This is a genomic window from Jejuia sp. G7-7 (assembly GCF_055808955.1).
Window position 1 is genome coordinate 115,344 of the sequence record NZ_JBVVSZ010000001.1, and the last position, 230,686, is coordinate 346,029.

Consider the following 230,686-nt stretch of genomic DNA (forward strand, 5'->3'; position numbering starts at 1 on the left):
TTAAAATGGTGTATTATAATGCTGATGGAAATGAAAGTACCATGTGCGGTAATGGTGGAAGATGTTTAGTAGCTTTCGCAAAACAATTAGGAGTAATTACTGAAAGAGCAATTTTTGAAGCTGTTGATGGTTTACACCATGCTTCTATAGATGGAGATATTGTAAGACTTCAAATGCAAGATGTTGATGTTATTAAAAACGAAGGAGACTTTGTGTTTTTAGATACAGGTTCGCCACATCACGTGCAATTTGAAGATGCGATTAATGATTTTGATGTAAAAACGAATGGCGCTAAAATAAGATACGGAGCGCCATACAATCAAGAAGGTGCAAATGTGAATTTTGTTAAGAAGTTATCGGATGCAGAATTTAGATTAAGAACTTATGAACGTGGTGTTGAAGATGAAACTTTGTCATGTGGTACAGGAGCAACGGCAGTTGCCATTGCAATGCACTACATAGGAGAAACTGAAAAAAATCAAGTGGAATTAATGGTTCAAGGTGGGCATTTAGAAGTTTGTTTTGATGTTGAAAATAATATTTATAAGAATGTTTGGCTAATAGGTCCAGCAAAGTTTGTTTTTGAAGGTACCATATGAAAACCTTAGAAGGCGAACATATCAATTTACGTGCTTTAGAACCTGAAGATTTAGAGTTTGTTTTAGAACTTGAAAATGATGAAGCTATCTGGAATTTGAGTAACACGCAAACACCATATTCTAAATATATTATTAAACAATATTTGGAGCACGCTTTAAAAGATATTTATGAAGTAAAACAATTACGTTTAGTGATTTCAAATAAAAAGGGAAAATCACTAGGTTTGATAGACTTGTTCGATTTTGATTTTAAAAACAAAAGGGCTGGAGTTGGCATTGTGGTAAAAGAAGCTTCGGATAGAGCTAAAGGATATGGAAATGAAGCTCTAAACCTATTGATTAATTACAGTTTTACCCATTTGAGTTTACACCAATTATATTGCAATATTTCCGAAGATAACAAAGCAAGTATTCAACTCTTTACAAATAATGGTTTTGAAACAATTGGGTTAAAAAAAGATTGGAATTTTAATAGCGGTAAATTCAATAACGAATATTTATTACAACTTATAAAACCTTAAACATATTCTAAATGTACATTAAAAGAATACTTTGGACTATCGCCATTATTGGGTTGGCAGCAGTAGCTTATTTTGCGTATTATATCTATGGAGCAATGTTGGCACCTAATACCAATTTTAATAATGAGGAAGCCTATATTTACGTAAAAACTACAGATGGCTATCAAGAAGTTAGGGAACAACTAGTCCCTTTATTGAAGGATATTGATAAGTTTGATGTACTTGCAAAACAGAAAGAATATGTTAATAATGTAAAGTCTGGTAAATTCATTATTAAAAAAGGAATGAGTAATAATGATATTATCAATTCCATCAGAATTAAAAAAGTACCCGTAAAAGTTACTTTTAATAATCAAAGCTCATTAGAAAAATTAGCAGGACGAATTGCACTTCAAATTGAAGCGGATAGTGTTTCTTTAGTAAAAGCTATGAATGATGCTTCTTTTTTAAGAAAAAATAATTTTAAAACGGAAACCGCTCTAGGTATGTATTTACCTAATACTTACGAGTTTCATTGGGATACAACTGCCGAAGGTTTTAGAAAAAAATGCTAGCTGAATTCAATAGGTTTTGGAATGCTAATAGAGTGAAAAAAGCACTAACCATAGGGCTAGATCAACATCAAATAATTGCATTAGCGTCTATTGTCTATGAAGAATCCAAACAACCCTCAGAGCAACCTAGAATTGCAGGCGTTTATTTAAACCGATTACGTATTGGTATGCCGCTTCAAGCAGATCCAACCCTTAAATTTGCAGCTTATAAGTTGCCTAAGTACAAAAACACAGTTATAAAACGTGTTTTAAATGTGCATAAAGATATTGTGTCTCCATACAATACCTATAAAAATAGGGGATTACCTCCAGGACTCATTGCAATGCCTAATATATCGGCAATTGATGCTGTTTTAAATTATGAAAAGCACAAGTATCTTTATTTTGCTGCAGATGCAAAACGATATGGTTATCATAAGTTTGCTAAAACTTTAGAGCAACATAATGTGAATGCCAGGGCATATCATAAATACTTATCATCTCAAGGGATTAATAAATAGTGCGTTTCCTTAATTGTTATATCGCATTATTTTTATTTTGTGTTTCAAATAGTTTTGCTCAAACTACCAAAACTAGTTTTTTTAAACCAAGTGATACTTTAAATGCTAAGCGAAGAAATACGGTTGTTATTTCTGAGGTTGCTTTGGCTAGTTCTGCACTCATTGGATTAAATGAAATCTGGTATGAAGATTTTGAACGTTCAAAATTTCATACTATAAATGATAATAGCGAGTGGTTGCAAATGGATAAGTTGGGGCATGTGTTTACATCCTATCAATTAGGGAAGCAAGGTGCTACTCTTTTAAACTGGAGTGGGGTTTCCAAAAAGAATCAATTACTTTATGGAGCCACACTAGGATTTGGGTTTTTAACTGCCGTTGAAGTGTTAGATGGCTATTCCAATGAATGGGGATTTTCATGGGGCGATGTTGGTGCAAACGCATTGGGCACAGGACTCTATATTTCGCAAGAATTATTGTGGAAAGAACAACGAATTGACGTAAAATTTAGTTTTCACCAAACTAGCTATGCTTCACAACGACCAGATAAACTCGGAAAATCCTTTTTGAACAAGTCTTAAAAGATTATAACGGACAAACCTATTGGTTGAGTTTTAATCTGCATTCTTTTTTTAAAAATAGTAAAATTCCAAAATGGCTAAATGTGGCTGTAGGGTACGGTGGGGAAGACATGTTAACAGGTGTTAAAGTTACTGACAATCAAGTGTTAACAACTAATCAGAGATTTAGACAGTACTATTTGAGTTTTGATGTAAATTTGACAAAAAATTAAAACAAATTCATCGTTTTTAAAGTCAATTTTTAACGTTTTCAATATGATAAAAATACCGTTTCCTTCATTAGAAATCAATAAAAAAGGGGCTGTATTTCATCTATTCTACAATTAAAAATTGTACTTAATCGATTAATTTTGAATTAATTATAAAAAGGTGTACTTTTGCACGCTCAAATTTTCAAGCAATTTTAACTTTTAATTTTGCTGAAGAAATTTAAAAAACTATGGTAAAAAATATTGCAAAGTGCTTAGGATTATCACTTACAATATGTATACTAATGTACACATCGTTTTCATCAAATGAAACGGTAAATTTAAGTGAGTATTCAACCAATGGCTTGGTGTTAAATTACACAGTTAGTCAAGATGAAGGCATTAAGGAAAATGTTGAAACATCAAAAGCAGGATACGAAGCGTTTTCTCCATTTTTAGGAAAATCGTTTGTTGGGTTTAAAGAAGCTATCGCTTTTAAAGAATCTGGAGGTAATTACCGTACTATTAATACTTATGGGTATTTAGGGAAATACCAATTTGGAAAAGGTACTTTAAGCCTTATAGGTGTTAAGAATATTCAGAAATTTTTGAATAACCCAAAACTTCAAGAAAAAGCATTTATTGCTAATGCGCAACGTAATAAATGGATTTTACGTAGAGACATTAATAGATTTGTTGGAAAACGAATAAATGGTGTTGTTATAACAGAATCTGGAATACTAGCTGCAGCGCATTTAGCAGGACCAGGAAGTGTTAAAAAGTATTTAAGAAGTTACGGTTTAAATAATTTTTCTGATGGTTACGGTACAACAATTGCAAATTATATGAAACGATTTTCGGGATATGACACTTCGTTTTTAAAACCAAATAAAAAAGCTAAAGTTAACGCTATCTAAAGTAAATTAACTTTTGTGGATTATAAATATTGTAGGCCTCTTGTGGAGGTCTACATTTTTTTTTGCCCAAATTTTAGCCGGTAGTGTTTTGATGTATTCAGTTGGAAGTGTAATATCGCAGGCCACACTAATATCAGTTTCTGGAGATACGGTTCTATATATATCTTCTAAAAATTTATTGTTACGATAAGGGGTTTCTATAAAAATTTGAGATTGATTTTGTTCAAATGAAAGACGCTCTAAGCGTTTAATTTCCTTTTTGCGTTCATTTTTATCAATTGGTAAATATCCATTAAAAGCAAAACTTTGTCCGTTTAAACCAGAACTCATAATAGCCATTAAAATAGATGAAGGTCCTACCAGAGGTACAACTTGAATATCTTTTTCATGAGCTAATTTTACAACATCAGCTCCTGGATCTGCAACTCCTGGGCAACCAGCTTCAGATAATAATCCAACATCTAAACCTTTAGAGCATGGTTCTAGAAATTCTGGAAGTTCTATGGGTTGTGTAAATTTATTTAAAAGAAAAAGTTCCAATGATGGTTGTGATTTTTTAGGGCTTATTTTTTTTATAAATCGTCTTGCTGTTTTTTCGTTTTCTACAATGTAAGTATCGATATTTTCAACGGCTTTTTTTACAGAAATCGGTAAAACCTCTAGTGGCGGGTTGTCTCCAAGTGTTGTGGGAATTAAATATAATTTTCCTTTGGAGTTATTCATATATTATGGGAAATAGTTTAGCTAAAAATAGTAAAAAAACCTGTTTATGCTATCCGGAAGCCTTAACTTAATTTTGAAACAATTTTATTGCAAGATTCATCTAGCATTTTGTATACTATTTCAAAACCGTCATTACCACCATAGTACGGGTCTGGAACACTTAAATTTTCGCCAGGCATAATTTCATTTAAAATAAGTTTGACTTTAGAGATGTCTTCATCATTTCTAGCCATTTTTATAATATGTTTGAAATTAGATTCGTCCATGGCGTAAATAAAATCAAAATCATCAAAATCTTGTTTTACAAATTGTCTTCCGCAAAGATTTGTAATGTCAATACTGTATTTTTTGGCAACAGCAATAGAGCGACTATCGGGTTTACTACCAATATGATATGCAGCTGTTCCAGCAGAATCAATAAAAAAATTATCTTTTGGAAGTTTAGATTTTAAAATACCTTCTGCTAATGGAGACCGACAAATGTTGCCTAAGCATACCATTAGAATTCGAGTCATTTTGAAATGTATTTAAACTGAAAGTTTTTTGGTAATATCTTCTACGTACTTTCTGAATTGCTTATCGGTTGAAGATAAATTATCAACAGTTTTACAAGCATGAAGCACAGTAGCATGATCGCGTTTACCAATTTGAGAACCAATACTTGCTAAAGAAGCCTTAGTCATTTTTTTAGCAAAAAACATGGCTAATTGTCTTGCTTGTACAATATGGCGCTTACGAGTTTTAGATTGAAGTGTGTCAACATCCATTTGGAAATAATCAGACACTACTTTTTGTATATAATCAATAGATACCTCGCGTTTTGTGTTCTTAACAAATTTCTCAACAATTTGTTTTGCTAAATCTATTGTGATTTCTTTTTTGTTGAAAGAAGATTGTGCAATAAGTGAAATAATAGCACCTTCTAATTCGCGAACATTGGTTTTGATATTTTTTGCAACATATTCAACAATATCATCAGGCATATCAACACCATCACGATATAGTTTGTTCTTTAAAATTGAAACTCTTGTTTCAAAATCTGGGTGTTGTAATTCTGCTGATAGTCCCCATTTAAAACGTGATAATAAACGTTGCTCAATATCTTGCATGTCAACAGGTGCTTTATCACTTGTTAAGATAACTTGCTTTCCATTTTGATGTAAATGATTGAATATATGGAAAAACACATCCTGCGTTCCTGATTTTCCAGATAAGAATTGAACATCATCAATAATCAAAACATCAATAATTTGATAGAAATGAATAAAATCGTTACGATTGTTCTTTTTTACAGAGTCAATATATTGCTGCGTAAACTTTTCAGCTGAGATATAAAGTACAGTTTTTTCAGGATATTTATCTTTTATATCAACACCAATAGCATGTGCTAAATGTGTTTTTCCTAAACCAACACCACCAAATATCAATAATGGATTGAAAGATGTGCCTCCTGGTTTTGCAGCAACCGCTAATCCTGCACTTCTTGCCAAACGATTGGAATCACCTTCCAAAAAGTTTTCAAAACTATAATTAGGGTTTAATTGCGATTCAATCTTAACATTTCTAATACCAGGTATTACAAAAGGATTTTTTAGTTCGCGACTTTTATTGTCAAAAGGAATATCAACATCTTGAGCTTTTACAGATGTTCTGTTAGAACTAGGAATTTTTTCAGTAAAAGGTTGCTTGTTGCCATAAGTGTTTTCCATCTTAATGATGTAAACTAGTTTGGCTGTTTCTCCAAGTTCTTTAGTTAAAGAAACTTTTAAAATTTTAACATAATGCTCTTCGAGCCATTCGTAAAAGAATTTGCTAGGCACTTGAATACTTAAAGCGTTTTCTTGAAGTTTTACTGCAATAATAGGTTCAAACCAAGTTTTATATGCCTGCGGTTGGATATTATCCTTTATAAAATTAAGGCAGTTGTTCCAGACCGATTGCGCAGTTGTACTCATTTACTTTATTCTTGGTTTCGTTAATTATTTATTAAAGAGAAGAGCCTCTTTAATCCCCCTTATTATTGTGTGGCAAATATGTGAACAAAATTCTAAAAAAAAATGAAAACCTATTGAATATTTAGAAATTTTTCATCATGTTTATCTGCCAGCCGAAACTACAAAAAAATATTGATATAATGCTATGAAAATCGATGAAATACAAATAAGAGTGAGATATGGTGAAACAGACCAAATGGGAGTGGTCTATCACGGCAATTACCCATTATATCTAGAGATGGGGCGTATTGAATGGCTGCGTAAGCTTGGAATTTCTTATAAGAAGATGGAAGAGGATGGTATCATGTTACCTGTAGTTTCTATGTCCTTAAATTATAAAAAATCAGCGGGTTATGATGACCTAATTAATGTAAAAACTCAACTAAAAAATAGACCAACAGCAAAGATTGAATTTGAATATGAAATAACCGACGAAAGTGGCGCGATTTTAACTACAGCTAGCACCACTTTAGTTTTTATTGATATGAAAACTAATAGACCTACAAGAGCGCCAAAGTATATTTTAGACCTTATTAAAGAGTGATTCTAAATTTTTTTGATAGAAATTCCGAAAATTTCTTCAAAAGATTTAAAGGTTTTATCAGAATCCTTCAGTCTTACTGAAATTGTTATTTCGCAGCTCAATTCTAATTTCTGGTTAATAATATTGAGTTGCTTTTCTTTGATAATACGCATCACTTTGTTCATGTGCTTATACTCAAACGAAATATTGTATTGAACATTTATGGTTTTTTGAATAATCTTGCAGGATTCTAGTGTTAATTGTGCTGTGGTTTTATAGGCCTGAATTAAACCGCCAACGCCTAATTTGACACCTCCAAAATAACGGACAACTATTATAAGAATATTGGTAACGTCAAAAGATTGGATTTGTCCATAAATTGGCATACCTGCAGAATTATTGGGTTCGCCATCATCATTAGCACGAAAAGTAATCTGTTCTGTTCCTAATTGATAGGCATAACACCAATGTCTTGCTGAATGATGCTCTTTTTTTATCTGTTCCAGATGTAGCTTTATGTCATTTTTATTTAAAACAGAAAATGCATAACCAAAAAATTTACTGTTCTTCTCTTTAAAAAGAATAGCCTCGGAGTTTTTGAAAATGGTTTTATATGTGTCAGATGCATTTATCACTTAAAATAAATACGATTTAGTTTCAAAAAGTGCTGATACATCTTCTACATATGGTGTAATATGCCAAGTATTAATGTGCATATTTTTGGCAGCATTAATATTATCTGCATTATCATCTATAAAAAGGCATTCATCAGCTTGTAGTTGGTGCCTTTTTAAAACAAATTCAAAAATATCGGTATTTGGTTTTCTCAGTTGAATTTCATGAGACAAATAGAATGCGTCAAAACAAGATTTAAACTCATTATAAAACGACAAATTTTCTTTTATCCAATTAATATGAAGCTCGTTGGTATTGCTCAATAAAATGAGTTGATATGAGTTCTGAGATTTAAGTGTTTTCAAAAAATCTAATCTGTACTTAGGAAAGTCTTTTAAAATCAGGTTCCATAAATCGATTAATTCTTGATGTGTTAAATGAGGAAACTTTTCAGCATAAAAATCAATAAAATCTGAAGTTGATATTTGTCCGATTTCATAAATTCTATTGATTTCAATAATATCTTCTGAAAGCGATTCAATATTTAGTTTTTTCAAAGTTGTTTGAAAAGCACTTTCTATATCAAGATTAATAAACACATTACCAAAATCAAAAATAATTGTTTTAATCATTGGTGTGGATTTTAAGAATATCTGCTTGGATGTGTTCTTCGGAAATCAAATTTCCAGAAAATTTTGGAACTTTTACACCTTTGTTGAAATTTGTATTCCCAGTAAAAACACGTGCTTCGTCCCAAATATTTTCATCAATAAATGTTTGCAATGTTTTTGCACCACCTTCAATAATAACTGAATTAATGTTTTTCCTATAAAGAACATTGCAAATTTGTTGTGCTACGTTTTTTGAAAAATCTATAGTATTTTTGTTAATAACTATCGTTTCAGCTTCATCATTAAAAACTGTAAACGTTTTTGATAGTTTTGTTTCTCTATCTAAAACAATTCGTATTGGGTTTTTGCCAGTCCAATTCCTAACCGTTAAACCCGGATTGTCTTCTAAAACTGTATTTGTACCAACTAAAATAGCCTGTTCTTCTGCACGCCATTTATGCGCCAATTGCCTAGAGTACTTATTTGTAATCCAAATAGGAGATTTTACTGTTTTAGTTTCAGGAGCAATAAAACCATCTTTAGTTTCTGCCCATTTTAAAATAATATATGGCCGTTTTTTATTATGAAATGTAAAAAAGCGTTTGTGGTGTTTTTTGCAATCTTTTTCTAAAATACCAACGGTAACATTCGCACCAGAATCCTCCAGTTTTTTAATGCCTTTTCCTGCCACTTGAACGTTATCATCAATACAACCAATAACTACATTTGGAATACCATATTTAATAATCAAATCACTGCAAGGCGGTGTTTTTCCATAATGCGAGCAAGGTTCTAGCGTTACATATAAAGTCGCTTTTTTTAGTATTGATTTATCTTTAACTAAACTAATAGCATTAACCTCTGCATGATTACCACCGTAAGCACTTGTATGGCCTTCACTAATAATTTTGTTGTCTACAACAATTACGCAGCCAACCATAGGGTTTGGTCTGGTGGACCCTAAACTGTTTTTGGCGATTTGTATGCAGCGTTTTATATAGGATTCGTGATTCAATGTTATAGTTTAATTTTTACATCTTCAGTTTCGTCAACTTTGTAAGTGTATGAAAACCCTAAGGTTTTATAAATAATATCTCCTTTGTAATGTACTTTCATTTTTTGGCTAAATAAACTTCCTATTAAACCGCCAATGCTTTTACCGCTTATTAGACTATCGATTGGGACTGTTGCTTTCAGCGGAATAGAAAATTCTTTTTTAGCAGGTACTTTAAAACTTTCGGTTGATACATAACCAACTTCATTTTCATTTACAAAAATTTTAATTTCATCAGTTTTTAGTTCGCCACCAATATCATTTGGGTTGATAAATAATGCATCAGCAGAAAGTATAATGTGTTTAGAATTAGATTCTACTACTTTAATATTTTCAACGTTTACAAAAACAGGTTTCTCTTTTACTTTACAGTTGAAAAAACAAGTAATTATTGTTAATAATAATAGAAAACGTTTCATATGGTTTTTTTAGAATTACTGTATCTTTCACTTTCGGAAAAACACAAATTTAAGTGGATAAAGATACTATAGTTATTCGAGAAATTAGGCCACAAGATAATGAGCAATTAGAGCAAGTTATTAGAGCTTGCTTTCATGAATTTAAAATTCCTTTAGAAGGTACTGCTTATACTGATAGTGAAACACCAAAAATGTTTGAAGCATACCAAAATATAAATGAAGTATATTATGTTGTTGCTAAAGATGATGAAGTTTTGGGCGGCGGGGGTATTAAGTCTTTAAACAATGCTGAAGGAAATATTTGTGAATTGCAAAAAATGTATTTCTCTCCAAAAGTGAGAGGAAAAGGTTTTGGGAAATTATTGTTTGATACATGTTTGAAGCAAGCAAAACAATTTGGGTATGATCAATGTTACTTGGAATCTGCGCCACAGTTAAAAGCTGCAATTCATATCTACGAAAGTTTTGGTTTTAAACATTTAGAAGGGCATTGGGAAACACAGGGCATTATTCCTGTGGTGTTTGGATGATAAAAGATTTATGAGGTTAAAAGAGATTCAAAATACCTTTCGAGCAGAATTGTACGGACTTTATCCAAATGAAGAAGTTGATAGTTTTTTTTATTTGTTGATTGAAAGTTATTATAGCATTTCTGGAATTCAATTAGCAATGGATATAGCATTAGAAATAGAAAACCCAAAGGCTATTTTAGAAGCCATCGAACTTTTAAAACAATACAAACCGATACAATATATAATAGGTAAAACAGAATTTTATGGTTTGCCTTTTTATGTGAATGAAAATGTATTAATACCAAGGCCTGAAACTGAAGAATTGGTAGAATGGATTATCAATGATTTTGATAAAAACAAAGAACTACATATTTTAGATATAGGGACAGGTAGTGGTTGTATCGCAATTTCTTTAGCAAAAAACCTACCGAATGCCAAAGTTTTCGCGCTTGATGTTAGTAAAGAAGCATTAGAGATCGCTAAACATAATGCTGAATTAAATGATGTATCTATTGAATTTATAAACGAGGATATTCTATCACTTAGTTATGCTGAGCATTTTTCAGCATCTCATAACTTTGATATTATCGTCTCAAATCCGCCTTACGTGCGAGAATTAGAAAAAAACATGATGCAACCCAATGTTTTAGAAAATGAACCACATTTGGCATTGTTTGTAAAAGATAACAATCCTTTACTATTTTATGAGGCTATTAGTGCTTATGCTAATGCCGCACTAGATGAAAATGGGTACTTGTTTTTTGAAATTAATGAATATTTGGGTAAAGAAACGGTAGAACTTTTAAGGCGTTGTAATTTTAAAAATATAGTATTGAAAAAAGATATTTTTGACAAGGATAGAATGGTTAAAGCTGAAATAAAATAATGAAAGACATAAAGCAACACATAGAAACTTTAAGAAACAAGTTAAGAGAACATAATTACAATTACTATGTTCTAGATAATCCAACCATTTCAGATTTTGAGTTTGATATTAAATTAAAAGAACTTCAAGAGCTTGAAGAACAGCATCCAGAATTTTATGATGCCAATTCGCCAACACAGCGCGTTGGGGGAGAAGTAACCAAAAATTTTGAAACCATAAAACATGAACATCGCATGTATTCTTTGGATAATTCTTATTCTAAAGACGATTTATTGGATTGGGAAACCCGTATCAAAAAAATGGTAGATGGCGATGTGTTTTACACTTGCGAATTAAAATACGATGGTGCATCCATAAGTTTAACCTATGAAAACGGAAAATTACTAAGAGCAGTAACCCGAGGCGATGGTTTTCAGGGCGATGATGTTACCGCGAATGTAAAAACCATAAAATCCGTACCGTTACAACTAAAAGGAGACTATCCGTCAAAATTCGATATAAGAGGAGAAATTGTATTGCCTTTTGATGGGTTCAATAAAATGAATCAAGAGCGACTTGCTAATGGAGAAGAACCTTATAGAAACCCCAGGAATACTGCCTCTGGGAGTTTAAAGCTTCAGGATAGTGCCGAGGTTGCAAAACGACCTTTAGAATGTTTGCTCTATAATTTAACAGGTAATAATCTAGGGATTTTATCTCAATTTGAGAGTTTGGAAAAAGCAAGGTCATGGGGGTTTAAAGTTCCTGAAGCTACAACATTAGCAAAGTCTGTTGATGAAGTTTTAGAATTTGTTAACTATTGGGATGTTAAACGTCACGATTTGCCTTATGAAACAGACGGTGTAGTAATTAAAGTCAATAATTTACAACAGCAAGAAGAGTTGGGATATACAGCCAAATCGCCACGTTGGGCAATGGCGTACAAGTTTAAAGCAGAACAAGTTTCAACCTTACTAAATGAAATTACCTATCAAGTAGGGCGAACAGGTGCAATAACACCAGTAGCAAATTTAGAACCTGTTGAGTTGGCAGGAACTACAGTAAAACGTGCATCTATTCACAATGCAGATCAAATTGAAAAGTTAGATATCAGAGAAAGAGATACTGTTTTTGTTGAAAAAGGTGGAGAAATTATACCAAAGATTATTAGTGTAGATTTTGACCAACGCCCAATTGATTCCCTGCCTACCCAATATATTACCCATTGCCCTGAATGTGAAACCGAATTGGTGAGAACCGAAGGCGATGCAAAACATTATTGCCCTAATTACAATGGGTGTAACCCTCAAATAATTGGTAGAATTCAGCATTATATTTCTAGAAAAGCTATGGATATTGAAGGTTTAGGAGGAGAAACTGTTGCACTTTTGGTAAATGAAGGTTTAATTTCCAATTATTCTGATTTATATGAATTGACTGTTGAGCAGGTAATTCCTTTGGAACGAATGGCAGAAAAAAGTGCTGAAAACTTAATAAATGGTGTTAAAGCATCAGTAAACATTCCTTTTGAGCGTGTGTTGTATGCTATTGGGATTCGCTATGTGGGAGAAACGGTAGCCAAAAAACTAGTAAAACATTATAAATCTATTGATGGCATTATAAACGCTTCTCAGGAAGATTTAGAAAATGTTGATGAAATAGGGGTTAAAATAGCAGAAAGCGTAAAATTGTTTTTTTCTTCTGAAGAAAATGTTGAAACTATTAATAGATTAAAGCAGTTTGGTGTGCAATTGGAGATTTCTTCTGAAGAATTAGAGGGTCAAACCGATATTCTAAAAGGGCAATCTATTGTGGTTTCAGGAGTTTTTGAGCATGTAACTAGAACTGAACTAAAAAAACTAATTGAAGATAATGGTGGAAAAGTAAGTAGTTCTATTTCATCAAAAACTAGTTTTGTAGTTGCTGGCGATAAAATGGGGCCAAGTAAAAAAAATAAAGCTGAATCTTTGGGGGTTTTATTAATTTCTGAGGTTGAATTCCTACAAAAAATTAATAAAATGTAAAATTTTAACGATAAAATGCATTTTTTTATCGATTAATTGTATTTTTTTATATATTTGATTTCTAAAGATTAAGTACTTTTATGTGTAGCCCCAAACTATTAGCATTTTTAGTAGGTATTGTTTATTTCCTTTTTATATATTTTCTGTTTTCAGGAAATATATTTCAAGCGCAATGTTTCAGTTCTTTAATACTGCCAATTTTAACACTTGGTTACTTCTGTGGTACAGAAAAAAAATCAATATACTTTATTACTTTTTTAGTATTGTATTCTATATCAGATTTAATGGTATTTGTTTCTGATATGTTTTCAGATATTATTTATTATTTTGTTGGAAATTCCTTATATATTTTGGCATACGTGGCATTAGTCATCGAAATAGGTAAAAGTCTCAATTTGAGGCAAATATTAAAACAATATAAATTTTCGATTTTAGTACTGTTTGTACTAAATTTTTTCATTGCCTATAAATTGCTTGATATGGTTGACCCTTATGCAGGTTCTGAATATTTTATTGAGATAACCTATAATGTGTCTATGTTATTAATTTTGTCTTTAGCATTGTTAAATTACTTTCATCAAGAAAGTAGAAAAGCGTTTTACCTACTTATTGGGGCAATCTGTATTGTCTTTTCTGAGGTAATAAATGTAACCTATTTGTATGCTTATCATCAAAACTTGTTAAGCTTTTTAACCATTACATTAGCGGTTGTTGGTTTTTTCTTTTTATACCAACAAACAAAGCTTAATTATAAAATTTCAAACTCAATATATTAATCAAATAGTTTTTAAAGTTTTAAAAAGGGAATGTCTTTTTTATAAATGTATGCGATAATTGCAGATACTATAAATGTGAAAAGTGCAGTCCCAAAAAGCAAACCTCCATCTCCTTTAATTTCTATTCCTAATTGTGTTAAGTGCATATAAATAGCACCTCCAATTACTCCTAAAGTTAATAAAGCACCTGCCCAAACAGTTTTTGGTATTAATAATAGTATACCAGCAATTAATTCAACTACACCAATGCCTATCCTTCCAAAAGGTTCTAAGCCAACTGTTTCAAAAATATAAACACTATCGGGATGTGCTAAAAATTTAAATCGTAAAGTTTGTATTAAAATTAAAGCAACAATAATGCGAAGTATTAACGGAATGTATTTTTTCATTTTATTTTGGTTTGATTAAAATTTTAGACGCAAAAAACATAGAAACTTTTCATAATTAAACAAAATAATAGATAAAGGGTCTTCGCTTACTAATTTTATTGCTTTTAATTTCAATGCGTTTTTCTTAAGTTTTATTACAACGAAGTGCGTTAAAAATGTATTTATTGTGTATTAAATTGGTAATGCAATATTTCGCTATGTTTTGTATGTACTTTTGCTACCTTTGCGGAAAGTATAATTTAAATGATTTTAAAGGCTTTTAAAGAAAAATCCAATAAAAAGTATTTAAACAAATTGTTATCAGAACGTAAAGTAAACGTTGATGGTAGTAAAATTAAAAGCTTAGGTGTAATTTTAAATCTTGAAGAGATTGATAATTTTAATGTTTTCAATGTTTTAGCATCTCATTTGAAAGTACATTCGAATAAAATAAAAGTTATTGCCTACACGCCAGATTTAAAAAGTCATGGAAATGCTTGGGATACTTGTTTTAATTCGAAAGATTTTGGTTGGAAAGGAGAAATAAAAAATATGGAACTCCAATCTTTTTTAGATGAACCTTTTGATGTTTTAATAAGTTATTACACTAAAGAACATTTGGAATTAAAATTATTAACAGCATTATCAAAATCTAAATTTAAAATCGGAATTTTGCAAACCGAAGCTCGTTTAAACGATTTAATAATTAAAACAAAAATTAAAGAATCTAAGATATTTGGAGACGAGGTTGTAAAATATTTAACAGTATTAAATAAAATTTAAAAATGAATAGTAAGTTTCTAGGAACTGGAGTTGCATTGGTTACGCCATTTAAAAAAGATTTAAGTGTAGATTATGATGCGCTTAAAAATATAGTAAATTTCAATATAGAAAACGGAACAGATTATTTGGTAATATCTGGGACTACCGCTGAAAGTGTAACGGTTACTAAAGAAGAAAAGAAAGTTATAACCGATACTATTATTGCAATAAATAACGGAAGAGTGCCATTGGTTTTAGGTATTGGTGGTAGTAATACTAATGCAGTTATTGAAGAAATTAATACTACTGATTTAAGTAATATTGATGCTATTTTATCTGTTTCTCCGTATTATACCAAGCCAACCCAAGAGGGGATTTATCAGCATTTTAAAGCTATTTCTGAGGCGTGTCCAGTTGATGTTATTGTGTATAATGTACCAGGGCGTACTTCAAAGGATTTAGAGCCAGCAACTACAATTCGTTTAGCTAATGATTTTAAGAATATTGTAGGTGTTAAGGAAGCTGGAAATAATATTTCAAACTATTTACAATTATTAAAAAACAAACCTGAAAACTTTTTGGTTATTTCTGGTGATGATGATTTAGCGTTAGGTGTTACTCTAGCAGGTGGCTCAGGAGTTATTTCGGTAATTGGGCAAGCATTTCCAAAAGCATTTTCAGATATGATTCGTTTAGGATTAAAAGGTGATGCTAAAGCTGCTTATAAATTGCATTATAAATTAATGGATGTTATTGATTATATTTTTGAAGAAAATAATCCAGCAGGTATCAAAGCTGTTTTTCAAGCTTTAAATTTATGTGGTGATACTGTAAGATTACCGCTTGTACCAGCTTCTGAAGGATTACAAAAAAATCAAACAATTTGTTGCGGAATTTAACTAGTGTTAAAGTTTACTTAAACCACGCTAGGATTACATTTCAAGATTTAAATTCGCTTAGAAATAATATTTTTAAATTACATTTTAAAAGTGTAATTTTGCATCTTGTTTAAAATTATGAAATACATTTTTAGCATATTAGTATTAGCTTGTTTATTTAGCTCTTGTAGCGAATATCAAAAGGTTCTAAAAAACGAAGATATTGCTGCAAAATTTAAAATGGGCGATTCACTTTATAAAGAAGGGAAATTTGATAAAGCAAACAGACTTTTTGCTCAAATAGTACCTAATTACAAAGGGAAACCACAGGCTGAAAAATTGATGTACTTGTATTCCAGTTCTTTTTTTAAGATGAGAGATTATTACGTTTCTGGTTATCAGTTTGAGCGTTTTGTGTCTAGTTATCCTAAAAGCGAAAAGAAAGAAGAAGCCGCTTTTTTAAGTGCTAAAAGTTATTACATGTTGTCTCCTAGATATTCTAAGGAACAAAAGGAAACAAGGGATGCAATAGAGAAATTGCAAGAATTTATAAATATATATCCTAATTCTGAGCATGTTGCAGAAGCAAATACTTTAATCAAAGAATTAGATTTTAAATTAGAGAAAAAAGCATTTGAAATTGCAAAGCAATACAATACGATATCAGATTTAAAGGCATCTATAAAATCGTTTGATAATTTTCTATTTCAATTTCCGGGTTCAACTTTACGTGAAGATGCTTTGTTTTATAGATTAGATGCTGCATACAAGTTAGCGGTAAGAAGTATTGAATATAAAAATACTGCTGAGGGTATTGTGAAATTGAGAAAAAACAGATTAGAAGAAGCAAAAGAATATTATTTAGGCTTTAAAAAAGCATATGCTGACTCCAGATATATCGAAGATGCAAATAAAATGGCATCAAAATTAGAAGAAGAATTAGAAACTTATAGTGCAAAAAGTTAATATATAATGATGGATTTAAAAAAACAACTGCTCCCGTAAATACGGTAACGTATGACAGAAATCAAGTAGACGAGCCAACGGAGAACATCTACGAGTCTATTTCTATAATTGCTAGAAGAGCAGAACAAATCAATACTGAAATCAAAAAAGAATTGATTGATAAGTTGGAAGAGTTTGCAACTTACAATGATAGTCTTGAAGAGATTTTTGAAAATAAAGAGCAAATTGAGGTATCTAAATTTTACGAAAAATTACCAAAACCTCATGCTTTAGCTGTTCAAGAATGGCTTACTGATAAAATTTATTTTAGAAATACTGAGGAAGATTCTCAAGAATAATTTCTAAATTTAAACACCATTAGCTAAACTCCAATACCGTTTTAATACATGGTATTGGAGTTTGTTTGGTTATTAATCATAGGTTTTCTTTTATGAGTGTATTAAGTGGAAAAAAATATTACTGGGTATAACTGCGGGTATTGCTGCTTACAAAACAGCATCGTTAGTGAGATTGTTTATAAAATCTGGAGCTCAAGTAAAAGTAGTGATGACACCTTCTGCTAAAGAATTTATAACACCACTTACACTTTCTACACTTTCTAAAAACCCTGTGTATTCTTCTTTTACAAATGAAGATGATGATAATGCTGTTTGGAATAACCATGTAGATTTAGGACTCTGGGCAGATATTTTTGTGATAGCACCAGTAACCGCGAATACATTGTCAAAAATGGCTCATGGTGGCTCAGATAATTTGTTGTTGGCAACATATCTTTCAGCAAAGTGTCCTGTGTATTTTGCTCCTGCTATGGATTTAGATATGTACAAACACGAATCTACAAATGCATCATTCGAAAAACTAAAATCTTTTGGAAATATTATGATTCCTGCCACAAGTGGTGAATTAGCAAGTGGTTTAGTAGGAGAAGGCAGAATGGCAGAACCCGAAGATATCATAGCTTTTGTAGAAGCTGATATTTTAGAAAAACTACCTCTAAAAGGAAAAAAAGTATTAATTACTGCTGGCCCAACATATGAGGCTATAGACCCTGTTCGGTTTATCGGGAATCATTCAAGTGGTAAAATGGGCTTTGAAATAGCCAAAGCTGCTGCAAAATTTGGTGCTGAGGTGATTTTAATTACTGGGCCAACTCATCAAAAAGTTACTCATAGTTTAATACACGTTGTACCTGTTACAAGTGCAGGTGAAATGTATGAAGAGGTACATAAATATTTTGATGATACAAATGTAGCGATACTTTCTGCAGCTGTTGCAGATTTTAAACCAAAAGAAGTTGCGCTTCAAAAAGATAAAAAAGAAGTCAGATACCTTAACTTTAGAGTTAGAACGCACCAAAGATATACTAGCATCTTTAGGAGTTATTAAAAAGAAGCAATTTTTAGTTGGTTTTGCTTTAGAAACCAATAACGAGTTGGAAAACGCAAAACAAAAACTAAAAAAGAAGAATTTAAATTTAATTGTTTTAAATTCGTTACAAGATAAAGGTGCTGGCTTTAAAGGCGATACAAATAAAGTAACCTTTATTGATAATAAAAACAATATAACCGAGTTTCAATTAAAGTCTAAAGCCAAAGTAGCCGAAGATTTATTAAACGAAATAGTAAAGCAAATACATGCGTAATTTTTTAGTCATTCTATTATTATGTTTAGGTTCACTTGGGTTTGCTCAAGAACTAAATTGTACTGTTGTAGTGAACTCGCAACAAACGGGTAATGATAACCTTCAAATTTTTAAAAACCTAGAAAAACAATTAACTGAATTTGTAAATAATACAAAGTGGACTAAAAAAACTTTTGCACCTCAGGAGTTGATTAATTGCAGTATGAATATTATCATTACCGAATATAGCGGAGAAATATTCAAAGCGAGTATTCAAGTACAATCCTCACGACCAATTTATGGCTCGTCTTACAGCACGCCTATTTATAATTTTAATGATAAAGATTTTACATTCAGGTATTTAGAGTTTCAGAATTTAATTTATAATGCAAATCAATATTCATCAAATTTAATTTCTGTGTTGTCTTTTCATATTTATATGATGTTAGCTTTAGATGCGGATTCTTATGAGAAAAATGGCGGGCAAGCATATTACAAACAAGCCCAAACTATTTTAAATTATTCGCAAGGCGAAAACTTTAAAGGGTGGAAATTAGAAGATGGTTTAACAAGCAGATTTGTGCTTATAGATAATGTACTTTCTACAACATTTAAAGAATTTAGAAATGTAATGTATGATTATCATCGTTTAGGTTTAGATATAATGAGTGAAGATGTTAAAGGCGGTAAAACTGAAATATCCAAGAGTTTAATTCGGTTTAATGCTATGAATAGTAGAAGACCAAATTCTTTTTTATTAAGAACATTTTTTGATGCCAAAGCAGAAGAGATAGAACAAGTATTTAGTGGAGGACCACAAATTAATATTGCTAATCTTAAAGATATTTTACAAAAAGTGGCACCTATGCATTCTAGTAAATGGCGTAATATATCGTTTTAGATTTTAACATCATAAGCATAACTGAGTACTGCAAACTGAATACTTAATACTGAAAATGCTAACATCCCTTACCATCAAAAACTATGCTTTAATTGATCATTTACAGGTCGATTTTAATGATGGTTTTACAATCATAACTGGTGAAACTGGTGCAGGTAAATCTATTCTATTGGGTGGCTTATCTTTAATTTTAGGTAAAAGAGCAGATTTAAGTAGTTTAAAAGATACCGAAAAAAGTGCATCATTGAGGCAGTTTTTAATATTTCAAACTATAATTTAAAATCACTTTTTGAAGCTGAAGATTTAGATTTTGAAACACAAACTATCATAAGGAGAGAGATTTTGCCATCGGGTAAGTCACGAGCTTTTGTAAATGATTCTCCAGTAAATTTAAATAGTTTGCAACTTTTAGGAGAACGATTAATCGATGTGCATTCACAACATCAAACCTTACAATTAACACAAAATGATTTTCAGTTTCAGGTTATTGATGCTCTGGCAAATATCGATATTGAACTTTCAGATTACAGGAGTAATTTAAAGTTTTATAAGACTTTTAAAACTGAGTTAGAAGACTTACAAAATTTAAAGTCTGATGCTATAAAAGAATATGATTACAATTCTTTTTTATTAAATGAATTGGTAGAAGCCAATTTAGTTGAAGGAGAAATAAAATCTCTTGAAGAAGAGTACGAAACACTCAATAATATTGAAGCCATAAAAGAACGTTTATCTGAAGCATACCAATTATTAAGTGATGAACAGGTTGGTGCTATTACTACAATTACAAGCTTAAAAAATAACCTTCAGAAGTTATCGAGTTTATCTTCAAAATATGAGGACTTATTTGAAAGAGTGAATAGTAGTTTAATTGAAATTGACGATATTTTTGCCGAAGTTGATGTATTGCAAGAAAGTATAGAAGCTAATCCAAACAGATTGGAAACGGTAAATTCTAAATTACAAGCGCTTCATAATTTGCTGCAAAAACATCAAGTGTCAGAAGTTTCAGAATTAATAGAAATTAGGGAGCAGTTGTCAGAGAAAGTTGAAATAACTCAAAATCTAGATGAGACTATTCTAAATAAAGAAAAAGAAATCTCAGATAAAGCAGCAGAATTAAACAGCATTTCTAAAAATATTCATAATAAAAGAAGTAAAGCTATTCCTGATTTAACACAACAGTTACAAGCTATTTTGAATGATTTAGGTATGCCAAATGCCCAATTTAAGATAGATTTGATGACTACCGATACTTATTTTTCAAATGGAAAAGATGAATTATCATTTTTGTTCTCAGCAAATAAAGGTGGTAATTTTAACGCATTAAAAAAAGCGGCTTCAGGGGGCGAGTTGTCTCGAATTATGCTGGCTATTAAGTTAGTACTATCTAATTATATCCAGTTGCCAACCATCATGTTTGATGAGATAGATACTGGAGTTTCAGGAGAAATATCAAACAAAATGGGAGATATTATGCTGCAAATGAGTAAAAATATGCAAGTGTTTTCAATTACGCATTTACCGCAAATAGCAGCTAAAGGCCATTCACATTTTAAAGTATACAAAGAGGATGTAAATAATCAAACTCAAACTAATTTAGTGAAACTAAATCATGACGATAGGATTGTGGAAATTGCACAAATGTTAGGAGGAACCGATTTGTCATCTTCCGCCATTGCGCATGCTAAGGAATTACTTAATTAAAAAACTTTCTGATTAACGTTGAAAGTTTAGTATTTTTGAATTATTAAATTAAAAACTATAACTAACTAAAATATGGCTTACAATTTACTTAAAGGAAAAAGAGGTATTATTTTCGGAGCATTAGACTCTAATTCAATTGCTTGGAAAACAGCAGAAAGAGTACATGAAGAAGGCGGAACATTTGTTTTAACCAATGCACCAGTTGCAATGCGTATGGGGCAAATTAATGAGTTGGCTGAAAAAACAGGATCTCAGATTATTCCTGCCGATGCTACTTCAGAAGAAGATATCCAAAATTTAATAGAGCAATCTATGGGTATTTTAGGAGGTAAAATCGACTTTGTATTACATTCTATTGGTATGTCTATAAACGTTAGAAAAGGAAAGCATTATACTGACCAAAACTATGCATGGACACAAAAAGGAACTGATGTTTCTGCAATGTCTTTCCATAAAGTAATGCAAACACTTTATAAAAAAGATGCCATGAATGAGTGGGGAAGTATTGTTGCGCTAACATATATGGCTGCTCAACGTGTATTTCCTGATTATAACGATATGGCTGATAATAAAGCGTATTTAGAAAGTATTGCCCGTAGTTTTGGGTATTTCTTTGGTAGAGATAAAAAAGTACGCGTAAACACAATTTCTCAATCGCCAACACCAACAACAGCAGGTAGTGGTGTAAAGGGTTTTGATGGGTTTATTTCTTATGCAGAAAAAATGTCGCCACTTGGTAATGCAACAGCCATGGACTGTGCAAACTATACTGTTACATTGTTTAGTGATTTAACTAAAAGAGTAACATTACAAAACTTGTATAATGATGGAGGTTTTAGCAACATGGGCGTAAGTGATGCTGTAATGAGTACGTTTACAGGAGAAGAATAAAATTTTTAAATTATAGAATGAAGAGCCACCATTAAAACGGTGGCTTTTTTGTTACTTTTGTGTTATGCAATTACAGTTTTCATTTATTATTCCTGTCTATAATCGTCCTGATGAGATAGACGAACTTTTGCAGAGTTTTAAAGCCCTAAAAGTAGATTCTCAATATGAAATCGTCATCGTAGAAGATGGTTCTAATGAAACTTCAGAAGCAGTAATTGATAGGTATAAGAGTGATTTAAATATCTCCTATTTTTTTAAGACCAATACCGGTCCAGGAGATTCTAGAAATTACGGTATGCAACATGCTAAAGGTAATTACTTTATTATTTTAGATAGTGATGTTATTTTACCTGAAAACTATTTAAGCGAAGTAAATAAAAGCCTTAAGAGTGATTATGTAGACTGTTTTGGTGGACCAGATGCAGCACACGAATCGTTTAGCAATTTGCAAAAAGCGATTAACTTTTCTATGACGTCTTTTATAACTACAGGAGGTATTAGAGGGCATAAAAAGGCTTTGGATAAATTTCAGCCTAGAAGTTTTAATATGGGAATTTCTAAAAAAGCATTTTCAGCTTCTAAAGGTTTTGGACAAATTCATCCAGGAGAAGATCCAGATTTATCAATCAGACTTTGGAATTTAGGTTTTAAAACCAAACTAATACCAGAAGCAATTGTGTTTCACAAGCGCCGTATTTCTTTGAAGAAATTTTACCAACAAGTCCACAAATTTGGATTAGTACGCCCTATTTTAAACAAATGGCACCCTAGCACAAAAAAAGTGACCTATTGGTTTCCTTTACTTTTTAGTATCGGATTCTTGATTTCAATAGTGATGGCTATTTTTAATATCATATTACCAATTATGGTATTTGGGTTGTATTTTGGTATTGCATTCATTTTGGCTATAGTAACTACTAAAAATATTATAGTTTCAATTTTAGCAATAGGGGCAATTGTAATTCAATTTTTCGGTTATGGTTATGGGTTTTTAAAATCCACTTTTGCAATTCAGCTTTTAAACAAAAAACCAGAAGTACATTTTCCAAAATTATTCTTCAAACTCAAATGATAAAAAAACTCAAAACAGAATTATTAACTTCTATTAAGAACAAAAGACTTAACGTATTTCTGTTGTTTCTGTTTTTTGCATTCGTTATCTTAATTTTTACAAAACTTTCAAAAGACTATACAAATACAGCTACTTTCAATATAAAAAAATCAATGTTCCACAGGAAAAAGTCATTTTAAACGACTCCAATCATAAATTAGAACTCACACTTAAAACTCATGGTTTTAGATGGTTAAAATACTATTTTAAAACACCAGAAATTACTATAGATTTTTCAAAAGAAGTTTCTAATTCAAAAGGAGCATACGTTTACAATAAAGCTATTTCCTATTTAAATGAGAAGAAACAATTTCAAAATCAAGTTAAACTTTTAGATATCAGTCCTGATACTTTGGTATTTAAATATGATACTAACTTGGTAAAAAAAATACCAGTTATAACAAATACGGATATTAATTTTGCTCCGGGTTTTGATGTTTTAGAACATTACAGAACACGACCAGATTCTGTGGTTATTGTTGGGCCCCATGATTTGGTGCAACAATTAGATCATTTAGAAACAGAACTAGTCACACTAAGTAATGTAAAGAAATATATTTCTAAAAAAGCAAAGCTTATACTTCCAGAGCATCAAAAGAATTTAAAGTTTTCGGTTAAAAATGTAGAGATTATAGGAGAAGTTGAAAAGTTTACTGAAGGCACAGTTAAAATACCAGTTGATGTTATCAATTTACCAGACAGTTTATCCATAAAATATTTTCCAAAGGAAATTAAAGTGTCGTATTACACAAGTTTGAGTCATTTTAATTCAATTTCATCAAATGATTTTAAGGTAATTTGCGATTTTAAAAAAGTGAATAATGCACAATCTAATTTAGTTCCAGAAATTGTAAGATTTCCAGAAAATGTAAAGCGTATAAAACTGAGTCAACAACAAATAGAATTTATAATATTAAAATGATTATTGTAGGGCTTACTGGAGGAATTGGTAGTGGTAAAACTACTGTTGCTAAAGAGTTTCAAACTTTAGGAATTCCTGTTTATATTGCTGATGTAGAGGCTAAAAAGTTGATGAATAGATCTAAAGTCATTAAACGAAAATTAATAGCACTTTTTGGAGATAAAGCTTATCTAAATGGTAAACTCAACAGACCATTTATTGCAAATATCATCTTTAATGATAAAGCGTATTTATCAAAAATGAATAGTATTGTGCACCCTAAAGTTGCTAGACATTTTGAAAAATGGATAGCAAAACAAGATGCACCTTATGTTATAAAAGAAGTGGCCATTTTATTTGAAAATGGCGGTAATAAGCAATGTGATTATACAATTGTTGTAACAGCACCAAAACCACTACGAATAAAACGTTTGCTAAAGCGAGATAACACTTCAGAAGAAAAAATAAAAGCCATCATGAAAAATCAATGGAGTGATGCTGAAAAAGTGGAGCTTTCCGATTTTGTAATTTCAAATAAAGCACTTGAAAACATGAAGCTTCAAGTTGTAGAGATTCATCAACAAATACTTTCTAAGACACAATAAATAGCATACTTCCACATTTTTGTTAATGTAAGGTTAAATGATAAGTTGACTAAATGTTAAAATGTTAAATTTGACTAATGAGCAAAAAAGTATTTGTCCTTCTGATAATTTTAATGAGTTTATCGCTAGCCGGAATCATTTTTGTTCAAGCATATTTTATTAATGGTGCTGTTGAAAATGAGAAAGATAGATTCAAATTTAATGTAAAAAGAGCATTAAGTTATGTGTCCAACGCTATTGAAAAAAGAGTTAGACACGTATTTTGAGCGTTTTCAAAGTTTAGATAATGAAAAGAAAAAAGACTCAGCTGCAGTTTCACAGCTTTTTATTTATCAGCAAAATAATAGCACTAAAGAAACATTAATTTATAAAAGCAACATTTTAGAAGAAAACTATAAGTTGTCTTCATCGCTCTTTGACATTGGTTTAGATAGTATTGATATCAAAAATATTATTGGAAAATCTGAAATGCAAGTCATTACAGGAACCGATCTTTCTAACAAAGATTTAGGCAAGAATGCTATTCTAAACATTATGAATAGTGGACGCTTAAAAGAAGCAGAACGAAATAGTTTTGATAAAAACTTTAAGGCACACGCAAAAACAATACCCGTCCATAAACGTGTTTCAAAAGATGAAATTTCAGAATTATTGTCCACAAAACTCAGCGAAAACAATATTGATATAGATTTTGAATTTGCAATCTATAGCAGAGATTTAGCAACAAAAGTATATAGTGATGGTTTTGAAAAAGATGATGGCTACACAGAGAGTATTCCAATATTCTATGACGAAAATAACCGAAGTAATTATAAGCTACTGGTAAATTTTCCAAACGATAGAACTCATATTTTATCGTCTATTATAGGTATGATTTTATTATCAATAGTGTTTACATTAATTATAATTTTGGCATATTCAAGTGCTTTATTTCAATTAGTAAAACAGCGTAAAATTGCACAAATAAAAACAGATTTTATCAATAACATGACGCATGAATTTAAAACGCCTATTGCGACTATAAATTTAGCTCTAGACGCCATTAAAAATCCAAAAATCATTGATGATAAAACTAAAGTAGTGCGTTATCTCAATATGATTAAGGAAGAAAACAAACGTATGCATGCTCAGGTAGAAAATGTATTGAGAATATCTAAACTAGAAAAAAACGAATTAAATATTAGTAAGGAACGTGTAGAATTACACGACTTAGTTGAAGATGCTATAACACATGTAGAATTGATAGTTGAAGACAGACAAGGGTATATAAAAACCCATTTAAATGCTCAGCAATCATCAATTTTAGCAAACCAAACACACTTTACCAATGTAATAGTAAATATGCTGGATAATGCCATTAAGTATTCTCCAGAAGCACCAAAAATAGATGTATTTACAGAAAATGTAGGCACAAATATTTTATTAAAAATACAAGATCAAGGGAGTGGTATGAGTAAAGCCGCTGCAAAACGTGTTTTCGAAAAATTTTATAGAGAACACACAGGAAACATACACAACGTAAAAGGTCACGGTTTAGGTTTGGCCTATGTTAAGCGAATAGTAGACGACCATCAAGGGTTCGTATCAGTAGAAAGTGAAAAAGGAAAAGGAAGTACATTTACCATAAAACTGCCTTTAATATCATAAAATTATGGAAGAACAAAACAAGAAAATTTTATTAGTAGAAGACGATCCAAACTTTGGGACAGTACTCAGAGATTATTTAATGATGAATGATTATGATGTAGTACATGCCAAAAACGGTATGGAAGGCTTTGAGAAATTCAAGAAAGACGATTACGATTTATGCATCCTAGATGTCATGATGCCATATAAAGACGGCTTTACCTTAGCCAAGGAAATCCGTGAAAAAAACACCGATGTACCAATTGTGTTTTTAACCGCTAAAGCCATGAAAGAGGATGTGCTTAAAGGCTACAAAGTTGGTGCAGACGACTATTTAAACAAACCCTTTGATAGCGAAGTGTTATTGATGAAAATAAAAGCCATCATACAGCGTAAAGCTACCGAAACCATTTCAGATAGTAAACAATTCGAATTTAAAATCGGTCGTTTTGATTTAAACTCTAAACTTCGTTTCCTAAAATTTGATGGCGGAGAACCCGTAAAACTATCGCCTAAAGAAAATGAGTTATTGCGTTTGTTGGCATTACATGAAAACGATTTAATGCCTCGCGAGTTAGCGTTAACTAAAATTTGGCGTGACGATAATTATTTCACATCACGAAGTATGGATGTATACATCGCCAAATTACGTAAGTACCTAAAACCAGACGAAAAAGTGGAAATTTTAAACATCCACGGCGAAGGTTTCAGATTGGTAGTAAACACCTAGAAAATTAAATAGTACAGAAATAAAAAATCCAGCTTTCAGTTGGATTTTTTTGTTTTGGTCGTTACCCTCCTAAGGTCGGATCGGGCTTTCCATTCCAAGTCCTCGCTTTTGCGCTAAGGCGCAAAAACTGTGGGCTATCCACTTCAATCCCTAATGCACTTACTGTTGCGGCTTACTCATGTTTTTTTATTTGTTATATACATTATTGGCAGTTCGTTATTTTATTTCCTTTAGTAATATTTTCCATATTGTAGTTCTAAACTTTTCTTTAAACACGCCAAAATGTCCAATTCTTTTAACACTAAAATCAGTAGGTTTTAAATGAATTGACTTGATTTTTGAATTTCGATACTGATTGGTCATCCATTCTACCGCTCTTTTTGGGGCAAAATCATCATCATCAATACTAAATGCACTAATTTCAAGTTCAATTTTATCATAGTATTTTAAGTCTATTGACTTATCGCTTTGTATATAATCTGGTTTTTTCCCCAATTTCGCCATTGGTCAGCCACATTTTTGGTAGATTTTCCATTCCACTCAGCTTTTTTGATTTGAGATACCCAAATAAATTTATAAGAGCAGGAAATAAAATATACCAATTAAACCACATTTTTATTCTGTCAATTCCTTTCCAAAATTTCCAATAACCAGACTGGGCAGCAACAAGTACTATTTTATCAAATTTAGTCGAAGATTTAGCCAACCCAATGAGTTGACCACCTATACTATGTCCAATAATTACTTTTTTAGAGTTGGGGTAATTTTTTATCACGTATTGCATAACACATTCCAAGTCATTTTTGCCCCAATCAGCAGCATTGTTATTTAGTTCTTTAATTGGTATTGTTAATGAACCACCAATACCACTATAATCAAATGTGAGAACCGAAACTCCGTTGTCAGACAGATAAGTGGAAAATTTTTGATAATATTCCTGTTTTACACCCGTTGCTGAGGCGATAATAACCACAGGATTATCTTTTTTAGCTTCAAAAAGGGTAGCTGATAGTGTCTCCGAATTAGATAGTATTACGATTTTTTTCATTTGTTCGCTTTAATGACTGCCAACGTATTTGTGTATGTTTTTTTTGGAAAAGGACGCGAGTCATTATCCGTTGTAGCGGAAAGATAATTAATAAGATTGAATTTTCATTGAGGAAATTCAGCCGTAATGAGCTATACACATCTTTGTATGTGCTTTCGTTTCTTAAAAATGTCTTATAACCCTTTGTCGGTAGGTCTAGGCGTTGGAACTTGAATCTTTATTTCATCAGAAAACCTAATCCATTCGTCTAGAAGCTCTGCATACTTTTCTTTTTCCGATTCCTTAAGATCGATTTGCTCTCCAATGTCATTTGATAGGTCGTAAAGCGCGAAATTTTCAATATTGAATGGTCTTGTAAAATTTGTGATTTTCCAATTCCCTTTTCTCAGCATCGCATTGCCGTAATGCTCCAGCGCGAACACATAAGTTGAATCATGAATTTCATTTGATTTTCCAGAGACAAATGGAATGAGCGAATTTCCTTTTAAAGGATAGACATCATTCCCGTTATAGGTTACTGGATAGGTCACATTAGCCACTTCATAAAAAGTAGGCGCCAAATCCAAAAGACTTGTAAAGCCATGGTGAATTTCATTTTTTCTATTCACATTCGGGCCACAAATAATCATCGTTGTGTTTGTACCTCCTTCGGTTGCAAAGTCTTTGTAATACCTAAAGGGAGAAGAACCAGCCTCCGCCCATTGTGGACCATAAGAAATATAGGAATTGGCATTTCCCATGTTATCAAAGTCATCGTTGTAATATTCCTTTAAACTCGGGAATCTATCATCATTTATAAAGTCTCTATTTGCGGCGCCATTGTCCGACATGAATACAAATAGCGTATTTTCATATTCACCTATGTCTTTCAAGTGTTTAATCAATCTACCAATATTGTGATCTAAATTGTCAACCATGCCAGCATACAATTCCATTTTTCTGGCTTCTTCCATCTGTTCTTGATTTGATAAAGAATCCCAAGGCAATACGCGTTCATGACTGGGTGGAGCAATGGCATCATTTGGAATGATTCCCGCTTTTTGAGGCTCGACAATCTTCGTTCTCGTAATTTTTCATATCCGTCGTCATATTTACCTTTGTACTTTTTCCAATATTTTTTATCAACCTGCAACGGCCAATGTGGGGATGTGTAAGCAGCAAATGCAAAGAAGGGTTTGTTATCCCCTTTATCAGAATCTATGTATTCAATCAATTTATCGGTATAAAAATCTGTGGAATAATTGCCTTCTATCCATGATGTTGAGACACCATCTTCTGTATAACTAGATAATTCCTTAAAGAGGGCACTTCGGTTGTTGTAGTGATTTCCAGCACCTTCGAGTAAAACAAAAGAGTGCTCAAATCCTTTTTGATGTGGATTGGATTCAGGCGTTTTGCCAAGGTGCCATTTACCTGCCATATACGTATGGTAACCACGGTCTCTCAATAAAGTGGGAATAGTAACAACCCGATTGGTTAACCTTCCTTCATATCCAAATATTTCTGTAACATTGTCTTGGGCACCCATTCCAGCAATGTGATTATCATTTCCAGAAAGCAACATGGCCCGAGTAGGCGCACACATGGGAGCCGTATGAAAACTGCTAAATTTAATCCCTCTACGCGCCAATGCATCAAGGTTTGGTGTTTGAATATCTCCGCCATAACAACCGATATCGCCAAATCCCAAATCATCGGCAACGATTAACACTATATTGGGTTTCTTCGTAATTTCTTTTTTCTTTTTTGTTCTGTGCATGATAGCACAATTGTAGATGCTAGTAAGACTGAGAAGAGAAGTTTGATTCTTTTGTCTGTTTTATCCATATTTATCAGTTAATTAATTAGCTCTGGCATTATATTGATTCTTCATACATGTTTATTGTTTTATTAACGATTGGTAATAATGAAGCAGAACGGTTGCGTGTCAGAATAGTTGAGGGTTTGTGTGCGAGGATTTACCGCTGGAAAATCAGACGTAACAAAAATCCAACAAATTTTGGTTTAGCTAAAACTAACAATTTTTATATACTTGTTGGTAACAGTATTTATTTTTTTAAATATTCTTTTTCAACCATATAATTTTCAAAATCCGATTGAAATGACTTAAAATCAAATTCCTTTAATTTCGACAATCGATTCAGACTGTTCGATTCGATTAATAATTCTCTACAAACTTTTTCAATTAATTCAGCTTTATTAAGTTCAAAAACTTCGCTAAACTCAAGTTTACATTTAATTTCCGCACAATTATTTGATTTTATTTCAATTCCGTCTACATAAGAAGTTCTTTCTCCTGGTCTATAGACAGGTCTTTTTTTTTGAAAAATTGGTCGAATTCGGGTTTAACACTTATTAGTCCAAAATATAATTCATTTAAGTCTTTTCCGTAATTCCTATTCCTAAAAAATGATTTAAAATCTATAGAAAGATCATTTATCCAAGTGTTTTGTTCTTGAGTTAGGTTTGTATATTGTGCTATTCCAAAAGTCAATTTTACGTTCTGTTTTATATTGTTGCCAAAGGTTTTGTGTATGGTTAGTTGCATGTTTGAGTAACTAATTTAGTAAACAAAAACCAACACCAGAAAATTCCGCAGAAATTTTTACTTGTTTTTTACCACAGTACTTTGTTGTGCTTTCGTTATTTTGTTTTTAATAAAACGAGAATATTCTTATTCATTTTCTCCAATTTATCAAAATGCATTTTTTTCCTTCTCGAGCTGCATTTATGAACCAATATTTATTCATAAAATAATCTGAATTTATTTTATTTGATTTTATCAAGTATTCTCTTTTGCTATACATGGAGACTTCGGACAATAAATTATCAAAATCGTCAAATTTACTTTTTGTACGTCCAATTATATCATGTTGTTGAGTGATTAAATTTTTATAACCAGCTAACAAATCCTTTAATTCATCGTTTTTAAATAAATCTAAACTTCCAGTATTAAATAATTCATCTATTACAGTTGTTGCTGAAATAAATTCACTCTGTAAAGTAATAAATACAGGTACTTTAATTATCGAATCTATAGTTATATTCCCCTTATGATTTTCTCTAAAGATACTATCCAAATTTTTGAATATTGGCTGAAAATGTTCATGAACTCTATTGAAATTATTTAAAGAAACAGAATCTTCCTTAAATTGTCTAATGAGTCTTTCTTTATAATTGTATAAAACAGTTTGACTTTTTTTGATTCGTTCCAATTATTAATTTGAAGCGCAATTAAAATTCCAATTACTACTAAAACAATTTCTCCAATGGCATATTTAAAATACTTGCCTGTATTATTTTTTCCAATAAGGTCGTATCGTATTTTTCTAAAGAATTTTATCATTGGTTAGTGATTTCTCATAAGATAGGATAATTATTTAACTTCTATTGAGTGAGAAATAACGAATCACAACTCGTTATATAACAACTTTTATGTTTCATATCCCGCGAATACATTAGGTTATGGTAAGTTTTTATCGTTGTTATCCTGTAAAGATAATTACTGTTTCTTACAGAAGTGTAAAAGTAAGATTTCAAGTAATTGTTATATAAAATTGTAGTAGAAATGGTTTTTAATCTTACTAAAACTCTTAAATACGTTTACTCAACCACGCCTTAAACTCATAAAAATTCTGAGGGGCTACACCATGGCCAACAGGGAATTCAGAATATGTGTTTTTAATAGCAAGCGCATCTAAAAAAGGTTTGGTTTGTCTTGCCCAATCTGGAGGAATAACTTGATCTACACTACCGTGAGAACAATAGAAATCTAAATTAGCATAACTTTGTGTCTCTAGATTTTCTGGTAAAATATCTTTGTTGATATAACCACTTAAAGCGATGATGTTTTTGATCTTTTTAGGATAAGTTAGCGCTACAGCGTAACTCAAAATACTACCTTGGCTAAATCCTAAAAGCGTAATGTTATCTTTATTGACTGCGTATTTTGAAGTAACTTCATCAATAAATGTTGATATTAAACCCACCGATTGTTTTGCTTGCTCGTTATCATTCCATTTGCCTTGTGCTTCATCAAAATTTATGGCATACCAAGCATTTCCATAGGGTTGCATGGGGTAGGGTGCTCTAACCGAAATTATTAAAAGTGTTTCAGGAAGTTCAGAAGCAAATGAAAACAAATCGTTTTCATCGCTACCATAACCATGAAACATAATTAATAATGGCGCATTTGCTTTTAAACTAGATTCGCGTAAAACGTATGGTAATGAAAGTGATGTGTGCAGCATTTATTTACCAATATTTGCGAACCAATCTTGAAATAATTTTCCAAAGAACGGTACGAGTTTAGTATCTCCTTTTATAGCATTTATAAGTCCAAAAACCCAAAATATAAAAGTGCCAAACCATAAGATGGTACCAAGCATGCTATTCACATATTTTTCGGTAACGTTTGAGAAAATTAAAAGCAAAATTAACCCAAGCATTTGTCTGATATGAAATGCAGTAAAAGGATTTTTTAAATTCAAATTTTTTAGAACTGCTATTATGAGTCCAACAAAAGTTAGGTATGAAACAATTGCAAAGGTTTTTCCTTCTTTAATATCGTGTGTTGTCATTTTATTTTAAAGCAATTTTATTGTTTGAGATAACCCCATAAACACTTCCTTTTAGAGAAGTACCGTTAAAAATAGCATTATGAGATTTTGATACAATATGTTCTTTTGAAAAGGTATATTTTGAAGTTGGATCAAACAAAGTAATATTTAGCGCATTACCAATGTTTATTGGGCTATGTTCTGCACCAAATCTGGTTTTTCCTTTGGTTAAAACATCAATAGTTTTCTTTAGCGTAAATAGATTTTGTAATACTCCAAAAGCGCTTTCTAAAGCGATAGTACCATTGTTAGCATGGTCGAACTCAATCTTTTTTAATTCGATGTCTAACGGATTGTGATCGCTAGTTACCATATCAATTGTGCCATCTTTTACACCTTCAATAAGCGCATCAATATCGGACTGCGTTCTTAATGGTGGTTTTACTTTAAAGTTGGTATCAAAATCTGTCAGATTTTTATCTGTAAAATATAAGTTGTGAATTGCTACACTACAACTTACATCCAATTTCTTTTGTTTTGCTTCGCGAATTAATTGTACCCCTTTTGCTGTTGAAATTGTAGGGATGTGCAATTTACCGTCTGTATATTCTAATAAAAATAAGTCTCGGGCAATTTGTAATTCTTCTGCCAAGGCAGGATTTCCTTTTAAACCTAAAGATGTACTCGTAGTATTTTCATTCATAACTCCAGAACCCGCTATTCTATTTTCTTGAGGAAAAGAACATACCAAACCTTCAAAATTACTTGCGTATTGCAATGCAATTTTTAGCATGTTTGGGTTAGAGACTGGTTTTTTATAATCATAAAAGGCTACTGCTCCAGCGTTTTTCATATCGAAAAGTTCTGCTAAATCCTCGCCTTTACTATTTTTTGTTAATGCGCCTATAGGCAGAATAGATACCGCTTTATTAAAGGCTTTAGACTTCACAAAAGCCACATCTGAACTTGTATCGATTACAGGGTTTGTATTTGGATTTAAGGCTACTGCAGTAAAACCAGATAGGGCTGCAGTTTTTATACCGTTTTCAATAGTTTCACGTTCTTCAAAACCTGGTTCTCCAAAAGAAACGCTACTATCAAACCAACCTTGTGAGATATGAAGGTTTTCAAAAGCTATTTCTTGATATTTTTTTGGGTTTTAAGCTGGTTGCCTATTTTGGAAATCAATCCGTTTTCAACTAAAATATCTTGGGTAGTGTTATGAAAATCACTTTTAGAATCTAGTATTGTAGCGGATTTTATAAGTATGTTCATTTAAAATATTTTAAGATGAGCATTTCTATGAGTAATAGAATTAATGCAAAAATAACAAACCATTTCCATAGCGCGTTAACTTTCGTGTCACTTTTTAAGGTTTCAAATAAATCTGGTATGGAACTACTAACAGTAATATGCTCTAAATTACTAATGTTTTGATAGCTTAAATCACTCTCGTTTCTACTGTAATTATAACTCACATTTTTTAGTGAAACAACCTTGTTTTTGATAGTATAAATACCAGAACTTTCAGGTGTTTCAATAGTTGTGATATTTACTTTGTTGCCAAAGCTCTGCTGTCTGGGTATAAATTTTTCATCCTCTTTTTCTAAAGCTAGTACACCATCTTGTTGCATATTTACAGCAACTTCATAATCGTTTTGTGTGCCTATATGGTAATACAATTTTGGGATTTTAAAACTACTTTTAGCAATATTATAGAAAGTGGGAACTATTAACGGCGAATTTTTAAAGTTTGAATTTTTGGTATTCAATGCAGCAGTAACAAGATATGTTTTGGAATTTCCTGTTAAAAATGGTTTTCCATCTTCAAAAGAAAGTATTGCGCTACCACTAGTATTTAAATTATAAAACGAATTAACCTTTGGATATTGAAAATTCTTAACACGCTTTTCAAACACACCATTGTTGTACAGGGGATGACTATAATTAATTGTTGTGATGCGTTTTTCTGAAGCTACTTTGTCTTTAAATCCGAGTCTATAATTTTGAAGTAAACTGTTGTAACTACTAACATTGCTATCTTCCGAAGGAATAATAAGTAAAGAACCTCCTTTATTTGTATAAGCAGATAAAGCAGAATTTAGTGCATTTGGGATATTTTTTAAATCATATAAAATGATAAGATTTTGTGTGCTGATGTTGCTGTAATTCAAGCTATTTACTTTAGAAGCTGTAAACTTAAATTCATCATTGGTGTAAATCCGATTTAAAAAATTGGTGTCAGCATCACTAATAGCTAACACGTTGATTTTTTCGGGAGTATTTATATTAAAATAGAGTGTATTGTCAAACTGTAAATGTGTGTCGTTTATTTTTAGTTCTCCGTTGATGATTTCATTTGTAGGTAAATCAAAAGTTACTTTTGCATTATTAGTAATAGCTGTAGATGTTTTCGCAATTAAATTGTCATTATTGAATAATGAAACTGGAACATTATCAATGGGGTTGCCGCTATTTTTTAAAATAACACTTAACTCTAATTTTGTGGGACTTGTATTTGAAATATATGCGCTATCTATCGCAGTATTTTGAGTGTTTATAGGTTGTAATTTTACAGCGTTAATGTTAACTAATGTATCTTTCTTTGGATTAAAAATATCGGCTGTATTTTGAAAATCTGATATAAATACGAAGTTTTTAAGCGTACTCTTATCTTTACTAAAAAGGGTTTTACCTTTTAAAATGGCGGCATTGTAAGACAGTTGTTTGTAGGTATAGCCTAGTTGTAGCAAACTGTTTTTTACAGCACTAATAGTGGTGTTTTTATAAACTTCGGTATTGGTTAAAATTGAAACGTTTTCATTTTCAGGAACATTACTGATAATACCTTGTATGGCACGTTTTAAGAGTTTACCATCAGCACCTTTGGCTTCCATACTAAAGGAATTATCCAAATAAATAACAGTTTCAGTAGTTCTATTTAATGTTTTGTTTTTAGAAAAGTAAGGTTGAGCAAAGGCAATGATTACGGCAGCTAATAATAGTAAACGGGTAAGCAACGTTAACCATTTTTTTAATTGTGAACTTTTGCGGGTTTGAATCTTAACTTTTTTTAAAAAGGCGACATTGGTAAAGGGAACTTTTTTAAATTTCCGAAGTTGGAATAGATGAACTATAATGGGAATTACCAGTAAAAATAAAGCGTAAAGAAGTTCGGGGTGTTTAAACTGCATTTATTTTTTGATTTGTCAAACCTACGTATTTTTTTTGATTTCTTATAAACCTAGCAAAAGAAAATATAATCTCTAAACGGTTTTAAATTGAGTTTATTTAGATAATTTTTAATCTCGTTTTGTGCTTCTTTATTTGCCACAGTAATTAAACTTTGCGGGTTCTCAATTTTAGATAAAGCTTCAAAATTCAATAGTTTTTTACCATAAATATCTTTTCCAATTTTTTTAGGATTATCGCAAATCCATTCAAAGGGAATGTTTTGTTCTAAAAACAATTTTGCCATAAATTTTCCTTTAGCACCTGCTCCCCATACTACTAGGTTTTTAGAATTATCATAGTCAATTTCTAAAAGTTGTTGATTTTTAAAGGTAGAAAATGGTTTTCGGTATAATGTTCATCAGTACGTGATGATCTAGTGCTATAATCGCGCCATTTATGCAAAACTTTATCGCAAGGGATGCATTTTAAGCCATTTTTATAAAATCGAAATGTTAAGTCATAATCCTCTGGATAAATGTTAGGATTAAAGGCATCACAGGCTATCAAATCTTCACGATATGTCATCCAAGATGGAGAAGGCACAACACATTCTTTATAAATTTCTTGAAAATTAGTACCAGTTTTAGTTAAATTATTGAGCCATACCTCATAATTTTTATAACCAGAACCAATACCCTTTTCATTAAAATAATCCACCAAACCAATAGCTATGTGCTTTTTTCCAAATTTTAATAAGTTGTTTGCTAAAACTTCTGTTTTTTTTGGATACATAATATCATCACTATCCATTCTTGTAATAAAATCGCCTTTACTAGTTGTAAAAGCCAGTTGTAAAGCATCAATAATTCCATTACCATCGTTCTTTAGAAGCTTGATTCTATGGTCTTTTTTTGCATAGGTTTCAACTAAATGGAAACTATTGTCGGTAGAGTTATCATCTACAATTAGTAACTCCCAATTTATGTAGGTTTGATTGATTATAGACTGCAAACACTCATCTAAAAACTGTTCAGTATTTTTAAATGGTGTTAATATGCTAACTAAGGGTTTTTGCATTTAGCGAAGATAATATCTTTTAACAAATCCTTATGAATACATGGTAAAACATAATCTTATTTTTGATGCACTTAAAATAAAAAAATAGAGATGAATATTAGAGTTTTTGTAGCATCAGCCGCATTAAGTATTATGCTTTTAGGTTGTGGAGCAGGAAAAAATAAGGCTATCGACTTGGCAATTAATTTGCCAATTGAATCGCACATAGATTTATCGAAAGTTATTGATGACAAAGCACCTGTAACCATAAATCCAGGACGTTTTACTGTTGAAACGGTAACTTATAGATTACCTAGAGTAGTTCAGGGCACCTATGCAGTAAGTGATTTTGGTAAATATATTGAAGATTTTAAAGCCATAGATTATGATGGAAATCCATTGAAAGTTTCAAAATTAGATACCAATTCTTGGATTATTGAAAATGCCAAAGACTTAGATAAAATCACTTACAATGTTAATGATACTTATGATATTGAGGCTAAAGGTGGCATAGGAGGAGAGCAACCATTTTCTCCATCAGGCACTAACATTGAAGCTAAAAACTATGTGTTAAATTTACATGGGTTTATTGGGTATTTTGATACGCTAAAAAATAATCAGTATAAGTTGAATGTGACAGCAAAAGCAGATTTTGTTCGTACTTCAGCATTACAAAATGTATCTTCTAAAACTAGTGATGATGGTCAATTTATAACAACAAGTTATGCTGCACCAAGATATTTTGATATTACAGATAACCCAATGATGTATGGAAATTTGGATGTTGAAGAATTTAAAGTTGGAGACATAAAAATTGTATTAAGTGTATATTCTCCAAATAAAACGCATACCGCAGCCTCTTTAAAGGAAACTATTTTTAAGATGATGCAAGCGCAAAAAACCTATTTAGGAGATGTTAACACTACACCTCGATATGATATTTATTTGTATTTATCTGAAGGAAAAGAAAATTCGCCAAAGGGATTTGGAGCACTAGAGCATCATACTTCTACAGTTGTAGTTTTACCTGAAGCTATGAGTGAAGAAGAATTGGCAGATAGTATGATAGATGTTGTGTCTCATGAGTTTTTCCATATTGTAACACCATTGAGTGTACATTCTGAGGATGTGCATTATTTTGACTATGACAAACCAACATTTTCTAAGCATTTATGGATGTATGAAGGGGTGACAGAATATTTTGCGACACTTTTTCAAGTAGACCAAGGTTTGGTTGAAGCAAGCGAATTTTACACCAAAATAATGGGCAAAATTCAAGCGTCTAAGCGTTATACTGACGCTATGAGTTTTACCATAATGAGTGAGAATATTTTAAAAGCTCCTTATAAGGATGAATATATTAACGTATACCAAAAAGGTGCTTTAATTGGTATGTGTATTGATGTTTTAATGAGAGAAGAAAGTGATGGTAACAGAGGGGTTTTATCGTTAATGAAAGAGTTATCTAATAAATACGGAAAAAATAAACCTTTTGAAGATGATAAATTGATTGCGGAAATTACAGCAATGACGTATCCATCTGTAGGCGAATTTTTAAATACTCATGTAGTTGGAGATTTACCGATTAATTATAACGACTTTTTCAAAAAGGTAGGTTTAGAAATTGGAGACGCAAAAATTGAAGCAAATTACATTATGATGAATGGTGCGCCAATTGTTAGTGGCGACGGACAAAAAGGAACTATCTTTTTTACGGATGCAGTTTTAGAAAATAGTTTTTGGGCGGAACAAGGCGCAAAACCTAATGACGTTATTAAGAACATTAACGGTACTGATTTAACGTTAATGAATGCAAACCAAGTACTTCAAGAAGTTTTTATGTGGAAACCTGGCAAAGACGTAGAGGTAAAACTTGATAGAAATGGAGAAGAAGTAGTTATTAAAACTACAACTACACAGCCTTATACTACAGGAAAAGGTTTGATAGAAAAGGAAAATGCCTCAAAAGAACAAATTGCTTTGCGTAAAGCTTGGATGAAGGGTTAGAGTAGTAATTTTATTTAAAAATAAAAAGCGATTAACCTATTAAGGTTAATCGCTTTTTTGTTTATTCATCCAATAAATCAGGACGACGTTCTTTAGTACGCTTATACGCTTCATCTTCTCGCCATTGTTCTATTTTTGGTAAGTTGCCGCTGAACAATAATTCTGGAACTTTCCAGCCATTGTATTCTCTTGGCTTGGTATAAATTGGCGGAGCTAACAAATTATCTTGAAAAGAATCGGTTAGGGCAGAAGTTTCATTACCTAAAACCCCGGGAATTAATCGAATTACAGCATCACACAAAACTGCAGCCGCCAACTCTCCACCTGATAATACAAAATCTCCAATAGATATTTCTCTTGTGATTAAATGATCGCGTACACGTTGGTCTACACCTTTATAATGTCCACAGAGAATGATAATATTTTCTTTTAAAGATATTTGATTTGCGATACCTTGATTAAGTGTTTCGCCATCAGGAGTCATGTAAATAATTTCATCATAATTGCGCTGTGATTTTAAACTGGTAATACATTTATCAATAGGTTCAACCATCATTACCATGCCAGCACCTCCACCAAATTGGGTATCATCGATAGATTTGTAATTATCTGAAGTAAAATCTCTAAGATTATGAAAATGAATCTTAACTAAATTAGCGTCAATAGCACGCTTCAAAATAGAAGCTTCAAAAGGGCTTTTAAGTAGTTCAGGTAAAACGGTTATGATATCTATACGCATAAAAAATGTATTGTTGCAAAGATAAATTAATTGTGGTATCTAAAAATATAAAAAGGTTGTCAAAACATATGTTTTGACAACCTTTTTATATAATTTACAATTTAAACTAAAGTTTAGGCAGAATTTAATCTTGATTTTTGTCGCGGTAAATTATCAAATTCATACATATCACTATTTAACATTTTTAGGTATAAATTTTTGTTTACAGAAACAGGGATTTTTAAATAAGGGAATTTTATAAGATAGCTTTTCCCCTTTTTGCCAATGCACTTAATTTTAATTGGTTTTTCTTCCATAATTTAAAATTTTTAAGATTAAACTATAAAAAATCAATATTTACATAATCAAAACATATTCCAATTATAAATGACAAAACTAAAATTGTCAGTTTATTGATTTAAGAGTCCAAGAAGCTCTTCTTCAAAACCATGTGCAAACATGTTTGCATGCCCATTTACAATTTTACTTTTATCATTAACCATTATCACTTTAGTTAAAGGATAAATGGCTAGTTTTTCAACTGATTGTTCAGGCTTTTCGAATTGGTATTCGTTGTGTAGTGCTGTTTTTTTGTTTTTAACTGTAGTAGCCCATCGTTCAGCACTATAATCGTCTATATTTATCGAAATAAATTCTACTTCAGGATATTTTACAGTTAATTCTTTAACACGTTTGTGACTGTTTTCAAAATAATCTTTGTACAAATGCGACCAAAAATAAATAACTGTTGGTTTTTTAAATAAGGTGTTCATGTCCACAACATTGTTTTGTAAATTTAAAACACGTACTTCAGGAAAATGTTCTCCAGGTTTTAATTGGTTCACAGATGTATTATAGGCTACAATTAAATCGTTTTTCTTGGTGTTTGTGCTTTTTGCTAGAAATGATTTAATGACTTTATCATTATGCTCAATCTTTCTGTTTTTAGACAAAAAACTCATGGAATAGTGGTACAGTAATTCGTTTTTTATATCTGAGTTTTTAACTAAACTATCGATTGCTTCAAGTCTATCCATATTGTAGCAACAATCTGTCCAGCTAAATTTAGATGTATTTGTGTGTTTTAGATGAGATTTTAAAGCAATATTGTTAAAACTGTGTCTTAAAAAAGCGTGATAATTAAAATAATCTTTAAAGAAACCATCATTGTAATCAATTGTTTCTCTATAGCTATAAAAGTCGTCTGGTAAGGCCTCTATTATCTTTTTCTTGTTATGTCCATAATGTACAAAAGGATAAATTTCTTTACTAGAATAATAGCTATAATCAATATTAGCGCGAGCTATTTTGTTAAATAATTCAGAAGGATTGTTTTTTTCTTTAAAACGTTTAAACGCTCTATCTTTTTTAGCACGAATAGAATCAATTTGATTTTCAAAAGATTCTGGTGTCAATTGACAAAATTTAAAAACTTGTTTTTCTTCAATTTCATTTTGAAGAAAATCATTGATTAAATAATTGTTCTTTTTTGCGCCCTTACCTGTGTAAACTAAAGACTCATCAAAATCGAAAGTATTTAAACGAAACATAATACTATCGCCAGGCTCTAGTAATACCATTTGTATTTCTCCACCATGGCGAAATGTGTAAAACCCAGAATTTAGGTTTTCAATTTTATAAGAAAAACGATTGTTACCATCTAATTTAATGGTGTCAATCACATTTTTTGCATTAAAAAGAACCACATAATCAGTATTCTTATTAATTATTTCTCCCCCTAAAATTGCATACTTACAAGAGTCTTTTCCGCAACTTACAAAAGTGAAAAAAATGCATACTATGTAAAGATATAGTTTCATAAATCCCTCCTCAAAAAAGCAGAAATTATTATCTGCTAACCACAAAAATATGTCTTGCTATTAAAATTCCCTGTTAAGGCGTTGTTAAATGTTGTTATAGCTATCTTAAGAAAGAAAATAAAGGCTTTAAGTTTCTTGTAACGGATGGATTTTTTTACTTTTGCACAAAATTTAAAATCAGGTTATGTTATCAGTTTCAAACCTTTCGGTACAGTTTGGTAAGCGTGTTTTGTTTGATGAAGTAAATACTACTTTTAACAATGGCAATTGTTATGGTATTATTGGAGCTAATGGTTCTGGTAAATCTACTTTTTTAAGAATTATTTCTGGCAAGCAAGAACCTACCTCAGGGCATGTGTCCTTGGAAACTGGTAAACGTATGTCTGTACTAGAACAAAATCATAATTTATATGATGAGAATAATGTTCTGGAAACAGTTTTAATGGGTAACAAACCATTGTATAAAATTAAAACTGAAATTGATGCGTTGTATGCTGATTATTCTGATGAAAATGCAGATAAAATAGGAGAGCTTCAAGTTAAGTTTGAAGAAATGAATGGTTGGAATGCAGATAGTGATGCCGCTGCAATGCTTTCAAACTTAGGTATTAAAGAGGAACATCATTATTCATTAATGGCAGATTTGGATGGTAAACAAAAAGTAAGAGTGCTGTTAGCTCAAGCTTTATTTGGAAATCCTGATGTGTTGATTATGGATGAGCCTACCAATGATTTGGATTACGAAACTATTTCTTGGTTAGAAAATTTCTTGGCAAATTATGATAATTGCGTAATTGTAGTATCTCACGATAGGCACTTTTTAGATGCAGTTTGTACACATATCTCTGATATTGATTTTGGAAAGATTAATCATTTCTCTGGAAATTATACGTTTTGGTATGAGTCGTCTCAATTAGCTGCAAGACAACATGCACAACAAAATAAGAAGGCTGAAGAAAAGAAGAAAGAATTAGAAGAATTCATCCGTCGTTTTTCTGCAAACGTTGCAAAAAGTAAACAAGCAACTAGTAGAAAGAAAATGATTGAGAAGTTAAATATTTCTGATATCAGACGCACAAGCCGACGTTACCCAGCTATTATTTTTGAGCGTGATCGTGAAGCAGGAGATCAAATTTTAAATATCGAAGGCTTATCTTCATCACTAGATGGAGATGTTTTATTCAATAATATCGATTTAAATTTAGCTAAAGGTGATAAGGTGGTTGTTTTTTCTAGAGATTCTAGAGCAACAACAGCATTTTATCAAATTATAAATGGTAATGAAAAAGCAGATGGAGGGAAATTTGCTTGGGGAGTAACTACCACACAATCTTATTTGCCACTTGATAATAGTGAGTTTTTTAATAGCGATTTATCTTTAGTGGATTGGTTGCGCCAATGGGCAACTACTGAAGAAGAACGTGAAGAAGTTTACATTCGTGGATTTTTAGGTAAAATGATTTTTAGTGGAGAAGAAGCACTAAAAAAATGTAATGTACTTTCTGGAGGAGAAAAAGTACGTTGTATGTTAAGTAGAATGATGATGATTAGAGCTAACGTGTTAATGTTAGACGAACCTACAAATCACTTAGATCTAGAAAGTATCACAGCATTTAATAACTCCTTAAAAAACTTTAAAGGAACTGTACTTTTTACAACCCACGATCACGAGTTTGCACAAACAGTAGCAAACCGAGTGATAGAATTAACACCAAGTGGTATTATAGATAGATACACTACGTTTGATGAGTATATGCAAGACGCTAAAATTAAAGCGTTACGTGATAAAATGTATGCTGTAACTGTTTAATGTTATTCTTGTAATTCGGATTCAGAAGTTAATTTTTTTACTAATGACTGAGCTTTATCAAGTTCTTCTTTGTGAACATGAATTTCTTGATATCCCTGAATAGATGCGCCAAAACCAGCTAATCGTCCAGATTCTGATTCATCTTTAATAATTGCACAAATGTTTACAGCTTCAAGCGCTTTAAACATGCGTTGTACTTCAATAAAATTTCCCGAAAATACTTTGATGTAATTTGACATAGCTAAAAGTTTTAAAGGTTCTCTCCTAAACATACGAAAAAAATTAAGAAATAGAAACTTAAAAACTACCAATAACTCCAACAGTATTGCCTGAAAAACTGAAATTCCAAGAAATTTTCTTAGGCGGTTTATTATAGTTATAAGCATTAGAATCAAATAGAAATTTGTCAATACTATCCACAATTATAATACTTAAGGCAGTAGAAAAAGCGATATCTGTTAGCCAATGTGCACCATCCACTAATCTTGAAATAGGAGGGATGGCACCTATACTATAAATACCAATTTTAGTCCAAGTGTTATCAAATTGTTTCGCAATAGCGTGAGACATTGTTATAGCTAATGCTGTGTGACCAGATGGAAAGGAATGGTGCGAAGGTTTTGAAGAAAATGGTTCGAAGTTATGATTACTAAAGCCCGAGTTAGGTCTGGCTCTTCCAACTCCCGTTTTTAATAAACTTTGTAAAACCCCATTAGTTATTGATGAGGAAATGATTAGAACACTTGTTTTTCTAATCTTTTCATTTTTAGTAATTATACCAACACCATATAAGCCAGCATTTGCCATAAAGTAATTTTGTGGGCTTCCAAAATACCATCCAAAATCTCTTATAGGTTTTGGGAAATTTTCACTATTTCTACTAAAATATCGTCTGGTTTCTTGGTCTAAAGTAGATAAAGCAAAAGTTCCGGCTACTAAAGTGCCAAATTTAGCATAATCTTTGCCTTTCCAATGTAATGGTCTTATAAACCCATGTACAACACCTTTGGCAGTATATTTTACATCATGCTTTAAAAGTTGTGCTATGGTTTTGTCTTTAACAACAATAGAATCATTACTTAAGGTGTTTTGTGCATTTGTGAATAAACTACAAGTCAAAGTAATAGCAAGAATTAAAGCACAATATTTTTTGCAATGTATAGCCATACTTAACGCAACTCCGCTCCTAATTGTTTTTCGAAATTGGTTTGTAATTTACTCATTATTTTATCTATTTGTTTATCGTTAAGCGTTTTGTGTTCATCTTGAAGTGTAAAACTAACGGCATAACTTTTTTTACCTTTAGGAAGGTTTTTACCCTGGTAAACATCAAAAAGGTTTATAGTTTTCAATAATTTTTTTCAGTTTGTTTTGCAATTCTGTATATAGATTCAAAAGTAACATTATCGTCTAAGAGTAATGCAAAATCACGTTTTACTTCTGGGTATTTTGGAATAGACTTAAATACAATCTTATTGCGTTGTACGATTTCTAAAATTGTATCCCAATTAAAATCAGCACATACAACATCTTGAGTAATATCAAAATGCTTTAAAACTTTTTTAGTTACCAAACCAAATGCAACCAATTTGGTTTTTCCTAAACTTAATGATATACCTTCACTAAATAAATCGTTTTTAACTGGAGATTCATTAAACCTATAAACTCCTAAACGTTCCAAAATAGAAACAACTATGCCCTTTAAGAAGAAATAATCACTTTTAGAATTTTTAGATGAATTCCAATTGTCTTGATTTTGATTTCCAGTTGCAAAGAGGGTTAAATGCTTCGGTTCAGCTTTAGCCTCAGAATGATTATGATAGGTTTTTCCGAATTCAAAGAGTTTTAAATCTTGACGTTTTCTATTGATATTATATGAAACTGCTTCTAGTCCTGAAAACAATAACGATTGTCTTAAAACAGACAAATCATTACTTAAAGGATTCAACATTTTAATATTATGTTCTTCCTTTAATTGTTCACTTAAAGCCGCATAATTAGGAGATGTTAGTGAGTTTGACATGATTTCATAAAACCCCTGACTTGCTAATTGATTTCCTGTAATATTCTGAATTTTATAATCTTCAAAACGAGACATACTAGAAATAGAAGCGTTTAATTTTTTTGATGTAGTTACATTATTATAACCATAAACTCTGAGGATTTCCTCAATAATATCAGCTTCCCTTTGTACATCATTTCTATACGCAGGAACTGTTAAACCCAAACCAGTTTCAGTAACATTATTCACTTTAATATCTAAAGCAGACAAAATACTTTTAATGGTTTCTTTTGGAATTTCCTGACCAATAATTTTACGAGCATTATCAAAACTTAACCTAACTTGAAAGTCTTCAATTTTCTTCGGGTAAATATCAATAATATCACTTGTAATATCTCCACCAGCTAGCTCTTGAATTAACAAAGCAGCACGTTTTAAAGCATATTCTGTGATGTTTGGGTCAATACCGCGTTCAAAACGGAAAGAAGCATCAGTATTTAAGCCATGGCGTTTTGCAGTTTTTCTAACACTAACAGGATTAAAGTAAGCGCTTTCTAAAAAGATGTTCTTTGTGGCTTCAGTAACTCCAGAATCTATACCGCCAAAAACCCCTGCAATACACATTGGTTTTTCGCCATCACAAATCATTAAATCTTCTTCATGTAACTCGCGTTCTATGCCATCAAGCGTAACGAATTTAGTACCCTTTTTAAGAGTTTTAACTTCAATTTTGTTGTCTGCAATTTTTACAGCATCAAAAGCGTGTAATGGTTGTCCAAGTTCATGTAATACATAGTTTGTAGCATCAACTACATTGTTTATAGGACTTAAACCAATCGATTTTAACCTGTGTTGTAGCCATTCGGGAGACGCATCTACTTTTAATCCAGAAATAGATACACCACAATAACGCGGTGCTAGTTCTTTATCAATTACTTTAACATCAATTTTTTGTGTTCTATTTTCAACACTAAACGCACTTACCGATGGTGTAATTAATTCTAATTTAATTTCTTTTTGGGTTAACCCTGCTTTTAAATCACGGGCAGTTCCATAATGACTCATGGCATCTGCACGGTTTGGTGTTAAGCCAATTTCAAAAACAACATCATTTTCTATTTCAAAAATATTAGCTGCTGGCGCACCAATTTTTGTTTTTTCATCTAAAATCAGGATACCATCGTGAGATTTCCCTAAGCCTAATTCATCCTCAGCACAAATCATTCCATGACTTTCTTCACCTCTTATTTTACCCTTTTTAATAGTCCAAGCTTCTCCTTCATCAGAATATAAGGTAGTGCCAATAGTGGCAACAGGTACTTTTTGTCCAGCTGCAACATTTGGCGCACCACAAACAATTTGTAGAGGGGTATCTCCACCAACATCAACAGTAGTTACTTTAAGTTTATCTGCATTAGGGTGTTTTTTACAAGTCAAAACTTTACCAACAACCACACCTTCTAAACCTCCTTTTACTGATTGGTATGTTTCTATACCTTCAACCTCTAATCCTAAATCGGTAAGTAATTCGCTGGTTTGCTCTGGTGTCCAATCTGTTTTAACAAATTGTTTTAACCAATTATAAGAAATCTTCATAAATCATATTCACTTTGAGCTCGCAAAGATAATTTTTTTGCATCTAGCAATCAATAGTAGCTGCCATATTTTATGGTATAGAAATGTAAAGAAGGTTAAATGTTAATTTTTAACAGCCTCTTAAAGAATAGTTAATTAACAGAATTAAGATAATCTTTAACAAAATGATAACATGTAGGTGTTTAATTTGGTAATACCTTGTTGATGTAAAAAGATGTAAATTTTATTCTAATCAATCAAATCAAACTAACAGTAGAGAAACTCAATCAATTATTTGATTGAGTTTTTTTAAGTTTTTAATTGAAAACTATAAAAATATAAAAGCCTAAAACATTTTTTGTTTTAGGCTTTATTTTGTGACCGGGCTGGGGTTTGAACCTTCAGCTCGAACACCAGTAAATATAAGTCATCTGTCAATTTTCACTATCGTTGTTGACGAATTGTGAACCTTGATATAATTTTAAATATGTCAAATTAACTTTCGATACTGCAAATATATATAATTTGAGGTTGTTATTTTATTTATTACTTTTTTATGTGGGTAATCTTAATTTTTTGTGAAGTTCAATTGATACAAGTTTTATTAAAAAAATAAGAAAATATATATTCATACAATATTCCCGAAATATAAACTCGCAAAACACTCCCATCAAAAGACTTCGGCATAACCAGGCTCGTACCTCGCACTTTTTATTCCGATTCCTTTTGAGCTGAGATTTTGTCTTCCGTTTGGTTCTAGCTTAAATATTGTTTAATCTAAAATCAAATATTATGTATTTAAGTAATTTACAACAAGATGAGATTTTTGTTTCTTCAGAAATGAAGCCGCTTAAAGTCTTGACAGGAATGGAATCCCGAAGAGGATTGGAACATGCTATAATCTCCAATGGTAAGATTGTGAACGTGGTCTCGAAAAGTTATGGACATATTCCAAATGAATTGTTCTTTAAGAAGGCGGAAAAAATGATAGTAGATGCCAATTTGAAGTACAGAAAGCGTACCATTAACAGAATGGACAGATGCTTCATCATTGATTTTATCATAGAGGATAATAACCAGTTTTCACTAAAAAACAAAGAAGATAAAATCCTTCCGTTGCTACGTTTCAAGAATTCCTATGATGGAAGTGAAAAAACCTCTGGACATTTTGGCTTTTATCGTGAAGCCTGTACAAACGGTCTCCATGTTTCTCATTCTGAGATAGCATTTTCAATTAGACATAGTAAGAATAATACTGATTTGATATTGCCAAATTTAAACCACTTGTTTGACAGGTTCTTAGGCAATGAATATTATGAAATCAATGATAAGTTTAATACCATGGCAGAAGTTGAGATTATAGATAACGAAAAATTCGTGAGTGACATTCTTGAAAGGACCAAACTGTTTAAGTATGCACGAAAAAACGAGAATGACAACCCCTCTAATAAAGCCATAGAAATTCTAGAAATCCTATATAATGAGCCTTTCGGGGGCTATACAACCTCAAATCTGTGGTTAGGTTATAACGCTTTCAATTGGGTGCTTCATAACAGCATGAAAAAAACATTTTCTCAACAGGAAAAACTCGACAAACTATTGTTTAATGAAATTTATGCTATGGTTTAACCTCATGGATTAAGGTTGCTCTAGTGCCTTAAATTAGAGTTCTTTAGATTCATATTTATTTCTGCTAAAAAAGGGAGGAGATATCTATATCAATATTGGTACAAAGATAAACTCGCAAAATATTCTCATCAAAAGACTACGGCATAAAGCCAACGCTTTGCCCAAAACTCATTTATTCCGTTTCCTTTTGAGCAGAAATTATGTCTTCCGTTTAGGTTCTGCAAAAAATATTGTTTAATCTAAAATTTAAGTATTATGACAACAAAAGCGAGTACTGCAAGCAAAAACGGAGAGGCATCATGCCACCGTAAAAAATGAAGTCAAGAAAAAATTGACTCAAAGCGCCATTGGACTTCAAGTTCAAGAACTACCTATCGGAAGGATTATTCCTGACCCATTGCAACCAAGAAAAACCTTTAACGAGGAAGCTTTGAAGCAACTGTCTGAAAGCATTGAAGAACACGGTGTCCTGCAACCTATTACAGTCCGAAAATCTGGAAAGGATTACATCATCGTTATGGGAGAGCGTAGGTATCGCGCAAGCAAATTGGCAAAAAGAAAACAATTCCGAGTATCGTAAAGAGAATATGCTAATAATGATGTTCTGGAAATCCAAATTATCGAAAACCTACAAAGACAAGATGTTGAACCTATCGAAGAAGCAGAAGCGGTTGCTTTCTTAAGTGAAAAATATGCGCCAGCAGAGATTTCAAAACGGTTGGGAAGAACAGAAAACTTTGTAAGACAACGCTTAAAATTAGCAGGTCTAATAGAAGGATTTAAAGTATTTGTTCGCAATGGCGAAATGACTATTTCGTTAGGAGTAGGTGTTGCACTTTTCGAGCCAGAAGAACAGCAAATGATGCTGGAAACAATGGGCGAAGAATTTAATGCCCATCAAATTAATAGGATGATTGAAAATCAGACCTACGATTTAGAAAAGGCATCGTTTGATGTAACTGATGAAAAACTGGTAGCTAAAGTCGGCGCCTGTAAAACATGTCCATTTAATGCTTCAAATCAAGGAAATTTATTTGGCGATGGTAAAATGGTTTGTACAAAATCAGCCTGTTATGAAACGAAGAAGAGTAAATCGTTTTTGAACTTGATTAAAAAATCGAAGACAGAAAATGTATTGTTGATTCCTGAAATTCGCAAATATTGGGCAGATGGCGACAATAATCAGCTTATTATATCGCAATTGGAAAAAAATGGATTGAAAATTTATCTTCTGGATGATGTTGAAACAATCGAAGAGCCTATTGAGCCTAAAATAGAAGCAATTAAGAAAGAATACCAACATTATGACTATTCTGAAGATGAACTAAAAGCTGAACTTGAAGAAGCGGTTGATAATTACAAGGAAGAATTGAAAATATTTAATTCAGCAAAAGAAAATGGATTTGTAAATGGTATTATGTTTCATCCAAAAACGTATGTTCACAAAGCAATCTTTGTCAAGGTAATAGAAGATTCAAAAACTGATAATTCTACATATTCGGAACCTATGGCAAATAGAAAAATGGCAGAGTGTTCGCCTGAAGAGCAAATCGTTAAAATCAACGAAAGAGAAACACGAAAGCGACACATCGAGCATAATAAGGAATTTGAGGACATAGTTCAGATGATTCGTGAAACCGATTATATTGAAAAGAAGAAAGCGCTTTCGGTAGATGAAATGGTGGCTTTTTCATTAACTTTATTTGAAAACAATGTGGACTATGTAGGTCGACAAAAACACTTTTCAAAATTATTGGGTAACACATCCAAGAAGACTGATGCTGAAACTGTCGAGAACTTCAAAAAGAACTTCAAAAAAGAAACCTTTTATAAGTTGATTCGGTACATCCTTACCAAGCAAGTACATTTTGGCGAAAGCAATCACGTTAATAACTTAACGAACATTTCATTCTACAATGCGATGCAAGGGTATTATAAAACCAAAATTGCCAATATTGAAAAGGAATATGCAGAAGAGAGAAACAAGTGTGAAGCACGTTTGAAAGTGCGCATAGAGAAACTTGAAAAGAAAATTCAGGAATTAAACGATTAGCTTTTGTTGTTGGAAGTAAGGGTCAGCATTCGTGCTGGCTCTTATTTTTTTATATAGTCCTTTAAAAAAAGGTAAGTAGAACCTATTCAATCAATATCAGCGCAAAGGTAAACCTCGTAAAATACACCCATCAAAAGACAACGGCATAAAGCCTACGCATCATCCAACGCTTATTTATTCCGTTTCCTTTTGAACTGTGATTTTAGCTTCCGTTTGATTACTGCTCAAATATTGTTTAATCAAAAAATCTTAGAATTATGAAACAAGTATCTGAAAAACCCAGCATCTCATTACAAGAAGCAGAAGAACATTATCGAGTAAGTAGTGAAAATTACGATGTCGATAGTGGAGAAAGTCATTTGGCTTATTACAGAGAAAAGCATCCTGAATATTACCAGGTATTATTAACTAATTGTTTAAGCTAAAATCTCACATCATGGAAAATTTAAAAGTAGTTCAGTTCGATTTCGGTTTTGAATGTAAGCCGATATCAAGAAAAGAAAAGGTAACAAAACCAACTAAAAAGGACAAAAGCGATTTCGTTTTTCGATTTTATGGATTGTCTTGCGAGTCCAATCATTGTTTTTAAATCGGCATGGCAAGATACTATACCAAAGGATATTCTTGGTAGAATAAAATTATCACGAATAATGTGCTCAATGACAAGGGATAAGATGGCATCATTAACAGAGACTTTAGCTTATATGATGCCAAGAACTTATGAAGCACCCATGCAAACAGAATGGGTAAACATTTACACGTGGCTAGGACTTCAATATGCAATGCAGACCAAAAGTAAAGACCAGTTAGAAGCTATGATTGAAATAGCACCAAAAGAACTGTCTGATTATGAAAAAGGGTTATTAAAAAACTTGAGACTATGGATTTATGATAAGCGAAGAAAAGCTCTAAAGGGTATTTTGAAAAAGAATAAAATTTCAAAATCTGACGGTATTCTGGATATTCAAGAGAAACTGTTTTAAAAAATAAAAATTCAATTTACAGGCTAGAATTATCCCATTCAGCACATTTCCCAAAAATTCCGTTACTCTACATTTCAGAAAAAGAGCTTCATTGTAAAAGTCTTGAACATAACTCTAAAGATTCCGATTGCCATTTCACTTACCCACTTATTCCCGAGAAAATTCGGGAAGTGTTCAAACTCCATTCTTAATCTCCATCTTTAAAGTCAAGTTCGCTTTAAATATTACTTATAATGCATAATCTGTTTTTATAAACCATTCAGTACATTCCTCTGCATTCCGCAAAAGCTTCATTCCGAGAAAAGAGCTTCATTAAAAAAGTCTTGGACACAATCCCCGTTTTTTACTTTTCATTCCGTTAATCCTTTCCGCTACGCTGGAAAGGAGCTCTTCATTCCAAGTAAAAAAGCGTGAATCGAGTCCGCCTGATGTAAACATATATCAACATAATAATAGGAAAGCCAAACCCTGAATTTTTTTCATTAGAATTATCGGTAAAACCTTCTCTGGGTTTTTCTCGATAATTCCTAAAAATTTAGATTTTGTCCAAAACATTTTAAGGTGTTTATAATGGATGAAGCCTTTAATTGTTTTTCGGGGCATCGAAAAACAGGCAGGGCATAAACACTTCTAATTGGAACTTATTTCCTTTTCTCGCTTAACTGTCTGTACGCTAGAACGTAAACACGTTCCAAAGAATTGCTAATGCCCTTATGGAACTTGTCAAGACCATGCAAAGTTTTGTGAAAAAAATAAGGTTTCTACAGCCTTGAAAACCCAAGGGTTTTACTACGTCGTAGACACTTCTGATTTATTTTCCAAAAGTCTTGACAAAACCCACTTTATCCATGGTGCTCTGCACGAGAGAAATCGAACAAAACACCCCTTAAAATTTAATATAGTTTAAACAGAAAAGGGAAATTATTAATCAAACCTGTTAAAAGGCAGGTGCTAAAAACATTTTATCATGAGTACATTAAAAAACAAAGTACAGTTAATCGGGAACGTTGGACAAGAGCCAACAATTACAGAATTGGAAAACGGTAAAAAAGTAGTCCGTTTATCCTTAGCGACCAACGAGCATTACAAAAATGGTAAAAACGAAAAGCAGACCGATACCAATTGGCACAATCTAGTGGCATGGGGCAAGACTGCAGAAATCATTGAAAAGTATGTGAGCAAGGGCAAGGAAATTGCCATTGAGGGCAAATTGACATCACGTTCATACGAAGATAAAGACGGTGTAAAACGCTATGTAACCGAAGTGGTAGTGAGTGAAATATTATTACTAAGAAACAACGAGTAATCAAAAATAAAGAGGGTGCGACTTTCGATGGAAACACCCTCTTTTCATTATTAACCTAAAAACAGAAAACAATGAAAACCGAAATTAACAAATTACAGGAGAACTTGCAACAGTTTTATGGTTCTCAAGAGATGTTCCAATTACCATTAATAAAATCATGGTTTACAGATGGGGTGCATTATCTAGTCAAAGAAGCTGAATGCTTTGGCTGATAACCGATGCCTCAGTTTTTGCCAAGAGCCTAATGGATAAGAGTCATTTTATAACCATTGACTTTAAACGCCTTTCAGAAGCCGAACAAATTATTAAGGGATGTGAAGCCATTATAAGTTATGGAGACGGAAACGAAAACATATTGGAAACGCATCGATACAGCGTTACCGATTTTCCATTAGATGAACTGCGTTTGTATTTTGTAAACAACACCTTGATGTTGCCTTGGGAATATTGAATTTAAAAATGATAACATCATGGTCTATTTAAATTACAACAATCTCGATGCAGAAACCCAAAACCGATTACTTCAAAATTCTAAAAGCGAAGTTGAGAAAAAGTTTGGGAACGACCTTAAATCTTATGCTGAAAAACATCACTTGGATTATAACACGATATTGGAAGAGGGAGGCTATTAAAAATCTTTACAGCTATCAATATGTGTTTAATATTTAATAAATACTAAAACATTAATCTAACCTTTGGATGTTTGAATGAATGTCCAAAGGCTTTTTTAAAAATCTGACGTTCAAATCCAAATAGTTATCAAATTTCATATTCTAATACCAAACCACACATTTGAAACCAATCGATGTTTGAGTTTCAGAACTTAAACGAATACCTTTAAAATAGCAGGAATGCCCAGAAAAAGCAACTGACTTTTTAGTCAGATGTTTGGAAAATTTTGGTCCCTGCGGGACAAAATAGGATTTCCATGTTAAAAGCAAGAAAAACATGAAAAAGTTAATAATTAAAAAAACAGCACAATTAAGCCACTCGTTTTTGATAAGGTTTTTGTCTTTTAATAACGGCACAAACCCTCAAAACCAATTTGTTTCTAACATTGTTAAGTATCAGCATTTTATTTTTCCCTTCATCAGCTTTTCGTTCATAGTAAATCTTAAGTTCAGGGTCATACCTAACAGCAGACAGGGCACACATATGCAAGTGTTTTTTAAGCGGTTTTATTAGCCATGTGATGCACTCTAGACCTTTTTTGGACACTCGTGCCAGAGGTGTGCTGAAATGGAACAACACCACAGTAGCATGCCAATTGTTTGGCTTCCTGATATCGTGTAAAAAAATTAGTGAAAATCACAAAGTATAACGCCGTCATGACACCAATTCCTGTAACAGAGGTCACAAGACCAATGGTTTTATTTAATTTTTCATCAGAAAGAATAAAGGCATGCAGCTCAGCTTCTATACGTTTGATTTCATTATCGAGGCATTTATTGGTTTTTCTAATCTGTTTTTGGGCAAGTTTACTAGTTCAGGAGCGAACCGTTTGACTTCATTGGGATGCTTATTTAAATCGGCTTTGAAGTTCACTAGTTTTTCTCTGGTTGTGATGAGTATCTTAATTTTTTCAAGAACCTCTGGGATTGGTTTGTACAGTTCCATTTCATGGCAATTTTTAACCGCATATTGTGCTAAACGAATAGCATCTAATTTATCTGTTTTGCCACGTTGTAAGCCCAGACTGCGTATAATTCTCAATGACATTTCAACACAGAAATTTGCTTGTGCCTCTAGTAATGTTGTAATAAGTATTTTTCCATATATTCCAGTATGTTCCATACATATCAAGGCGTTGTCTAAAGCAATACTCTGGTTCTTGAGCAATCTTAAAAAGCTTTGACACCTTTTTTTGTGTTTTCAAATACATATGATTTAATGGTCTCATCATTTACAATGGCTACATCAAAGGAAAGCTTGGATATATCAATACCCACAAAAACATAAAGTTCAATTTTTTCATAATAAAAAGTTTAAAGTATGTAACATAAGATTAAATACAACCGAGCATCTGAGGTGCCACCTAATCCCTGATAATAGGTCTATAAACCTGAATTTCCATTTGATGCCAATTCAGAAGATAACCGACAAAGGATTTAATCGAACCTTATAAGTCTTGAACTTTGAAAAGCAATTAATGCGCCTTTACCGGTTTGGTTGCTATTCATAATCATTGAAGGTACAATGTAGATAAATTAATATCCACCCTTCTAAATGAATAACGATATAGACCTGTTTAATACCAATAGAGGTATTTAAAAGGCTAATTTTTTAGTATAGACATAAGTACAATAAGTATCTGAATTACCATCGAAACCCTGGTATTAGGTCTAAAAACCTGTATTTCCATTTGATACGGTTCAGAGATAACCGATAAAGGATTTTAAAAGCATAAGTCCGAGACTTTGTTAGCGTATAATTCGCCCCTATCAGTTTGGTCACAGTTTATTATTATGAGGAGTATTCCTCATAGAAAGTTAACAATTATTGAAACTCACTAACATATAAATATTCCCTAAATAAAGCGTGTTTGTAAAACTAAGGGGGAAAAGCAAGAGGGGTAACACGCTAAAGCGATGTTTCTTTTGATACTTGAGTGTAAGTAATTGATTATCAAAGTTTTGTTTTGAATATATTAAATTTGAATAGTAGTTTTTAGAGTAAAAATGTTTTCAGCCCAGTAAAATCAATGAGTTTTTAGAGTAAAAATGGATAAAGGACACGAAAAAGAACAATTTACTACGATTAGTTTTAAGGTTTCCACAGCTAAGAAGTTTAGAGTCTTTAGTATGAAAATGTGGAGCGTCAAACTCTATGACGCTCTTAATGATGTTGAGTTTTTTTGATAAAAATAATCTTTCTCCAAAGGAATCTATTGGCCCAAATATCAATACGCTTGAGAACTTAATAAAAAAGCGAGTAAGTGCATGATTGCAATTTTAAGAGATATGGAAAAGAACCAAACTAAACCAACTATTGCTATGATGCAATCTCTTTTTGAAGAAACAGAAGGTAAGCCACTTATTCTAGAAAAGAAAATTTTAAAGAGAAGTCATAATGTATATAACTATTACAGCCCAAAAACAGGAGGAAACTATTCTCAAAGTTCTGCGGATTTTGTGGATTATTTAGAAAAGGAAAATCAAGGTTTAGAACAACAGGATATGGAACATTTTTTTAATCAGAATGGTGACGAAATTAGTGCTAAGGATGTCGTCAAAGAGATTGATGGTAATACAGCAAAACTTAAAAAGATAGAACCCAAATTTTATTCTATTACTGTAAGTCCAAGTAAATATGAATTGAAAAGATTAGAAAATAGTAGTGCAAATTTAAAAGCCTATACACGAGAAATAATGAAAGATTATGTGGGATCGTTTAACAGAGAAATCAACGGTAAACCAATCACTATAAATGATATAAAATATTTGCTAAAATAGAGCACCAACGCACATTTAAAGGAACGGATAAACAAGTAAAAGAAAATCAACCTTTTGCTTCTAAAATACTTCAAATGAAAAATGATATCCGAAAAATTGAGCAAGGTAAATTGACAGGAGATATTAAAAAGATAAATAAAGAAATTTATGTACTAGAACGTAAAGCTCCATATCGGCAAAATGGTAAACGTATAGTCCAAGGGATGATAAAGAATGGGAATCAGAGCCATATTCATATCATAGTAAGCCGAAAAGATACCAGTAATTCTGTGAGCTTATCTCCAGGGAGTAAATACAAAGCTTCAGTAGTTACTATGAATGGTAAAAAAGTAAAACGAGGTTTTGATAGAGATGCATTTTTTGAAAATGCAGAAAAGACCTTTGATAAGCAATTTAGTTATAAGAGGAATTACGCAGAAACTTATCAAGCTAAAAGGATTTCATTAAAAACCCTAAGCTTTACTTTTCTGTTTTAATGGACTTACCTACAAATGAAAAAGCAGCAGCTTTTAAAATTATAGGGAAGTCTGGAGTTCCAATGATGAACATTCCAACAAATAAAGTTCAGTTGGTAATAAAAACTATAAAACAATTAAAACGTGGTGTAGATACAGCTCTAAAATCAGGTTCCATAGGAATATGAATTGGTCAACACCACATATCATCTTGATTATTATAATTCCTTTGATTTTGATTGTAATTACGTTGTATATATTCTTCCATAAGGACAAGGTTAAAACATTAGATGAAAAATATCAGGTTAAGTTTAAGCTAAATCGAGGAAAATTTAAAATTAATAACATTAAACGCGGCGCTTCAGTAATTGGTTCTGCAGGAAGCGGAAAAACAGAAAGCGTAGTTTTTAATTTTCTTCAGCATTTTAGTAAATATTCTTTTAATGGAATCATACATGATTATAAAAACTTTGAACTTACAGAAATAGCATACCCACTTTTTAAGGCAAATAAAATCCCGTTCTATATTATTTCTTTTGATATAATTTACAACCGTGTAAACCCAATAGCACCTCGTTATATGGAACATGAAGAAAGTGTCAATGAAGTTTCCAGAGTATTGATTGAAAATTTGTTGGAGCAAAAAGAATCTGGAAGCATTGGAACATCTAAATTTTTCAACGATGCTGCTGAAGGATTAATTGGAGGGCTTATTTGGAAACTAAAAACTTCATATCCCAAATTTTGTACGATACCACATTTAATAGCTATTTACCAATTTTTAGATACAGATAGTTTAATAGCTTTTTTAAGTACAAACACAACGTCCAAAGCTATGGCTGATGCTTTTATAAGTGGAAAAGATTCGGATAGACAAACCGCAGGAGTTAAGAGTACATTAGCAAATGCTTTTAAAAAGATAACTACACAACGCATCTTTATGGCATTATCTTCAGACAATACACCTTTAGACATTAATAGGCAGGAAAAGCCATGTGTTATATCCGTAGTGAATAATCCCAAATATGAAACTGCTTATGCTCCTATCATCGCTACGATTATACATACCATTACAAAACAAATGAGTGTTCGAAATGCCAATTCGTCTTTTTTGATGATGGAAGAAGCTCCCACAATTCGCTTATTGAATATGCATCGAATCCCTGCAACATTAAGAAGTTATGATATTTCTACAGTTTATGTTATGCAAGACAAGATTCAGAATGATATGATGTATGGGGATAAGGCAAGCAGGAGCTATATTAAGTAACCTATCTTATCAGTTTTTTGGAAAAGTAAATGACCCAGATACCGCTAAATACTATGAACGCTTTTTTGAAATTATAAGAAAAGAAACCACAAGTGTAAATCGTGGATATAATCTAAATTTTGATACTCGTATAACAACTGGAGAACGTGATGTTTCTAAAATTAGAGCAGATGTTTTCTTTAGGTTGAAGCAAGGTGAATTTATAACCTTTGCGGATGGCAAGGATAGAAAAGTACACTTCAAACTTTTAAAAATTGAAAAAAGATTACCAGAAAGAAGAATCAATTCTCAAAAGTAGTATTAGAAAAAAATTTTGAAAGAATATACAAAGAGGCAAAATCTTTATTTAATAGTTAGTCTTATTTGTTATATTCTAAATTCTGTCAAAGCCAATAGGAGAAAATCATTAAAATAAGTCTTCTTAAAGTTAAGTTTGGGTCATGACAATTTAAGATGCTTTTTTCTTAAATTATCTAAGACTTATTTATATAAATCTTGTTTCTATAGCTATATATAAATTCCGTCTCTTTTAAATGCAAATAAAATGTTTTTTTAGATTCTTTTAAATTTAGATAGTCTGGTTTTTGCATATACCCAGAATCCTTCAATTCCATTTGCATCTAATAAATTCATTCTTTCTATGGTCTACCCTTTATATTTTTTATGACCTAAATCTATTATAGTCTCTCTATTTATCAGAATGTATGATACTGTCAATATCTACTTTATATACTCCAAAAAACTTTGAACGATATAAACACTTGTTATGCATTGGTATAACTGACTTTAAGCAAAGTTGATAATTGCTTACGTTGTCATAACTCTTAAGTTTTTTGGCAAGATTGTATAATATGTAAATATACATGTACTATTACATTTGTACGTTGAAATACGAATGATAAAAGCGTGTATTTTTTTAGCTATATCTTCCATTTTCATAGTCTTGTAGCTATTGAGTAAGTCATTTAAATCATTTATTAAATTGAAGTTTAAAATATGAAAAATCAAATAACATGCCTTTTATTTATATTAAGCATATCGTTTGCTAGTGCAACAACATATTATGTTAACTCAAATGCTACTATTAATGGTAATGGTTTGTCTTCAGGATCTCCTTTCAACACCTATTCTTCAATTTCTTTATCTGATGGAGATGTGGTGTTATTTGCAAGAGGATCATCTTACATAGGTTATAAAAATATTTTTAAATCTAATGTAACCTTTGGTGCTTACGGATCTGGTGCACAGCCATTGTTTACAGCTCCAGCTGATTGGGTTGTTTTCCATATTACCAATTCAGGAGTTACTCTAGATAACTTAGAAATCCGTAACGCTACATATGCTGGAGTTGAAATTGCAGCAGCTTATGCTACTGTTAAGTATTGTAGTATTTCAAATGTTCAATTTGGGATAACTGTACAGTCAGCTAACGCTACAATTACGAATAATACTATTTCAAATACTATTGTTCAAGTTGGACCTGGCGGAGACGATGATGCAGGAGCAATAGCTATTAAAGTGGAGTTTGGTACTTCAGATGCTATGATAACCTACAATACTCTTATAAATAATATTGGAAATTCTCCAGACTATGGAGTTGACGGTGGAGCTATAGAGATTTGGGGAAATGTTAATGGAGTATTTGTTCACTACAATTACATGGAAGGGAATGATGGAGTAGTTGAAGTTGGAGGTGGAAATGTTCAAAATGTTACTATAAGTTATAATATAATGAAAAATAATAGGGAAATTGGAGGTATTCATTTTGGAGGACCTTTTGCAGCATCGGTTTCTAATTTCAATTTCGTTAACAATACAGTTTATGACACTTTAGGTTCTAGTACTAAAGAAGTATTTTGGACTAATGGTAACAACGGTACATCACAAGTTAAGCTTGTAAATAATATTATTTATTATGATGGTTTTGCTAGGTTTAGTAGTTCGTCAAATATTTTTCATAGAAATAATGTCTATTATTCACCTAGTAATACTGGGGTAGGGTACACTTTTCATAGTTCAGAGAAATGGGGTTATCCTGGTTTTACATCGAATTCAGATTATCATCTTGTGCCTAATTCCATTGCAGTAAATGCAGGTATATATTACAGTTTTACTAATGACTATGATGGTGTGTCAATTTCTGGATTACCAGATTCTGGTGCATATGAATTAAAAAATCAGCTCTCAATATTTGATGGTGAATTTCAAGAGGATATTATTATGGTATTTCCTAATCCAGTTTCAGATCACTTTTATATTCAGAATTTAAATTCTGATTATAAAAGAATATCTATTCTATCTATAACAGGTGCAGAGGTTATGTCTATTCCTGTAAAAGCTAATCAAAAAACGCTCAGTATTTCTACAGGAGAATTAAAATCGGGAATTTATTTACTAAATATTCAAGGGAGTAAAAATTCAATTCAAAGAAAACTTATAATAAAATAAAAATTAACCAATAAATCAAAATTATGAAAAACTTAATTATATGTCTTTTATTTACGCTAAGCATATCATTAGCAAGTGCAACTACCTATTATGTTAACTCTAACGCGGCTAGTAATGGTAATGGATTGTCTTCGGGGTCTCCTTTTAACTCTTATTCATCTGTTCCTTTGTCGAACGGAGATGTTGTGCTATTTGCAAGAGGATCTTCTTATGTAGGTTATAAAAATATTTTTCAACCTAATGTAACCTTTGGTGCTTACGGATCTGGTGCACAGCCATTGTTTACAGCTCCAGCTGATTGGGTTGTTTTCCATATTACCAATTCAGGAGTTACTCTAGATAACTTAGAAATCCGTAACGCTACATATGCTGGAGTTGAAATTGCAGCAGCTTATGCTACTGTTAAGTATTGTAGTATTTCAAATGTTCAATTTGGGATAACTGTACAGTCAGCTAACGCTACAATTACGAATAATACTATTTCAAATACTATTGTTCAAGTTGGACCTGGCGGAGACGATGATGCAGGAGCAATAGCTATTAAAGTGGAGTTTGGTACTTCAGATGCTATGATAACCTACAATACTCTTATAAATAATATTGGAAATTCTCCAGACTATGGAGTTGACGGTGGAGCTATAGAGATTTGGGGAAATGTTAATGGAGTATTTGTTCACTACAATTACATGGAAGGGAATGATGGAGTAGTTGAAGTTGGAGGTGGAAATGTTCAAAATGTTACTATAAGTTATAATATAATGAAAAATAATAGGGAAATTGGAGGTATTCATTTTGGAGGACCTTTTGCAGCATCGGTTTCTAATTTCAATTTCGTTAACAATACAGTTTATGACACTTTAGGTTCTAGTACTAAAGAAGTATTTTGGACTAATGGTAACAACGGTACATCACAAGTTAAGCTTGTAAATAATATTATTTATTATGATGGTTTTGCTAGGTTTAGTAGTTCGTCAAATATTTTTCATAGAAATAATGTCTATTATTCTCCTAGTGGTACTGGCGTAGGATATACTTTTCATAATTCGGAACAATGGGGTTATCCTGGTTTTACATCAAATTCCGACTATCATCTTGCTCCTAATTCCATCGCAATAAATGCTGGTAGAAATTATGGTTTTTCTAGCGATTATGATGGTGTGTCAATTTCTGGAAAACCAGATGTTGGCGCATATGAATTTGTTGCAAATAATAATAAACGATCAAAGCTTAAATCAACTTTTGATAATGAATCTCAAGAGGATAATATTATGGTATTTCCTAATCCAGTTTCAGATCACTTTTATATTCAGAATTTAAATTCTGATTATAAAAGAATATCTATTCTATCTATAACAGGTGCAGAGGTTATGTCTATTCCTGTAAAAGCTAATCAAAAAACGCTCAGTATTTCTACAGGAGAATTAAAATCGGGAATTTATTTACTAAATATTCAAGGGAGTAAAAATTCAATTCAAAGAAAACTTATAATAAAGTAATAGAACTATTTTTATTATAAGTTTGAGCTAGAACTAATCCTGATTTGCTAAGGCAAGTCAGGATTTTTAAATTTAAAAGGATACTATTCTACATTCCAATGTATAGCTTTTTCAAAAACCAAAGCATCTAATTCCATAATACTTTAAAAAAATAATTATATTTGTGACTGAACGGTCAGTCATATGAATAATAAAGAAAAAATAATCCTAGCAGCTCTAGAGCTTTTCGCAAATAACGGGTACACCGAAACTTCAATAGATAAAATAGCAAAACGAGCTAATGTTTCTAAGGGGCTAACATACACGCATTTTAAAAATAAGGAAGACCTGTTTGGTAGTTACCATTGAGAATACAATTACCAAAATGACATCAAAACTGTTGGAAATAGAAGACATAGATTTCCATTTTTTCTTTAAAATGTATTCTAATAGTCTTATTGAAAACACGCAAATAGTAAGGCTTTGTATCCTTTTGTTAGCGCATCCACAAACACCCTCAAAGGTCAGTTCCCTACTAGATAAACAGAAATATGAATTATTAGAACTGTTTTCTAGTTTGTTGCAAAATAAATTTAAAGAGAATGCTAAAATGGAGGCAGAAATATTATTGGCTACCATAGATGGTATTACCCTGGAATATGTGACTAATCCGAATCGAGAAGATCTAAAGAAAGTACTACAATATTTAATAAAAAAATACACATAATGAATGCTATCATAAAAGTTATATTAACAGCACTATTATTACTCATAGTTGTGTGTCCTTATTTTCAAGAAGGAGAGGTTTCTGGAGGTTTAAATGAATTACGCTATTTGGGAACAATTCCCAGTATTTTATTGGCTATAAGTTTTTTCGTAGCCATTGCATTTTTATTGTAGGTCTTTACAAAATGTATTGAAAAAAATAAAGCCCGAGAATAGAACTAGAAAACATAAGAGCGTTTGGTTTATGTATTTAATACCATTCAATTTTATAGAGGATTTCTTCATTGTAATTGATATAGCCAATTCATTAAAAAATGAAATGCATACGAATAAGAAACTGATACGGTTCGGTGATTTTGGTTTAACATTAGGTATAGGGTGGTCAGTTGCCCAATTATTCTCGTTTATCCCAAATATTGTAGGGCAAATATCGGGGTTTGTAGGGTTGATTTTATGGATTATCCATTGGGTTGTAATCCATAGAATAAGCAAAGAACTAGTACCTGAATACAAAATAAATTAATTATGAGTAAATACATTGATGCAACCGAAAGTGCGGGTAAAGAATTCTATTTAAACTTCATCCCAAAAGGAAAGATTGTAATGCTCAATCTATTAAAGTTCAAACTTAAAGCGGACTATACCGATTTTGAATCTTTAAAACCTAAAGAAGAAATTTCAGGCGAAGAAGCTTATAAAATATACATGGATAGTACAATAGAAGAATTAAATAAAAAAAATAGCCGCATTATATTTTACGGTAAAAGTAAGAGCTTTCTAATCGGACCCGAATTCGAAAAATGGGATGCTATTTTGTTAGTTGAATATCAATCGGTTGAGACATTCATAACGTTTTCTAAGAGCGAAGCTTATTTGGATAATATTGGACATAGAAAGGCTGCATTAGAAGATTCAAGATTATTACCGAGCAATGAAATAAGTATCTCTTAAAAAAATAGATTAATTATGAACACCTCCAAAAATTGGTTTCTCAATGAATTCAATCAAATAGGCAAAGACTACGCAGACCAATCTGAGGTGGATGTGTACGAATCAAGTCATGCCCAATTTCGTGATATATACCAAGAAAGTATTGATTTATTGAAAATCTTAAACCCTTCAAAAGAGGATAAATTAATAGACTTTGGATGTGGAACAGGAATATTCGCTATAGAAAGTGCTAAGGTCTGTGGTAAAGTTTATGCTGTTGACATATCTAAAGAAATGTTGAGTTATGCACAGAAAAAAGCAGCGCAAATAGATATTGATAACATCGAATTTTGTCACTCAGGATTTCTAAATTTCGAAATTGAAGATGACTCTGTAAGCTACATAACAAGTACTTTTTCATTCCATCACTTACCAGATTATTGGAAAGGCATAGCGCTTAACAGAATGTGTAATATGATGAAACCAAGAGGTACGCTATACATTAAAGATGTGGTTATTTCAGAAGAAAACTCTTTAACTAATATCCAAAGATTTATAAATAATCAAGCAGCCTTGGGAGGTGACTTTTTAAAAGAAGATGCCGAAATACATTTTAAGAAAGAGTTTTCAACTTATGATTGGGTGCTGGAGGAATTATTGAATCGTTCTGGTTTTAAAATCACATCTAAAAAAGTAGAATTAGGTTTAATAGCAGAATACTTCTGCACAAAGATTAAGTAAAAAATAACACCTTATAATGATTTATCTAACACAATTAATTTTCGTTAAAGAAGGTAAGGAATCTGTTTTTAATCAATTTGAAGAAATAGCAATTCCCATAATGGCTGATTACAATGGCAAAGTGGTCTACAGGATAAGACCCAGTAAAGAATCATTCATTTCCCATGGAGAAGAATTACCCTATGAACTACATTTCATTTCTTTTGAATCAGAAGAGGATTTTAAAGACTTTCTAAAAGATCCTAGAAGGGAAAAATTCATGCATTTAAAGGAAGATTCTATTAAATCAAGCTTATTAATAAAAGGAGAAAGGTTATAAACGCATATTCATAGGTGTTCAATTTCAATTAAAAACAATTTTCTTGAGCAAGTATTAAACCATAATGATATATGAATGCTTCCCTGTTTTTCAAACAGTTTAAAAATCAACTATTTTTAGATTTTGAAGAAAAGCAGATTTACCGAAGCACAGATAGTATCTATGCTTCATCAGTATGATTCAGGAATGAAAGTCACCGACATCTGTCGTGACAAAGTTACTACCAAGGCTACTTTCTATAGTTGGAAACGTAAGTATGGAGGTATGTATGCTTAACAGCTTAAAAAAGCTTAAATCCCTGCAGGAAGAAAACAGAAGACTCAAGGCCATATACGCGGATTTAAGTCTTGATCATCGCATCTTAAAAGGATATAGTGGAAAAAAACTTTAAAGCTTTGTGAGCGCAAAAACCGTAGCTCCCAGATTATACTTGTTGGTCCTATAAATTTTCTTCTTCTGAAAATCGTAATGAACGATTTCGCCAAAATAGCCCTTTTGTTTTATGGTATGAATAACCTAAAAAAACAATTATGCTATACCACCTGGGCGGATTAAATCGTACCTCGCATTCAAGGGGAGTTGACAGACGATTGGAAATTTAAACTTCGAAACTGTTTACAATACCTGTTGAAGAGCAGCATTTGCCTGAAATACAATGGCGTGATGATGTGTCAAGCGGGAATTAATGGTCATAGCGCTGAAAAAACTCAACAAGAAAATGGTTAAACCACTTAAATGTTTCAAAAAATACTGTACGCCTACGGAAAGTTAAATTTCTGCAAATATAAAATCGAAGATTGTCAATATAGTTGATATTTTGGATTTGCAAATAATATTAACTTGTTCTCATAAAGTTTTTGTTTTTTATTAGAAAATATTGAAAGCTATTTTTAACTCTGTTTTCATATCAAAATTTAATTTTAATTATAAAATAAAGAATGATTCTCCGTTTCGCGAGTGATTGGGGCCGGATTTTGGGCCAAATATCAAATAGCAGCTTGGAAAGAATTGGAAGGTATAGAAATCGTAGCAATCTACAATCGTACCTTATCAAAAGCAAAAACGCTTGCGGAAAAATTCAATATACCTAGAACCTACGATAGTGTTGAAAATATGTTTCAGGTCGAAACTTTGGATTTTGTAGACATCATTACAGATGTGGATACCCATGCACCAATGTGCGAGTTAGCGGCTAACAAGGGTATAGGTGTTATCTGTCAAAAACCTATGGCTTCGAAATTACGCATAGCCAGCAATATGGTTGCTTTGTGTCAAGAAAAAAAGTTCCTTTTTATATACATGAAAATTTTCGATGGCAGGCCCCAATTCGTGAGGTTAAAAGGCAACTTGATGCTCATGTAATTGGAAAGGTCTTTAAAGCTCGAGTTACTTTCTGTTCAGGTTTTCCAGTTTTCGAAAATCAACCTTTTTTAGCAGAATTAGAGGAATTCATTTTAGCGGATATTGGTTCGCATATTTTAGATATATGCAGGTTTCTTTTCGGTGAAGCGCATTCCCTACTTTGTCATACCGCAAGGATAAAGGAAGGTATTAAAGGTGAAGATGTGGCCAATGTGAGTATGCAGATGAAGAATGGCGTTTTTTGTTATGCAGAAATGTCGTATGCTTCTATCCTTGAACGCGAAGCTTTTCCACAAACCCTAATATCAATCGAAGGAGAAAAGGGCTCCATCAATCTTAACTATGACCATGAGGTTCGTATCACCAAACGTTCAGGCACTCAAAGTTTTAAAGCGAATCCTAAAATGTACGAATGGCTTGATCCAGAATACGCTTTAGTTCATTCGAGTATTGTTGATTGCAATAAAGATATACTAAACGACCTAAAGGGAATTTCAAAAGCAGAGACCGCTGGTAAAGACAATCTTGAAACGGTACGTTTGGTGCGGGCTGCCTATGCTTCTTCTAAAACAGAGAAGTTGATTCATTTAGCTGATTTCTAATGGCCTTTCTAAAACTCGAAAATATTGCCAAATCATTCCCTGGTGTTAAAGCACTGGACAAAGTAAATCTTGAGTTAAATAGAGGTGAAATACATGCGCTTTGTGGAGAGAATGGTGCTGGTAAAAGTACGTTAATGAAAATATTGACAGGTAATCTTCAGCCCGATTCCGGAGCGATTTACCTAGAAGGAGAACTTATTAAGATCGAAACTCCGCAGAAAGCTTTTAATCAAGGCATATCAATCGTACATCAACACCTAAGTCTTTCTGAAAATTTGAGTGTAGCCGAAAACGTCTTTGCAAATAACCAACCGCGAAGCAAGATGGGCTTTATTGATTTTAAAATGCTTCATAAAAAAACTCAAAAATTACTCGAAAATTTTGGACTAGAAGAGATAAAGCCAAAAACAAGAATAGCCCTTCTTTCAGCACCAGAAAAACAAGTAGTGGAAATAGCAAAAGCCATCGCCAGAAATCCTTCTATATTGGTTTTGGATGAACCCACAGCTTCGCTAACAGAAAAAGAAGCAGTATTACTTTTTTCCGTTTTAGAAAGATTAAAAAAACAAAACATTGCTATAGTATACATATCGCATCGTCTTAAAGAAATCTTTAAGCTATCGGATAAGATTTCGATACTCAAGGATGGTTTATACCAAGGGACTTTTGATACACAAAAAATGAGCGAAGTTACGCTAATCAAAAAAATGGTTGGTCGGGATATTGATGAATTAAAGAAAATATCGCATGTAAAAGACGAGGTGCTTCTTTCAGTCGAAAATCTATATGGCAAAAAATTCAGTAACATCTCTTTCGAATTGAAAAAGGGTGAGATATTGGGCCTTGCCGGATTAGTAGGAGCGGGTCGAACGGAAATTGCACGAGCCATATTTGGCATTGATGATATCACACAAGGTGAAATTTCCCTTTAGGGGAGAAAAAGTATGTTATAAACACCCGCGAGAGGCAATTGCAGGAGGAATTGCCTTAGTGCCCGAAGACCGATCATCTTCTGGACTGTTTTTAGACATGTCCATTGAGGAGAATATTGTTTCGGGAGACCTAAACAGGGCCCTTAATAATGGGTTTTACAGCCCGCTGAAGGCTAAGGAAATTGCCTTAAAATCACAAGATCGGTTTAGAATTATCACTCCTAATATTACGCAAAAAGTACAACATTTAAGTGGAGGTAACCAGCAAAAAGTAGTTTTGGCAAAATGGTTGAACACAGAACCTGATGTATTAATTGTTGATGAACCCACTCACGGAGTAGATGTGGGAGCTAAATTTGAAATTTACGGTATACTCAGCTCTCTTGTTGCCTCTGGAAAAGGGGTGCTGATGATATCAAGCGATATGCAAGAACTTTTAGGTATTTGTGATCGTATTTTGGTTCTTAAGAATGGCTGTATTTCTGGAGACATTTTGAAACCTCATTTCTCAGAGGAAAAAATAATGGCTATGGCTTCTAATTAATATCAATGATGTTGAAACGAATATTACAAGATAGAATTTACCTGTTGCTTTTTGTGCTAATTATAGTGTGCATTTTAACGAGCGCTGTTTTTCCGACAACTTTCCCAACATTTTCGAATTTTAATCAAATTTTCCTAAATGTATCTATAGATGCCATCGTAGCCGTGGGTATGATGCTATTGCTAATCTCTGGATCATTTGATTTATCGGTAGGGTCTATTGTTGCATTTACTGCATGTTTTGTTGCCATTTTACTGCAAGCTGGTGTTCCTCTTCCCTTAGCAATTTTTGTGGGGATTTTAGGAGCCATTTTAATTGGCTTTTTGAATGGCTATTTAATCGCTTATAAAGGCATTAATGCCATGATACAAACGCTAGCCATGATGGGCATCGTGAGAGGTGCAGCATTGATGATTACCGGTACAGGAACACAAAACCTCCCTATTGGTTTAATGCCATAGGGCAATCAAAACTTTTGGGTATTCAGATGCCTGTTTGGTATATGATTTTAACGATTGTGATTTTTACTTTTCTATTGAGAAAAACGGCTTTTTTTAGAAGGTATTACTATTTGGGTGGTAACGAAAAAGCAGCGGATCTTTCTGGAATTCCAGTAAAGAAAATGAAAATGATTGGTTTCATTATATCTGCTGGTTTGGCAGGGTTTGCGGGAATCTTAATTGCGTCAAGACTAGGGGCTGCTCTTCCAACTTTTGGAAAAGGACTTGAACTGCGTGTAATTACTGCTGTAATACTGGGTGGCGCTAGTTTAAATGGAGGGTATGGGAAAATTCCTGGAGCCTTATTAGGCGCCCTTTTTATGGGTGTGTTAGCCAATATAATGGTGATTTCAAGAGTATCAGGTTACTGGCAAGATATTATTCTTGGTATCATTTTAATTCTTACTCTTTGGTTGGACAAAGCCCTTCTCAAAAAATATTCGAAGAATTTATAAATATGGGTCAAAAATGAACTGGACTAAAAAAACACAAAATGTAAAATTTTCAATAGGGGTTTTGGCCATTTTTTTTATGGTATTATCTGCTTATGCGCTGCCAGTAAAAAACGATCAATTGGTAAAATCCAGCCCCAAAGTTGATCGTAAAACGGTAGATTTCGAAAATGAAGAATACGTTATGATTACAACAGCCATTACAATGCCTATGTACATGAATCGAGATCAAAAGGCATTCGTGAAATGGGGAAAAACCAGAAATGTAAAAACTTCGATCCTTGGTCCTGCTGAGTGGGATGTCCCTGCTCAGATTAATGTTATAGAGGAAGTGATTGGTACTAACCCTACCGGTTTGTTAATCAATGGTACAGATCCGGCTATAGCTCAGGTTATTAACAAGGCTGTTGCTGCTGGTATACCTACCGTGGTCTATGATTCTAATATACCTAATGCAAACCACCATGCTTTTTTGGGTACTGACTGGTATGAGATTGGTATTATGCAAGGCAAAGAAATGGCTAAGCTAATCAATGGAAAGGGAAAAGTAGCCTATATGGGTATTTTAGGCATGTCAAATATGGAGTCTGGATTTCAAGGCTATTTGGATGTTCTTGCCAAGTATCCCGAAATAGAAGTTGTAGGAAAATATGATAGTAAAGCCAGTACTGAAGAAGCCGCAAAGATTACCGCTGATATTATTTCAGCGCATCCAGATATTGCGGGAATCAGTGGGTTTGATGGGCCATCAGGGCCGGGGATTGCTCTTGGAGTAAAAGAATCTGGAAAAGTAGGTAAAATTAAAATAACTACTGTAGATGGTGAACCAGAACATCTTCAATTAGTCAAAGAAGGAACCATACAAATGTTAGCTGCGCAAAAACGTGAGCTCTTTACATGGTATGGTGCACAATTCCTCTATGATATGGTACACCAAACCAACACACTTTCAAATGATGATATGAAGGCAGGCATCACCAGTATACCCTATCATGTAAATACCGGGCTTTTAAAAATAACGCTCGAAAATGTAGATGAATTTGCGCTATAGCGCTAAACCCTGAACTGTGAAAAGAATACATGCAACATATTGGATTGAAACAGCACATTCCCTTGAACTTGCTGTAGAGACATTGGCTGGAGAGCAGTCTTGTGGAACATTTATTAGAGTACCAGGAGAAACGGATGAGCTGCACGAAAAATTTTCCGCCAAGGTGGAGAATATTACCCTCTTAAACGAAACCTCTAAGCCATCTTTGCCGGGAGCATCTATACCAAAAAACGAACCTAATCCAGTTTGGAAGCAAGCCCACATTACCTTGTCATGGCCATTCTATAATATAGGGAATAACCTCCCAAACCTGATGGCTACCATTTCTGGAAATCTTTTTGAATTGAAGCAGTTTTCAGGTTTACGTCTAAAAGATATTTCATTGCCAAAAGAATTTTCAAAAAAATACCAAGGCACCCAATTTGGTATCGATGGAACTTATGATTTATTGGAGTTTAGAAACCGACCTATAATTGGTACGATTATCAAACCCAGCATTGGGTTAAGTCCCGAGGAAACCGCCGTACAAACTCAAGTACTCTTAGAAGCCGGTATTGATTTTTTAAAAGATGACGAGCTCATGGGTGATGCCCCGTGTTCTCATTTTGAAAAAAGAGTCGATGCTGTAATGGAGCGAATCAATGAACATGCTTCAAAAACTGGCAAAAAGGCCATGTACGCTTTTAACATTAGTGGGGATATCGATGATATGCTTAAAAGACATGATTATGTTTTGAAAAAAGGGGGAACCTGCATCATGGCAAGCTTGAACTGGATTGGAATAAGTGCACTCGCAAAACTGAACAAGCATGCGCAACTACCAATTCATGGGCATAGAAACGGTTGGGGTCTTTACTATAGGAGTCCCTATATTGGAATTGACTACACCGTGTTACAAAAAATATGGAGATTGGCGGGTGCAGATCACTTGCATACCAATGGTATCCGAAATAAATTCTGCGAGTCTAACACTTCGGTTATCACTTCGATTAAGGCTTGTCAAAAACTAGAAAACGGAAAAAGGGTCATGCCAGTAATCTCAAGTGGTCAATGGGCCGGACAAGCTGAAGACACTTTCAAAGCCATAGGCAATACAGATCTTATGTATGTGGCCGGTGGTGGTATCGTAGGGCACCCGTCTGGCATGGCTGCGGGTGTAAAAAGCATTAAACAAGCTTGGAGCGCAGCAGTTGGTGGAATCCCTCTAGAAAAATACGCCAAAGAACACCAAGAACTTTCCGAGGCATTAGAATTCTTTGTTAAACATACTTCGATATGAATCACTCATTAAAACTTAGCTTTTACGGCGATGATTTTACAGGTTCCGCTGATGTTATGGAATCCCTGTCATTTAATGGAACACCTACAGCACTATTTCTAGAAGTACCTTCTAAAAAAGAGGTTTTGAATTTTCGATTAAAAAATGGTTCTATTAGTAAGGATGGCAAGCTGAAGGCTTTTGGAGTTCCTGGAATTGGAAGGTCATTGACCCTGGCACAAATGGATGATGAGCTACCCAAAATTTTTGAAAGTCTAGCAATGATACCCACCTCTTATTTTCATTACAAAGTATGCTCCACTTTCGATTCCTCTCCCAATATAGGAAGTATAGGGCACGCGGTTGAAATCGCTTTACGTTATTTTCCGAGCTCTTATATTCCGTTGATTGTAGGCATTCCGCTATTGAACAGATATTGTGTATTTGGCAATCTTTTTGCCGGTGTTAATGGAACTACCTATCGACTTGATGAACATCCAACAATGTCAAGACATCCTATTACGCCTATGAGCGAATCCAACCTTATTAAACATCTTGCCAAACAGACAAACCGCCCAATTAAGTTGATTGATGTAAACGTTTTGGAATCAACAAGCGATACTGAAGATAACAGGTTTTTGAAAAATGGGGAGTATATATTATTCGATGTATTGAAACAAAAGCACCTTGGCCAAATAGGTGCATTAATTGCAAATAAAAACAAGCAGAATCATCAATTGTTGGTGGGGTCTTCTGGTGTAGAATATGCCCTGGTTGATTATTGGAATAAAGAACAAGGCATAGCAATTCCTCAATCGGAAAGTCAAACTCAAAAAGCGCAGCAGTTCATGGTAATTGCCGGCAGTTGTTCCCCAAGAACCGCGGAGCAACTGTTGTACGGTATTGAAATAGGCTTTGAAGCCATTGCCTTGAATTCCGAACAACTAATTAATGATCAGCCAGCAGAAATTACTCGGTGTAGTAATCTTTGTATTGCAATCATAAAAAAGGGAAAAGTGCCCATGCTTTATTCCGCTATTGGCCCTGAAGATAAAAAAATTGAAGCGACGAAAAAAGCACTTTCCAATTCTAGTTTGCGAATATCGGTTGGAGAACTACTCGGTGGGGCGAAAGGTCAGGTTTTAAAAAATGTTATAGACAGTATTGGAATGTTGCGTATAACTGTTGCTGGTGGTGACACTTCAGGTTATGTAACAAAAATTTTAGGCATTTACGCACTTGAGGCATTGGCAAAAATTGCCCCAGGATCTCCATTATGTATTGCCCATTCTGATAATTCTAAGTATGATGGACTCGAAATATGCTTAAAGGGAGGACAAAACGGTAGTGAACGTTTCTTTGAATCTGTTTTGTTAGGAAGAAACGAATACAATTGAATAGTAATTAGTAAAATTAGAAATAGAATCATGAAAAAAATAACATTAGTAGGTGCAGGAGGTAAAATGGGCGTTCGACTCACTAGAAATTTAATAGATTCCAAATACGAGGTGTCTTATCTTGAGGTAAGCGCTGAAGGTATTGAACGAGTAAAGCAGAATGGCGTCGATATCTCGATAGTCGAAGAGGTTATACCATCAGCAGACTTGGTTATTTTTGCAGTACCCGATGTGCTAATCGGAAAAGTAACTACAGAATACGTTCCAAAAATGAAAAGTGGGGCGATGGGTATGTGTCTGGATCCAGCAGCACCTCTGGCAGGACATTTACAAGAAAGAAGTGATATCAGTTATTTTGTAACACATCCTTCGCATCCTTCTGTTTTTAATTGGGAAGGCACCTCTGAAGCCCATTTTGATTATTTTGGAGGTATTGCGGCCAAACAAAGTATCGTATGCGCCTTAGTTCAAGGAAATGAAGAAGATTACGATTTCGGCGAAGAATTGGCCAAGATTATTTATGGTCCGGTAACTGACTCATTTCGTATTACTTTAGCACAAATGGGAATGCTCGAACCTGCGCTCTCCGAAACTTTTGCAGGAGCAATGATAACGGTTTTAAAGGAAGGTGTAGATGAAGTTGTTGCTAGAGGTGTGCCTAAAGAAGCAGCTTATGAATTTTTCTTGGTCACATCAATATAGAATTAGCATTGTTATTTGGTCAGCTGCCGGGAGGTCAATTTTCAGATGCTGCCAAAAAGGCTATTCAAATAGGTAAAAAGACAATTTTTAAGGAAGATTGGAAAAAGATATTTGATAAAGAAAGTATAAATGAACAAATTCTCGCTATTACTTAAGTAAATTATGCTGCCCAGCCTTTTAAAACACGGACATCTAGAAGACCTGCCTTTAAAACATCATATAAAGGCAGGGGACTTGACTATGGTTTATGAAAAAGGATTTATACGTTACATCAAATTCGGTGAGATTGAAATTGTTCGAATGATTAACTATCTCTTGCGTGATGCCAACTGGGGCACAGTACCTATGCGCATATTCAATGAAAAAATAAAATCTAATGAAAATAGTTTTAGCATTGAATATGACATGGAATGTAAACAAGGTAACATTGACTTTTTATGGAATTGTCATATAGAAGGACATACAGATTCAAGTGTTGTTTTTAAAATAGAGGGAGAAGCAAATAGCGATTTTCTTAAAAATAGAGCAGGGTTTACCGTGATGCACCCTATCGAAAATTGCAAAGGTAAACTGTGTAGTATTTTGCATTCTGATGGCAAAACGGGAATTTATAACTTTCCAAAATACATTTCTGCCAAACAACCCTTTTTTGATATCCAATCCATGCAATGGAAACCTTCTCGGGCTTCGCAAGCAAAGCTTTTTTCGAAGGTGATGTATTTGAAACCGAAGATCAAAGAAATTGGACAGACGCCAGCTATAAAACCTATTGCACCCCATTAAGTCAATCATTTCCAAAACCGCTTAAAAAGGGTGATAAGGTATCCCAGATGGTTAAATTGATTTTCGATGCTGATGAAGAAACGAGTGCTATACCAGTCACGGAAAATTACTTCAACTTAGATGTTAAGAAAAGTATTGAAATACCTAAGATAGGTTCTGTTTTTAATAAACTACCTCATGATTATAAAACCATCTCCCGTCTCAATCAATTGAATTTAGATTTTCTACGAATTGAATTGAAAGTTGAAGAATGGGATGCTCAATATTTGAAAATGGCCGTAGCCGCTGTTAAAAGTGTAGATTGCACCTTAGAAATCGTATTGTTTTTTTGCAAAACAATCGAAGTTAGCTTCGTTGAAAAATTAATCCCGTACAAAGATACTATCTCGAGGTTCCTTTTATTTTCGCTTCATTCAAAAACTACTCCAAGTAATCTTATCGAAAAAATAGCACCGGTATTACGTAAAAAATTCCCAAGAAGTAGGATTGGGGCGGGAACCGATGCCTTCTTCAAAGAATTAAATGATTATCCGGTATTTTCCATGGAGAAAATCGACTTTTTGACATTTTCGGTGAATCCTCAAGTACATGCTTTTGATATAGATTCAATAACGGAAACGCTACAGGCGCAAACAGATGTGTTGGAAACCTGCAAACATCTTTACAATGGTAAAGAAATTGCCGTGGGACCAGTTTCACTTCATATACGGTGGAACCCCAATGCTACGGGAACGGATACTACCAAAAATACTATTGCAACTTTCACGGAAAAACTAGATTCTAGACAAATATCTTTATACGGGGCTTCTTGGTTAATGGGTAGTTTTAAGAATTTATCCGAAAATGGTGCCAAAATCATTACTTTCTTCCAAACTTGTGGTAAGCATGGCTTAATGGTTAATGACGAGGATAAATGGCCTTCAGTATATCAAGTTCCTTTGAATTGTGTATACCCAATGTATTTGATACTTTGGGCTATACTGAAAGACAATGAAATTAAAACCATAATCCCATTAAAAAGTTCAAAAAAACTTGTTTTTGATGGTATTGCGTTTTCTAATGAATCAGATACAGTAACATTATTGATTTCAAATTATACCAACCAATCAATTTCAATTGTGCACCCCAAGAAGAAAAGTATTCAAATTTGCTGGATTTTGGATGAATCAAATATTTTGGAATACATGAAATCTCCTGAAAAACTCCAATCTTACGCGAAGAAATCACATATTAATAAGATAGATTTGCCTCCATTCGCTATTGGCCTCTACAAAATGATGTAGTGCTTCGAAGAATTAAAAATTAACCCATTTGTTTATACGATAAGTCTTGCCTATATTTTGTCGGGCAAGTACCTACAATTCTTTTAAATTGTTTATGAAAATTGGAAAGATTATTGAAACCACTAGCATAACAAGCTCTGGTTACATCATGGTTTCCCTCTTGTAACAACCTACAAGCATTAGCAATACGTATTTCGCTTAGGTATGCAAAGTAGGTCTTTCGTGTATGCGCTTTGAAAAAGCGACAGAAGGCTGCTTTTGAGTAATTGGTTAAATCGGCTACTACGTCAAGTGAAATGGATTCTTGAAAATTATTTATTGTATATTGATATACCTTATTTATTTTTTCAGAAGACTTCTCATGAGAATTGACAATATAGTTCACTGAATTAAAGTAACGATACTCATTTGATCGGGCAAGCTCGTCTAAAATCGAAAGTAGCTCAATAATAGCAGTGGTTCCCTCAAGCAACCTTAAATTGATAAATCTTTTTCCTATCTTTTTTTAGTGTCTCCTAAAAAGCGAAGTCCCTTTGACGCTCTGCGGATAAGTTCTTCAATATGCATAAACTCCTTTACACTAAAAAATGCCTCTCCTAAAAAGTCTTTTTTAAACTGAACCACTATGGCTTCTGGTATTTCATGAGGGTTATTGCCATAATATTCCTTATCCCCTAATCGCGTGTGGGGTAAATTTTCACCGCACATAATCAATTCTCCCTCTTCGATGCCTTCAATGCTGTTGCCTATATAGTCAGTACCTTTGCCTTTAATACAATATAAAAGCTCTACCTCAGGGTGATAGTGCCATGGTGTGGCTAAAGCTCTATCGGTCTTAATGACTAAAGAATTTTCGAGAGGCGGAATAATTTTTAAGAAGTTGGGCTTCATTCGATTATCGTTGTATGTTAAATATACACTTTTTATATCGCTTATCTATTTAAGCGCAAATATAACATCAACGTAAGCAAAAATAGATGCTGCATTGAATACCTATATTTGCCTAATTTAGAATGCTAAAATCTACCATAAGGGTTCTGTATTTTAGAAAAAGTGAAATTATGGCGGGCAAAATAGATGAAAAACACAGTGAGTTGATATATGACCCAAGGTACCCATCTATAGATGATCTTAGAAAAAAAGCTAAAAAACGGATTCCAAAATTTGCTTTTGAATACCTCGACGGTGGCTGTAATGAAGATGTTAATCTTGTAAAAAATACTAATGAGATTCGCAAGGTTGAGCTAATTCCTCGATATTTATTAGACCCCTGTAAAAGCAATCTCAAAACTACCCTTTTTGGCCATACCTATGACGCTCCATTTGGCATTGCACCTGTAGGGTTACAAGGCCTTATGTGGCCAAATTCCCCAGAAATACTGGCCAAAGCTGCGTTTAAACATAATATTCCATTTGTTTTAAGTACTGTCTCCACTAGTAGTATTGAACGCATTTCCGAATTAACCGAAGGTAATGCTTGGTTTCAATTATATCATCCAAGCAAAACAGCCTTACGAAATGATATTCTGTCACGTGCCCAAGCTAGTGGTTATAATGTTCTGGTCATTCTTTGTGATGTACCTACATTCGGTTATCGCCCAAGTGACATTAGAAACGGTCTTGCCATGCCTCCAAAAATGTCGGTCAAAAACGTTTTACAAATACTAGGAAAACCTAAATGGGCATATGATACTCTTATTCATGGCCAACCGAACTTCGAAACACTGCAAGCCTTATATGCCTAAAAATTTGAATTTAAATCAATTAGGCCAATTTATGGATGATACTTTTTCTGGTAAACTTTTCGAGGAAAAAATAAAACCTATACGGGACATGTGGAAAGGCAAATTGGTTTTAAAGGGCGTTGCAAGTGAAGGGGACGCCCAAATTGCCTTAAAATTAGGACTTGATGGCCTAATAATTTCTAATCACGGTGGTAGACAATTGGATGCGGGCGAATCGACTATCGCGCCTTTGACAAGAATAGCAAAAAACTATGGTGATAAAATTACTATTATGATGGATAGCGGTATTCGTTCAGGCCCTGATATCGCAAGATGTCTTGCGAGTGGTGCCCAATTTACTTTTATGGGTCGTTCTTTTATGTACGGTGTATCGGCCTTGGGTAAAAAAGGAGGCGACCACACTATATCTATCTTAAAAAAGCAGTTACAGCAAGTTCTAGAACAATTGGGCTGCAATAACATATTAAATCTTACAAATCACTTATGCGAAAAATAACACGCTGTAGTTTTTTGTGTGATTTTAGGATTAGCTGAATTTTTACTTTTTTGCGTCTATTTTATTATTTTTTTAATCTCGATACCTTGTAAAAACGTACTAAATGAGAATGATAAAAAGTTACTGGTGCATAATAGTATTGCTAATGGCATTTATTGCTTTTAGCTGTCAAGAAAAAACAAAAAAATCTAACGATGGAGTAGGTGAAGACAGTTTCTTAAAAAGTGTCGAAAATGAAGACGACGGTACAAATGTGGTAATACCTGGGGAACGTTTAGACTACCTTTCATTTTCGCAGAAGCCAAAAGAGATTGAAGAATTAATTGAGGCTTCAATGGCACATCAACCCAAAGTAACTTCGGAATAAAATCATTATTAACCAAATGGTAACCGATTCACTATTTTGTTTGTTAAACGATATGGTTTTGACAGATTTTGAGATACGAATGTGATAAAAAACTAGAAGGTTCTAAAAATTTCTGTAGGCTCAAAATTCCATTTTGATGCTTTGTTGATGCCCAAAACCCTTCAAAAAAAGATGGTCTTCGTAAATTTTAAGTATCCCATACGAAGCAATGGGTGTGTCTACCATGGCAAATATTGTAAGGTAGTGTATGCCGTTTTTAAGTTCATAAGCCCCTTCATGATTATGACCATTAATATAAGCAACGACATTATTGTAATTTTCGAGAATGACTTGAATTTCATAGTTGTTCCACAAGTTGTGTATATTGTTATTAGGAAGCAAAGGCATATGTGAGAACAGGATTACTTTTTGCTCTAAAGTGGCTGCTTTTTGAAGTTCTTTTTTAAGCCAGTTTTGTTGTTTTAATCCTATGGCTCCGTTCCAGTTTTCGCGGTTGGCTTTTGACTTCGTATTTTTAAAGTAATAGTCAATCTTTTTTTTGAAGATTTGTAAAAACCTTTAGAATAATAGGCATATTCGTTTGCGTCTAAAACAATAAAACGCCAGTCCTTTTTCACATAGGAGTAGTAACTGTCTGGCATTCCCAGTTTTTGGGGCAGTTCTGCTACACGTGCCGAATCAATCCAAAACTCATGGTTGCCTAGTAATTGATAGTTTTCAATAGCGCCATTGAGTTACTTATATCTAGGGAGAATTGAATCAAAGCTTTCTATATTGGTATCGATTACATCGCCTAGAGTTTGCACGGCATTTACATGATAATAGTTGAACGTATCAATAGCTTGCTCAAGTTTCCAAAGCGATTCATTGTAATGACGTTTGCCTTTTGTGGGTTGGTTAGCATATTGTGGGTCCGCAATGAGTCCTATCTCCAGAAATGGAGTTTCTTTTTTACAGGCGTTAAAAAAGAGACAACAGATGATGAGTAAGAACCAGAAAAAATATGCTCTAGAACTCGATTTAAAAAATATCATCAGAGCTGTTTTTTGATTACTTTGCACCATTTTTAACTTCATCAATTTACTCGATAATCGAGATTTAAAATGCTCCGACGCTTGCGTCGAAATCAATGTTAGTTTCCCTTCTAATGCCTCGCGGGCTTGCCCCGAGGTTATTTCTTCATTTTTACCGTTATCGGCCATCCTTCAAACTGTTTAGCCTCCTTTTTAGTTACATCAACATAGCGCGGCCAGCATTCGAAAGTAGTTGTTCTGTCTTTTTTACTAAAACGGATTAAACCATACCCCCCGCCTTTTGAGTTGCTCTCTGGGTTGACATAGGCCATCATACTGATTTTGTTATTGAAACCATCAAGGTAATCCCCTGTCCAAGGGAGAGAAGTGTTTAGATTGGGGTTGACGCCGGCTTTCTCGTCTTCTGGCCACCACCACCTACTATAGTAGTCATTGACAATTGCGGGTACAACAAATGACCAAGGGCCATCACCAAATTCGTTGATTCCTTGCTTGATTACTGTTGCCAAATGTTGGTCGCCAGCGATATGTATAGCACCTGCTTCTTCAATTAACTCTAGGGCTTTTTGACGCCCTGTCTGAGGCCAGCCGTTAGAATCTAAATCAGCATGAAGTCTATTTTCTTTACTGCCGTGAATGTGAGCACCACCACAGAATCCGGTTTGGGAGAGTACTGCTTTCAGCCTTTCTGGGTTTTGGGAGCCCCAATTTTTTAAAAAATGAAGCTGTCGGTCACCCAACAATTTTAGTCCAGGTATATCAATCGAGCTTGGGTCATATTCTGGGTTGCGGATATGGTCGGGTCGAGGACCCTGTTGCGGTATTTTACCCTCAGGCCCTGATTTGAATTTGCGATCTTCGATAATGGCGAAATCTACTCCACCTAAAACCAGATTGGTATAATATACTCCAATGCCTTGTTCAATGGGCGTTGGGTCATAAGGGTCGGGTAGGTGAGCGGTTTGGCAGCGTTCTACCATTTTTACATATTCATGATGGTATTTATAACCACCATCGGGACTACCCTCTGTTTTAGAAACCTTACCGTTTTCACCCCAAAGATTCCCCTGACCGATATCATGATCATCGGGAATCGTGATTGCGGGTCTATTTCGAAAAGTCTCGCGAAACTGGAGTCCAAACTTCAACCAAGCCGCAGTATGTTCGGTATGGTCATATGATTGGTCTCCAGCAAAGAATATTAAATCAGGGTCTTGGTGATTTATATTTCTTACATAATTTTCTCGCATACTACGGTCTTTGTTAGAATTGCATGAAAGTGCAGCCAGCACAATTGTTTCTTTCTCTTCAGGATTTTTGCGAACCATCCCTTCATATTGAGCTTTTTTACCATGTAGAATACGATATTTAACATCTTTTGAGTCATCCCAATTATTAATTCGAAACAGAGCTGACCAGCCAATGTCGTTAATGGTTTGGGTTTGGGCTTCTTTCCATATGCCATTCTGTTTTAATTCAAGGCGTACCTCTCTTGTTTCTTCTGGAAAGAGCGGGTATAACTGGGCACTTAGTTTTAAGGTCTCGTTTGAAACGGTATAGATGCCAAAGGCGATAACACTATCGCGACCTACTTTTAAATTTATTATGGAATTGTCGGCCCTGTTCCACCAATCATTGATTGCCAAGGTATCTACATCTGAGAAAGGAGAAATTAATGGAGGCTTCTGTTCTTTTGACTTTTCAGACTTTTCGGCGCAACCTAAACCTAATATCACTAAAAATGTAAAAATGTATTTCAATGCTTTTTTCATGCCAATTGATTTTATTTTTTTTGTAATCTAATTATTCTATTCGTTGATTTTCATAGCTCGCAATTCATTGTTTTTAATGGTAGCTTGGTGCTATAAAAAAACAAAATATGATATTCAACCGTACTTTAATTTGTGTCTGATTAGAATCAAATTACTTTCCTAATGGAAATTCGTATGATTTTGTGCGTGCTTCATTAAAAATTCTCCTGATGTCCTTCACTATATCAGGATGCTTATCAGCAATATTAATGGTTTCCGAAGGGTCTTTAGAAAGGTTATATAATTCGATACTATTATCATTATTTTCTTCAATATTGTAGCGAACTCCTTTCCAATCTCCTTTACGTACCGCTTGTCTTCCTCCATGATAAGAAAACTCCCAATATAGATATCCGTGTTGTGTTTGGTCAGCTTTTCCTAAAAGCGTTGGCAAAAAGGAAATGCCATCAACATTTTTTGGTTTCTCAAACCCTGCTATATCAGCAATTGTTGGTACTACATCCCAAAAAGCTGAAAGATGCTGTGTAACTGTTCCTTTTTTAATTTTCCCTTTCCAATTTACGATAAATGGTACCCTAATACCTCCTTCATACAAGTCCCTTTTTATACCTCTTAGCCCACCAGAACTGTTGAAAAATTCTGGATCTGCTCCTCCTTCTGCATGTGGGCCATTATCACTTGCGAACATAATAATGGTGTTTTCCGAAATACCTAGCTCTTCAACTTTGTCTACTATTTGCCCAACATAGACATCTATTCTTTGAACCATTGCGGCAAAAACAGCTTTTGGTGTCTCTTGCGTACAATACTTAAAATACTCTATTTGAGGGCCATAGTCTGATGTATAGTTATCTGCGGTTTCTAAATGCGGTTTTTCTGGAAATTTCTCTTGGTATATTTCTAGAATGGAATCTTTTGGAGAAATCAGTTCGGCATGAGGTAATACTAATGGAACATATGCAAAAAACGACTTATCTTTATTTTCCTCAATAAATTTTAAAGTCTCTTTTTGAATGATGTCTGGGGCATAGGTTTCTTTGTTCGTCCAGTCATTTCCTTCTAGGTATTCTTTTTTCATTGCGCCAAAGATAAGGGGGGTAATACCGATGAGCCATTTTTTGATCGTTGTACCCATAAAAAAGTTCAAAACCTTGTTTATTAGGGTCTCCTTCAGAACCTACATAGCCTAGACCCCATTTTCCAAAAGCAGCTGTCTTATAGCCAGCCTGTTGTAATAGTTTCGCTATTGTGATAGTCTGCTTGGGTAATGGCATCTGCCCTCCCGTTTTTATTTCTCTATTTCCGCGAATGGGAGTGTGACCTGTATGTTGCCCAGTCATCAAAGATGATCTGGAAGGAGCACATACGGTTGAACCGCTATAGTGTTGCGTAAATTTAATTCCATTGGCGGCCATTCGATCTAAATTTGGGGTGTTTATTTTTAATTGGCCATAGGAAGCTAAATCACCATACCCTAAATCATCCGCCAATATGTAAATGATATTGGGCTTTTTAATTGGTTCATTAATTTGTTTCTTTTCTTTTTTCTTTTGGCAAGAAGCAATTGACCCCAGTAGAATTAAAATACATAAAAGACGACCAATAGTTTGCTTCTTTAACTGATCTTGAAAAGAATAACTCCGAAAATAGCTTGTGTACATAATTATTATTTGTAATCGTTAAACCAATTTAAAAATACTTACGATAGAAAACACTTTTTTACTTTTATTATGTCTAAATCATTTCTTAACCTTTAAGATGAAACCACCATTGGGTAATACATTTACATTAATGGATGTATCCTGTTTTAGTTTTAATATGGTAGTATTAAATTCTTGTGCAGTAGGTCCGTCAGAAATCAATTCTGCCTTATGTTCTTCTTTAGAAAGAAAAGGTAGTTTGAAACTCATTTGCTTCTTTTTATCCTCTCCATTGACACCAGCAACATACCAAAAGTCTCCATGTCTTCTTGCTAAAACCATTTCTTTACCAGGCCAACCTTGAACATATCTTGTTTCATCCCATACTACGGGCACATTCTTTAAAAATGTTTTAGGGGCTTTGGGCAACAACCTATATCCTTCTATAGCATCAGCAAAATGCAATATTCCTGATTCGAACAATACAGACAGTGCTAGTTCATGGCCATAGGTTGTTATGTGTGGGTACTCCATATTTGTAAAAATAACCGGCGTATAATCCATAGAACCTATAACATTTCTGGTTACTGGAAGAATTGTATTTTGAATAGGAGCATTCTCTGGGTAATTTTTGTTGAACGTATAGCATTCTGCTCCATGAACACTCTCCATGGTCAATAAGTTTGGATATGTATTTGACAGTCCTCTAGGTATGGTACACCCATGAAAGTTGACCATTATTTTATGTTGCGCAGCATCTTCTAGAATTTCAACATATTGGTTCATTATTTTTGGTTTATCGCTTTGAAAAAAGTCTACTTTTATTCCTTTCACTCCCCATTTTTGCAATTTCCTAAAAGTTGCTTTTCTCTTTTAGCAATATGCATTTTATCTCGTACTTCTTCTGTAACTGTATTGTGGGGACCTCCAGAATTGTACCAAACAAAAAGGCCTATTTTTTTTCTTTAGCATAACGGGTAAGTTTTTTTAAGTTTCCACCTTTCATCATATTCCAATTTGCATCTACCAAAGAATACTCCCAACCCATCTCAGCGGCGAAATCTATAAACTTCTTTAAAGTTTGATAGTTTTTCGGACTGTCATGATCGGAAAGCCAGCTCCAGGAAGCGCGTCCTGGTTTTATCCAAGAAACATCTTTTAAATTGCTTTCAGGAGATACTAATTTTACAATATTCGAGGACGTTATTGTATTTAAATTGTCACCTATTATGGCTATACGCCATGGCGATACCCAAGGAAAACGCTTTAAGGTTGCGTTTGTTTCATAAAGTCCTTCTGCTTCTTTCTTTTCTGGCAAACGTATGGTGTATAGACCTTCGTCGCAATTTTTATTTAAATGAGCTCCATAAAAATTTCTTCCTAAATCTGCTTCAGTTAATAAGACCCATGCATCTTTTGTATGAAATAGTGCAGGGAAAGCCCAACCATTTTTTTGGTGATTCTTTGCCAATGGCTATTTCGTTTTGATAAGGCATTTCATATCCCGGTGTCCATTTTGTAACATCGTCATACGGTTGTATCCACGCTTTTCCTTCTGGTAAGTTAAATCCTGTTTTTTCTCCTGAGATTGTTATTTTTTTATTCTTGGCATTGGGAAGTCTATACCTAAAAGCCACTCCATCATTGTAGACGCGTAATATTACATCTAAGGGGTTTTCGTTTATCATAAAAGTTACAACCAGCTCATTCGCTATGTTATGAAGTGATAAAGCTTTGCCTGTTAGTGTTTTTTGCCGAGCATTTATGCGATGGGGGCTGGCTTCTTCAAGGAAAGAAGCATTGGTAGAATAGTCTATAGTTTCAGTAAGAATGCCCAAAGGCGAGTCTTCAATAATTTCTTCAAAATTTCCATTTTTCTTTAACGAAACGGTATAGGAAAGCTGTTTCTCTTGTAGAAACAACTCCATTTTAAGATTCTCGTTAACAGAAAACACTTCCAGTGCTCTTTTGTTTGAGCATTAATGTTAGAAACAATTGCAACGCAAGAGGCTGTTAACAGCAATAATTTTGTACGAAGTATCATTTTAGACTTGATTATTTATGAAATTATTTAGACTTTTTTAGGCTTGGCTAGGTTGACTTTGATGCTATTTTTTGACAATGAATTCGTCATATCGAATATACTTTTCACCTGCCAACACCTTTGTTATAAAATTGGTAATAAGCTCCTGATTTTTATTAAATAACACACCCGCGTAATATGCATGACCGCCTCCTTTAAACGTACTTAAGTATACCGTACTATTCATATTTTCGAGATGCTTTGCGATAGAATGAGAACCAAAAAACATAAGCCAACCGGTAGCATCAGATGCGCAATAATGGTGAGCAGCAGTTTTATATGGAACAACTGGATCTTCATCTCCATGAAAAAACATTGCGGGAATTTGATTTTCTGAAGTAATAAGGTTCAAATCTATTATTGCCCCTGCTCCGGCTATTACACCTGCATATTTAAAGGTTGAAGACAGGTTGTGCTTATAGTGTTGCATTTTATCCCTATTCCAAAATGCTGCATGCAGTGCTGCCTCTGCACCAGCACTTCCCCCAGATATGAATATTTTGGTCGTATCAACATTAATTTCTTGCGCTTGCGCTATAAGATAGCTGGTTGCCAACCAAGCTTCACTTGCTGCAATCTGAATTGCTTTAATCTTCTCTGAAGTTATACCTTTACAACTAAAGTTTTTATCAGCCATATAAAGGGTATAATCTATTGTTGCGCAGGCAATGTTGTTTTTTGCTAAGTGTTTAGCCAAATTATGCCCACTTTTTTTATCGCCAGAAGAAAACCCTCCTCCATGTATAAAAAGAACCAATGGTGTCTTTACAGAATCAGCAACAGCGGGTTTAAACAAATCTAGTTTTAAACTAGTAGAATCGTTTAAAAAATAGGTTTGGGTGTCAAACTCTTGAGCATTGCCGTAAAACCCTAGTAGTATGCTAATTAATAGCAGCATTCTATTCTTTATCATAATTATTTCGTATTCGGTTATAATTAGTTGGTTAAAGCATTATGAAATCACCTTTTTGATTTTCTGTTTAGAAATTCTGAGTAGTCTATACTTGTGAAAATGATACAATCATATTTGTGAAATTTATTAATCTATAGTAAATGTTTTTGCTTTTAAATTTGGAAGCCAATAATTATTTAGTCTTTCGTTATAGGCGTCATGATAACCTTCTTTTACCTGGTGCTGTGCTTTAGGCATTAAAACTAATTCTTTTGCACTTGTTAATTGATTTAGCCCAGCATAGATGCCCGCTGGCGGGCAAACTTGATCGAGAAGGCCTATACCTACCAATACTGGGCATTTTATGTTAGAAATAAAATTGGCAACATCAAAATACCTACTTGTTTCGTGTACCAAAGAAGCATTTCTATTTTTAGTATTTGTATACCAATTAGGCCAGCCACCTTTTCTCCCAATAGTTGGCCCCATGGTATCAAAACCAGCTGGTATTGCAGCTAAAGCAGCAGTAACCTTTGAATGTAAACTTGCCGTAACCAGACTTTGCAGGCCTCCTTGGCTGCTTCCCATTACTACCAATGTCTCACCGTTCCAATCTGGTCTCTCGGTAAGGTATTGTGCAGCTCTATAGCAAGATAGAAACATTCGTAGAAAATAACTTTTTCTTTGTCCTCATTTTCAATAGCGGCATAATGTTTCAATGGTCCTTCTTTTTTCGCCTTATAAAAGTCTTGCTCTCGATCGATGGGTAGGTCATGAGGATTGATGTTAAGTACCAACCATCCTTTTTTTGCTTTATCAATTACCCATTCTGGCTGCAACGGATGAACACCAGCCCATTGTACTATTAATAACGCGGGGAATTTTTCTCCTTTAGTAGGTTTTGCAATTTGTCCGCGAATACTGCTTTGGTTTATATTACACATTTTAATATGAAAGTAGGCTATGTCTTTTTCATTTTCTAAAACTATTTGCTTTAACTGAGTTTGCTTGGGAATTGCGGATAGCTTTTTTATTTTATCAACCCAAAAAGCATCAAAATCTGCAGGCTTTTTTGCCGAAAGAGGAATGTTTTCAGGGTCGGCAATAGCTCCACTTAGTATTTTTTGCCACTCACTTTTGGTTGTCTTCCATCGTATCTCTACTAATACAGCCGAGGGTTCTTTAAACTTATGCTCTATGGTCGCTTTACCTTTTTTCAATACTAGAGGGCCTTCGGAAAGAATTGTTAAAGCTCCTTGTTTTATGGAAAATTGAATCGAATCGATGGCATTTTTCCCTTCATTATGTATTTTCCAACTAGCTGTTTCTCCAACAGAAAAAACACCATTGGTTTTGGTGGGCGTAATGCTTAGCTGCGCATTTGAAAAATAAAACCCACTTAATAGCAGAATAACAAGTAGCGCATTTTTTTTGTGTGTGTACATATAATTAATTTGGTTGCTTTGATTTAAAAACCATTTGTATAATTCAAATGCTTCTCTACAACATAGTGACATTTGTCATGAGTGAAATAGGTTTTTGTGTCTAGTACAAATACTTCAACAGTACTGTAATTTCTAATTATCCTATACTCACTTTGGTATTTCGTTTTTTCTTTACTATAATCTTCATCGCTATAACTACTGCCGTCTTGACTAATACTTGCACGAATTATTTTTTGTTAGACGTGGAAACACCTTGATATTCCTCTAGTTGAACGCCCCTCTCTGTTTTGGTATCTAAAACCAATAACCAATCATTGTTTTCACCGTTAGATGGCGGTTGAAAATCCAATATTCTTTCTTTTGAAAGGTTTTCAATTTGTGTTACCGTACCATTTCTTGGGTTGTACCATGCAGCGTACAAGACGTCTCCCTCAATTTTATTCCTATCTACGCTAACATTTTGACCTTTCGCCATGTACAATAAAGCCCAACTACAATTTAATGCTGTAGCTGCTCTGATATGATCTTCATTTTTACTATTTTTACCATAAATCAGCGATTGGTTGGGAAAAAGTTCAGAAATGGAATAGGTTTTTAGCACATTTTTCAGGTGAATAAGCTGTGTGGCTCCTTCATCATTCAAAGCAGTTTTCCAATCAGAAAGGGTTGGTAAGATTACCTCATTTCCCTTTTTAAACATTTGCCATACGGCATTATTGCCATAGGTATAACCACAGGCACCAGCCAAAAAATTCCAATAAGCATGTAGTCGAATATCGTGGCTATTAAAAAATCCATCTTTAAAGTGGTTGGGATTTACTATTATCCCATCCTTATTTAGAACGCTATCGGACACTTTTCTAGGCAATTCTTTATTCATAAATCTATAGAATCGAACAGGTATATTTTCGTATGCTGGCTCGCCGTCTACAAAAGGCTTCACCGGGGTTTTTAAATATTCTGTTTCTGACCAGTCGTATACCGGATTGAATTTTCGATTATGAGCACTTTGATACATATTAAAATCTAACCAAGTTTCGTTGTGAAACCAGAAAGAGGATGAACTTTCTCCACGAGGATGGTAGGTTATTAAGTGTTTTTCCTTGCCTCCTTTTTTTAAGCCTAAGGCCAGTTTTTTCCATGTCTCAAAGACCTCTAAGTTTGCAATATCTCGATCACCACCTAAAATCCATATAACTTTATGATCTCTATAGCGTTTGCCTAAATATTTCCCATACTTGCACGCATTTTTTTGATTCATAACTACGGGGCCTTTACCAGGGGATTCAGAAAATACCTTGTCGCCCCAAGCAGGCAACAAACCCATAACCAAACCAAGTTCATTTGCTTTGTTTACGATGAAATCTACATGTTTGAAATAGGCTTCATTGGGCTTATTAAGGTCAAAGTCAATTAGAGGTAAGTCTCCGTAGAAATTTGGAGTTTTTATACCATCAATCTCGGCCAATACAACTGCTTGAATTATAGTAAATCCTTGCTTTTTTCTAGTTTCTAAATAGAAAACAGCTTCCTCTCTAGAAAGCTTATGAAATAGTTCCCAAGCAGTATCACCGAGCCATATGAAGGCTTGCTTATTACTTGTTTGAATAAATCTTCCACTCTCACTAACTTGAAGAAACTGAGAAAATATTTGAAGTGTAAACCCCAAAAATAAGATTAGAAAAAATAAGTCTTTTTTCATATTAATTCTGCATTATTTAAGTGTAAAAGCTACTATTTGATTTCCTTTTTTTGTCCCTAGTTTTTCACCACCACATGCAATTACAATGTATTGTTTACCATCAATTTGATAGGTAGATGGGGTCGCAAAAGCAGGGGCTGGCAGCATATATTCCCAAAGAATTTTCCCTGTATGTCTATTGAATGCTCTAAAATAACCATCTTTTGTAGCACCTATAAATAGTAATCCATTTTCTGTCACTAGCGGGCCGCCATAATTTTCTGTTCCTGTATTTAGAATACCTTTCTTTTTTAATTCGGGGGTTTCTCCGAAGGGTATTGACCACAAATATTCTCCGCTATTTAAATCTATTGCATGTAGCGTACCCCATGGAGGATCAATACCTGGAAGTCCATTGGAATCTAAAAATTTATTGTATCCCTTATGCTTATATGGAGATGAATTAATATTTTCTACTATTTCTTTAGTGAGTTCTTTTTCATCATGGGTTTCTATATCCATAAGAAAGTTAATTAGTGCTTGTTTCTCATTTCCTGTTATCTGAGGAAAACCAGGCATCATGCCTTTTCCTTGACTTAATATTTGTTCTATTTCTTGTATTGAACGCCTGTCTTTTAAACCGATAAGAGAAGGAAAACCACTTAATACAACACCTTGTCGTTTATTTTTATGACAAGAAGCGCAAACGTTCCTATATAATTTTTCTCCTTTAGAACTATTTTCTTTTTGATTTTCGTTTCGTTCCATTTGTAAAACCCAAGGCATTTCATTGGAGTTCACATAAAGAATACCATTAAAAGGATCCGCTCCAGCACCTCCCCATTCTGCACCACCATCATAGCCAGGGAGTAATAACACGGGCTCTAGACTTGGAGGCGCAAATAAACGATTATCCATTGCGGCAATAGAATCTCTTAAAGCTTCTTTGTCTATAGAATATGGATTAACATTCTCAGGGAATATTGTATTAGATCCCCTTGCATATGGTTTAGGAAGTACTGGTACTGGTTGTGTGATCCAAGCTTTTTCTTCGGCAAAAATAGATTGAGGAACCGGTTGTTCTTTTATTTCGAAAAGAGATTCTCCTGTTTTTCTATCAAAGACAAAAACATATCCTTGTTTGGTTACTTGAGCAACAGCTTCAATTTGTTCTCCTTCACGTTCTACAGTTATTAAGTTAGGCGGCGCAGGAGGGTCTCTATCCCAAATATCATGATGGACAAACTGAAAATGCCATAATAATTTCCCTGAAGTTACGTCTAGGGCTAATAAAGAATTTGAATATAAATTCTTTCCTATTCTATCTGCTCCATAAAAATCTGGTGCTAATGAACCTGTAGGAACGTATAAAATACCTAAATCCTTATCTAATGCGGTTCCCGCCCAGTTATTGCCTCCTCCTATAGATTCATTTTTATAAACTTCTTTATCTTCCCATGTATCGTAACCAACTTCCGAAGGGTATGGTATTGTATGAAATACCCATTCTAAGTTTCCGTTTATAACATTGAAAGCCATAATATCTCCAGGTGCTGCTCCTTCACTTTCGGTAACACGGGTTGGTATTACAATTAAATCTTTATAAATTGTTCCAGGAGTTGTAGAAGTCATGAATTTATTTCTTGCTATCTCTGGCAGCCCTTTTCGTAAATCAATTTTTCCATTACCTCCAAAAGTCGTTATGGCCTTGCCTGTCAATGCATTTACGGCCATAAGCTCCGAACCTCTGACGAATAATATACGCTTGTCATCTTCTTTTGACCAATAGGTAACGCCTCTGCCAGCAGACTTGTTAAGTGTATCACCAACAATCCAAATCTCTTCTCCTGTTCTTGCATCTAAAGCGATGGGTTGCTTGGCTGCTGTAACTCCATATAGGATGGTATCTATTATAATTGGATTCATTTGCATTTGCCCCCAAACTGCAGATTCATAAGACCAAGCCATATCAAGCTTAGCTACGTTCTTTGGTGTAATTTTAGATAGGGTAGAAAAATGGTTGCGATCAGCACCACCTAAATAAGAAGACCATGATTCATATGATTTGTTAGAATAATTGCCCTTCGAATTCGAATTGCATGCACTACTTAAAATACAAATAAGAAACACAATAAATTGATTTTTTTGTATTCTCATTAGATTTTATTTTTTGTCTACATGATAAAGTCTTAAGCTATCATTATTGCTCACGATTAATAAGCTTTTTCGATTGTTATGAAGCTTTAAGTACTTGGCATCTCTTACATCAGTTTGTTCTAAAAGACCACTTTCTTTAGATGATAATGCTCTGAAATCTCCTTTACCATCTCCTAGTAGTACCAAACCTGTTGAAGCATCGTTTCGTGGTGTTTCTACTTCGAAGGGATAAAAATTACCAAGGAGTAAAAGGTCTAGATTTCCATCTGTGTTAAAATCTTCAGTTAAAATTGCATTTACCGAAGAGAATTGTGCTTCATTTGGTAAAGGCTTCATCTCGAAAATTTCGTTTCCTTTATTTTCGATATAACTGGTAGCAAATTGGAAGGCCTCGTAATGCAAAGCTTTGTTCAGCTCCTCTTTGGTATACACATCCTCAAGAGTTGCTGAGGCGAACTGCTCGTAACTATCAAATTTGTGCTTAACCGATAAGATTGCTTGTGAAGAGCACTGCTTTCCCCTTACTGAATATTTGACCCCATCTGAATTGTATCCTAAGACGACATCTATTCTTTTATTTTTGTCAAAATCGGCCGCATATACCTCAAAGGGAGCTTTTTCAGATGCTTTGTACTTGTGATTCAATCCTAAATTACCAACCACGTAGTCATCATCTCCGTCATTATCAAAATCTGCACAAAGAATACTAGACCACCATCCGGATGATTTATCCAAACCATATTGATGGGTTTTGTCTACGAAACGAGATGCTTGGTTTTTGAAAAAACGAACGGGCATCCATTCTCCTGTTATAATTAAATCGGTTTTTCCATCGTTATCAAAATCGCTCCAAGCGGCTGAGGTAACCATACCTGGATTCAATAGTTCTGGCGCTATCTCTTTTGTTATATCCTTATATTGAAATTCACCATTATTCATCTGAATATTTTCTAAGAAGTAGCTTCTTGGCGCAATGGGATATTGTTCAGGGCTAAGTCTTCCTCCCACGAACAGATCTAAATCTCCATCCGCATCAAAATCATAAGGCGCAACTACACCCCCACTTGTATGCATTTTAGGTAATTTGCCTAAGGATTTCATGAATTCACCATTGCCTTTGTTCAGATATAGGCGATCTTGAAGCATGGGGTTATCGCCTAAAAACTCGTTACCGCCGGAGACTACATATAAATCTTGATGCCCATCTAAGTTTGCATCGAGAAAAACCGCATTGACATCCTCAAATTGTTTATCCGATTCTAAGAGCGTAATATTTGACTTTTCAAATGTTCCTGTGGTTTTTTGAAGAAATAGTGCCGAACTTGAGCCGGCAGCACTACATATAAAAACATCTTCTAATTTATCTCCATTTACATCTGCAACGGCAATTTTGGGACCTAATTTTGAGGTTTGATAAGGTAAGAGTTGTTCTCTTAGATAATCGTTATACTCATTTTCTTTATGTTCATATATTAGCCCTTGCAAATTTGAGGCTTTCGAAAAAACACCTAAATCAAATTCGGTTACATTGGTACTCTGTTCAAAGTGGGCGTTGTTATAGTTTATGACAAGTCTTTGGTTTATAAGTATTTGCTTTAGGTGTTGAACTTTTCCATCGGGCCAATGAACTTTAATCTTTTGGGCAATATTGGCATTGCCTATACCAAAATGAACTATTGGTTCTACAGAAGACTGAAAGCCACGAGTTAAGGTTACCTCATTTGTTTGTTCTATATTTTCTGTAGCAAGTGTAATTTTAGCACCAACTCCAAATGGGTTCTGCTTTGGCCCTTCTAACTTTAGTTGAAGGAATTGCTGCCCATTCTCGACAGCGAAGTTTTTAAAGATGCTCGCCTTATCATCTATATTGTTGGTCACAACCTCAAGGTCGCCATCCGCATCTAAATCAACGTAAACTGCGCCGTTAGAAAAGCCTTTAAAGTTTAAACCCCACTCTTCTTGTTTTTCAGAAAACGTGAGATTACCGTTGTTTTTGAATGCATAATTTTCTATTGATTGAGAGGGCATTTCGGAGAGTAAATCGAGATACGAAGTTTTTTTATCTTCTTGGTTTTTCCAAGATGAAAAAGTAGATCGATTGATTTTTTTAAAAAAATCCCTATTATTAATATCGCGTCTGGTACCATTGGCAATAAAAATGTCTTTTAACCCATCGTTGTCCAAATCAGCGAATAGGCTTGCCCAGCTCCAATCTGTTTTTGCAACTCCTGCCAGATATGATATTTCACTAAATACAGGCATTCCATCGTTTTTGATTCCTTGATTAATTTGTAGCGAGTTTTTCATATATTGATGATGAAAACCAAAATCTACCATTTCTAAAAAGCCAGGAACATCCATACTTGCCATATTGGCTTTCGATCTTTGATTGTCTTCAGGAGTCATGTCTACTTGAACAATATCCAATAAACCATCATTATTGAAATCGGCAATATCTAAGCCCATGCCAAAGAAAGAAGTTTTCTTAGTTACAAGTTTTGATTTTTCGGTAAACGTACCATCACCATTATTCATGTACAAAAAATCAGGACTAGCAAAATCATTGGACACATATATATCTATGTGGCCATCATTATTTAAATCTCCGGCTGAAGCACTTAAAGAAAGACCAAATTGAAGAAGACCAGTTTCCGCGAGTGACATCTTTAAAAGAACCATCACCCAAGTTTTCATACAAATGACTTGAATCTTCCCATTTTGGATTTTCCATTTTCGTTCTATAGTAGCTATTGGGGCTCTTAAATGGAGTTTTAGGATAATTAGCAACATACAAATCTAAATCACCATCGCCATCATAATCAAAAAAAGTACCTTGTGTACTTTGCCCTGAATCGGCTACACCGTAACGTTCTGCTTCTTCATCAAACGTGGGAATACCTTCGGCATTTACACCTTTATTTATAAATAGTAGGTTTTTGGTGGACCCTGACAGGCCAGACACACTAACATAGATGTCCAGTAGGCTGTCATTGTTGATATCGGCCATTGTGGCACCCGTCATCCATTGTCCGTCACCTTCAATACCTGCATTCGCTCCAATATTTTCAAAAGTTAGGTTTCCTTTATTTAGGTATAGCGCATTTTTTACCATGTTACCGGTAAAAAATATTTCAGGTAAATCATCACCATTCAAATCACCAACAGATACGCCGCCTCCCATATAAATATAGGGATATGTAAAGTAGTTTAATGAGTCTGTTTCTTCTAAAGTATTTTCGAATTGAACGCCTGAACGTTCAGCGGAAAATAATTGAAATAACCTGTTTTCTTTTTTCTTGTCCAACTTATTATCCGAACAAGAAGTACTAAAAAAAATAAGGCAACGCCAATAAAGAAAAGTATATATCTTATTTTTTTCATTTCAAAAGTTCTAATTTTTAGGTTAAGAATACATACAAAAGGGTAAAAAAGAATGGGACTTACAATTTTACATAGCCCATTCTTTTTCTCAATCTAAACTAACTAATTCAAATTTATTAATATCCTGTATTTTGATCTAGATTAGGGTTTTGAATCACTTCACTATCAGGAAGAGGAAAATTAACATTAAATGCCTGAAATGTCGCGCTTGGATCCATTGTGTCGAAATTGAAATTGGTCAAATCGATTTCACCAGCAATATGTCTGCGTCTTAGGTCATACCATCTATGACCTTCCTCAACAGCAAGTTCTAATCTTCTTTCTTCAAAAATAAGATCTAATGCGTCTTCACTATTTGCTGGCACCGCTAAATTTGCCGGCTCTAGAGAAGGTGCAGCAGGAACGATAACATTACCATTCGCATTTAAATTCAAAATTGAATAAGAATTACGAGCTCTTTCACGAACTTGGTTTACTAACGCAATAGCATCAGCTAAGTTGCCGCCAGATCGGACTGTAGCTTCTGCAGCCAATAAAATAGCATCGGCATAACGCAATATTCGCTGATTGTTTTCTGATAAAAAGTTACCACCTATTCCTGGTATGACTACATCCGTAGTATGATATTTTAAAACATCATTATTGGTCGCATCAAAAGATATTTCAAGTCTTGGGTCATCTGGATTGTATGCATCTATTAAAGAATTAGTAGCCGAGTACGTTCTCTGAAATCCGCCCCCACTAAAAAAAGTATAGTGAGTATTAATCTCACCATTGGCAGGAAAATCATCTTGCCCATTTCCAGGCAACCACGGATTTGTTCGTGTAACATTACTAGATGCTTGATATTCAAATAAAGATTCAGAGTTATTCTGAGTCTCAATATTAAAATTATCTACATAGTTCGGACTTAAAGAAACACCAGATATAGCATTAAAAGCCACTAATGCATTGACGAAATCTGCGTTATCTTGGTTTACCGTCCCTCTAAAAACTAGGGTTTTTAATAACAACGCTCGTGCTGAATTCTTGGTTACTCTTCCAAGGTTATTGGCATCCCATGATTCTGGTAATAGATTTATTGCCTCAGTTAAATCAAGCACAACTTGATCTAGTAATTCAGTTCCTGAAGAATTCGGAAGGTAAGCGTCATCTATTTCCTTTATTCTTTTGGTAGAAATAGGTGCCGTTCCAAAAGTGTTCCATAATTTGAAGTGGGAATACGACCTTAAAAAAAGTGCTTCTCCCTTATGGTAGTCTTTCGCATCTGAACCAGGGTCATAGGCAAAATCACCATTCTCTTCTATTTTCTCTAAAACAACATTGGCTCTACCGATGAGTTCATATGAATAGCGATATAGCTGAGTAATACGGGAATCATTCGGGCCTAAACCATTGAATGAATCATATGCAGAATTTGGAACGCTTAAATTATCACAAGGTAACAACTGCAATGGCTGAAGATACCTTGCCGAAGCAAACCTATAGAAAAATGTCATTTTTTGGTAGATACCGAATACCCCAGCTTCCATTTCGGCCTCATTTTGAAAAAATGCGGCTTCGGTATTGCCAATAGGGTCTTGATCTACAATCTCGTTGTCACAGGCGAAAAAAAACACCAGTAACATACTTATGAATAAATATTTTATTATTTTCATTTGTTAAAAATTAAATTAAACGGATTAAATGATTAAAAACCTATATTAAGACCAGTCGTAATTGTAAAAGGCGTCGTGTCATTTTCAGGATCCAAGCCTGAGTAAGGCGTAATTACAAATACATTTGAAAAAACAGCATATAAGCGAAGGTTAGCGATTCCTAAAGAACTTATCATTCTATCTCCAAAATTATAACCCAACTGCAAATTCTGTAATCTAAAAAAATCGGCATCTTCAACAAATCGATTCGAAAACCTATTGTTACCTGATGGATCACCTGCGACTATTCTAGAATTGGTTGTAGATGGGTTTGTTGTTGTCCATCTATCTAAAACGGAAGTCAAATAATTTTGACCTATTCCAGCCACGGTTTCCCCTCTTCTTCTTATTTCATTTACTCTCTGAACATCTCCGACACCTCTAAACGTAAGACCTAAATCAAAATCTTTATATTCAAAATTTAAACCCAAACCATAATAATATCCAGGAATAGTTTTTCCCAAATAAGTTTGATCTAAGCTATTGATTTCTCCATTTGCTCCTTCACTACGATAAGCAAATTCTCCATCGTCTACATCAGGATCACCATACAAATCTTTAAATCTATAGTCTCCGGGTGAAAGTTGCGATGTATTTCCAGCTACAGTATTGTTTGCTAAGTAATCATCTACCTCTTGCTGCGTTTGAAAAACACCATCGATTACATAACCATATATATAACCAATTGGGTAACCAACTTCAACTCTACCTTGAATGAAATCTCTATTTATTCTAATTCCTGGGTTTATAATTGTTTGAGGTCTATCATTATACAACTTTGTAACTTCGTTCTTGACCGTGGTCAAGTTGAAATTGGCACTAAAGTTCAAATCTCCAAAGCTATCTTGATAGTTCGCAGCAAACTCGAACCCTTTGTTCTCAACCGTAGCAAGGTTTACAACTGGATTTGATGAAGCACCGATAACTAGGGGCAAGTCTATTTGCTGAAGAATATCTTCAGTTTCTTTTAGATAATATTCCGCTGTTAATGTCAATTTATTATCAAACATGGTCGCATCAAAACCTATATTGCTACTTGTTACGGTTTCCCATGATGTATCCAATATCGGAAAATCACCTAAAAATGCACCCGATACAATGTTGCCATTACCCAACGAATAAGATGGATTTGGATTTACTAAAGAAAGATATTGAAAAGGTGCAGTTTCTTGGTTGCCTGTTAAACCATATCCTGCTCTAATTTTAAAATCATTTAACCATGAAATACCTTGCATGAAGTTTTCACCAGATACACGCCACGCCAGACCAATTGCAGGAAAAGTACCCCATTTTTGATTTGGTCCAAAAACAGAGCTGCCATCCCTTCGTACTGTTGCATCCAGGTAATATCTACTATCATAGTGATAGCTCAGACGACCTAGATAACCAATTAACCCCCTCGATTCTCTAGTAAGTGAACCTGGTCTATTTTCTGGAAGTAAAAATTCATCAACTCTACGTTGATCAAAACTTGTTACACCTGTGTTAAATCCATCAAGTAAAACATAATCATAGGACGTTTGTTGATTCATGAAATTATAAATCAAATCTAGATTATGTTTTCCAAATGTATTAGTATACCCGACCAAAAGTTCATTAACAAAGTTAAAGTTATTACTTAATACTCTATTGATCTGAAAGCCTCTCGAATCAGGTACAGCGCTTTGAGCACCATAAAGAGCCACATCTGGATCATTATGACTTTCTCTTTTATTGGTGTAATAATCGACACTCAAAGTACCTCGAACTCTAAAATTTTTCAAAGGTTTGATTTCTGCATACACCGAGCCTAAATTTCTCACTAAGACTCTTTCACGATTGGAAAGGCTCTGTCGAGCAAAAAAGTTTTCAGAAGTACCATTACCATAGCCACTGCCTTGCACTCTACCATCGATTTCTCGAAAAGTTTGAGCGAAACCTGTCGAAGTGCTTTGATCAAATATCGGTTGCCACGGGGCTACATCAAAACTGTTGTAAAAATTATGAACAACTCCTCCATAACTTCTATCGATTTGTTTACCAATTGATAAACGGTAAGACTGTCCGACTTTTAACCAATCTGTTATATTGTGATCAGAATTTATGTTAAAAGAATATCGTTCATAATCGTTACGTAAAAAAACATCTTCTGATTTATTATACCCTACTCCAAAAGCGAAGTTACTTGCTTCTGAGCCTCCCGATGCTGAAATATTGTAATCCTGTGAAACAGCATTTCGAATTCCCGGGCTTTGCCAGTCATAAGTAGGGCTATTACCTAAATATTCAGAAGAGCTAGGGTCATAAAGCAAGCCAAATCCGTTATCTTCATCACCTCTTCCAATCACGGTATTGTTGTTCCATGCTTCATTCGCTATATCAACGTATTGTTGCGTGGTAAGGGTCTCATATCGCTTTTTCAGCGAACTAAACCCGGTACGTTGCGAAAAATTGATTTTCGTTTTTCCTTTTCTACCTCTTTTAGTTTCAATCAGAATTACTCCATTAGAAGCACGAACACCATAAATCGCCGTTGCGGTAGCATCTTTAAGCGCTGAAATAGATTCGATATCGTTTGGGTTGATTAAGTTTAACACATTTGTTGTACCTCGTATATCTATTGCTCGACCGTCAGTCGAAGCAGCACCAGCTTCAATTACTGGTACTCCGTCAATTACATATAAAGGATCGTTGAACCCTAAAGTACCCACACCTCTAATGCGCACTTCAGGTCTCGCATTAGGGTCTGAACCAGGGTTTGTAATTAAAACACCAGACATTTTACCTTGCATAGCCAATTCTGGATTAGGTGTTACCACTTCTGCAAAATCTTCAGCGCTAACCGTGCTAATAGCTCCAGTTAAATCTTTTTTCTTTCTACTACCATAACCAATAATAACAACCTCCTCAAGCTTACCTGCATCTTCAACTAGCTCTACATTAATTGTGGATTCCTCTCCAACACTAATCTCCTTAGAATGAAACCCCAAATAGCTAAAAACTAACACAGCTCCTGAAGAAACGGAAATGGAATAATTGCCATCAAAGTCTGTTTGAGTGCCATTTGATGTTCCTTTTTCTATAATATTGGCACCTGGTAAGGGTTGACCTTCTTCATCAGTTATCATTCCAGTAACTGAGGACTGAACCTGAGCCTGAACTATAATTTGTTGGGGTTTGGAGTACTCTAAATCTCGAGTAATATTAGCCTGTAAACGTCTTAGGAGATATATGCGTCTGTCATTGAGATTAAATTCTGTATCTGTTTTATGAAAGACTTGCTTTAATACATCTCCGATTGCAGCATTTTTCACTTTTAGAGAAATAATTCGCTTGAGGTCAACATCATTTATTTTATAAACAAATTCGAACTCGGTATTGTTTTCAATTTCATCTATCAGCTGTTGAACGGAAACGTTTTTCATATTTAACGACACCTTAGTTTTTTGTCCGTAACTATCATTGGCATATGTTGCAACAAAGGTCATCAAGATCAATAGTGTGCTAAGTTTCATTTTTAAATCATATTTAGTCCAAGGAAAAGGACTGCTTTTAATTCCAAGAAATTTTTTCATATTTTTGTAGCGTTAGTTGTGGTTAATCTAATATCGGTTTAATCACTTCATTATGTCGGAAAATGTTCGTAGCATTTTCCGATTTTTTGTTTAAATTCTATTCATACGTAGTCGAGATTTTAGCGTTAATAATAAATCCTTATTCAATTATAATTTCATTACCTATCTTTTTAAATGTTATTCCATAGTTGATTTTCAATTCTTCCAAAACTTTTTCTATTGATTCGCTCCCAAAATTCGCATTGAATTTTTCATCTGCTAACTCTAGGTTTTGATTCACTATTTCAACGTCGTAACGCCTTTCTAGTTTTTTCAAAATGTTCTTAAAAGACATATTTCTGAATACTAGTTTACCATTAACCCAAGAAGTATATGTTTCAGTAATTACTTTACTAGCAGCCACATTTTCTTCATTGCGATTAAAACTTCCTTTAAAACCCGGTTTTAAAACGGTACGATTCATTTTGGTATTCTTCTCTTTTTCAGAATACATACTAACAGATCCTTCTACAAGAACAACTTCTGAAGTCAAATCTTCTGGGTAAGCAGAAACATTAAACTCTGTTCCTAGAACCTTTATATTCAAATTATCCGCATTCACAATAAAGGGGTTTTCAGGATCCTTTGAAACATCAAAATACGCTTCCCCTGTAATAAAAACCTGTCTTTCCATGCCTGCTATGAATTGTACAGGGTACTTTAAAGAAGAACCAGCGTTTAGATGAGCAAAAGTACCATCTGATAGTCTTAGCTTAAAAGTTTTTCCATACGGCACGTTAAGCGTATTGTAAGCCAATTTATTTCTGGAATCCAGGTCATTATAAAACAATTGATCTCCTTTTTGTTGCCCCAAAATATTTCCGCTTTTATCCGAAATACTGATAGCCTGACCCTCCTGAATTATTTTAATAGAGCCATCTTCCAATTGAAGGGAAATAGCGTTATCAGGAATTGCATTTGAAGTATTTGAAATTGTAGTTTGCCAAAAGAGATATCCAGACATCATTAAACCTAAGCATACAGCAACAGCCGTGAATTTCCATCTAATAAAATTACTTCTCTTAGAATCTTTAATTTGATTATTAATATCTAGCCATATAACCTCCTTTAATGAATACTTATGCTTTTCATTTTTAAAACCAGACTCCTGTTTTCTTGATTTTAGCTCTTTCTTAAATTTCTCGAGAAGCTTATTTTCTTCATCTGAAATGGTTCCGTTAAGATATTTATCTAAAATGTTTCTAAACTCTCTCTCTCGCATGATTATGTTATTATATATATAAGAACCATTTCAAGACCCAAACTCACATGCTAATTCAATTTTTAACTTTTTATTAACATTTTTAATCTAAAAAAAGCCAGCTGCAGAGTTCTGTAGAAGATGAAGAATTAAAAAAAGTGAGGGAATGGAAGATTGAGTGAGTCTCAAATTTAGTCTAACATATTTTAATGCTATTGCCATTTGATTTTCAACAGACCGTTTTGAAATTCCAAGTCGTTCTGCGATTTCGGCATTACTGAACGCTTCAATTCGACTTAGTCTAAAAATTTGCTGGCATCTAGGGGGTAATCCTGTCAATGATTTTTCAAGAAGAAATATAGTCTGATCAACATTATGTTGATTTTCAACCTTTGATTCTGTAACTAAATCCAAAGATTCAATAACACTATGTTGAATCGTATTGAATTTATTGTCCCTTAGATATTTGTAGCATCCATTGTTAACAGATTTGAAAATGTATGCTTTGAAATTTCTAATTTCATTCTCCTCTCTTTTTTGCCATATGTTCAACCAAATATCTTGAATTATATCCTTAGCGACATCTTCATTAAAAACAATAGATTTTGCACTTATGAACATGGGTTCCCAAAATAGTTCAAATAGCCTATGAAAAGCTTTTTGATTACCATTTTTGAATTCTTTCAATAGTAATGTATGATTATTCGAAAACCTTATTGACATATCGATTTAGTCATAGAAGTTATCTTGACTTTTTAAGTTTATAAAATTTCTTTAGTTTTATAACAATGAAAGCAAGAAAGTTAAATCCTTTTCAGCTAGTCAAAGTTGTATCAAATCTGTTTAATAGCGACCTGAAGCTATCCATCCAAGCATTTGTCCGTTCAATAGCATAGCGTTGTTGATAAAGTTTTCATTAATGTTTTTGCTTCATTGCTACCATTACGTTTTTTGTTGGGGCAAATATTAGCAACGATAACTTTGGTTTCACATTTGTTTCTCAATTTTATGGAATCAAAACCTGCATCCGCATTGATAAAAAGTCCATCAACAGGAATCTCAGCATCTTCCAATGTTCCAACAACTTCTTCAAATTGAACTTCTATATCAAATAAATCATTATGATTTCTAGAAACAGGCTCTGACATAGCGATAGGCAATCCTTGCCTATCGGTTAGATAAATGGCGTTTGTTGTCTTGCATTTCTTCCTTCCCTGATAATCGACCACTAGCCCTATCCGTAGTTCTGTTGTATGGCTTCCGTCTAAATCGCCACTAGATAAATCCAGTTTAGTCTTGTTGGCCTTTAAAAGTTCTATCCAACAAGACTTCCATATATCTAACTCGCACCATTTACGATAATGATCAAAAACGGTCTTGTAATGCAAAACCTCATTCTCGAAAAGACTTGCAACAGGAAGAAATTCCAATTGAATACCTGTTTTGAGTTTATAAAGAATTGTATTAATAATCTCGTATAGTGGCACCTTCGGTTTAAAACCTCGTTTTGTCTCTGGTAAATATGGAACTTTCTCTAATTCTATCATATCTTTGCTCAGTACTTGGTATATGTGTTTGGTTTTTATGTTTCGCAACACAAATTTCTATAACCCCTATTTTTTCTCAAAAAAAGTCAAGATGACTTCACTATATAAAATTATATTCTAGCTGCTAAATTTATAAAAAAAGACCTAAAAACAAAAGAATATGATAAAATTAATGACTTCGTTTAAGAATTTACGAAAAGTTTCGTAATACAACTATCAAATGAAATTAGGCTAAAACAAGTATAGTGAGATGGTTGATACACTATTTTTTTACTATTTAATTTCAATTTGATTAAATATAATTTCCTCTACTCCGGTTTGTTTCTTCGAGCTCAAAATACTATTATTTAGGTATCTGAAAAAGTGCTGATTACTCATATAAAATTTTAATATCAGTTACTATCCTGGTAAACTACGCCATTACTTTCACAATGAAAACTAATCAAAAGATACATTTAATCAGAACCAGTAAGGCCAATTATATGCCTTTTTTATTTATGACATCAAATTTGCCTAAGGAGGATCTTACTATTTTTTAAGTCTAGATATTCAAGAGAATGATATCATTTTTTAGCCAATTTATGACTTGAAAATATAATCATATCGATAAAATAAGGATTCCAACCACATTCCATAAATTTCATTTTTCTAACGATAACCAGATATTTGTTTCTATTTTTTTACCACAAAAAAGATTTTTTTGGGGTATTCTTCGATTTTTGTTGAATCATTAATTTAGATATTATGGAATATGCGTATACAGTTTTTTTTTTTTGTTCAACGTAAATAATTTGAGCTATAAATGAAGTCATTTTTAAATTAATACTCCATAACAATAGTAGGGAGAGGTTTTGAGATAGTATAAAACTCTATTTAGGAGTGCTTCTAAAGCATTTTTCTTTTGAATTAGGAAAAAAAATCAAATTTGAGCACACAATGATAAAAGGTTTCAAGATTCGTTTTCGAGATTTGAAATATTTCCGTATTTTCCAGAGCGTCAATACGAAGTTTTGATGGTCATTGGCAACACAGTCAGATCTCCAATCCACCAATTGGATGTTGCAAATTGTATAATTTGTTTACCTTGGCCTGTCAAATAATATGAACGCAGGCAGGCACTTTTGACAAATGTAGTTGCTTTTCAAACTTTTACAGGTTCTAAAACAACTCCTTTTTCTTGATTGCTTTGTATTGAATGGTTGAGATAAAAAAATCTATTTCGGATTGGTTCAATTGAATATGCTGGGTGAGATTTTGAAAAATTGAACTATAATCCATTGATAGAGTCTAATTATTTTTTTTAATCTCACCAAAATGGAGGGCATTAAATGTTCGCTAATTAATTTGAAGATAAGATATTTGAAGACTAAAAAAAACTAACATGATAATTCGAACATTATGAAGAACTCATTATTCATATTTGCTTTTTGTTTTTCCTTTTAGGATGTCAAAATAAAAAAATAAAAAAAGTGCGTACAGAAAGACAACCGCCAAATATTATATGGCTTGTAGCGGAGGATCAGTCTCCTGAATGGTTTCCTATGTACGGCGATAGTACCGTTCAACTTGCAACCTTACAATCTCTTTCCAATGATAGTGTGGTTTTTGAAAACGCCTATGCGCCCGTACCTGTCTGCGCTCCAGCCCGAAGTGCAATTATAACGGGAATGTACCCAACAACGTTGGGCACTCATAATATGCGCACACATTTAGCCTGGATAGATAAAGGCACCAAGCCATACGATGGTTTGGATATACCAAGCTATTCACCAATTGTTCCGAATGGTGTAAAAATGTTTACGCAGTATCTGCGAGAAAAAGGATATTACTGTTCTAACGGACCCAAGGAGGACTATAATTTTCAGAAGCTGCAATCAGCTTGGGATGAGAGCAGTAAGAACCCTCATTATAGAAATCGAAACAAAAACCAACCATTTTTTTCAGTCTTTAATTTTTCGGTTTGTCACGAATCGCAAATCTGGACTAGAGGTAAAGATTCACTTTTTGTAAACCCAAAACAGATAAAAGTGCCGCCGTATTTTCCCGATAATGACACTATTCGACATGATTTGGCGGTTAATTATAGTAACCTTAAACGACTCGATAACCAAATTGGTGAAATAATTTCTGATTTAAAGGAAGACGGGCTATATGAGAATAGCATTATATTTTTCTACAGCGATCATGGCGGACCTTTTCCTAGACATAAGAGAGCTTTGTACGAAACAGGAACCAAGGTTCCAATGATAATTAAATTTCCCGGCAATGAAAACGCGGGTACGTTCGATGACCGTTTTATAAGTTTTATCGATTTGGCACCCACAGTTCTCTCGCTTGCGGGAATAGATCCACCTGAGGTCATGCAGGGAATCGCACAATTTGGAAAATTTGAAGAAGATGAGAAACCTAAATATACTTTTCATTCCTCTGATCGCTTTGATGGAGTCTATGATCGATTACGCGCTGTACGTTCTGAGAACTACAAATATATCAAGAGTTTTGATACTACATTGAGCCATGCATTACCAATCAAATTCCGTAGGCAAATGCCAATGATGCGCGAATTGAGACGTTTATATGCTGAAGGTGAACTAGATGAAAAACAGTCATTATGGTTATACCCTAGTAAACCTTCAGAAGAGTTATACGATTTGCTAAATGACCCGTACGAATTAAATAATATTGCCGCAAAACCTGAAATGCAAGAAACTTTAAAACAATTTAGGGCACTACTCAATAACTGGATGAAGGAGACCAATGACTTAGGCGAAATATCGGAAGAAGAATTAATTGCTAAATGGATACCTGATGGCGAACAACCTCAATTACCTACTCTGGAAATAGAGAAAAAAATGATAAAATACGGTTGATATCCAAGAAAACAGACGCCACTATCCTATGGAAACGCCCTCAAGATTCCCTCTGGAATATCTTTACAGAACCGATTCCGAATACAACTTCTATTGAAGCCAAATCAGAACGCATAGGGTATTTGGACAGTGAAATACTAAATTTAAGGCTAGATTGACCGATTCGATGGCACGTTACAATAAAACTTAGCACCCCAACTTTTATTAGTTTCAATGTAGAATTAAAGGTTGAAGTAACCCACCATAAAGTAGAAGGACATGAATCAAATCTCAAAAGCTCTTGATTTTTTAGGAGCGAATGTAATTTTATCTTTGAATAATTAATTCTGTTTTACCGTTCGTCTGGATTAGCTTGTCAGAGTGAAACAAGTTCGCGGATGAAAGTGGGATAGCAAACTAAGTGCTTGAAGTAAAATCCTATAAGTTGAATTGATTTAATATTTATTTTTAGAAGTTCCTCCTAGGGTTGAATATTCGCTCACTTCAACTGATGAGGAATTGATTCCATTAATTGAGCAATTGATTATTAAAAAGTCATAATTTATCCCTTTTACGGAATCTAGCTTAAGATTAAGACAGTATATCGAAAAAATCACACCTCTTACATGAAGTTATTACCTTTACTCGGATATAAAATTTAAGACCGTTTGTTGCAAAAAAATATCTTAGAAACATGAAAAAACGTATTTACAGTAAAGAATTTAAAGAACAAACAATTCGCTTAAGTTATCAGCGAGAAAACATTAAAGAATTGGCAGGTGAATTAGGTTTAGATCCTCAAAGGATTTATAAATGGTGAAAAGGTACTAAAGAAGTTCAGATTCCAGAGTGTCAAAAAACTGTAAAAGATGATTCTTTAGAGGTTAAAAGATTGCGAAAAGCACTTAGAGAAAAAGAATTAGAACTTGAGATATTAAAAAAAGCCGTTCACATTTTCTCTAAGAACGATTTGGAAGTCTATCAATTTATAGTCAATTATCGACATTTATATCGTTTTGAGAAGATGTGTAAAGTATTAAAAGTAAGTCAGTAGTTATTACAGGTGGTTTAGTCAAGGGCCATCAAAACGAGCATTAGAGCATAGTTTGTTTACAGATTTAATAGAACAAGAATTTGAAGCTAGTAAACAGCACTATGGTTCTACTAGAATTGCAGTACAATTAAAACGGAATAGTTATTGTATTTCAAGAACATGAGTAGCTAGAATTATGAGAGTTAATAACTGGATTAGTAAATACCGAAAGAAATTTAAGGTTACAACAGACTCAAACCATAGTTACCCTGTTTCTAGGAATTTATTAGACAGAAACTTTAACCCTAATAGATTAAATCAAGTTTGGGTTTCAGATATTACCTATATCAAAACTAAAAAAGGCTGGTTGTACTTAACCACTATTATTGATTTATACAATAGACAAGTTATAGGTTGGTCACTAAGTGCCAAATTATATACAAGCCAAACTATTATTCCAGCTTGGAAAAATGGCACTATCAAAAAGAGAAATAACTCAATCATTGCTTTTTCATTCAGACAGAGGGATACAAGCTGAATCCTTTTTTAAAACGCTAAAGGTTGAAAACTAATTTATGGAAAGGAATTAAAATCTATTGAGTAAGCTAAAACTAGTATTTTTGAGTACATAGAAGTATGGTGTAATAAAAAACGATTACACTCTTATTTAGGGTATAAAACGTCCTTAGAAGTAGAACAAGAATTTTATCAATTTAAATTGTAGCATAGGTCTTAGAAAATTTGTTCGACTTTTTGTTGCAAGTCCAAAATAATTAAGCCATATAATGAACTAAAAAAGTTGTTTTGCTTACAGCTTTTACGTAGGGGATTAAAATGGTAATCCAATCCCATCGCCCTAAGCAGAAGGTGCGAGGAATTATAATGGAAATCCCGACCCTTGTGGACACGCCCAAAATAATTTAATTTAACTCAAATTCAGCCTCAATACTTGTAATTGAACTTCCTCCTACAAACACTTTAAAATTGCCCGGTTCGACTATATATTCGCCTTGATTATTATAAAAACCAAGGAGTTCTTCATTTAAAGTAAATTCGATAGTTTTGGTTTCTCCTGATTTAATTTTAACCAGTTCAAAACCTTTAAGTTCTTTAACAGGACGGGTTATGCTTCCAACTAAATCTCTAATATATAATTGCACCACTTCTTTACCGTCTCGTTCTCCAGTATTTTTCACATCTACAGATACAGAAATAGTTTCGTCCACTTTAAAGGTTTTCCTGCTTAGTTTAAGGTTGCTATATGCGAAGGTTGTGTAACTTAGCCCATGACCAAAAGGGTATAATGGTGTTTTCTTAACATCAACATAATGCGACCAAAACACGTTGTTGTCCTTATCTATGGGTCTTCCTGTGTTTTTATAATTGTAATAAATTGGCACTTGCCCAACGTTTCTTTGGGAAAGTCATTGGTAGTTTTCCGCTTGGGTTATAATCTCCATATAAAATTTGAGCAACGGCATTACCTGTTTGTGTGCCCAATTGCCATGCCTCTACAATAGCAGGAATATGTTTGTCTGCCCATGAAATTGCTAATGGGCGCCCATTGTTTAAAACTAATACAATGTTTGAGTTTACTTTACGAACGGTTTCTAGTAATTCTTGTTGAACACCAGGTAATTGTAGATTTGTTCTGCTTCGACCTTCTCCTGTTTGAAACCCATGCTCTCCTAAAACCATAACAACAACATCTGCTTTTTTTGCGGCTTTAATAGCTTCGTTAAATTCGCTTTTATCTGTTGTATTTATTGCTACTTCGTTTACAAAAGCAGTTTTTCCTATTGTAACATCTGCGCCTTTTTTATAGGTTAACTTATTGCCTTTATAAGCTTGCATACCTTCAAGAACTGAAATGGCGGTATTATCATCTGAGGCTATACGCCAGCTACCTAAAGGGCTATTTTTGTCTGAAGCTAAAGCGCCTATTAAAGCTATATTTTGACCTTCTTTTTTAAGGGCAACAGATTATTTTCGTTTTTAAGAAGGACTATTGATTTTTTCGCCATATCTAAAGCTGTTTCATGGTGTTTTGGATTGCCTATGGTTTCTTTTTCGCGAGTTTCATCACAATATTTATAGGGGTCGTCAAATAATCCTAATTCGAATTTCACTCTTAAAATTCTGCTTACAGCGTCATCTAATAGTTTTTCGTCTATAACTCCATCTTTCACTAATTGAGCCAATTCTTCTATATAAACATAGGCTTCCATATCCATATCGGATCCTGCGGTTACTGCTGTTTTTGCGGCTTCTCTTTTGTCTTTGGCATGTCCCCAAGTAATCATTTCTCCAATAGATGCCCAATCTGAAATTATGAATCCATCAAAATTCCATTTGCCTTTTAAAATATCACGTTGCAAATACGAACTTCCTGTAACGGGGACACCATTAATTTCGTTGAACGAATTCATAAGCGTTCTAACATTTGCATTTACAGCTGCTTTAAAAGGTGGCAAAACAATATTATGTAATGTGGAAGTTCCTATATCGACTGTATTGTATTCTTTGCCTGATTCAGAAAAACCATAGCCTGCAAAGTGTTTAGCTGTAGCAGCTATTGTATTAACGTCAGATAAATTATCCCCTTGAAAACCAGTAACACGAGCTTCAGCAATTCTACTGCCTAGATAAGGGTCTTCTCCAGCACCTTCCATAACACGGCCCCATCTAGCATCTCTTGCGACATCTATCATTGGGCCAAACGTCCAGTTAATTCCAGATGCAGAAGCTTCTGTTGCTGCTACACTTGCCGATTTTTTAATCGCTTCTAAATCCCAACTTGCTGCTTCTGCTAAAGGTATCGGATTTAGTGTTTTATAACCGTGAATAACGTCAAACCCTATAATAAGTGGGATACCTAACCGCGTTTCCTCAACTGCAATTTTTTGAACTGCTCGTACTTCTTTCACACCTCTGACTGAGAGCATGGAACCTACCCATCCTTTTCGTAAATGCTCGTATTTTTTCTGCATTACCCTCTTTGGGAGCTGGCCCAGTTACATCCCAAAAGCCATTATATTGATTCATTTGACCTACTTTTTCTTCGATGGTCATTAGTTTTAATAAGGAATCTATTTTTTGCTCTATTTGCTGGTTTTCGTTCTGTTTCATCGAGGTTTGGTTAGTATCATTACATCCAATTAGCAATAAAATTGGCATAACTAAAAGGAATGTTTTTTTCATGATAAAACTTATTTAAAATTGAAGTATAAACTTATACAAATTAGATGTTATATTCTGATACTATTTCGTCAAAAAGTATAAGTAAAAACCGTTTGGTATCTCGCTATAAACAAACTTTTGTAGCAAAAATTTTGTTGTATATCTTATACTACTTAAAGTATTCTATTTCATCAAAAAATGTTTGAAATATTTCATACTTGGGAATATAAAAATATAGTTCACTCCATAGTGATGGAATGAGTCGTAAATAAAAATCATGCAACGTTTGCTTATTCATGATCCGATTTTAACATTTCAGAATAATCTTCAGGAAGTTCTGCATCAATATCTCTTAAATATTTTTCTAAAGCACTCATTGAAGTATGTCCAGTAATTAACATGAGTTTACTCTTTGCTTCAAAAGGAGAGGATTCTTTAACCAATGCTCTATATAATTTAGTTATGTAAGTATGTCTAAAACTATATAATCCATAATCTTTTCCTAAATTAAAATGGTCTTTTACCACTTTCTTAAAACGTTTACTAAAATAATCTCTTTTATTGTTTTCATCTATTACCCATGCACCTCCAATACGCTCTGGTGTGAATAAAAAATCTTCTGATTTTAAATCTGATAAATCAGGGAAATCATCATATAATAAATTTGGAATTATTTTTGTTTTTAGAGTACTGTTCTTTGCTTTAAAGCGAATGATTTTATCATTTAAATTAATGTTTTCTATTTTCAATCTACAGACCTCAATTGGTCTAAGAAAACCATAAGAAATAAACTTAATGTATAATAATAGTATAGGGTCTTTATCTTCTAAATATTTGAAAATAGATTCTTGAGTTTCTTGTAAATAAGTCCTGTTTCTTTCAGGTTTAGATTTTAAAACTGGAATTTTTTTTATCAAGTTCAATTCAACAATTTCATTATCTTCTAAAACCTGCATGATACTGCTTAAATCTGCTCTATAGTTATTTCTATTACGAGGAGATGTTTTATTTAAAGTATAGTTTAAAAAGCCAATAATGATTTTCTTTGTTAAGGTGTCAATAGTTTTTACACTTGGATGGTTTTCTTCAATCCATTTCAAAAAGTTTTTAACTTTATTTTCATAATCTCCTTTAGTGCGCTTACTAATTAGTTTTTCTTTCAGCTTTAATCCAAAATCAAAGGCTTCTCTTAATCCGATTTTTCGTTCTTCTTTGGTTTCGGCATTGTTGGAAGTAAATTCTATTGTTACATGCTTATTTGGCTCGTCTTTAGAAACAGTTTTGGGATGTAGTTTGTTATAGAGTGCTGTGTTATCTGAAAAAGGATTATAACCTTGTTTTAAAAGGTTTGATAAGATTTTTCTGTAAATTATGAGTACTTGCAAGCGCTCTTCTTTGGTCTTATAGATATTTGCATTGCCATAAAAAGGGGTAATGCGTTTTAACTTGTCCGTTTTTGGATCCCGAAAAGAAAAATAGATATACCAACGTTTTGCTAAATAACCATTAGCGGTGTAGATTTTTGGATTGGAAAAAGTTCTTTTTTGAGACAAATCGTATTCATTATCGTATGTAAAAGTAAGGGATTGAGTAATTGTAGGCATGAAAAAAACGGTTTAGTGAAAACCAGACTACTTGATTACTGACTTTACGTTTTGTAGCGAGAACGAGATTTGAACTCGTGACCTTCGGGTTATGAGATCAACTATATCAACCGGGCAAACCGTCGCAGAACGGTTACGTGGAACGATTCAATAAGACTTTCAGAAAAGATGTGTTGGACGCCTATCTTTTCAGGAACTCTTGAAGAGGTAAATCAACAAACGGAAGGCTTTAGATGTGATTACAACGATTATCACCCTCTTAAATCATTGGGCAGAAAACGCCCGAACCAAATACTTAGAGAATTTTCATTGGGGCTAGCCCCAATGAAGAAAGAAGATTGTTTAACTTAGGGTTGTACGAAAACGGGTAAGTCTTCATATTTAGGTGTAGCTTTTCTATGAAATAAGAATGCTGTTTTTGTAAGGTCTTAGTGTGCAAAAAGAGGATAATGTTAAATAATAAATACACTTCTAATCACATAATAAAAATCAGAACGTTTTGATACAGATTTAATTTGTAACTTAGTTCCATTAGAAGAAATAAAATCAAAGCAAAAGTTGCCTATTCGGTTACCTGTTTTGAAAAAATTAAAGTAACTTTTTGATTTATAATGATATAGGGGGTAATTGTTAGTTCTGTCATTGGGATACCAGATCTAAGAAAACGACATCCAGAACACCTGAAGGCAAGGCTTTAAACCATTACTTAGATCAAGTCAACGCAAAGTTGCAGGAATGTTATAAGCAGTTGTCCTCTGGTTTTGAGTTAGTTACCGCTAAAGGCATCAAAATGAGGTTTCTCGGGCAGGACGAGCGCCATAAAACGTTATTGGAACTTATAAGTTATCACAACGAAAATATGGTTGGAACTTTAAAGTTTGGAACTTTAAAAAATTATTTTACTACGGAAACTTATATAAAAAGGTTTCTTCATAAAAAAAGAAAGCCAACGATATTTATTTGAAACAGATAACCTATAGTTTTATTATTGATTTTGAACAATATCTAAGAAAAGGTCAAGCCATTAATAAATCACAACCTTTGCGTAATAATGGTATCATGAAGCATTTGGAACGCTTAAAGAAATTAATGAATTTGGCTGTTGACTTAGAGTGGATTAATAAGAACCCTTTAACTCGGTATAAACTGAAATTTTTAAAACATGAAAAAGCGTTTTTAAACAAGCAAGAATTAGAACATTTTAAACGCAGCGAACTAACCGATAAAGGATATATTAAAGTAAAGGATGTTTTTGTTTTTGCCTGTTATACTGGTCTGTCTTATACGGATGTAAAATCGTTAACGGAAAACAACATTACCCGAGGTATAGATGGTAATTATTGGATATTTACCCGACGAAGTAAAAATGAGCAACCAGTAAAGATTCCTTTGTTAGATGAAGCGTTAGGTATCCTTAATAAATATAATGATTATCAAGATAAAAACAATGGTTTATTATTGCCAGTATTATCAAATCAGAAAGTGAATTTATATTTAAAGAAGATATCTAAAACGCTTAAAATAAATAAGAAATTAACCTTCCATTCAGCAAGACATACATTTGCTACAACTGTAACTCTTTCAAATGGTGTTCCCATTGAAACGGTTTCAAAATTGTTGGGACATACTAAGCTTTCAACCACTCAAATTTATGCAAGAGTATTGGAGCGGAAAGTGAGTCAGGATATTAGAAATTTAAAAGATAAACTCCAACAACAGGATAAAGTCAATATAAGTGACATTAGTATGACAGGTAATTAGTTTTTATATAATTTATATGAACCGTCAAAATAAATTATAGTAATGTAATAATATATTCATACAATATTCCCGAAATAAAAACTCGCAAAACGCTCCCATCAAAAGACTTCGGCATAACCAGGCTTGTACCTCGCACTTTTTGCTGACGTTAAACAAAACCTAAATTGTAAAATATTTAAAACATGTAATTATTTTAAATGCTAAAACGTTTTACTATATTTGACAAAGAGATTAACACTTTAATGATATATAAAATGAGAGTACATAATATAATTTTATTTTTTTCTTAATTATAATAAGTTCATGTAAAGAACAAGAAAAAGTTAGACCAGTTTATGTTCAAGATAAATGGGAAAATCCTGAATGGGAAAATCCAAATATTTTTGAAATAAATAGAGAGGAACCTACAGCTTCTTTTTATAGATATACTGATGTTAATTCTGCGTTACAAAATAGCAGTTGGGAAAATTCAAAATTATATGAATCTTTAAACGGAATTTGGAATTTTTACTATGCAGATAGTATTCAAGCTAGACCTAAGAATTTCCATAAAAAAGATTTTGATATTTCTGGTTGGGATACTATTGAGGTGCCATCAAATTGGGAATTAAAAGGGCATGGAATTCCGGTATATACAAATATAGATTATATGTTCCCTCCTAATCCTCCATATATTCCTCATAGTATGAATAATAATGGAAGCTATAGAAGAGAGTTTGAAATTTCTGAAAGTTGGGATGATAAGGATATTTATCTTCATTTTGCAGGAGTTAGTGGTGCTATGTATGTATGGGTAAATGGAGCTTTTGTAGGTTATAACGAAGGAAGTAAGACGCCTGCGGAGTTTAAGGTTACAAATTTTGTGAAAAAGGGGAAGAATGATATAGCTATTCAAGTTCTTCGATGGTCTGATGCTAGTTATCTAGAAGATCAAGATTTTTGGAGGCTATCTGGTATTGAGCGAGATGTTTATTTATATGCTGCTAACAAAATAACAATTAGAGATTTTAGAGTAACTTCAGATTTAACAAACAACTATAAAGATGGTGTTTTTAAGGTATCGTTAAAGTTAGATAATAATACAAAAAGTAAAATAGATGATGAGCAAGAAGTAGAAGTTAAATTATTAGATGGTACTTCTGAAGTTTTTTCAGAAGTAAAAAAATCATTCCTAAACTAGGAAGAGTTAGTTTAGGTTTTAGTAAAGAAATCCCGAACGTAAAGACATGGAATGCTGAACACCCTAACTTATATACTCTACTAATAAGTTATAATGGAGAGCATACAGCTATTAAAGTAGGCTTTAGAAATGTTGCTATTAAAAACAAACAATTTTTAATTAATGGTAAGCCTGTATTGATTAAAGGAGTAAACTTACATGAACATAGTGATGTTGAAGGTCACGTAGTTTCTGAATCTTTAACTTTGAAAGATTTAAAAGTCATGAAACAAAACAATATAAACGCTATACGTTGTAGTCATTATCCAAAAGGACCACATTTTTATAGACTATGTGATAAATATGGTTTTTACGTGATAGATGAAGCAAATGTAGAAACACACGGTATGGGGGCTACAAATCAAGAAGGTTTTGATGATAATAAAGAAAAGCAAGCAATTCATCCTGCATACTTACCAGAATGGAAATCTATGCATTTGGATAGAACGGTTAGAATGTTCGAGCGTGATAAAAATTACCCTTCAATAGTTACATGGTCTTTAGGAAATGAAGCTGGTAATGGAGGAAATTTTTATACTACTTATAATTGGTTAAAAGAAAATGACACAACTAGACCTACACAGTATGAAGGAGCAATGGAGTATGAAAATACAGATATTTACCCACCTATGTATCCAAGTATAGAAGATATGATTGCATATGCTGAAAATAATCCAAAGAGACCTTATATTCCTTGTGAATATGCTCATGCTATGGGAAATAGTGTTGGTAATTTACAAGACTATTGGAACGTTATTGAGAAATATGACATTATGCAAGGTGGTTTTATTTGGGATTGGGTAGACCAAGGAATTTTAACTAAAAATGAAAAGGGAGAAGCTTTTTGGGCATATGGAGGAGATTTAGGAGGATTTGAATTACAAAACAATGATAATTTTTGTATAAATGGTATTGTAAATCCAGATAGAACACCCCATCCATCATTATATGAAGTAAAAAAAGTTTATCAATACATTAAATTTGAACTTTCAAATTTAAAAAAGGGAGAACTTGAGATTAAGAATATATATGATTTTACTAATTTAAAAGAATATGATTTTTCATGGGTTCTCTTAAAGAATGGTTTAGACGAGGCTAAAGGGGATATATCTTCTCTAGAAATACAACCTTATGATTCTGAGAAAATAAAAATTAATCTACCAAGTTTAGAAGACTCGTCAGCTGAGTATCATTTAAATGTATATGCAAAAACCAAGACTGCTACTGATTTGGTTCCTAAGGAGCATATAGTTGCTTATGAACAATTTCAATTAAATCAACCTAAAACGGACAAGTTAATTATAAAGAATAATCAAAGTATTAAAGTAGAAGAAGGTCAAAATTCTATTTTAATTACGGGAAATGATTTCAAATTGACTTTTGATAAAATAGAAGGCGTTATTAATAGCTTAGATTATGGTACAGGTAATATTATTTCTCAAGGTGTAAAAGCTAATTTTTGGAGAGCATCTACAGACAATGATTATGGGTTTAATCTGTTTGAAAAATCTGGTGTTTGGAAGAAAGCATCAAAAGAACAAAAATTAGTTTCAATAAAAGAAAAGAAACTTGGTAGTGGAGTGGTTGTAATTGAGACAGAATTTCAATTAATAGCAGTAAATGGTAAAATGATTATTGATTATGTTATAAGTAGTTCAGGAGAAATAGAAGTAAAGACAAGTTTGCAAAATATAGATACTAAACTTCCCATTATGCCAAGATTTGGTAGTAATTTCATTATCGAAAATGAGTACAATCAAGTAAAATGGTTTGGTAGAGGACCTCATGAAAATTATCAAGACAGAAATACTTCAGCCCTAGTTGGTCAATATGATGCTACTGTTGAAAAATTATATTTTCCCTATATAAGACCTCAAGAGAACGGTACAAGAACAGATATTCGTTGGGTGTCGTTTACTAATAAATCAGGGAAAGGGATTCGAATAGATGCTCCAAATTTGTTTAGTTTTAGTGCACATCATCAATATAATGATGATTTTGATGCTGGTGAAGCAAAACAGCAAAGGCATACAACCGATATAAAAAGAAGAGATTTTGTAAACATTAATATTGATAATAAACAAATGGGTGTTGGAGGAGATAATAGCTGGGGTAAAATGCCACATGATGAGTATCAAATAAAACCAGGGAATCTTTCGTATAGATATGAAATTAAACCAATTAGATAGACGATAATAAAAAATGTTAGCTTACACTATGATTTTAAAGATCTTTCAAGTTAGAAGCCCTTTTCTTGGGTATAAGATTCATTAAGTTTGAATTTGATTTTTTTGACCATAGTGTTTAATTTATGGAAATTAATTGTTTAATGTTTCTTATTTGAGACTTAAGCCTAAAGAAATAGTGTTTTTGCTTTAAATTGTAAGTTCAAAACATAAGAACACATAGCTTTCTTTAGAATTGTAATTTAGTGAATTTGTAAAACATTTTTATCTCTAAAAATTAAATGAAGAATAAACGAAATTCTATTAAAGGTATAGCTGAAGCTTTAGGAGTTTCTGTAACAACAGTTTCATTTGTTTTGAATGGGAAAGCTAAAGAAAAAAGAATATCAAAAGTTGTCTCAAAAAAGATTACTGATTATATTGAATTGATAGGCTATCGCCCTAATCAATTGGCGCAAAGCCTTAGGACAGGTAAATCCAATATTATTGTTTGTATGTTGGAGGATATTTCTAATCATTTTTTTTCAAAGTTAGCAAGACGTATTGAAGTTATAGCTTATCAAAAAGGGTACAAGATTTTATTTTGTAGTAATGAAAATGAGGATGAAAAATCTATTGAATTAATAGATCTTTTTAAGGAAAGGCAAATAGATGGTTATATAATAGTTCCATCACCAGGTATTAAAGATACAGTAGCTTCGTTGCAAAAGGAAAATATACCATTGGTACTTTGTGATCGACTCATTTCTGGTTTAGATGCTAATTATGTAGGGATTGATAATGAAAAGATGGCTTATAGCGCAGCTAATCATTTGATTGAAAACAATTTTAAAAATATTGCTTTTTTACAAGAAATATACAGCAAAATCAACTTGTTAGTAGGGAAGAAGGCTATAAAAAAGCTTTATTGGAACACAATATGAAACCAAAAGTGCTAAGTATTGCCTACGAAAAAAAGATAGAGGGATTGTCCAAGGATAAGATTACTAAGTTTTTAAAAAGAATGAAATAGACGCAATTTTATTTGCTACAAATTTTATTACTAAGGATGGTTTAGGGGTTATAAAGGAAAGTTTTCCTGAGAAGGTTAATAATTTAGGAATTGTATCGTTTGATGATAATGATTTTTTCTGGATATGTAACCCTTCAATTACTGCTGTTTCTCAGCCCATAGAAGAAATAGCTAATGAAGTTATGAGTATAATGTTAAATCTTTTAAAAAAATCAGATCGAAAAAAAATCCCAAATAGAAAAGTAATCTTAGATGGAGAACTCATTGTAAGAGAGTCTTCACGAAATACTAATAACTAAAAGATTTATCAATAGTATTTTATTTGATATGAAATACTTTTATGTGTGATAGCAAATAATTTTAAAAAAATGAATCCCAATAAAATGATAACATATTTAATTATATTAATTAGCCAACTATTTTTAATCACTTCTTGTGAAAAAGAAACAGTTGAGACTAATAATTTTTCAAATAAAATTGAGAAGAAAGTTATCAAGATTGCTAAAGACAAAAATATCCCGTCATTACAACTTACAATCAAAACAGAAAAAGATTATATAGATTTTAACTATAATCACAAAGAAGTTAAAAAACAAAATATTTATGGAATTGGTAGTACAACTAAATTCCTTTCTGCGGTATTAATTTTCAAACTTATAGAGGATGAGAAAATTAAAATTGATGATAAAGTTACAGACTATTTAAACTTTACTCAAACGATAGTAGGAATAGAAAATTTGACTGTTAAAAATTTATTAAATCATACAAGTGGTTTATTTGATTATACTAAAAATAACGACTGGATAACGAGCGTAATGAATAACAATGCACCAAAAACTTTCGAGGAAAAAATGTTGCTTGTTAATAAGGCAATAGAAAATAGTGGTAGTTTTTCATATAGTAATACCAATTACCTTTTTCTTCAAAAAATCGTTGAAGTTATTACAGATAAAACTTATAAAGTATTCTTCAATGAATTCTATGAGAGCTATAACCTTCCTAATATAAAAATAGGAATTGACGAAAATGGTTTACAAGCTTTTTTTGGACAAACAGAAGAGGCAAGTTCAGATGTTTCATCTTGGAGAGAATATTACGGTTTTGATGCAGGTGCATACGCAGATACAAAAACACTTGATGAGTTTTTAACGAAACTATATAGCGATAAGTCTATTTTAAAACCGAGTACAATAGAACAGATAGAAAAATGGATAGCAATGGAGCCAATGACTATTCCAATTGGAAAAGGTACGCTTTCTGAATACGGCCATGGAATTATGAAATTAACCTATAATAGCCAGGAGTATATTGGTCATTTTGGGGGTACTTTAAAATATCAATCTATGGTTATTTATAATCGTAAAAACAATATTTCAATAAGCATCACAACGAATTGTAGTGGTAGATATTTTAATAATGTATTCCTTCAAGAATTAATCCCTGCTATACTTGATGAGCTCTAGGGAAACTGTAAACAATATTCATAAAACTTTATTATTATAGTCTCTTCGAAATTTTTTCGTTTATTTGGTAAAATCATTCAAATTTTAAATTAGTAATAAAGTAAATTAGTTGTTAATAATAAATATTATTAACTTTAAAAGTTAAATGAAGAATAAACGAAATTCAATAAAAGGGATAGCTGAAGCTCTAGGGGTTTCTGTAACAACAGTTTCATTTGTTTTAAATGGTAAAGCAAAAGAAAAGAGGATATCAAAAGCTGTTTCAAAAAAATCACAGACTATATAGAATTAATAGGGTATCGTCCAAATCAACTGGCGCAAAGCCTTCGTACAGGTAAATCAAAAATCATCGTATGCATGATGGAAGATATATCTAATTATTTCTTTTCCAAATTAGCAAAGCATATTGAAACTATAGCTTATGAGAAAGGGTATAAGATTTTATTTTGCAGTAATGAGAATGAAGATGAAAAATCTATTGAATTGATAGATCTTTTTAGAGAAAGGCAAATAGATGGGTATATTATTGTTCCATCACCCGGAATTGAAAATAAAATCGCATCGTTACAAAAAGAAAATATCCCCTTAGTGCTCTGTGATCGATTCTTTCCTGACTTAGATGCTAACTATGTATTAATTAATAACAAAGACTTAGCTTTTAAAGGAACAAAGCATTTGATTGAAAATAATTTCAAAAATATTGCTTTTATAACTACTGATGTTGAGCAAATTCAAATGATTAATAGGAAAGATGGTTATAATAAAGCATTATTTAAGCATAATTTGAAACCAAATATATTAAGTTTATCTTATAAAGAAAGGAACTCTGATTTAGCAAAGATTAAAATTAAAGAGCTTTTAAAGACATCAAATTTAGATGCTCTATTTTTTGCTACTAATTATCTTGCTAAAGATGGCTTAAGGGTTATAAAAGATAATTTTCCTGAGATGATTAATAAAATTGGTATTATGTCATTTGATGATAATGATTTTTTTAGTATTTATAACCCTTCTATTACTGCTATTTCTCAACCTATAGATTCTATAGCAAAAGAAGTCATGACTATTATGTTTGATCTTTTAAAGGATTCGAACAATAAACAACCAAATAGAAAAGTTATTTTAAGTGGAGAGCTTAAAGTGAGAGAGTCTTCTCAACCAAAAATGGTAAAAGTAATGAGCTAGTCTATTTGAGGCTTTTGAAGGAGGATAAGACCGCATAAGGAGTTGAAAATGAATGTAGCAACTACACAAACTAAATTTACGTAGAAGACAGTAAACTCAAGTTCTAATATAGTTTTTTATTATTACAAATAGCAAAATTTTTACAATTGATTAATTTGACTCAATATGAAAATATTTTACAGAATGTAAACCGCCACATTCAACTTAATAATGAAGAACGTGTTTTTCTTGTTTCTTTAATACAGAAAAAAACAATCTCGAAAAAAGATTTCCTTTTAAGAGAAAACCAGATTTGTAAAACTGTAACTTTTGTAAACTCAGGCTGTCTAAGGTCTTATTATCAAAACGATAATGGAATCCATATCATTCAATTAGCTGTAGCTAATTGGTGGATAGGCGATTTAAAAAGTTATGTCCAAGGAACTCCTGCTCAATTATATATTGATGCCTTAGAAGAAACCGAGGTATTCCAAATTTCAAAACCGAAAATGGAAGAGCTTTATAAGCGTATTCCAAAATTTGAAAGATTCTGTAGATTACAAATGGAAAACGCTTTAATAAACCATCAAGACAGAATTTTGCAAAGTCAAACATTAAACACTAAAACAAGATATGAAAATTTTGTAAAAGCTTACCCTTATTTTTATCGACGTATTCCACTAAAAGATATCGCTAATTATTTAGGAGTTACACCCGAACATTTGAGTGTTGTGAGAGCTGAAAAACAAATTATTTCTTGAGATTTCTTATTTTTTAAAAGATTGTTCAATATTATTTTTGTTCAAATATTAAAACTAGTATTATGAACAAAAAACTAATTATTATTTCCTTTTGCTTATTTCTATGTATCGGAGGGATTACATTTCTAACTTCTTTCAAACAAATTAAAATGAAACCAGCGTATTGTCTATTTCAAAATGTTAAAATTACTGATTCAATAAAACTTGAAGTTTATAAAGAAAAAGTATTCCCTGTAGTAGTGAAATTTGGTGGGGAATATATGGTTGCTGATGATCAACTAAGAAATATTGAAGGGAATTGGAACCCTCAATTTTTGGTAATGATTAAATTTCCGAGTTTAGAACAAGCAAACAAATGGTATGATTCTGAAGATTATAAAGAATTAAAAAAGCTAAGACATTCTTCTGGAGAATTTAATGCTGTAATAATGGAAGGGCTATAAAGAGAAAATTTAACTTTCATTAAATTATTTAATATTGAGGCAAACATATTATCATTTTTGTCTGATCCTAAATATCTGATAGAGTTTATTAAAGGATTTAAAGCTAAACAATAATATTAATGTTTAGCTTTTTTGATTTGTATTCTTTTAAGGAGCTTTTTTATTTAAATATGTATATATATTAATAATAGATTTGTTTTTGCTAAAACGTTTTAGTAGTTTAGCGTCAAAATAATTTATATTTTGATTAAATGTCAATAGTAATTGGAGTAGATGTTGGAGGTAGCCACGTTGCTAGTGCTGCTGTAGATTTGGAGGCTTTAACAATAGTAAGGGGGTCGTATTTTTATAAAAAGTTAAATAATAAGGATGAGAAAAACGTAATTTTAGAAGCATGGGGAAGTGTAATTAATCAAACTATCACTAGTCAAACTATCACTAGTGTAGGTGCCCTACAAGTTTTGAAAATTGGTATTGCTATTCCTGGCCCATTTAATTATAGAGATGGAATAGGCTTGTTTAAAGGTAATGATAAATATGAAAATCTTAATCAAGTTAATGTAAAGGAAAGTTTATTAGAATGTTTATCAGTAGATAATGTTTCGATTAGGTTTTTAAATGATGCTACAGCATTTGGGGTTGGTGGGATGTTACAGGATTGTGATAAAAGAATTTTTAGAGTAGTGGCTTTAACATTAGGTACTGGGTTCGGAGCTGCTTTTTTAAACAATGGAATCCCAGTTGTTAATGATAGTTGTGTTCCTGAAGAAGGTTGTTTGTGGGATAAGTTATTTGCTAATGGAATTGCTGATGATTATTTTTCTACTCGATGGTTTATATCTAAGTATAACGAGTATAGCGGTGGGGTAATAATGAACGGAGTTAAAGATATTATGTTTGGGGATAAAGATTTATGTGTTCAGTTGTTCGAGGAGTTTTCTACCAATTTATGCAGTTTTTTAACACCGTACCTTAAGAGCTTTGATGCTAAAAAATTGATTATTGGTGGTAGTATTGCTAAAGCAAATCATTTGTTTTTAGATAAGGTAAAAATGCGTTTGAGAGATTTAAATATTGATATCGAAGTAATAATAGCAGATAGTACAGAAGAAACAAATATAGTAGGAGCAGCGTATTTGTATAATGAGATGTTCTGGAGAAAGATTGAAAATGACTTACCATTATATTAAATCGAGGTCTTTGTGGAAAACAAGATATAATTATAAAAGATAATGAATATATATAAGAAAATACCAGTTGTTAATAAAAAGGTAATATTACCTTTCATATTGATTACTTCATTATTTGCATTATGGGGTTTTGCTAATGCTGTTACTGACCCTATGGTACAGGTGTTTAAAAAAGTTTTAGAGCTATCAAATTCACAAGCTGTTTGGGTTCAAATGGCATTTTATGGTGGTTATTTTTGCATGGCTCTGCCAGCAGCACTATTTGTTAGGAAGTATTCTTATAAAACAGGAATTTTAATTGGTCTTGCCTTATATGCTTTAGGAGCCCTTTTGTTCTACCCAGCAGCAACAACAGGACATTTTTGGTTTTTTTGTTTAGGTTTATATGTTTTGACATTTGGGCTTGCTTTTTTGGAAACAACTGCCAATCCATACATATTAGCTATGGGGGATAAAAGAACAGCAACAAGACGTCTTAATTTGGCTCAGGCATTTAATCCACTTGGTTTATTGGCAGGTTTGTTAGTTGCTCAATATTTTGTATTACGAAAATTACAATCTGATGATATTACTGATTTTAGCAAACTAAGTGAGGCTAAAAAAGTAATGATAAAAACAGCTGATTTGCTAGTAATCAGAAATCCCTATGTAATTCTTGGTATTGTGGTTTTGTTTGTTTTTTTGGTTATAGCCATAAATAAAATGCCTCAAGCTAAAGGGGATGGAGGAGAATTTTCTTTATTGGATACTTTTAAAACCCTTAGTAAGAATAAGAAATATCTCTTTGGAGTAGTTTCACAAGTTTTAGATGTTGGGGCGCAAATTATGTGTTGGACCTACATTTATCAATACGCTGAAGCTATCAATATTGATAACGATATGGCTGCTAATTTTCAGTTTTTTGCATTCATAATATTTTTAATAGGTAGAATTTTAGGAACATATTTATTACGATTTATTAATTCTGGTAAACTATTAATGTCTTATGCTATTTTGGCTGTACTTTTTTCATTCGGTACTATTTTTATTCATGGTATTGTTGGTTTATATTCTTTAGTGGGTATTTCTTTTGCCTATCCATAATGTTTCCAACTATTTATGGAATTGCTTTACAAGGGTTAAATGAGGAGGAGTCTAAAATTGGTGCTGCAGGTCTAGTAATGGCAATTGTAGGAGGGGCTTTAATGCCAAAAATACAAGGAATTATTATTGACTTAGGAGGCGTTGGAGTAGACGACATTAAAATAGCTGGTGTATCAGAAGTTAATTTTTCTTTTATGCTTCCTGCATTATGCTTCATTGGTATAGCAATATATGGTTATTGGGTAAATACGTTGAAATCTGAAGTTAATCTATAAAAGTTAAAACTTTTTTGATTTTTAAGTAGTTCATATAAATTAATTGTTAAAAAAAAGAAAATGAAATCTAAAACGTTATTAGTGTTATTCTTATTGTCCTTTACAATAATACAATCTTGCAGTAAAGAAGATTCTAAGCCTGCTGAAAAAGAACCTGAAAAGGAAGAGCCAAAAACGTTCCCGCAATTAGGCTTTTCTTGGACACATGGAGATGTTTTTGTTAAGAAAGAACAGGGAGCGGATTTTGCTAATATCCACATATATGGTTGGGGAACTTTATGGGCTTTTCCAGATGGAGTTGGTTCTGGGCAAAATAGAGAATATGATGGTGGCGCTATTCTTGATTCTAGAATACAAAGAGCTAATGATAATGGGCAAGATGTAATGCTTACACTAGCATCTGCACCGTCAAACATGAGAACTTCTGGCGTGCCATGGGATGTTGAGGAACGAGTAGCGCTAGAGCATGAAGATCTTTATGTTTCAAGAATAAAAAAATTATTAGAAGACAGACCTCAAGTAAAGTATGTTCAAGTCTGGAACGAGTTTAAAGGGTATTGGGATTCATCTAAAAACAGATGGGATTATGAAGCATATACAGCATTTTATAATAAAATGTACAACGCTATTAGAGAAGTTAGATCAGATATTTTGATTGGAGGAGGATATATGGCTTTGCGTAACAGAGGTAACAGTTTTGGAAAATCATATAATGGTGTAATTATAGATAGTCGAGATGTTGATGCTATGCGCTATTGGATGAAAAATGCTAATGGTTTTGATGCTGTTTGTTTAGACGGTGAATTTGAGGTAGGTGATTTTGCACCTTTAACAGTTTTCTTTAAATCATTACCAGAATCCAAAGATAAACCAATTTGGTGGTCAGAGTTTTATAAAATTCCTGGTTCATCAGATACAATGAAGGAGGTAGCTGAAGATGTTTCAAGTTCTTTGATAGAGGGGGATAAATTAATTTGGTGGGCGGAGAATCAATTTTTGCCATTCTACGATGTAGTAAATGATTAATATTACTTTAGTTTCAAAATTTTCTACTCTCATTAAGAAGTACTTAGGGTATATGAAAACAAATTAGCTTTATAGTTTTAAGCAAAAACACAAAGATTTTTTTTATTAGTTTAGTTTATTAGTTGTGCGTCTTACACTATGGTGGTGTAAGACGCTTTTTTGTTTTTAATGATACAATTAATATAGACTGAATACTATTTATTGGTTTCACGTCTAATCTCTCACTAGTGGTTACTTTAAATTAATATTATTTCAAATGATTAAATTTCTTACTAATAATTTGATAATAATACAAAATGAATGTAGTGATAATGGTGATATGACATTTTTTTGCTAAAAAATATATTGTTTCATTTTTTTGCTAAAACGTTTTAGTACTTTTGAAAAATGATATTAATTATTTTGAAATATATAAGTCTATGAAAAAACAATTGTCTTTAAAATCCATATGGAATTGTTTGGATTTTGAAAATCTGATTATGTTGAAAACAGTTCGAAAATTTGTATTAACTACGGTTGTCTTTTTTGTTTACAGTAATAATATTAGTGCTAGTTCATTTTATCAACAATCACCTATTGTTGTAACTGGGGTTGTTGTTGATTCTAATGGTGTACCATTGCCAGGAGTAGCTGTTGTTGAAAAAAACACTTCAAATGGAGCTCAAACTGATTTTGACGGAGGTTATACTATTGAAGTTGCTTCTTCTAAATCAGAATTAGTGTTTTCGTACATGGGTATGAAGAAAATGAATATTATTGTTGGAAGTCAAATAAAAATAGATATCACTCTTTCTGAGGACTTAGAGTCTTTAGATGAAGTCGTAGTCGTTGGATATAGTGCTCAAAAAAGGAGACAGTAACTGGTGCTATAGGTCAGGTTTCGGACAAATTGATAATGAGGTCTCCTGCAGCTGATGTGTCAAATTCCTTAGTGGGAAGGGTGGCTGGTGTCTCGGCATCAAATCAAAGTGGAGAAGCTGGTTTTGATCAAGCAACAATTCGTATTCGTGGTGTTGGAACATATACAGGGGACCAGAATCCGTTAATAGTTATTGATGGAATTATTAGAGATCAAGCATCGTTTAATAATTTATCGCCTGCGGATGTGAAAAGCGTAACTGTTTTGAAAGACGCCTCGTCAACAGCAGTATTTGGTGTTCGTGGTGCAAACGGAGTTATTATAGTAACTACAAAAAGAGGAAAAAAAGGTCCTTTAAGAGTTTCTGTTAAGTCTAATTATGGAATAACAACACCCGTAGCCATAACTGAAATGGTAAATTCTTATGATTATGCTTTGATGAGAAATGAAGCTTTTGCTAATGATGGAATAGTAGGTAGTAACCAAATTTTTACCGAAGATGAATTATGGAAATTTCAGAATAATAGAGATTTTACACCTCAGGAAGTTGCAGATATGGTAAATCTTACACAAAATCAAAGAGATGCTTTATTGGAAAGTCCAGCACTTTATTATGGTAGTACACCTTATTTGGAAAGACTTTTTAAGGATCAATTAGCGCCTCTGCAACAATATAGTGTTGATTTGTCTGGAGGTACTGAAGGTGTAAGTTATTATACATCTTTCTCTTTATGGATCAAAAGAGTCTCACGAATGATTTTGGTTTTTCTGAAGCGGCTGTGAATTCCGGAAGTCAGCGTAATAGCTTTAGAACAAATCTTGATTTGAAGATGATTAAGAATACGGAAATAAATATTTCACTCTCAGGTCAGATTAGAAATACAAATACTATAACAAATCGTTCTGGAGGGTTGGATGATACTCGATATCGTGATTTAGTTTTACTTATTTATGAAGGAACTCCATTTGGAGGGCAAGGAATTTATGATGGAAAATTGATTTCAGGATTTGCAGGAGGAAACCCCCTCGCTGTAAAAAGGGCTCCCAGGACCTATGGAAAGTATTTTAAATAAGCAGAGAGCTACAATAAATCAAAGTAATTTGAATACCTCCTTTAGGATAAAACATAAAATGGATTATTTGTTAAAAGGATTTTCTCTTAGAGGTGCATTGTCTTATGATCAATTTTTTTCTAAGACTACTCGGTTAGCTCCTAGTATTCCTACTTATACTGTTGCTAGAGATCCTGATAATCCAGCTGAATTATTGTTTTTTGGAGGTCAAGAAAGTCCAAACGTCTTAGTTGAGGATGCTTGGTCTAAGAATAGGAAATTTTATCTTGAAGGAGGCTTAGAATTTAATAGAACATTTGGAAAACATAATGTAACTGCTATGAGTATACTTACAGCAGAAAGGTTTACAGCTGCAAATTTAAGATACAATGTTCCAAGAGGTTTCTATGGTTTAGTTGGTCGTGTAACTTATGATTATGATCAACGTTACTTAGCTGAGTTTAATATGGGGTATAATGGTTCTGAAAATTTTGCTCCAGGGAAGCGTTTTGGTTTTTTCCCAGCAGTTTCTGCAGGTTGGGTAGTTTCTAATGAATCATTTTTTCCTGAAAATGATATAGTTACTTGGTTAAAGATAAGGGGTTCTTATGGTGAAACAGGTAATAGTCAAATAGGCGGAAATCGCTTTTTGTTTTTACCTGGAACATGGGGAGCAAGAGGGAATCCAAGTGGTAACCCTACTGAAGGTTATTTTTTCGGAAATACTGATGGAACTGTTACTAACCCTTATTTCCCTGGAAGATTTGAAAGTTCTGTGGGTAACCCAAATGTTACATGGGAGAGAAAAGTATCTTATAATATAGCTTTTGAGTGTCGTTTGTTTAGTAACAGATTGTCACTTACGGCTGATTTCTTTAAAGAAAATAGGGATAATATCTTAACAACTTTGGGGACTGTTCCTGCTACTTTTGGTATAGGTAGTGATGCATTGCCGCCTGTGAATGTTGGTAAAATGACTAATAAGGGTTATGAGCTTCAGTTAGATTGGAATGATCGGGTTAATGATAATTTTTCTTATAACATTGGTGGGCAAATGTCATATGCTGTAAATAAAATTGATTTTGCGGCAGAACCAACTTTTCCTTTTCCATGGATGGGGATTTCTGGGTTTTCATTTGGACAATATAAATCGTTTCAAAATGAAGGATTTTATAATACACCTCAGGAAGTTGCTAACCATCCTTTAAATCAAATTGATGGAAATAGAGTTCAAGGTGGTGATCTAAGGATTGTAGATGTAGACGGTGATGGTCAAATCACGGATGTTGATTATACGCCAACACAATATTCAAATGTACCTCGTGTCATATTTAGTGCGAATTTTGGAGTTAACTATAAAAACTTTCAATTATCGGCTTTATTCACAGGTAGTGCACAAGGTACATTTTGGATGAATAATGGTTATTTAACTTCACCTTTTGCAGGAGGTTATGGAACTCCTCTTTCTTATATGAAGAATAGGTGGACACCAGAAAGATATGCTGCTGGAGAAGAAATATCTTATCCAAGATTATCATTAAATCAAAAAAGCAGTCAAAATGCAGAAAACAATTCTTTTTGGCATCGTTCTACAGACCATGTAAAATTAAAAAATGTAGAACTAGCTTATACTTTTGATAAAGATAAGTTTTTTAAAAATTCATTTCTCCAGTCTGTTAGAGTATATTTTAATGCAAACAATCTATATACTTGGACTAAAGATGAATTAATTGAAGGTATTGATCCTGAGATAGTTCAGAACAACCGTACTTCTGAGGGGGTTATATATCCAATTACAAGTATTTACAATTTTGGTTTTAATATTGAATTTTAAAATATAAAATATAAAAAATGAAAAAGTTAATAAACAGTCTTTTAGTAGTTATAATTTCATTTAGCTTACTTTCTTGTGAAGATGATTTTATAGAGAAGCCTGAAACAACAGGTTTAGATCTTGATGAGGTTTTTAGTACTTCGCGAAATGCAGAAGGAGCCATATCGGAAGTATATGGATCAATATTATCTTCAGGGTTACCTGTACACAGCTGGAATGCTCCGTACTTGCCTTATGAGTCAACTGAAGCAATTATGGGAGGTGAAGATTTGTGTAGAATAAGTTGGGCTTACATGGACAAGTTGTGTTCATCTGGTATGATCGCAAATAATCAGAATAACGGAGCAGGATATTCGGATGATTATTACCCTTACAACTATGAATATATTCGTAAAGCGTGGCAAGTATATGAGAATATAGATAAAGTGAAGGATATGACTAATAATCAAAAAGATATAGTGAAAGCTGAGATGCAAGCTTTAGTTGCTTTTAGATATTTAGAAATGTTAAAAAGATATGGCGGAGTTCCTTTAGTTGATAAAGTATTACTTGAATCTGGTATTGAGGGAAGAGCAACAGTTCAAGAAACAGTTGATTTTATTGTTGAATTGTGTGATAACGCTGCTATTGGATTAGATGGAGCGCAATGGAGTAGCGAATGGACAGGAAGAGTTAATAAAGGAGTTGCTTTGGCTGTTAAGGCTGAGACTTTAACTTATGCAGCTAGGCCATTATTTAATGCTTCATCTCCATATATGTCTATGGACGATTCTTCAAATGACTTGTTGATTTGGTTAGGGAATAAAGATGATCAAAGATGGAGAACAGCAATTGAGGCAAATAAAGAAGTTATTGAGTGGTGCAATGCTAATGGTTTTCAAATTATTGATACTAATAATCCTCTAGCAGATTATGGTAATGCAGTAGGAACACCTTCAAATAGAGAAACACTTTTGGCTTACAAACAACAGTTTACTGGATATAATGTTAATGGTATATTTAAAAATTATTCTCCAATGCCATTTAATAATGGAGACTATATAGATCAATATAGAGGAACAAGTTTTAAACAACTGTCTCAATATCGAAAAGAAGATGGTACTGATCAAATTTGGGTTGATGTTAATGAATTTGAATCTGCAAGTGAGTATAGAGATAAGTCTGAAGAACTTGAACCACGTGCAAAAGCTTCTTTATTTTTCTATGGTTTAAATCCCAAAAATAATACAGGAAATGAAAGGTATGATGTATTTCAAAACTGGAGGTTAGAATGGAAATTCCAAGATGGTGTAGCAAAAAACGTTAAATATTGGTATGAAGCTGGTAGTAGAGAGTGGTTTGAATTTCCTATTTATCGTATGCCAGAGTTTTATTTAAATATTGCCGAAGCTTATAATGAATTAGGTGAGTCTACTGATGCATTAAATTATTTAAATATTGTTCGAGATAGAGGAGGAATCCCTCTTGAAACAGCAACAGATCAAAATACCTTAAGAGAAAGTATTAAAAGAGAATGGGCGGTAGAATTTTATTCTGAAAACCAACATTATCCTCATGCTAGACATTGGAAAGATGGAGCAAGAATGGTAGGAGGTAATGCATATAGATTTGAATTTACCAAGCCTTCTAATGTAACTTGGAATCCTTTAAAACCTGAAGAGTTTGATCAATATACTAGAAAGGCTTCTTTCGTAGCTAATTATGCTTGGGATGAAAAAATGAGCCTTTCACCTTTTGATTTAAATGAAATAAATAAGGGTGTCATAGTTCAAAATCCAGGATATTAAAAGTCAATTTAAAATAAAACTAGACAACTAAAATGATAAACTGTAAAAATAGAGTACTTAGAATAAGTGTTGTTTTTTTGTTCCTGCTTTTGAGCAATACTATAACACTTTTAGGGCAAAATGATATTGATTCCTTAACTACTATCGTCAAAGTAAAACCTGAGATTGTTAAAAATGGTATAGCAGGAACCTCCATGAAAATAAAAAAAGAACTTTCAGTATCACAGAAAGCTTTAGTTTCTGGCGATGAGATTTCTTTACCTTCAGCAAATATTAATAATATGTTATTTGGACGTATTTCAGGGTTATATGTTTTGCAATCAAATGGGGAGCCAGGTTATGATGCAGCATTTTTAAATGTTCGAGGTTTATCTACATATAATAATAATGATTTACCTGTTTTTGTCGATGGTTTTCAAACGGATAATAGCTTTTTTCAATATATGTCGTCTTCGGAAATTGAAAATATAGAAATTCTAAAAGATGCAGCCTCTCTTGCACCTTTTGGATTAAGAGGAGCAAATGGGATTATTTGGGTGACAACAAAAAGAGGGCAAATTGGAAAGCCAACGATAAAGATAAATGCAAGAGGAGGTCTACAAACTCCTGTTGATTTAAATAAGCCACTAGGTACTGAGAGATATACTCAGCTATATAACGAGGCAAGAAGTAATGATAATGGAAATGTTTGGACACCATTTTATTCAGAAGCTGATGCTGAGTCTTTACCTAATGTTGATTGGTTTGATGAAGTTTTAAGAGATAACACTACTTTTGTTGACGCTGATGTATCTTTAAGAGGAGGTGACAAAACAGCTCGTTATTTTGTTAATGCAGGATATGTAGAACAAAGAGGTTTATATAATGTAACAACAAATGATACTTTAGCAAACGCTGGTATAAAAAGATATAATATTAGAGCAAATTTAGATGTAAATTTGCTCAATTTTATAGAGGCAAAAGTTGATATAGGAGGAAGAATAGAAGAACGTGTCTATCCAAACAGGTCTTCGCAAAATTTGTTTAACGAAATATCTAAATATCCAAGTTTAGTTTATCCAGTAAGGAATGAAGATGGAAGTTGGACAGGTACTCCAATATATAACAATAACCCAGTAGCTTCTATAAATGCTCTTGGTAGAATATCTACTCATGATAGAACTTTACAGGCTAACTTTCAATTAAAAGAGCGCTTGGACTTTCTGACTAAAGGATTGTATATTTCTCAAGCTTTATCATTAAGTAGTTGGACTAGGGATGGTGCAGGAAATACAAGAAACTATGCAAGAATCCTAAATGGTGTACAACAAACAACAGATGATGATACTCCATATTTTCGTTCGGAAAATGATGGAGAAAATCAATGGAACTGGCAACATTATACAGGTACAATAGGTTATGATAACACATTTAATCGTCATGTGATATCTACATCTGCAAATATTTTATTCAATCAGTACAATACGGATTTTTCTACTAATGGTAATGCAGGTAGACAAATTAAATACAACTTCACAAATATTAGTGGAGGAGCTGATTATTCTTATGATGATAGATTTATTGCAAAATTTACTTTTGCAGCTAGTAAATCTGATAACTATGCTCCTGGTAATAAATGGGGTTTTTACCCCGCTTTGGGCTTAGGATGGGTAGTGTCTAATGAGTCTTTTTTAAAGAATTATAAATCGTTAAATTATTTAAAAGTAAGAGGTTCCGTTGGTAAAAATGGATGGGATCCTCTAAGAGAACAACGTTTTTTATGGAGAAATTATTATGGTTATCAGGGGGGATAAATTTAGGAAATGGAGAGCCATCTTACAGGAGTGGATTAATTTTAACCAACCTTGAAAATAAATCAATTTTTGGAGAAAAAAGCATGAAATATGATTTAGGGGTTGATGCTCAGTTATTAGGTAAATTGTCATTAAGTGTTGATTTGTTTTTAGAAAAACGCTCTGATATATTATCTCAAGATTTTTCTATTCCTGCTAGTTCAGGAGTTAACAATCTTGCATATGAAAATATAGGAAGAGTTACAAATAAAGGGGCTGAGTTTCAAGCTACGTGGAAAGATAATATTGGGGATTTTAACTATTTTGTCCAATCTTCTACTTCTTTCAATGAGAATAAAATTGATTATATGGCAGAAATTGTAACAGTACCTAATGCTGCAATAACTGGAAACTCAATAGGATCTGTATTAGGATATGAAGCCGAAGGTTTTTATAGTATTAATGATTTTGAAAGTGATGGCAGCTTGAAGCAGAATTTTGCTCAACCAACATTTGGAGAAATACAAGCTGGAGATGTTAAATATAAAGATTTAAATGGAGATGCAGTTATAGATAATTTGGATCAAACTGTAATAGGAAGTTCAGGAATCCCCAATTTAATGTATTCATTATCATTTGGAATGAACTATAAGGGGTTTGACTTTTTTATGTTATTTGAAGGAACTCAAGGAAGTGAAATTAATTTATTGAATGCTCCAATACAAAATTTAGCCTTTAGAGATAATGGAAATGTATTCGGTATAGCAGAAAACCGTTGGGCATACTATCCTTCTCAAGGTATTGACACAAGAGCTTCAGCTACTTATCCTAGACTGTCCTTAGATGATAATAACAATAATTATCGTAATTCAACACTTTGGATTAAGGATGCAGATTATTTTAGACTTAGAAATTTAGAAGTAGGTTATACTTTTAATTCCAGTATTTCTGAAGGAATTGGAGCTTCAAATATAAGATTATCATTAATAGGCGTTAATCTTTTTAATTTCAGTAAATTAAAAAGAGAACTTGATATAGATCCCGCTGCATTATCTGGCTACCCAGCTATGAAGTCTTATAATTTTGAATTAGCAGTAACATTTTAAAAAAATAACATGAAAAAATTATACAAAAGCTTAGTATTCTTATTCACGATTTCTTTAACATTCTTGGGATGTGATAATGAATCAAGATATGATTTACTTCTTACGGACGAGACACTTGAAACTAGGTATAACCAAATGATAGATTTTGGATACAGTATGTATTCTAATATTCCAAATGGGTTTTCAGCAATAGATGGTAACTTATTGGCAGCTGTTACAGATGAAGCAGAATTAGTTTCTGCTGTTTCGGCAACCCAACGATTTAATGATGGAAGCTGGAATCAGTTCTATAATCCAGATAATCAATATAATAGAAATTATAATGGTGTTTATAACATTAATTTTTATTTAAAAGAATCAGAGAATTATCGTGAAATACTGGCAAGAGGAAGAGATACGTTAGATGCTTCTGGAATAGATGCTTATAATCAAGATGTTCGTGATGTTGAACTTTTTAGATTAGAAGCAAGTGCGTTGAAAGCTTATTATTATTTAGAATTAGCAAAGAGATATGGAGGTGTTCCATTGATAGATAATATTGATTTAACAGGAGATGAATTAGATGTTCCTAGAGAAGATTTTGAGGCCGTAATTGCTGAGATAGTATCTTTAATTGATGAAGTGTCTGATGGATTGACAGTAGATTGGTCAGCTGATGGTTTAGACTCAAGATCAGGAAGAATTACAAAGGGTGCTGCGCTATCAGTTAAGTCAAGAGCATTACTATATGCTGCGAGTCCATTGTTTAACCCTTCAAACTCTCTTCAGAAATGGGAAGATGCTGCAGAAGCCGCTCATGATGTTATTGATTTAGGAATATATAGTTTACATAATAATTATCAAGGTTTGTTTATTACTAATACAACAAACATAAGTCCTGAAAGTATTTGGACATTTCGTTTAGGTCAAAACAATGATTTAGAAAGAAGAAATTACCCTATTGGAACACAAGGAGGAGAATCAGGAATTGTTCCTTCCCAAAATTTAGTTGACGCTTATGAGCATAAAGGTTCAATTACAACTGACCCTTATGAGAATTTAGATCCTCGTTTTTATGCTACTATTTTAAAAAATGGAGATTCTTGGAATGGTAGAACGTTGTCTATTTACAGAGGAGGTGTTGATGACCCTGAAAATCTAAATGCATCCACAACAGGATATTATTTGAAAAAGTTTTTGAATCCTAATTTGAATCTTAGTAATGATGCTAGTCAAATTAGAAGTTGGATATTATTTCGTTATGGTGAAATTCTTTTAAATTTTGCTGAAGCAATGAATGAAGCTTATGGACCAGATGATAGTCATGGTTTTAGTATGACTGCAAGAGAGGCTTTAAATATGATAAGAAGCAGATCAGGTGTAGGAATGCCTGCTGTTACAGTTATGGATAAAGCAAGTTTTAGAGCAGCTATAAAACAAGAAAGGCGCATTGAATTGGCTTTTGAAGACCATCGCTATTGGGATTTAAAAAGATGGAAAGATGCTGGGGATATTCTAAATCAACCTATATATGGCGTGAGAAATATTGAAAATGGATTAGGAGGCTTTAATTATGAAATTTTTGAAGTATCTAAAAGAGTTTTCTTGGCTCCAAAGATGAATCTTTATCCTATACCAGAAGAAGAAATTGTAAAAAGCGATGGAGGAGTAATTACTCAAAATCCTGGTTGGTAAAACCGAATAATAAAAAATATTTTAATTTTAGAATTGAAAAAAATATAAGACATGAAAAATATTAAATACTTACTCCTCTTAACGGCATTCTTTTTATTGTCATCTTGTGAGGAATCTGATGCTGATAAGGAATATGGTTTTGCTAAAATATATATGCCTCAAGCTAATTATAATCCTTATGTTGTACCCAATGATGGATTGGCTAGTTTAACAAACAATAATTATAAAATTAATATCGAAAATAATACAGTAGAAATATTTTTAGGTATTTATCGCTCAGGCTTGATAAGCTTAGATCCATATTCTGTTTCAGTAGAAGTAGGTGTTGACGCGCTAGACAGTACCACACTACTCCCTTCAAGTGCGTATGACCTGCCTAATTCTGTAAATTCATTGAGTGGTCAGAGAGATGTAACTTTCTTGTTAGAAGTTGATTTAGAATTTCTAAAGGATAATAGAAGTACTAATTATTCACTACCTGTTACAATCACAAATACCACTAGATATGAGTTTAATGACAATTTAGTTACCACTCAGGTTAAGATAAATACTGATGCACTCTTATCTAAAGAGGGTATGTAAGAATTGGATTGTAGTAATCTAAATTATCTAATGTAAATTCTTGCCTTTAAATAGTAGTAAAGTATAACTAAAGTTATGGTGTTTCATTTTGTTAAATAATTGAAACGTTATTGTTTTTGCCAATTAATTTTTATAATATCATTTGAAATAAACATGAAAAATCTGTTGTATATATATTTAATTAAGGGTTTTAGTAAATGCTTTTACCTTTTTCTTTTATTTAATCTTACAATTGGAAATATTTATTCGCAAATAGATAAAGAAAGCGTTCCTCTTATTGGTGCTCAAGTATTTATTGAGCCTGGTCAAACAGAAGAAGAAATTGATTTATGGTTTAAAACACTTAAGGAGAACAACATGCCATTATGCCGTATAAGAATGTTTGAATCTTATATGAAAAAAGCAGATGGGACTTGGGATTTTTCTTTGTTTGATAAAGCTTTTGTAGCTGCAGATAAATATGATGTTAAAATATTAGCAACAATTTTCCCTAAAACTAAGAATGCGGATATTGGAGGGTTTAAATTTCCTTGGGATGATGAACATGAAGAAAGAATTGCTGATTTCATAGAACATCTTGTAGTTCATTTTAAGAAATTTAGTAGTTTGTATGGTTGGGTGCTCATTAATGAACCAGGAGCATATTCTATACCAGATAATCCCTATGCTAAGAAAAAGTATAAAGAGTGGTTAAAAGAAAATCCTATTGAAGATTATTCTGAAAACGGTTACCCTGTACTTATGAGTTTAAGTGATCAGGAATTTTTAATGTATTATAATACATGGTTTCTTAATTGGATAGCCACAGAGATAAAGAAGTATGATACAGAACATCATTTGCATGTAAATAATCATGATATTTTTAGCAATATTGCAGAATATGATTTTCCTGCATGGAGGAAATTTTTAAACAGTTTAGGGGGATCGGCGCATCCAAGTTGGCATTTTAGCTATTTTACTAGAGATAAATATGCTTTGGCAATGTCAGCTAATAGTGAAATTATATATTCTGGATCAGGTGATTTACCATGGATAATGACAGAGATACAAGGAGGTAATAATATACATAGTGGGCGTACTCCTTTTTGTCCTACTTCAAAAGAAATTACACAATGGTTATGGGTTACAGTCGGTGCAGAAGCTAAAGGGGCTATATTTTGGTCATTAAATGCAAGATCTTCAGGTTTAGAATCAGGAGAATGGGCAATGCTCGATTTTCAAAATAAACCCTCAGACCGCTTATTAGCATCTGGAAACGTGGCAAAAACAATAAATGAAAATGCAACTTTATTCAAGAACGCAAAAAGGCTAATTCTAATATTAGTATTGTTTATACACATGAATCTCTGTGGGCAGAATCAATAATATCAACGCCATCTATACCTAGTTATGAAGGAAGAAATTCTGGAGCAGTAATTAAATCTGCATTGGGTTATTTTGAAGCACTTAGTGAACTAGGAATTAGTGCGAATTTCAAGTCATTAAATGAGTTTAATTTTCAAAAAAGTGATTTTTCTAATGAAACAATTATTTTATCAAATCAAATATTATTACCTACCAAAAGGGTTAAAGATTTGGAGTATTTTGTTTCAAAAGGAGGAAAGTTAATAGTAGATGGACTTACCGGATTTTATGATGAAAACTTACAAAGTATTATGAAAATAGATTTTCCATGGGAGAATTTATTTGGAGGAAATATTAACGAGTTTAAAGCTATTGATGATATTTTTAATGTAAAGCTAGAGGAAGAGAATATAAAAGCCCATCTCTGGCAAGGAACTATTTTAGAAAATAATGGAGAGTCTATAAGTAGGAATAAAGATAAAGTAATTGCTTCAAGAAATAAATTCGGAAAAGGAGAAGTTGTTTGGGTACCATCTCTTATTGGTTTAGGAAGTAGAATAGTAGACGATTATTTGCCTATGGTAAATTGGTTAAGAAAAGAAATTTCTTTTGATTTGGAACCTGTTAAATTTAAAAACCATTCACCTAAAATGTTAATGAAAACATTAATTTCTGATGATAAATACATTAGTATAGTGGTAAATAAATCTACTGAAAATCAAACAGTCTGTTTAGTGCTGAAAGACAAAAAGCTAAAACCAAAGCTTTTATTTTCAAATATGTCTGGAAAAATTGAATCAAAAAAAGACATTTTCATTCATTCCGATGAAACAATGGTTATTCTATGGGAATAAATTGTTTTGTTAGATAAAAAGCTTTGATAAGGTTTCTTTTTTAATTAAAGCATGAAAAACCTTGTATGAGTTATTATCATTAAATAATTTGATAATAACTCATTAACACTATGGATAGAGTAACAAACTTTGTTTATTTATAAGCCTGTTTGAAATAATTAATCGTTAAGTGTACAGTTAAAGAAAATTTAAATAGATATATGGATAGTCAACTATACCCATTAAAATTTATACCACTTTTTAAGTATAGGATTTGGGGTGGCGAAAAATTAAGAACAGAGTTAGGCAAAAGATATAATGAAGATTCTATAGGTGAATCTTGGGAGATATCTAATGTATCTGGCGATGAAACAGTAGTTAAAAATGGTGATTTAAAGGGATTGACTTTAAAAGAATTAATTAAAAAATTCAAAGGAAGGTTTGTTGGAGATAATGTATATGAAAAATTTGGAGAGGATTTTCCTTTACTAATAAAATTTATTGATGCTAATACGCCATTATCTATTCAGGTACATCCTAGTAATAAAATAGCTAAAGAAAGACATAATTCTTTTGGTAAAAATGAAATGTGGTATGTTATTCAGGCAGATAAAGATGCTGAATTAATTGTAGGTTTTGATGAGGAAATTAATAAAATTGATTATAAAAAACATTTAGAGGATAGTACAGTTTTAAATGTGATGCATCATGAAAAGGTAGATAAAGGAGATACTTTTTATATACCAACTGGACGTGTTCATGCTATTGGAGCTGGAGTGTTATTAGCTGAGATTCAACAAACATCTGATGTAACTTATCGCATCTATGATTATGACAGAGTAGATAGTAAAACAGGTTCTAAAAGAGAGTTGCATAATGATTTAGCTATAGATGTTATTGATTATAATGTGTATGATAATTATAAAACGTCATATAGCTTGGTAAAAAATAAGTCAAATAAACTGGTTCATTCTCAGTTTTTTAAAACAAACATTATAGATATTGGTGATACTATTAAAAAGGATTACAGAAGAATAGACTCTTTTATTATTTATATCTGTGTAGAAGGTAGTTTGGCTATTGCTTCAAATGGCAAAAGTTATAATCTGAATTATGGAGAAACATTATTGTTACCCGCTTCAATAAATGATGTTTTACTTCTGTCTAACAAAGCAAAAATTTTAGAGGTTTATTATTAATTAGAAATTATTAAATGCCCAAAGAGTACATATTCTAAAGACGTTTTTTAAATGTTTTACTTTGATATTTTAATATAGATTATTTAAGATTGAACGTGTTTGTTTCTAGTTTTGATTTGTAAATCAAATATTTGATGTTTTATTATAAAGAGAATATATAATTTTTTGTGTTTTAATAAAGAACAAATTATATGGAAAAATTTTTAAAAGGAAGTGAGAAGCTTAAAGCTATAGATATAAATACTCAAAGGCCTGGTGTTGATATTTCTATAGATTTCTTACATATATATCGTTTTGGATCAGGAGAAGAATTCGTTCCACACGGTCATGAAAACATGGAATTTCATTACATAGCTGAAGGAGAAGGAGAGGTTGGGTTTTTAAAAGAAGATTTGCTTATAGACAACATGGTTCAATTACCTGCATTAGTAAAAAGTAGTAATAAACCTTTATTAAAGGAATACCGACTTAAGTCGAGCGTTATTGATAAGGATGAATACATTATATATAAAGTCAAGAAGGGAGACGCATTTTTAAATCCACCAGGTCAAATTCATTGGCAACGTTCATCAAAAGAGAACCCTATGGTAGAGTATGCTTTCCGGTTTTCTTACGACGAAAGTGATAGAGAAAGACTTTTTGGAAAATATTATAAGAAAGAAAATACTGTTATAAGAAAGTTATTAGAACAAGATGTCATTCATGTATCAAAAGATAATGATGAAATAAAACGATTATTCGAGAGTATATTTATGGAGGCATTTTATGAGATGCCAGGTTATATTACTAAGATAAAAAATAAAATATTTGATTTAATTATTGAGATATCTCGTAACGTTTGGAATATAAGGCATTTAAAGTATTATGCTCCAGAATTAGATGTAAAACAGAATCAATTAAAACTAGTTGATAGTTATATTTATGATAATTTAATTTCAAATATAAAAATCAAAGATTTAGCTCAAAGCTTATTTATGAGTGAGCGTAGTTTGTCTAGATTTGTTAAAAAGCATAAAGGAGTCTCAGTACATAAATATATATTGCAGGTAAAAATAAATAAAGCAGTAGAATATATTACTACATCATCTGATTCTAAAAGTTTGTCAGAAATCGCTTTTATTACTGGGTTTTCTTCAAGTTCCCATCTTAGTAGCACAATTAAAAAGTATATTGGTGAAAACCCTTCAGATTTGTAATATTTAGTTTGATTTCGTTACTTAGGTATAGAAATTTAATCCTCAAATATAGTTTGGAGTTTAAATTTACTTTATAGACATAAGATGAATGGAATTAAATATGATATGCTTGTTGTACAGCTTTATTTTGCTGTAATTTTATTTGTTGGTTTTTTTGTAAGTAGAAAGTATAGAAAAGATAATTCGCAAAACTATTTAACAGGTGGCCGGAGTTTAAATTGGTTTAAAACAGGACTTACTTTAATAGCCATGTCTATTGATACGGGGATTATGGGGGTAGCTGGTGTTGGATTTGTTTGGGGTTTGGCTATACAGCCTAATGCATTAAATATTCTTGTATCTGCCCCATTAACTGCGATGTTTTTAATTCCGATTTATTGGAGGACAAAGATTATTACTACACCTGAGCTTCTTGAAAAAGATTTAATGTATTTAGTAGAGCCCTTTTTTCAGGGTTAATGACCGTATATAATATAATTATATTAGGAACATCAATTTATTTAGGAGGACTTATATTACAAACTATTTTTGATTGGAATTTATTGCTATCAAGTTTCTCTATTATGGTAATTGTAGGGGTTTATGTTATAATAGGGGGTATGAAAGCTGTTCTAGCTATTAATATTTATCAAGCTGTATTTATTACAGTAACATTAATGACTGTAGGTATTATGTGTATAGTTAAAGTTGGTGGAATTATTGAGTTTATTAATATTGAAACAATTAGTAAAAATGGAAACCCAATGGCAAGTACGATGCTGCCTTTTGATTTTTCATTCGAATCAGATAAATGGTATGCAATGCCTTGGGGGATAATTTGGGGTTCTTTAGCAGGTACGGCTTGGATTTCATGTAATTTTGCTATGGTGCAACGTTTGTTAGCAGCTAAAGACGAAATGCACGCACAAAAAGCTATTTTATTCACAGGTATAGGACATGTTTTTACGTTTTTTTGCATATGCAATAGGTATATCAATGGCTAAATTACAACCTGAACTTTCTGCTGATATAACATATTTACATGCGATACTGGACTATTTTCCTGTTGGTATTCGTGGTTTATTAATTGCTGGCCTGATTGCATCTTTGGTTTCAACGATTGATGGATTGTTAACTTCATCTGGAACCTTAATTACGCAAGATGTATTTTTACGTTTTATTAAACCTAAAGCTAGTGGTAAAACGATTAAGCGTTTTGTTAGATTAGTTCAATTGATTGTATTAGTAATTGCTTTCTTTTTAATTCCTCTTGCTGCAAAAGAAGAAACAGTTACTAGGTTAATACAGGATTTAATATCAATTCCATTTGCTGTTATGATTTCTCTTTATTTGTTGGGTGTATTTAGTACCCGAATAACTTCCTGGGCGGCTTTTGTAGGTGCTTTATTAGGTATTATAATGGGGATTTGTTTATATATTTTTTTCCAGAAATAAATTTTTTAAGCAGAGGAATATTTGGGTTTTTAACTGTAGTACTAGTAACTATCTTACTAAGTCAGTTTGAAAAACCAAAAGCTAAAAAGGATCTTAAAAACTTAACAGTTTTTACGTTGACTGATGTAAAAGGGCCATGGGTGGGTTTAGCTACATGGCCAGAATTATGGAAATGGATCATAGGAATCATTCTTACATGGTTTGGGGTTACTGCTATTTGGGAGTTTCTAGTTAGTATTTAATTAAAATGATTTATCATATTCTTAATTGGCAAGAATTCACAAATTTTTTAATCGTTATTTTTAGTACTGATTTCTTCAATTATAGGTGTTTTTTAATTCTACAGAATTTTATTATAATCAGATATTTGGCAAGAATTTGTAATTATTTACAATTTATTGATTTAAAACAAATGTTAATAGCCTTGTTAGGGTAGTATTAGCATTAAAAACATCTTGTTTTCCTATGGACTATGCTTGTTCTTTTAATAAATTATTTTTGTTGAGAACCGAGATTATGGGTTGTTTAATGGCAAGAAATTGAAAAGGGATGCAAAGGTTAATAGTTAAATTTAAAGGAATAAATATTAATTAATTTTTTAAATAAAACTATTATTATGAAAACAAAAAACTACTTTTTTATTACCTTGCTATTGTCAAGTATTTTAACTTTATCTGCTCAAACGTTATCGAGCAATGCAGTAGAGTTCACTTCTTCTGAAGGATACAATAATGGAGAACTTAATATCCAATCTCCTACTGCTGGTACTTCTTGGACTGCTCCAGATGGTTTTTTAGTCAGTACCACAACACCTGGTACAGCTACAATTTCTGATGCTATATCATGGAATGATGCTATATATAGCATGACTATTCCTTCATCTTCTGTTGCTTATACTGCTGGTGTGAAGTTTAGTTTTGACCGTGCTAATCCAACCTTAGGCAATGCAGATTTGTTAGCAATTAAATTTCACGACGCCACAATTTCTAATTATGTATCATTCAGGTTTTCACGCGGAAATTGGGCGAACGATGCTTATCGTTTTAATTATTGGACAAATGGAGGGTCTTTTTCAAATAGTGATGGTGTAGGTTTTGAAGATCCTGCTATTGGTTTGGATGATGATGCTTCAACCGATGTACTTTGGATGGAAGTATCACTAATAAAAGGAGTTGATGAAACTTCTTGGACAGGAACCTTAGTACTTAATAATATTACTACAGGTACAAATGTTGCTACATGGGATTTTACTGGTCTTAATGTGGGTTCGGCATTCCATAATAGTGCTAGTTATTCTGCAGGTATGGAGGTGCTTCATGGAATGGGTTCTTCTAACATTTCTAATCGTGTAGTACAAGTTTTTGATTTCCACGGCGCAGCATCTTTAGGTGTTGATGATAAAGTTGAAGATGTAGTTAAAATTTATCCAAATCCAGTAAATAATATACTTAATATCTCATCTTCAGATTTTACAAAAGTGGAAGTGTTTAATTTACTAGGGCAGTCTGTTATGAAGGCTCAGTTAAATAGTAGATCTGTTGATGTAAGTAATTTAGAAAAAGGTGTGTATGTAGTTAAACTTATTGGATCAACAACTACTGTGTTATCAAAAATCATTAAAAAGTAAATTTTAATGAAGTATCTGTCATTGTATAATACTCTAACTCTTAGGTTTCTTTCAATAATTTAGTTTTGATTGAAAGAATTACTAACAGAATACTTCATATAGTTTTGTGTCAAATAGATTAAAATATTAAATTACTAGTTTTATGTTTTTGATTTGTTAATACAAAATTTTAATTTGAATAAATTTAAAGAGACTCCAGAATTTTTCTGGGGTTTTTTGTATTGTACCTTTTGTAATTAAAAATCATTTATATATAATGAGGTTTCTATTTTTTTTAGTTTTTATGACTTCTAGTTTTCTTATCGCACAAGAAAAATTCACTTATGTCAAAAACGGGCGTTTGTATCAACCTAACGGTAATGAATTAGCCCTATGGGGAGTAAATTTACAACCTATGTTGTCTTGGGAATTTAATTCAAGAATGAAAAAGGCTGGTATTCCTAAAGATGCAGAAGTTTGGAAAAATATGACTGAAAAAAGTTTAGATGAACTTCAATTGTTGGGCGTTAATTATATTCGTGTACACCTTACTCCAGGTGATTTTACAGATGTTAGGGGTGATTTGGTAGAAACTATTTATTTAGATTTACTAGATTATTTGACTGCAGAGGCTCCTAAACATGGTATTTATATTTGTTATGCTTTTTTTAATTATATGGGGAGTAGTGAAGTGAAAGAGTCTTTTATGGAGAAATCATATCAAATTGCAAAGGCTAAAGGAAAAACTAGAGAAGAGAGGAATAGTTATCACAAAGCTTTAAGAATGTTTGATGGAGATTATTTAACTGCAAGCAAAAAATATATTCATAAACTGCTTAATCGAGTTAATCCTTATAACAATACTTTATATAAGTCTGATAAAAATATTGTTACGTGGGAAATAATGAACGAACCTGTTTTTTTAAATTATCAAAATTTAGCTTTGTATTCAGAAGAATACCAAAAATATCAACTTTGGTTGATTGACAAAGGACTTACTGATATTGAAAAAAACTATTTTGTCTTCAGAAAGCAAAGAGTTTTGAATTATATTAATGGTATTTATGATACTATAAGAAATGCAGGTTCCATTGTACCAATTGTATGGGGTTTGAATTGGCATAAGTTTCGAAATGGTCATCAAGATATCTTTTCGGCAGTAGCAGAATCCAAAGTAGAAGTAGTGGCATTCTGTACTTATCCAGGTCAAAGCGTAGCCGCTAAATTAGGTGATGGTGTAAACCCGTATAGTTTCAAAGGTGATCTTACCAATTATGATTTTACAGATTGGTTTCAAAAAGGGTATAATGAATTATCATGGTATGGCTGGGTCTTAAGTGAGCAGTTTAGTAAAAAAGCAAAAGTTGTTTATGAGTTTGAGAGTTTTTATAATCAAAGCTCATATATATATCCTGCTTTAGCTAATTTTCATCGTTCGCTAGGGGTTCAAGCAGCTGCTATGTGGCATTATAGTATGACAGATTATGCGCAATACAATAGTGGTTCTCATATTTTAAATTTAAAATGTACGCCAGCTAAAATTGCAGGATTTGTGGTAGCGTCAAAAGTATTTCAAAATACACCTATTTTAGAGCCTTTCCAAAATGAATCTCCTGTTGATTTTCAATCCAAAAAATATAGCTATTCTTTTAAAAATAATAATAGTCTATATAGTGATGAAGTATCCTATTTATATTCTAATAATGTTTCTAAAAACATATATTTAAAGCCTTCTAAAAATGTGGAAGAAATTTTTGGATATGGTACATCTCCTTTAGTAAGTTATGGAGGAAGTGGTAGCTTCAAATTATATATTAAAGAAATGGAAATGGAACTCCATATACAACCTGATGTCTGTTATCATCAGAAGATTTCCCAAACAAATAATAAAGATAAAAAACTGGTTACTGAACTTAATTCTGATAAAAAACATGTCATGCATATTAGATTAGATAGATGGAGTAAAGGGAAGTTTAGTGTTTTTGAAATATCAGAACAAGGAAACGAAAAAAGAATATGTACTACAAACAAATTGAAATTAAAGTTAAAACCAGGTGTATATAAAATAAGAAAATATGAAAATATGAAAATATGAAATTTAAAAGTTAAATTAATATTTTTGCCTTACAATGATAAATATAAACTAATACGAAGAAAATTTGCATTATTTATAGCATGTAAATATGTCTCTTTTTAATCGTTTTTAATACGTCGTTTATTTATAAATAAGTTATTGATCCCTCCAAATTCTTACTATGAAATACAACTGCGTTGTTGTTAGATTCTACATCTAGCATTTACGCTACAGTTATGGGAATTTTTTGTAAAAAATAGTTAATCATTTTTTGGGAAACATTTCCATTTACAGTTGCATTAGTCGACTAAATGGGAAGATATGAATTTAAAATTATTATCTGAAACTCTTTTAATTGAGTTAGACAAAATTGATTCATCTAGCATATCAATTATAGAGCAAAAACATCAAAGTATTATTGCATGTAGAAAACTACTTCAGGTTTATAGAAAGTATATTGTGAAAATCAATTTTAAAACTGCTACAGAAGAAATTTATTTCTTCAAAGAAATAAAGCAAATACCACTATCCAGACTAATATATAATAAAGAGGTTTATAGTTTAGAGACATTCATTTCAAATGGCACATTACAATTTCAAAAAGAGTTTATTAAAGAAAGACTTAAAAAGTACAATCAATTTTTTCTAAGTAATATTGATTTTTGTAGATATGTAGAATCAAATAGTATGCATTTTGATGAATATTATTTTACAAGAAAAAGTGATGAAAAATTTCCGATTTCATATTCTTCCAATTTTATTGAAGATATGGAATTTAACACTCCAAAAGATTTTCTTTTAGCTCAGTTTGATGCTTATAATAAATCAATTATTTACATGAAAAGTAAATTAAACAAGCTCTCTATTAAGAATGATAGTACTTCGTTTTTACCAAATAATCAAATAGAGTGGTGCGTCAATAAAATTGATTTGATAGAATTAATATATGCATTACAAGCATCTGGGGCTATTGAGGAAAAGAAAATTAAGCATATGGCTTTGTTGTTTGAAAAGGTTTTCAATTTAGATTTGGGTAACTATTATAGAAAATTTCTCGAAATTCGATCCCGTAAAACCAATCGGACTAAATTTATAGATCTATTAAAAACAAAACTTATCCAAAGAATGGAAGAGGTGGATGATTAAGATTATCACAAGTTAAACACAACTTGTGAGTTGGGCTTATTCAATTGATTTAACCTTAATTCCCTTTTTTCTTTAATGAAGTAGATAAATATTTGTTAGAAATAATGAGGTTTATTAAAAATAAAAATCTTTCGCAAGTTGTGATAGCCTTGTGAAAAATACACATCATTCTTTCCCAATTTTGTAAAACGAAAGTCAAATCAATTCAAAGCCGTCTAAATATCTTTTTTCTGATAGCAGACGGTTTTGTTTTCTAAAACAATTTTACAAATATGGCAGCAACAATTATTACTACTGAAGATCTTAGGGAATTCAAAATGGAATTACTCGATGATATCAAACAATTATTAAATAATCAATCTGGGCAGGTAAATAAAAAATGGTTAAAATCTCCTGAAGTTCGAGAACTTTTAGGTATTTCACCAGGTACATTACAAAACTTAAGAATCAATGGCACACTACCATATACAAAAGTTGGTGGGGTGCTGTACTATGATTATCAGGAAATTATGCAAGTTCTTGAAAAGAATAGAATTCATAACAAGTATTAATTTGTTTTGAAAGATATAAATTATATCAAGCACCTAAACGGTGTCTTTCTGCAATTTTCTATAGATACACGGCTAAATCCTACTCATATAAGTCTTTATGTAGCCTTGTTTCAATTTTGGAATGCTAATTTTTTTAAGGACGAGTTTTACATCAATCGAGACGAAGTCATGTCTTTTTCTAAGATAGGTTCTAAAACAACTTACCATCGCAGTATTAAGGAATTAAGTCATTGGAGTTACATTCTTTACACACCCTCGCATAATCCATTTAAAGGAAGTCGAGTTAAGATGTTCGATTTTGGGAAAAGTAGTGGACAAGCTCTGTACTTAAGTCGTACCAATATCGAGACAAGCAATGGACAAGCGCTGGTATCTATAAACAAACATATACAAACTATAAAAAACAAAGAAAACATTAATAAACAGAAAAATTTAGAAAATTTAAATTCTAAGAATTTTGAAACTAATAACAAACAGAATTCAACTGTGCCATATAGAGACAACTTAAAGACCAGTTCAGATAAAAATTACAACGAACCCTTATGAGTAAGCCCCAACCACATATTATCCAAGAGGGAAATAAGCAGTATAGTTTAGGCGAATTAAAAGGAAGCGAGCTTATTTACGATTTTGATAAGATGCTTGTTTATCTCAATGCCAAAGGGAAGCTGCTCTTTGGCAAAACATTTAAAATATTTGAAGAAGATCGAGATACCTTATTTAAGCTATGCAACTATTTTATTGGAGATGAAGAAAACTGCAAAAAGTTTGGCATTGATGTAAACAAAGGTATTTTGCTTTCTGGTCCAGTAGGCTGTGGTAAAACCAGTTTAATGAAATTATTGAGGCACATAGTACCACACCAAAAATCTTATAAAATTATTCCAGCAAGAAACGTAGTCTTTGGTTTTAACCATGTAGGTTATAAAACCTTAGAGGATTATGGTAATGGACACTATTTTTGTTTTGATGATTTAGGAGTAGAGCCTATAGGACGTCATTATGGTAAAGACTGCAATGTTATGGGAGAAATTATACTCTCAAGGCATGATTTGTTTTTAGAGTGTCATATAAAAACGCATGCTACAACTAACCTTAATGCTCAGGAATTGGAAGAACGCTATGGTAATCGTGTGCGGTCTAGGATGCGGGAGTTGTTTAATTTGATTGCTTTTGATAAGGAATGTACTGATAAAAGAAAATAATTACATTAAAAACGATTAAGCTTTGGCAAATATTATGTAATTTGCCAAAGTTTAATAAAACAGACCCATACCTTGTTTAACGCTTTAGAGAGTAAAATACAATCATATTTTAATGAACAATCAACCATTTCAAAAGATAAGTTGGTTAAATGTATTGTATTAGATTTTCCCGAACTAAAACAAAGTACTATTAACGTTTATTTATCACGATTAAAAAAGGAAGGAGTTATTAAAAATCCGGCAAGAGGTATATATGCTCTAAAAGAGAAAAAATCATATACTCCAATTATAGATAACAATTTAAAGCGTTTATACAATAAAGTTAAAAAAGACTACCCATTTACAGATTTTTGTATTTGGGATACGAAATGGTTAAATGAATTTATGAGGCATCAACCATTTAAATTCTATACTATTTTAGAATTAGATAAAGATGTTACAGAATCTGTGTTTCATGCTTTAAAAGAACAAGGAAAGCAAGTATATATTGAGCCTGATGCAGAAACATTCAATTTGTATATTAGCAATAGTGAAGATGTCATTATTTTAAAGCATTTAATATCTGAGGCACCACTTCAAGAAATTGACAAAATAACGGTGCCTACCCTAGAGAAATTATTGGTAGATATGACTATTGATACTAAATTATACGCAGCACAACAAGGAGAAATTAAATCTATTTATCTCAATATGTTTGAGAAATATGAAGTAAATAAAAATAAAATGAAGCGTTATGCATATAGGCGTAATAGAGAAAACGAAGTTGAAAATTTAACCAATTTAACTTTGGCAAAATTTGAATAATTTGCCAAAATTTAATTAATAATGATAGAGCCAACAACATACCATCCAGATTGGATTTATGAAGTCAAAAAAAATTTAGGAAAAAAGAAATTTGATCCTAAATTGATAGAAAAAGTCATATATGCATTGGCCTTTCTAGAACAATTAAAGTTGAACGGATTAGAGTTTATTTTTAAAGGAGGCACAGCATTATTATTAGCAACCAAAGAACCAAAACGGTTTTCAATTGATATAGATATTATCACAGAACAAACACAAAGTGAGATAGAAACAATTCTAGAAAAAATAAGTAAAAACTCTGTGTTTACAAATTGGGAAGATGACAACAATAGAAAACACACACCAGATGCACCAATAGGGCATTTTAAAATGTACTATACAAGTAATGTAGATGGAAGTATTGAACCAATACTATTAGATATATTATATACACCAAATCCATATCCGGAGCTAATGGAAATTCCAATAGCACACGATTGGATTCAAACAACAGGAGAAATTACAACTGTACAGATGCCAACATTTGATGCTATTTTAGGAGACAAGTTAACCGCTTTTGCACCAAAAACAACAGGAATATTATATAGCAAAAATAGACCTGTAGAAATAATAAAGCAGTTGTTTGATGTGGCCTTTTTAATGGATAATATTTCTGATTTAAATGTAGTAAGAAACAGCTACAACAAAGTAGTTGCAGAGGAAATTAAATTCAGAAAGTTAGAAGTGTCTGCTATTCAAGTATTGGAAGACACCCAAGAAGCTTGCTACGTATTGTCAACTAGAGATGTCAAATCAGAAGAGTTTAAGCATTTGCAATTAGGTATTAGTAATTTTGTGAATTTTACTATTTCAAGATTCAATATAGAAGAGGCTATTACAGCATCAGCTAAAGTGGCTTATTTAGCAGAGGTGTTAAAAAGTAAAACACTAACCAAGTTAGAAAAATTTAATAATCCACTACAAGTTAAAGATTGGCTGATTGAGAACCCTGAATTCAATAAGTTGAATAAATTGAAAAAGAGTAATCCGGAAGCTTTCTTTTATTGGTATAAGACAATTAACTTTTAATATTGTTGCATTCGTTAAATCGGTGGCTGTGGACACAGGCAACTATTCTTCCCAAATAATGCTCAGAGCCTTATCCCTGTATGTAATGCAATGTTCAAAAAACTTTCTTTGGGTATCATCTTCCATGACATATTTAAAAATATCAACGGCCCAAATCTCTTCTTTTTTAAATAGGTCATCTGTAACATTTTTAAAATACTCGCCCATAACTGTATTTGGTGCTACCCTATTTTCATATAACAAATATTTATAAGGAAAATGTTCGCTACAATACTTCCAACCAACTTGTCCGCTTACGCCATAGACAATCATAATATCATGATTTCCTATATCAGCAAACCTGAATGCGCACGCAGTTCTACTAACACCATATTCATCTTTTAAAAAATCTATTAACTCAATACTGAAGGTTTTACGATAAAAATCTTTTGAGAATCTTTCCTCTGGCATCAACAAGCAGGACGCAAAAAAATCGGCCTCTCTTTCAATTTGGTTAAACTGCTTCTGGTTGGTTCTAGATGGGTGTGGCTCTAAAAGCCCTTTTTTCAATCCAATTCTATGAGAATCTATATAGTAATGCCCGAGCTCATGTGCCAATGTGAACCTTCCTCTTGCAGAATCAGGTCTGTTCCCTAAGTCAGTATTTATATGAATGTAAAACTTTCCCTTATCATACAGAGTCATTCCGTCAAAAGTGCTCTTGCCATAACCGTCGTAGTACACCGACAAATCTTCATCATCTAATATTTTGTCAAGAGGTGTTATTTTTTCTTGATATTCTAAAGCGATACTTTCTGCTAATTGCTTTATGCTTTTTTTATTCCGAATCACTAGAATCTTGATTGTGTTTTCTTAGCATTTTATCTATAATATGTTGGGGTAAATCTTTTTTACCTTTTCTGGCAACCATTCTTAGGCTTTCAATTTCCTCAACTACATCCTCTTCGAACATTGTAATGACTTTTGGCTCTCTATGAAATGTATTATTGATTATAGCAATTGGGTCGATTGGTTTATCATCCAATTTATAGTCATAATCTTCATACAGCTTATTGAACCTATCTAATTCAAGTTCATTGCTAGGAAAGAGAACTCCTGTCGAACCTAACCAACTGTCCAACTGATCTACTTCAATTAGTTCTATTTTTTTAGGCTTGGCCATTCATAATGTCTAAATAGTTAGTAACGTGTCTATGTGCATCTCCGTAATAGGTGTTCACAGATTTTTGAGTTAGAGAAAGTTTTTCCCTGAGCAATTTCGTAATCGTTCTCGGTACTTTTTTTCCTTCCTTTTGATAGGCTCTGTAGGTAAAGTATATAATTCGATGTTTTTCTGATAATTGCGTAAGTGCTCGTTCAATTGTTTTAAGTTTCGCAACAACTACCCTTTTTGCCTCAGCATCGTCTGGCACATCAAACTTAGACAACAATTCATCTGAATTTGTAACCAGACTTAAATCTTCTTCTTCAGTAGGCTCTGCACAAGTGTTTTTTTCGCCATATTTAATTATCTGGGTGTATAAAATTCGATACATCCAAATAAGTATGCCTTTGTCAAAATCTTTAGCCTTGGACTTTTCTATATCAAAAGTGGGATATTTCCATACCCTCGCAAAAGTGCAATGTGCTATTTCTAAAGCTACCACTTCGTTATATCCATACTTATTGCAATAAATTTCGGACTTACGTTTCAAATCTTTCTCAAATCTATAACAGAACTGCACAAAGGCATCTTCTGCCTCTTTGGGAAATTCATCCTTGAAAGAAATGTAGTCCAGCAGATCAACGCTAGGTAGTTTTTCAAAATCTATGTCTTGATTAGTGCTTGTATTCATTTATATACCAAAACGGATATATCTATAATGGTATATGAGTGGACAGCACCCATAAAACCTCTGTTTAAACAATAAAATGCTAGTAAGTAATTAATAGGGAGGGTCAAATATAATGAAAAGTAAATTCAACATAAAAATAAAATTATGGCAAAAGATTCATCTGGTAAAAAATTCAACAGAATTCCAGAACACAAAAAGAGAGTAAATGGAAAAACAATTACTGTTAAAGAACATATTAGAAGTAACAGAAAAGATAGTATGGGAAAGTAACGAGCGGAACTCCACAGCTCTAAATGGAGAATGTTTAACCTTAAAACTTATTATATGAATAGTATTAATTTCTCTAAAGGGAAACTTAGTTTATGCCACAAGAATAATTGTGTAAATGTTAAAGGTGATGTAGCTAAAGCGATTGTCTTTGGTATTGCAACTCTTGTTGTTATAAGTGGCATTGCTTCTATGTTAGAGCAATCTTATTAGAGGCTTTATTATGGTAGTCTTTTCAAGAAAGGACTACCATAATTAAAATTGAAAAAACAGCCAATTTGTCATCATTGATATTTTTACCAAATTGGCGCAGAATTTGTAAATAAAATGTTAAAAAAATAAAAATATGGGAAAGAACAAAGTAAAATATTATCCTGTTGGTAACGGTGACACCTCACTTTTCAAGACCAGCAATACAAATATTATAACAGATTGCAATATACGAGAGGTTAAAGATGGCATTTATGATGTAAAAAAGAACCTTATAGAAGAACTGGACACAAGAGATGACAAGCCCTACACGGATTTATTCATCTTGACACACCACGACAATGACCATTGCTTAAATTTCAAAAAACACTTTCATACTGGAAAAATCAGTTCCTATGATGATAACGATGAAAAAATAATCATTGACGAATTGTGGGTCAACGAGTATATACTTGGCGACAACAATATATCTGATGATTCAGATGCTGGTGTAATAAGAAAAGAGGTAAGACGAAGAAGAAATCTATACAAAAACAATGACAGCTCTAAAGACGAGCGTGGAAACAGGTTAGTCCTTATTGGGTATGATGACAACAACGAGTTTACCAATGTCCCACAACATATACCAGGAAGCACAGTAACTCAAATTAACAACACTACTCTAAAGAATTTTGAGTTTTTTATACACGCACCTTTTAAAGCTGACGTAATTGACTGCAATGCAAAAGAGGACAGAAATATGTCCAGTATTGTTTATCAAGCACGGTTCTACAAAAGCAATGGAAATGATTTTTCGTGTAGAATATTACACGGTGGTGATGCAGACCACTATCGCTGGGCAACGATTAAAGAAAAATCAGAAAAAAATGACAACAAAGATGCTTTGGAGTGGGATATTTTCCAAACACCACATCATTGCTCTTGGACATTTTTCAACGACACACCTTATAAGGACGATGAAAAGGGTATTGACAATTCTGAACCAAAACAAACCTCGATTGACATTTTAAACTATAGTCTCATAGGGGCAAAGGTTGTGGCTACTTCTAAGAAAGTTGTAAATGATAAAGACAATCCGCCTCACTACCCTGCAAAAACAGAATACACCAACGTTGTAGGTAGCATCAATTTTAAAAACACACAAAAATTTTATGATGATTTTAAAAAACCCATTGTTTTTGAAATAGATGATTATGGCGCAACACTAATTAAGGCTACAGCAGCTGCAATAAGTTCTGGTCTAAGTAAACCGTCAAGGGCAGGAAGAGCAGGATAAGTATGAAGCAAGATTACACAAATCCATCAACCGAAAAAGTAAAGATTGAAGAGCTTAAAAATGAGAAATCAAAACAAATAGCATCTTCAATCGATGTTTTTGGCGGAACTATAACACTTTTTGAGGTATCACTAGGCAGCGATAATGATGAGTTTTTATTTCTGAAGTTTCTACTTGACATTCCTAATAACCCAATAAATGATATTAGGCAGGAAGAAACGATAGTTATAATAACAGCTGGAAACACTCAAGAATTGCCCAAGGTTTTTGCATTAAGGGATGATTTCCCGGTTGGATTACCTCATACAAACATAACTAAAGACGAAAGACCTGTAAGTCTTTGCATATTTGAAGTTAATTTTGAAGAGCTAAAACACCAATGGTCTGGCTCTTATTTTCTACAATCTATTAAAAACTGGTTAGAACTTACCGCAAGAGATGAGCTACACCAGGAAGACCAACCTTTAGAGCCTTTTGTCATTGGAAGTAATGGGATTATAGTTAACCCAAACAATAATTACATCAAACAATTGCCAAGTGGTTTTTACAAAACCACAAACAGTTCTCTTGGTACGCCAATCCATAGGTTGTTTATTGCTACACCGCCTTTGGATAATGGTGTTGTACACCAAAGAGTCGATAACCTATATACCTTGAGCGAATTGTTTAAATCAAAAGATATTGACTTACTTAAACTTTTAAAACCAAAAATCATTGAATTAGTCAATGGTGGGTTATCGCATAAAATCAATGGGGATTTTTGGAAAGGAATAGTTTTTTTAATTGTGGAAATTCCCGTTTTAAGGGATACCAAGAATTCTGAGCCAACTTTAGCCGGATTTAAAATTAATGCTACGATTAGTGAGTTGTCAACCATTTTTGGTAGAACAGTTGTTAATCTTAATAGTGTATTCGAAATAGAACAAAACCTAAGTGAAAGCAAACTTTCATCAATTAGTATTGAAATTTTAAGCCCACACTTGAGCTTAAACAAAACATTGGCTAAAAATTATAGCGGAATCGATAAAAAGTGGTCAGAATCCAAGTTCTCGCTTATTGGCCTTGGTGCTTTAGGCTCTCAGTTTTTTATGAATCTTGCTCGAAGTGGTTTTGGTCAATGGAATCTCATAGATAAAGATGTTTTACTTCCACACAATTTTATAAGACACGCTTCAACAGATATTGAAAACCAAATTACAGTAAACAAGGCAGAAGCCATTTCAAAACAAGCGAATAGCCTTTTAAATGACTGTAATTTTTCAAAACCCTTTGCACAAAATATTTATGATGTCGAGAAATCTACACTTCTTAAATCAGATGTTATCCTCGATATGTCAACATCTATCGGTGTAGAAAGATACTTGGCAAACGAAATAAAGACGGTAAGAAAGTTTTCTTCGTTCCTAAACCCTATGGGCAACGATTTAGTTATGCTTACAGAAGATAGCGAAAGTTATTATCCTTTAGATTTGTTGGAAATCCAATATTATAAAGAGTTACTGGCAGATACCAATACCAGCTTGTCCCAACATTTGGTCTTTGAGCAAGATAAAAAAATTAGATATGCACGTGGTTGTAGAGATATTACCTCAAAAATCCCTCAAGAGAACCTTGCTATTTTTTCAGGTATCGCATCCAAAGCATTCAAGAAAAACTTAAATAATGATAATGCCTCAATTGATATTTGGAAAATGGACAAGTCCAGTTCTATTAATCACTATACTTTTTTGATAGATGATTGGTTTGAATACAAAACTAACGGCTGGACGATATTTTTCAACGAGAGCACTCTAAAAAAAATATCAAAATTCAGAATTGACAAATTGCCTAATGAAACAGGTGGTATTTTAATAGGGGCTATAGATAATTTCTACAAGAAAGTTTATGTGACCAATACTATTCTAGCACCAGAAGATAGTATTGAAAAACCAACTTTATTTATACGAGGCATAAAAGGTGTAAGTGAAAAGCTTGAAATTATAGGCAATACGACCAATGATAACCTCAAATATTTAGGTGAATGGCATAGTCATCCTAAAAACTATGGATTGGCAATGAGCGGTGACGATAAAGTCCAATTTAGTGAACTTATGAATGAAGCCAAGCTTAATGGACAACCAGCAATAATGTCTATTTTCGGTGATAACGAAAAACATAAAACATACTTTGGTAATTATGAAATATAAAATTAAAGCACATTAAAGATGATGAAACCAACAGAATATTATATTAAAGCAAGACTATTTCCTACGATAATTTGTGCAGTTCCATTATGGACATTATACTATTTTGGCTTCAGCGAAAAAATTATTGATTTCATAGAATTCCTCAAAGGGTATAAATGGGTTAGCGATATAACAATCTCTATTGCCATAATTTACTTTATGACCCAAATTAACAGGTTCATCGCAAAAGAGATTTTTCAAAATATTTTCTTTAAAGAAGAAAAGAATATGCCAACAACCAATTTCCTGCTTTATTCAAGCACATTCTTTGCGCAAAGCACAAAAAAACGTATCCGTGAAAAAATCAAAGAAGGATTTGGAATAGAGCTTCTTAATGCGTGTCAAGAAAAGGAAGATGAATTAGAAGCAAGAAAAACCATTGAGGATGCAGTAGCACAAGTTAGAAATGTGACAAGGGACAATCGTCTTTTGTTACAACACAACATAGAATATGGTTTTACTAGAAATCTAATTGGTGGCTGTGTTATTGCAGTTTTGATTACCTTGTTCAATCTTTATTTCTTCAATAATATAGCCACAAATGCACAGGCTGTAAACATCAGTATTATAGTCGGTATTCTATATCTAATACCTATACTTCTAAGTAAATATTTGGTAAATCGATATGGAAAAAACTATGCGAAAGTTTTGTTTGAGCAATTTTTAAAAGCTTAAGTATGAAGAAAAGCCTTTAATTATTTTTTCCTTTGACCCATAAAATGATTTCTTGAATAATTGTTGCTAAAAGCTTTCCAATATTTTGGATAATTTTATTGAAAAAGACTGTCATAACCCAGTATTTAAATAGTTAGTAATTCCTAATAAAATGGCCAATGCCATACCCTTAATATTTTTAATCTTTGATAAATATTCAGATTCATCAGCATTGGTTATAAACCCTATCTCCACAAGTATAGAAGACGAATACTCTGTGTTTTCACGTAACACTTGAAAATTGGCAAACTTAACACCACGTTTTTTAAAACCCAGTTTTTGAGTACTCTCATTCAATACAGTTAAGCCAAGTGCAATTGACTCTTTAGTATTTTGATTATCCGAATCATGTACATAAACTTCCATACCTTTTGAATGAGTTTGAGAAGCATTACAATGCAGGGACACAAAAACATCTACATTCAGGCTTTTAGTTAATTTACTTCTATCAGAAAGCAAAATCAACGTGTCTTTATATCTGGTTAAATAAATATCAAATTCATTACTGAAGAGACTTTTATTTAACTTCAAAATCTCTTTTGAGATATTCAAAACCACATCCTTTTCTAGAATACCATTTATACCAACAGCGCCAGAATCTTTTCCGCCATGTCCAGGATCAATTACAATGATTGTTTTCTGTCCAAAAAAAGACACATTTTCAGTATCAAAATCACAAAACTGACGTTTTTTGAGCGTTTTTTCCAATTCATTTTTAGCGTTGCGTTAATTTTTTACTTCTAAATACATAAGATTTATAGTCTTTTAATTTCAATTAAAATCAAAATAAAACAAATAAAATTATTTTATAAAATATTGATAATCAATTAATTATATTCAAATATAATGTATTTTTCATATATCAAAAATGAAGTAAAACTTAAACCTTTTTAGTATGAAAAAATCACTTTATCTAACCGCTTTATTATTCACTATTTCAAATGCCATTTTTGCACAAATTGGAGGTATTGAAGATTCTGTAAATGATGTTTCTGATACCATCAGAAGTATTTTCCCAATTATTTTAGGAGTTATATTCCTTATTGGATTCCTCTTTAATGCTGGTCATTTCTTTGGAGAAAATGCCGATTTAAAAAAAGGAATCACACGTGTATTGGTATTTGTCCTTATAGCTGGTGCAGTTGTAGGCATCTTTACTTATCTCATAAGCATCGTAGTCTAGGCCGTTAAATGGCATTTGGTAATTAAATGATAGAGACCAATGAAGAAGTTTGAGGTTTATAAAAACATAAGAAAGCGAGCAGTAATTATGGGCTTGCCTATATCAATGTTCGCACTTATGATGACTTGCGTTATCGGTTCGTTATTATTCATCATTTTTTCTTTTAGTTTATCGGTTATTATGGCTGTGTTTATAATCAATGCTTCACTATACATAGGCTTAACAAACTTCACTAAAAACCCTGGGCTATTACATTTTAAAAAGGTATTTCCACAAACTATAAGTAACAAAAAAGAAACTCAGTTAGATTATTATGAAGAAGATTAACCTATCTGCTTACCATCCTATTGTAGATATACAAGACCATATTGTATTTGCCAATAATGGCAATGTGGTACTGTGTTTTAAAGTGGATTTCCCTGAAGTCTATAGTTTATCAGAAAAGGATTTTGAAGACATGCATGGATCTTGGTTTCAAGCATTCAAATCATTACCTGTTAGTACCATTATCCACAAGCAAGATATTTATAAAAAAGCATCCTATGATGCCAAAAATATTCCTAATTCAAGTTTTTTAGAAAAGGCAACAAATGATTATTTCAAAGGGAGGGAATACATAAAACATGCCTCTTATTTGTTCTTTGTATTACCAATTAATAAAGCTTTGAATGCTTCAAAGTTTACTAATCCATTTCGTAAAGTTGAAAAAAGCATTCATAAAAAATTAGACCATAATGTAAAGGAGTTCATTACTTCAGTTAACGATGCTGTTTCATTCGTAAATAATAGTAGAAAAGTTAAGTTAACTCCACTAAATGAGAATCAAATTGTAAGCATCACTAACAACTATTTCAATGGTTTTAATGAAGGTTTTGATACAGATATACAACTCAAAAAATCAAATATAGAAATAGGAGAAAACTATTTTGATGTGTTGGCTGTAAATAGCGAACTATGTTTTGGAGATGTGGTACAGAGTAGTAAGACTAATGATAAGTTTACTTCAGATGATTTTGTATTCCATCAAGGTTTTATTGATGGATTGGGCTTGAATCTCAATGAAAATCATATTGTCAATCAAATTATCTATTTAGATGATAAACACAAATGGCGAAAATTATTAGATAAGAAAATTGAAGAACTCAATAAGAGTTCAAATTTCGGAACCCAAAATAAAGTCATCTTAAAAAAGATTGAGGACATAGTTGCTAAGATTAATCAGGATGATTCGTCCCGGATTATTCGAGGTCATTTAAATATTGTTTTTTGGTCCAAGGAAGAAAAGGAATTAAGTAGGATAGCATCTAAAATTAAAACTGAATTTAAAGAGCTGGATATTGTGCCTTATTATCCAAAAGGCGAAGAGCGAAAGCATTATTTCTTGAATTCGTATTGTTGTTTTACATCCAATTTCTCAAATGAAGATTTGTACGTTACCGATTTAAAACATGCATTGTGTTTGTATATCAATAACACAAATTACAAATCGGATGTAACAGGAATTATTTTTAATGACAGGCAACATAACATACCTGTATTAAAAGATGTTTGGGATGAACGCAAAAAACGAATCAAAGCTAGAAACTTTGCCATTTTTGCTCCAACAGGCGAAGGGAAATCCTTTTTGGCCAACAATATACTCCGTCAGTATTTTGAACAGCAAGTAAGGCTGGTTATTATTGATTTGGGAGGTTCATATTCTAAGTTTGCTAAGCTCTATCCTGACGATCATATCATTTTACGTTATGAGCAAGGAAAAAACCTAGGCATCAACCCGTTCTATATTTCTTCTCTTGAAGATTTAACTCCTGAACACTTAGAAAGTTTAGGTGTATTTATTCTGGAACTTATGGCATCAGGAAAACAAGCGACAAAAGCTGAAGAAGTAGCTGTTAAGAAGGTACTTCATTACTATTATAATTCCATAGCATCAAATCATTCCTTGGCATCTTTATATCAGTTTGTAGATGATAAGAAAGAAACGCTTATTCAAGAACTCAAAATTCAAGAAGATTATTTCAGCATTTATAACTTTTTGCATATTCTTTCTGAATATGTAGACGATGGATTGTACAGTTTTCTTTTTAATGTGAGTGAAGATCAAACCTATAAGATTGAAGACAAGCGATTGATTGTTTTTGAATTGGATGAAGTCAAGGATAACAAGGAAATCCTTTCCGTAATGTTGAAGCTTATTAAATCTGCAATTCAACGAACCATCTGGAAAAACAAAGCCGAAAAAGGCATCATTCTTTTTGATGAGTTTGCCAAACAACTCAAATTTGAGAATGTGTTGGAAAGTGTAGAGTTCTATTACCAAGCCATTAGAAAACAAAATGGAGCCATTGGAATTATTTTACAATCCATCAATCAACTGCCCAATAATTCCACATCGGCAAGTATTCTAGAAAACACTCAGATCATTTACAGCTTAAATAATGAGAAAGGTTATGAAGAACTTCAAAAGCGATTAAATCTGTCGAGCCATGATTTAAATCAATTGAAATCCATTCGAAACAACCTTACTGGCGAAAGAAAATATACAGAAATGTTTATCAAAATCGGTAAGGAAAGTAACATTTTCAGATTGGAAGTTCCTAAAGAAGTATTTGCTGCATATCTCACAGATGGTAAAGAGAGTGAAGATATTATGAAACTCTTTGAAGAACACCAAAACATGGAAAAAGCTATCAAAATATTTATTAATTCTTAAAACAACAATTATGAAAAACACAATTAAAACAGTAATCATCGCACTTACATTTACCATTTTATTGCCTGCACGTGCTACGTGCCAGGGTATGCCAGTTTATGACAATACCAATTTTATAAGCTTCACAAAATCCTTAATAGAATCGGCAAAACAGACGTCACAATTATTAAAAACGGTTCAATTCTTAAAAACCCAAAAAGATAATATAGAGAAGGTTAATAACGCTATAAAACAGCTTAAGGCAGTAAGGGAATTGGCCAAAAACAATAAACGTCTTTTTGATTTAGTACAAGATGATTTAAGAGAGATTTTGAATTCGCCTTATATAAAGCCACATGAAGTGAATCGAATATCTGATTCTTTCAATGAGATTGTTGAAAATTCATTGGAGGGATTAGAGTTTATAGATAAGATACTTTCTAGTAACAATCTAAAAATGACAGATGCAGAACGAGCAGAAGTTCTGAAGGCAAAAGAAAGAGAGTCTAAAGAGATGGTTGCGGAAATTGAAGCCAAGACAAAGCGTTACCGAGAGATTATTGCTTTTAGAGAAATACAAGATAAAATCAATAACAGGGAAACTAATTATTAATGGCAGGCTTCTTTTTGAGCATAGGATTGGAATATGTTGATGCCGTTTTTACGACTATCAAGAATAGCGATTTTTCACAGTACACAATTACTGGAATGAAAACGCTAGCCATTCTATTCTTTCTAATAAATATCCTAAAAAATACAATGAAGGTGTCGCTAATAATGAAGGTTATACTTGGGGGTTAACGCCTTCCGAATTGGCTAAAAACTTTGCAGTAGTCATTTTGGTAATTTTTTCAACTCAAGTTTTAAGTGTTTTTGATACGCTATTAGTAGCTATTGAAACTCAATATAGAGATACGGCTCCAGCGCTCCTCCCGTTACAAATGCAAGATATAGATTTGGAACAGGATGTGGGTGCCTTAGAAGCCGCCAAAAAAGCATTCGCCTTACTGTATGAAGCTTTAGTAACCCCTTTATATGGGTTAAAACTTATCGCTTTTATAGTGGGTATATTCTTGTGGCTTTTGGATTTATTTATCTATCCATTGTTTTTGGCAGAACGTTATTTTTTACTAGGTATTATGCAAGCTTTTTTCCCTTTAGTAATCAGTTTAGCGGTATTTGAAAAATTTAGAGCATTAGCCTATAATTTCTTTAAACTTTATGCAGGAGTTTATATGCTAGTTCCTGCCTTTTTCTTGGTCAATGTCTTTGTTAATAATCTTTATACCGAAATCAATACCAATTTTTGGTCAGACCTATTTGGAACCAATTGGGGGAGCAATTTTTGCGCCATTGTTACAATTTGGTTCTATAGGATTTATTGTGTTGCTCAAATTCAAACTGTATCGTCGTGCTACTTCTTTTGTGTTTAAACTATTTAGTGGCGGATAGCCTCAACTTAAAAATCAATAAATGAAAACACCTTATAAAAATATTTACAACGTATTGAAGCTAAACCGTTTCATCGTATTAGCAGTAATAATAGGAGCAGTACTTACTTGTATTGTTTCAGTAGCCTTGGTAGTTAAGCTTCATAAGGAAACAGTCAATAGTGCTTTTGTCGTTAATACCGATGGAAACGTCATTCCTTTGAAATTAGTTTCGCAACAAGAAAACTTAGAAGTAGAAACTTTGGCGCATTTAGAACTTTTCCATTCATACTTCTACAATATTGACGCAAGTAATTATGAAAAGAATTTGAAAAAAGCACTATGGTTGGGCAATAGTTCGGTAGATGCTTTGTATAGACAGAAAAAAGCAGACGGTGTTTATAATCGTTTACTGCAATATTCATTGGTTCAGAAAGTAATAAGTATTGAATCTAAAATTAATATCCAGAATGAACCTTATGGTTTTGAAACGACAACAGTTTTTGAAATTAATCGAGGTTCGATAATCGATACTTATGAATTAGTAACAACCGGAAACTTAATTCATGTGGATAGAAACTTTCCAAATAATACCCATGGGCTTTTGATTACCAATTTTTTTGAAAATAAATTAAAACGTATAGAAAATGAAAGCCAATAAAGGGCATTTAAAAACAAAACAAAATGAAGATAGAAAAAAATAAAATTGTTTTCGCTTCAGTACTGGTTTGTGTCATCCTTTTTATAGGAGCATATACCGTATTGGTGCTTGGAGATGATGAAGAACCAACTATTGAAAACAATCAAATCCCCCTTCCAGAATTAGAGAAAGGTCAAAAGGAATACAACTCTAAATTAGAGGCATTGGATGATTTGAAAGAAATTCGAGAAACCAATGCACCTAGTATTTATGACGAACGTCTATTGGATTCTACTGGAATTTATGATCCTGATTTATTGGATAAGGAAAAGATGCGTATAGTGGATAGCATTTATAATGAAGGAAGAATTAGTTATTCAGATAGAAGCTTTAGGTCCTCAGATATAAAAATTCAACCTAAAACAGTCAAAAGGGATTCAATACCTGAAAAAAGTATAAAAGAAAATCAAATTGAACCCAAGGAATTGGCTTTGGAGCATCAATTATTTTTTGCTTCAAATCCATTAGAAAATAACGAATTAAATTCTAAAAATACGGATAGCTTAATCTACGCTAGAGTAGATGGGGTACAAACTGTACTCGCTAATTATCGTTTACAGATGCGGTTGATTAAATCAGCGAAAATTGACAATTATATTTTACCTAAAAACACGCCTGTTTATGGTTTTATCAGTTTTAAACCCAATAGAACTCTTATAAAAATTGAAAATATTAATCATCAACCAGTTAAACTAAAAGCCTTTGATTTTCAAGATGGGAGTGAAGGCATTTATATAGAGAATAGTTTTCGAGCTGAAGCAAGTCGAGAAGTAATAGGAGATGTTGTAGATGATATTAATATAGCTGGAGTACCTCAAGTTAATGGTGTAAAAAAGATATTCCAACGTAATAACCGAAACGTTAAGGTAACAATCACAGATAATTACAAACTTATATTAAAACTCGATAATCGGCAATAATCTAAAAACACATGAAAATGAAAGCGTATATCATCATAACAGTTATGATTTTCTCAAACTATATAACAGCGCAAAAACAGTTAGATACTATTTATGCCAACGAAAGCAAAAATGTAGCGTTATTTTTTCCTGAAGTCATTTGTCAAGGAGTTACAGGGGCAAATAATTTTGTGTTCACTTACAACAGAGAAAAGGAACAGTACTTTGGATTATTACAGGCAACTCCAGGAACGGAAAGCAATCTGTTAGCTGTAACTAAAAGTGGTCAGGTTTATTCCTATATTTTAAAGTATAAGAATCCGTTGCCCAAGCTTAATTATTTTATCGGTGAAAGAGAAAGTATTGGAAGGGAGCAGTCTAAAAAAATATTGCAAAAACCAATTCTTAAGGTAAAGAATACAGATAAAAGTAGAGTTAGATACTTTCAGAAGTTTAGTGAATATCTATTAAAATCAAAATATCAACCAATTGCAACCAAACGCAAAAGTGGTATCAAACTGCAATTACAAAAAATGTTTTACCATGCTTCAGAAGTTTATATGGCTCTTGAAATTAAGAATAACTCAGACATTGATTTTGAGATTGATTACCTAAAAATATATCGAGCAAGCGGAAATAGAAAGAGAAAAGCTTCTTTCCAGAGATTAGAGCAAGATATTCTTTTTAAATATAAGAAGCCTGATTGTATTAAGACAGGGAGAAAAAGCGATTCGTTTATGTGTTGCCGAAGTTTGTTCTTGGACAGAATGAAAAATTGATGTTAGAACTGAAAGAATTGAAAGGAAATAGAAGTTTGATTTTAGAAACCAATTATTAAAATCTTAAATTAAAAACATCAAACCGTAAAGTTTGATGTTTTTTTAATGCAAAAATAATTAACCTAAGAAGTTAATTGATTTCTTAATTTTTCCATATCATCACTCACTTTTCGTTCTATAACTCTTGCATAAATTTGCGTAGTAGCAATTTTGGTATGACCTAATAATTTTGATACAGTTTCAATGGGAACTCCATTACTTAGAGTAACAGTAGTGGCAAATGTATGGCGTGCCATATGGAATGTTAGATTCTTTCTTATATTACACAAATCAGCTATTTCTTTTAAATAACTATTTAATCGTTGATTAGATATACAAGGCATTAAGTTTCCCGAAAATTGTGTTCTTGGGTGGTTTTTATACTTTTTAATTAATAATTCTGTTGCTGGTAATAACGGTATTTTGAAAGGTACTTTGGTTTTATTTCTTTTAGCCATAATCCAACTATTACCATCAATACCTTGAATTATGCTTTTATTTGAAAGGTTCATAATGTCTCCATATGATATTCCTGTATAACAACTAAAAATAAATAAATCTTTAACTACTGAAAGCCTTTCAATGCTCGGCAATAAGTTTTCTATATTCTTAAGCTCTATATCAGTAAGAAACTCTCGTTCTCGCTTTTCTAAAATTGGTTTAAACTTCACAAATGGATCTCGTTCAATCCATTCCATATGATAGGCTAGTGTTATCATTTTTCGAAGTCTTTGGATATGCTTCATAACTGCGTTATTTCCAATTTTACCTTGATAATGTCTTGGTTGATAAGAACGCAGGAAGTTTTCAAAACCGAGAACAAAAGCGTAATCTAACTCTTGAAGATAAATATCAAGTGCTTTGTATTTTTTTTCAAGATATTCAAGCACATATTTTTGGCTTGTTCTATAGTGGCAAATAGTTTTGGAGCATAACTTACTGGCCATTGTTTCATTATGATAATCAATAATGTCTTGAAGAGAACGAATTATTTTGTCTTCACCCAAAAATCTTGCTTTGATTAGTTTTGGAGATAATACTCTATTTTCTAATTTTAAATCTCGATAGCATTGAAAAAGAGTGGAGCTTATTTCATTAAGATAATGGTTGATTTCTCTAGCCGTTTTACCATTACCTTTAACTTTTTGAGACTTCACATCCCAAGAATCTACATCAATTTTTTCTTTAAACTGATGTTAACTCGTTTTCCATTTACAGTTATTCGAACGTAAATGTCAGTTTGATTGTTTTTTGCACGTGCGGCATATATCCAAAAAGGATAGAAAATGTTGAAGAAGTACGCATAGTTGTCGTCTTTAAATTGTTAAACAATATTTGAGACGAAAGTCAAATCAACTATATAAAATTAAGTTTAGTTCTGTTCAATCTATCCATATGTTGACAGTTATGTTGACAATTTTAAAATATGTTGACGGTTTGTGAACTTTTAAAACTAAATAACATCAAATTAAATGATTGACTAAAAACTATAAAACCTTGTTAATCATAAGATTAACAAGGTTTTGATTTCGGATGATATTCCGATTAGTGACCGGGCTGGGGCTCGAACCCAGGACCCTCTCCTTAAAAGGGAGATGCTCTACCAACTGAGCTACCAGGTCATTATTCCAAACCAACATATTGCTGTTAGCGGGTGCAAATATAAAATGTTTAATTAATAAAACAATACTTTTTTTGAAGAAATTTTTGTTTTTTTGCGGTTCAAATACGTATGTTTTTAATAATCAATTTATAGCGAGAAAATGATAATTGTTTTAATTGGATATATGGCTTCTGGAAAGACGTCTATTGGAAAGAAATTGGCAGGAAAATTAAATTATAATTTTCTAGATTTAGATGATGTTATTGAAGAAAAAGAAAACATGACAGTTACTGAAGTATTCAAAGAAAAAGGAGAAATTTATTTTAGAAAGCAAGAAGCACTTCATTTAAAAACATTATTAAAGTCTGAAAATAATACTATTCTAGCCGTTGGGGGTGGAACACCCTGCTATAGCAGAAATATGGAAGTTATTTTAAATAATGAAAACGCAAAGAGTATTTATTTAAAGGCATCTTTAACAACTTTAGTAGACAAATTAATGCGTAAAAAAGCAAAACGACCTTTAATTGCTCACATTGAAACTAAAGAAGAAATGACTGAGTTTATTGGGAAGCACTTATTTGAGCGTGTACAGTTTTATAATCAAGCAGAAATTAATGTGTCTATTGATAATAAAACTAAAGAAGACGTTGTTGAAGATATTATTCTAGAATTATTCTAAAACAACTTCTTGAACTTTGCCGGTTAAAACTACTTGAACATGTTCGTGTAAAAGAAGTCGATAATGAAATCCCTTTAAAATCAGCTTTTACAGGATATTTTTTATGATTTCTATTAACCAAAACAGCTGTTTTAAATTGCTTTAGAGGTACATTTAAAAAATGTTTTACACCATAAATTAATGTAGTTCCGGAATTTAAAACATCATCAACTAACACAATAGATTTGTTTTTGTATTCATCTGATTTTAAGGAAGTTGATATTGTTTCCCAAGGTTTTTTCTTGTCAATAGTAACCTTGCATAGTGTAGGTTTAATATCTGAAATTTTTTCAAGAAGTGTTTTTAATTTTTTTGCCAACACATAACCATTACTATCAATTCCAGCAATTATAACTTCGGTTTCATCTACATTACTCTCATAAATTTGAAACGCTATACGTCTTATTTTATGCTGAATTTCTTTGTTATTAAGAATTACGTTGTTATTTAAATCCATGTACGAATTATAAATTATTTTATAAAATTACTCATTTTCATCTGTAAAATCGTTAATATCTCGTCTATCTTTTTTTGTAGGTCTTCCAGTTCCTTTTTTTCTATAATAATCTTTAGAGTATTTTAAAAGTTCTTGCGCTTCAAACTGTTCCTTAGGTGTAGTGTCTACTCTATAAATATCTACAAGTTTTGCCGAAACTCTATTAGGCGGAATATCATTAACAGTAAGTTGATAGTTAATTTGATTTTTACGCAAAACAATTTTATCCATTGGATAAACTTCACGACTAGGTTTTACAACATCTTCATTCACTTTTATTTGTCCTTTTTTACAGGCAGTAGTGGCTAAAGTTCTTGTTTTATAGTATCTCAGACACCATAAAAATTTGTCAATTCGCATAACAATTGTTATAAAACTACGTTAATGTTTTGGTGCAAAACTATATTAAAATTGTATCTTGCGCGTCAAAAATAAGCAATAATGAGTTTAAGAAAAATTAGTTTTTTAATATTGTGTTTAATGGTCGCTTTTTCATCATGTAAAAAAGATGATGATACTACTGAAATCCCTGAAATAGTAATTAGAGATAGAGGAGAACAGCAGATGGCTGATAATGACTCGATTGTTGAGTATTTGACAAGTCATTATTATAATGCTAGTGATTTTGAAGGTGTAGAAACTCCAAAAATTAAAGATTTAGTGATTAGTGATTCTCCTGATGGTAATGTTAGGTTAATGGATGTAGTAGAGACTAAAACTATTAATTTTGCTGATACTGAATACAAAATTTATATTTTAAGATTAAATTCTGGAGGAGGAGCTACTTCACCAAATTTTTCTGATAAAGTTAGAGTTATTTACGAGGGGACATTATTAGATAATTCTGTTTTTGATAGTGCTGTGACTCCCGTTGATTTTAATTTAATAGGAGACAGAATAACAACTTTTGGTACAATTGCAGGATGGAGAAAAGTATTTCCTGAATTTAATGTAGCTGCATCGTTTACAGATGGCGGAGATGGTACAATAGATTATACAAATCATGGAACAGGAGTTATGTTTTTACCTTCAGGGTTGGCATATTTTTCAAACTCACCATCTTCAGATATTCCTGCTTATGCACCTTTAATTTTTAAGTTTGAATTGTTACAAAGTTTTGTTAACGATCATGATAATGATGGTGTGCCAACTTGGAAAGAAGATATTGATGGTGATGGAGAATTTTCTATTGATCCTGATGATAGTGAAAAAGAAGATGATGATGATACTGATAATGACGGTACCCCTGATTACATAGATACCGATGACGATGGTGATGGTGTTTTGACAATTGATGAAGATTTAGATAATGATGGAGATCCAACAAATGATATTAGCCCAAACGGTAAACCAAGGTATTTAGATCCTGAAGCAACAGAATCAAAGTAAATCATAAAAAAACTCACCTATTAGGTGAGTTTTTTTATGATTTAGATATAATTTGATATTATAGTAATAAAGATAAACTCAATATCAATTGGTCTGGCCTTGTATCTAATCTACTTTCAACACCTCCAACATTGGTATTAATAAATTTGGCTTCATTATTATTAAAACCTCTTTCGTATCTTAAATCAATACCTAATTTTTTGAAATTAAGACCAATTCCGAAATTTAACCCAACTGAAAAATCATCTTCAACATTACCTATATTAATGCCTTCAAATTCAGAATCTAAAATGTATTGAAATGAAGGACCACCAAAAACGCTTAATGGACCTAAAACTTTAACACCAACTAAAACAGGTGCATCAAGTTTACTTAACTCAAAGGTATCGTCTCTATAATCACTTTTAGTTTTAGTGTAAACCAATTCAGGTCTTAAATAAACCTTTTTTCCAATTTTCCCAAAAATCCCAACATGATAACCAATATTCCTATCTGGATTTTGGGCATTATCACTAATAGATTCAAAATAATCGCCATTAGCATTGTAATTTAATCCTCCTTTAAGACCAAAACCTTGGGCTGTTTGGGAAAACCCTAATGTTGAAAATACAATTGATAAAGCTGTAAATAAAATTAATTTTTTCATAATATTCGTTTTAAGATTTGATTTCAAGTCTAGTATCAAAAACGTTGCCAAACCAAAAATATTTTAAATTAATAAATATTAAGAACAAAAAAGGTTCTCCCAATTTTTGGAAGAACCTTTTAATATTTGGTGTTTTAAAAAACTATTTTCTTTTAATAACAGCTTTTGCTTTTTCAACAATAGCAGCACTATTTAATCCGTATTTGTCCATTAATTGAGCTGGAGTACCAGATTCTCCAAAAGTATCGTTTGTACCTACAAACTCTTGAGGCGTTGGATTATTAGTTGCTAATACACGAGCAACACTTTCTCCAAGACCACCTAGAATATTATGTTCTTCAGCAGTAACAATACAACCAGTTTTAGCAACAGATGCTAAAATTGCAGCATCATCTAAAGGTTTGATAGTATGAATATTTATGACTTCAGCAGAAATCCCAGCTTGATTTAAAGCTTTAGATGCCTCTAAGGCTTCCCAAACTAAATGTCCTGTTGCAACAATAGTAACATCAGTACCTTCTGTTAATTGAATGGCTTTTCCTATTTGAAATTTTTGATTATCTGGAGTAAAAATTGGAACAGATGGCCTACCAAAACGTAAATAAACAGGGCCATCATGCTCAGCAATAGCAATAGTTGCAGCTTTAGTCTGGTTAAAATCACATGGATTAATAACCGTCATTCCTGGTAACATTTTCATTAAGCCAATATCTTCAAGAATTTGGTGAGTTGCACCATCTTCACCTAAAGTTAAACCAGCATGAGAAGCACATATTTTGACGTTCTTTCCAGAATACGCAATAGACTGACGAATTTGATCATAAACTCTACCTGTAGAAAAGTTTGCAAAAGTACCTGTAAATGGAATTTTACCACCAATAGTTAAACCAGCAGCAATACCCATCATATTAGCTTCGGCAATCCCTATTTGAAAGAAACGCTCAGGGTTTTCCTTTATAAATTCGTTCATTTTTAATGACCCAATAAGATCTGCACAAAGCGCTACCACGTTAGGATTGGTTCTACCTAGTTCAGCTAAACCAGCACCAAAACCACTTCTTGTATCTTTTTTTCTGTGTATGTATATGTTTTCATTTTTGTAATGTAAAGTGGTTAATAATCTCCTAAAGTCTCAGGGTTTTGTTTTAATCCCTCTGCTAATTGCTCATCGTTTGGCGCTTTTCCATGCCACGCATGGGTGTGCATCATAAAATCTACACCATTACCCATTATGGTTTTAAGTAATACACAAACAGGTTTTCCTTTTCCAGTTTCAGCTTTAGCTTTTGCCATTCCTGATAAAACAGCTTCAATATTATTACCTTCTTCAATTTCTAAAACCGTCCATCCAAAAGCTTCAAATTTTCCTTTAATGCTTCCCATAGGTAAAACATCATCAGTTGAACCATCAATTTGTTGTCCGTTTAAATCTATGGTAGAAATTAAGTTATCTACTTTTTTAGCTGAGGCATACATAATAGCTTCCCAGTTTTGGCCTTCTTGTAACTCCCCATCACCATGTAAAGAATACACAATCTTAGCATCATTATTTAGTTTTTTGGCTTGTGCAGCTCCGATTGCCACAGACATACCTTGACCAAGAGAACCAGAAGCAATTCTTATACCCGGTAAACCTTCATGAGTAGTTGGGTGTCCTTGTAATCTGGAATCTATTAATCTAAATGTATTTAATTCTTCAACTGGAAAATAACCAGCTCTTGCCAAAACACTATAAAACACAGGAGAAATGTGACCGTTTGATAAGAAGAATAAATCTTCACCAATTCCATCCATATCGAATGTGTTTTTTTTATCCATAATTTCGTTATAGAGTGCAACGAAAAATTCCGTACATCCTAAAGACCCCCCTGGGTGACCAGAGTTTACTTTATGTACTTGTCTTAAGATATCTCGTCGAACTTGCGTACAGATAGCTTCTAAGTTTTGTGTGTTTGGCATGTTAAATGATTATTTTTTGCGCGACAAAAGTAGTGTATTAAGATAGTTTTACAAAGTATTAATTTCCTATTTTAAATAAATTTACTTAAAGTTTTAGGTAGATATAATTAGTTTCTTTTTTTGGTTTAAAATATGTAGGTTTGCGCTCTGGATTAAGAGTTATATGAAATTCGAATTAAAACAAAAAGACACCCAAAGTAAAGCACGAGCAGGTATAATTACTACCGATCATGGTGTGATTGAAACCCCAATATTTATGCCTGTAGGAACTGTGGCTTCTGTAAAAGGTGTTCATCAGCGCGAACTTAAAAACGATATCAATCCAGATATTATTTTAGGAAATACCTATCATTTGTATTTGCGCCCACAAACGGATATTATAGAAAAAGTAGGTGGACTCCATAAATTTATGAATTGGGATAGAAATATTTTAACCGATTCAGGTGGATATCAAGTCTACTCTTTATCTGCAAATAGAAAAATTAAGGAAGAAGGGGTAAAGTTCAAGTCACATATTGATGGTAGTTACCATACATTTACTCCAGAAAATGTGATGGAAATTCAAAGAAGTATTGGTGCAGATATCATTATGGCTTTTGATGAATGTACGCCTTATCCATGTGATTATAATTACGTAAAACGCTCTATGCACATGACGCATCGGTGGTTGGATAGATGCATTAACCATTTAGAAAAAACACCTTTAAAGTATGATTATAGCCAAGCTTTTTTTCCAATTGTTCAAGGAGGGACTTATAAAGATTTAAGGATACAGTCTGCGGAATATATAGCAAATGCTGGTGCTGTTGGTAATGCCATAGGTGGATTATCTGTTGGAGAGCCTGCTGAAGAAATGTATGCTATGACTGAAGTTGTAACAGAAGTTTTACCAGAAGACAAACCAAGATATTTAATGGGAGTAGGCACACCAATCAATATTTTAGAAAATATTGCGTTAGGTATTGATATGTTTGATTGTGTAATGCCAACCCGAAATGCAAGAAACGGAATGTTGTTTACAGCTCACGGCACTATTAATATTAAAAATTTAAAATGGGCAGAAGATTTTTCGCCTATTGATGATATGGCAATTACGTTTGTTGATACTGAATATAGTAAAGCTTATTTAAGACATTTGTTTACAGTAAACGAATTATTAGGCAAACAAATAGCTACCATTCATAATTTAGGTTTTTATTTATGGTTGGTTCGCGAAGCTAGAAAACATATATTAGCAGGAGATTTTACAACCTGGAAAAATATGATGGTAAAACAAATGGATAATAGGTTGTAATGGTGAAAATTGTTAAGTGAAGATATTAGATTGGTACATATTAAAACGTTATCTGTTTACATTTTTAATGATGTTGCTGTTATTTATTCCTATTGGAATTACAGTAAATCTTGCTGAAAAAATTGGTAAAATTTTAGATAATAATGTGCCATTTAACGAGGTTGCTCTTTTTTATCTAGACTTCACAGTATATTTTGCAAACTTATTATTTCCGCTTTTTTTATTCTTATCAGTAATTTGGTTTACCTCTAAATTAGCTAATAATACAGAGATTGTTGCTTTTTTAAGTTCAGGCGTATCTTACTTTAGATTTTTGAGACCTTATATATATGGTGCAACTATTGTTGCAATTTTTGCCTTAATTCTAGGAATGTTTCTAGCCCCATCTGCAAGCAAAGGGTTTAACGAGTTTGATTACAAATATTTTAAAAGAGGTAAAAGTGCAGTTGAAAATAGAAATGTATACAGGCAAATAAATGATAATGACTTTATTTATGTAAGTAGTTATGATTCAAAGAATAAACTAGGACAAAATTTTACCTTCGAGCACTTTGAGGGTAATAAATTAGTCACTAAAATAAATGCCAAAAGTATTCGTTACATAGAAAAAGATACAACCTACAGATTGATAGATTATGTAAAACGAAATATTGGTTCATTAGTAGATACTTTGGATATTGAAAGAAGAAAAGATACATTGTTTTCATTTGATGCAGAAGATTTAACACCAGTAATCTATATTGCTGAAACCTTATCTTATGGAGAACTCACAAACTTTATAGCCAAGGAAGAAGCAAGAGGATCCTCAAACATAGGGCGTTATAAGTTGGTGCTTTACCGAAAATGGAGTTTACCTGCATCTATATTTATACTTACCATAATTGCAGTAGCAGTTTCGTCTGTAAAAAGAAGAGGAGGTATGGGTGTAAACTTAGCTTTAGGAATTTGTATTGCCATGATTTTTATATTCTTTGATAAGATTTTTGGAGTTATGGCACAACAATCAGATTTTCCTCCTATAATAGCTGTGTGGTTTCCCAATTTCATTTTTGGTATTTTAGCTGTATATCTTTTATACAATGCCAAACGCTAGGATAAAGAATTACCTCCACCTTCATTTTTTAGTATTTATAGCTGGTTTTACAGCTATTTTGGGAGAAGTAATATCAATTAAAGCTGTTCCTTTAGTTTGGTTTCGAATGTCAATTGCTGCAGTTTTAATGTTTATTTACATTTTAATAAGAGACGTTAAGCTTAAAATCAATTTTAAATCCCTTATTAGATTATCCTTTGCAGGAATTATAATAGCATTGCATTGGATTACTTTTTTTGCTGCCATTGATGCTGCAAATATTTCAATAGCATTAGCCATGTTTTCTACTGGAGCTTTTTTTGCTTCAATTATAGAACCTATAGTTTTTAAGAGAAAGGTTATAGATTATGAAATTATATTTGGTTTGCTAGTAATAATTGGTGTTTTCATTATTACTAAGGGAGAATTAAAATATCTAATTGGTATTATTTTAGGAATTTCATCGGCGTTTTTCTCATCATTATTTGCTGTTTTAAATGGTATATTCTTAAAAAAACATTCAGCTACAATAATTTCATTTTATGAGTTTATAAGCGGTGTTGTATTTATTTCATTATTTATAATTTTATTTGAAGATGGTTTTTCAATTGAATTTTTTGAACTAAGTACTGCAGATTTTGGATATCTTTTTATACTTGCCTCAATTTGTACCGCATATGCTTTTATTGCTTCGGTTTATGTGATGAAGCTAATAAGCCCATACACAGTTGTACTTACATACAATCTTGAACCTGTTTACGGTATTATTTTGGCTTTGTTATTATTTCCTGAGTCAGAAAAAATGAGTGCGTCTTTTTATTATGGAGCATTGTTAATAATTAGTACTGTTTTAATGAATGGAATTCTTAAAAATAAGAATGCTATAAGAAGAAGGAGATAGCAAATAGAAGAAGTATAAAAATTGAAAAGCTATTTGATTTTGACTAGAAATCCGTAATTTTGTATACTAACTAAAAATAACCGAATTAATTCTTATGGAATATTTAGAATTCGAACTACCTATTAAAGAGCTTGAAGATCAACTTCAAAAATGTAAAGTTATTGGAGAAGAAAGTGATGTTGATGTAACTGAAACTTGTGAGCAAATAGAAAAGAAGTTAAAAACTACTATTACCGATTTATACAAAAATTTAACACCTTGGCAAAGGGTACAACTATCAAGACATCCTGATAGACCTTATACTCTAGATCATATTAAAGCTATTTGTGGAGATTCTTTTCTAGAACTTCATGGCGATAGAAACTTTAAGGATGATAAAGCTATGATTGGTGGTTTAGGTAAAATTGGAGACCAAAGTTATATGTTTATTGGCCAACAAAAAGGTTATAACACAAAAACGCGGCAATTAAGAAATTTTGGAATGGCAAATCCAGAAGGCTACAGAAAAGCATTACGCTTAATGAAATCTGCTGAAAAATTTGGAATTCCAGTTGTTACACTTATTGATACTCCAGGTGCTTATCCAGGTTTAGAAGCTGAAGAACGTGGACAAGGGGAAGCTATTGCTAGGAATATTTTAGAGATGGCACGTTTAAAAGTACCAATAATTACCATTATCATTGGAGAAGGTGCATCGGGTGGTGCTTTAGGAATTGGTGTTGGAGATAAAGTTCTTATGTTAGAAAATACATGGTATTCTGTAATTTCGCCAGAATCTTGTTCGTCTATTTTGTGGCGTAGTTGGGAGCATAAAGAAGAAGCTGCTGAAGCCTTAAAACTTACAGCGACTGATATGAAGAAATTAAAATTGGTGGATCAAATTATAAAAGAACCATTAGGCGGTGCTCACAGAGATAGAGCAAAAACTTTTAAAGCAGTTAGTAATGCCATTGAAAAGTGTTATGACGAATTGAAAAACTTATCACCAAAGGATTTAGTAGGTAAGCGAATGGATAAATATGCAAGTATGGGTACTTTTAAAGGCTAAACAACTTAAAACCAAAAGATTTAAAATCTGAAGTGTTTACTTCAGATTTTTTTGTCGCTATTCACAATTTATTTAAGTTATTAACAGTTATTTTGTTAACTAAGGGTTAAGAATGAAAACTAAAATACCGAAGAACGAACGCTTTATTTGTCTAATTTCGCAGATATGAAACAACCAAACCAAATCACAGGATATAAAGTAGATAAAAGCACTTTAATAAATCTTGAAAAAGGGAAAATTCCGCCGCAAGCACTTGATTTAGAAGAGGTTGTTCTTGGTGCTATGATGATTGATAAAAAGGGTGTTGATGAGGTAATTGACATTTTGAGCGCAGATGCATTTTACAAAGAAGCACATCAACATATTTTTGAAGCCATTTTCCAATTGTTTGAAGATAGTGAACCAGTTGACTTATTAACTGTTTCAACCCGCTTAAAGAAGAATGCGAAACTAGAATTAGCAGGTGGTGATTTTTATCTTATATCTCTTACCCAAAAGGTGTCATCTTCAGCGCATATTGAATTTCATGCGCGTATTATTCTTCAAAAATTTATTCAGCGAAGCTTAATTAAAATTTCAAACGAAATCATTGAAGATTCGTATGATGAAACCAAAGATGTTTTCGATTTATTAGATAAAGCTGAATCTAGATTATATGAAGTTACTCAAGGAAACATTAAAAAATCAAGTGAGACCGCTCAAGATTTAGTAATTCAAGCTAAGAAAAAAATTGAGGAGATTTCTAACAAAGAAGGTCTAAGTGGTATCCCTACAGGCTTTCATAAACTTGATAAATTAACATCAGGATGGCAACCTTCCGATTTAATCATCGTGGCTGCAAGACCTGGTATGGGTAAAACAGCATTAACATTATCTATGGCACGAAATATTGCTGTAGACCAAAATATTCCAGTTGCTTTCTTTTCTTTAGAAATGGCATCTGTACAGTTAATTACACGTTTAATTTCTAGTGAAACTGGCTTGTCTTCTGAAAAATTAAGAACAGGAAAGCTTGAAAAACACGAATGGGAGCAACTTAATGTAAAAGTTAAAGATTTAGAGAAAGCACCATTATATATAGATGATACGCCTTCACTTTCAATATTCGATTTAAGGGCAAAAGCACGTCGATTGGCATCGCAACATGGCATAAAAATGATTATGATTGATTACTTACAGTTGATGACTGGAGGTAGCAGCCATGCAGGTAATCGTGAGCAGGAAATTTCAATGATTTCCAGAAACCTCAAGGCATTAGCAAAAGAATTGAATGTTCCAGTAATAGCATTATCACAGTTGTCACGTGCTGTTGAAACACGTGGAGGTAGTAAAAGACCTTTGCTTTCTGATTTACGTGAATCTGGAGCAATTGAGCAGGATGCAGATATTGTGAGTTTTATTTACAGACCAGAATATTATAAAATTGATGAATGGGATGACGAAGAGCGTTCTCCAACTGAAGGCCAAGCAGAATTTATTATTGCAAAGCATAGAAATGGTGGTTTAGAGAATATTCGTTTAAAATTTGTTGGGCATTTAGGTAAGTTTGATAATTTGGATGATTTTGATTCTCCATTTGAATTCCATAGTAAGATGAATGCTGCTGCAAATGATGATACTTTTAAAGCAGATAATTTTACGGCTAGTCCAGATCAAGCTTTTGGTAGTTCGTTTAATGAGGATGAAGAGAACGATGTGCCTTTTTAACAAATGATTAATTTATTGAAGGTGAAATTTTCTGTATCTTTCGGTTTATGAAAAAGCCACTTTTATTCATTATAATCGTCTTCTTATCGTTTAAGACTTATGCATCTTACATCCTCATCCCTATGGACGTAGATACTCAAAATAACCATTTAAAAGCTTATGGTATAACTTATTGGACGTTGAATAAGCAATTAAAAGTAAAGTGGTTACTTAATTATAGAGGTGGTTCTTTTTTGTTGCCAGATACTGAAGAAATCCAACAGGAATGCCAAATAAGAGGTGTGTCTTTTGAAGTTATTTCAAATTCAAAAGCAGAAAATATTTTGGAAGAAATATCAAGTCCCAGTCAAAATATGGAGGCTGTTGTGCTAGAAAAAGCTCCAAAAATTGCTGTTTACACACCAAAAGGAAAGTTACCATGGGATGATGCTGTAACCATGGTTTTAAAATATGCCGAAATTCCTTATGAAACTGTTTATGATGAAGAAGTTTTGGATGATAGTCTGCTATTGTTTGATTGGTTGCACTTACATCACGAGGATTTTACTGGACAATATGGTAAATTTTACAGTATGTATCGTGCTTCATCATGGTATATTCAAGAAAAAAGAAGCTGAAGCGCTTGCTGAAAGATTAGGATACAATAAAGTTTCTAATGCAAAACAAGATGTAGCTTTAAAAATAAGGGACTATGTTGTGGGGGGCGGTTTTATGTTTGCCATGTGTAGTGCAACAGATAGTTTTGATGTTGCTTTATCTGCTGAAGGCATAGATATATGTGAACCCATGTTCGATGGAGATGGCAGTACCCCTAGCTATCAAAAGAAAATAGACTATCAAAAAACTTTTGCTTTTACAGATTTTACTTTAGAGAGAAACCCTATGGTTTATGAGTTTTCGTCAATAGACACAACACGAAAACGTATGGTTTCTAAAACAACAGATTATTTCTCATTAATGGAGTTTTCAGCAAAATGGGATCCTGTTCCAACAATGTTATGCCAAAACCATACGGCTTTAGTTAAAGGGTTTATGGGCCAGACTACAGCTTTTGAGAGAGATGAAATAAAGTCTAATGTACTGGTAATGGGAGAAAATAAATCTAATGGAGAAGCCAAATATATACATGGTATTAAAGGTAAAGGCTTCTTTACATTTTATGGAGGACATGATCCTGAAGATTATCAGCATAGAGTAGGAGATGCTAAAACAGAATTAGATTTACATCCTACATCTCCGGGATATAGGCTTATTCTGAATAACGTTTTATTTCCTGCTGCAAAAAAGAGGAAGCAAAAAACCTAATTAACGGTTTGTGTGATTATTTTTCTTTTAAAAGTGTATACAAACCCATCGGAATGAGTTCCTGTAGACGTAATATTTTGATCAATTATTAAATCCTCACCATTTTCATTTGGTGTAACAATTGCTCCATATTCTGTTCCATCTACAAAAAGAATAGAGTTTGAATCATAAACAGGAATAGATATCGAATAATTACCAGAATCAAACCCATCTTCTAGTGTTGTATCTGTATTATTATTTTGAACAGCCAAAACTCCACTTCCATTAAAGTCCACATTAAATACATATATAACTTTATCTTCTTCAAAATCAGTATCAACGCCAGCTATACCTCCTGAAACATTAATTAAGTGCCATTGAAAAATTTCAACTTCTACTGGTCCCAGATCTTGTAGATCATCATCACTATTTGTACTGCAACTAGAACATATCAAAAGAAAAAATATGGGAAAAATAAATTTGAGTTTCATAATTACAACAGCTTTGAATTATTTATTAGATGTCAAAAGTATATAATGGTTGCGTAAATATTTTAAAATTATTCTAATAATTTATCTTTTTCGTTTAACAGTTGTTGTAAAATCAATTCTACTCCAAAATCATCATTACTTTTAGTCATGAATCTAGCAACAGATTTTACCGCTTCATGAGCATTTTCCATAGCATAGCTGTAATGAGCTTTTTTTAGCATCTCTATATCATTATTATAATCTCCAAAAACTAAAGTTTCTTCTGCTTTAATCTTAAATTTATCTTGTATATACTCTATTGCATATCCTTTATTCGCAATGTTTTCAGAAATATCAACCCAATGAGTAGCCGATAACTTTACCTTAAAGTGAGTTTCTAAATGCTTAACATGAGGGTAAACATATTTTTCTGAACTTTCTTCATGATATAAAGCTATTTTATAAATAGTATTATCTATATCTTGTGTTGCGTTAATAATAGTGTAATTAGCATAATATTCTGATAATAAATTGATTAAAGATTGAGATTCACTCATTACAAAAGCTTTTTCCTTTGAACAAAATACTGGGTGTACATTATCAATTTCACTAATGACTTCTATTATTTTTTGCAGATTTTTTTGTTTAATTGGATTTGAGATTAAGGTAATATCATTTTTTACTGCAAACCCTCCATTTTCAGCCACAATTATTATATCATTTTTGATAGTGTTTAATTTATTAATAATGCCGTAAAAGGGACGTCCACTAGCTGCAACAAAAATAATATCATGTACTTTAAGTTTATTGAATAATTCAAAAAATAAAGCGCTCACTTCATGCTCTGAATTTAAAAGTGTTCCATCCATATCTGTAACTACTAATTTTACTTGAGATAGGTTCATACATTTCTATTTAGTGGTGCTAAATTACATTTCTTTGTGTAAAGTAAATTTGTTTTTACATTAACATTTTTACTAAGTAAGCTATTCTTTTTTTAAACTATAACACTTACAATGGCATAAAAATTTTATAAAAAAATCGATAAAATGATTGTTTTTAACGATAAATTACATAAATTAGCCGCCAGAACCCTTAAATCTAATTCATGAAAACGAAATTAATTTTTCTTAGTTTTTGCTTTATGCTTGTGGCAGGCATTGGTTTTGCTCAAAAAAAGAAACAGCCCAAAAGTATTATTAGTGATGATGTTGCAATAAAAAAATACCATAATAAGTCTGAATTAGACCGTATGGCTAAAGGAGAGTTGTTAGTGCTTTATGTAGAGCGAATAGAGAGTCTTGTAAAACTATTACCTTACATTGCCTTTGCAACAAAACCAGGTGTTACTATGACTACATTGGGGATACCTAATGATAGTGATAATAGAAAGTCACTTGATGATCAATTTGATGCCACCGACGAATTTTTAGAGAGAACTTCTGAATTTCAAAAAAGAATTTTACCTTATTCTGATACTAATGATTTAGTTTCTGCAATTATATTTTATGAAGAAGCTTTAAAATCTCTTCATGAATATAGTGAGTTTCATTAATTCAAAACTAAAAAATTCACTTAAATTTTCGTTGAACTATATTTCGTCATTCTAGAGTATTCTAGATGTTCTAATTAGTATTTTATCATCTTCTACAGCTTAAATTTGAAAGAAAGTAAATACTTTCATTATGTATAATTAGCTTTAAATTATGTATTTCATCGATTATATTTAATCAAAATAAGCTATAAATATGTATTTTGTCGAAATATTTGGTATTTCATGGAATATTGTCTTAATTTTGATTAATAGTAAACCGAATAAGAATTGAAGAAATTATAAATATAGAATCATGAAAAATTTTACCCTTTTAATTTTAGTATTTTTAGTATCTGTTATTAGTATTTCAGCTCAACAAGAAAAAGGAATTGTAGGGAATGCTAATTGGTTGAACAACTGGACGGAGTTTAAATCTGGTAAAATTGATTATGGTGAACCTACTCAAATATTAACTGGTAACATTACTGAGAATAGAACGCTTTATAAAAAAGAAGTGTATTTGCTTGTTGGTAGTGTTTTTGTTACAAATAATGCTGAATTACGCATACAACCTGGAACAGTAATATTAGGCGACTTTAAAACCAGGGCATCTTTAACAATTGGCAGAGGATCGACTTTGATTGCTGATGGAGTTGAAACAGATCCTATTATCTTTACATCTAGTAGAAGTGTTAAAAGAGCAGGTGATTGGGGAGGTATAATTGTACTTGGTAATGCTCCAATAAACAGATATGGTTCTGGATCTGTAGCGTCTTATTATCCAAATCTTAGCGGAGCAAATTATTCTAACACAAATTATGGAGGCGATGATGCCATGGGATCTTCGGGAATATTAAAATATGTAAGAATTGAGTACGCTGGAAAAAGAGTCTCTCAAGACACTTATTTTAATGGATTACTCCTAGCTAGTGTTGGTAGAGGTACCAAATTAAGTAATATAATGATTAGTCATTGTGCTGAAGATGCTTTTGAAATATGGGGAGGAAAAATTGGTTTATTTAACATGGTTTCTTATCGTACTAAAGGTACTGATTTCAAGTTTAATTACGGATCACGTTCTGTTATGGCTAATTCTTTAGCTGTTCGTTCTCCTTATGCTTCTAATGGTAGAGGTTCGAGGTGCTTAGAAATATTGTCATATAGCAAGAAAGATGAATTTGATTTTACAAAAAAGGGAACTTTTTTAAAGGCAAAAAACTTAACTTTTTTGAATGATAGTGAAGACTTAAAAGCTGATATCAAAATGAACTTGGTTCATGAAGCTATTTTTGTTGGAGAAGATGCACGATTAAATATGTTCAAAAGTGTAGTTTCTGGATTTAATCCAGCTGTTATACTTGATGAAAAAATGAAGATAAATCAAAAAAATTTAGAGAAAATTTCATTCAAAGAAATGTATTTTAATAATTGTAAAGGAAATATTTTTTTAGAAAATAATTCTAATAATGATGATTTAGAGAATTGGTATGGTAATAACGCATTTTTTAATGTGTATTCTAGAAGTAACAATTCTGAAACGTTTATAGCCGCTGAAGATTACAAAAAGCCAGATTTTAGATTACGAATCAATAAAATAATTGCAACCAATATTGATAGAGATTTAATGGATGAATAAAATTAAACTATGATACTTTAAAAAGTATGATAAAACTCTAGGCAATTACTTTCCTGCTTACATATCATAACATAGGAAATTTAATTAAAATATTACATTGGTATAGTTCCTAGTCGTTTTATAAAAATATGGCGTATGAGGAAGATTACTATTTATAATTTTATTGTATTGCTATCTATGGTTGCATTTTCTGGAATCATAAATAGCCAAATAGTGATAAGTAAGCCTAATTTAGGTTTTACTCAAGCCTGTGCTAACGCTTCTTTTAATTCTTTTGATATTACTTTTTCATTTTCGCCAGAGGCAAATTTAGGTGTATCAAATCAATTTATTGTCGAGTTGTCTGATGCTACTGGAAGTTTTTCAAACGTTACAAATATATTTTCTTCTACAGTAGGAAGTATAACAACTTCGCCGGCAACTATTAGTATTTCTTTTCCAACAACAACTTCAGGTGAATCTTATAAATTGAGAGTAAAAAGTACAGCGCCAGTAGCAACGAGTAGTGCTTCAAATACGTTTGCTGCCTATTATAAAATTCAAGATACTCCGTTTTCAATCAATAATTTAGTTGAAACAGGTGTGTTTTGTTCTGGTGGAAACTATTTATTAACCATCGATAACCCTGGAGGTGTAATGAATGATTCTCCTTTGCAATACTCTTCACTAAGTTTTAACTGGTTTAAGGAAACAAGCCCAACTACATCAGTTTTTGTAGTCTCGGGTGAAAGTTTATTAGTAAATGAAGCAGGAACTTATTTTGTAGAAACAGACTATGGAAGCTGTACATCTAATTCTGTTTCAAATAAGGTAACTATTAGTGAAGCTTCTTCTGGAACGGCAACCAGTTCTATTAGTTCTAGTTTAGGTAATCCTTATTGTTCAACAGAAGGACCAACAATTTTAAGCACAATTAAAGGTTTGAGCTACCAATGGTATAAAGATGGAAATGAAATAACTGGTGCAACAAACCAAATGTATCAAACTAATGAAGGAGGAATTTATGCTGTAACCATAGATTTAGGCGATTGTACCGCAAGTGCTACAATTACATTAGAGAATACTGGTTTTGAAAGTAATATTGATATTGATTTGGATGAACCAGTTAAGCTATCAGATGGAGAAACACGAGATGTAACTGTAACAACTACGGCAATGAATCCCGAATTTAAATGGTATTTTAATAATGTTTTAGTTTCTGGAGCTAACGTAGCAACCTATGAAATAGCTCAAGCAGGAAATTATAAAGTTGAAATTAATCAAACGTCTGGTTGTATGTCATCTAAGCAATTTAGTTTTAGAGTTACTGAACCATTTCCAGATGTATCGCAAATACCAAATGTTATTACTCCAAATAATGATAATGAAAATGATACTTGGGTAATTCCTCAAGCATATGTTAGCGGTACAAATACCCAAGTTACAGTTTATAATGCTCAGGGAAAAGTTGTGCTTAATACAAATAAGTACTTAAATAATTGGCCAGAAAACGAACTAAGTTTTAAAAATGTTTCTTCAATTTACTATTACATTATAAAAGCAGAAAACCAAAAGACTATAAAGGGATCTATTACGGTTGTAAAATAAAATGAACAAATATCTACTATATGCGCTTTTAGTTTTCAGTACACTACAGCAATTCCATTCCCAAGAGGGAAGTGCAGCTGTAGGGTTGTCTCTACCAGTTAGAAATTCTTTAAAGTTCAATAGATATGCTATTAATCCAACTTTCAGTTTTGTAAGAGAGCAAAATAAGTACATTAGTTTTACAAATAAAAAACAATGGGTGCAGTTTGATAATGCGCCACAGACTTACTTATTTAGTTACTCAGGTAGATTTAAGGAAAATATTGGTGCAGGTATTGGTTTATTTCAACAAGATTTTGGAGTGTTATCTACTTTTGGAGGTGTTTTAAATTTTGCTTACAATGTTAATATTAGTAATGATAATAATTTAACATTCGGATTAAATTTAGCTGCCTATCAAAGCGGTATTAATCAAGGGCGTATTATTGTTAATACACCAGATTCAGCTTTGGAAAACATACCATCTAGTTTTTTAATGACTATTAATCCTGGGATCAACTATGGTACATCCTTTTTAGATTTTGGTGTTTCCATTAATAACCTTGTTTCATATGATATTAGTAATTCTAAAGTTATAGAGAGCAATCCAGAACAGAATATTCAGGGGCATATCATGTATACTGGCTATATGAATACAAGTGGGTTTTTTGATGAAAGTAAGTTTTCTACACTAATAAAAAGTGAGTTTAAAAAAGATCAAACGGTATTGTCTGGTTTAGTAATGCTAACCGTTCCAAAGGGAATTTGGGCACAAGCAGGCTACAATAGTGTGTACGGCGCATCTGCTGGAGTTGGTCTTAATGTTACTGAAAATGTCGCTTTAGAGTACAATTATGAACAATCTATGGGTGATTTATCAGAATTCGGAAATTCTCATGAAGTTATAATAGCTTATAGGTTTAAGAAAAGAGAGCGTTATAATTATAATGACGATGATGAAGAGCAATCAGTATTTAATTCTAGACACAAAAAAGTAAAAGCAAATACAATTTCGAAGAGCGATGCAGAAAAAATGGCTAAACGAAGAATTGAAATAGCTGCCCAACGTAAAGCAGCTGCAGAAGCTAAAAAGGGACAAGTTAATGTTGAGAATTTAAAAGTTACAACTAAAAAAGTAGATGCTTCAACTTCAATAAATGCTCAAAACAAAGTAGAGAATAAGGAGAAATTAGAAGCTGAAGTAAAAATAACAGCTGAAGCAGCAAAAGCAAAGTTAGATTTAGAAACTAAAGCTAAAGCAGCAGCACGATTGCAAGAAATAGAAAAAGCAAAAGCTGATGCCGAAGCCAAAAAACAGTTAGAAGAAGCTCAAAGGTTAAAGAGAGAAGAGGAGACCCGATTAAAGTTAGAAGCAGAAGCTCAAGCAAAAATAGTTGCCGAAGCAGCAAAAGCCAAGTTAGATTTAGAGGCTAAAGCTAAAGAAGCAACACGATTACAAGAAATAGAAAAAGCAAAAGTTGATGCCGAAGCCAAAAAACAGTTAGAAGAAGCTCAAAGGTTAAAGAGAGAAGAGGAGACCCGATTAAAGTTAGAAGCAGAAGCTCAAGCAAAAATAGTTGCCGAAGCAGCAAAAGCCAAGTTAGATTTAGAGGCTAAAGCTAAAGAAGCAGCACGATTACAAGAAATAGAAAAAGCAAAAGCTGATGAAGAAGCCAAAAAACAGTTAGAAGAAGCTCAAAGATTAAAGAGAAGAAGAGACCAGATTAAAGTTAGAAGCCCAAGCAAAAATAGTCGCTGAAGCAGCAAAAGCTAAGTTAGATGCAGAAACTAAAGCTAAAGAAGCAGCACGATTACAAGAAATAGAAAAAGCAAAAGCTGATGAAGAAGCCAAAAAACAGTTAGAAGAAGCTCAAAGATTAAAGAGAGAAGAGGAAACCAGATTAAAGTTAGAGGCAGAAGCCCAAGCAAAAATAGCAGCTGAAGCAGCAAAAGCTAAGTTAGATGCAGAAACTAAGGCTAAAGAAGCAGCACGATTACAAGAAATAGAAAAAGTTAAAGCTGATGCAGAAGTCAAAAGGCAATTAGAAGAATCTAAAGCTAAAAAAGAAATACAACCTGAAGCTGATGATGAAATATCACAATCTATGAAGATTTTAACCAAGTCATCTGATGAGGTAAGTATAGTTCAGAAAGAACTATTAGAGAATTTATCTCAGAAAATTAACAGTAAGCAAACGGACTTGGATGATTTAAAAAAGGAAAACGATTTAAGCGAACAAGGCGTTTACCAAGCACCAAAACAATTTAAGAGTATTACTGCTGAAAATGCAGCTTTAGAAAAAGTACAAGATGAAATTGATAAAACAATAGAAGAACAAAACATAAAAATTATTGAACTTGAAACCTTGTATATTACCAGAAAGAAAAAAGTTAAAAGTAAAAATGATCCAGTAAATGCTTATTATTTAAAAACCATTGAAAGGTTAAAATCTGAACAACTTCAAACATTAAAAGCAAAAAAAGATTTAGATATAGCTTTAAATAATATTAATGTTGCAACAGATTTTGAAAGGAAAAGACGTATTAGACGTGCTGCTTATGATAACCAACAAGATCGTTATGTAAAAGATAAAAATACCTTGGCGCGTATTAAGAAATTTACTGATGAAAGTACTACCCCATTAAGTGAAGAAGATTTTGATTTTGGAGAAGAGCAAACCCGAAACATTCAAATTGTTAAGAATGTAACAAATGAAGAAAATGGTTATTACATAGTGATAGCTGTACATAGTGATATTGAAAAAAGAGATGATTTTCTAGCAAAAGTGGTAGCTTCTGGTGAAAAAGATATCAATTTCTTCTTTGATGTAACTACAAATAAATATTTTATCTACTACGAAAAGTTTACCTCAATTAATCAGGCAAAAAACGCTTTGGAGTCTAAAGGAAGTAAGCCTTATAACGGTAAAATGTCTTTGGTTAAAATTGAAAACTAACCTATTTAAACCATTAATTTTTCTACTAAAAAAAAAGTGTCTTAACTGTACTATGTACAAATTTATTGTTTTTTGATTTAAATTCTTACAAATAATATATAATAAATAGATAAAAATGTTATTTCATCGATTAAGTGTGTTAAATGTGGTCATGAACTAAGGTTGTTAGAGTTATTTTTACGATATTTATGCCGTTTAAATACGTTATTAATAGGTGTAATATAAATTAGTAAATAAAAATCTTACAGTTAGTAATAACGTGGAAACAATAAATATTTCTTTTTATTCCCCAAATAAAACAGAAATACAAGAACAACCAACCATGAAAAAAACTACTTATGTAAAAGCAGCATTTATTGTTTTGTTACTTTTTGTGAGTACCCAAATGTTTGCGCAATTACCTGTTCCTTTTTCTCCAAGACTACCTGGCGGTAGTATCAAAGTAAAAGGAGACATCACTTTTATTGGTAATGGTATTGTTACTGCAAAAGATTTACCACTTCCATACAACGGAACTGAAATAAATAATAACAACGAAGGTGTTTATGTAAATGTTGAAAGTGGGGGAGATTCTTCAATATTCAGCTCTAGTAGTGCTAATTTAGAGACTAATAATTCATGTAAAAGAATACTATATGCAGGTTTATATTGGGCTTCAGTTTATCCACTTGAAGTTGCTAATAATAGATCAGTTCAATTTGAAGGAACACCAAGACTTGATGATTGGAATCAAATAAAATTTAAATTACCTACAGGTGGTTTCATAGACTTAGAGGCAGATAATAATGCTGATCCTCTTGGAGAAGAAGATGATATTATCTTTGATGGATATGAATATTATGGAACAGGAGTAGAAAACTCTTTTAAAGATTCTCCTATAATATGTTATAAGAATGTAACTAATTTGCTCCAAGGTTTAACTGAAGCAGATGGTAAATATACCGTTGCAAATCTTAGAGCTACAAGAGGTATAAGATTGGGTGGATGTTCAGCAGGCTGGACTATGGTTGTAATATATGAAAGCCCGTTGCTTCCAAGTAAGTTTATTTCAGTTTTTGATGGTTATGCAGGTGTTCAAAATACAACAGAACTTGATATTCCAGTATCAGGATTCCAAACATTACCAGCACCATTGCCAGTAAATGCAAACATTGGTGTTTCTGCCTTAGAGGGAGATATTGGTATTAGAGGTGATTCATTTCAATTTAAAGCGAGTACATCACCTACTTACACTATTTTAAGTGATGCTATAAACGAGCCTAATAACTTCTTTAATTCTACAATAACTAAAGATGGGGTGCATCAAATTAATAGAAACCCAGCCAGTTTAAATACACTAGGTTTAGATGTTAACAATGTTAAAATACCAAACCCACTTAATTCGGTGTTGCCTAATAGTGCGACAGCTGGAGATTTAAAGTTAACTACAAACGGTGATGGATATGGTGTATTTTTAACCTCCTTTTCTGTTGAAATTATTGAGCCTAAAATAACACTCACTAAAGTAGTTGAAGACGTATTAGGAAATGATATTAGTAATCAATTAGTTGATTTAGGTGATGAATTAAATTACATTATTGGTTTTCAAAATACAGGAAATGATGATGCAACAAATTTAATTATTAGAGATGTACTCCCAATAAATGTTGTGTTTAATTACCCAGCAGATATGGGGTTATTGCCACCAGGCGTATCGGTTCAAAGTTATAATGCTGCTACTAGAGAAATAGTGTTTAGTGTTGATAATTCTGTTGTTGAAGAAAATGATCCTTTACAAGAAATTCGTTTTAAAGTTACAGTTGTGTCATCATGTAGTTTGTTAAGTGATGCGTGTTCTAATATTATTAGTAATCAGGCTTTTGTAACTTATAATGGTACAATTAATTCAACATTTGTAATTTCTGATGACCCAAGTTTTAGTACTAATACAGGGTGTTTATTAACACCAGCAGCAACTAATTTCTTGGCAGATTTAAACTGTACATTTGAAGAGCAAGTAGTACTTTGTGGTGCAAGTACAACCTTAAATGCAGCTAATGGCTACGATTCTTATTCTTGGTCTACTAGTCCATCAGGAACACCAGTAATTGGTACAACTCAGTCTATAACGGTAACTGATACAGGTAGATATTATGTTAGAAATACTGCAATAGCACCTTGTCAATCTATCAATCAAGAATTTGAAGTGATAACTTTTGGAGAAGGTGTTACAAACCCAGTAATTCCTTTTGCTGATGAGGTAGTGACCTGTCCCAATGATGGTAAGTTATTACCAAATTTTTATCTATGTGGTACTAATGATTCTAGGTTTATTCAAACAGGAATAACGGATACTACTTCAATGATTTGGGAAAGATTAGACGAATCTAGCTGTACAGCCGTATTAAATCAAGATTGTGCAAACGAAGATGCTGCTTGTACATGGAATCAAGTACAAACAGGACCAGATTATCTAATAGATACACTAGGGCAATACCGATTAACTTTAAATTATGAAGGCGGTTGTTTTAATCAGTTTTATTTCAATGTTTACACAAATTTATTAGTACCAACTGTTACATCGAGAGATATTTATTGTACAACACCAGGAGAAATAGTTGTTGGTGGCGTACCAAGTGGTTACGAGTATAGTATTGATGGTACAAATTACCAACCAAGTAACACGTTTTCTATAAATACTGCAGCTATTTATAGTGTTTATGTGAGGCAAATAGGAGTAACTCCTAACCCATGTATTTTCTCCGTACCAGATGTACAAATAAGAGCAACAGATTTTACAGTATCAACCATTATAACCCAACCATTTTGTTATGGTGGATTAGGAAGTGTATACGTTGCAGCAAATGATGCGCGACCACAATATTTCTTTTCAATTTATGATGGAGCAACTTTGGTAAACAGCGTTGGTCCAATTACAGAAGATAATTATGTATTTGAAAATCTAAATCAAGGTACTTATACCATAAATGTTTCTACAGAAGATGGTTGTGTATACTCAGGAGATATAGATATTGTAGAACCACCATTATTAGAAGTAACAGCAGCACTTACTACACCATTAACTTGTACTGATGGAGAAATTACGGTTTACCCAGTTGGAGGCACACCGCCATATTATTACTTTGTAAATAGTTCAACTGTTTTTCAAACTACCCCTGAAATTAGTGTTACTACTTCAGGAGTTTATGATATTACTGTTGTAGATTCAAATAACTGTTCAGCAGAAACTTCAATTACAGTTGATGCTATTGCTGCTCCAGATTTTACAATTTCTCAAACAGATATTTTATGTTCAGATGCAGCAAATAGTGGCGCAATAAATATTAATGTTTCAAACCCTAATGGAAATACGTTGCGCTACAGTATTGATAATGGTATGACTTATGTTAATTCGCCAAATTTTACTGGTTTAGCAGCAGGAGATTATGAGGTTGTTGTGGAATCTACAGTAGGAGGAGATGTATGTACAACAGCAGTACAAACCATAACAATTACAGCTCTTACAGCAGTAAACGGAACAGTTACTTTAACTACTCCATATACATGTACTACTAATGGAATAATTACAGTTTCAGGAGTTACGGGAGGTCAGGCACCATATCAATATAGTGTTGATGGTGTAAACTTTCAACTTGGAAATACATTTACAGGATTAACAGATGGAACTTATACAGTTACAGTTAGAGATGCAAATGTGTGTACGTTTGTTGCTGCTCCAATAACTGTTGCAACTTTAACCCCTCCATCAGATTTAGATTTTATTAGTACAGCAATAAGTTGTCCATCAAATACAGCCGATGTTACATTAACTGCAACAGGTGGTTTAAGTCCTTTAGAATATCAAATCACAGCACCTTCTGGTTCTGTAACAGCATATCAACCATCAAATATATTTACTGGATTAGCACCAGGAACTTATACATTCCAAGTACGAGATGCTAACGATTGTATTTATGCTGAAACATATACCATTAACCCATTGCCTCCTTTTACGGTAAGTACAATAATTACTAAAACTTTAGATTGTACAGCTTCTCCTGACGGAACAATTACAGGAACAATTACTGGAGGTACAGCACCATTTAGTTATGCTGTATCTGTAAATAGTGGAGCTTATACTTCTGTTGGCTCTACTGGAACAACATTTATATACAATGTTCCAACTAACGGGACTTACCAATTCCAAATAACAGATGCAAATAATTGTACTGTAGAATCTGGAGTTCAAACCATCAATGCAATTTCATTACCAGAAATTACATCAGTAATTCAAACTCAAAACAATTTATGTAATGGAGATATAAATGCTGCTATCGATATTACAATTAATACCAGCGTTGGAACACCTCCTTTTGTTATCAATGTGAATAATGATACTTCAGGTACTGATTTTGGTACACAAACATCAGGTTTACCAGCAGGTAATTATACAATTACATTAACCGATGCCAATTCGTGTGTAGATACTGAGCCTATAACAATTATAGATCCAGATCCAATTGCATTCGATTTATCAAAAATAGACATTACCTGTAATAATCCAGGAGGATCAAGTTTGGGTTCTATTACGGTTGAAAATGTTTCAGGCGGAACAGCACCATTTACATATTTTATTTCGAATAATTTTGGAGATGTAATTCCAGGGAATCCTTATTCAGCAACTTCAAATGAAAATCATACATTTAATATTATCAATTTTGGAACGTATACAATTAATGTAGTTGATGACAATGGATGTAGTCTTTCAGAGCAAATTGTAATTGCTTCGCCACCATCAGATTTATTGATAAATGTGAATACTACGGTTCCAGATTGTACTTCGGGAGGAACAGCGATAGTTCAAGCGGTTTCAGCTGTTGGTAGTGGGAATTATGAATTCGGTATTCTTGAGTTTAATACTTCGCCTTATACTTCAACATTTTTACCGTCAGATATTGGATTTCCAGATAGAAGAACGTTTACAAATTTAACACCAGGCGTTATTTATACTTTTGTTGTTCATGATATTTCAACAGATTGTTATTTCGTAAAATCTGCTGATGTTGCAATAGACCCAGCCTCACCATTAACATCTACAGTTGTACCTAATAATGTAATTTGTCAAGGTGGAGATAATGGTAGTGTTACGTTTACTATCGATAATTTTGATAGTACTACTAATTCGGTAGACTATACTATATACAGAGCATTTACAAATGTTTTAATAGATGGGCCAACCAACTTACCAGTTACTTTCGGCACTCCAGAAACAGTAATTACACCTACGCCAGGAACCTTATCTGTAGGACAATATTATATTGTTTTTACTGAAAATGGAACTGGTTCATTTAATGGTTGTGAATCTGCATCTGCTATTTTTGAAATTACAGAATCTGCAATAGATTTAAGTATCACGGCAACAGTAAGTCAAAATGCGAATTGTAATCCAAATTCAGGACTAATTAGTGCTATAGCCAGAGATGGAACGCCACCATATTCGTATCAAATTACAACATCAGCAACTGCACCATTAGCAACAGATCCAGCTTGGGCTGCGGCAAATACATTTAATAGAGATGCAAATACCTATTATGTGCATGTTAAAGATGCTTACAATTGTATTAAAACTACACCAGCTATAGTTTTACCATCAGATCCAGAACCTGTAATTTCAGCAACTGTAAATAATCAATGTACTGTAACAGAAGGTAATTTTCAAATTGATGTTTTTTTAACAACTGCCGGAATTGCACCTTATAGTTATAGTATTGATGGAGGTGCATTTCAAACCAGAACAGCTCCATTTTCAATTTCAAATTTATCATCAGGAACGCATACTGTAGAAATACAAGATGCAAATGGTTGTGGAAATATAGAGACAATCGATATTGCTGCTCCAGTAGATATAACACCTTCTATTACTGCATTACCAACGTGTAATAATGATGATGGAGAAATTACAATAACTGGAATGGGAGGTACAGGAGTTTATTCATACACCATAAGTCCAAATCCAGCAAGTGTAACTCTTAGCGGAACAATATTTTCAGGAGTACCTTCAGGAACATATACAGTTACTATTACAGACGCAAATACATGTTCTGTAGATGTTGAAGTAGTTTTACCAGAGGCAATTGCGCCAATTGTAACAACTACACCTTCAGCAATAACTTGTTTTGGAGATAATACTGGATCATTCGAAATTAATGTAAGTGGTTATTCAGGTGCTTATACTTATGAAGTTTTTGATAGTGCATTGGTTTCTGTAACAGGTATTGTGAATGCCAATACATCAACAAATCCAGAAGTAGTCTCAGGAATGCAATCTGGAACATATTCAGTAGTAATCACAGAAACTGCGAGTCCGTTTTGTTCTGCAACTTCTAACGTTACTATTCCTTCTCCTTTAGATCCATTAACAGTAGTTGTAACTGAAACATCAAACGTAACTTGTGATAACGATAAAGGTACAATTACAGCTGTTGCAAGCGGTGGTTGGGGTACTTATGAATATGAATTAACAGGAACAGCAACCGTTGCTTTTTCGTTAAACGGAACTTTCACAGATTTAGTTGCAGGTAATTACACGGTAAATGTTCGAGATGCAGGCGGATGTATTGCATCAGATAATGTTACGCTTACAATTCCAAATCCTATTGATGCCACAATTTCAGCGAGTACAAATTTATTGTCTTGTTTTGGAGATAACAATGCTTCAATAACTATTACAAATACTATTGGCGGACAAGGTTCGAATTATACATACACGCTTAATCAAGTGTTGCCAACGGTAACTTCTTCGGGACCACAAACTGCAACAGTTTTTGATAATCTTGGAGCTGGAACATATAACGTAACTATTACTGATGGTTATAATTGTGAGTTCAATTCCGTAGATATTATTATTAATGAACCTACAGAAGTAGAGGCTAGTTTAGTAAAAGCAACATCACAAACTTGTTTAACAGAAGCAACATTAACTTTGAGTGCAACTGGAGGTAATGGACCTTACAGTTATAGTACAGATAGTAGTTTTACAACAGTAATTGGCACATTTGCAACATTGGTAACTTTTCCAGTATCTGCAGGAGATTATCAATATTATGTGAGAGACACTAACGGATGTATTACAAATGTTTCTAACCAAATTACTATTGATGTTTTACCAGTATTAACTATTAATATTGATGCTACAAATGCTAAAATTAATTGTGCAGGAGATAATTCAGGAGTAATTGTTGCAATTGCTGAAGGTGGATTGGGGAGTTATGTATACACACTTCAAGATACCTCTGGAAATGCTATTCCAGCAACTCAAGACAGTCCAGGTGTGTTTACTGAGCTTGTATCAGGAGATTATCAAGTAAGAGTAGAAAGTGGAGATTGTTTATCTACATCCACAACAATTCCAATTACCGAACCATCATTACAACTTCAAGTTACTTTTGATACTACTAATGTAACATGTACAGGAGAAAATAATGGTTCCATAGAAATTATAGCTACTGGTGGAACAGGTATTATTAAATATGCTATTTCTCCACAGTTGGATCAGTTTTTTGAAACATCAATTTTTGAAGATTTAGCTCCAGGAACATATCAGGCGGTTGTTCAAGATGAATTAGGATGTTTTGAAATTTTAGATTTTAGTATAGACGAACCTGCACCGGTATTTTTAACTGTAGTACCAAATTCTATATTACCAGAATTATGTGGAGGCGATTTAAACGGTTCGTTTAGTGTGGAAATTTCTGGTGGCGCTTTACCATATAGTGTTAGTTTGGATAATTATGATGGTCCTTATACCACAGGGAGCCTAACACAAACCATCTTTGATTTTACGGCATTAGCAGGAGGGAATCATGTGGTTCATATAAGGGACAGAGCTGAAGGTTGCGAAGCTGAATTTGAAATTGATTTTCCTGATTCAATTCTTATCGAGCCAGAATTGGTAATTGAGTATACTTGTGTTAATAATTCCTCAATAAATACCGTTACAGTAAATGTAGATGCAACTACTATAAACCCTTCAGATTTGGAATATTCATTTAATGGCGGGACATATCAACAAAATAATGTTTTTACTAATATTTATGCTGGATTAGATCATTTTATAGATGTAAGACATACAAACCGATGTGTTACGAGAACTGAGTTTTTCGATATTGAAGATTATCAACCTCTAGCTTTGGTATTAGAAGAAGGTGGCTTAAATGAAATAGTTGCTGTAACCACAGGTGGTACAGGGAATTATGAATTCACTTTAAATGGAGAGTCTTACGGAAGTACAAACAGTTTTATTATTTATAAAACAGGAACTTATACTGTAACTGTTACAGATAGTAACGGGTGTTTTGTGTCAGCCTCGATACCTATGGAATTTATTGATGTGTGTATTCCTAATTATTTTACACCCAACGGTGATGGAACTTTAGATTACTGGGGGCCTGGTTGTACAACGCAATATGAAGATTTAACCTTTGATATTTTCGATAGATACGGACGAAAAATAGCAACCTTAAATGTAAACGATAAATGGGATGGAAGGTATAAAGGAAAAGAATTACCAACAGGAGATTATTGGTATGTTGTAAAGCTAAATGATAGTAGAAACGATAAGGAATTTGTAGGTCATTTTACGCTGTATAGATAATGAAGATGATGGTACAGAGAAAATTAAAGAAAATTAAAATGCGAAAAATATTCACATATATTTTAATTCTAATTGTAGCAAATAGCTACGGTCAAGAATTGAATTTGCCTGTATTTACGCAATATTTAGCTGATAATAATTTTGTTGTATCTCCAACTTATGCAGGTATTGGAGATAATTTGAAGATAAGAGCAAATGGTTTAACACAATGGGTTGGTATTAAAGGTGCTCCAGAAAACATGTCATTTTACGGAGATGTAAGAATAGCAGATAGAACAGGAGTAGGGATTTCTTTCTATAAAGATAAAAATGGAAATACTATTCAATCTGGTTTAAAATTATCTTTTGCTCATCATATTATTTTAGATTATTATTCCAAACAATATTTATCATTCGGAATCTCTTACAACGTTAATAATTTTAGAATTGATATTAATAACTTCAATACTACTTATGAGAATCCTACAATAGATCCATTTGTAACAGATGATAGAAGAACAACCAACCACAATTTTGATGTTGGTGTATTATACCGATTCGGAGGTTATTTTTTAAGCGCTAATGTGAATAATTTATTGCCTAAAAAGTTTGACGATTTTATTAGAAAACGAGAACCTAATTTATTATTGAATTACCAAATCTATTCAGGGTATACTTTTAAAGGCCCAAAGAAAAGTGGTTTGGAATATGAACCTTCTGTGTTTTATCAAATGTTTAGTAGTGATAAGCGTTCTAGTACTGATTTGAATTTTAAATTCAGAAAATTTAATAGATATGGTGATTATTATTGGGGAGGTATTTCATACCGCTTCTTAAATGATCAGATTTTAAAACCATTAAATATAGGCCCTATGATTGGTTTTCAAAAGAATATATTCTATTTCGGGTATGCGTATCAAATCACAACAAATGAGTTAGCAGCTTATAATTCGGGAACACATGTAGTTACAATTGGCTTAAACTTTTTACAAGGTATTAGTAATTGTCCTTGTACACAAGATCCTGTTCATGATTAAAAGTAGATAGTTCGCCATAATTTAAATTCAATTCTTTTTCTTAAATTGAAGAATATAATTTAAAATATAATATTATGGCTTCTAAGAAAACAATCATAAAGAAAATTCAAATAGTACTCACTAATCATTTTGAATCTCCACAAGACGCTTTCAATTTTTTTGATAAAAATGGAGATGGTAAACTATCTAAAAAAGAAGTGGTAAAGCTTTTGAAAGAAGCTGAAATCAATGGTTTTATTAGAGGTTTGGTAGGCTCAAAACTAATTGAAGGTTATGACGAAGATGGAGATGGAAAAATAGATTGGAAAGAGTTTAAAAAAGCAGTTGCTGAAATGGCTAAGGATGTTGAATAGTATTTTTAGTGAAATTTTATCAAAAAGAAATACAATTAAAATCATACCCAAGAGGATTTCATTTAATCACAAATGAAGTGCTTAATGCTATTTCTGAAATAAAAGAAATAAATACAGGGCAGCTACAAATTTTTATAAAACACACATCAGCAAGTTTAACCATAAATGAAAACGCAGACTATACTGTAAGAACTGATTTTGAAAGTCATTTCAATAAAATGGTTCCTGAAAACTCACCTTATTATCAGCATACTTATGAAGGTTCTGATGATATGCCAGCACATATAAAATCATCTTTATTAGGAGCCTCATTACAAATTCCAATCACTAATGGGAAATTGAATTTGGGCACGTGGCAGGGTGTTTATTTATGTGAGCATAGAAATTATGGAGGTATTAGGAAATTGGTTATTACCATCTTTGGTGTATAATATGAAATAAATCTAAATAGCTGCAATATAATTTACTGACGTATAATTATTTTTTACTGTAGCATTCTTAATACATTTTCTCAAAAATATTGATGAATGTTTTGATTATAACCTGATAAATATCAGCATTTAAACTTATAATCAAAACTACTTTTGTCTCATAAAACCAAAAAGATATGTTACAACAAGACTTGGGTATCGGTAAGCAGTTTAACTTTCTAAAAAGTATGACGGCCAGAGAACAGCAGGTACTTAAAAAAAGTAGCTCCTCTTTAAAAATACAAAAAGGAGAAGTCATATTTTTTGAAGATGAATTATTACAAAAACTATTTTGTATTCGTGATGGAGCTTGTAAGTTTTCTTTAATAGACGATAAAGGTAAAGAGCATATTACCAAATTATTAGGGAATGGAGATTTAATGGGCAGACGCTCAATTATCACTAATAAAGGTGCTTTAGTTACTGCTACTGCTCTAAGGGATACAACACTTTGCTTGTTAGATAAAGAACCTGTTTTGCTATGTATGAAAGAAAACAATGCTTTTTGTCAGGATGTACTCAAAGGTTTTATTGTAGATATGGAGGATGAAACTGAAAAAATAGAATATTTCCAAAATCATAGTGCCATAAAAATAAGATTATCTGGGTTATTATTATACTTGAATGATAAATTTGGAGTAGATAAAGAAGGTTGGATTAGTGTGTCATTAAAACGAAGGGATATTGCCAATATTCTTGGAACAACTAGTGAATATGTTATTTCTTTATTATCTTCATTTAAGGAGAAAAAGTATTTAAAAATAAATCGAGAAAAAATTAAAATTATTTCTAATAATCAATTGAGAGCCATGTTAAAAGCTAATTAAGCACTAGAGCAACCTATAATTTTATAGGTTCTAATTTTTTTCATCTAGTATATTTGTTGTGTTTATAAAAACGAAACTGCTAGTATGGCTCAAGATGATAAAGCAAAACGTTGTGAAAATTGTATAGTTAGGCAGTTTAATAACCTACGTGCTTTGAATAGAGACGAACTCAAAGAAGTTTCTGAAGCCAAAATCACCAAAATAATTAAAAAAGGAGAAGCTCTATTTGAAGAGGGTGAAAGACTTAACGGTGTTTTCTGTATTCGTAAAGGAGTTTCAAAACTATCAAAATTAAGTTCTAATGGTAGAGATCAAATCTTGAAATTAGCTACCAAAGGAGAAATCATAGGTCAGCATTCAATAATAGCAGACGAGAAGGTTAATTTGAAAGCAACTGCCGTTAACGATATGGAGGTTTGTTTTATTCCTAAAGACAAGATTGTACAACCCTTAAAATTTAACCCTAAATTTACTATGGAGGTCTTAAAAACTATGATAACTGACCTTAAAGATTCTAATGATATTATTCTTAGTCTTTCACAAAAGAGTGTAAAACAGCGTATAGCTCAGGCATTACTGTATCTCAAAAATAATTATGGGGAAGATGAGGATGGGTATTTAAACCTTAGTTTGTCAAGAGAAGATTTAGCTAGTGTTGTTGGAACTGCAGTAGAATCTTGTATTCGTAACCTTTCAATTTTGAAGAAAAAAGGTTTGGTAAAGCTTTCTGGGAAAAAAATGGGAATAATTAATAGTACTGATGTAGAAAAGTTTATTGATGATTTATAGAAGTTTTCTAAAACCTGATAAAAGTCATTTTTTATTTTTATTTTACTTTATAGGTTTACAACTCATAAGTAAAATACTTAATGAGAACTACTGTAATTATAGAAAACTTACAATGTGAGGAATGTAAAAATTTCGTGTATTCGTTGCTTTACAAGGTAAACGGTATATCTAATTTTTGCGTAGATTTAGAGTCTAAGAGCTTAAGTTTTAATTATAAGAGTCATAATGTTATTGAAGGTTTACGTATCAGACTTGCTCAAATAGGCTACTCTATAACTAAAGATCCAAGTATTATTAATAATACTCTAAAGAGCAATAAAGTTTATTTAAAGGACAAAGAAGTTATTGCGAAATAAAAAAATAAAGACTAATAAAGACAAAACCCGCAACTTATGTTGCGGGTTTTTGTTTGCGGAGAAAGAGGCTCCGTAATCCTTTTATTTATCTTAGTGTTTTCAAGGTTTCCCGTTTTCCAAGTTGCCTTAGGGTAACTTATAGGGTAACTACTTTTTTAGTATCAAAATGTGTTAATGTAAATAAACGAAAAGAATTTTAAAATATAAAACATTCATGTTAGTTTTGGGTAAAATCTTTTATTGGAATTCTCATTATAGGACTAGAATCACCATCAAAGTAATTCAATTTTAGAAATATTGCTTTACTAGAATAAGGAAACATTTCTTCCCATATTATATAAGTTTCATTAACATAATTTTTTTTTATGGACGAAATATATGACTCCTTGACGTTTTTCTTAACCAAGAATATGTCCTGTAGATTATTTTTATCAGAGCCTGATTTTATGTTTTTTACAGCTTTCCGAGTGCTTTTTACTGGTGTTATTTTCTTTACATTTACAAACAATTGAAGGGAACTTGTCGTGGTCTACAAAAGACAATTTTTTTGAGTAAATAATACGATCCCAGGCTTTTTGTCGGTTATAGTTTATATTCTTTTCCTGTCTATCCGTTATTGAAGCATCAATTTCTGGTCTTTTGCCAATTTTATAACATTCAAAAGCACTAGAATTAATAGACTTTATTAGTTCTAGTTTTGCATTTTCTTTTTCAAATAAGTCCCAATTTTTAAAGTTATACTCAAAAGGCCCTAAAACTCTATTACCTGATAAAATGAATTTAAGGTATAATTTTTCCGAAGTAGTATTAGAGGGAATTTCAAAGATTGAGTATAATCCTGTTTTATTAATAACGGGCGGTAGTTCAACATAATCAATCCCGTTGAAAGAATATAGCACAAATTTAGAAGATGCAGGGCTTGCTGGAATAATGGGTGAATTATGTGGACCAACGAAAACCGATGGGTCTATTCCATTTTTACGTTTTACAGGTTTCATTTCATAACCAACTCCCTCATTAACAGTTTGACTGTTTACATTTACAACTTCATAGATTTTGCTTTTGCTTAGGTCTGTAAACTCATATTGATAATACATCTTTTTTGACCCTATACGTTTGGGAATATAAATGGAGTTTTTATTATTGTAATAATCTTTTACTAAAGAATTCAAATCAATTGTTCCCGATAGATTGTTTCGATCTTCTCCATAATAAAGTTTATTGAACTTAGCAAGGTCGGTAGTCAATAAATCATTGAAAGTTGTAATTAACTTGGCACTAAATGTACAGCTGTTCTTTATCAACGCCTGCAGCCAAAGCTCCTATATGCTTTTTCAAGGTCATCAAGCAATTTTAAGGCATCCTTTTCTTTTTTAGACGAAGTATCAAAAAATGAATCCGTCATTTCTTTTAATGAACCAATCTTTATAACATCACCTAATTTACCATCTTCATCTATATTGGTCAGCATTCCTGCGATTACGTCATTCAACTTTAAAATACCACCTAGCATCATGGAAGTTAGTGTTATATTGCCCTTGGGCGAAACTGTAATATACTTTTCTCCTACATTTTTTATTAAAACAGGGTGGTTTACTATACTTTGATCTTTTTTTATAATAGCTAATGTACCTTTAAAAGTATAACCGTTTGTATAATCAATAATTTCCTCATTGATCCAATCTAAAGTTTCCATATTGAAATTATTAGTGGTCGCTTTTAGAATTACCAATTCACTATTGTAGTAGTCATTAACTCTCATTGCTTTAGTTTGCGATTTACCAATCAAAGTAACTAAGGCTTCTTTGTCAAAATCAGCAAAAATACTTTTAGGCGCGATAATAAAATTTTGATTTTTAGCATTTCTTGCAATACCCAGCCCAAAATTTGTGGCTTCCACTATAACACTATTTTGAGAAAAAGAAATAATGTTTGAGAATGTTAAAATAAAAGCGAATATTAATAATTTTATTTTCATTTAATATCTTGAACTGCAATTTTATATATAGGACTTAAAGACCTATCAAAGAAAATGAATTGAATATAAGTATATGTTGTAGACTCTGGGTATACTTCTTGCCATTTAAAAGTTTTTCGTCTACTGTCATCCCTTACCCTAATTAAACTCACTATTTCTAGTTTATTACGATTGGTTCCAGATTTTATGGAGCTTACAGCTTTCCAATCGGAAGTTGAAAGCACAATAGCATTATAAGGATTTTTAGCTTCATCAGGTTGAGCTGAACAGCACGCCACAATAGGAAATTCTTGATTATCTTCAAACGATAAGTTTAGCATGTCTAGTCGAGTTTTCCAGAGCTGGATTTTTTGATCATTCATTATTACCTTCATTCGGTCTGATGGAGTCTTAGGGTTTAAGTTTAATTTTGCAGGTTTTGGGTTTACTCTGTGGCAATCTATTAGTCTGTGATTCATTGACATTAATATTTTTTGTTTACTCATGTCCATTCTATAATGTTGCCAATTTTTGAACTGATATTCAAAAGGCCCAATCATTTGACCATCATAAAGCGTAAACCTTAGATATAAATTTTTTGCAGTTTCAGGGGCTTTTATTGTATGCAAAGGATAAGCCCCCTCTCTCTTTGGTTTATCAATAAAGAATCCTTTTTTATCAAATGCATACTCCAAGGTTACTGTACCAAAAGGAACAATAGGAGTAAAAGTAAAGTTGGGAGCTACAAGAACTCTAAAATCATTATCCTTTTGAACTTTAAGTGGAGTCATTATATACCCTTCACCAAAACCAAATGTACCGTTTAGATTGTTTATTGTCCGCGCTTCTATAGAAACTGCTTTACTTCTTTCTCCATTGCCATACTCGCCTTGAACATATAACTTATTTGCTCCAACTCTACGGTAGAAGAATAGTTGATTTTTGGCAGGGAAAGTAGAAGATCGTATTTTTTCAAGGTCAATGGTCTGATAAAAATCATCCTCGTTTTCTCCTACATATAATTTATTTAAACTAAGTTTTCTTAACTTGGAATCAGTTAACAAAGTTTCTTGCGAAAATGTACAACCTCTAGAAAGAGGTATGCACATAATAGTTCTCTCAATATAATTTTCAAAAATCTTATTTTTCTCTGCTGTTGTTAAAGTTTCCACACTAAAATCTGCATTGAAAAAGGCATAAGTAACCCCCATAATTGCTTCTTTTTTCAAAACTTTTCCTTGACCATTTTCCGCATTTACACTTTGTAGCATACCTACTACTTTACCTGCATAGCGCAATGTTGCTCCGCTTAAGCCTTTATACAAACTTTCTTCACCTTGCTTAGGCATTATATATATATATTCCGTGCCGGACTTCACAATATTTACCTGTAACGCACTAACACTTCCGTCTCTTTCACAATAGGTCAAAACCCCTTCTGAATTATCAGGAATTGAAACATTTAATCTTTCCCATCCGCTTGATGAAAGTCTACCTTCGTCAATTCTTAAAATTGCTAAATCATAATCTTCATATTGTCTAACTATTTTGGCACTTAAAGAGGAAGAACTTATAGACCTCATTCCTGTAACGGATATTAAATCCTTTGTAGTCAAATTATTAACGACATGGTATGGGCAAATAATGAACGTTTCTTTGTTTTTAGTCCATACTAAACCTTTTCCAATTTTGGAGCTTGTCTTAAGGTAAACAGGTCTTTGAGCATTTATAATGCTTATTGAAAAGAAAAGTAGAATTAAAAAAAGCTTGTTCGATTCATTTCTTTTCATTTTTGTAATAATCAAGTAATTCTAAACAAAAGCTTAAAATTGAAATGATAGCAATTAAACCAGTAAAAATTAATGATGTTCCTCTAAAAAAGTCATCGTAAAGAAATTTGTCCAATAAGGACGACTTTACAGGATAACTACTACCACCAGGTCTAATTATTTTAGCACCATCACCTGATAAGCGGTTAACAAAGGTTAAAGCAGGTTTCTCATCGACTGAAATAAAGCCATAGTTAGGACTATTCAATTTTTCAACTATAAATTGGTCACCCGTATTAAGGGTTATCTCACCCGCTTGATAAATATTATTACCATCCATAGATCGGTTTAGAAGACTAACTTTACCTGATTTTAATATAGGAACAGATGTATACGTTTCAAAGCCAACAGGTCTACTTGAATTTATTTGCGAATTTAGACCTATAATTGGTAGAATAATTGTCTCACCTCTGCTACACCGTTGGGCGATGTCTCTAATATAAATTTCTAATCTTTTTGGAGCTTTTCTAATAAATTCATCATTGTAACCAATATAATCACCTGCACTTCCTTCTTCCTTTATCAATTTAATATATAGAGACCCATTTGAAATTCTTTCTACCGACACATCTACTAATGACCCTATAGAGATGGAGCCAGTATAAGTGATAGTGTCTTTATAATTTTCTATAATCAAGGCATCATTGAAACTCCATCTTGAATCCATTTTTTCTGTAAAGAACTCTATCGACTCTGTTTGAGCAGTGATGTTGTATGTTGTTGGTAAAGATGAATTTGAAATTTGAAACGCTAAAATTATTAAAGTAATTAAAGCAATCGCTATTGTGAAAATAGATATAAAAACAACCTTGAACTTATTAATATATTGAAAAATTGTTTTCATTTTTTTATGGTAAGTTCAATATCATTAATTGAATTTCTGTTTCTTTCTCTCACGAATAGTTCAATATTTGGATCAATATATTTAACAGGAATTTTACAGTATTGATTATAGGATACTTTTAAATGGTTTTTAGAGTTTATTTTTTTAAAATCTTTATCAAATACAATATCATTTTCTTTAATAGCTATTATACTAGATTGATCTCTAGAATTAATATAGACTATGAAAAACTCACTAGATACGTCTTTATCCCATGTTGTTAGGACAAATAGATTCGGTGATTCTTCACATTCAGATCCGATACTTGCTAGAATTGTTATTTCTTCTGGCGAATATTTTTTTAGTTTAGATTTATGTTTTGTTGGAAAATGAAGTTTAACCAAACCTGATTTTTCTTCACTTATATCATAATTTAATTTTGCAGAATACCTGCCATCTAAAGAAACAATTGATAAGCATAAAAAATTATAATCTGTTTTGGGAATTAATACCGTTAAATAGTCAGGGTTTATAGATTTTAATTCAGTGTAAGACAAAATGCCAACTCTCTTTTCTCCATTAATAGGCCTATTGTTTACCCATTCTTCTTTAAGGTCTATAGGTTCCAGAGGATTTAATATTTGTTGTGAAAAAACAGCACTTTCGGAACAAATGATTAAAATAATTGCGAAAAAAAAGGTTTTTTTGCTTTCATAAAATATTCATGTTTACCCAAATATAATTTTTTTAAGGAATTGATTTGTAATTGTGTAAGAAAAAGTAGAGAGTTTTAGGTAATGTTGAGAAAAATATATCAATAACCGAATTATAATGCAATAAACCTATTAGATAAATACGGGATAATATCTATAGGTCATATCATTTTAGGTCAACTTCATGATAGCGCTGCTTCCATTGAAAAACCAATTGAAATGACAGTTAAGTCAAAACTAAATTTTGTACAATTTTATTGTGCGGTTCCTTATCCAGGTACTAAACTGAACGAAATATCTTCAACGTTAGGATTGATTAAAGTAAAAGATTTAAGTAAAGCAGAAACATTAAAACAGGATAAGGTAGAAAGCATCATAAATGATTTTCTTTTCACGGGAAGAATGGCAACAGAAGCATTAGAAAAGCAACCAAGTGTTCTGCAATGAGAATCTATAAGCATCAGAATAACCGAAAAAATGAAAGACTTTGTAAAGACTTTTATTAATGAGGTAGATTAGTCTTAATTTCGAGAGAACTGTCAACGATATTGTCAACTAAAAAAATAAAGCCTTGTAATCAATTGATTACAAGGCTTTTTGCGGAGAAAGAGGAACTATCCAAATTCTCAATTTTACAGTATTTACAGGGCTTAAAATGACCTTCAAAATTTAGTGACACCGAATTCGCCCCTTTTTAACAAAAGTTTGTGAATTTTCTTCGAATACAGGACTATTTGTGGCCATTTGAGTATAATCAATATTATAAGTTGCAAATGTATGTCTATGGAATGGGAAAATTTCGACATATACTTATAATGTGTCGAAATTATCGACACACATTTTTTAGTACATCGACTGTATTTCCAATTCAGAGAACAATACCTTAAAGAAATGAAACAATCCGTGATGTTTAAGAAATATGGGGAATTTTATTTTGTTTATCGTATTATGAATCGCTGAACCAAATAAGAATGGTTTGCAAAACTTAGTATAGTAAACTTTCGAGTAAAGTAGCAATATTTAATGCTTTTCTCGAAAGTTTACTAAAGTTGAATCCCTCTACTTTCATACGATAAAGCTCAGAATAGTAATACTATAAAACAATATATTTGGTATTATAATGGTAAATATAAATTTAAATACCTATATTTAACCATTATATTGGTATAATATGTTAGAGGTTACTACAATAAAAGATGTGAAAGTTAAGATTGGCGAGGTGTGTAAGGCACTTCGTAAATCAAATGAGCTCTCTAGAGACGAACTTGCGGAAGTGCTTGATGTCTCAAGCACCACTATTCAAAACATCGAGAATGGTAAAAATGCTACACTCGATAATGTTTTAAAAGTAGCAAATCATTTTGGATTATTGCAATCTATAGTCAACGAAATAGATAAAGTTAGTGTTAACCAAAATGACATTTCACTGTATTAAGTAAATGGCTAGAGATAAAATCATAGATATTATTGCATTTGGCCAAGAGATTGGCAAGTTAGGCTATGATATAGATCAGGGCAAGTCTTTTTTTCAATATAATCCTGAATTTTTGGAATCTGGCAAGTACTCAAAGCTCTTTCCATTTATTTTTAAACGTACCAAACCAGCGCAGGTATTTACGGAATACCAACAGGATACGTTTCAAGGTTTACCGCCTATGATAGCAGATTCATTACCAGATACCTTTGGTAATATCATTTTTCAAGAATGGTTAACAGCTAGAGGTATTCAGAAAGTAACCCCTTTGGAGCAGCTTGCTTACGTGGCTGACCGTGGTATGGGTACTTTGGAATACAAACCTGTTAAAGAACTACCAAATACCACATCTATAAATATCGATGACGTAATTGCTATTTTAGAGAAAGTTTTAAAATTAAAAGAGGATACGTCTGGTACTTCCCTTGATGAATTGTCTTTGCTTAATGTTTTTAAAATAGGAACTTCTGCAGGTGGCGCTAGACCAAAAATTTTAATATCTGAGCATAAAGAAACTGGTAAAATCATAGCTGGCGATAGAGAAACAAGCGCCGACTACAATCACTATCTAGTAAAGCTACACCTTGATTATAGCGATGGCTACAATAAAGAAAAAGTAGAATACGCCTATTATTTATTAGCGCAAGAAGCAGGTGTTGATATGATGCATTCTAAGCTGATAGAAAATAAGCACTTCGCCACACATAGATATGATAGACAACACGGAGAAAAACAGCACGTATTAACCGTAACAGGTTTAACAGGTTGGGATTTTAAAAGTCAACCAGAAAACTCGTCTTACGAAAATGTTTTTAAAGTAGCCTTAGGATTGGAAGTGCCTCATAAAGATTTACAGCAACTGTTTAAGCGCATGGTATTTAATATTGTATTTAGAAATGTAGACGACCACTTAAAGAACCACAGTTTTATCTATAACAAAGAAAAGAATAGTTGGAATTTAGCACCCGCATATGATTTGACGTATGCACTCAACCCACTATTTACATTTAAAACTACCTCACGAGCATTGTCTATTAATGGAAAGCGGACAGAGATTACTATAAAAGACTTGCTAACTATTGCGGAAGAATTTGTCATTAAAAATCCTAAAGGAATTATTGAGGATGTGCAGTCATTGATTCCAAGATGGATAGAGGTAGCTGGGGAATTAGAGATACCTGAAAATATAATCAAAGCAATCCAAAAAGAAATAAAGAGAATAGAATAGTGGCTAAAGAATGAATCAACTATCTACCATAAAAGAGAGGCTTAAAAATTTTAATGAGACTGAATTTCAAGAACTTTGTGATTGCTTTCTAAGTTTAAGGAATAGAGGATATAAAGCATATTCACGTACAGGAGCTCATGACGTAAAGCAGAAAACTACTAGAGGTACACCTGATTCTTTTATCCAAATGCCAAATGGACTTTATTTGTTTGTAGAATCTACTACAACTGAACACAAAGGAAAAAGACTATTAAATAAGCTCAAAAGTGATATTTCTGGTTGTTTAGATGTTGATAAAACGGAGATTCCAATCAATAAAATTCAAGAGATTATTCTATGCTATAACGCAAATCTTAAAGCTGTAGAGATTGAAGAGGTTAACAAAGAAGCTGTCGAAATTCAGGGGACAGTTCCAATGCATTACAGTCTTGATGTATTAGCAACTGAAATATTTTTGCATCATAAGAATATCGCACGCGATTATTTAGGGCTTCCACTCGATACTGGGCAAGTTGTTTCAATGAACAAGTTTGTTGAAGAATATGACAATGGAAAACAGAAACTAGCAACACCATTAGCTGGTGTATTTCTTCATAGAGATGAAGAACTTAAAGACATTAAATCTAAACTAGCAAATAACGATATTCTTATTATTTCTGGTCCAGCAGGTGTAGGTAAAACAAAGCTAGCTTTACAATCAATTAGCAAGTTCATTGAATCTCATTTAGACTATAATAGTTTCGCTATTTCACCTAAAGGGGCAGATTTAATTGGCGATTTAGGAGCCTATTTTGAAGGAGATGATAACAGCATTCTACTGGTTGATGATGTGAATAGAGTAGATAAATTTGAGCAAATTTTAGGTTTTTACAGAGGTTTAAATCATGGTAAACTTAAACTTGTTTTAACTGTTCGAGATTATGCTCTAGATAATGTCCGTGAATGGATGAGTGAATATAAAAATTCCATCGTGGAAATTTCTGGTTTTGATTATGAGGAGATTAAAGCCATTATAGAACAAGAGCCTTTTGAAATTCGGAATGGAAAATATCAACGTAAAATTTATGATATAGCAAAAGGTAATGCACGTTTAGCTGTGATGATGGCTATAATTGCAAGAGAAACAAATAAACTTGAATCACTTAATAACGTTGCAGATTTATTCGAACAATATTTTGAAACGTTCGTGAGTGATGAAGATGCGTTTAAGGATAAGCGCGTATTAAAAACATTAGGTATTATTTCCTTTTTTCATACGTTACCATATGATGATAATGAGTTACTAAATTCAGTTGCGAATTCTTTTTCAATTTCTAGTGATGAATTAAGAGAAGCATTTGATAGGTTGCACAGTTTGGATTTGGTTGAGCTGAATTATGAGCACGTTAGAATTTGCGAACAAAATCTCTCTACTTACTTTTTCTATAAAGTTTTCATTAAAGACAAATTATTATCGTTTGTATCGCTTTGGAATAATTATTTTGACCAACTAGAATACCGATTTAAGGATACCGTTTACCCAATGCATCAAAATTTTGGAAAAGAAGTTATAGTCAAAGAAATTAAGCCTACACTTACTTCTTATTGGTCAACTATTCAATCCGAAGAAGAAAAAGCATTTCGCTTTTATAATTTCGCTTGGGAATTTTTGCCTGATGATTGTATAATATATTTAGAAGCACGAATTAGCTCATTAGATACTGTAATAGCAGATGAATTAAAAACGAATTATGAAACTAATGATTTTACTAGTACAAATAAAAGAGAAAAACATTTAGACCTATTATCAAACTTTTTTAAAAATCCAATGTTTTTATTGGATGCACTCGAATTGTCATTTCAATTTGTCAAAAAGAAACAAAAACATCTATCACAGTTAATCTACCACATAGACCAAAATATTTATTTTATTGATGAGGATTACATCAATCACTTCGAAAGATATACAATTCTTGTAGATTACTTAATTGAAGAATCTGGACAAGGAAGATTAGAAGCGCTTTCTTTTTTGCTATCTCAAACAAATTGCTCAAGCGGCTGAGATGGAGCTATAAAAGCAAAAAGGAATCTAAAAAGGATGATTCCAATATTGCCTCGGTTAAACTATCTCGTGGGAAAATATTAGATGTACTTTGTAACCTCTACAGAGACTATCCAAATGAGGTGTTTGAGGTAATGCTAAATTTTTCAATAGCACACGAGAAAGACAGTAAATACACTTTTGCTTTCGATTTAGATTATTTAATTCCATGGATAGATTCTAATTTAAAAAACAAATCGTTTCGTCATTGCTATTATGTACGAGAAATGATACGTTCTTCAAGAAAAGTAAAACATAGTCATCCTGATTTTAATAGATTGAAATCAACTTTCAAACATCCAACGTATTCTTTGTTCGAGCTAGTAAACTGGGATAGACGCAGGGGTAAAGAAGATTACGATTTTGAAGATTACCGAGAATTTGATGAGCTAAAAAAGTCTGATATTGCTAAAAAATCAACTTTTAAAACAAAAAGAGGCGTCAACCAATTTATTTCACAGTATCGAGAAATTTTAGAGTGGAATCAGATTAATATATATTCTCAATTTAATGTCTGTGAAGCTATTATAAAGGCTAATCTGAAAAATAATAGTGAAATTGGGTTTGCAACTTTTATAGCATTTGTAAAACTTCAAGATGAGGGAAGGTTTGGTTCAGATGTATCCATATCTTATAATGCAATAGATAGCTTGACCGTTAATCCAGAATTAGCAGAACGATTTTGGAAAGCAATTAAAACGAGAAAACTACACGAAAGATGGAAGCTCGAGGTACTTACCAGTCTTCCTGAAGCATCGATTATAAAAAAGCATATCACTAGACTTTATAAGGTCTTAAACACGATTAAGGTAAACTTTGGAATTCAATTTCAGCGACTAAAAAAATATGAAAAACTTGATGATGAAGTCCTCATTAAAGTATTACAGATTATTGTAAGAAGAATTGATGAAGACAATATGAAAATTTGGTTACACGAAGAATTTTTTATTCAAGTAGTTGCTCTAGTTGCGGATACCGAATTACTAAAGAAAGCTTATATCCAACAAGATGAATTCGACCATCACTTTGATTACGATGGCAAGTGTTTGTTAGCAATACTTCAAAAAGATAATAAATTCTTGTTAGAATTTATAAAAGTAATTTTTGAAAAAGACATTCAAGAAAGAGCCAGAGACCACAAAGAACTGTCAATAGTTTGGAAACTAGCTAACTCAGAAGAAATATTAGATGAAGTAATTGAATTTATGGCTAATGATTTAAATTATTACTTTATCTCAGAACACTTTGCGAATGCTTTTTTCCAATCACTTACTAGTAATAGCGAAAGGGCAGATAAATATCTTTTAAGTTTAATTGCTAGGTATAGTGAACAAACACAAATGATTCGAATTGTATTCGATATTATTCATACTAATAGGAAGTCTTTATTTGAACAAGCATTTCGATTTTATGTCTTAAAGAATCAAGATTTGGAATGTTTTAAAAAACTCAAATGGACCGACAACCAAGTCGTATATCAAGGAAATGCTATTGTGGGTGCTATAAGGGCTGCCAAATGGGAAAAACTATTGACTTTGGTAGAAAACATGAAGTTGGGAATAAAAACAAGGGCTATTAGAAACCATATTAAACGTCGCAGAGATAATGAACTTGAATACGCTGAACATGAAAAGAGAAGGAAATTTTTAAATAATTTCTAGAAAATAAAATTGAACTATTAGGTTTTTGATGGCCTCGATACGATTTGCTGTAAAAATAATAAGGAATTAATATGATAAAAAAAATAGGACACATACTTATATTAGGATATAACTTTTTTATAAGAAAAAGAGCGCTTTATAGGTTAACAGGTATTGCTGCTATTGGCTTTATCTTTTACGAACTAGGTGCACCAAATCTGCCCTTAAGTTCAAAGCCTGATTATAATAAAATAGCACAGGAATATGGTGAATTCGCGAAAACTGCTACTGGTTTTTTTGTGGATAAAATGGCTAGTGGTACAGATTATACAAACTTGTCTGTCGCAATCGTATTATTGTCAGTATGCTTATTAATAGAATTTAAAATTCTAAAACCAAACAAAACTGTAAATGCCACAAATGTATTTTCTGGTTGGTTCCAAAAAAATACAATTAATTATTACAATGACAATGAGTAACATATTTTTAGGATGGTTTCAAAAGAACACCATTAATAATTATAAAATATTAAGATTACCATTCTGGGTGAATGAGAGGTACTTTAATAAGTTGTACACCAAACATTATACTAAAGAATTCACAGCAAAATACAATTCTAACTTATTTGTAGATCAAGATAGAAATGCAGGAAGAAACCTCTTAAATGAGATTCTTCTAAACACAGACCATTTCATTTATATATTGAACGAATTAAGAATTTTAAAAGATTGGATTGAAGATTTTGTAGAACAATATACTGACCTAAAAAATCTATTGGATACTGAAAACATTACTGTAAATAACAATTCTAAACAACATAGTCAACTTGAGTTCCTTCTAAACAAAAGTCAAAACTTACTAGAACAGGTAAGTCGAGCTGATATAATATTGAGGCAAGATGTAAAATCACTACCACTAATTTTAGATGAGTTAGATGATACGAATCTCATATTAGCAGAGAGTTTTGATTTTCAACGTTTAAATCAATATGAAGAAGAAAAGCGATATATAGAGGTTGAACCTACTGACACATATCAAGTTATAATAGTTTTTAGAAGATTATCTGAAATTGTATTACAAATAAGTAGTTTAAATAGACTAATATCTGAACTAAAGGATACTCAGGTTAAATTTATTCACGGAAATGCAGGAATGGGAAAATCTAATTTCTCTGCATTTCTCTACACAGAGTTAAGAAAAAAGGATAGACCATCCATATTAATAAGTGGTAAATCTTTCGGTGGAGATCCAAATAGTTTCGATACTATATTAATGAAACAACTGCGAATTCCCAATGGATATGAGCTTGAAGAGGTTTTAGAAAGATTAAATACTTACGGTAAAAAAACGGATGTCGAGTGAGCTTAATTTTTGATGGTTTAAATGAAACCAGTTTTGCTCACGAAGGTTTTAGCGAGATATGGAAGAATAGCCTAGAAAAATTTATAGAGCAATTAGAAAAATATTCTTATCTGTTTTTTATTGCAACGTTAAGAACATCTTATATTTCAAGAATTTGGAGCAATAAAGAAATTCCTTTTGAACAGATACAACTTAACGGTTTTAAGGGAGAAAATTTAAACCGATTAATTCATTACTACTTTACAGAATACAGAATTAAAACAGAATCACTTATACAATCTGACGTGTTCTACTTCAAAACACCATTATTTTTAGACTTATACTGTAAAATGCTAAATGGTGCCAGAGAAAATATAGTTGAAGCGCAATTGGGGCTAAATGGTTTTAAACAGGTTTTTGACAATTATCTTGATAATTTAATAGCAGAGATTACACAAAAATTAGATTTGATCTCAGGAGAGTTAGTTAGTGAAGGTATCGAAAAAGTATCTCAAAAAATGCTCGGTTCTTTAAGTGCCTATATACCAATTAAATCTTTTTATGAAGAAATGGATGGCGCTAACGTGCGATCAAAATCAAAAACCATCGGACATCAAGTGCTTCAAGAGTATTTAATCTATTTAGATGAAAATATAAATAATCGTGATGTAATAATTCATACTCAGCAAGAAGTAGGAGGTTATCTGCTAGCTTCAAGACTAATAAATGAATACGGTAATGTAGACAATGTTATAAATTCAGATTTTTTTAAAAATCACATATTGGGTACATCTGGGGCAGTCCATCAGTTAAAAGATGATATTCTTAAATTTTTAATTACTGAAAGTGACGTTAATTCATTAATATTTCAAAGTCACCTCGGGCTAGAGGTAGTTAAAAAATTCACACTACTTAATTTACAGAGAACTAAAATAAGTGAAGAAACCCAAGTAATTACTCACTTATTAAAACAAGAAGAATATTCTAAAGATGAGATACGGACATTACTAATAGATGCTTCTGAAACTTTTTATGATCCTGAATCAAATATAAATTTTTTATTTATCAAGGATATTTTGCTAAAAGCGGATAGCTATAAACTTGACTTTACCTGGACGTACTACATATACAATAACTATTATGACCTAAATGAGTTTGTTAAATACTTTAAAAATAATCCTGAAGAAATTACTAATGACGACGATTCTAGTAAAGGAATTATAGAATTAGCAATATGGCTACTAGAAACTACGATTAGAGATTTAAGAGATAAGAGTACTAAATTATTAATTAGTTATTTTACTATACGCCCAGATCAATTACTAACCTATTTGATTTACTACAGCGAAACAAATAGATTCTATATAAACGAACGTATTGCTTTGGTAACCTACGGAGTTTGTTTAAGACTACAAAATGATAAATCCTTTATTGAAAATGAATTAAGCATAATTGCAAATAAATTGTATGAATTACAATTTTCCGAAGAGCCAGAACAGCCGACATATAACTACATTATCATTGATTCTTATAAACATATTATCGATTTAGCTGTCCTTAAAGGTGTTTTCGATCTCGACGAATTAAATTTAGAACGTTTAGCAAACTACAGTTTTGTTAAGGACGATTGGTTTGTTATAGATGAAAATGATATAGAGGCTGTACCAATTGCAACTAACTGGAGTCTAAGTCCAAATCCTGATCCTTTAGCAGGAGACTTCGTTCATTATACGATACCAAGATTAGATAATCTTAACCACGAAACAAGAGTGGAAAATACAGCAAACATTTACAAAGAAATTATAAGGCTTGGTTACATTAGTAATGACGATAGTTTAGCAGGGAGAGAAGATTCCTTTTATGGAGGAGCCAGTTTACTTGGAAGTAGGTTAAAAGTTGATAGACTTGGAAAGAAATATTCCTGGATTGCATACTTCAACTATGCTGGCTATTTATTAAGTCAAAATAAATTAGGTGTTTGGCAAGAAGAAAACTCGGAGTACAAAAAACATTATGAAAGGCTTAGTGATACAGAAATAGAACCAAGCTATGATGAAAACACGCCAAATACAGAAAGAGTAATTCAAACAGATTTTTTCGCAAATAGAAGTTTAGAAAATGGGGATTGGGTAAACGAACCTAACTACAATATTTTAGAAACACTTTACACTAAAAATGGCCATACCTTACTTTCCGCTTTTATCGATCAGAAGCTAGATGAAAAATACAAAACAAGATCTTGGATTCAAGCACATTCCTTTTTCGTAAATAAAGATCAAGTATTAGAGTACATTGAGCAAATTGAAAACAAAGAGTTTGATTGGAAAGATGACCTTTATAGTAGTGGCACTTTATCAAATACGTATTTTGGAGAATTATATTGGGCTGATACAATTCCTGTCAAGAATAAAGATACCCATAGCTTTCCAATAAAAGGGACCAAAGAAATCACTAGGGTTATTAATCATTTTGAAGTTAGAGAGTCTGGCGAATTCAATTTTGAAGATATAGGAAAAGAGATTACGGAAACTATTAGCGAAACCTGTCAATTTGAATATGAACAAACATTAATTGATTTTTTATGGGAAACTAATTCTAAAGAGATTCCAACATTAAGATGCGATATTCCAGCGCCTAACATTGGTAAGCATCTAGAATTAACTGTAGACTCTTCAAACACGAAGATACTTGATTCTAGTTTAGAAGAATGTTTTCAAGAATATTATGCCGAATATGAATTAAATTCTGAAAATTTTAATTATTTCAGAACAGATTTGTTAAAAAAATATTTAAAAGACACCAATCAACTATTGATGTATCAAATAAAACAACACACATACGATCAAGCTGCTAATATTCCATCAGGTCATTTTAGAGGTATGCAGTTTGTTTTTTCACCTTTGAATAGAGAATAATTTAAATAAAAAGATGAAAAATGGTTCATATTAAATCAAATTATGAGCCGAATACCATTCTTAATGGGCTCATAACATAATTTGTTTAGATATTACAAACCGTTTCACCCCATTCCTCTGCATTTCGCAAAAAGCTTCATTCCGAGAAAAGAGGTTCACTAAACTATCTTGAACCCAGTCGCAGAAAAAGCGACAGCGTTCGCCTGACAAAAAGATTACCACAACCTATTTCTTCACAAAGTTTAAAATTCTGTCCGAGACGAACTGCATAACCGTTCGCTCACTCACTTTTATAAGTTCTTACTCAGTCATAATTTTAGTTTCGGTTACCGAAAAGGTAACGGCGATGGCGCTATGGGAAGTAAGTGATTGAAATTGAATTGAGGCTTATTCTGTATCATTTTGCTACAAATGAACTTGGTAATTATTAAAGGACATAGAATTCAATACCAAAAGAAAAGGAAAACGCTCAAGATATAATAAGTAGGTGATTTCAAAAGGAAAAGTATATCAAACTACATTAAATAAAACCATCTAAAATGAATATGAAAATTATTTTATTTATATGATTGTCAGTTACTTAAAAATAAGTAACTTCATTTTATTACTAAAAAAGTAATGGTGTTGAAAGTGCCTAAAATAGCTTTTCAACATAGGTTGAAAAGTATAAAGATCCTGAAATGAAATGAAGGAATCGTATAGCAAGAGGGTAACACGCTTCGCGTTGTTACGATTATACGATTTTCGCTATAAACCCATATTTTATAGGGTCTAGTATAGTTTTTAGGCTTTTTGAGATTTAGATATAAACGCTACTTTTTACTAAAAACACTTGGCAGTCACCGTAAATAGACAATTATTTTACTAAAACTATGGATAAAGGATTTGAAAAAGAAAAGTTTGAAACATTAAAGATCAAAAGGTCTGTGGCGATTGAGTTTAGAAAATTTAGTAAAATGCTCTCAAAATCGCAATCGATGACATTGCTCTTAATGATGGACTTTTTAATGAAAATGGAATTTCCCCAACAGAGCATTTAGGACCACGGATGGAAACGCTGGAAAACAGAATTTCCGTTCTAATCAAAAAGCGAATAAACGGAATGATCGCTATTATGAAAGATATTGAAAAATCGCAAACCAAACCGACCATGGCTATGATGCAAGCTCTTTTCCAGGCAGCAGAACCACCCAAAGAAAAATTGATTTTAGAAAAAAATATTTTGAAGAAAAGAAAGAAGTTAAATATAGAGCAAAGAAGTTCATTGATAAGAATGAGTAATGGAAAAGGTCAACTACATCATTCAGCTCAACGCGGCTTTTGAGCTTTTCAATAATGACAATAGAATTAAACAGGGTCATATCACATTGTACCTGACATTCTTTCAGAAATGGAATCGAGAGTTTTTTAAAACGTTCATAATTATAAACAGGGAATGGATTATGGAAAAAGCGAAATTCAAATCAAAAACGACCTATCACAATTATCTTAAAGACCTTAATGACTGGGGCTATTTAAGATACTATCCATCTTATCATCCTGCCGTAGGTTCAAAAGTCCAGATGTCCATTTTTTTTACCTCAGATGGTCAAAAATTGGCTAACTGCGTCCCAGAACCAGGCCAAAATCTGGTACCTTCTTATAAACATAAAACAATAGAAAACTTAAATAAACTGGCAAGGCCAAAAAATGAACAGGTTGTTTTAATTTTTTTTAAAGAAAATAATTGGTCAGCTATGAAAGGAAAAAAATTCTATGCATATTACGAAGCCAGAGATTGGGAACTGAGCAGAGGACTTAAAATAACAAACTGGAAAACAGCTGCTAGTGATTTTGTCCAGAAAGGTCTTCAAATAAAAGAGGAAATCACTAGGCCAAATTCTGGCCAGCAAGATAATTTGCGAAAATATGATAATAGAAATAAGGACTATGGTATGCCTCTTTAATCTCTACTTAAACTTATTCCTCAAAATTTCCATATCCTTACTTACCTTCATATCTAATATTTTAGCATAGTGTTGAGTGGTTTTTAGATTTGTATGACCAAGCATTTTGCTTACGGATTCTATTGGTACGCCATTGGTAAGCGTTACAGTTGTAGCAAAGGTATGTCGTGCTAAATGAAACGTTAGGTTTTTAGTAATACCTGCCAAAGTTGCAATCTCTTTTATGTAGGCATTCATTTTTTGATTACTAAGAACAGGCAGTACCAAATCCTTTTCTTTCAGTAGCTCATTGTCTTTGTACTTTTCGATGACAACTTTAGCAATGGGTAAAATTGGGATATTACTTCTAGTATCTGTTTTAGAGCGTTTGGTTTTTACCCATTCCTCACCATCAGTACCCAAAACGATATCACCTCTATTTAATTTTTTAACATCAGCATACGCCAGACCAGATTGAAACAGCAAAAGATAAAAATATCACGTACTTGGTCGAGCCGTTCCATCTTCAGCTCTAGCTGAATAATCTTTTGAATTTCTTCTTCCGTTAAAAATTCACGTTCTACAATTTTGAGTTTAGCTTTCCAATGCAAGAAAGGGTCTTTATCAATCCAGTCGTTGGCGTGAGCAATGCGGATAATCTTTTTAAAATTGGTGATATACTTAATCGCAGAGTTGTGTGCACACTTGCGAGTGGTTTTAAGATAGTATTCAAGACCTGTGATGAATTTATGGTCTACATCTTTTACGGGGATGTCATTTTTCTTGTATTTCTTCTTAATATAGTCTGCTACGTGTTTTCTACACGTGCGATATCGCTCTGCCGTTCCTGCGGCAAAATCTTTCCCAATTAAACTGTCAACTTTGTCGTTGTGTTCTTGAAATATCTCGAGTAGCATTTTTTGGCTTTTGTCTTTCCCTAGTAAAACATCCCTAATGTCAGTCGCTGTATAAGTCTCATTTTCTCTTTCAAAATTTTGTTGAATGGAATAGACTTTATTCCGTAAAATACTCAAATGTTGATTGATATTTTGAACCTCTGGCGAATTACCCATTGCTAGTTGAGCTTTGGAATTCCACCAATCTATGTGGGTTTTGCGGTGGATACTAAATTCTGAGCGTCGTCCATCAAATGTGATTCTTAGGTATATATTGGTCTTTCCGTTACGGTCAGCTTTACTTTTTTTGATATAAAATAGAAGTGAAATTGCTAGTGACATAATTAAAAGTGCATCGATTTCCACCAATGTACTAAAAAATATCCATATTAAAATAAATATAAATAACTTATATTCAATTACTTATATACCTTTGGTGGAACTTTTTTGAGTTTATAAAGTGACACCGAATTAGCCCCTTTTAGGATGATATTATATGATATCAAATGAAATCATATAAAATGAAAAACCCTCTAAATCAAATGATTAGAGGGTTTTTGTTGCCTTTTGTAGGACTTTTCGCGGAGAAAGAGGGATTCGAACCCCGGAGGTGTGACCCTCAACAGTTTTCAAGACTGCCGCATTCGACCACTCTGCCATTTCTCCTTGAGTGCCTCATCAAGCTATTTGCTTGAATGCGGGTGCAAATATAACGTCCTTTTTCATTCTATCAAATAAAAACTTACTTTTTTCACAATAAATTTTGCGTATTTTCCAATGCATTTATTTTATCCACCATTAGTACAAAAACAAAATTGCAAACCTTATTTTTGTAGAAACACTTAGATATTATAATGAACACAATAAAACAGCTTAAGTGGCGGTATGCAACAAAAAAATTTGATGCAATCAAAACACTACCAAAAACTAAGTTAGATATTATATCACAAGCATTTAACCTAACTGCAACATCATTTGGGTTACAAACCATCAAGTTAGTTGTTATAGAAAACAAGCAAACCCGAATTCCTCTTGTAGAAGCCTCTTACGGTCAAAAACAAGTATTAGATGCGTCTCATTTATTGGTAATATGTATTCAAGATAACATTGAAAACACAGATGTTGCAACCTATTACAACAACATTAAAACCATCCGAAAAACGCCAGAAACCATATTAAAACCCTATCGTGAAGACCTTATTAAAATGATGGAAGGAAAATCCATAGAAGAGCGACAAAAATGGTCCACCAACCAAGCTTACATAGCGCTAGGTAATTTAATGACTGTTTGCGCCATTGAAGGTGTAGACGCTTGTCCTATGGAAGGTTTTTTACCAAATAAGTTTGACGAAATTCTTAGACTAAACGAAAAAGGACTAAAATCAGTTTTACTTCTTCCTGTAGGTTATCGTGCCGAAGATGATATGTTCTCAAGTTTCAAAAAAGTTAGAAAACCTATAGAAGAAACCGTAATAAAAATATAAAATATTTGGGCGTTACCACAAGGGTCGGGCTTTCGGCAGTCGCTTCCCGATGAAAAATCGGGAGAGCTTCAACAAATGCCTCAATCCCTAACGCGGAACCAGCGTCCGTTTCAACAGAAAAGACCATACAATTATGCCAGGATTTGAATTATTTGGAGATTTAGAACGAAAAGAAGTAAACGATGTATTAGACAATGGTGTTTTAATGCGCTACGGTTTTGATGGTATGCGTAATGGACATTGGAAAGCGAAAGCATTAGAATCAGAACTTCAAAACACCTTTAAATCCAAACACGTGCAACTCGTTTCCAGCGGAACCGCAGCAGTATCCGTTGCACTAGCTGCAGCAGGGGTAGGTGCAGGCGATGAGGTTATTATGCCAACCTTTACATTTGTAGCAAGTTTTGAAGCTATAATGATCTTAGGAGCCATTCCTGTATTAACAGATATTGATGATACGTTAGGCTTAAATCCAGATGCGGTTGAAAAAGCCATCACACCAAAAACAAAAGCCATTATGGTGGTGCAAATGTGCGGTAGTATGGCAAATATGGATGCGTTGCAAACAGTTGCCAACAAACATAACGTATTATTAGTAGAAGATGCATGTCAAGCCATTGGCGGAACATATAAAGGTAAACCTTTAGGAAGTATCGGAGATTTAGGATGTTTCTCATTCGATTTTGTGAAAACCATAACCTGTGGGGAAGGTGGAGCAGTAATAACAAACAATAAAGAATATTACATAAATGCCGACCATTATAGTGACCATGGTCATGATCATGTTGGTAATGATAGAGGTGCAGAAACACATCCTTTCTTAGGATATAACTTCCGTATTTCAGAATTGCATGCTGCAGTAGGATTAGCACAAGTAAAGCGCTTGCCAGAATTTTTGGAAATACAAAAGCGTAACTTCAATATTATTAGAGAAGCCTTAGCTGAAATTCCAGAAGTTACTTTCAGAACTGTTCCAGAAGGCGGGGTAGAAAGCTGTGCTTTTTTAAATTTCTTTTTACCAGATATAGAAACTGTAAATAAAGTTTCAAAAGCCTTTAAAGAAAATGATGTTGATGCATTTTGGAATTATTACAACAATAGTTGGCATTATATCAGGGAATGGGAACATTTAAAACATTTAAAATCGCTTTACCCAATTTCCAAGGAAGTGAAAAAAGGTTTAGAAAATCTTAAAAACAGAGACTTCTCTAAATCTGACCATTACATCGCAAGAAATATGTCTTGCTTAATAAAATTATCTTGGACTGAGGCACAGGTAAACGATAGAGCCAAAAAAATGGCAGAAATTATTAAATCAGTAGTAAAATTAAATTAGTATATATAATTATGTTAAAAAAAGTAACACTCATAGGTTTTTGTTTGGTGTCGATTTTAGCGTTTGGTCAAAAAAAGAAGTTTCATATTGTAAAGTTATTGCCCAATAAGGATGAACCAGTTGAAGCAGTAGATTTTTATGTATCTGAAGTAATCGATAATAGAGTTTATAAGGATAATATTGGAATAGCCCAAAAAGGTATTTTTAATAAAAAGGTGCTTTCAAAATTTGATAAACCTTTTGAAGAAGCAATTTTAGATTATTTAAATAGTGTTTTTCCTGTTGATAATTCTAAAACAAATATAGTTTTAAGAATAAATCAGCTTTTGATTTCTGAAAATACAGGAGCGTTTAAAGAAACAGGTAAAGCTATAGTTAATTTAGATGTGCTTAAAAAAACGGGTAACGATTATTTTTTATTGGGAAGTCACTCTTCATATAAAGAAAAAAATAGTGCAGATGTAACAGGAAAGCATGATGATAGAATAAGGGCAATTTTAGTGGATTGTCTTTTAGAATACCAGTTTAAGCTCAAATTTGAGAGTGAACTGATAAAACCTAAACTTATTTCGATTGAAAGTTTATTGAAACCTGCAATTTTAGAAAATGATATTAAACAAGGTTTCTTTCAAACTTTTCATGAACTTTATAATAATGCGCCTTTTGTTGATAATTCCATTAAATTCCGAAAGACCACAAATCAAAACAATAAACTATTTTTACAAGATATAGAGCATAAAAGAGCTTTGTATTTTGCTTTATATGATGGTACTTCAATATTTTTAAATGCAGCAAATTATTCTGGCGATAAACATTTTGTGCGTTCTGAGATTGTAGATAGGTTTTTGTTATTTAATGATGCATTTGTAGCATCAAGATGATGCCATCAGTATGTCTATGGCATTTGGGGTTTTAGGTATTTTAGCGACAAATAAAAAATCTCATGTACTTCTGGATTTGTACACAGGACAATTTCATATTCTAAAGGAAAATAAAATAAAAGTTTTATTGCGTAATCATCGAGAACTTTATGAAACTTATAAAACTAACCGTGATAACATCTCTGTTATGAAAGAAATTTTAGAAACACTTTTTGAAAAAGAAGATGCTGAAGATCTCAGAAATTCACTTCGTTCTTAACTTTGTATGGTTTTTGTAGGGGTCTAAATTTCTTGCACTTAATCATTAATACATAGTTTTGATTAAATAAATAATTAATACTATGCAGTTTCACTACTTGAAATTTTTTATCCCAGTAACACTAATTTTTCAGATTGGATTTTCTCAACAATTTCCTTTAGATTTTTCTAATAGTTCTGATGATTTTACATCGTTTGGAGGTAGTGGTTTTTCAACCAGAAGTAATCCAGATGATGCAGGTGATACTGTCGCTCAATTTTTTAATGACGGATCAGAACTTTGGCAAGGATTTAAAATAGATTTAGTGAGTGCTATAGATTTAAGCGCTCAAAAAAACATAACTCTAGATTTTTATGCGTTCGATCCAAATAATCATGCCATAATGGTTAAATTAGAAGATGGTACTAATCCGGATGTTCAGGTAATAATTAACGATTCAGGATCTGGCTGGGAAAACGGGATTGATTTTAATTTCGCTAATGCTAAATTGAGTTCAGATGGAGTAACATCAATTAATGCTACTGGATCTTATAATAGATTAGTGATTTTTATTGACGGAGGTAGTACCACCAACGGAACTTACCTTATTGACGATATAAATAATGGTGCTACACCCACAGATCCAAATGCTTTAGATGTTATTTACTCTGATTTAGTTTGGGCAGATGAGTTTAATACATCAGGATTAGATAATCCAGTTGATGGCAATAAATGGCACCATCAAACACAAATACCAGTTGGAGGAAATTGGTATAATGGAGAACAACAGCATTACACAAATAGAAAAGAAAATTCTTTTGTTGAAAACGGGTTTTTAAATATTGTTGCAAAAAGAGAAATTCCAGGTTTTTTAGATCAAGGTGTAACAAAAGATTATACTTCGGCACGACTAAATTCCAAATATGCATTTACATATGGTAGAGTAGATGTCAAAGCAAAATTACCAAGCGGTAACGGTACATGGCCAGCAATTTGGACTCTAGGAAAAAACATAAATGAAGATGGAGGTTACTGGGATAATCAAGGTTTTGGAACTACGGGTTGGCCTACTTGTGGAGAAATTGATATTATGGAACATGGTTTGGGGGCTGTAAATCATACATCTAGTGCATTACATACACCTTCAAGTTCTGGAAATACAGTAAATTATTCTTCACAAGTACTTAGTGATGTGGCTACTAATTTTCATGTTTATTCTGTCAATTGGTCTCCAGATCAAATTACGTTTTTAGTGGATGACGTTCCTTATTATACTTACAATCCTTCTGCTAAAAATTCGAGCACATGGCCATTTTTTGAAGAGCAATATTTACTGCTAAATATTGCTATGGGAGGAGCATCTGGGGCTATAGACCCAAGTTTTACACAAAGCAGTATGGTAATAGATTATGTGCGGGTGTATCAAAATACAGGGCTTAGCGTGACTAAAAACACACTTAATACATTTAAAGTATTTCCTAATCCAACTTCAGATACTATAAATATATCAGCTTCTGAATCAATAAATAAAATAGAACTATTTGATATTTTAGGAAAAAAAATACTGGAGACCTATGATAAAAAGTCAATTAATGTAGAAGCAGTAAAAGCTGGGTTTTATATACTAAAAGTTTTTAGTAATTCTGGAACTACAACTAAAAAAATAATAATTCAAAACGACTAAGAGTGACTAATTAGTTTCAAGAAAGGGAACAGTACATAAAGAAACAGTTTTTATGAGTTCCCTTTTTTATTAGTACTTCACATACTCTACAATTTCCAAACCATAACCAATCATACCCACACGTTTGGTTTTTTCGCTATTAGAAATTAAGCGCAGTTTATGAATATCTAAATCGTGTAGAATTTGTGCACCAATACCAAAATCTCTAGTATCCATATTGATTCTGGGGGCTTTTAAAACTTCTGTAGAATTTTGATGTTCCTTTAGGAAAGACAATCTATTTAGGATATTTGTGGCTTGTACTTCTTGATTTATAAAAATTATAGCACCTTTTCCGTTAGTATTTACTGTTTGAAACATGGCATTTAATTGCTTATCAACATTATTGGTTAAAGTACCAAGTATATCGTTGTTGATAAGTGTAGAATTTATACGAGTTAAAACAGGTTCATCATTTTTCCATTGTCCTTTGGTAAGTGCAATATGTATTTGATTATTGGTAGTTTGTTTGTAAGCACGTAACCTAAAGTTTCCAAAGCGAGTTTTAATTTCGAAATCTTCTTTCTTTTCAATTAACGAATCATGTTGCATCCTATAAGCCACTAAATCTTCAATAGAAACAATTTTTAAGTCGAATTTTTTAGCAACTTCTATCAATTGTGGTAAGCGTGCCATTGTGCCATCTTCATTCATTATTTCAACAATAACGCCTGCAGGTTCCAACCCCGCTAATCGAGCAAAATCAATAGCAGCTTCGGTATGTCCAGTTCTTCGTAACACACCACCTTCTTTGGCAACTAATGGAAATATATGCCCTGGTCTAGCCAATTCAAAAGGTTTCATGTCTGGGTTAATAAGTGCTTTTACTGTTTTAGCTCTATCGGCAGCCGAAATACCAGTAGTAACACCATTACCTCTTAAATCTACTGAGACTGTAAAAGCAGTTTCCATTGGGTCTGTGTTATTAAGCACCATCATGTTAAGGTCTAATTCTTTACAACGGTTCTCGGTTAACGGAGCACAAATTAATCCGCGACCATGTGTAGCCATAAAGTTTATCATTTCTGGAGTAACCTTATCGGAGGCAGCAACAAAATCACCTTCGTTTTCACGATTTTGGTCATCTACAACAATAATTACTTTTCCGTTTCTGATGTCTTCTATAGCATCATGAATAGAATTTAATTGAAATTTAGCTGTGTTTTCTTCGGTCATTGTTTCTGCTATCATTTTACAAAGATATTGCTTATTTTAAACTATCTAAACAATTTTAGTTTATGTCTTGCTTAATTTTAGATTTTATAAATAAATGTGTAATTAAGTAAAAAGGAAACCCTAATATAAGAAGTAATAGGTTTGGTCCTTTGGTTTTAATTTGTTTGTAAAACGAAGAGATATTAAAAATGGATTTCACATAATAAATTACAAACAAGGAGAAAGAGACGAAACTAAGTTGAATAGAGGCAACCTCTAGTGATGGTAACTTATTGTTTTTGAAAACGAAATAAGATATTAATAATGCTACTCCAACACTATATAGTATTATTGAAAATAGAGAGTGATCATTATAATTTTTTAATGTAGGTCGCGCTTTTTCTATGGTCTCATGTCGCTTTATAGTTGCAGCTTTTTCTTGAGCTGATTTTTCCTTTAAAATTAAATTTAAATCTCTACTCATTTTTTTCTTTTCAAAAAAGTAGACTATAAAATATAGTGGCAACCCTAATATAATAAATAACACATTGGTAGTAATAGAATCCTCGCCTGTAAGTTTTTTGTAGTTTGAATGACTAATAAATGCTTTTATTAAAGCGAATAGGTAAATTACTAGTATGATTAAGCCTATAATAAAAATAATGTTTCCGATGAGAGGGAACTTATTATTCTTCAGAATGCTTCCAGTTAAAGCTAAAATTGCTCCAATAATGTAAAGTATAAAAGTTAGTTTTGAGTCTTCTTCATATTTATTTTTAAGACGTAATGCTTCTTCAAATTCTTGGTCTACAAAATCGCCACTAAATTTTAGTTGTTGATTACTAATTCCTCTAGAATTTAATATAGATAATGCGGTATTTTTATAAATAGGTTTATAGCCAAATTTAGCATGATTTTTTACAATGCTTTTTAGCTTGTCATTTTCGTAAGCGTTTAAAGTTTCATATTCTTTTGACGTTTGTTGAAACAATGAAGGATCTAACTCTGCAGATTTTTTCTTAATACCAAAGAATTTTTTAAGAGGTTCTAAAAGTCCTTCAGTTTCAAATAAACCTCTATCTGCAGTAGCTTTCTTTGTCAAAAACACACTCAAAGGAAACATAATTAAAGTAGAAAACCATGGTGCTAGTATAGGGTTGAAATCACCTGATTTAGCACTATTTAAAGCAAATATTCCAATAAAATGATAGGTTAAAAACAATAAAATAGCTACTACCATGGGTAAACCCAAACCACCTTTTCTAATTAGAGCTCCTAGGGGTGCACCAACAAAAAATAGAATAACACAAGCAAACCCTAAAGCTAATTTTTCGTGAAAAGCTATAATATGTTTGTTATACCAATCTCTTCTAGGTTTAAGTGTGGTTTTTTTATTTTCAATAAGTTGATGCATAGTATTTACTGCTGCTACAGCAGTACTAGTAAACTGGGATTTTTTTGTTGTATTGAATAAGTCTAATATGTTACCTGTATAAATAGAATCATTAGCTATTTCTTTTTCAGAGATTACTGCTGCTGAGTTTGTATCAGATACTTTTCCAAGAGCTTCTATACCTTGAATTTCATCATCATAAAGTTCTTTTAAAGGTTTTCTAATTTTTGTGATGGTACTTCTCTGGTACATCAGTTTACTAAATTGATCTATTGTTTGGTCGTACTGAACTGTTAAAGAATCAATTGTATAATCTAGATCGCTTAAATTAAGCATGTTATACTTGTTGGAATACGTGTCGTCATCTATATCAACATTATTTAAATCTGATAAATCAATATTGATAACGTATGTTTCAAAAGTACTTTTAGCAAAAGGGTGTTTTTTGCGGTCTTTTAGTTTTTTAGCTGGGATATCATTGTAATAATTACCATCATGTAGAATAAGTTTTAAAACATTTGAATCTTCACTACCAACAAGTTCTCCTGTTTTTGCAATTATTGTGGTTTGATTTTTTTACCATCACGCCCTTTCATATGGATGACAACATTTTCAAGAAATTGGCCTCTATCTCCAGTTTTCTTTTCTACTTTAATGTTGTAAGGCGTAGATTCTATTTCGTTAAATTGCCCTTCGGCAATAGCCATTGATGGCTTTACTTTAGCTAGGTTTTTTCTGAGATTGAAGAATTTATACTCTCCCCAAGGAATTACATTATTTGAGAATAAAAAAGTTACAAAAGCTAGTGATACTATAAATACACTTAATCCAGCCATTGCACGTTGCAATGAAATACCTGTAGATTTCATTGCTGCAAACTCATAGTTTTCAGCGAAATTACCGAACACCATTATAGAAGACAACAATATAGTTAAAGGCAACACCAAGGGCATTAACTTTGGAAGTCCGTAAATTACAAACTTGACTATTACTGAAATATCTAAATCTTTGCCTGCAAGTTCTTTAATGTATAACCAAAGCATTTGTAATATGAATATTAAAATTAATATTACAAAAACACTTAAAAAAGTTCTAAGATATGTGGTTAGTATGTAGCGGTCTAGTATTTTCACAAGGGATGATTACCTAATCGAGTTTATTGATGTAATAATCTTTGTATTTATCAGCATCAAAGGTAAATAAGGTTTTCGATAAAGGTTCATTCGTTTTGAAAGAATTAACGGTTAGTGTTGTTTTTGTTCCGTTTTTTCCCATTTGAATCAAGTTGTAAATATGTTTTGTAGATGCATCAATCCCTAATAAAATAGTTTTTATTTCAGAATCTGAATCTATTGGAGTCAATTTTACATATTGAATTTTTCTTCCTTTTATATTCTGAACAATATCTAACTCGTAAGTGTAACCATCTTCATAAAACGATAACATTTTACTAGGTGTTATAGCGTCACTTTCATCTTCAGTTTGAGTTGAAATTGTTACTTCTTCATCTTCAGGACTTATAGAGTAAAGTGTTTTTCCGTCATAAAGGCGTGTAATGCCTAAAATATTCAGTTTGTATTTTTCCCCTTGAAGCACTACATCTCCACGTGTTTCTTGCTTTACATTTTCAGAAGTGTTTTCTAAAATGTATTTAAATTCAATTTGAATGTTCTCGTAGTTTTGTACTTTTTTAGAAACCTCATTAAGTAAATCTTTGCCTTTGTTTTGTGAATACCCAGAAAAGATTGATAGTGCTACGAATACTATGGATAAGATATGTTTCATTGTTTTAATAATTCAAAATTAAATACTTTCATTTGCTAATAATTCATCCAGAGATATTAAATCAGGAACGAGTACTTGTCTAGCTTTACTACCCTCAAAAGGGCCTACAATTCCTGCGGCTTCTAACTGATCAATTAAACGGCCAGCTCTATTGTAACCTAATTTTAATTTCCGCTGTAATAAAGAAGCAGAACCTTGTTGTGCAGTTACAATTACAATTGCAGCATCTTTAAAGAGTTTATCTCTGTCTGATATGTCTATATCAAGACTTGTGCCACTTTCTTCGCCAACATATTCAGGCAGTAAGTAAGCATCTGGATAGGCTTTTTGAGCTCCAATGTAATCGGTTATCTTTTCGACTTCTGGAGTGTCTACAAAGGCACATTGTACACGTATTAAATCATTACCTTGTGTGTAAAGCATATCGCCTCTACCAATGAGTTGATCTGCTCCTGAACCATCCAAAATAGTTCGAGAATCTATTTTTGATGTTACTCTAAAGGCAATACGCGCAGGGAAATTAGCTTTAATAATACCTGTAATTACATTTACTGACGGACGTTGGGTTGCAATAATTAAGTGAATACCAATAGCACGTGCTAATTGTGCTAAACGTGCAATAGGCGTTTCTACTTCTTTACCAGCAGTCATAATTAAATCTGCAAACTCATCAACCACCAATACTATGTATGGTAAAAATTGATGCCCGTCGTTAGGATTTAATTTTCTGGATTTAAACTTCTTATTGTATTCTGCTATATTTCTACAAAAGGCATTTTTTAGAAGTTCATAACAGTTATCCATTTCAATACATAACGAATTTAATGTATTGATAACTTTGGTGTTGTCTGTAATAATAGCTTCCTCGCTATCAGGTAATTTTGCTAAATAATGACGCTCAATTTTATTAAAAAGCGTTAATTCCACCTTTTTAGGGTCTACTAAAATAAATTTAACTTCAGCTGGATGTTTTTTGTAAAGTAGTGATGTTAAAACTGCATTTAAACCCACCGATTTCCCTTGCCCTGTAGCACCTGCCATCAACAAGTGTGGCATTTTTGCTAAATCTACTACCAAGGTTTCGTTACTAATTGTTTTTCCTAAAGCAATAGGTAATTGCATTTCAGAAGCTTGAAACTTCTTAGAAGCAATCACAGAACGCATAGAAACAATTGTTGAATTCTTGTTTGGCACCTCTATACCAATAGTTCCTTTTCCTGGAATTGGAGCTATAATACGAATCCCTAATGCAGAAAGGGACAATGCAATATCATCCTCTAGATTTTTAATTTTTGAAATTCGGATACCAGCTTCTGGTACAATTTCATATAAAGTAACAGTTGGGCCAATTGTAGCTTTGATACTAGAAATTCCAATTTTATAATTACTTAGTGTATCTACAATTCTATTTTTATTTTCTTCAAGCTCTTCTTGATTTATGGTAATCCCTTCTGTATCGTACTTTTTCAATAAATCTAATGGAGGGAATTGATAATTACTCAGTTCTAAAGTTGGGTCAAATTGCCCAAAATCTTCAACCAATTTATTGGCAAGATTATCAGTTTCTGAGACTTCTTCTTTTACAGCTTCAACTTTAATTTCTAATTCTGGATCTTCAATTTCTTCTGGTTCAGGAATTTTAACTTCCATCGGAGAAGTTTCTAAAACAGGTTTCGATTCTTTATGAACAGGTGTTATTACTTGAGGAATTTCTTCTTTAGGGATATCAAAAGCAGTTTTAAAAGCCTCTGCTTCTTCCGATAGGTTATTATCAATCGGCACTATATCTTCTTTTAAACCTGAAAACTCATCTTTAATATCTTTTTTAGCAGATTTGAATAAACGTTTAAAACTATCAAAAGTCACTTTAAATCGCATGGCTAAATAAGTAATTAAGCCAAATAGTAATACTAAGATAGTACCAAATTTTCCAATAAAATCTTGAAGAAAACTATTGATTTCAAAACCGATAGTGCCACCTAGGATATCGTTTTTTGCTCCAAAAAAACCTAAAAGTACTGAAAGCCAAATCATAATGAGAATACCCCAGAACCAATGTTTACGTAGCTTTGCTTTATTCTTATTTATTAGAACATAAATACCCGACAGAATTATCAATCCTGAAAGAATAAAAGCAGCTATACCAAATCCGTCTTGAATAAAAAAGTGGCTTAACCATGCTCCAACTTTACTTAGCCAATTTTGAGTTTCTGCATTTCTAGAAGCGAAATCAGAAAGTGTACTTTGATCTGCCTTTCCTGTAAAGAAAATGAGATAAATGATACAAAAAGTATGACACCAAAAATTACCAAGAAACTACCAAAAACTAGTTTTTGTTGACTAGACAACTTTAAACTAGGTTTTTTGAATTTTGGTGTAGTAGGTTTTTTAGTTTTGGTCTTTCTCGCCATTATGCGCGTTTAGTTTCAGCAAAAATACAAATTACTAACGTTTATTTTATGCGGATTAGTATTTAAAAAATCTTAGGAAGATAAATAATACAACCAAGTATTATTGCGCAAATGGCGGCAATAAAAACAGCGCCTGCAGCAACATCTTTAATGTAACCAATCTTTTTATGATATTCAGGATGAATAAAGTTAGCTATTTCTTCAATAGCAGTATTAGCACCTTCAATCCCCATTACAAGTGCAATAGCAAGTATTTGAATGAGCCACTCAATTTTTGAGATTTCAAAGTAAAATCCAGCTATTGTTACCAAAATAGCAACAATTAGCTGGATTTTTATACTAGACTCCTTAGTTATTAAAAGTACTGCGCCTTTATAAGCGTAACCTACACTTTTCAAACGATTTACTAAAAATGATTCTTTTTTAGGCATCTTGAAGTGCTTCTAACGCAGCTTTATAATTAGGTTCTTCGCCAGTTTCAGAAACTTGTTCTGTAAATAATACTTTTCCTGAAGCGTCTGTAACGATTACTGAACGTGAAAGTAAACCGTCAAAACCACCAGTAGTAAATAATACACCGTAATCTTTTCCAAATTGCCCAGTTTTTAAAATCAGAAAGCATCACTACATTATCCAAACCTTCAGCAGCACAAAACTGGTCTTGGGCAAAAGGTAAATCTCTTGAAATACAAAGTACTGTAGTATTGTCTAGCTCACTAGCTTCAGTATTAAATTGTCGTACTGATGCAGCACATACACCTGTATTCACACTAGGAAAAATATTTAGCACTAATTTTTTTCCTTTAAAATCAGATAATGTTTTACTCGATAAATCTGTTGCTATCAATTCAAAATCTGAAATATGTGATCCGATTGCAGGTAATTCTCCAGAGGTTTTTACGGGTGTTCCACC

204 protein-coding genes, 2 tRNA genes and 30 pseudogenes (2 of these 236 only partly in view) are annotated in these 230,686 nt (G+C 32.4%); 151 read left to right on the forward strand and 85 right to left on the reverse strand.

Annotated features, from left to right (window positions below; all coding sequences use genetic code 11):
* The 5 genes and pseudogenes from dapF to AC0L5U_RS00590 form a co-directional block, all read left to right on the forward strand.
* A protein-coding gene (gene dapF, locus AC0L5U_RS00570; RefSeq protein WP_473414071.1) for a diaminopimelate epimerase crosses the window boundary here: on the forward strand, positions 1-599 show its 3' portion. It extends 175 nt beyond the left edge of the window; the window shows 599 of its 774 coding nt (coding positions 176-774); the start codon falls outside the window, past its left edge; it ends in the stop codon at positions 597-599.
* Positions 596-1,120 carry a GNAT family N-acetyltransferase gene (locus tag AC0L5U_RS00575; RefSeq protein ID WP_473414072.1) on the forward strand — a complete coding sequence of 175 codons (525 nt, stop codon included), beginning with the start codon at positions 596-598 and terminating at the stop codon, positions 1,118-1,120. The genes dapF and AC0L5U_RS00575 overlap by 4 nt, the downstream gene beginning before the upstream one ends.
* A 95-nt stretch (positions 1,121-1,215) precedes the next feature.
* Positions 1,216-2,174: pseudogene (gene mltG, locus AC0L5U_RS00580) on the forward strand (endolytic transglycosylase MltG).
* A 20-nt stretch (positions 2,175-2,194) separates the two neighbouring features.
* Positions 2,195-3,082, forward strand: a pseudogene (locus AC0L5U_RS00585) (DUF2279 domain-containing protein).
* Between the two features lie 112 nt (positions 3,083-3,194).
* A complete protein-coding gene (locus AC0L5U_RS00590; RefSeq protein WP_473414073.1) occupies positions 3,195-3,860 on the forward strand; it encodes a lysozyme family protein in 666 nt (221 codons plus the stop codon).
* A gap of 6 nt (positions 3,861-3,866) precedes the next feature.
* Here the strand turns inward: AC0L5U_RS00590 and AC0L5U_RS00595 are convergent, their stop codons facing one another.
* The 3 genes from AC0L5U_RS00595 to dnaA all read right to left on the reverse strand — a co-directional run bounded on the left by AC0L5U_RS00595 (position 3,867) and on the right by dnaA (position 6,538).
* On the reverse strand, positions 3,867-4,583 hold the full coding sequence (locus AC0L5U_RS00595) for an SAM-dependent methyltransferase (RefSeq protein WP_473414074.1): 717 nt from the start codon (positions 4,581-4,583) through the stop codon (positions 3,867-3,869).
* Positions 4,584-4,645: 62 nt separating this feature from the next.
* A complete protein-coding gene (locus AC0L5U_RS00600) occupies positions 4,646-5,098 on the reverse strand; it encodes a low molecular weight protein-tyrosine-phosphatase (RefSeq protein ID WP_473414075.1) in 453 nt (150 codons plus the stop codon).
* Positions 5,099-5,110: 12 nt separating this feature from the next.
* Positions 5,111-6,538 (reverse strand): chromosomal replication initiator protein DnaA, encoded by a 1,428-nt coding sequence (dnaA, locus tag AC0L5U_RS00605; RefSeq protein ID WP_473414076.1) that lies wholly within the window; start codon positions 6,536-6,538, stop codon positions 5,111-5,113.
* A gap of 184 nt (positions 6,539-6,722) precedes the next feature.
* On the opposite strand from dnaA, the gene AC0L5U_RS00610 reads away from it, so the two are divergent.
* Positions 6,723-7,121 carry an acyl-CoA thioesterase gene (locus tag AC0L5U_RS00610; RefSeq protein WP_473414077.1) on the forward strand — a complete coding sequence of 133 codons (399 nt, stop codon included), beginning with the start codon at positions 6,723-6,725 and terminating at the stop codon, positions 7,119-7,121.
* Positions 7,122-7,123: 2 nt separating this feature from the next.
* Here the strand turns inward: AC0L5U_RS00610 and AC0L5U_RS00615 are convergent, their stop codons facing one another.
* From AC0L5U_RS00615 to AC0L5U_RS00630, 4 genes are read right to left on the reverse strand one after another with little or no spacing between them, the layout of a single operon-like run.
* A complete protein-coding gene (locus AC0L5U_RS00615) occupies positions 7,124-7,732 on the reverse strand; it encodes an IMPACT family protein (RefSeq protein ID WP_473416123.1) in 609 nt (202 codons plus the stop codon).
* 3 nt (positions 7,733-7,735) lie between these two features.
* Positions 7,736-8,347 (reverse strand): HAD family hydrolase, encoded by a 612-nt coding sequence (locus tag AC0L5U_RS00620; RefSeq protein WP_473414079.1) that lies wholly within the window; start codon positions 8,345-8,347, stop codon positions 7,736-7,738.
* The gene (gene ribD, locus AC0L5U_RS00625; protein ID WP_473416124.1) at positions 8,340-9,347 is read right to left on the reverse strand and encodes a bifunctional diaminohydroxyphosphoribosylaminopyrimidine deaminase/5-amino-6-(5-phosphoribosylamino)uracil reductase RibD; all 1,008 of its coding nucleotides are present in this window, start codon (positions 9,345-9,347) and stop codon (positions 8,340-8,342) included. The genes AC0L5U_RS00620 and ribD overlap by 8 nt, the downstream gene beginning before the upstream one ends.
* The gene (locus AC0L5U_RS00630) at positions 9,344-9,799 is read right to left on the reverse strand and encodes an LEA type 2 family protein (RefSeq protein ID WP_473414080.1); all 456 of its coding nucleotides are present in this window, start codon (positions 9,797-9,799) and stop codon (positions 9,344-9,346) included. Before AC0L5U_RS00630 ends, ribD begins: the two co-directional genes overlap by 4 nt.
* Before the next feature lie 53 nt (positions 9,800-9,852).
* Here AC0L5U_RS00630 and AC0L5U_RS00635 point away from each other — a divergent pair, with 53 nt between their 5' ends.
* The 4 genes from AC0L5U_RS00635 (at position 9,853) to AC0L5U_RS00650 (ending at position 13,976) form a co-directional block, all read left to right on the forward strand.
* Positions 9,853-10,329: a GNAT family N-acetyltransferase gene (locus AC0L5U_RS00635; RefSeq protein WP_473414081.1), complete on the forward strand. Its 477-nt coding sequence runs from the start codon at positions 9,853-9,855 to the stop codon at positions 10,327-10,329.
* Between the two features lie 10 nt (positions 10,330-10,339).
* Entirely contained in the window at positions 10,340-11,197 is an 858-nt protein-coding gene (gene prmC, locus AC0L5U_RS00640) for a peptide chain release factor N(5)-glutamine methyltransferase (RefSeq protein ID WP_473414082.1), read from the forward strand.
* Complete coding sequence (gene ligA, locus AC0L5U_RS00645) at positions 11,197-13,200, forward strand: NAD-dependent DNA ligase LigA (RefSeq protein ID WP_473414085.1); 2,004 nt, start codon at positions 11,197-11,199, stop codon at positions 13,198-13,200. The genes prmC and ligA overlap by 1 nt, the downstream gene beginning before the upstream one ends.
* Positions 13,201-13,280: 80 nt before the next feature.
* Positions 13,281-13,976 (forward strand): hypothetical protein, encoded by a 696-nt coding sequence (locus AC0L5U_RS00650; RefSeq protein ID WP_473414086.1) that lies wholly within the window; start codon positions 13,281-13,283, stop codon positions 13,974-13,976.
* Between the two features lie 11 nt (positions 13,977-13,987).
* On the opposite strand, the gene AC0L5U_RS00655 is transcribed toward AC0L5U_RS00650, so the two are convergent.
* The gene (locus tag AC0L5U_RS00655; RefSeq protein WP_473414087.1) at positions 13,988-14,365 is read right to left on the reverse strand and encodes a DoxX family membrane protein; all 378 of its coding nucleotides are present in this window, start codon (positions 14,363-14,365) and stop codon (positions 13,988-13,990) included.
* Between the two features lie 243 nt (positions 14,366-14,608).
* Between AC0L5U_RS00655 and AC0L5U_RS00660 the strand changes: the two genes are divergently transcribed.
* The 14 genes and pseudogenes from AC0L5U_RS00660 to AC0L5U_RS00725 all read left to right on the forward strand — a co-directional run bounded on the left by AC0L5U_RS00660 (position 14,609) and on the right by AC0L5U_RS00725 (position 27,043).
* Positions 14,609-15,127, forward strand: coding sequence for a DUF6913 domain-containing protein (locus AC0L5U_RS00660; protein WP_473414089.1), 519 nt, complete (start codon positions 14,609-14,611; stop codon positions 15,125-15,127).
* A 2-nt stretch (positions 15,128-15,129) separates the two neighbouring features.
* A complete protein-coding gene (gene dapA / locus AC0L5U_RS00665) occupies positions 15,130-16,005 on the forward strand; it encodes a 4-hydroxy-tetrahydrodipicolinate synthase (RefSeq protein ID WP_473414090.1) in 876 nt (291 codons plus the stop codon).
* A 117-nt stretch (positions 16,006-16,122) separates the two neighbouring features.
* On the forward strand, positions 16,123-16,950 hold the full coding sequence (locus AC0L5U_RS00670; RefSeq protein ID WP_473414091.1) for an outer membrane protein assembly factor BamD: 828 nt from the start codon (positions 16,123-16,125) through the stop codon (positions 16,948-16,950).
* On the forward strand, positions 16,950-17,288 hold the full coding sequence (locus AC0L5U_RS00675) for a DNA-directed RNA polymerase subunit omega (RefSeq protein WP_473416125.1): 339 nt from the start codon (positions 16,950-16,952) through the stop codon (positions 17,286-17,288). The genes AC0L5U_RS00670 and AC0L5U_RS00675 overlap by 1 nt, the downstream gene beginning before the upstream one ends.
* Before the next feature lie 139 nt (positions 17,289-17,427).
* Positions 17,428-18,336, forward strand: coding sequence for a bifunctional phosphopantothenoylcysteine decarboxylase/phosphopantothenate--cysteine ligase CoaBC (gene coaBC / locus AC0L5U_RS00680; RefSeq protein ID WP_473416126.1), 909 nt, complete (start codon positions 17,428-17,430; stop codon positions 18,334-18,336).
* Complete coding sequence (locus AC0L5U_RS00685) at positions 18,245-18,592, forward strand: phosphopantothenoylcysteine decarboxylase domain-containing protein (RefSeq protein WP_473414092.1); 348 nt, start codon at positions 18,245-18,247, stop codon at positions 18,590-18,592. Before coaBC ends, AC0L5U_RS00685 begins: the two co-directional genes overlap by 92 nt.
* Entirely contained in the window at positions 18,585-19,472 is an 888-nt protein-coding gene (porD, locus tag AC0L5U_RS00690; RefSeq protein WP_473414094.1) for a type IX secretion system protein PorD, read from the forward strand. Before AC0L5U_RS00685 ends, porD begins: the two co-directional genes overlap by 8 nt.
* A gap of 55 nt (positions 19,473-19,527) precedes the next feature.
* Positions 19,528-21,179: pseudogene (gene recN, locus AC0L5U_RS00695) on the forward strand (DNA repair protein RecN).
* A 72-nt stretch (positions 21,180-21,251) separates the two neighbouring features.
* The gene (locus AC0L5U_RS00700; RefSeq protein WP_473414096.1) at positions 21,252-22,070 is read left to right on the forward strand and encodes an enoyl-ACP reductase FabI; all 819 of its coding nucleotides are present in this window, start codon (positions 21,252-21,254) and stop codon (positions 22,068-22,070) included.
* 64 nt (positions 22,071-22,134) lie between these two features.
* Entirely contained in the window at positions 22,135-23,142 is a 1,008-nt protein-coding gene (locus tag AC0L5U_RS00705; protein WP_473414098.1) for a glycosyltransferase family 2 protein, read from the forward strand.
* Between the two features lie 415 nt (positions 23,143-23,557).
* Entirely contained in the window at positions 23,558-24,103 is a 546-nt protein-coding gene (locus tag AC0L5U_RS00710) for a CdaR family protein (RefSeq protein ID WP_473414099.1), read from the forward strand.
* The gene (gene coaE / locus AC0L5U_RS00715) at positions 24,100-24,687 is read left to right on the forward strand and encodes a dephospho-CoA kinase (protein WP_473414100.1); all 588 of its coding nucleotides are present in this window, start codon (positions 24,100-24,102) and stop codon (positions 24,685-24,687) included. The genes AC0L5U_RS00710 and coaE overlap by 4 nt, the downstream gene beginning before the upstream one ends.
* Positions 24,688-24,764: 77 nt before the next feature.
* A pseudogene (locus AC0L5U_RS00720) lies at positions 24,765-26,334 on the forward strand (sensor histidine kinase).
* 4 nt (positions 26,335-26,338) lie between these two features.
* Positions 26,339-27,043: a response regulator transcription factor gene (locus AC0L5U_RS00725; protein WP_473414101.1), complete on the forward strand. Its 705-nt coding sequence runs from the start codon at positions 26,339-26,341 to the stop codon at positions 27,041-27,043.
* A gap of 216 nt (positions 27,044-27,259) precedes the next feature.
* Here the strand turns inward: AC0L5U_RS00725 and AC0L5U_RS00730 are convergent, their stop codons facing one another.
* The 13 genes and pseudogenes from AC0L5U_RS00730 to AC0L5U_RS00790 form a co-directional block, all read right to left on the reverse strand.
* The gene (locus AC0L5U_RS00730; RefSeq protein WP_473414102.1) at positions 27,260-27,547 is read right to left on the reverse strand and encodes a hypothetical protein; all 288 of its coding nucleotides are present in this window, start codon (positions 27,545-27,547) and stop codon (positions 27,260-27,262) included.
* The gene (locus tag AC0L5U_RS00735; protein WP_473414106.1) at positions 27,504-28,091 is read right to left on the reverse strand and encodes an alpha/beta hydrolase family protein; all 588 of its coding nucleotides are present in this window, start codon (positions 28,089-28,091) and stop codon (positions 27,504-27,506) included. Before AC0L5U_RS00735 ends, AC0L5U_RS00730 begins: the two co-directional genes overlap by 44 nt.
* Before the next feature lie 173 nt (positions 28,092-28,264).
* Positions 28,265-29,044: a sulfatase-like hydrolase/transferase gene (locus AC0L5U_RS00740; protein WP_473414107.1), complete on the reverse strand. Its 780-nt coding sequence runs from the start codon at positions 29,042-29,044 to the stop codon at positions 28,265-28,267.
* Positions 28,993-29,850, reverse strand: a complete 858-nt coding sequence (locus AC0L5U_RS00745) for a sulfatase-like hydrolase/transferase (RefSeq protein WP_473414108.1) — start codon at positions 29,848-29,850, stop codon at positions 28,993-28,995. Before AC0L5U_RS00745 ends, AC0L5U_RS00740 begins: the two co-directional genes overlap by 52 nt.
* A gap of 516 nt (positions 29,851-30,366) precedes the next feature.
* Positions 30,367-30,639, reverse strand: coding sequence for a hypothetical protein (locus AC0L5U_RS00750; protein ID WP_473414109.1), 273 nt, complete (start codon positions 30,637-30,639; stop codon positions 30,367-30,369).
* A gap of 130 nt (positions 30,640-30,769) precedes the next feature.
* On the reverse strand, positions 30,770-31,306 hold the full coding sequence (locus tag AC0L5U_RS00755; RefSeq protein ID WP_473416246.1) for a hypothetical protein: 537 nt from the start codon (positions 31,304-31,306) through the stop codon (positions 30,770-30,772).
* Positions 31,285-31,437 (reverse strand): annotated as a pseudogene (locus tag AC0L5U_RS00760) (DUF6090 family protein); the annotation flags it as partial. The pseudogene AC0L5U_RS00760 and the gene AC0L5U_RS00755, both read right to left, overlap by 22 nt.
* A gap of 247 nt (positions 31,438-31,684) precedes the next feature.
* Positions 31,685-32,341: an alpha/beta hydrolase gene (locus tag AC0L5U_RS00765; RefSeq protein ID WP_473414110.1), complete on the reverse strand. Its 657-nt coding sequence runs from the start codon at positions 32,339-32,341 to the stop codon at positions 31,685-31,687.
* Positions 32,342-32,671 carry a hypothetical protein gene (locus AC0L5U_RS00770; protein WP_473414111.1) on the reverse strand — a complete coding sequence of 110 codons (330 nt, stop codon included), beginning with the start codon at positions 32,669-32,671 and terminating at the stop codon, positions 32,342-32,344.
* Between the two features lies 1 nt (position 32,672).
* Positions 32,673-33,925: pseudogene (locus AC0L5U_RS00775) on the reverse strand (dihydroorotase).
* Positions 33,922-35,844 (reverse strand): BatA domain-containing protein, encoded by a 1,923-nt coding sequence (locus AC0L5U_RS00780; protein ID WP_473414112.1) that lies wholly within the window; start codon positions 35,842-35,844, stop codon positions 33,922-33,924. Before AC0L5U_RS00780 ends, AC0L5U_RS00775 begins: the two are co-directional and overlap by 4 nt.
* A gap of 50 nt (positions 35,845-35,894) precedes the next feature.
* Positions 35,895-36,128: a hypothetical protein gene (locus AC0L5U_RS00785; RefSeq protein ID WP_473414113.1), complete on the reverse strand. Its 234-nt coding sequence runs from the start codon at positions 36,126-36,128 to the stop codon at positions 35,895-35,897.
* A 62-nt stretch (positions 36,129-36,190) separates the two neighbouring features.
* Positions 36,191-36,901 (reverse strand): glycosyltransferase family 2 protein, encoded by a 711-nt coding sequence (locus tag AC0L5U_RS00790; protein WP_473414114.1) that lies wholly within the window; start codon positions 36,899-36,901, stop codon positions 36,191-36,193.
* A 90-nt stretch (positions 36,902-36,991) separates the two neighbouring features.
* On the opposite strand from AC0L5U_RS00790, the gene AC0L5U_RS00795 reads away from it, so the two are divergent.
* Positions 36,992-38,887, forward strand: coding sequence for a M61 family metallopeptidase (locus AC0L5U_RS00795; RefSeq protein WP_473414116.1), 1,896 nt, complete (start codon positions 36,992-36,994; stop codon positions 38,885-38,887).
* 61 nt (positions 38,888-38,948) lie between these two features.
* Here AC0L5U_RS00795 and trmD read toward each other — a convergent pair whose 3' ends face one another.
* From trmD to AC0L5U_RS00810, 3 genes are all read right to left on the reverse strand, one after another.
* Positions 38,949-39,626 (reverse strand): tRNA (guanosine(37)-N1)-methyltransferase TrmD, encoded by a 678-nt coding sequence (gene trmD, locus AC0L5U_RS00800; protein WP_473414118.1) that lies wholly within the window; start codon positions 39,624-39,626, stop codon positions 38,949-38,951.
* 113 nt (positions 39,627-39,739) lie between these two features.
* Complete coding sequence (locus AC0L5U_RS00805; protein WP_473414120.1) at positions 39,740-39,922, reverse strand: hypothetical protein; 183 nt, start codon at positions 39,920-39,922, stop codon at positions 39,740-39,742.
* A gap of 93 nt (positions 39,923-40,015) precedes the next feature.
* On the reverse strand, positions 40,016-41,425 hold the full coding sequence (locus AC0L5U_RS00810; RefSeq protein WP_473414123.1) for a TlpA family protein disulfide reductase: 1,410 nt from the start codon (positions 41,423-41,425) through the stop codon (positions 40,016-40,018).
* A 184-nt stretch (positions 41,426-41,609) separates the two neighbouring features.
* Between AC0L5U_RS00810 and AC0L5U_RS00815 the strand changes: the two genes are divergently transcribed.
* Positions 41,610-43,235 carry an ABC-F family ATP-binding cassette domain-containing protein gene (locus tag AC0L5U_RS00815; RefSeq protein ID WP_473414124.1) on the forward strand — a complete coding sequence of 542 codons (1,626 nt, stop codon included), beginning with the start codon at positions 41,610-41,612 and terminating at the stop codon, positions 43,233-43,235.
* 2 nt (positions 43,236-43,237) lie between these two features.
* Here the strand turns inward: AC0L5U_RS00815 and AC0L5U_RS00820 are convergent, their stop codons facing one another.
* The 3 genes and pseudogenes from AC0L5U_RS00820 to pheT all read right to left on the reverse strand — a co-directional run bounded on the left by AC0L5U_RS00820 (position 43,238) and on the right by pheT (position 46,833).
* Positions 43,238-43,474 (reverse strand): putative signal transducing protein, encoded by a 237-nt coding sequence (locus AC0L5U_RS00820; protein ID WP_473414127.1) that lies wholly within the window; start codon positions 43,472-43,474, stop codon positions 43,238-43,240.
* A 58-nt stretch (positions 43,475-43,532) separates the two neighbouring features.
* A complete protein-coding gene (locus AC0L5U_RS00825; RefSeq protein ID WP_473414129.1) occupies positions 43,533-44,402 on the reverse strand; it encodes a phosphatase PAP2 family protein in 870 nt (289 codons plus the stop codon).
* A 2-nt stretch (positions 44,403-44,404) separates the two neighbouring features.
* A pseudogene (pheT, locus tag AC0L5U_RS00830) lies at positions 44,405-46,833 on the reverse strand (phenylalanine--tRNA ligase subunit beta).
* A 771-nt stretch (positions 46,834-47,604) separates the two neighbouring features.
* Here pheT and AC0L5U_RS00835 point away from each other — a divergent pair.
* The 8 genes and pseudogenes from AC0L5U_RS00835 to AC0L5U_RS00870 all read left to right on the forward strand — a co-directional run bounded on the left by AC0L5U_RS00835 (position 47,605) and on the right by AC0L5U_RS00870 (position 53,415).
* The gene (locus AC0L5U_RS00835; RefSeq protein WP_473414130.1) at positions 47,605-48,441 is read left to right on the forward strand and encodes a DUF932 domain-containing protein; all 837 of its coding nucleotides are present in this window, start codon (positions 47,605-47,607) and stop codon (positions 48,439-48,441) included.
* A gap of 397 nt (positions 48,442-48,838) precedes the next feature.
* Positions 48,839-49,021 carry a ParB N-terminal domain-containing protein gene (locus AC0L5U_RS00840; RefSeq protein ID WP_473416127.1) on the forward strand — a complete coding sequence of 61 codons (183 nt, stop codon included), beginning with the start codon at positions 48,839-48,841 and terminating at the stop codon, positions 49,019-49,021.
* Positions 49,022-49,093: 72 nt separating this feature from the next.
* Positions 49,094-50,494: a ParB/RepB/Spo0J family partition protein gene (locus AC0L5U_RS00845; RefSeq protein ID WP_473416129.1), complete on the forward strand. Its 1,401-nt coding sequence runs from the start codon at positions 49,094-49,096 to the stop codon at positions 50,492-50,494.
* 257 nt (positions 50,495-50,751) lie between these two features.
* Entirely contained in the window at positions 50,752-50,919 is a 168-nt protein-coding gene (locus tag AC0L5U_RS00850; protein ID WP_473414132.1) for a hypothetical protein, read from the forward strand.
* Positions 50,920-51,168: 249 nt separating this feature from the next.
* Complete coding sequence (locus AC0L5U_RS00855; protein ID WP_473414134.1) at positions 51,169-51,477, forward strand: hypothetical protein; 309 nt, start codon at positions 51,169-51,171, stop codon at positions 51,475-51,477.
* A 967-nt stretch (positions 51,478-52,444) separates the two neighbouring features.
* Positions 52,445-52,783: a single-stranded DNA-binding protein gene (locus AC0L5U_RS00860; protein ID WP_473414135.1), complete on the forward strand. Its 339-nt coding sequence runs from the start codon at positions 52,445-52,447 to the stop codon at positions 52,781-52,783.
* Between the two features lie 131 nt (positions 52,784-52,914).
* A pseudogene (locus AC0L5U_RS00865) lies at positions 52,915-53,234 on the forward strand (DUF6876 family protein).
* A 19-nt stretch (positions 53,235-53,253) separates the two neighbouring features.
* Positions 53,254-53,415, forward strand: a complete 162-nt coding sequence (locus AC0L5U_RS00870; RefSeq protein ID WP_473414136.1) for a hypothetical protein — start codon at positions 53,254-53,256, stop codon at positions 53,413-53,415.
* A gap of 349 nt (positions 53,416-53,764) precedes the next feature.
* Here the strand turns inward: AC0L5U_RS00870 and AC0L5U_RS00875 are convergent, their stop codons facing one another.
* Genes AC0L5U_RS00875 through AC0L5U_RS00885 form a run of 3 tightly spaced genes read right to left on the reverse strand, consistent with a single transcriptional unit; the run spans position 53,765 to position 54,622 of the window.
* On the reverse strand, positions 53,765-53,938 hold the full coding sequence (locus AC0L5U_RS00875) for a hypothetical protein (protein ID WP_473414139.1): 174 nt from the start codon (positions 53,936-53,938) through the stop codon (positions 53,765-53,767).
* A 13-nt stretch (positions 53,939-53,951) separates the two neighbouring features.
* Complete coding sequence (locus tag AC0L5U_RS00880; protein ID WP_473414141.1) at positions 53,952-54,140, reverse strand: transposase; 189 nt, start codon at positions 54,138-54,140, stop codon at positions 53,952-53,954.
* Between the two features lie 59 nt (positions 54,141-54,199).
* Positions 54,200-54,622: an IS110 family transposase gene (locus AC0L5U_RS00885; protein WP_473414143.1), complete on the reverse strand. Its 423-nt coding sequence runs from the start codon at positions 54,620-54,622 to the stop codon at positions 54,200-54,202.
* A 1,002-nt stretch (positions 54,623-55,624) separates the two neighbouring features.
* Here AC0L5U_RS00885 and AC0L5U_RS00890 point away from each other — a divergent pair.
* The 23 genes and pseudogenes from AC0L5U_RS00890 to AC0L5U_RS01000 all read left to right on the forward strand — a co-directional run bounded on the left by AC0L5U_RS00890 (position 55,625) and on the right by AC0L5U_RS01000 (position 75,465).
* Positions 55,625-55,726 carry a BfmA/BtgA family mobilization protein gene (locus tag AC0L5U_RS00890; protein ID WP_473416131.1) on the forward strand — a complete coding sequence of 34 codons (102 nt, stop codon included), beginning with the start codon at positions 55,625-55,627 and terminating at the stop codon, positions 55,724-55,726.
* A gap of 126 nt (positions 55,727-55,852) precedes the next feature.
* Positions 55,853-56,878: pseudogene (mobB, locus tag AC0L5U_RS00895) on the forward strand (MobB family relaxase).
* Positions 56,879-56,898: 20 nt separating this feature from the next.
* Positions 56,899-58,317 (forward strand): annotated as a pseudogene (locus AC0L5U_RS00900) (type IV secretory system conjugative DNA transfer family protein); the annotation flags it as partial.
* A gap of 639 nt (positions 58,318-58,956) precedes the next feature.
* The gene (locus tag AC0L5U_RS00905) at positions 58,957-60,408 is read left to right on the forward strand and encodes a T9SS type A sorting domain-containing protein (protein ID WP_473414145.1); all 1,452 of its coding nucleotides are present in this window, start codon (positions 58,957-58,959) and stop codon (positions 60,406-60,408) included.
* A gap of 23 nt (positions 60,409-60,431) precedes the next feature.
* Positions 60,432-61,904 carry a T9SS type A sorting domain-containing protein gene (locus AC0L5U_RS00910; RefSeq protein WP_473414146.1) on the forward strand — a complete coding sequence of 491 codons (1,473 nt, stop codon included), beginning with the start codon at positions 60,432-60,434 and terminating at the stop codon, positions 61,902-61,904.
* 183 nt (positions 61,905-62,087) lie between these two features.
* Entirely contained in the window at positions 62,088-62,252 is a 165-nt protein-coding gene (locus tag AC0L5U_RS00915; protein WP_473414148.1) for a TetR/AcrR family transcriptional regulator, read from the forward strand.
* Between the two features lie 16 nt (positions 62,253-62,268).
* Complete coding sequence (locus AC0L5U_RS00920) at positions 62,269-62,610, forward strand: hypothetical protein (RefSeq protein ID WP_473414149.1); 342 nt, start codon at positions 62,269-62,271, stop codon at positions 62,608-62,610.
* The gene (locus AC0L5U_RS00925; RefSeq protein ID WP_473414151.1) at positions 62,610-62,783 is read left to right on the forward strand and encodes a hypothetical protein; all 174 of its coding nucleotides are present in this window, start codon (positions 62,610-62,612) and stop codon (positions 62,781-62,783) included. Before AC0L5U_RS00920 ends, AC0L5U_RS00925 begins: the two co-directional genes overlap by 1 nt.
* A gap of 351 nt (positions 62,784-63,134) precedes the next feature.
* Positions 63,135-63,560 carry a DUF1330 domain-containing protein gene (locus AC0L5U_RS00930; protein WP_473414152.1) on the forward strand — a complete coding sequence of 142 codons (426 nt, stop codon included), beginning with the start codon at positions 63,135-63,137 and terminating at the stop codon, positions 63,558-63,560.
* A 15-nt stretch (positions 63,561-63,575) separates the two neighbouring features.
* A complete protein-coding gene (locus AC0L5U_RS00935; RefSeq protein WP_473414153.1) occupies positions 63,576-64,280 on the forward strand; it encodes a class I SAM-dependent methyltransferase in 705 nt (234 codons plus the stop codon).
* Between the two features lie 16 nt (positions 64,281-64,296).
* Positions 64,297-64,599 (forward strand): hypothetical protein, encoded by a 303-nt coding sequence (locus tag AC0L5U_RS00940; RefSeq protein ID WP_473414155.1) that lies wholly within the window; start codon positions 64,297-64,299, stop codon positions 64,597-64,599.
* 123 nt (positions 64,600-64,722) lie between these two features.
* Positions 64,723-64,875, forward strand: coding sequence for a transposase (locus AC0L5U_RS00945; protein ID WP_473414156.1), 153 nt, complete (start codon positions 64,723-64,725; stop codon positions 64,873-64,875).
* 681 nt (positions 64,876-65,556) lie between these two features.
* Positions 65,557-65,961: a Gfo/Idh/MocA family protein gene (locus AC0L5U_RS00950; RefSeq protein ID WP_473414158.1), complete on the forward strand. Its 405-nt coding sequence runs from the start codon at positions 65,557-65,559 to the stop codon at positions 65,959-65,961.
* On the forward strand, positions 65,868-66,563 hold the full coding sequence (locus tag AC0L5U_RS00955; RefSeq protein ID WP_473414161.1) for a Gfo/Idh/MocA family protein: 696 nt from the start codon (positions 65,868-65,870) through the stop codon (positions 66,561-66,563). Before AC0L5U_RS00950 ends, AC0L5U_RS00955 begins: the two co-directional genes overlap by 94 nt.
* Entirely contained in the window at positions 66,563-67,495 is a 933-nt protein-coding gene (locus AC0L5U_RS00960) for a sugar ABC transporter ATP-binding protein (RefSeq protein WP_473414163.1), read from the forward strand. Before AC0L5U_RS00955 ends, AC0L5U_RS00960 begins: the two co-directional genes overlap by 1 nt.
* Positions 67,479-68,039 carry an ATP-binding cassette domain-containing protein gene (locus AC0L5U_RS00965; RefSeq protein ID WP_473414166.1) on the forward strand — a complete coding sequence of 187 codons (561 nt, stop codon included), beginning with the start codon at positions 67,479-67,481 and terminating at the stop codon, positions 68,037-68,039. The genes AC0L5U_RS00960 and AC0L5U_RS00965 overlap by 17 nt, the downstream gene beginning before the upstream one ends.
* A 173-nt stretch (positions 68,040-68,212) precedes the next feature.
* A pseudogene (locus AC0L5U_RS00970) lies at positions 68,213-68,994 on the forward strand (ABC transporter permease).
* Between the two features lie 13 nt (positions 68,995-69,007).
* Entirely contained in the window at positions 69,008-70,042 is a 1,035-nt protein-coding gene (locus AC0L5U_RS00975; RefSeq protein ID WP_473414169.1) for a substrate-binding domain-containing protein, read from the forward strand.
* Between the two features lie 16 nt (positions 70,043-70,058).
* On the forward strand, positions 70,059-71,321 hold the full coding sequence (locus AC0L5U_RS00980) for a ribulose-bisphosphate carboxylase large subunit family protein (RefSeq protein WP_473414171.1): 1,263 nt from the start codon (positions 70,059-70,061) through the stop codon (positions 71,319-71,321).
* A complete protein-coding gene (locus tag AC0L5U_RS00985) occupies positions 71,318-72,697 on the forward strand; it encodes a four-carbon acid sugar kinase family protein (protein WP_473414172.1) in 1,380 nt (459 codons plus the stop codon). The genes AC0L5U_RS00980 and AC0L5U_RS00985 overlap by 4 nt, the downstream gene beginning before the upstream one ends.
* Before the next feature lie 30 nt (positions 72,698-72,727).
* Positions 72,728-73,554 (forward strand): annotated as a pseudogene (locus AC0L5U_RS00990) (phosphogluconate dehydrogenase C-terminal domain-containing protein).
* Positions 73,555-73,639: 85 nt separating this feature from the next.
* Positions 73,640-74,187: pseudogene (locus tag AC0L5U_RS00995) on the forward strand (D-apionate lactonase family protein); the annotation flags it as partial.
* 42 nt (positions 74,188-74,229) lie between these two features.
* Positions 74,230-75,465 (forward strand): D-apionate lactonase family protein, encoded by a 1,236-nt coding sequence (locus AC0L5U_RS01000; protein ID WP_473416132.1) that lies wholly within the window; start codon positions 74,230-74,232, stop codon positions 75,463-75,465.
* 19 nt (positions 75,466-75,484) lie between these two features.
* Here the strand turns inward: AC0L5U_RS01000 and AC0L5U_RS01005 are convergent, their stop codons facing one another.
* Positions 75,485-75,850 carry a helix-turn-helix domain-containing protein gene (locus tag AC0L5U_RS01005; protein WP_473414173.1) on the reverse strand — a complete coding sequence of 122 codons (366 nt, stop codon included), beginning with the start codon at positions 75,848-75,850 and terminating at the stop codon, positions 75,485-75,487.
* A 110-nt stretch (positions 75,851-75,960) separates the two neighbouring features.
* Positions 75,961-76,356 (reverse strand): cupin domain-containing protein, encoded by a 396-nt coding sequence (locus AC0L5U_RS01010; protein WP_473414175.1) that lies wholly within the window; start codon positions 76,354-76,356, stop codon positions 75,961-75,963.
* 170 nt (positions 76,357-76,526) lie between these two features.
* On the opposite strand from AC0L5U_RS01010, the pseudogene AC0L5U_RS01015 reads away from it, so the two are divergent.
* Together AC0L5U_RS01015 and AC0L5U_RS01020 are read left to right on the forward strand one after the other, a co-directional pair.
* Positions 76,527-77,706 (forward strand): annotated as a pseudogene (locus AC0L5U_RS01015) (alpha-hydroxy acid oxidase).
* A 109-nt stretch (positions 77,707-77,815) separates the two neighbouring features.
* Positions 77,816-78,073, forward strand: a complete 258-nt coding sequence (locus AC0L5U_RS01020; RefSeq protein WP_473414176.1) for a hypothetical protein — start codon at positions 77,816-77,818, stop codon at positions 78,071-78,073.
* Between the two features lie 467 nt (positions 78,074-78,540).
* Here AC0L5U_RS01020 and AC0L5U_RS01025 read toward each other — a convergent pair whose 3' ends face one another.
* The 21 genes and pseudogenes from AC0L5U_RS01025 to AC0L5U_RS01125 form a co-directional block, all read right to left on the reverse strand.
* On the reverse strand, positions 78,541-78,714 hold the full coding sequence (locus AC0L5U_RS01025) for a hypothetical protein (protein ID WP_473414179.1): 174 nt from the start codon (positions 78,712-78,714) through the stop codon (positions 78,541-78,543).
* Between the two features lie 93 nt (positions 78,715-78,807).
* On the reverse strand, positions 78,808-79,275 hold the full coding sequence (locus AC0L5U_RS01030; protein WP_473414181.1) for a hypothetical protein: 468 nt from the start codon (positions 79,273-79,275) through the stop codon (positions 78,808-78,810).
* On the reverse strand, positions 79,245-80,879 hold the full coding sequence (locus AC0L5U_RS01035) for a metallophosphoesterase family protein (RefSeq protein WP_473414183.1): 1,635 nt from the start codon (positions 80,877-80,879) through the stop codon (positions 79,245-79,247). The genes AC0L5U_RS01030 and AC0L5U_RS01035 overlap by 31 nt, the downstream gene beginning before the upstream one ends.
* A gap of 151 nt (positions 80,880-81,030) precedes the next feature.
* Positions 81,031-81,957: a sulfatase-like hydrolase/transferase gene (locus AC0L5U_RS01040; RefSeq protein WP_473414185.1), complete on the reverse strand. Its 927-nt coding sequence runs from the start codon at positions 81,955-81,957 to the stop codon at positions 81,031-81,033.
* On the reverse strand, positions 81,929-82,540 hold the full coding sequence (locus tag AC0L5U_RS01045) for a sulfatase-like hydrolase/transferase (RefSeq protein ID WP_473414186.1): 612 nt from the start codon (positions 82,538-82,540) through the stop codon (positions 81,929-81,931). Before AC0L5U_RS01045 ends, AC0L5U_RS01040 begins: the two co-directional genes overlap by 29 nt.
* A 78-nt stretch (positions 82,541-82,618) precedes the next feature.
* Positions 82,619-83,191, reverse strand: coding sequence for a glycoside hydrolase family 97 C-terminal domain-containing protein (locus AC0L5U_RS01050; protein ID WP_473416133.1), 573 nt, complete (start codon positions 83,189-83,191; stop codon positions 82,619-82,621).
* Positions 83,192-83,371, reverse strand: a pseudogene (locus AC0L5U_RS01055) (glycoside hydrolase family 97 catalytic domain-containing protein); the annotation flags it as partial.
* Between the two features lie 100 nt (positions 83,372-83,471).
* The gene (locus tag AC0L5U_RS01060; RefSeq protein ID WP_473414189.1) at positions 83,472-83,990 is read right to left on the reverse strand and encodes a glycoside hydrolase family 97 N-terminal domain-containing protein; all 519 of its coding nucleotides are present in this window, start codon (positions 83,988-83,990) and stop codon (positions 83,472-83,474) included.
* Positions 83,911-84,474, reverse strand: coding sequence for a glycoside hydrolase family 97 N-terminal domain-containing protein (locus AC0L5U_RS01065; protein ID WP_473414190.1), 564 nt, complete (start codon positions 84,472-84,474; stop codon positions 83,911-83,913). Before AC0L5U_RS01065 ends, AC0L5U_RS01060 begins: the two co-directional genes overlap by 80 nt.
* Before the next feature lie 153 nt (positions 84,475-84,627).
* Positions 84,628-85,515: an alpha/beta hydrolase fold domain-containing protein gene (locus AC0L5U_RS01070; RefSeq protein WP_473414191.1), complete on the reverse strand. Its 888-nt coding sequence runs from the start codon at positions 85,513-85,515 to the stop codon at positions 84,628-84,630.
* A gap of 126 nt (positions 85,516-85,641) precedes the next feature.
* The gene (locus AC0L5U_RS01075; RefSeq protein WP_473414193.1) at positions 85,642-86,157 is read right to left on the reverse strand and encodes an acetylxylan esterase; all 516 of its coding nucleotides are present in this window, start codon (positions 86,155-86,157) and stop codon (positions 85,642-85,644) included.
* On the reverse strand, positions 86,085-86,939 hold the full coding sequence (locus tag AC0L5U_RS01080; RefSeq protein WP_473414195.1) for an acetylxylan esterase: 855 nt from the start codon (positions 86,937-86,939) through the stop codon (positions 86,085-86,087). Before AC0L5U_RS01080 ends, AC0L5U_RS01075 begins: the two co-directional genes overlap by 73 nt.
* Positions 86,940-87,165: 226 nt before the next feature.
* A complete protein-coding gene (locus tag AC0L5U_RS01085) occupies positions 87,166-88,641 on the reverse strand; it encodes a glycoside hydrolase family 140 protein (protein ID WP_473414196.1) in 1,476 nt (491 codons plus the stop codon).
* A 12-nt stretch (positions 88,642-88,653) separates the two neighbouring features.
* Positions 88,654-90,777: an outer membrane protein assembly factor BamB family protein gene (locus AC0L5U_RS01090; protein WP_473414198.1), complete on the reverse strand. Its 2,124-nt coding sequence runs from the start codon at positions 90,775-90,777 to the stop codon at positions 88,654-88,656.
* 6 nt (positions 90,778-90,783) lie between these two features.
* On the reverse strand, positions 90,784-93,441 hold the full coding sequence (locus AC0L5U_RS01095) for a VCBS repeat-containing protein (protein WP_473414199.1): 2,658 nt from the start codon (positions 93,439-93,441) through the stop codon (positions 90,784-90,786).
* Complete coding sequence (locus AC0L5U_RS01100) at positions 93,371-94,081, reverse strand: FG-GAP repeat domain-containing protein (RefSeq protein ID WP_473414202.1); 711 nt, start codon at positions 94,079-94,081, stop codon at positions 93,371-93,373. The genes AC0L5U_RS01095 and AC0L5U_RS01100 overlap by 71 nt, the downstream gene beginning before the upstream one ends.
* Before the next feature lie 193 nt (positions 94,082-94,274).
* Complete coding sequence (locus AC0L5U_RS01105) at positions 94,275-95,816, reverse strand: RagB/SusD family nutrient uptake outer membrane protein (RefSeq protein ID WP_473414205.1); 1,542 nt, start codon at positions 95,814-95,816, stop codon at positions 94,275-94,277.
* A gap of 32 nt (positions 95,817-95,848) precedes the next feature.
* Positions 95,849-99,409 carry a TonB-dependent receptor gene (locus AC0L5U_RS01110; protein WP_473414207.1) on the reverse strand — a complete coding sequence of 1,187 codons (3,561 nt, stop codon included), beginning with the start codon at positions 99,407-99,409 and terminating at the stop codon, positions 95,849-95,851.
* A gap of 139 nt (positions 99,410-99,548) precedes the next feature.
* On the reverse strand, positions 99,549-100,670 hold the full coding sequence (locus tag AC0L5U_RS01115; protein ID WP_473414209.1) for a FecR family protein: 1,122 nt from the start codon (positions 100,668-100,670) through the stop codon (positions 99,549-99,551).
* Between the two features lie 87 nt (positions 100,671-100,757).
* The gene (locus AC0L5U_RS01120) at positions 100,758-101,372 is read right to left on the reverse strand and encodes an RNA polymerase sigma factor (RefSeq protein WP_473414210.1); all 615 of its coding nucleotides are present in this window, start codon (positions 101,370-101,372) and stop codon (positions 100,758-100,760) included.
* 19 nt (positions 101,373-101,391) lie between these two features.
* Positions 101,392-102,196: pseudogene (locus tag AC0L5U_RS01125) on the reverse strand (transposase).
* A gap of 1,469 nt (positions 102,197-103,665) precedes the next feature.
* On the opposite strand from AC0L5U_RS01125, the gene AC0L5U_RS01130 reads away from it, so the two are divergent.
* The 4 genes and pseudogenes from AC0L5U_RS01130 to AC0L5U_RS01145 form a co-directional block, all read left to right on the forward strand.
* Complete coding sequence (locus tag AC0L5U_RS01130; protein ID WP_473414211.1) at positions 103,666-105,066, forward strand: sulfatase family protein; 1,401 nt, start codon at positions 103,666-103,668, stop codon at positions 105,064-105,066.
* A gap of 459 nt (positions 105,067-105,525) precedes the next feature.
* Positions 105,526-105,606: pseudogene (locus AC0L5U_RS01135) on the forward strand (hypothetical protein); the annotation flags it as partial.
* Between the two features lie 133 nt (positions 105,607-105,739).
* Positions 105,740-105,865, forward strand: coding sequence for a transposase (locus tag AC0L5U_RS01140; protein WP_473414215.1), 126 nt, complete (start codon positions 105,740-105,742; stop codon positions 105,863-105,865).
* Positions 105,866-106,307: 442 nt separating this feature from the next.
* Positions 106,308-106,616 (forward strand): annotated as a pseudogene (locus AC0L5U_RS01145) (DDE-type integrase/transposase/recombinase); the annotation flags it as partial.
* Positions 106,617-106,998: 382 nt separating this feature from the next.
* Here AC0L5U_RS01145 and bglX read toward each other — a convergent pair.
* Positions 106,999-109,279: pseudogene (gene bglX / locus AC0L5U_RS01150) on the reverse strand (beta-glucosidase BglX).
* Positions 109,280-109,548: 269 nt separating this feature from the next.
* Positions 109,549-110,862 carry a tyrosine-type recombinase/integrase gene (locus tag AC0L5U_RS01155; RefSeq protein ID WP_473414218.1) on the reverse strand — a complete coding sequence of 438 codons (1,314 nt, stop codon included), beginning with the start codon at positions 110,860-110,862 and terminating at the stop codon, positions 109,549-109,551.
* Positions 110,863-110,978: 116 nt separating this feature from the next.
* Between AC0L5U_RS01155 and AC0L5U_RS01160 the strand changes: the two are divergent.
* From AC0L5U_RS01160 to AC0L5U_RS01355, 40 genes and pseudogenes are all read left to right on the forward strand, one after another.
* Positions 110,979-111,065 (forward strand): annotated as a pseudogene (locus AC0L5U_RS01160) (integrase core domain-containing protein); the annotation flags it as partial.
* 497 nt (positions 111,066-111,562) lie between these two features.
* Positions 111,563-111,826 (forward strand): annotated as a pseudogene (locus tag AC0L5U_RS01165) (SH2 domain-containing protein); the annotation flags it as partial.
* Complete coding sequence (locus AC0L5U_RS01170) at positions 111,823-112,623, forward strand: site-specific integrase (protein WP_473414220.1); 801 nt, start codon at positions 111,823-111,825, stop codon at positions 112,621-112,623. The pseudogene AC0L5U_RS01165 and the gene AC0L5U_RS01170, both read left to right, overlap by 4 nt.
* Positions 112,624-113,011: 388 nt before the next feature.
* Positions 113,012-113,803 (forward strand): sugar-binding domain-containing protein, encoded by a 792-nt coding sequence (locus tag AC0L5U_RS01175; protein WP_473416134.1) that lies wholly within the window; start codon positions 113,012-113,014, stop codon positions 113,801-113,803.
* Positions 113,804-113,940: 137 nt separating this feature from the next.
* Positions 113,941-116,031, forward strand: coding sequence for a glycoside hydrolase family 2 TIM barrel-domain containing protein (locus AC0L5U_RS01180; RefSeq protein WP_473416135.1), 2,091 nt, complete (start codon positions 113,941-113,943; stop codon positions 116,029-116,031).
* Between the two features lie 278 nt (positions 116,032-116,309).
* Positions 116,310-116,951 carry a LacI family DNA-binding transcriptional regulator gene (locus AC0L5U_RS01185; protein WP_473414223.1) on the forward strand — a complete coding sequence of 214 codons (642 nt, stop codon included), beginning with the start codon at positions 116,310-116,312 and terminating at the stop codon, positions 116,949-116,951.
* Positions 116,952-117,177: 226 nt separating this feature from the next.
* Positions 117,178-117,339, forward strand: coding sequence for a hypothetical protein (locus AC0L5U_RS01190; RefSeq protein WP_473416136.1), 162 nt, complete (start codon positions 117,178-117,180; stop codon positions 117,337-117,339).
* 45 nt (positions 117,340-117,384) lie between these two features.
* Positions 117,385-118,503: a serine hydrolase domain-containing protein gene (locus tag AC0L5U_RS01195; protein WP_473414225.1), complete on the forward strand. Its 1,119-nt coding sequence runs from the start codon at positions 117,385-117,387 to the stop codon at positions 118,501-118,503.
* A gap of 145 nt (positions 118,504-118,648) precedes the next feature.
* Positions 118,649-118,789, forward strand: a complete 141-nt coding sequence (locus AC0L5U_RS01200; protein ID WP_473414226.1) for a LacI family DNA-binding transcriptional regulator — start codon at positions 118,649-118,651, stop codon at positions 118,787-118,789.
* Positions 118,790-118,860: 71 nt separating this feature from the next.
* On the forward strand, positions 118,861-119,688 hold the full coding sequence (locus AC0L5U_RS01205) for a substrate-binding domain-containing protein (RefSeq protein ID WP_473414227.1): 828 nt from the start codon (positions 118,861-118,863) through the stop codon (positions 119,686-119,688).
* Positions 119,689-119,834: 146 nt separating this feature from the next.
* A complete protein-coding gene (locus AC0L5U_RS01210; protein WP_473414230.1) occupies positions 119,835-120,428 on the forward strand; it encodes a Crp/Fnr family transcriptional regulator in 594 nt (197 codons plus the stop codon).
* A gap of 149 nt (positions 120,429-120,577) precedes the next feature.
* Positions 120,578-120,871 carry a DUF1330 domain-containing protein gene (locus tag AC0L5U_RS01215; protein WP_473414232.1) on the forward strand — a complete coding sequence of 98 codons (294 nt, stop codon included), beginning with the start codon at positions 120,578-120,580 and terminating at the stop codon, positions 120,869-120,871.
* A 251-nt stretch (positions 120,872-121,122) separates the two neighbouring features.
* On the forward strand, positions 121,123-122,061 hold the full coding sequence (locus AC0L5U_RS01220; protein ID WP_473414234.1) for an ROK family protein: 939 nt from the start codon (positions 121,123-121,125) through the stop codon (positions 122,059-122,061).
* A gap of 42 nt (positions 122,062-122,103) precedes the next feature.
* Positions 122,104-123,419: pseudogene (fucP, locus tag AC0L5U_RS01225) on the forward strand (L-fucose:H+ symporter permease).
* Between the two features lie 60 nt (positions 123,420-123,479).
* On the forward strand, positions 123,480-124,445 hold the full coding sequence (locus AC0L5U_RS01230) for a hypothetical protein (RefSeq protein WP_473414235.1): 966 nt from the start codon (positions 123,480-123,482) through the stop codon (positions 124,443-124,445).
* Between the two features lie 419 nt (positions 124,446-124,864).
* A complete protein-coding gene (locus AC0L5U_RS01235) occupies positions 124,865-125,305 on the forward strand; it encodes a carboxypeptidase-like regulatory domain-containing protein (RefSeq protein ID WP_473414239.1) in 441 nt (146 codons plus the stop codon).
* A 35-nt stretch (positions 125,306-125,340) separates the two neighbouring features.
* Entirely contained in the window at positions 125,341-126,087 is a 747-nt protein-coding gene (locus tag AC0L5U_RS01240; protein ID WP_473414240.1) for a TonB-dependent receptor plug domain-containing protein, read from the forward strand.
* 47 nt (positions 126,088-126,134) lie between these two features.
* Positions 126,135-126,377, forward strand: a complete 243-nt coding sequence (locus AC0L5U_RS01245) for a hypothetical protein (protein WP_473414243.1) — start codon at positions 126,135-126,137, stop codon at positions 126,375-126,377.
* A complete protein-coding gene (locus AC0L5U_RS01250) occupies positions 126,358-128,190 on the forward strand; it encodes a SusC/RagA family TonB-linked outer membrane protein (protein ID WP_473414245.1) in 1,833 nt (610 codons plus the stop codon). The genes AC0L5U_RS01245 and AC0L5U_RS01250 overlap by 20 nt, the downstream gene beginning before the upstream one ends.
* 17 nt (positions 128,191-128,207) lie before the next feature.
* Entirely contained in the window at positions 128,208-129,977 is a 1,770-nt protein-coding gene (locus tag AC0L5U_RS01255; protein ID WP_473414247.1) for a RagB/SusD family nutrient uptake outer membrane protein, read from the forward strand.
* Positions 129,978-130,009: 32 nt separating this feature from the next.
* Complete coding sequence (locus AC0L5U_RS01260) at positions 130,010-131,770, forward strand: TonB-dependent receptor plug domain-containing protein (RefSeq protein WP_473414250.1); 1,761 nt, start codon at positions 130,010-130,012, stop codon at positions 131,768-131,770.
* Positions 131,737-132,855: a hypothetical protein gene (locus AC0L5U_RS01265; protein WP_473414253.1), complete on the forward strand. Its 1,119-nt coding sequence runs from the start codon at positions 131,737-131,739 to the stop codon at positions 132,853-132,855. The genes AC0L5U_RS01260 and AC0L5U_RS01265 overlap by 34 nt, the downstream gene beginning before the upstream one ends.
* Positions 132,856-132,864: 9 nt before the next feature.
* Positions 132,865-134,529, forward strand: coding sequence for a RagB/SusD family nutrient uptake outer membrane protein (locus AC0L5U_RS01270; protein WP_473414255.1), 1,665 nt, complete (start codon positions 132,865-132,867; stop codon positions 134,527-134,529).
* Between the two features lie 51 nt (positions 134,530-134,580).
* Positions 134,581-135,111 carry a BT_3987 domain-containing protein gene (locus AC0L5U_RS01275; RefSeq protein ID WP_473414258.1) on the forward strand — a complete coding sequence of 177 codons (531 nt, stop codon included), beginning with the start codon at positions 134,581-134,583 and terminating at the stop codon, positions 135,109-135,111.
* 153 nt (positions 135,112-135,264) lie between these two features.
* Positions 135,265-136,476 carry a hypothetical protein gene (locus AC0L5U_RS01280; protein ID WP_473414260.1) on the forward strand — a complete coding sequence of 404 codons (1,212 nt, stop codon included), beginning with the start codon at positions 135,265-135,267 and terminating at the stop codon, positions 136,474-136,476.
* 14 nt (positions 136,477-136,490) lie between these two features.
* Positions 136,491-137,309 (forward strand): beta-galactosidase trimerization domain-containing protein, encoded by an 819-nt coding sequence (locus AC0L5U_RS01285; RefSeq protein ID WP_473416137.1) that lies wholly within the window; start codon positions 136,491-136,493, stop codon positions 137,307-137,309.
* A 200-nt stretch (positions 137,310-137,509) separates the two neighbouring features.
* Positions 137,510-138,487, forward strand: a complete 978-nt coding sequence (locus AC0L5U_RS01290; protein ID WP_473414262.1) for a type I phosphomannose isomerase catalytic subunit — start codon at positions 137,510-137,512, stop codon at positions 138,485-138,487.
* Between the two features lie 191 nt (positions 138,488-138,678).
* The gene (locus AC0L5U_RS01295; protein WP_473414266.1) at positions 138,679-139,683 is read left to right on the forward strand and encodes an AraC family transcriptional regulator; all 1,005 of its coding nucleotides are present in this window, start codon (positions 138,679-138,681) and stop codon (positions 139,681-139,683) included.
* Positions 139,684-139,767: 84 nt separating this feature from the next.
* Positions 139,768-140,142 (forward strand): sodium:solute symporter family transporter, encoded by a 375-nt coding sequence (locus tag AC0L5U_RS01300; protein ID WP_473414268.1) that lies wholly within the window; start codon positions 139,768-139,770, stop codon positions 140,140-140,142.
* On the forward strand, positions 140,142-140,666 hold the full coding sequence (locus tag AC0L5U_RS01305; RefSeq protein WP_473414269.1) for a sodium:solute symporter family transporter: 525 nt from the start codon (positions 140,142-140,144) through the stop codon (positions 140,664-140,666). The genes AC0L5U_RS01300 and AC0L5U_RS01305 overlap by 1 nt, the downstream gene beginning before the upstream one ends.
* Complete coding sequence (locus tag AC0L5U_RS01310; RefSeq protein ID WP_473414271.1) at positions 140,659-141,117, forward strand: sodium:solute symporter family transporter; 459 nt, start codon at positions 140,659-140,661, stop codon at positions 141,115-141,117. Before AC0L5U_RS01305 ends, AC0L5U_RS01310 begins: the two co-directional genes overlap by 8 nt.
* Positions 141,090-141,359 (forward strand): hypothetical protein, encoded by a 270-nt coding sequence (locus tag AC0L5U_RS01315; RefSeq protein ID WP_473414273.1) that lies wholly within the window; start codon positions 141,090-141,092, stop codon positions 141,357-141,359. Before AC0L5U_RS01310 ends, AC0L5U_RS01315 begins: the two co-directional genes overlap by 28 nt.
* Positions 141,360-141,733: 374 nt before the next feature.
* Positions 141,734-142,744 (forward strand): T9SS type A sorting domain-containing protein, encoded by a 1,011-nt coding sequence (locus AC0L5U_RS01320; protein WP_473414276.1) that lies wholly within the window; start codon positions 141,734-141,736, stop codon positions 142,742-142,744.
* A gap of 283 nt (positions 142,745-143,027) precedes the next feature.
* Positions 143,028-144,818, forward strand: coding sequence for a glycoside hydrolase 5 family protein (locus AC0L5U_RS01325; RefSeq protein WP_473414280.1), 1,791 nt, complete (start codon positions 143,028-143,030; stop codon positions 144,816-144,818).
* Between the two features lie 300 nt (positions 144,819-145,118).
* Positions 145,119-145,943: an RteC domain-containing protein gene (locus tag AC0L5U_RS01330; protein WP_473414282.1), complete on the forward strand. Its 825-nt coding sequence runs from the start codon at positions 145,119-145,121 to the stop codon at positions 145,941-145,943.
* A 272-nt stretch (positions 145,944-146,215) separates the two neighbouring features.
* The gene (locus AC0L5U_RS01335) at positions 146,216-146,494 is read left to right on the forward strand and encodes a helix-turn-helix domain-containing protein (RefSeq protein WP_473414283.1); all 279 of its coding nucleotides are present in this window, start codon (positions 146,216-146,218) and stop codon (positions 146,492-146,494) included.
* 6 nt (positions 146,495-146,500) lie between these two features.
* The gene (locus AC0L5U_RS01340; RefSeq protein WP_473414286.1) at positions 146,501-147,040 is read left to right on the forward strand and encodes a hypothetical protein; all 540 of its coding nucleotides are present in this window, start codon (positions 146,501-146,503) and stop codon (positions 147,038-147,040) included.
* Complete coding sequence (locus tag AC0L5U_RS01345) at positions 147,037-147,699, forward strand: ATPase (protein WP_473414289.1); 663 nt, start codon at positions 147,037-147,039, stop codon at positions 147,697-147,699. The genes AC0L5U_RS01340 and AC0L5U_RS01345 overlap by 4 nt, the downstream gene beginning before the upstream one ends.
* A gap of 72 nt (positions 147,700-147,771) precedes the next feature.
* The gene (locus tag AC0L5U_RS01350) at positions 147,772-148,503 is read left to right on the forward strand and encodes a DUF6577 family protein (RefSeq protein ID WP_473414291.1); all 732 of its coding nucleotides are present in this window, start codon (positions 147,772-147,774) and stop codon (positions 148,501-148,503) included.
* 21 nt (positions 148,504-148,524) lie between these two features.
* Positions 148,525-149,571: a nucleotidyl transferase AbiEii/AbiGii toxin family protein gene (locus AC0L5U_RS01355; RefSeq protein ID WP_473414293.1), complete on the forward strand. Its 1,047-nt coding sequence runs from the start codon at positions 148,525-148,527 to the stop codon at positions 149,569-149,571.
* 42 nt (positions 149,572-149,613) lie between these two features.
* Here the strand turns inward: AC0L5U_RS01355 and AC0L5U_RS01360 are convergent, their stop codons facing one another.
* From AC0L5U_RS01360 to AC0L5U_RS01370, 3 genes are read right to left on the reverse strand one after another with little or no spacing between them, the layout of a single operon-like run.
* Complete coding sequence (locus AC0L5U_RS01360) at positions 149,614-150,402, reverse strand: ImmA/IrrE family metallo-endopeptidase (RefSeq protein ID WP_473414298.1); 789 nt, start codon at positions 150,400-150,402, stop codon at positions 149,614-149,616.
* Positions 150,389-150,733 (reverse strand): hypothetical protein, encoded by a 345-nt coding sequence (locus tag AC0L5U_RS01365; protein WP_473414300.1) that lies wholly within the window; start codon positions 150,731-150,733, stop codon positions 150,389-150,391. The genes AC0L5U_RS01360 and AC0L5U_RS01365 overlap by 14 nt, the downstream gene beginning before the upstream one ends.
* Positions 150,720-151,406: an RNA polymerase sigma factor gene (locus tag AC0L5U_RS01370; protein WP_473414301.1), complete on the reverse strand. Its 687-nt coding sequence runs from the start codon at positions 151,404-151,406 to the stop codon at positions 150,720-150,722. Before AC0L5U_RS01370 ends, AC0L5U_RS01365 begins: the two co-directional genes overlap by 14 nt.
* A 144-nt stretch (positions 151,407-151,550) precedes the next feature.
* Between AC0L5U_RS01370 and AC0L5U_RS01375 the strand changes: the two genes are divergently transcribed.
* The 5 genes from AC0L5U_RS01375 to AC0L5U_RS01395 all read left to right on the forward strand — a co-directional run bounded on the left by AC0L5U_RS01375 (position 151,551) and on the right by AC0L5U_RS01395 (position 156,059).
* Positions 151,551-151,676: a hypothetical protein gene (locus AC0L5U_RS01375; protein ID WP_473414302.1), complete on the forward strand. Its 126-nt coding sequence runs from the start codon at positions 151,551-151,553 to the stop codon at positions 151,674-151,676.
* A gap of 54 nt (positions 151,677-151,730) precedes the next feature.
* Positions 151,731-151,886, forward strand: a complete 156-nt coding sequence (locus AC0L5U_RS01380) for a hypothetical protein (RefSeq protein WP_473414303.1) — start codon at positions 151,731-151,733, stop codon at positions 151,884-151,886.
* 133 nt (positions 151,887-152,019) lie between these two features.
* Entirely contained in the window at positions 152,020-153,159 is a 1,140-nt protein-coding gene (locus AC0L5U_RS01385; protein ID WP_473414305.1) for a hypothetical protein, read from the forward strand.
* A gap of 2 nt (positions 153,160-153,161) precedes the next feature.
* Positions 153,162-155,345, forward strand: a complete 2,184-nt coding sequence (locus AC0L5U_RS01390; RefSeq protein WP_473414307.1) for a ThiF family adenylyltransferase — start codon at positions 153,162-153,164, stop codon at positions 155,343-155,345.
* An 18-nt stretch (positions 155,346-155,363) separates the two neighbouring features.
* On the forward strand, positions 155,364-156,059 hold the full coding sequence (locus AC0L5U_RS01395) for a hypothetical protein (RefSeq protein WP_473414308.1): 696 nt from the start codon (positions 155,364-155,366) through the stop codon (positions 156,057-156,059).
* A 111-nt stretch (positions 156,060-156,170) separates the two neighbouring features.
* Here the strand turns inward: AC0L5U_RS01395 and AC0L5U_RS01400 are convergent, their stop codons facing one another.
* Positions 156,171-156,806 carry an N-acetylmuramoyl-L-alanine amidase family protein gene (locus AC0L5U_RS01400; protein WP_473414310.1) on the reverse strand — a complete coding sequence of 212 codons (636 nt, stop codon included), beginning with the start codon at positions 156,804-156,806 and terminating at the stop codon, positions 156,171-156,173.
* A gap of 187 nt (positions 156,807-156,993) precedes the next feature.
* On the opposite strand from AC0L5U_RS01400, the gene AC0L5U_RS01405 reads away from it, so the two are divergent.
* The 8 genes and pseudogenes from AC0L5U_RS01405 to AC0L5U_RS01440 all read left to right on the forward strand — a co-directional run bounded on the left by AC0L5U_RS01405 (position 156,994) and on the right by AC0L5U_RS01440 (position 163,840).
* The gene (locus AC0L5U_RS01405; protein ID WP_473414311.1) at positions 156,994-157,281 is read left to right on the forward strand and encodes a hypothetical protein; all 288 of its coding nucleotides are present in this window, start codon (positions 156,994-156,996) and stop codon (positions 157,279-157,281) included.
* 39 nt (positions 157,282-157,320) lie between these two features.
* Positions 157,321-157,608 (forward strand): hypothetical protein, encoded by a 288-nt coding sequence (locus tag AC0L5U_RS01410; protein ID WP_473414313.1) that lies wholly within the window; start codon positions 157,321-157,323, stop codon positions 157,606-157,608.
* Positions 157,595-159,994 carry a TraG family conjugative transposon ATPase gene (locus AC0L5U_RS01415; protein WP_473414314.1) on the forward strand — a complete coding sequence of 800 codons (2,400 nt, stop codon included), beginning with the start codon at positions 157,595-157,597 and terminating at the stop codon, positions 159,992-159,994. The genes AC0L5U_RS01410 and AC0L5U_RS01415 overlap by 14 nt, the downstream gene beginning before the upstream one ends.
* 10 nt (positions 159,995-160,004) lie before the next feature.
* Entirely contained in the window at positions 160,005-160,586 is a 582-nt protein-coding gene (locus AC0L5U_RS01420) for a conjugal transfer protein (protein ID WP_473414315.1), read from the forward strand.
* Positions 160,586-161,425, forward strand: a pseudogene (locus tag AC0L5U_RS01425) (hypothetical protein). Before AC0L5U_RS01420 ends, AC0L5U_RS01425 begins: the two are co-directional and overlap by 1 nt.
* A 21-nt stretch (positions 161,426-161,446) precedes the next feature.
* Positions 161,447-162,064: a conjugal transfer protein TraK gene (locus tag AC0L5U_RS01430; RefSeq protein WP_473414316.1), complete on the forward strand. Its 618-nt coding sequence runs from the start codon at positions 161,447-161,449 to the stop codon at positions 162,062-162,064.
* Positions 162,065-162,087: 23 nt separating this feature from the next.
* On the forward strand, positions 162,088-163,023 hold the full coding sequence (gene traM, locus AC0L5U_RS01435; protein WP_473414318.1) for a conjugative transposon protein TraM: 936 nt from the start codon (positions 162,088-162,090) through the stop codon (positions 163,021-163,023).
* Between the two features lie 17 nt (positions 163,024-163,040).
* Positions 163,041-163,840, forward strand: a pseudogene (locus AC0L5U_RS01440) (DUF4138 domain-containing protein).
* 63 nt (positions 163,841-163,903) lie between these two features.
* Here AC0L5U_RS01440 and AC0L5U_RS01445 read toward each other — a convergent pair.
* From AC0L5U_RS01445 to AC0L5U_RS01455, 3 genes and pseudogenes are all read right to left on the reverse strand, one after another.
* Positions 163,904-164,767, reverse strand: a complete 864-nt coding sequence (locus AC0L5U_RS01445) for a site-specific integrase (RefSeq protein ID WP_473416138.1) — start codon at positions 164,765-164,767, stop codon at positions 163,904-163,906.
* Positions 164,768-164,896: 129 nt separating this feature from the next.
* Positions 164,897-165,108: pseudogene (locus AC0L5U_RS01450) on the reverse strand (Arm DNA-binding domain-containing protein); the annotation flags it as partial.
* Between the two features lie 261 nt (positions 165,109-165,369).
* Positions 165,370-165,442: transfer RNA gene (locus AC0L5U_RS01455), tRNA-Lys, on the reverse strand.
* A gap of 141 nt (positions 165,443-165,583) precedes the next feature.
* On the opposite strand from AC0L5U_RS01455, the gene AC0L5U_RS01460 reads away from it, so the two are divergent.
* Complete coding sequence (locus AC0L5U_RS01460) at positions 165,584-166,105, forward strand: shikimate kinase (protein WP_473414320.1); 522 nt, start codon at positions 165,584-165,586, stop codon at positions 166,103-166,105.
* Here the strand turns inward: AC0L5U_RS01460 and AC0L5U_RS01465 are convergent.
* Together AC0L5U_RS01465 and AC0L5U_RS01470 are read right to left on the reverse strand one after the other, a co-directional pair.
* Positions 166,086-166,601, reverse strand: a complete 516-nt coding sequence (locus AC0L5U_RS01465) for a phosphoribosyltransferase domain-containing protein (RefSeq protein WP_473414322.1) — start codon at positions 166,599-166,601, stop codon at positions 166,086-166,088. The two genes, AC0L5U_RS01460 and AC0L5U_RS01465, sit on opposite strands and share 20 nt — an antisense overlap.
* A gap of 27 nt (positions 166,602-166,628) precedes the next feature.
* Positions 166,629-167,000, reverse strand: a complete 372-nt coding sequence (locus AC0L5U_RS01470) for an RNA-binding S4 domain-containing protein (protein ID WP_473414323.1) — start codon at positions 166,998-167,000, stop codon at positions 166,629-166,631.
* Between the two features lie 81 nt (positions 167,001-167,081).
* Between AC0L5U_RS01470 and AC0L5U_RS01475 the strand changes: the two genes are divergently transcribed.
* Positions 167,082-168,029, forward strand: coding sequence for an FKBP-type peptidyl-prolyl cis-trans isomerase (locus tag AC0L5U_RS01475; RefSeq protein WP_473414324.1), 948 nt, complete (start codon positions 167,082-167,084; stop codon positions 168,027-168,029).
* A gap of 58 nt (positions 168,030-168,087) precedes the next feature.
* On the opposite strand, the gene AC0L5U_RS01480 is transcribed toward AC0L5U_RS01475, so the two are convergent.
* From AC0L5U_RS01480 to AC0L5U_RS01490, 3 genes and pseudogenes are all read right to left on the reverse strand, one after another.
* Positions 168,088-168,675 carry an outer membrane beta-barrel protein gene (locus tag AC0L5U_RS01480; protein ID WP_473414325.1) on the reverse strand — a complete coding sequence of 196 codons (588 nt, stop codon included), beginning with the start codon at positions 168,673-168,675 and terminating at the stop codon, positions 168,088-168,090.
* A gap of 142 nt (positions 168,676-168,817) precedes the next feature.
* Positions 168,818-169,770: pseudogene (locus tag AC0L5U_RS01485) on the reverse strand (transketolase family protein).
* Between the two features lie 18 nt (positions 169,771-169,788).
* The gene (locus tag AC0L5U_RS01490) at positions 169,789-170,634 is read right to left on the reverse strand and encodes a transketolase (RefSeq protein WP_473414326.1); all 846 of its coding nucleotides are present in this window, start codon (positions 170,632-170,634) and stop codon (positions 169,789-169,791) included.
* Positions 170,635-170,797: 163 nt separating this feature from the next.
* On the opposite strand from AC0L5U_RS01490, the gene tgt reads away from it, so the two are divergent.
* From tgt to AC0L5U_RS01520, 6 genes and pseudogenes are all read left to right on the forward strand, one after another.
* On the forward strand, positions 170,798-171,928 hold the full coding sequence (gene tgt, locus AC0L5U_RS01495; protein ID WP_473414328.1) for a tRNA guanosine(34) transglycosylase Tgt: 1,131 nt from the start codon (positions 170,798-170,800) through the stop codon (positions 171,926-171,928).
* Between the two features lie 16 nt (positions 171,929-171,944).
* Entirely contained in the window at positions 171,945-173,021 is a 1,077-nt protein-coding gene (locus AC0L5U_RS01500) for an LptF/LptG family permease (protein ID WP_473414329.1), read from the forward strand.
* A complete protein-coding gene (locus tag AC0L5U_RS01505; RefSeq protein ID WP_473414331.1) occupies positions 173,008-173,901 on the forward strand; it encodes a DMT family transporter in 894 nt (297 codons plus the stop codon). The genes AC0L5U_RS01500 and AC0L5U_RS01505 overlap by 14 nt, the downstream gene beginning before the upstream one ends.
* A 94-nt stretch (positions 173,902-173,995) precedes the next feature.
* Entirely contained in the window at positions 173,996-174,949 is a 954-nt protein-coding gene (locus AC0L5U_RS01510; RefSeq protein WP_473414332.1) for an acetyl-CoA carboxylase carboxyltransferase subunit alpha, read from the forward strand.
* Positions 174,950-175,114: 165 nt separating this feature from the next.
* Entirely contained in the window at positions 175,115-176,656 is a 1,542-nt protein-coding gene (gene dnaB, locus AC0L5U_RS01515) for a replicative DNA helicase (protein ID WP_473414333.1), read from the forward strand.
* 122 nt (positions 176,657-176,778) lie between these two features.
* Positions 176,779-177,961 (forward strand): annotated as a pseudogene (locus tag AC0L5U_RS01520) (asparagine synthetase B).
* Here AC0L5U_RS01520 and AC0L5U_RS01525 read toward each other — a convergent pair.
* Both AC0L5U_RS01525 and AC0L5U_RS01530 read right to left on the reverse strand, forming a co-directional pair.
* Complete coding sequence (locus AC0L5U_RS01525) at positions 177,958-178,431, reverse strand: hypothetical protein (RefSeq protein WP_473414334.1); 474 nt, start codon at positions 178,429-178,431, stop codon at positions 177,958-177,960. The pseudogene AC0L5U_RS01520 and the gene AC0L5U_RS01525 overlap by 4 nt on opposite strands.
* 68 nt (positions 178,432-178,499) lie before the next feature.
* A complete protein-coding gene (locus AC0L5U_RS01530) occupies positions 178,500-179,315 on the reverse strand; it encodes an HAD family hydrolase (RefSeq protein WP_473414335.1) in 816 nt (271 codons plus the stop codon).
* Between the two features lie 203 nt (positions 179,316-179,518).
* Here AC0L5U_RS01530 and AC0L5U_RS01535 point away from each other — a divergent pair, with 203 nt between their 5' ends.
* The 4 genes from AC0L5U_RS01535 (at position 179,519) to AC0L5U_RS01550 (ending at position 184,905) form a co-directional block, all read left to right on the forward strand.
* Complete coding sequence (locus AC0L5U_RS01535; protein ID WP_473414336.1) at positions 179,519-179,965, forward strand: hypothetical protein; 447 nt, start codon at positions 179,519-179,521, stop codon at positions 179,963-179,965.
* 292 nt (positions 179,966-180,257) lie between these two features.
* Complete coding sequence (locus AC0L5U_RS01540) at positions 180,258-181,580, forward strand: hypothetical protein (RefSeq protein WP_473414338.1); 1,323 nt, start codon at positions 180,258-180,260, stop codon at positions 181,578-181,580.
* Positions 181,581-181,715: 135 nt separating this feature from the next.
* Positions 181,716-183,167 (forward strand): T9SS type B sorting domain-containing protein, encoded by a 1,452-nt coding sequence (locus tag AC0L5U_RS01545; RefSeq protein ID WP_473414339.1) that lies wholly within the window; start codon positions 181,716-181,718, stop codon positions 183,165-183,167.
* Position 183,168: 1 nt separating this feature from the next.
* Entirely contained in the window at positions 183,169-184,905 is a 1,737-nt protein-coding gene (locus AC0L5U_RS01550; protein WP_473414342.1) for a PorP/SprF family type IX secretion system membrane protein, read from the forward strand.
* Positions 184,906-185,016: 111 nt separating this feature from the next.
* Here AC0L5U_RS01550 and AC0L5U_RS01555 read toward each other — a convergent pair whose 3' ends face one another.
* Positions 185,017-185,268 carry a hypothetical protein gene (locus AC0L5U_RS01555; protein ID WP_473414344.1) on the reverse strand — a complete coding sequence of 84 codons (252 nt, stop codon included), beginning with the start codon at positions 185,266-185,268 and terminating at the stop codon, positions 185,017-185,019.
* Here AC0L5U_RS01555 and AC0L5U_RS01560 point away from each other — a divergent pair.
* The 8 genes from AC0L5U_RS01560 (at position 185,252) to AC0L5U_RS01595 (ending at position 198,546) form a co-directional block, all read left to right on the forward strand.
* Positions 185,252-186,103, forward strand: coding sequence for a sprD domain protein (locus AC0L5U_RS01560; RefSeq protein WP_473414346.1), 852 nt, complete (start codon positions 185,252-185,254; stop codon positions 186,101-186,103). The two genes, AC0L5U_RS01555 and AC0L5U_RS01560, sit on opposite strands and share 17 nt — an antisense overlap.
* A gap of 322 nt (positions 186,104-186,425) precedes the next feature.
* On the forward strand, positions 186,426-194,735 hold the full coding sequence (locus tag AC0L5U_RS01565; RefSeq protein WP_473414348.1) for a T9SS type B sorting domain-containing protein: 8,310 nt from the start codon (positions 186,426-186,428) through the stop codon (positions 194,733-194,735).
* A 38-nt stretch (positions 194,736-194,773) separates the two neighbouring features.
* On the forward strand, positions 194,774-195,751 hold the full coding sequence (locus tag AC0L5U_RS01570) for a PorP/SprF family type IX secretion system membrane protein (protein WP_473414350.1): 978 nt from the start codon (positions 194,774-194,776) through the stop codon (positions 195,749-195,751).
* 74 nt (positions 195,752-195,825) lie between these two features.
* Entirely contained in the window at positions 195,826-196,104 is a 279-nt protein-coding gene (locus AC0L5U_RS01575; RefSeq protein ID WP_473414354.1) for an EF-hand domain-containing protein, read from the forward strand.
* An 8-nt stretch (positions 196,105-196,112) separates the two neighbouring features.
* Positions 196,113-196,535 (forward strand): secondary thiamine-phosphate synthase enzyme YjbQ, encoded by a 423-nt coding sequence (locus AC0L5U_RS01580; RefSeq protein WP_473414358.1) that lies wholly within the window; start codon positions 196,113-196,115, stop codon positions 196,533-196,535.
* A gap of 176 nt (positions 196,536-196,711) precedes the next feature.
* Positions 196,712-197,401 (forward strand): Crp/Fnr family transcriptional regulator, encoded by a 690-nt coding sequence (locus tag AC0L5U_RS01585; RefSeq protein WP_473414360.1) that lies wholly within the window; start codon positions 196,712-196,714, stop codon positions 197,399-197,401.
* Between the two features lie 84 nt (positions 197,402-197,485).
* Positions 197,486-198,190, forward strand: coding sequence for a Crp/Fnr family transcriptional regulator (locus AC0L5U_RS01590; protein ID WP_473414362.1), 705 nt, complete (start codon positions 197,486-197,488; stop codon positions 198,188-198,190).
* A gap of 80 nt (positions 198,191-198,270) precedes the next feature.
* Positions 198,271-198,546, forward strand: coding sequence for a heavy-metal-associated domain-containing protein (locus tag AC0L5U_RS01595; RefSeq protein ID WP_473414364.1), 276 nt, complete (start codon positions 198,271-198,273; stop codon positions 198,544-198,546).
* Between the two features lie 431 nt (positions 198,547-198,977).
* On the opposite strand, the gene AC0L5U_RS01600 is transcribed toward AC0L5U_RS01595, so the two are convergent.
* The 5 genes from AC0L5U_RS01600 to AC0L5U_RS01620 are packed head-to-tail and all read right to left on the reverse strand — an operon-like array spanning position 198,978 to position 203,712.
* Positions 198,978-199,850: a hypothetical protein gene (locus tag AC0L5U_RS01600; protein WP_473414365.1), complete on the reverse strand. Its 873-nt coding sequence runs from the start codon at positions 199,848-199,850 to the stop codon at positions 198,978-198,980.
* Complete coding sequence (locus AC0L5U_RS01605) at positions 199,847-200,524, reverse strand: hypothetical protein (protein ID WP_473414366.1); 678 nt, start codon at positions 200,522-200,524, stop codon at positions 199,847-199,849. Before AC0L5U_RS01605 ends, AC0L5U_RS01600 begins: the two co-directional genes overlap by 4 nt.
* Positions 200,521-202,293 (reverse strand): hypothetical protein, encoded by a 1,773-nt coding sequence (locus AC0L5U_RS01610; protein ID WP_473414367.1) that lies wholly within the window; start codon positions 202,291-202,293, stop codon positions 200,521-200,523. The genes AC0L5U_RS01605 and AC0L5U_RS01610 overlap by 4 nt, the downstream gene beginning before the upstream one ends.
* The gene (locus AC0L5U_RS01615; protein ID WP_473414368.1) at positions 202,280-203,176 is read right to left on the reverse strand and encodes a hypothetical protein; all 897 of its coding nucleotides are present in this window, start codon (positions 203,174-203,176) and stop codon (positions 202,280-202,282) included. The genes AC0L5U_RS01610 and AC0L5U_RS01615 overlap by 14 nt, the downstream gene beginning before the upstream one ends.
* The gene (locus AC0L5U_RS01620) at positions 203,173-203,712 is read right to left on the reverse strand and encodes a hypothetical protein (protein WP_473414369.1); all 540 of its coding nucleotides are present in this window, start codon (positions 203,710-203,712) and stop codon (positions 203,173-203,175) included. The genes AC0L5U_RS01615 and AC0L5U_RS01620 overlap by 4 nt, the downstream gene beginning before the upstream one ends.
* A 375-nt stretch (positions 203,713-204,087) precedes the next feature.
* On the opposite strand from AC0L5U_RS01620, the gene AC0L5U_RS01625 reads away from it, so the two are divergent.
* The 10 genes and pseudogenes from AC0L5U_RS01625 (at position 204,088) to AC0L5U_RS01670 (ending at position 216,492) form a co-directional block, all read left to right on the forward strand.
* The gene (locus tag AC0L5U_RS01625) at positions 204,088-204,315 is read left to right on the forward strand and encodes a hypothetical protein (RefSeq protein WP_473414370.1); all 228 of its coding nucleotides are present in this window, start codon (positions 204,088-204,090) and stop codon (positions 204,313-204,315) included.
* A gap of 772 nt (positions 204,316-205,087) precedes the next feature.
* Positions 205,088-205,303 (forward strand): helix-turn-helix transcriptional regulator, encoded by a 216-nt coding sequence (locus tag AC0L5U_RS01630; protein ID WP_473414371.1) that lies wholly within the window; start codon positions 205,088-205,090, stop codon positions 205,301-205,303.
* A gap of 4 nt (positions 205,304-205,307) precedes the next feature.
* Entirely contained in the window at positions 205,308-206,570 is a 1,263-nt protein-coding gene (locus AC0L5U_RS01635) for a type II toxin-antitoxin system HipA family toxin (protein WP_473414372.1), read from the forward strand.
* A 10-nt stretch (positions 206,571-206,580) separates the two neighbouring features.
* The gene (locus AC0L5U_RS01640; RefSeq protein WP_473414373.1) at positions 206,581-208,611 is read left to right on the forward strand and encodes an nSTAND3 domain-containing NTPase; all 2,031 of its coding nucleotides are present in this window, start codon (positions 206,581-206,583) and stop codon (positions 208,609-208,611) included.
* Positions 208,596-210,311 (forward strand): hypothetical protein, encoded by a 1,716-nt coding sequence (locus AC0L5U_RS01645; RefSeq protein ID WP_473414374.1) that lies wholly within the window; start codon positions 208,596-208,598, stop codon positions 210,309-210,311. Before AC0L5U_RS01640 ends, AC0L5U_RS01645 begins: the two co-directional genes overlap by 16 nt.
* Positions 210,312-210,382: 71 nt before the next feature.
* Positions 210,383-210,769 carry a hypothetical protein gene (locus tag AC0L5U_RS01650; protein WP_473414375.1) on the forward strand — a complete coding sequence of 129 codons (387 nt, stop codon included), beginning with the start codon at positions 210,383-210,385 and terminating at the stop codon, positions 210,767-210,769.
* Positions 210,762-211,652 carry a hypothetical protein gene (locus tag AC0L5U_RS01655; RefSeq protein WP_473414376.1) on the forward strand — a complete coding sequence of 297 codons (891 nt, stop codon included), beginning with the start codon at positions 210,762-210,764 and terminating at the stop codon, positions 211,650-211,652. The genes AC0L5U_RS01650 and AC0L5U_RS01655 overlap by 8 nt, the downstream gene beginning before the upstream one ends.
* Positions 211,649-214,546 carry a hypothetical protein gene (locus AC0L5U_RS01660; RefSeq protein ID WP_473414377.1) on the forward strand — a complete coding sequence of 966 codons (2,898 nt, stop codon included), beginning with the start codon at positions 211,649-211,651 and terminating at the stop codon, positions 214,544-214,546. Before AC0L5U_RS01655 ends, AC0L5U_RS01660 begins: the two co-directional genes overlap by 4 nt.
* 956 nt (positions 214,547-215,502) lie before the next feature.
* Positions 215,503-215,870, forward strand: a pseudogene (locus AC0L5U_RS01665) (BfmA/BtgA family mobilization protein).
* A 118-nt stretch (positions 215,871-215,988) separates the two neighbouring features.
* Positions 215,989-216,492, forward strand: coding sequence for a hypothetical protein (locus AC0L5U_RS01670; RefSeq protein WP_473414378.1), 504 nt, complete (start codon positions 215,989-215,991; stop codon positions 216,490-216,492).
* 3 nt (positions 216,493-216,495) lie between these two features.
* Here the strand turns inward: AC0L5U_RS01670 and AC0L5U_RS01675 are convergent, their stop codons facing one another.
* The 3 genes from AC0L5U_RS01675 to AC0L5U_RS01685 all read right to left on the reverse strand — a co-directional run bounded on the left by AC0L5U_RS01675 (position 216,496) and on the right by AC0L5U_RS01685 (position 218,033).
* Complete coding sequence (locus tag AC0L5U_RS01675) at positions 216,496-216,957, reverse strand: site-specific integrase (protein ID WP_473414379.1); 462 nt, start codon at positions 216,955-216,957, stop codon at positions 216,496-216,498.
* Complete coding sequence (locus AC0L5U_RS01680) at positions 216,912-217,709, reverse strand: phage integrase SAM-like domain and Arm DNA-binding domain-containing protein (RefSeq protein ID WP_473414380.1); 798 nt, start codon at positions 217,707-217,709, stop codon at positions 216,912-216,914. The genes AC0L5U_RS01675 and AC0L5U_RS01680 overlap by 46 nt, the downstream gene beginning before the upstream one ends.
* A 240-nt stretch (positions 217,710-217,949) precedes the next feature.
* Positions 217,950-218,033 (reverse strand) — tRNA-Ser (locus AC0L5U_RS01685).
* Between the two features lie 188 nt (positions 218,034-218,221).
* Here AC0L5U_RS01685 and AC0L5U_RS01690 point away from each other — a divergent pair.
* The 5 genes from AC0L5U_RS01690 (at position 218,222) to AC0L5U_RS01710 (ending at position 222,990) form a co-directional block, all read left to right on the forward strand.
* Positions 218,222-218,851, forward strand: a complete 630-nt coding sequence (locus AC0L5U_RS01690; RefSeq protein ID WP_473414381.1) for an NAD(P)H-dependent oxidoreductase — start codon at positions 218,222-218,224, stop codon at positions 218,849-218,851.
* Positions 218,852-218,984: 133 nt separating this feature from the next.
* Positions 218,985-220,187, forward strand: a complete 1,203-nt coding sequence (locus AC0L5U_RS01695; protein ID WP_473414382.1) for a DegT/DnrJ/EryC1/StrS family aminotransferase — start codon at positions 218,985-218,987, stop codon at positions 220,185-220,187.
* 11 nt (positions 220,188-220,198) lie between these two features.
* Positions 220,199-221,068 carry a hypothetical protein gene (locus AC0L5U_RS01700; RefSeq protein WP_473414383.1) on the forward strand — a complete coding sequence of 290 codons (870 nt, stop codon included), beginning with the start codon at positions 220,199-220,201 and terminating at the stop codon, positions 221,066-221,068.
* Positions 221,069-221,084: 16 nt separating this feature from the next.
* Complete coding sequence (locus AC0L5U_RS01705) at positions 221,085-221,327, forward strand: hypothetical protein (protein WP_473414384.1); 243 nt, start codon at positions 221,085-221,087, stop codon at positions 221,325-221,327.
* Between the two features lie 82 nt (positions 221,328-221,409).
* Entirely contained in the window at positions 221,410-222,990 is a 1,581-nt protein-coding gene (locus tag AC0L5U_RS01710; protein WP_473414385.1) for a family 16 glycosylhydrolase, read from the forward strand.
* A 69-nt stretch (positions 222,991-223,059) separates the two neighbouring features.
* Here AC0L5U_RS01710 and ribB read toward each other — a convergent pair whose 3' ends face one another.
* The 7 genes and pseudogenes from ribB to tpx all read right to left on the reverse strand — a co-directional run.
* Positions 223,060-224,220, reverse strand: coding sequence for a 3,4-dihydroxy-2-butanone-4-phosphate synthase (ribB, locus tag AC0L5U_RS01715; RefSeq protein WP_473414386.1), 1,161 nt, complete (start codon positions 224,218-224,220; stop codon positions 223,060-223,062).
* Between the two features lie 40 nt (positions 224,221-224,260).
* On the reverse strand, positions 224,261-226,138 hold the full coding sequence (locus AC0L5U_RS01720; protein ID WP_473416139.1) for an LptF/LptG family permease: 1,878 nt from the start codon (positions 226,136-226,138) through the stop codon (positions 224,261-224,263).
* A complete protein-coding gene (locus AC0L5U_RS01725; RefSeq protein WP_473414387.1) occupies positions 226,135-226,710 on the reverse strand; it encodes an LptF/LptG family permease in 576 nt (191 codons plus the stop codon). Before AC0L5U_RS01725 ends, AC0L5U_RS01720 begins: the two co-directional genes overlap by 4 nt.
* Positions 226,711-226,723: 13 nt before the next feature.
* Entirely contained in the window at positions 226,724-227,362 is a 639-nt protein-coding gene (gene lolA1, locus AC0L5U_RS01730; protein ID WP_473414388.1) for an outer membrane lipoprotein periplasmic chaperone LolA1, read from the reverse strand.
* A gap of 18 nt (positions 227,363-227,380) precedes the next feature.
* Positions 227,381-229,773 (reverse strand): annotated as a pseudogene (locus AC0L5U_RS01735) (DNA translocase FtsK).
* 62 nt (positions 229,774-229,835) lie between these two features.
* The gene (locus tag AC0L5U_RS01740; protein ID WP_473414389.1) at positions 229,836-230,204 is read right to left on the reverse strand and encodes a diacylglycerol kinase; all 369 of its coding nucleotides are present in this window, start codon (positions 230,202-230,204) and stop codon (positions 229,836-229,838) included.
* Positions 230,197-230,686: pseudogene (tpx, locus tag AC0L5U_RS01745) on the reverse strand (thiol peroxidase); it runs 18 nt beyond the window's last position. The gene AC0L5U_RS01740 and the pseudogene tpx overlap by 8 nt, the downstream one beginning before the upstream one ends.

Excerpts from the sequence above, each read along its gene's own strand:
- AC0L5U_RS00575 (WP_473414072.1), top strand. The coding sequence starts at position 596 with ATGAAAACCTTAGAAGGCGAACATATCAATTTACGTGCTTTAGAACCT.
- AC0L5U_RS00590 (WP_473414073.1), top strand. The coding sequence starts at position 3,195 with ATGGTAAAAAATATTGCAAAGTGCTTAGGATTATCACTTACAATATGT.
- AC0L5U_RS00595 (WP_473414074.1), bottom strand. The coding sequence starts at position 4,583 with ATGAATAACTCCAAAGGAAAATTATATTTAATTCCCACAACACTTGGA.
- AC0L5U_RS00600 (WP_473414075.1), bottom strand. The coding sequence starts at position 5,098 with ATGACTCGAATTCTAATGGTATGCTTAGGCAACATTTGTCGGTCTCCA.
- dnaA (WP_473414076.1), bottom strand. The coding sequence starts at position 6,538 with ATGAGTACAACTGCGCAATCGGTCTGGAACAACTGCCTTAATTTTATA.
- AC0L5U_RS00610 (WP_473414077.1), top strand. The coding sequence starts at position 6,723 with ATGAAAATCGATGAAATACAAATAAGAGTGAGATATGGTGAAACAGAC.
- AC0L5U_RS00620 (WP_473414079.1), bottom strand. The coding sequence starts at position 8,347 with ATGATTAAAACAATTATTTTTGATTTTGGTAATGTGTTTATTAATCTT.
- AC0L5U_RS00630 (WP_473414080.1), bottom strand. The coding sequence starts at position 9,799 with ATGAAACGTTTTCTATTATTATTAACAATAATTACTTGTTTTTTCAAC.
- prmC (WP_473414082.1), top strand. The coding sequence starts at position 10,340 with ATGAGGTTAAAAGAGATTCAAAATACCTTTCGAGCAGAATTGTACGGA.
- ligA (WP_473414085.1), top strand. The coding sequence starts at position 11,197 with ATGAAAGACATAAAGCAACACATAGAAACTTTAAGAAACAAGTTAAGA.
- AC0L5U_RS00650 (WP_473414086.1), top strand. The coding sequence starts at position 13,281 with ATGTGTAGCCCCAAACTATTAGCATTTTTAGTAGGTATTGTTTATTTC.
- AC0L5U_RS00655 (WP_473414087.1), bottom strand. The coding sequence starts at position 14,365 with ATGAAAAAATACATTCCGTTAATACTTCGCATTATTGTTGCTTTAATT.
- AC0L5U_RS00660 (WP_473414089.1), top strand. The coding sequence starts at position 14,609 with ATGATTTTAAAGGCTTTTAAAGAAAAATCCAATAAAAAGTATTTAAAC.
- dapA (WP_473414090.1), top strand. The coding sequence starts at position 15,130 with ATGAATAGTAAGTTTCTAGGAACTGGAGTTGCATTGGTTACGCCATTT.
- AC0L5U_RS00670 (WP_473414091.1), top strand. The coding sequence starts at position 16,123 with ATGAAATACATTTTTAGCATATTAGTATTAGCTTGTTTATTTAGCTCT.
- porD (WP_473414094.1), top strand. The coding sequence starts at position 18,585 with ATGCGTAATTTTTTAGTCATTCTATTATTATGTTTAGGTTCACTTGGG.
- AC0L5U_RS00700 (WP_473414096.1), top strand. The coding sequence starts at position 21,252 with ATGGCTTACAATTTACTTAAAGGAAAAAGAGGTATTATTTTCGGAGCA.
- AC0L5U_RS00705 (WP_473414098.1), top strand. The coding sequence starts at position 22,135 with ATGCAATTACAGTTTTCATTTATTATTCCTGTCTATAATCGTCCTGAT.
- coaE (WP_473414100.1), top strand. The coding sequence starts at position 24,100 with ATGATTATTGTAGGGCTTACTGGAGGAATTGGTAGTGGTAAAACTACT.
- AC0L5U_RS00725 (WP_473414101.1), top strand. The coding sequence starts at position 26,339 with ATGGAAGAACAAAACAAGAAAATTTTATTAGTAGAAGACGATCCAAAC.
- AC0L5U_RS00730 (WP_473414102.1), bottom strand. The coding sequence starts at position 27,547 with ATGGCGAAATTGGGGAAAAAACCAGATTATATACAAAGCGATAAGTCA.
- AC0L5U_RS00735 (WP_473414106.1), bottom strand. The coding sequence starts at position 28,091 with ATGAAAAAAATCGTAATACTATCTAATTCGGAGACACTATCAGCTACC.
- AC0L5U_RS00740 (WP_473414107.1), bottom strand. The coding sequence starts at position 29,044 with ATGGAAGAAGCCAGAAAAATGGAATTGTATGCTGGCATGGTTGACAAT.
- AC0L5U_RS00745 (WP_473414108.1), bottom strand. The coding sequence starts at position 29,850 with ATGCACAGAACAAAAAAGAAAAAAGAAATTACGAAGAAACCCAATATA.
- AC0L5U_RS00750 (WP_473414109.1), bottom strand. The coding sequence starts at position 30,639 with ATGCAACTAACCATACACAAAACCTTTGGCAACAATATAAAACAGAAC.
- AC0L5U_RS00765 (WP_473414110.1), bottom strand. The coding sequence starts at position 32,341 with ATGCTGCACACATCACTTTCATTACCATACGTTTTACGCGAATCTAGT.
- AC0L5U_RS00770 (WP_473414111.1), bottom strand. The coding sequence starts at position 32,671 with ATGACAACACACGATATTAAAGAAGGAAAAACCTTTGCAATTGTTTCA.
- AC0L5U_RS00780 (WP_473414112.1), bottom strand. The coding sequence starts at position 35,844 with ATGCAGTTTAAACACCCCGAACTTCTTTACGCTTTATTTTTACTGGTA.
- AC0L5U_RS00785 (WP_473414113.1), bottom strand. The coding sequence starts at position 36,128 with ATGGCAAAATTGTTTTTAGAACAAAACATTCCCTTTGAATGGATTTGC.
- AC0L5U_RS00790 (WP_473414114.1), bottom strand. The coding sequence starts at position 36,901 with ATGCAAAAACCCTTAGTTAGCATATTAACACCATTTAAAAATACTGAA.
- AC0L5U_RS00795 (WP_473414116.1), top strand. The coding sequence starts at position 36,992 with ATGAATATTAGAGTTTTTGTAGCATCAGCCGCATTAAGTATTATGCTT.
- trmD (WP_473414118.1), bottom strand. The coding sequence starts at position 39,626 with ATGCGTATAGATATCATAACCGTTTTACCTGAACTACTTAAAAGCCCT.
- AC0L5U_RS00805 (WP_473414120.1), bottom strand. The coding sequence starts at position 39,922 with ATGGAAGAAAAACCAATTAAAATTAAGTGCATTGGCAAAAAGGGGAAA.
- AC0L5U_RS00810 (WP_473414123.1), bottom strand. The coding sequence starts at position 41,425 with ATGAAACTATATCTTTACATAGTATGCATTTTTTTCACTTTTGTAAGT.
- AC0L5U_RS00815 (WP_473414124.1), top strand. The coding sequence starts at position 41,610 with ATGTTATCAGTTTCAAACCTTTCGGTACAGTTTGGTAAGCGTGTTTTG.
- AC0L5U_RS00820 (WP_473414127.1), bottom strand. The coding sequence starts at position 43,474 with ATGTCAAATTACATCAAAGTATTTTCGGGAAATTTTATTGAAGTACAA.
- AC0L5U_RS00825 (WP_473414129.1), bottom strand. The coding sequence starts at position 44,402 with ATGGCTATACATTGCAAAAAATATTGTGCTTTAATTCTTGCTATTACT.
- AC0L5U_RS00835 (WP_473414130.1), top strand. The coding sequence starts at position 47,605 with ATGTATTTAAGTAATTTACAACAAGATGAGATTTTTGTTTCTTCAGAA.
- AC0L5U_RS00850 (WP_473414132.1), top strand. The coding sequence starts at position 50,752 with ATGAAACAAGTATCTGAAAAACCCAGCATCTCATTACAAGAAGCAGAA.
- AC0L5U_RS00855 (WP_473414134.1), top strand. The coding sequence starts at position 51,169 with ATGGCATCATTAACAGAGACTTTAGCTTATATGATGCCAAGAACTTAT.
- AC0L5U_RS00860 (WP_473414135.1), top strand. The coding sequence starts at position 52,445 with ATGAGTACATTAAAAAACAAAGTACAGTTAATCGGGAACGTTGGACAA.
- AC0L5U_RS00870 (WP_473414136.1), top strand. The coding sequence starts at position 53,254 with ATGGTCTATTTAAATTACAACAATCTCGATGCAGAAACCCAAAACCGA.
- AC0L5U_RS00875 (WP_473414139.1), bottom strand. The coding sequence starts at position 53,938 with ATGTGTGCCCTGTCTGCTGTTAGGTATGACCCTGAACTTAAGATTTAC.
- AC0L5U_RS00890 (WP_473416131.1), top strand. The coding sequence starts at position 55,625 with ATGTTGAGTTTTTTTGATAAAAATAATCTTTCTCCAAAGGAATCTATT.
- AC0L5U_RS00905 (WP_473414145.1), top strand. The coding sequence starts at position 58,957 with ATGAAAAATCAAATAACATGCCTTTTATTTATATTAAGCATATCGTTT.
- AC0L5U_RS00910 (WP_473414146.1), top strand. The coding sequence starts at position 60,432 with ATGAAAAACTTAATTATATGTCTTTTATTTACGCTAAGCATATCATTA.
- AC0L5U_RS00915 (WP_473414148.1), top strand. The coding sequence starts at position 62,088 with ATGAATAATAAAGAAAAAATAATCCTAGCAGCTCTAGAGCTTTTCGCA.
- AC0L5U_RS00920 (WP_473414149.1), top strand. The coding sequence starts at position 62,269 with ATGACATCAAAACTGTTGGAAATAGAAGACATAGATTTCCATTTTTTC.
- AC0L5U_RS00925 (WP_473414151.1), top strand. The coding sequence starts at position 62,610 with ATGAATGCTATCATAAAAGTTATATTAACAGCACTATTATTACTCATA.
- AC0L5U_RS00930 (WP_473414152.1), top strand. The coding sequence starts at position 63,135 with ATGAGTAAATACATTGATGCAACCGAAAGTGCGGGTAAAGAATTCTAT.
- AC0L5U_RS00935 (WP_473414153.1), top strand. The coding sequence starts at position 63,576 with ATGAACACCTCCAAAAATTGGTTTCTCAATGAATTCAATCAAATAGGC.
- AC0L5U_RS00940 (WP_473414155.1), top strand. The coding sequence starts at position 64,297 with ATGATTTATCTAACACAATTAATTTTCGTTAAAGAAGGTAAGGAATCT.
- AC0L5U_RS00960 (WP_473414163.1), top strand. The coding sequence starts at position 66,563 with ATGGCCTTTCTAAAACTCGAAAATATTGCCAAATCATTCCCTGGTGTT.
- AC0L5U_RS00975 (WP_473414169.1), top strand. The coding sequence starts at position 69,008 with ATGAACTGGACTAAAAAAACACAAAATGTAAAATTTTCAATAGGGGTT.
- AC0L5U_RS00985 (WP_473414172.1), top strand. The coding sequence starts at position 71,318 with ATGAATCACTCATTAAAACTTAGCTTTTACGGCGATGATTTTACAGGT.
- AC0L5U_RS01000 (WP_473416132.1), top strand. The coding sequence starts at position 74,230 with ATGGTTAAATTGATTTTCGATGCTGATGAAGAAACGAGTGCTATACCA.
- AC0L5U_RS01010 (WP_473414175.1), bottom strand. The coding sequence starts at position 76,356 with ATGAAGCCCAACTTCTTAAAAATTATTCCGCCTCTCGAAAATTCTTTA.
- AC0L5U_RS01020 (WP_473414176.1), top strand. The coding sequence starts at position 77,816 with ATGATAAAAAGTTACTGGTGCATAATAGTATTGCTAATGGCATTTATT.
- AC0L5U_RS01025 (WP_473414179.1), bottom strand. The coding sequence starts at position 78,714 with ATGCCAGACAGTTACTACTCCTATGTGAAAAAGGACTGGCGTTTTATT.
- AC0L5U_RS01030 (WP_473414181.1), bottom strand. The coding sequence starts at position 79,275 with ATGGCCGATAACGGTAAAAATGAAGAAATAACCTCGGGGCAAGCCCGC.
- AC0L5U_RS01035 (WP_473414183.1), bottom strand. The coding sequence starts at position 80,879 with ATGAAAAAAGCATTGAAATACATTTTTACATTTTTAGTGATATTAGGT.
- AC0L5U_RS01040 (WP_473414185.1), bottom strand. The coding sequence starts at position 81,957 with ATGAAAAAAGAATACCTAGAAGGAAATGACTGGACGAACAAAGAAACC.
- AC0L5U_RS01045 (WP_473414186.1), bottom strand. The coding sequence starts at position 82,540 with ATGTACACAAGCTATTTTCGGAGTTATTCTTTTCAAGATCAGTTAAAG.
- AC0L5U_RS01050 (WP_473416133.1), bottom strand. The coding sequence starts at position 83,191 with ATGGAGAGTGTTCATGGAGCAGAATGCTATACGTTCAACAAAAATTAC.
- AC0L5U_RS01070 (WP_473414191.1), bottom strand. The coding sequence starts at position 85,515 with ATGATAAAGAATAGAATGCTGCTATTAATTAGCATACTACTAGGGTTT.
- AC0L5U_RS01075 (WP_473414193.1), bottom strand. The coding sequence starts at position 86,157 with ATGTTTCTATCTTGCTATAGAGCTGCACAATACCTTACCGAGAGACCA.
- AC0L5U_RS01080 (WP_473414195.1), bottom strand. The coding sequence starts at position 86,939 with ATGTACACACACAAAAAAAATGCGCTACTTGTTATTCTGCTATTAAGT.
- AC0L5U_RS01085 (WP_473414196.1), bottom strand. The coding sequence starts at position 88,641 with ATGAAAAAAGACTTATTTTTTCTAATCTTATTTTTGGGGTTTACACTT.
- AC0L5U_RS01090 (WP_473414198.1), bottom strand. The coding sequence starts at position 90,777 with ATGAGAATACAAAAAAATCAATTTATTGTGTTTCTTATTTGTATTTTA.
- AC0L5U_RS01095 (WP_473414199.1), bottom strand. The coding sequence starts at position 93,441 with ATGTCACTCGCGGAAACTGGTCTTCTTCAATTTGGTCTTTCTTTAAGT.
- AC0L5U_RS01105 (WP_473414205.1), bottom strand. The coding sequence starts at position 95,816 with ATGAAAATAATAAAATATTTATTCATAAGTATGTTACTGGTGTTTTTT.
- AC0L5U_RS01110 (WP_473414207.1), bottom strand. The coding sequence starts at position 99,409 with ATGAAAAAATTTCTTGGAATTAAAAGCAGTCCTTTTCCTTGGACTAAA.
- AC0L5U_RS01115 (WP_473414209.1), bottom strand. The coding sequence starts at position 100,670 with ATGCGAGAGAGAGAGTTTAGAAACATTTTAGATAAATATCTTAACGGA.
- AC0L5U_RS01120 (WP_473414210.1), bottom strand. The coding sequence starts at position 101,372 with ATGTCAATAAGGTTTTCGAATAATCATACATTACTATTGAAAGAATTC.
- AC0L5U_RS01140 (WP_473414215.1), top strand. The coding sequence starts at position 105,740 with ATGAAAAAACGTATTTACAGTAAAGAATTTAAAGAACAAACAATTCGC.
- AC0L5U_RS01155 (WP_473414218.1), bottom strand. The coding sequence starts at position 110,862 with ATGCCTACAATTACTCAATCCCTTACTTTTACATACGATAATGAATAC.
- AC0L5U_RS01185 (WP_473414223.1), top strand. The coding sequence starts at position 116,310 with ATGAAGAATAAACGAAATTCTATTAAAGGTATAGCTGAAGCTTTAGGA.
- AC0L5U_RS01200 (WP_473414226.1), top strand. The coding sequence starts at position 118,649 with ATGAAGAATAAACGAAATTCAATAAAAGGGATAGCTGAAGCTCTAGGG.
- AC0L5U_RS01205 (WP_473414227.1), top strand. The coding sequence starts at position 118,861 with ATGATGGAAGATATATCTAATTATTTCTTTTCCAAATTAGCAAAGCAT.
- AC0L5U_RS01215 (WP_473414232.1), top strand. The coding sequence starts at position 120,578 with ATGAAACCAGCGTATTGTCTATTTCAAAATGTTAAAATTACTGATTCA.
- AC0L5U_RS01220 (WP_473414234.1), top strand. The coding sequence starts at position 121,123 with ATGTCAATAGTAATTGGAGTAGATGTTGGAGGTAGCCACGTTGCTAGT.
- AC0L5U_RS01230 (WP_473414235.1), top strand. The coding sequence starts at position 123,480 with ATGAAATCTAAAACGTTATTAGTGTTATTCTTATTGTCCTTTACAATA.
- AC0L5U_RS01235 (WP_473414239.1), top strand. The coding sequence starts at position 124,865 with ATGAAAAAACAATTGTCTTTAAAATCCATATGGAATTGTTTGGATTTT.
- AC0L5U_RS01240 (WP_473414240.1), top strand. The coding sequence starts at position 125,341 with ATGAGGTCTCCTGCAGCTGATGTGTCAAATTCCTTAGTGGGAAGGGTG.
- AC0L5U_RS01245 (WP_473414243.1), top strand. The coding sequence starts at position 126,135 with ATGATTAAGAATACGGAAATAAATATTTCACTCTCAGGTCAGATTAGA.
- AC0L5U_RS01250 (WP_473414245.1), top strand. The coding sequence starts at position 126,358 with ATGGAAAGTATTTTAAATAAGCAGAGAGCTACAATAAATCAAAGTAAT.
- AC0L5U_RS01255 (WP_473414247.1), top strand. The coding sequence starts at position 128,208 with ATGAAAAAGTTAATAAACAGTCTTTTAGTAGTTATAATTTCATTTAGC.
- AC0L5U_RS01260 (WP_473414250.1), top strand. The coding sequence starts at position 130,010 with ATGATAAACTGTAAAAATAGAGTACTTAGAATAAGTGTTGTTTTTTTG.
- AC0L5U_RS01265 (WP_473414253.1), top strand. The coding sequence starts at position 131,737 with ATGGAGAAATTATTATGGTTATCAGGGGGGATAAATTTAGGAAATGGA.
- AC0L5U_RS01270 (WP_473414255.1), top strand. The coding sequence starts at position 132,865 with ATGAAAAAATTATACAAAAGCTTAGTATTCTTATTCACGATTTCTTTA.
- AC0L5U_RS01275 (WP_473414258.1), top strand. The coding sequence starts at position 134,581 with ATGAAAAATATTAAATACTTACTCCTCTTAACGGCATTCTTTTTATTG.
- AC0L5U_RS01280 (WP_473414260.1), top strand. The coding sequence starts at position 135,265 with ATGAAAAATCTGTTGTATATATATTTAATTAAGGGTTTTAGTAAATGC.
- AC0L5U_RS01290 (WP_473414262.1), top strand. The coding sequence starts at position 137,510 with ATGGATAGTCAACTATACCCATTAAAATTTATACCACTTTTTAAGTAT.
- AC0L5U_RS01295 (WP_473414266.1), top strand. The coding sequence starts at position 138,679 with ATGGAAAAATTTTTAAAAGGAAGTGAGAAGCTTAAAGCTATAGATATA.
- AC0L5U_RS01300 (WP_473414268.1), top strand. The coding sequence starts at position 139,768 with ATGAATGGAATTAAATATGATATGCTTGTTGTACAGCTTTATTTTGCT.
- AC0L5U_RS01305 (WP_473414269.1), top strand. The coding sequence starts at position 140,142 with ATGACCGTATATAATATAATTATATTAGGAACATCAATTTATTTAGGA.
- AC0L5U_RS01310 (WP_473414271.1), top strand. The coding sequence starts at position 140,659 with ATGGCTAAATTACAACCTGAACTTTCTGCTGATATAACATATTTACAT.
- AC0L5U_RS01320 (WP_473414276.1), top strand. The coding sequence starts at position 141,734 with ATGAAAACAAAAAACTACTTTTTTATTACCTTGCTATTGTCAAGTATT.
- AC0L5U_RS01325 (WP_473414280.1), top strand. The coding sequence starts at position 143,028 with ATGACTTCTAGTTTTCTTATCGCACAAGAAAAATTCACTTATGTCAAA.
- AC0L5U_RS01330 (WP_473414282.1), top strand. The coding sequence starts at position 145,119 with ATGAATTTAAAATTATTATCTGAAACTCTTTTAATTGAGTTAGACAAA.
- AC0L5U_RS01335 (WP_473414283.1), top strand. The coding sequence starts at position 146,216 with ATGGCAGCAACAATTATTACTACTGAAGATCTTAGGGAATTCAAAATG.
- AC0L5U_RS01345 (WP_473414289.1), top strand. The coding sequence starts at position 147,037 with ATGAGTAAGCCCCAACCACATATTATCCAAGAGGGAAATAAGCAGTAT.
- AC0L5U_RS01355 (WP_473414293.1), top strand. The coding sequence starts at position 148,525 with ATGATAGAGCCAACAACATACCATCCAGATTGGATTTATGAAGTCAAA.
- AC0L5U_RS01365 (WP_473414300.1), bottom strand. The coding sequence starts at position 150,733 with ATGGCCAAGCCTAAAAAAATAGAACTAATTGAAGTAGATCAGTTGGAC.
- AC0L5U_RS01370 (WP_473414301.1), bottom strand. The coding sequence starts at position 151,406 with ATGAATACAAGCACTAATCAAGACATAGATTTTGAAAAACTACCTAGC.
- AC0L5U_RS01375 (WP_473414302.1), top strand. The coding sequence starts at position 151,551 with ATGGCAAAAGATTCATCTGGTAAAAAATTCAACAGAATTCCAGAACAC.
- AC0L5U_RS01380 (WP_473414303.1), top strand. The coding sequence starts at position 151,731 with ATGAATAGTATTAATTTCTCTAAAGGGAAACTTAGTTTATGCCACAAG.
- AC0L5U_RS01385 (WP_473414305.1), top strand. The coding sequence starts at position 152,020 with ATGGGAAAGAACAAAGTAAAATATTATCCTGTTGGTAACGGTGACACC.
- AC0L5U_RS01390 (WP_473414307.1), top strand. The coding sequence starts at position 153,162 with ATGAAGCAAGATTACACAAATCCATCAACCGAAAAAGTAAAGATTGAA.
- AC0L5U_RS01395 (WP_473414308.1), top strand. The coding sequence starts at position 155,364 with ATGATGAAACCAACAGAATATTATATTAAAGCAAGACTATTTCCTACG.
- AC0L5U_RS01405 (WP_473414311.1), top strand. The coding sequence starts at position 156,994 with ATGAAAAAATCACTTTATCTAACCGCTTTATTATTCACTATTTCAAAT.
- AC0L5U_RS01410 (WP_473414313.1), top strand. The coding sequence starts at position 157,321 with ATGAAGAAGTTTGAGGTTTATAAAAACATAAGAAAGCGAGCAGTAATT.
- AC0L5U_RS01415 (WP_473414314.1), top strand. The coding sequence starts at position 157,595 with ATGAAGAAGATTAACCTATCTGCTTACCATCCTATTGTAGATATACAA.
- AC0L5U_RS01420 (WP_473414315.1), top strand. The coding sequence starts at position 160,005 with ATGAAAAACACAATTAAAACAGTAATCATCGCACTTACATTTACCATT.
- AC0L5U_RS01430 (WP_473414316.1), top strand. The coding sequence starts at position 161,447 with ATGAAAACACCTTATAAAAATATTTACAACGTATTGAAGCTAAACCGT.
- traM (WP_473414318.1), top strand. The coding sequence starts at position 162,088 with ATGAAGATAGAAAAAAATAAAATTGTTTTCGCTTCAGTACTGGTTTGT.
- AC0L5U_RS01445 (WP_473416138.1), bottom strand. The coding sequence starts at position 164,767 with ATGGCCAGTAAGTTATGCTCCAAAACTATTTGCCACTATAGAACAAGC.
- AC0L5U_RS01460 (WP_473414320.1), top strand. The coding sequence starts at position 165,584 with ATGATAATTGTTTTAATTGGATATATGGCTTCTGGAAAGACGTCTATT.
- AC0L5U_RS01465 (WP_473414322.1), bottom strand. The coding sequence starts at position 166,601 with ATGGATTTAAATAACAACGTAATTCTTAATAACAAAGAAATTCAGCAT.
- AC0L5U_RS01470 (WP_473414323.1), bottom strand. The coding sequence starts at position 167,000 with ATGCGAATTGACAAATTTTTATGGTGTCTGAGATACTATAAAACAAGA.
- AC0L5U_RS01475 (WP_473414324.1), top strand. The coding sequence starts at position 167,082 with ATGAGTTTAAGAAAAATTAGTTTTTTAATATTGTGTTTAATGGTCGCT.
- AC0L5U_RS01480 (WP_473414325.1), bottom strand. The coding sequence starts at position 168,675 with ATGAAAAAATTAATTTTATTTACAGCTTTATCAATTGTATTTTCAACA.
- AC0L5U_RS01490 (WP_473414326.1), bottom strand. The coding sequence starts at position 170,634 with ATGCCAAACACACAAAACTTAGAAGCTATCTGTACGCAAGTTCGACGA.
- tgt (WP_473414328.1), top strand. The coding sequence starts at position 170,798 with ATGAAATTCGAATTAAAACAAAAAGACACCCAAAGTAAAGCACGAGCA.
- AC0L5U_RS01505 (WP_473414331.1), top strand. The coding sequence starts at position 173,008 with ATGCCAAACGCTAGGATAAAGAATTACCTCCACCTTCATTTTTTAGTA.
- AC0L5U_RS01510 (WP_473414332.1), top strand. The coding sequence starts at position 173,996 with ATGGAATATTTAGAATTCGAACTACCTATTAAAGAGCTTGAAGATCAA.
- dnaB (WP_473414333.1), top strand. The coding sequence starts at position 175,115 with ATGAAACAACCAAACCAAATCACAGGATATAAAGTAGATAAAAGCACT.
- AC0L5U_RS01525 (WP_473414334.1), bottom strand. The coding sequence starts at position 178,431 with ATGAAACTCAAATTTATTTTTCCCATATTTTTTCTTTTGATATGTTCT.
- AC0L5U_RS01530 (WP_473414335.1), bottom strand. The coding sequence starts at position 179,315 with ATGAACCTATCTCAAGTAAAATTAGTAGTTACAGATATGGATGGAACA.
- AC0L5U_RS01535 (WP_473414336.1), top strand. The coding sequence starts at position 179,519 with ATGAAAACGAAATTAATTTTTCTTAGTTTTTGCTTTATGCTTGTGGCA.
- AC0L5U_RS01540 (WP_473414338.1), top strand. The coding sequence starts at position 180,258 with ATGAAAAATTTTACCCTTTTAATTTTAGTATTTTTAGTATCTGTTATT.
- AC0L5U_RS01545 (WP_473414339.1), top strand. The coding sequence starts at position 181,716 with ATGAGGAAGATTACTATTTATAATTTTATTGTATTGCTATCTATGGTT.
- AC0L5U_RS01550 (WP_473414342.1), top strand. The coding sequence starts at position 183,169 with ATGAACAAATATCTACTATATGCGCTTTTAGTTTTCAGTACACTACAG.
- AC0L5U_RS01560 (WP_473414346.1), top strand. The coding sequence starts at position 185,252 with ATGAAGATTTTAACCAAGTCATCTGATGAGGTAAGTATAGTTCAGAAA.
- AC0L5U_RS01565 (WP_473414348.1), top strand. The coding sequence starts at position 186,426 with ATGAAAAAAACTACTTATGTAAAAGCAGCATTTATTGTTTTGTTACTT.
- AC0L5U_RS01570 (WP_473414350.1), top strand. The coding sequence starts at position 194,774 with ATGCGAAAAATATTCACATATATTTTAATTCTAATTGTAGCAAATAGC.
- AC0L5U_RS01575 (WP_473414354.1), top strand. The coding sequence starts at position 195,826 with ATGGCTTCTAAGAAAACAATCATAAAGAAAATTCAAATAGTACTCACT.
- AC0L5U_RS01585 (WP_473414360.1), top strand. The coding sequence starts at position 196,712 with ATGTTACAACAAGACTTGGGTATCGGTAAGCAGTTTAACTTTCTAAAA.
- AC0L5U_RS01590 (WP_473414362.1), top strand. The coding sequence starts at position 197,486 with ATGGCTCAAGATGATAAAGCAAAACGTTGTGAAAATTGTATAGTTAGG.
- AC0L5U_RS01595 (WP_473414364.1), top strand. The coding sequence starts at position 198,271 with ATGAGAACTACTGTAATTATAGAAAACTTACAATGTGAGGAATGTAAA.
- AC0L5U_RS01605 (WP_473414366.1), bottom strand. The coding sequence starts at position 200,524 with ATGAAAATAAAATTATTAATATTCGCTTTTATTTTAACATTCTCAAAC.
- AC0L5U_RS01610 (WP_473414367.1), bottom strand. The coding sequence starts at position 202,293 with ATGAAAAGAAATGAATCGAACAAGCTTTTTTTAATTCTACTTTTCTTT.
- AC0L5U_RS01615 (WP_473414368.1), bottom strand. The coding sequence starts at position 203,176 with ATGAAAACAATTTTTCAATATATTAATAAGTTCAAGGTTGTTTTTATA.
- AC0L5U_RS01625 (WP_473414370.1), top strand. The coding sequence starts at position 204,088 with ATGACAGTTAAGTCAAAACTAAATTTTGTACAATTTTATTGTGCGGTT.
- AC0L5U_RS01635 (WP_473414372.1), top strand. The coding sequence starts at position 205,308 with ATGGCTAGAGATAAAATCATAGATATTATTGCATTTGGCCAAGAGATT.
- AC0L5U_RS01640 (WP_473414373.1), top strand. The coding sequence starts at position 206,581 with ATGAATCAACTATCTACCATAAAAGAGAGGCTTAAAAATTTTAATGAG.
- AC0L5U_RS01650 (WP_473414375.1), top strand. The coding sequence starts at position 210,383 with ATGATAAAAAAAATAGGACACATACTTATATTAGGATATAACTTTTTT.
- AC0L5U_RS01655 (WP_473414376.1), top strand. The coding sequence starts at position 210,762 with ATGAGTAACATATTTTTAGGATGGTTTCAAAAGAACACCATTAATAAT.
- AC0L5U_RS01670 (WP_473414378.1), top strand. The coding sequence starts at position 215,989 with ATGGAAAAAGCGAAATTCAAATCAAAAACGACCTATCACAATTATCTT.
- AC0L5U_RS01680 (WP_473414380.1), bottom strand. The coding sequence starts at position 217,709 with ATGTCACTAGCAATTTCACTTCTATTTTATATCAAAAAAAGTAAAGCT.
- AC0L5U_RS01690 (WP_473414381.1), top strand. The coding sequence starts at position 218,222 with ATGAACACAATAAAACAGCTTAAGTGGCGGTATGCAACAAAAAAATTT.
- AC0L5U_RS01695 (WP_473414382.1), top strand. The coding sequence starts at position 218,985 with ATGCCAGGATTTGAATTATTTGGAGATTTAGAACGAAAAGAAGTAAAC.
- AC0L5U_RS01700 (WP_473414383.1), top strand. The coding sequence starts at position 220,199 with ATGTTAAAAAAAGTAACACTCATAGGTTTTTGTTTGGTGTCGATTTTA.
- AC0L5U_RS01705 (WP_473414384.1), top strand. The coding sequence starts at position 221,085 with ATGGCATTTGGGGTTTTAGGTATTTTAGCGACAAATAAAAAATCTCAT.
- AC0L5U_RS01710 (WP_473414385.1), top strand. The coding sequence starts at position 221,410 with ATGCAGTTTCACTACTTGAAATTTTTTATCCCAGTAACACTAATTTTT.
- ribB (WP_473414386.1), bottom strand. The coding sequence starts at position 224,220 with ATGATAGCAGAAACAATGACCGAAGAAAACACAGCTAAATTTCAATTA.
- lolA1 (WP_473414388.1), bottom strand. The coding sequence starts at position 227,362 with ATGAAACATATCTTATCCATAGTATTCGTAGCACTATCAATCTTTTCT.
- AC0L5U_RS01740 (WP_473414389.1), bottom strand. The coding sequence starts at position 230,204 with ATGCCTAAAAAAGAATCATTTTTAGTAAATCGTTTGAAAAGTGTAGGT.